This is a genomic window from Calothrix sp. FACHB-168 (genome assembly GCF_963889195.1).
In the GTDB taxonomy this organism is placed as follows: Bacteria; Cyanobacteriota; Cyanobacteriia; order Cyanobacteriales; family Nostocaceae; genus Aulosira; species Aulosira anomala_A.
The window spans coordinates 115,344-346,029 of the sequence record NZ_CAWPNJ010000001.1; the positions used below are offsets into that span (position 1 = coordinate 115,344).

At 39.3% G+C, this 230,686-nt stretch carries 180 protein-coding genes and 1 pseudogene (2 of these 181 only partly in view); 71 read left to right on the forward strand and 110 right to left on the reverse strand.

The window, feature by feature from the left end; all coding sequences use genetic code 11:
- Window positions 1–254: the 5' portion of a hypothetical protein gene (locus AACW45_RS00500; RefSeq protein WP_242045424.1), read on the reverse strand. It extends 49 nt beyond the left edge of the window; only the first 254 of its 303 coding nucleotides appear in the window; the start codon lies at window positions 252–254; its stop codon lies beyond the left edge, outside the window.
- Window positions 255–420: 166 nt separating this feature from the next.
- Window positions 421–1,464 (reverse strand): M28 family peptidase, encoded by a 1,044-nt coding sequence (locus AACW45_RS00505; protein ID WP_190627455.1) that lies wholly within the window; start codon window positions 1,462–1,464, stop codon window positions 421–423.
- A 166-nt stretch (window positions 1,465–1,630) separates the two neighbouring features.
- Between AACW45_RS00505 and AACW45_RS00510 the strand changes: the two genes are divergently transcribed.
- Window positions 1,631–2,857: an urease accessory protein UreH domain-containing protein gene (locus AACW45_RS00510; RefSeq protein ID WP_190626598.1), complete on the forward strand. Its 1,227-nt coding sequence runs from the start codon at window positions 1,631–1,633 to the stop codon at window positions 2,855–2,857.
- Complete coding sequence (locus AACW45_RS00515; RefSeq protein ID WP_190626601.1) at window positions 2,832–3,452, forward strand: hypothetical protein; 621 nt, start codon at window positions 2,832–2,834, stop codon at window positions 3,450–3,452. Before AACW45_RS00510 ends, AACW45_RS00515 begins: the two co-directional genes overlap by 26 nt.
- Before the next feature lie 138 nt (window positions 3,453–3,590).
- On the opposite strand, the gene galE is transcribed toward AACW45_RS00515, so the two are convergent.
- The gene (gene galE / locus AACW45_RS00520; RefSeq protein WP_190626603.1) at window positions 3,591–4,589 is read right to left on the reverse strand and encodes a UDP-glucose 4-epimerase GalE; all 999 of its coding nucleotides are present in this window, start codon (window positions 4,587–4,589) and stop codon (window positions 3,591–3,593) included.
- A gap of 310 nt (window positions 4,590–4,899) precedes the next feature.
- Between galE and AACW45_RS00525 the strand changes: the two genes are divergently transcribed.
- The 4 genes from AACW45_RS00525 to AACW45_RS00540 all read left to right on the forward strand — a co-directional run bounded on the left by AACW45_RS00525 (window position 4,900) and on the right by AACW45_RS00540 (window position 9,660).
- Window positions 4,900–5,568, forward strand: coding sequence for a hypothetical protein (locus AACW45_RS00525; protein ID WP_190626606.1), 669 nt, complete (start codon window positions 4,900–4,902; stop codon window positions 5,566–5,568).
- Between the two features lie 204 nt (window positions 5,569–5,772).
- Window positions 5,773–7,524 (forward strand): ABC transporter ATP-binding protein, encoded by a 1,752-nt coding sequence (locus AACW45_RS00530; protein ID WP_190626609.1) that lies wholly within the window; start codon window positions 5,773–5,775, stop codon window positions 7,522–7,524.
- Window positions 7,525–7,609: 85 nt separating this feature from the next.
- Complete coding sequence (locus AACW45_RS00535; RefSeq protein ID WP_190626611.1) at window positions 7,610–8,908, forward strand: sensor histidine kinase; 1,299 nt, start codon at window positions 7,610–7,612, stop codon at window positions 8,906–8,908.
- 119 nt (window positions 8,909–9,027) lie between these two features.
- Entirely contained in the window at window positions 9,028–9,660 is a 633-nt protein-coding gene (locus tag AACW45_RS00540) for a HupE/UreJ family protein (RefSeq protein WP_190626613.1), read from the forward strand.
- A 443-nt stretch (window positions 9,661–10,103) separates the two neighbouring features.
- Here the strand turns inward: AACW45_RS00540 and AACW45_RS00545 are convergent, their stop codons facing one another.
- Entirely contained in the window at window positions 10,104–10,898 is a 795-nt protein-coding gene (locus AACW45_RS00545; protein WP_190627457.1) for a TIGR01548 family HAD-type hydrolase, read from the reverse strand.
- A gap of 235 nt (window positions 10,899–11,133) precedes the next feature.
- Here AACW45_RS00545 and AACW45_RS00550 point away from each other — a divergent pair, with 235 nt between their 5' ends.
- Both AACW45_RS00550 and AACW45_RS00555 read left to right on the forward strand, forming a co-directional pair.
- Window positions 11,134–11,274 carry a hypothetical protein gene (locus tag AACW45_RS00550; RefSeq protein ID WP_190626615.1) on the forward strand — a complete coding sequence of 47 codons (141 nt, stop codon included), beginning with the start codon at window positions 11,134–11,136 and terminating at the stop codon, window positions 11,272–11,274.
- The gene (locus AACW45_RS00555; RefSeq protein WP_045870192.1) at window positions 11,237–11,536 is read left to right on the forward strand and encodes a 30S ribosomal protein PSRP-3; all 300 of its coding nucleotides are present in this window, start codon (window positions 11,237–11,239) and stop codon (window positions 11,534–11,536) included. Before AACW45_RS00550 ends, AACW45_RS00555 begins: the two co-directional genes overlap by 38 nt.
- A 10-nt stretch (window positions 11,537–11,546) precedes the next feature.
- On the opposite strand, the gene AACW45_RS00560 is transcribed toward AACW45_RS00555, so the two are convergent.
- Window positions 11,547–13,322 carry a serine/threonine-protein kinase gene (locus tag AACW45_RS00560; RefSeq protein WP_190626617.1) on the reverse strand — a complete coding sequence of 592 codons (1,776 nt, stop codon included), beginning with the start codon at window positions 13,320–13,322 and terminating at the stop codon, window positions 11,547–11,549.
- Window positions 13,323–13,466: 144 nt separating this feature from the next.
- Here AACW45_RS00560 and AACW45_RS00565 point away from each other — a divergent pair, with 144 nt between their 5' ends.
- Window positions 13,467–14,108 (forward strand): Uma2 family endonuclease, encoded by a 642-nt coding sequence (locus AACW45_RS00565; RefSeq protein ID WP_190626620.1) that lies wholly within the window; start codon window positions 13,467–13,469, stop codon window positions 14,106–14,108.
- Between the two features lie 208 nt (window positions 14,109–14,316).
- Here the strand turns inward: AACW45_RS00565 and AACW45_RS00570 are convergent, their stop codons facing one another.
- From AACW45_RS00570 to AACW45_RS00580, 3 genes are all read right to left on the reverse strand, one after another.
- Window positions 14,317–14,664, reverse strand: coding sequence for a KGG domain-containing protein (locus AACW45_RS00570; protein WP_190626622.1), 348 nt, complete (start codon window positions 14,662–14,664; stop codon window positions 14,317–14,319).
- Between the two features lie 648 nt (window positions 14,665–15,312).
- Window positions 15,313–15,909 carry a hypothetical protein gene (locus tag AACW45_RS00575; RefSeq protein ID WP_190626624.1) on the reverse strand — a complete coding sequence of 199 codons (597 nt, stop codon included), beginning with the start codon at window positions 15,907–15,909 and terminating at the stop codon, window positions 15,313–15,315.
- Window positions 15,910–16,224: 315 nt separating this feature from the next.
- Window positions 16,225–17,361 carry a cob(I)yrinic acid a,c-diamide adenosyltransferase gene (locus AACW45_RS00580; protein ID WP_190626626.1) on the reverse strand — a complete coding sequence of 379 codons (1,137 nt, stop codon included), beginning with the start codon at window positions 17,359–17,361 and terminating at the stop codon, window positions 16,225–16,227.
- Between the two features lie 313 nt (window positions 17,362–17,674).
- Between AACW45_RS00580 and fraC the strand changes: the two genes are divergently transcribed.
- On the forward strand, window positions 17,675–18,220 hold the full coding sequence (gene fraC / locus AACW45_RS00585; protein WP_190627458.1) for a filament integrity protein FraC: 546 nt from the start codon (window positions 17,675–17,677) through the stop codon (window positions 18,218–18,220).
- 70 nt (window positions 18,221–18,290) lie between these two features.
- A complete protein-coding gene (gene fraD, locus AACW45_RS00590) occupies window positions 18,291–19,334 on the forward strand; it encodes a septal junction protein FraD (protein WP_190626629.1) in 1,044 nt (347 codons plus the stop codon).
- A gap of 179 nt (window positions 19,335–19,513) precedes the next feature.
- Here fraD and AACW45_RS00595 read toward each other — a convergent pair whose 3' ends face one another.
- The gene (locus AACW45_RS00595; protein WP_277880173.1) at window positions 19,514–19,645 is read right to left on the reverse strand and encodes a hypothetical protein; all 132 of its coding nucleotides are present in this window, start codon (window positions 19,643–19,645) and stop codon (window positions 19,514–19,516) included.
- 152 nt (window positions 19,646–19,797) lie between these two features.
- Here AACW45_RS00595 and AACW45_RS00600 point away from each other — a divergent pair, with 152 nt between their 5' ends.
- Complete coding sequence (locus AACW45_RS00600; RefSeq protein WP_190627460.1) at window positions 19,798–20,577, forward strand: ABC transporter permease; 780 nt, start codon at window positions 19,798–19,800, stop codon at window positions 20,575–20,577.
- Between the two features lie 70 nt (window positions 20,578–20,647).
- Here AACW45_RS00600 and AACW45_RS00605 read toward each other — a convergent pair whose 3' ends face one another.
- Window positions 20,648–21,298, reverse strand: coding sequence for a pentapeptide repeat-containing protein (locus AACW45_RS00605; RefSeq protein WP_190626631.1), 651 nt, complete (start codon window positions 21,296–21,298; stop codon window positions 20,648–20,650).
- A gap of 490 nt (window positions 21,299–21,788) precedes the next feature.
- Here AACW45_RS00605 and rpsB point away from each other — a divergent pair, with 490 nt between their 5' ends.
- The 4 genes from rpsB (at window position 21,789) to AACW45_RS00625 (ending at window position 29,719) form a co-directional block, all read left to right on the forward strand.
- On the forward strand, window positions 21,789–22,583 hold the full coding sequence (gene rpsB, locus AACW45_RS00610; protein ID WP_190538372.1) for a 30S ribosomal protein S2: 795 nt from the start codon (window positions 21,789–21,791) through the stop codon (window positions 22,581–22,583).
- Window positions 22,584–22,738: 155 nt separating this feature from the next.
- A complete protein-coding gene (tsf, locus tag AACW45_RS00615) occupies window positions 22,739–23,683 on the forward strand; it encodes a translation elongation factor Ts (protein ID WP_190626633.1) in 945 nt (314 codons plus the stop codon).
- Between the two features lie 421 nt (window positions 23,684–24,104).
- Window positions 24,105–27,101: a two-partner secretion domain-containing protein gene (locus tag AACW45_RS00620; RefSeq protein WP_190626635.1), complete on the forward strand. Its 2,997-nt coding sequence runs from the start codon at window positions 24,105–24,107 to the stop codon at window positions 27,099–27,101.
- Window positions 27,098–29,719 (forward strand): CHAT domain-containing protein, encoded by a 2,622-nt coding sequence (locus AACW45_RS00625; RefSeq protein ID WP_190626638.1) that lies wholly within the window; start codon window positions 27,098–27,100, stop codon window positions 29,717–29,719. Before AACW45_RS00620 ends, AACW45_RS00625 begins: the two co-directional genes overlap by 4 nt.
- A 182-nt stretch (window positions 29,720–29,901) precedes the next feature.
- Here the strand turns inward: AACW45_RS00625 and AACW45_RS00630 are convergent, their stop codons facing one another.
- The 3 genes from AACW45_RS00630 to AACW45_RS00640 form a co-directional block, all read right to left on the reverse strand.
- On the reverse strand, window positions 29,902–32,649 hold the full coding sequence (locus tag AACW45_RS00630) for a CHAT domain-containing protein (protein WP_190627462.1): 2,748 nt from the start codon (window positions 32,647–32,649) through the stop codon (window positions 29,902–29,904).
- A 74-nt stretch (window positions 32,650–32,723) separates the two neighbouring features.
- Window positions 32,724–34,493, reverse strand: a complete 1,770-nt coding sequence (locus AACW45_RS00635; protein ID WP_190626640.1) for a ShlB/FhaC/HecB family hemolysin secretion/activation protein — start codon at window positions 34,491–34,493, stop codon at window positions 32,724–32,726.
- Between the two features lie 297 nt (window positions 34,494–34,790).
- Window positions 34,791–38,453, reverse strand: coding sequence for a two-partner secretion domain-containing protein (locus tag AACW45_RS00640; protein WP_190626642.1), 3,663 nt, complete (start codon window positions 38,451–38,453; stop codon window positions 34,791–34,793).
- A 178-nt stretch (window positions 38,454–38,631) separates the two neighbouring features.
- Here AACW45_RS00640 and AACW45_RS00645 point away from each other — a divergent pair, with 178 nt between their 5' ends.
- The gene (locus AACW45_RS00645) at window positions 38,632–39,117 is read left to right on the forward strand and encodes a COP23 domain-containing protein (protein ID WP_242045426.1); all 486 of its coding nucleotides are present in this window, start codon (window positions 38,632–38,634) and stop codon (window positions 39,115–39,117) included.
- Window positions 39,118–39,354: 237 nt separating this feature from the next.
- Here AACW45_RS00645 and AACW45_RS00650 read toward each other — a convergent pair whose 3' ends face one another.
- Together AACW45_RS00650 and AACW45_RS00655 are read right to left on the reverse strand one after the other, a co-directional pair.
- Window positions 39,355–42,333 carry a tetratricopeptide repeat protein gene (locus AACW45_RS00650; RefSeq protein WP_242045427.1) on the reverse strand — a complete coding sequence of 993 codons (2,979 nt, stop codon included), beginning with the start codon at window positions 42,331–42,333 and terminating at the stop codon, window positions 39,355–39,357.
- Between the two features lie 667 nt (window positions 42,334–43,000).
- Window positions 43,001–45,970 carry a methyl-accepting chemotaxis protein gene (locus AACW45_RS00655; protein WP_190626649.1) on the reverse strand — a complete coding sequence of 990 codons (2,970 nt, stop codon included), beginning with the start codon at window positions 45,968–45,970 and terminating at the stop codon, window positions 43,001–43,003.
- Between the two features lie 1,039 nt (window positions 45,971–47,009).
- On the opposite strand from AACW45_RS00655, the gene AACW45_RS00660 reads away from it, so the two are divergent.
- The 3 genes from AACW45_RS00660 to AACW45_RS00670 all read left to right on the forward strand — a co-directional run bounded on the left by AACW45_RS00660 (window position 47,010) and on the right by AACW45_RS00670 (window position 49,563).
- Window positions 47,010–47,999: a S1C family serine protease gene (locus AACW45_RS00660; protein ID WP_190626652.1), complete on the forward strand. Its 990-nt coding sequence runs from the start codon at window positions 47,010–47,012 to the stop codon at window positions 47,997–47,999.
- Between the two features lie 89 nt (window positions 48,000–48,088).
- Window positions 48,089–48,931 (forward strand): S1C family serine protease, encoded by an 843-nt coding sequence (locus AACW45_RS00665; protein ID WP_190627466.1) that lies wholly within the window; start codon window positions 48,089–48,091, stop codon window positions 48,929–48,931.
- Entirely contained in the window at window positions 48,928–49,563 is a 636-nt protein-coding gene (locus tag AACW45_RS00670) for a response regulator transcription factor (protein WP_190626654.1), read from the forward strand. The genes AACW45_RS00665 and AACW45_RS00670 overlap by 4 nt, the downstream gene beginning before the upstream one ends.
- A 168-nt stretch (window positions 49,564–49,731) precedes the next feature.
- Here the strand turns inward: AACW45_RS00670 and AACW45_RS00675 are convergent, their stop codons facing one another.
- Window positions 49,732–50,799 (reverse strand): DMT family transporter, encoded by a 1,068-nt coding sequence (locus AACW45_RS00675; RefSeq protein ID WP_190626656.1) that lies wholly within the window; start codon window positions 50,797–50,799, stop codon window positions 49,732–49,734.
- 165 nt (window positions 50,800–50,964) lie between these two features.
- On the reverse strand, window positions 50,965–51,678 hold the full coding sequence (locus AACW45_RS00680) for a response regulator transcription factor (RefSeq protein ID WP_190626658.1): 714 nt from the start codon (window positions 51,676–51,678) through the stop codon (window positions 50,965–50,967).
- Window positions 51,679–52,822: 1,144 nt separating this feature from the next.
- Here AACW45_RS00680 and AACW45_RS00685 point away from each other — a divergent pair.
- Window positions 52,823–53,275: a rhodanese-like domain-containing protein gene (locus tag AACW45_RS00685; protein ID WP_242045428.1), complete on the forward strand. Its 453-nt coding sequence runs from the start codon at window positions 52,823–52,825 to the stop codon at window positions 53,273–53,275.
- A gap of 204 nt (window positions 53,276–53,479) precedes the next feature.
- Here AACW45_RS00685 and AACW45_RS00690 read toward each other — a convergent pair whose 3' ends face one another.
- The 3 genes from AACW45_RS00690 to trpB form a co-directional block, all read right to left on the reverse strand.
- Complete coding sequence (locus AACW45_RS00690) at window positions 53,480–54,109, reverse strand: ribonuclease H-like domain-containing protein (RefSeq protein WP_190626663.1); 630 nt, start codon at window positions 54,107–54,109, stop codon at window positions 53,480–53,482.
- A 311-nt stretch (window positions 54,110–54,420) separates the two neighbouring features.
- Window positions 54,421–54,969, reverse strand: a complete 549-nt coding sequence (locus tag AACW45_RS00695; protein ID WP_190626665.1) for a CAP domain-containing protein — start codon at window positions 54,967–54,969, stop codon at window positions 54,421–54,423.
- Window positions 54,970–55,557: 588 nt separating this feature from the next.
- Complete coding sequence (gene trpB / locus AACW45_RS00700; RefSeq protein ID WP_190626667.1) at window positions 55,558–56,799, reverse strand: tryptophan synthase subunit beta; 1,242 nt, start codon at window positions 56,797–56,799, stop codon at window positions 55,558–55,560.
- A 302-nt stretch (window positions 56,800–57,101) separates the two neighbouring features.
- On the opposite strand from trpB, the gene AACW45_RS00705 reads away from it, so the two are divergent.
- Window positions 57,102–57,443 (forward strand): translation initiation factor, encoded by a 342-nt coding sequence (locus AACW45_RS00705; protein WP_190538356.1) that lies wholly within the window; start codon window positions 57,102–57,104, stop codon window positions 57,441–57,443.
- 221 nt (window positions 57,444–57,664) lie between these two features.
- Window positions 57,665–57,823 (forward strand): YqaE/Pmp3 family membrane protein, encoded by a 159-nt coding sequence (locus AACW45_RS00710; RefSeq protein WP_190626670.1) that lies wholly within the window; start codon window positions 57,665–57,667, stop codon window positions 57,821–57,823.
- A 368-nt stretch (window positions 57,824–58,191) separates the two neighbouring features.
- On the opposite strand, the gene AACW45_RS00715 is transcribed toward AACW45_RS00710, so the two are convergent.
- Entirely contained in the window at window positions 58,192–58,683 is a 492-nt protein-coding gene (locus AACW45_RS00715; protein WP_190626673.1) for a hypothetical protein, read from the reverse strand.
- Window positions 58,684–59,094: 411 nt separating this feature from the next.
- Here AACW45_RS00715 and AACW45_RS00720 point away from each other — a divergent pair, with 411 nt between their 5' ends.
- On the forward strand, window positions 59,095–60,750 hold the full coding sequence (locus AACW45_RS00720; protein ID WP_190626675.1) for a mechanosensitive ion channel: 1,656 nt from the start codon (window positions 59,095–59,097) through the stop codon (window positions 60,748–60,750).
- Between the two features lie 137 nt (window positions 60,751–60,887).
- Here AACW45_RS00720 and AACW45_RS00725 read toward each other — a convergent pair whose 3' ends face one another.
- Complete coding sequence (locus tag AACW45_RS00725) at window positions 60,888–62,036, reverse strand: AI-2E family transporter (RefSeq protein ID WP_190626677.1); 1,149 nt, start codon at window positions 62,034–62,036, stop codon at window positions 60,888–60,890.
- Window positions 62,037–62,128: 92 nt separating this feature from the next.
- A complete protein-coding gene (locus AACW45_RS00730; RefSeq protein WP_190626679.1) occupies window positions 62,129–62,320 on the reverse strand; it encodes a hypothetical protein in 192 nt (63 codons plus the stop codon).
- Window positions 62,321–62,554: 234 nt separating this feature from the next.
- On the opposite strand from AACW45_RS00730, the gene ftsH reads away from it, so the two are divergent.
- On the forward strand, window positions 62,555–64,492 hold the full coding sequence (gene ftsH / locus AACW45_RS00735; protein WP_190626682.1) for an ATP-dependent zinc metalloprotease FtsH: 1,938 nt from the start codon (window positions 62,555–62,557) through the stop codon (window positions 64,490–64,492).
- A 347-nt stretch (window positions 64,493–64,839) separates the two neighbouring features.
- On the opposite strand, the gene AACW45_RS00740 is transcribed toward ftsH, so the two are convergent.
- The 4 genes and pseudogenes from AACW45_RS00740 to AACW45_RS38365 all read right to left on the reverse strand — a co-directional run bounded on the left by AACW45_RS00740 (window position 64,840) and on the right by AACW45_RS38365 (window position 68,005).
- A complete protein-coding gene (locus tag AACW45_RS00740; protein WP_242045445.1) occupies window positions 64,840–65,043 on the reverse strand; it encodes a type II toxin-antitoxin system RelE family toxin in 204 nt (67 codons plus the stop codon).
- Between the two features lie 61 nt (window positions 65,044–65,104).
- On the reverse strand, window positions 65,105–65,311 hold the full coding sequence (locus tag AACW45_RS00745; RefSeq protein ID WP_190626684.1) for a hypothetical protein: 207 nt from the start codon (window positions 65,309–65,311) through the stop codon (window positions 65,105–65,107).
- A 366-nt stretch (window positions 65,312–65,677) separates the two neighbouring features.
- Window positions 65,678–65,878, reverse strand: a pseudogene (locus AACW45_RS00750) (SWIM zinc finger family protein); the annotation flags it as partial.
- Between the two features lie 420 nt (window positions 65,879–66,298).
- Complete coding sequence (locus AACW45_RS38365) at window positions 66,299–68,005, reverse strand: GUN4 domain-containing protein (protein WP_190626687.1); 1,707 nt, start codon at window positions 68,003–68,005, stop codon at window positions 66,299–66,301.
- Window positions 68,006–68,413: 408 nt separating this feature from the next.
- Here AACW45_RS38365 and AACW45_RS00765 point away from each other — a divergent pair, with 408 nt between their 5' ends.
- On the forward strand, window positions 68,414–68,539 hold the full coding sequence (locus tag AACW45_RS00765; RefSeq protein ID WP_339385070.1) for a hypothetical protein: 126 nt from the start codon (window positions 68,414–68,416) through the stop codon (window positions 68,537–68,539).
- A gap of 18 nt (window positions 68,540–68,557) precedes the next feature.
- Here the strand turns inward: AACW45_RS00765 and AACW45_RS00770 are convergent, their stop codons facing one another.
- Together AACW45_RS00770 and AACW45_RS00775 are read right to left on the reverse strand one after the other, a co-directional pair.
- Entirely contained in the window at window positions 68,558–68,803 is a 246-nt protein-coding gene (locus AACW45_RS00770) for a hypothetical protein (protein WP_190626689.1), read from the reverse strand.
- Between the two features lie 17 nt (window positions 68,804–68,820).
- The gene (locus AACW45_RS00775; RefSeq protein WP_190626697.1) at window positions 68,821–69,720 is read right to left on the reverse strand and encodes a hypothetical protein; all 900 of its coding nucleotides are present in this window, start codon (window positions 69,718–69,720) and stop codon (window positions 68,821–68,823) included.
- A 219-nt stretch (window positions 69,721–69,939) separates the two neighbouring features.
- On the opposite strand from AACW45_RS00775, the gene AACW45_RS00780 reads away from it, so the two are divergent.
- Both AACW45_RS00780 and AACW45_RS00785 read left to right on the forward strand, forming a co-directional pair.
- Window positions 69,940–70,065: a hypothetical protein gene (locus tag AACW45_RS00780; protein ID WP_277880174.1), complete on the forward strand. Its 126-nt coding sequence runs from the start codon at window positions 69,940–69,942 to the stop codon at window positions 70,063–70,065.
- Window positions 70,066–70,310: 245 nt separating this feature from the next.
- Window positions 70,311–72,059, forward strand: a complete 1,749-nt coding sequence (locus tag AACW45_RS00785) for a peroxidase family protein (protein ID WP_190626699.1) — start codon at window positions 70,311–70,313, stop codon at window positions 72,057–72,059.
- Window positions 72,060–72,156: 97 nt separating this feature from the next.
- Here the strand turns inward: AACW45_RS00785 and AACW45_RS00790 are convergent, their stop codons facing one another.
- Both AACW45_RS00790 and AACW45_RS00795 read right to left on the reverse strand, forming a co-directional pair.
- Window positions 72,157–73,080, reverse strand: coding sequence for a DUF928 domain-containing protein (locus tag AACW45_RS00790; RefSeq protein ID WP_190626701.1), 924 nt, complete (start codon window positions 73,078–73,080; stop codon window positions 72,157–72,159).
- A 383-nt stretch (window positions 73,081–73,463) separates the two neighbouring features.
- Window positions 73,464–74,471, reverse strand: coding sequence for a DMT family transporter (locus tag AACW45_RS00795; protein WP_242046818.1), 1,008 nt, complete (start codon window positions 74,469–74,471; stop codon window positions 73,464–73,466).
- Between the two features lie 267 nt (window positions 74,472–74,738).
- On the opposite strand from AACW45_RS00795, the gene AACW45_RS00800 reads away from it, so the two are divergent.
- Window positions 74,739–75,116 carry a hypothetical protein gene (locus AACW45_RS00800; RefSeq protein WP_190626706.1) on the forward strand — a complete coding sequence of 126 codons (378 nt, stop codon included), beginning with the start codon at window positions 74,739–74,741 and terminating at the stop codon, window positions 75,114–75,116.
- 324 nt (window positions 75,117–75,440) lie between these two features.
- On the forward strand, window positions 75,441–75,611 hold the full coding sequence (psb34, locus tag AACW45_RS00805) for a photosystem II assembly protein Psb34 (protein ID WP_190538343.1): 171 nt from the start codon (window positions 75,441–75,443) through the stop codon (window positions 75,609–75,611).
- 120 nt (window positions 75,612–75,731) lie between these two features.
- Here the strand turns inward: psb34 and AACW45_RS00810 are convergent, their stop codons facing one another.
- The 6 genes from AACW45_RS00810 to gloB all read right to left on the reverse strand — a co-directional run bounded on the left by AACW45_RS00810 (window position 75,732) and on the right by gloB (window position 86,380).
- Window positions 75,732–79,811, reverse strand: coding sequence for an amino acid adenylation domain-containing protein (locus tag AACW45_RS00810; protein WP_190626708.1), 4,080 nt, complete (start codon window positions 79,809–79,811; stop codon window positions 75,732–75,734).
- Between the two features lie 560 nt (window positions 79,812–80,371).
- Window positions 80,372–81,850, reverse strand: a complete 1,479-nt coding sequence (glgA, locus tag AACW45_RS00815; protein WP_190626711.1) for a glycogen synthase GlgA — start codon at window positions 81,848–81,850, stop codon at window positions 80,372–80,374.
- A gap of 237 nt (window positions 81,851–82,087) precedes the next feature.
- Window positions 82,088–83,479 carry a replicative DNA helicase gene (gene dnaB / locus AACW45_RS00820; protein WP_096642806.1) on the reverse strand — a complete coding sequence of 464 codons (1,392 nt, stop codon included), beginning with the start codon at window positions 83,477–83,479 and terminating at the stop codon, window positions 82,088–82,090.
- A 347-nt stretch (window positions 83,480–83,826) separates the two neighbouring features.
- Entirely contained in the window at window positions 83,827–84,285 is a 459-nt protein-coding gene (rplI, locus tag AACW45_RS00825) for a 50S ribosomal protein L9 (RefSeq protein ID WP_190626713.1), read from the reverse strand.
- A gap of 167 nt (window positions 84,286–84,452) precedes the next feature.
- Window positions 84,453–85,553 carry a DUF2817 domain-containing protein gene (locus AACW45_RS00830; protein WP_339385071.1) on the reverse strand — a complete coding sequence of 367 codons (1,101 nt, stop codon included), beginning with the start codon at window positions 85,551–85,553 and terminating at the stop codon, window positions 84,453–84,455.
- Between the two features lie 53 nt (window positions 85,554–85,606).
- Window positions 85,607–86,380, reverse strand: coding sequence for a hydroxyacylglutathione hydrolase (gene gloB, locus AACW45_RS00835; protein WP_190626716.1), 774 nt, complete (start codon window positions 86,378–86,380; stop codon window positions 85,607–85,609).
- A 405-nt stretch (window positions 86,381–86,785) separates the two neighbouring features.
- Between gloB and AACW45_RS00840 the strand changes: the two genes are divergently transcribed.
- From AACW45_RS00840 to AACW45_RS00890, 11 genes are all read left to right on the forward strand, one after another.
- Window positions 86,786–87,013 carry a hypothetical protein gene (locus AACW45_RS00840; RefSeq protein ID WP_190626719.1) on the forward strand — a complete coding sequence of 76 codons (228 nt, stop codon included), beginning with the start codon at window positions 86,786–86,788 and terminating at the stop codon, window positions 87,011–87,013.
- 189 nt (window positions 87,014–87,202) lie between these two features.
- On the forward strand, window positions 87,203–88,219 hold the full coding sequence (locus AACW45_RS00845; protein ID WP_190626721.1) for a hypothetical protein: 1,017 nt from the start codon (window positions 87,203–87,205) through the stop codon (window positions 88,217–88,219).
- A gap of 101 nt (window positions 88,220–88,320) precedes the next feature.
- Window positions 88,321–89,364, forward strand: coding sequence for a glycosyltransferase family 2 protein (locus tag AACW45_RS00850; protein ID WP_190626723.1), 1,044 nt, complete (start codon window positions 88,321–88,323; stop codon window positions 89,362–89,364).
- A 13-nt stretch (window positions 89,365–89,377) separates the two neighbouring features.
- The gene (locus tag AACW45_RS00855; RefSeq protein WP_190626725.1) at window positions 89,378–90,538 is read left to right on the forward strand and encodes a glycosyltransferase family 4 protein; all 1,161 of its coding nucleotides are present in this window, start codon (window positions 89,378–89,380) and stop codon (window positions 90,536–90,538) included.
- 33 nt (window positions 90,539–90,571) lie between these two features.
- Window positions 90,572–92,899, forward strand: coding sequence for an ABC transporter ATP-binding protein/permease (locus tag AACW45_RS00860; protein WP_190626727.1), 2,328 nt, complete (start codon window positions 90,572–90,574; stop codon window positions 92,897–92,899).
- 26 nt (window positions 92,900–92,925) lie between these two features.
- Window positions 92,926–94,143, forward strand: a complete 1,218-nt coding sequence (locus AACW45_RS00865) for a glycosyltransferase family 4 protein (RefSeq protein ID WP_190626730.1) — start codon at window positions 92,926–92,928, stop codon at window positions 94,141–94,143.
- A gap of 40 nt (window positions 94,144–94,183) precedes the next feature.
- Window positions 94,184–95,143: a glycosyltransferase family 10 domain-containing protein gene (locus AACW45_RS00870; protein ID WP_190626733.1), complete on the forward strand. Its 960-nt coding sequence runs from the start codon at window positions 94,184–94,186 to the stop codon at window positions 95,141–95,143.
- Window positions 95,144–95,146: 3 nt separating this feature from the next.
- Window positions 95,147–96,124: an Npun_R2821/Npun_R2822 family protein gene (locus AACW45_RS00875; protein WP_190626735.1), complete on the forward strand. Its 978-nt coding sequence runs from the start codon at window positions 95,147–95,149 to the stop codon at window positions 96,122–96,124.
- A 3-nt stretch (window positions 96,125–96,127) separates the two neighbouring features.
- Window positions 96,128–97,018, forward strand: coding sequence for an Npun_R2821/Npun_R2822 family protein (locus tag AACW45_RS00880; protein WP_190626738.1), 891 nt, complete (start codon window positions 96,128–96,130; stop codon window positions 97,016–97,018).
- A gap of 7 nt (window positions 97,019–97,025) precedes the next feature.
- On the forward strand, window positions 97,026–98,063 hold the full coding sequence (locus AACW45_RS00885) for an Npun_R2821/Npun_R2822 family protein (protein WP_242045429.1): 1,038 nt from the start codon (window positions 97,026–97,028) through the stop codon (window positions 98,061–98,063).
- A gap of 36 nt (window positions 98,064–98,099) precedes the next feature.
- Window positions 98,100–98,990: a hypothetical protein gene (locus AACW45_RS00890; RefSeq protein ID WP_190626740.1), complete on the forward strand. Its 891-nt coding sequence runs from the start codon at window positions 98,100–98,102 to the stop codon at window positions 98,988–98,990.
- A 466-nt stretch (window positions 98,991–99,456) separates the two neighbouring features.
- Here the strand turns inward: AACW45_RS00890 and AACW45_RS00895 are convergent, their stop codons facing one another.
- The 22 genes from AACW45_RS00895 to AACW45_RS01000 form a co-directional block, all read right to left on the reverse strand.
- The gene (locus AACW45_RS00895) at window positions 99,457–99,831 is read right to left on the reverse strand and encodes a hypothetical protein (protein ID WP_096642794.1); all 375 of its coding nucleotides are present in this window, start codon (window positions 99,829–99,831) and stop codon (window positions 99,457–99,459) included.
- Between the two features lie 65 nt (window positions 99,832–99,896).
- Window positions 99,897–101,621, reverse strand: a complete 1,725-nt coding sequence (locus AACW45_RS00900) for an ABC1 kinase family protein (RefSeq protein WP_190626743.1) — start codon at window positions 101,619–101,621, stop codon at window positions 99,897–99,899.
- Between the two features lie 366 nt (window positions 101,622–101,987).
- Window positions 101,988–102,422 (reverse strand): hypothetical protein, encoded by a 435-nt coding sequence (locus AACW45_RS00905; RefSeq protein WP_190626746.1) that lies wholly within the window; start codon window positions 102,420–102,422, stop codon window positions 101,988–101,990.
- Between the two features lie 95 nt (window positions 102,423–102,517).
- Complete coding sequence (locus AACW45_RS00910) at window positions 102,518–103,228, reverse strand: GDSL-type esterase/lipase family protein (protein WP_373461981.1); 711 nt, start codon at window positions 103,226–103,228, stop codon at window positions 102,518–102,520.
- Window positions 103,229–103,296: 68 nt separating this feature from the next.
- A complete protein-coding gene (locus AACW45_RS00915) occupies window positions 103,297–104,187 on the reverse strand; it encodes a CPBP family intramembrane glutamic endopeptidase (protein WP_190626751.1) in 891 nt (296 codons plus the stop codon).
- Between the two features lie 130 nt (window positions 104,188–104,317).
- Window positions 104,318–106,276: an FHA domain-containing protein gene (locus tag AACW45_RS00920; protein WP_190626753.1), complete on the reverse strand. Its 1,959-nt coding sequence runs from the start codon at window positions 106,274–106,276 to the stop codon at window positions 104,318–104,320.
- Window positions 106,277–106,506: 230 nt separating this feature from the next.
- Window positions 106,507–107,172, reverse strand: a complete 666-nt coding sequence (locus AACW45_RS00925) for an FHA domain-containing protein (protein ID WP_190626755.1) — start codon at window positions 107,170–107,172, stop codon at window positions 106,507–106,509.
- Window positions 107,173–107,302: 130 nt separating this feature from the next.
- Complete coding sequence (nfi, locus tag AACW45_RS00930) at window positions 107,303–107,968, reverse strand: deoxyribonuclease V (RefSeq protein WP_190626757.1); 666 nt, start codon at window positions 107,966–107,968, stop codon at window positions 107,303–107,305.
- A 345-nt stretch (window positions 107,969–108,313) separates the two neighbouring features.
- The gene (gene mnmH / locus AACW45_RS00935; protein WP_190626759.1) at window positions 108,314–109,399 is read right to left on the reverse strand and encodes a tRNA 2-selenouridine(34) synthase MnmH; all 1,086 of its coding nucleotides are present in this window, start codon (window positions 109,397–109,399) and stop codon (window positions 108,314–108,316) included.
- Window positions 109,400–109,912: 513 nt separating this feature from the next.
- A complete protein-coding gene (locus AACW45_RS00940; RefSeq protein ID WP_190626762.1) occupies window positions 109,913–110,812 on the reverse strand; it encodes a glycine betaine ABC transporter substrate-binding protein in 900 nt (299 codons plus the stop codon).
- A gap of 31 nt (window positions 110,813–110,843) precedes the next feature.
- On the reverse strand, window positions 110,844–111,473 hold the full coding sequence (locus AACW45_RS00945) for an ABC transporter permease (RefSeq protein ID WP_190626764.1): 630 nt from the start codon (window positions 111,471–111,473) through the stop codon (window positions 110,844–110,846).
- Window positions 111,470–112,228 carry an ATP-binding cassette domain-containing protein gene (locus tag AACW45_RS00950; RefSeq protein WP_190626766.1) on the reverse strand — a complete coding sequence of 253 codons (759 nt, stop codon included), beginning with the start codon at window positions 112,226–112,228 and terminating at the stop codon, window positions 111,470–111,472. Before AACW45_RS00950 ends, AACW45_RS00945 begins: the two co-directional genes overlap by 4 nt.
- A 315-nt stretch (window positions 112,229–112,543) precedes the next feature.
- Window positions 112,544–114,250 carry a hypothetical protein gene (locus tag AACW45_RS00955; RefSeq protein ID WP_190626768.1) on the reverse strand — a complete coding sequence of 569 codons (1,707 nt, stop codon included), beginning with the start codon at window positions 114,248–114,250 and terminating at the stop codon, window positions 112,544–112,546.
- 99 nt (window positions 114,251–114,349) lie between these two features.
- Window positions 114,350–116,242 carry an ABC transporter permease gene (locus AACW45_RS00960; protein ID WP_190626771.1) on the reverse strand — a complete coding sequence of 631 codons (1,893 nt, stop codon included), beginning with the start codon at window positions 116,240–116,242 and terminating at the stop codon, window positions 114,350–114,352.
- A 133-nt stretch (window positions 116,243–116,375) separates the two neighbouring features.
- Window positions 116,376–117,326 (reverse strand): ABC transporter ATP-binding protein, encoded by a 951-nt coding sequence (locus AACW45_RS00965; RefSeq protein WP_096642780.1) that lies wholly within the window; start codon window positions 117,324–117,326, stop codon window positions 116,376–116,378.
- Between the two features lie 371 nt (window positions 117,327–117,697).
- Complete coding sequence (locus AACW45_RS00970; RefSeq protein WP_190626773.1) at window positions 117,698–118,549, reverse strand: mechanosensitive ion channel family protein; 852 nt, start codon at window positions 118,547–118,549, stop codon at window positions 117,698–117,700.
- A 516-nt stretch (window positions 118,550–119,065) separates the two neighbouring features.
- Window positions 119,066–119,824, reverse strand: coding sequence for a DUF5995 family protein (locus AACW45_RS00975; protein ID WP_190626775.1), 759 nt, complete (start codon window positions 119,822–119,824; stop codon window positions 119,066–119,068).
- Between the two features lie 474 nt (window positions 119,825–120,298).
- Entirely contained in the window at window positions 120,299–120,502 is a 204-nt protein-coding gene (locus AACW45_RS00980; protein WP_190626777.1) for a hypothetical protein, read from the reverse strand.
- Window positions 120,503–121,287: 785 nt separating this feature from the next.
- Complete coding sequence (locus AACW45_RS00985; RefSeq protein WP_096642777.1) at window positions 121,288–122,064, reverse strand: ABC transporter ATP-binding protein; 777 nt, start codon at window positions 122,062–122,064, stop codon at window positions 121,288–121,290.
- A gap of 57 nt (window positions 122,065–122,121) precedes the next feature.
- On the reverse strand, window positions 122,122–123,135 hold the full coding sequence (locus tag AACW45_RS00990) for a FecCD family ABC transporter permease (RefSeq protein WP_190626779.1): 1,014 nt from the start codon (window positions 123,133–123,135) through the stop codon (window positions 122,122–122,124).
- A gap of 143 nt (window positions 123,136–123,278) precedes the next feature.
- On the reverse strand, window positions 123,279–123,977 hold the full coding sequence (locus AACW45_RS00995; RefSeq protein ID WP_190626781.1) for a pentapeptide repeat-containing protein: 699 nt from the start codon (window positions 123,975–123,977) through the stop codon (window positions 123,279–123,281).
- 491 nt (window positions 123,978–124,468) lie between these two features.
- Complete coding sequence (locus AACW45_RS01000; RefSeq protein WP_096642774.1) at window positions 124,469–124,957, reverse strand: hypothetical protein; 489 nt, start codon at window positions 124,955–124,957, stop codon at window positions 124,469–124,471.
- A gap of 714 nt (window positions 124,958–125,671) precedes the next feature.
- Here AACW45_RS01000 and aroF point away from each other — a divergent pair.
- From aroF to AACW45_RS01015, 3 genes are all read left to right on the forward strand, one after another.
- A complete protein-coding gene (gene aroF, locus AACW45_RS01005; protein WP_190626783.1) occupies window positions 125,672–126,544 on the forward strand; it encodes a 3-deoxy-7-phosphoheptulonate synthase in 873 nt (290 codons plus the stop codon).
- Window positions 126,545–127,298: 754 nt separating this feature from the next.
- Window positions 127,299–127,949, forward strand: a complete 651-nt coding sequence (locus tag AACW45_RS01010) for a PEP-CTERM sorting domain-containing protein (protein WP_190626786.1) — start codon at window positions 127,299–127,301, stop codon at window positions 127,947–127,949.
- 920 nt (window positions 127,950–128,869) lie between these two features.
- The gene (locus AACW45_RS01015) at window positions 128,870–129,202 is read left to right on the forward strand and encodes a hypothetical protein (protein ID WP_190626788.1); all 333 of its coding nucleotides are present in this window, start codon (window positions 128,870–128,872) and stop codon (window positions 129,200–129,202) included.
- Between the two features lie 134 nt (window positions 129,203–129,336).
- Here the strand turns inward: AACW45_RS01015 and AACW45_RS01020 are convergent, their stop codons facing one another.
- Window positions 129,337–130,557: a glycosyltransferase family 4 protein gene (locus AACW45_RS01020; RefSeq protein ID WP_190626791.1), complete on the reverse strand. Its 1,221-nt coding sequence runs from the start codon at window positions 130,555–130,557 to the stop codon at window positions 129,337–129,339.
- 298 nt (window positions 130,558–130,855) lie between these two features.
- On the opposite strand from AACW45_RS01020, the gene AACW45_RS01025 reads away from it, so the two are divergent.
- The 6 genes from AACW45_RS01025 (at window position 130,856) to AACW45_RS01050 (ending at window position 139,425) form a co-directional block, all read left to right on the forward strand.
- Entirely contained in the window at window positions 130,856–131,803 is a 948-nt protein-coding gene (locus AACW45_RS01025; RefSeq protein ID WP_190626793.1) for a glycosyltransferase, read from the forward strand.
- A gap of 167 nt (window positions 131,804–131,970) precedes the next feature.
- Window positions 131,971–132,822: a transcription factor RcaD gene (locus tag AACW45_RS01030; RefSeq protein WP_190626796.1), complete on the forward strand. Its 852-nt coding sequence runs from the start codon at window positions 131,971–131,973 to the stop codon at window positions 132,820–132,822.
- Between the two features lie 55 nt (window positions 132,823–132,877).
- Window positions 132,878–134,956, forward strand: a complete 2,079-nt coding sequence (locus AACW45_RS01035; RefSeq protein WP_190627472.1) for an AAA family ATPase — start codon at window positions 132,878–132,880, stop codon at window positions 134,954–134,956.
- A 24-nt stretch (window positions 134,957–134,980) separates the two neighbouring features.
- Window positions 134,981–137,539, forward strand: coding sequence for a DNA translocase FtsK (locus AACW45_RS01040; protein WP_190626798.1), 2,559 nt, complete (start codon window positions 134,981–134,983; stop codon window positions 137,537–137,539).
- A gap of 205 nt (window positions 137,540–137,744) precedes the next feature.
- Window positions 137,745–138,629 carry a ParA family protein gene (locus AACW45_RS01045; protein WP_190626801.1) on the forward strand — a complete coding sequence of 295 codons (885 nt, stop codon included), beginning with the start codon at window positions 137,745–137,747 and terminating at the stop codon, window positions 138,627–138,629.
- A gap of 412 nt (window positions 138,630–139,041) precedes the next feature.
- Window positions 139,042–139,425 (forward strand): cyclic nucleotide-binding domain-containing protein, encoded by a 384-nt coding sequence (locus AACW45_RS01050; RefSeq protein ID WP_190626803.1) that lies wholly within the window; start codon window positions 139,042–139,044, stop codon window positions 139,423–139,425.
- 118 nt (window positions 139,426–139,543) lie between these two features.
- Here the strand turns inward: AACW45_RS01050 and AACW45_RS01055 are convergent, their stop codons facing one another.
- Window positions 139,544–140,446: a class I SAM-dependent methyltransferase gene (locus AACW45_RS01055; RefSeq protein ID WP_190626805.1), complete on the reverse strand. Its 903-nt coding sequence runs from the start codon at window positions 140,444–140,446 to the stop codon at window positions 139,544–139,546.
- Window positions 140,447–140,684: 238 nt separating this feature from the next.
- On the opposite strand from AACW45_RS01055, the gene AACW45_RS01060 reads away from it, so the two are divergent.
- Window positions 140,685–142,214 carry a hydroxysqualene dehydroxylase gene (locus AACW45_RS01060; protein WP_339381926.1) on the forward strand — a complete coding sequence of 510 codons (1,530 nt, stop codon included), beginning with the start codon at window positions 140,685–140,687 and terminating at the stop codon, window positions 142,212–142,214.
- A 72-nt stretch (window positions 142,215–142,286) separates the two neighbouring features.
- On the opposite strand, the gene AACW45_RS01065 is transcribed toward AACW45_RS01060, so the two are convergent.
- The 4 genes from AACW45_RS01065 to AACW45_RS01080 all read right to left on the reverse strand — a co-directional run bounded on the left by AACW45_RS01065 (window position 142,287) and on the right by AACW45_RS01080 (window position 147,351).
- On the reverse strand, window positions 142,287–143,963 hold the full coding sequence (locus AACW45_RS01065; RefSeq protein ID WP_190626810.1) for a hybrid sensor histidine kinase/response regulator: 1,677 nt from the start codon (window positions 143,961–143,963) through the stop codon (window positions 142,287–142,289).
- A gap of 394 nt (window positions 143,964–144,357) precedes the next feature.
- Window positions 144,358–144,807, reverse strand: coding sequence for a response regulator (locus AACW45_RS01070; protein ID WP_190626812.1), 450 nt, complete (start codon window positions 144,805–144,807; stop codon window positions 144,358–144,360).
- Window positions 144,808–144,860: 53 nt separating this feature from the next.
- The gene (locus AACW45_RS01075) at window positions 144,861–147,134 is read right to left on the reverse strand and encodes an ATP-binding protein (RefSeq protein ID WP_190626816.1); all 2,274 of its coding nucleotides are present in this window, start codon (window positions 147,132–147,134) and stop codon (window positions 144,861–144,863) included.
- Between the two features lie 94 nt (window positions 147,135–147,228).
- On the reverse strand, window positions 147,229–147,351 hold the full coding sequence (locus AACW45_RS01080) for a hypothetical protein (RefSeq protein WP_277880175.1): 123 nt from the start codon (window positions 147,349–147,351) through the stop codon (window positions 147,229–147,231).
- A gap of 15 nt (window positions 147,352–147,366) precedes the next feature.
- Between AACW45_RS01080 and AACW45_RS01085 the strand changes: the two genes are divergently transcribed.
- Entirely contained in the window at window positions 147,367–148,065 is a 699-nt protein-coding gene (locus tag AACW45_RS01085; RefSeq protein WP_190627475.1) for a rhomboid family intramembrane serine protease, read from the forward strand.
- A 311-nt stretch (window positions 148,066–148,376) separates the two neighbouring features.
- Here the strand turns inward: AACW45_RS01085 and AACW45_RS01090 are convergent, their stop codons facing one another.
- Window positions 148,377–149,711 carry a glutamate-cysteine ligase family protein gene (locus AACW45_RS01090; protein WP_190626819.1) on the reverse strand — a complete coding sequence of 445 codons (1,335 nt, stop codon included), beginning with the start codon at window positions 149,709–149,711 and terminating at the stop codon, window positions 148,377–148,379.
- Window positions 149,712–150,628: 917 nt separating this feature from the next.
- Between AACW45_RS01090 and AACW45_RS01095 the strand changes: the two genes are divergently transcribed.
- Window positions 150,629–150,874, forward strand: coding sequence for a hypothetical protein (locus AACW45_RS01095; protein ID WP_242045430.1), 246 nt, complete (start codon window positions 150,629–150,631; stop codon window positions 150,872–150,874).
- Between the two features lie 10 nt (window positions 150,875–150,884).
- Window positions 150,885–151,955 carry a hypothetical protein gene (locus AACW45_RS01100; RefSeq protein WP_190626822.1) on the forward strand — a complete coding sequence of 357 codons (1,071 nt, stop codon included), beginning with the start codon at window positions 150,885–150,887 and terminating at the stop codon, window positions 151,953–151,955.
- Window positions 151,956–152,348: 393 nt separating this feature from the next.
- Here AACW45_RS01100 and AACW45_RS01105 read toward each other — a convergent pair whose 3' ends face one another.
- Entirely contained in the window at window positions 152,349–153,656 is a 1,308-nt protein-coding gene (locus tag AACW45_RS01105; RefSeq protein WP_190627477.1) for a glycoside hydrolase family 10 protein, read from the reverse strand.
- 746 nt (window positions 153,657–154,402) lie between these two features.
- Here AACW45_RS01105 and AACW45_RS01110 point away from each other — a divergent pair.
- Complete coding sequence (locus tag AACW45_RS01110) at window positions 154,403–157,168, forward strand: calcium-binding protein (protein ID WP_190626824.1); 2,766 nt, start codon at window positions 154,403–154,405, stop codon at window positions 157,166–157,168.
- A gap of 204 nt (window positions 157,169–157,372) precedes the next feature.
- Here the strand turns inward: AACW45_RS01110 and AACW45_RS01115 are convergent, their stop codons facing one another.
- The 5 genes from AACW45_RS01115 to AACW45_RS01135 form a co-directional block, all read right to left on the reverse strand.
- Window positions 157,373–158,344 (reverse strand): MvdD family ATP-grasp ribosomal peptide maturase, encoded by a 972-nt coding sequence (locus AACW45_RS01115; protein WP_190626826.1) that lies wholly within the window; start codon window positions 158,342–158,344, stop codon window positions 157,373–157,375.
- Between the two features lie 136 nt (window positions 158,345–158,480).
- Entirely contained in the window at window positions 158,481–159,464 is a 984-nt protein-coding gene (locus AACW45_RS01120; RefSeq protein WP_190626828.1) for an MvdC family ATP-grasp ribosomal peptide maturase, read from the reverse strand.
- A gap of 147 nt (window positions 159,465–159,611) precedes the next feature.
- The gene (locus AACW45_RS01125) at window positions 159,612–159,962 is read right to left on the reverse strand and encodes a microviridin/marinostatin family tricyclic proteinase inhibitor (RefSeq protein WP_190626831.1); all 351 of its coding nucleotides are present in this window, start codon (window positions 159,960–159,962) and stop codon (window positions 159,612–159,614) included.
- Window positions 159,963–161,027: 1,065 nt separating this feature from the next.
- Complete coding sequence (locus AACW45_RS01130) at window positions 161,028–161,450, reverse strand: BON domain-containing protein (protein WP_190626833.1); 423 nt, start codon at window positions 161,448–161,450, stop codon at window positions 161,028–161,030.
- A gap of 416 nt (window positions 161,451–161,866) precedes the next feature.
- The gene (locus AACW45_RS01135; RefSeq protein WP_277880176.1) at window positions 161,867–161,998 is read right to left on the reverse strand and encodes a hypothetical protein; all 132 of its coding nucleotides are present in this window, start codon (window positions 161,996–161,998) and stop codon (window positions 161,867–161,869) included.
- A gap of 81 nt (window positions 161,999–162,079) precedes the next feature.
- On the opposite strand from AACW45_RS01135, the gene AACW45_RS01140 reads away from it, so the two are divergent.
- Complete coding sequence (locus AACW45_RS01140) at window positions 162,080–163,486, forward strand: sensor histidine kinase (protein ID WP_190626835.1); 1,407 nt, start codon at window positions 162,080–162,082, stop codon at window positions 163,484–163,486.
- Between the two features lie 128 nt (window positions 163,487–163,614).
- On the opposite strand, the gene AACW45_RS01145 is transcribed toward AACW45_RS01140, so the two are convergent.
- The 3 genes from AACW45_RS01145 to AACW45_RS01155 all read right to left on the reverse strand — a co-directional run bounded on the left by AACW45_RS01145 (window position 163,615) and on the right by AACW45_RS01155 (window position 167,158).
- A complete protein-coding gene (locus tag AACW45_RS01145; protein ID WP_190626837.1) occupies window positions 163,615–165,027 on the reverse strand; it encodes a DICT sensory domain-containing protein in 1,413 nt (470 codons plus the stop codon).
- A 314-nt stretch (window positions 165,028–165,341) separates the two neighbouring features.
- Entirely contained in the window at window positions 165,342–166,835 is a 1,494-nt protein-coding gene (locus AACW45_RS01150) for a UDP-N-acetylmuramoyl-L-alanyl-D-glutamate--2,6-diaminopimelate ligase (RefSeq protein WP_190626839.1), read from the reverse strand.
- A gap of 47 nt (window positions 166,836–166,882) precedes the next feature.
- The gene (locus AACW45_RS01155; RefSeq protein ID WP_190538284.1) at window positions 166,883–167,158 is read right to left on the reverse strand and encodes a glutaredoxin family protein; all 276 of its coding nucleotides are present in this window, start codon (window positions 167,156–167,158) and stop codon (window positions 166,883–166,885) included.
- 416 nt (window positions 167,159–167,574) lie between these two features.
- On the opposite strand from AACW45_RS01155, the gene AACW45_RS01160 reads away from it, so the two are divergent.
- The 4 genes from AACW45_RS01160 to sbcD all read left to right on the forward strand — a co-directional run bounded on the left by AACW45_RS01160 (window position 167,575) and on the right by sbcD (window position 173,473).
- Window positions 167,575–169,890 carry a GAF domain-containing protein gene (locus tag AACW45_RS01160; RefSeq protein ID WP_190626842.1) on the forward strand — a complete coding sequence of 772 codons (2,316 nt, stop codon included), beginning with the start codon at window positions 167,575–167,577 and terminating at the stop codon, window positions 169,888–169,890.
- 982 nt (window positions 169,891–170,872) lie between these two features.
- Entirely contained in the window at window positions 170,873–171,598 is a 726-nt protein-coding gene (cysH, locus tag AACW45_RS01165; RefSeq protein WP_190626843.1) for a phosphoadenosine phosphosulfate reductase, read from the forward strand.
- 199 nt (window positions 171,599–171,797) lie between these two features.
- Entirely contained in the window at window positions 171,798–172,178 is a 381-nt protein-coding gene (locus tag AACW45_RS01170) for a four helix bundle protein (RefSeq protein ID WP_190626846.1), read from the forward strand.
- A gap of 41 nt (window positions 172,179–172,219) precedes the next feature.
- The gene (sbcD, locus tag AACW45_RS01175; protein WP_190626849.1) at window positions 172,220–173,473 is read left to right on the forward strand and encodes an exonuclease subunit SbcD; all 1,254 of its coding nucleotides are present in this window, start codon (window positions 172,220–172,222) and stop codon (window positions 173,471–173,473) included.
- 60 nt (window positions 173,474–173,533) lie between these two features.
- On the opposite strand, the gene AACW45_RS01180 is transcribed toward sbcD, so the two are convergent.
- Entirely contained in the window at window positions 173,534–177,046 is a 3,513-nt protein-coding gene (locus AACW45_RS01180; RefSeq protein ID WP_242045431.1) for a GAF domain-containing sensor histidine kinase, read from the reverse strand.
- 425 nt (window positions 177,047–177,471) lie between these two features.
- On the opposite strand from AACW45_RS01180, the gene AACW45_RS01185 reads away from it, so the two are divergent.
- Window positions 177,472–177,897, forward strand: a complete 426-nt coding sequence (locus AACW45_RS01185; protein WP_190538279.1) for a hypothetical protein — start codon at window positions 177,472–177,474, stop codon at window positions 177,895–177,897.
- A gap of 7 nt (window positions 177,898–177,904) precedes the next feature.
- Here the strand turns inward: AACW45_RS01185 and AACW45_RS01190 are convergent, their stop codons facing one another.
- Window positions 177,905–183,880 (reverse strand): trifunctional serine/threonine-protein kinase/ATP-binding protein/sensor histidine kinase, encoded by a 5,976-nt coding sequence (locus tag AACW45_RS01190; protein WP_190626851.1) that lies wholly within the window; start codon window positions 183,878–183,880, stop codon window positions 177,905–177,907.
- 256 nt (window positions 183,881–184,136) lie between these two features.
- Window positions 184,137–190,337, reverse strand: a complete 6,201-nt coding sequence (locus AACW45_RS01195; RefSeq protein ID WP_190626854.1) for an ATP-binding sensor histidine kinase — start codon at window positions 190,335–190,337, stop codon at window positions 184,137–184,139.
- Window positions 190,338–190,576: 239 nt separating this feature from the next.
- Between AACW45_RS01195 and AACW45_RS01200 the strand changes: the two genes are divergently transcribed.
- A complete protein-coding gene (locus tag AACW45_RS01200) occupies window positions 190,577–192,724 on the forward strand; it encodes a single-stranded-DNA-specific exonuclease RecJ (RefSeq protein ID WP_190626856.1) in 2,148 nt (715 codons plus the stop codon).
- Window positions 192,725–192,789: 65 nt separating this feature from the next.
- Here AACW45_RS01200 and psb30 read toward each other — a convergent pair whose 3' ends face one another.
- The gene (gene psb30, locus AACW45_RS01205; RefSeq protein ID WP_096642123.1) at window positions 192,790–192,912 is read right to left on the reverse strand and encodes a photosystem II reaction center protein Ycf12/Psb30; all 123 of its coding nucleotides are present in this window, start codon (window positions 192,910–192,912) and stop codon (window positions 192,790–192,792) included.
- A gap of 276 nt (window positions 192,913–193,188) precedes the next feature.
- On the opposite strand from psb30, the gene AACW45_RS01210 reads away from it, so the two are divergent.
- The 3 genes from AACW45_RS01210 to AACW45_RS01220 all read left to right on the forward strand — a co-directional run bounded on the left by AACW45_RS01210 (window position 193,189) and on the right by AACW45_RS01220 (window position 194,529).
- Window positions 193,189–193,539, forward strand: a complete 351-nt coding sequence (locus tag AACW45_RS01210) for a YkgJ family cysteine cluster protein (RefSeq protein ID WP_096642124.1) — start codon at window positions 193,189–193,191, stop codon at window positions 193,537–193,539.
- A gap of 188 nt (window positions 193,540–193,727) precedes the next feature.
- A complete protein-coding gene (locus AACW45_RS01215; RefSeq protein ID WP_190626858.1) occupies window positions 193,728–194,156 on the forward strand; it encodes a TMEM165/GDT1 family protein in 429 nt (142 codons plus the stop codon).
- An 85-nt stretch (window positions 194,157–194,241) separates the two neighbouring features.
- Complete coding sequence (locus AACW45_RS01220) at window positions 194,242–194,529, forward strand: TMEM165/GDT1 family protein (RefSeq protein ID WP_190626861.1); 288 nt, start codon at window positions 194,242–194,244, stop codon at window positions 194,527–194,529.
- Window positions 194,530–194,640: 111 nt separating this feature from the next.
- Here AACW45_RS01220 and AACW45_RS01225 read toward each other — a convergent pair whose 3' ends face one another.
- The 4 genes from AACW45_RS01225 to AACW45_RS01240 form a co-directional block, all read right to left on the reverse strand.
- Complete coding sequence (locus AACW45_RS01225; RefSeq protein WP_190626863.1) at window positions 194,641–195,132, reverse strand: DUF4149 domain-containing protein; 492 nt, start codon at window positions 195,130–195,132, stop codon at window positions 194,641–194,643.
- A gap of 370 nt (window positions 195,133–195,502) precedes the next feature.
- Window positions 195,503–196,123 carry a WcaF family extracellular polysaccharide biosynthesis acetyltransferase gene (locus AACW45_RS01230; protein WP_190626866.1) on the reverse strand — a complete coding sequence of 207 codons (621 nt, stop codon included), beginning with the start codon at window positions 196,121–196,123 and terminating at the stop codon, window positions 195,503–195,505.
- An 8-nt stretch (window positions 196,124–196,131) separates the two neighbouring features.
- Complete coding sequence (locus AACW45_RS01235) at window positions 196,132–196,653, reverse strand: YdcF family protein (RefSeq protein ID WP_190627481.1); 522 nt, start codon at window positions 196,651–196,653, stop codon at window positions 196,132–196,134.
- 67 nt (window positions 196,654–196,720) lie between these two features.
- The gene (locus AACW45_RS01240; protein ID WP_190626869.1) at window positions 196,721–197,509 is read right to left on the reverse strand and encodes a Uma2 family endonuclease; all 789 of its coding nucleotides are present in this window, start codon (window positions 197,507–197,509) and stop codon (window positions 196,721–196,723) included.
- Window positions 197,510–197,756: 247 nt separating this feature from the next.
- Between AACW45_RS01240 and AACW45_RS01245 the strand changes: the two genes are divergently transcribed.
- Both AACW45_RS01245 and AACW45_RS01250 read left to right on the forward strand, forming a co-directional pair.
- Window positions 197,757–197,978 (forward strand): 2-oxoisovalerate dehydrogenase E1 subunit beta, encoded by a 222-nt coding sequence (locus AACW45_RS01245; protein ID WP_190626871.1) that lies wholly within the window; start codon window positions 197,757–197,759, stop codon window positions 197,976–197,978.
- Window positions 197,975–198,220 carry a type II toxin-antitoxin system HicA family toxin gene (locus tag AACW45_RS01250; RefSeq protein WP_190626873.1) on the forward strand — a complete coding sequence of 82 codons (246 nt, stop codon included), beginning with the start codon at window positions 197,975–197,977 and terminating at the stop codon, window positions 198,218–198,220. The genes AACW45_RS01245 and AACW45_RS01250 overlap by 4 nt, the downstream gene beginning before the upstream one ends.
- A gap of 101 nt (window positions 198,221–198,321) precedes the next feature.
- Here the strand turns inward: AACW45_RS01250 and AACW45_RS01255 are convergent, their stop codons facing one another.
- Complete coding sequence (locus tag AACW45_RS01255) at window positions 198,322–199,128, reverse strand: glycosyltransferase family 2 protein (protein WP_190626876.1); 807 nt, start codon at window positions 199,126–199,128, stop codon at window positions 198,322–198,324.
- 310 nt (window positions 199,129–199,438) lie between these two features.
- Here AACW45_RS01255 and AACW45_RS01260 point away from each other — a divergent pair, with 310 nt between their 5' ends.
- Together AACW45_RS01260 and AACW45_RS01265 are read left to right on the forward strand one after the other, a co-directional pair.
- Window positions 199,439–199,984, forward strand: coding sequence for a helix-turn-helix domain-containing protein (locus AACW45_RS01260; protein ID WP_242045432.1), 546 nt, complete (start codon window positions 199,439–199,441; stop codon window positions 199,982–199,984).
- Window positions 199,914–200,336 carry a transposase family protein gene (locus AACW45_RS01265; protein ID WP_313933719.1) on the forward strand — a complete coding sequence of 141 codons (423 nt, stop codon included), beginning with the start codon at window positions 199,914–199,916 and terminating at the stop codon, window positions 200,334–200,336. Before AACW45_RS01260 ends, AACW45_RS01265 begins: the two co-directional genes overlap by 71 nt.
- A 75-nt stretch (window positions 200,337–200,411) precedes the next feature.
- On the opposite strand, the gene AACW45_RS01270 is transcribed toward AACW45_RS01265, so the two are convergent.
- Together AACW45_RS01270 and AACW45_RS01275 are read right to left on the reverse strand one after the other, a co-directional pair.
- Window positions 200,412–200,717, reverse strand: a complete 306-nt coding sequence (locus tag AACW45_RS01270; protein WP_190626878.1) for a class I SAM-dependent methyltransferase — start codon at window positions 200,715–200,717, stop codon at window positions 200,412–200,414.
- On the reverse strand, window positions 200,714–201,931 hold the full coding sequence (locus AACW45_RS01275; RefSeq protein WP_190626880.1) for a glycosyltransferase: 1,218 nt from the start codon (window positions 201,929–201,931) through the stop codon (window positions 200,714–200,716). Before AACW45_RS01275 ends, AACW45_RS01270 begins: the two co-directional genes overlap by 4 nt.
- Before the next feature lie 40 nt (window positions 201,932–201,971).
- On the opposite strand from AACW45_RS01275, the gene AACW45_RS01280 reads away from it, so the two are divergent.
- Complete coding sequence (locus AACW45_RS01280; protein WP_313933698.1) at window positions 201,972–202,754, forward strand: class I SAM-dependent methyltransferase; 783 nt, start codon at window positions 201,972–201,974, stop codon at window positions 202,752–202,754.
- A gap of 19 nt (window positions 202,755–202,773) precedes the next feature.
- Here AACW45_RS01280 and AACW45_RS01285 read toward each other — a convergent pair whose 3' ends face one another.
- From AACW45_RS01285 to AACW45_RS01400, 24 genes are all read right to left on the reverse strand, one after another.
- The gene (locus tag AACW45_RS01285; RefSeq protein WP_242045433.1) at window positions 202,774–203,925 is read right to left on the reverse strand and encodes a glycosyltransferase family 4 protein; all 1,152 of its coding nucleotides are present in this window, start codon (window positions 203,923–203,925) and stop codon (window positions 202,774–202,776) included.
- A complete protein-coding gene (locus tag AACW45_RS01290) occupies window positions 203,906–205,252 on the reverse strand; it encodes a hypothetical protein (RefSeq protein WP_190626882.1) in 1,347 nt (448 codons plus the stop codon). Before AACW45_RS01290 ends, AACW45_RS01285 begins: the two co-directional genes overlap by 20 nt.
- A 20-nt stretch (window positions 205,253–205,272) precedes the next feature.
- Window positions 205,273–205,446 (reverse strand): hypothetical protein, encoded by a 174-nt coding sequence (locus AACW45_RS01295; protein ID WP_190626885.1) that lies wholly within the window; start codon window positions 205,444–205,446, stop codon window positions 205,273–205,275.
- Window positions 205,447–205,462: 16 nt separating this feature from the next.
- Window positions 205,463–206,689 (reverse strand): glycosyltransferase family 4 protein, encoded by a 1,227-nt coding sequence (locus tag AACW45_RS01300; protein WP_190626886.1) that lies wholly within the window; start codon window positions 206,687–206,689, stop codon window positions 205,463–205,465.
- A gap of 148 nt (window positions 206,690–206,837) precedes the next feature.
- Window positions 206,838–207,377: an acyltransferase gene (locus AACW45_RS01305; RefSeq protein ID WP_190626888.1), complete on the reverse strand. Its 540-nt coding sequence runs from the start codon at window positions 207,375–207,377 to the stop codon at window positions 206,838–206,840.
- 68 nt (window positions 207,378–207,445) lie between these two features.
- The gene (locus AACW45_RS01310) at window positions 207,446–208,591 is read right to left on the reverse strand and encodes a glycosyltransferase family 4 protein (RefSeq protein ID WP_190626891.1); all 1,146 of its coding nucleotides are present in this window, start codon (window positions 208,589–208,591) and stop codon (window positions 207,446–207,448) included.
- A gap of 40 nt (window positions 208,592–208,631) precedes the next feature.
- Window positions 208,632–209,342 carry an FkbM family methyltransferase gene (locus AACW45_RS01315; protein ID WP_190626893.1) on the reverse strand — a complete coding sequence of 237 codons (711 nt, stop codon included), beginning with the start codon at window positions 209,340–209,342 and terminating at the stop codon, window positions 208,632–208,634.
- Between the two features lie 34 nt (window positions 209,343–209,376).
- Complete coding sequence (locus AACW45_RS01320) at window positions 209,377–210,159, reverse strand: hypothetical protein (RefSeq protein WP_190626895.1); 783 nt, start codon at window positions 210,157–210,159, stop codon at window positions 209,377–209,379.
- A gap of 21 nt (window positions 210,160–210,180) precedes the next feature.
- Window positions 210,181–211,413 (reverse strand): glycosyltransferase, encoded by a 1,233-nt coding sequence (locus tag AACW45_RS01325; RefSeq protein ID WP_190626897.1) that lies wholly within the window; start codon window positions 211,411–211,413, stop codon window positions 210,181–210,183.
- A 19-nt stretch (window positions 211,414–211,432) separates the two neighbouring features.
- Window positions 211,433–212,383: a glycosyltransferase family 2 protein gene (locus AACW45_RS01330; RefSeq protein WP_190626898.1), complete on the reverse strand. Its 951-nt coding sequence runs from the start codon at window positions 212,381–212,383 to the stop codon at window positions 211,433–211,435.
- Window positions 212,380–213,573: a glycosyltransferase gene (locus AACW45_RS01335; protein WP_190626900.1), complete on the reverse strand. Its 1,194-nt coding sequence runs from the start codon at window positions 213,571–213,573 to the stop codon at window positions 212,380–212,382. Before AACW45_RS01335 ends, AACW45_RS01330 begins: the two co-directional genes overlap by 4 nt.
- An 18-nt stretch (window positions 213,574–213,591) precedes the next feature.
- Window positions 213,592–214,797, reverse strand: a complete 1,206-nt coding sequence (locus tag AACW45_RS01340; protein WP_190626902.1) for a glycosyltransferase — start codon at window positions 214,795–214,797, stop codon at window positions 213,592–213,594.
- Window positions 214,794–215,864, reverse strand: coding sequence for an NAD-dependent epimerase/dehydratase family protein (locus tag AACW45_RS01345; protein WP_190626905.1), 1,071 nt, complete (start codon window positions 215,862–215,864; stop codon window positions 214,794–214,796). Before AACW45_RS01345 ends, AACW45_RS01340 begins: the two co-directional genes overlap by 4 nt.
- Before the next feature lie 20 nt (window positions 215,865–215,884).
- The gene (locus AACW45_RS01350; protein WP_190626907.1) at window positions 215,885–216,691 is read right to left on the reverse strand and encodes an FkbM family methyltransferase; all 807 of its coding nucleotides are present in this window, start codon (window positions 216,689–216,691) and stop codon (window positions 215,885–215,887) included.
- A 74-nt stretch (window positions 216,692–216,765) separates the two neighbouring features.
- Window positions 216,766–217,710, reverse strand: a complete 945-nt coding sequence (locus tag AACW45_RS01355) for a hypothetical protein (RefSeq protein WP_190626910.1) — start codon at window positions 217,708–217,710, stop codon at window positions 216,766–216,768.
- 244 nt (window positions 217,711–217,954) lie between these two features.
- Entirely contained in the window at window positions 217,955–219,238 is a 1,284-nt protein-coding gene (locus tag AACW45_RS01360) for an ABC transporter ATP-binding protein (RefSeq protein WP_190626912.1), read from the reverse strand.
- 158 nt (window positions 219,239–219,396) lie between these two features.
- Window positions 219,397–220,473, reverse strand: a complete 1,077-nt coding sequence (locus AACW45_RS01365) for an NAD-dependent epimerase/dehydratase family protein (RefSeq protein ID WP_190626914.1) — start codon at window positions 220,471–220,473, stop codon at window positions 219,397–219,399.
- Window positions 220,474–220,590: 117 nt separating this feature from the next.
- Window positions 220,591–221,427 carry an ABC transporter permease gene (locus tag AACW45_RS01370; protein ID WP_190626917.1) on the reverse strand — a complete coding sequence of 279 codons (837 nt, stop codon included), beginning with the start codon at window positions 221,425–221,427 and terminating at the stop codon, window positions 220,591–220,593.
- Complete coding sequence (locus tag AACW45_RS01375; protein ID WP_199330854.1) at window positions 221,424–222,389, reverse strand: GDP-mannose 4,6-dehydratase; 966 nt, start codon at window positions 222,387–222,389, stop codon at window positions 221,424–221,426. Before AACW45_RS01375 ends, AACW45_RS01370 begins: the two co-directional genes overlap by 4 nt.
- Window positions 222,390–222,565: 176 nt before the next feature.
- Entirely contained in the window at window positions 222,566–222,952 is a 387-nt protein-coding gene (locus AACW45_RS01380) for a type II toxin-antitoxin system VapC family toxin (RefSeq protein ID WP_190626920.1), read from the reverse strand.
- Complete coding sequence (gene vapB, locus AACW45_RS01385) at window positions 222,952–223,188, reverse strand: type II toxin-antitoxin system VapB family antitoxin (protein ID WP_190626921.1); 237 nt, start codon at window positions 223,186–223,188, stop codon at window positions 222,952–222,954. Before vapB ends, AACW45_RS01380 begins: the two co-directional genes overlap by 1 nt.
- 369 nt (window positions 223,189–223,557) lie before the next feature.
- On the reverse strand, window positions 223,558–223,938 hold the full coding sequence (locus tag AACW45_RS01390; protein ID WP_190626922.1) for a hypothetical protein: 381 nt from the start codon (window positions 223,936–223,938) through the stop codon (window positions 223,558–223,560).
- Window positions 223,939–224,711: 773 nt separating this feature from the next.
- Window positions 224,712–225,137, reverse strand: coding sequence for a hypothetical protein (locus AACW45_RS01395; protein WP_190627487.1), 426 nt, complete (start codon window positions 225,135–225,137; stop codon window positions 224,712–224,714).
- A gap of 358 nt (window positions 225,138–225,495) precedes the next feature.
- The gene (locus tag AACW45_RS01400) at window positions 225,496–226,950 is read right to left on the reverse strand and encodes a glycosyltransferase family 4 protein (RefSeq protein WP_190626923.1); all 1,455 of its coding nucleotides are present in this window, start codon (window positions 226,948–226,950) and stop codon (window positions 225,496–225,498) included.
- Window positions 226,951–228,777: 1,827 nt separating this feature from the next.
- On the opposite strand from AACW45_RS01400, the gene AACW45_RS01405 reads away from it, so the two are divergent.
- Window positions 228,778–230,686 carry the 5' portion of a GumC family protein gene (locus AACW45_RS01405; protein WP_190626925.1) on the forward strand. 287 nt of this gene lie beyond the right edge of the window, so the window shows 1,909 of its 2,196 coding nt (coding positions 1–1,909); its start codon is at window positions 228,778–228,780; its stop codon lies off the right edge, out of view.

Sequence of the window (230,686 nt, forward strand, 5' to 3'; positions counted from 1 at the left end):
AACTCAATAGTGGCTTTCCTTAACTCAATAGTGGCTTTCCTTAACTCAATAGTGGCTTTCCTCAACTCAATAGCGGCTTTCCTCAACTCAATAGCGGCTTTCCTCAACTCAATAGTGGCTTTCCTTAACTCAATAGCGGCTATTCTCAACTCAGTAGCGGCTATTCTTAACTCAATAGCGGCTATTCTCAACTCAGTAGCGGCTATTCTTAACTCAATAGTGGCTTTCCTAAGTTTCCTAAACGCAAAACTCATAGCCCGCCTTGCAATCAAGGGTGGGGCTAACCGAAACAAGCCTGCAAAGGCAGGCTTTGTAGCGTGAGCCAGTGGCTTATAGCCTGCGGGCGATCTGTCGGGCAAGCGAGAAAAGTTTGAATATATGAATAAATAACACTCGTGATATGGGGTGGCAGAAAAATCCCTACCCATCCGTTGCATTTTCTAACAATTTATGCGTAGTGTTGAGAACAATTTGGGCTGAACCTATAAAAAAATTACGATCAATTGTGTTTGGTAAATCGCTAGGTTGATGATAGTTAGCATTACGTAAATTAGCCGTATCTGTGACTAATACAGCACCTATATCTTGATACCAAAATGGTGCATGATCGCTGCGTAGGGTGTCTGGTGCTAATAACCCTTTTAAAGGTATAGGTAATGTTAAAACTGCTGGGAAATTGGCATCATTTTTATTTAAGGCTGTCGCTGGATGAGACTGAGAATTTTGAAAAGCATTCAGCAAAGGTAAATGTTCTGTATCGCCAACTACTACTAAAAAGTCACCTTGATCGCTGGGTGGTTTAACTGGTAATCCTGTAGGGTACTGCTGACAACCGACTGTGTAACAGGCATAACCTACCATATCCATGACGATCGCACCCTGCAAATTTTTTAACCTAGCTTTTTGGCTGACAAAAGCTTTACTACCCAAAAGTCCGGCTTCTTCTAAATCAAAAAACGCTAGCTGTAATGTTCTCGGAGTAGCAGTAGCACCAAGAACTCTAGCAACTTCCAGCATCACAGCTAATCCACTGGCGTTATCATCAGCCCCAGGAGAACCAGCAACGGTATCATAATGGGCACCTACTAAAATTGCACCAGCTTGTTTATTAGTTCCCTGGCGTTCAGCAAAGATATTTACACCGTTAGGAAACTTTTGTAATTGGGGTTTCCAGCCAAATTTTTGCAGTTCAGTTGTAATATAAGTACGAGTACGCGATCGCTCATCGTTGGTATAACGCTGAAAATTAAGCTTTTGAATATGGTTAAATAACTTTTGTGCCGACACCTGCAAATCTTTAGCTATTGGTACAGGTAACGCCGATGGGGTATTTTGATTAGGGCTACTCTGTGCAATTATCGGTGAAGAAGGCTGTTTTAATAACTGATTATTGGCAGTACCTGTAATACCAACAACCACAACTACCACTAGGAGTAACAGCGCTAGCCATATCCATTTTTTCATGCGATCGCTCTTATGCATCTTAGACTTAAAAATAGCGCAAACAGTAAGTTTGACATTTAGTCTTTTGACAGAGCGATTAATTTATCGTAAAGTTCCGCATTATAAAATAAACTATTTTTACCTTTTTTAATCCAAAACTCAGCACCAAGGACTCAGGAATTTACTTATGATTGATTTATTACTCATGACAATCCTGGGGTTTTTGGGTAGTTTTGGGCATTGTTTTGGCATGTGCGGCCCTTTAACAATGGCGTTTTCGTTACCGCATCAAGAAAAAACCCGTGATTGGCGACAGCAATTAAAATTTCACATCTTACTGAACTTAGGGCGGATGTTGAGCTATACCCTAGTTGGTGCGGGGATTGGCGCATTAGGTTCAGTCTTGATCGAAGGGGGACAGTTAGCAGGTATTGGTAGCGATTTACGGCGTTGGATTGCCATTTTTACAGGTTTACTGTTGATTTGGTTTGGTTTAGGACATATTAATCCCAATTTACTCCCAAAAATTCCCGTTTTACACCCATTATTACAAGGAAAATTACACAATCTTCTCAGTAAAGAAATGGTCAATATTTCCTTACAAAGTAAATGGTGGACACCTGCATTATTAGGGATGACTTGGGGTTTAATGCCTTGTGGGTTCTTATATGCTGCCCAAATAAAAGCTGCGGAAACTGGTAATGTATGGATAGGTGCGGTAACTATGCTCGCTTTTGGATTGGGAACCCTACCAACCATGTTAGGTGTGGGTGTTTCTGCTTCCCTAGTCAGTCAAGATAAGCGCAGTCAATTATTCCGCTTGGGTGGTTGGGTAACTCTCGCCATTGGAGCCATTACTGTGTTGCGAACTGGCGATACAATGGTCGATTACACCGGACACGCTGCCTTATTCTGCTTAATTTTAGCCCTAATCGCTCGCCCGATTAGTGGAATTTGGGCTTCACCTTTGCGTTATCGTCGAGCTTTGGGTGTGGGAGCTTTTGTGTTATCTGTAGCGCACAGTCTCCACATGATAGAACATTCATTAAAATGGAATTTTGCTGCCTTTTGGTTTCTGCGTCCAGAGTTTCAATGGAGTATGGGCGCAGGTGCGGTAGCATTAATCTTGATGACTCCTGCTGCTTTGACTAGCTTTGATTTCTGGCAAAAATCTTTAGGTAAGCGTTGGCGACAGATTCATCTATTGAGCGTACCTGCTTTACTCTTGGTTGTAATTCATGCGATCGTTATGGGTTCACATTACCTAGGTTCTGCACAATTAAATGAGGGGAATAAACTAGCAACCGCACTCTTGGGTTTTTTCACCCTCTGTGTGTTAATGCTGAGATCGCGCTATGTTTGGTCAAGGTTTTCCATAGCTAAATTTTATGTTCCGCCCAGTAAGTCGCGCTAAATTTGGTATACCTGTAGTTTTTTTATTACTCCTAGCAGTAAATAGTCCTAGCTCTACCTCTGCCCATACAATTAAAATTGCCGCAGATGTTGGTGCTACCCTCCATATTGAACCGAATGATAATCCCCAAGCTGGTAAACCTACACAAGCTTGGTTTGCACTAACTCGTAAAGGTGGAAAAGCGATCGCTCTCAAAGATTGTAATTGTCAGTTAGCGATTTATGCCCAACCCCACACAGCCGGAGAACCGCCACTATTAGAACCCCCCTTGCAAGCCATCACCGCCGAAAAGTATCAAGGGACACCAGGCGCAGATATTACATTTCCCAAACCCGGAGCCTATCAGCTAGTACTGAAAGGTAAACCCATAGCTGGCGGGAATTTCCAACCCTTTGAGTTAAAGTTTGATGTTACCGTTGCTGCAAGTGCGGCTAATTTATCACGAAGCTCGCCAGAAGTCAACAAGGAAAATGATAAAGATGTAGCCCAGGTAGCCCAGCCTCAATCTTCATCATTTTCATTGTGGGCGATCGCCGCCGGCATTTTTGCCAGCGTAGGGATAGTGTTAGCTGTAATGCAACGGCGGAAGGGGTAGGGAGGAGGCAGGAGGACAAAGAGGACAATTGTAGAGACGCGATTCATCGCGTCTGCCCAATGCCCAATACTTCGACTTCGCTCAGTACAAGTGCCCCATGCCCCATGCCCCATGCCCAATGCCCAATGCCCCATACCCCTATTTATGCCTCTTCTGATGCCAATCCCAGGCGTGTTGGACAATCTCTTTGATACCGGGGTATTGAGGTTGCCAACCCAGGATTTCTCTGGCTTTCTCGGCGCTACCAATCAAAGAAGGTGGATCTCCGGCACGGCGATCGCATTCGGTGATGGGTATATTTAATCCTGTTACTGCCTCAGCCGCCGCAATGACTTCTCTGACGGAGAAACCTAAAGCATTACCAAGGTTGAAAACTTCGCTATTACCGCCTTGTAATAAGTACTCTAATCCAGAAATATGGGCATCGGCTAAGTCGCTCACGTGAATATAATCTCGAATACAAGTACCATCGGGTGTCGCATAATCAGTACCGAAAATCGAAATCGATTCCCGCTTACCTAAAGCTGTTAGCAAAATTAACGGGATTAAATGGGTTTCTGGGTTGTGATCTTCACCGAGTAAACCAGTGGGATCGGCTCCGGCGGCGTTGAAGTAGCGGAACCGCACTGATTTTAAACCATAGGCAACATCGAAATCTGAGAGAATCCGCTCGACCATTAACTTACTAGCACCGTAAGGGTTAATGGGATTTTGGGGATGATTTTCGGGAATGGGTACAACATCCGGTACACCGTAAGTTGCACAAGTTGAGGAAAATACAAATTTCTTAATGGAAGCTGCCTCCATAGCTTCTAACAGCACCAGAGTACCCACAACATTGTTGCGGTAGTATTTTGCCGGATCTGTCACTGATTCGCCTACGTAGGCATAAGCAGAGAAGTGCATGACAGCATCAAACTGGTGAGTTTGAAATAATTTATCCAGCATTGGGCGATCGGCAGTGTCACCAACTACCAGTTCCACTTGCAGAGCTTGCTCTACTAAGTCACGATGTCCGTACACCAAATTATCGAGGATGACAACCTCATAACCCGCTCGCTTCAAGGCTAGGACTGTATGAGAGCCGATATAACCAGCTCCTCCGGTTACCAAAATTTTCGGTTTTGCAGACGACATATTTGTACCTGTTGAGTTATAACTACTCAATTAATTTAATTTACTGGTGCTACATTACTCATCTATAAAATTTTAAATAATAGTCCCAGTGTCAGGAAATTGCACTAAAATCACTACGACGGTAGTCTTTGGGTGTGAGGTATGAGGTATTTTAAGTCAGGTAACAGTACGATTACAATTTGACGAGAAAATAAATCCGCTGCCCGAAACCTCAAGGCTAACCCTTCAGGATTCGCATTTTGCTTGATACCGGGAAACCGAATCTCAAGCAATAGTTCACCGCATCGGAAAATTTGAGAGTTAATTTACTATGTTTCTACTCCTAAGCCGGGTATTACTGTGGCTGTTAATTGGCACTGTTGTATACTCTTTTTTCCAAAGATTTTATCCAACAGGGAGTTTTGTCGGACGATTAGTCATAGTTATTATGTTGATCGTCTTAGCGCTGGCCTTCATTAATCCTAACGAACCAGCAGTAGCTTCTTTGTGGAGGTTGATATCATTTCCACTTAAACCACTGGGAGCATCGGTGTTGATGTTAATTTTTGCTGCCCAAAGAATCAAGGGGGGTGGGATAGATAAACCAGGAGGATACTTACTAGGTTGGGCACTGACAATTTTATTGTTAGCTAGTACACCTGCGATCGCTTATTTTCTGGTGCGATCGCCAATAGCAACAACAGCAAATTACCCTGTTGAGAATGTCAGATTGGCTGCTGGTTATCAACTGGCTCCCACATCCGAGACTTTAGTGGCTTCGCTTCCCCAAGCAAACGCTAATGTCTCCGATGTCATCGCGATGAATCCACTGGGTATCAACGTTCCGCCTTACTTATTGCAAAATCCTCAAGAAATTAGAACCAGAGGATTGCGACTGGAAGATTTTGTCCCCAGTGCGGAAACTTTGCAAGTGACAACGAACGCTTGGGAAAGTTATCTCAACCAAATTTACTTCTTCTTGCGCGGTCGTCAATCATAAAGTCTAAAAATTAAAAATTATAAGGCCAAGCACTATGTCTTGGTGGCTGGCCTTTTTCCCCAATCATTTCTGCCAGAATAAAAGGAGGGTAAATTTACTTGCAAGGAAAGGATCATTTGTCAGAGACGCGATGAATCGCGTCTGTACAATTGTCATTGGTTGATTCCTTGCGTCCTCATTTCTCTGCGTCCCCGCTTTTTCTGAATGGTACAATCTCGAAGACTAGCTAAACTCGGTGCTTACCTGCGTCCCCATTGGCGGGAAGCGGTGTTGGGTATTTTGGCTTTGTTAACTGTCAATGGATTAGGCGTTTATATTCCTTTGCTAATTCGCGCTTGCGTTGACAAACTCTCCTCAACTTTTAGCTGGAATGAAGTTTTACATTACGTAGTCATTATCGTCTTGCTCAGTTCAGCCATGTTGCTCATCCGTATGGCTTCGCGGATTTGGCTATTTGGAGTGGGGCGAGAGGTAGAATTTGATTTAAAACAAAGGATTTTTACACATTTACTCAAGTTAGAACCTGCTTACTTTGCTACTAATACCATTGGCGATTTAATTAGTAGGGCGACTAGCGATGTAGACAATATCAAACGGTTATTAGGTTTTGCGGTTCTGAGTTTAGCTAATACATTATTTGCTTATGTGTTAACGCTGCCAGTAATGTTGTCAATTAGTGTAGATTTGACCTTAGCTTCCCTGGCAGTATATCCTTTAATGTTTCTGTTGGTACATTTATTTAGCGATCGCCTCCGTACCCAACAAAAACTAGTCCAAGAGCAACTTTCGGATATTAGCGAACTCATTCAAGAAGATATTAGCGGTATTGCTTTAATTAAAATTTACGCCCAAGAAGAAAACGAGCGTCGCGCCTTTGCTCAGAAAAATGAAAATTTATTAACAGCTAATTTGGAATTAGCAAAAAGCCGTAACACATTATTTCCTTTAATTGGTGGTTTAGCCAATATCAGTTCCCTGATAATTATCTGGCTAGGCGCTACCAGAATTTCTACGGGAACTCTAGCGGTTGGCGATTTCTTAGCACTACTGATTTATGTAGAACGGTTAGTTTTTCCCACAGCTTTATTAGGCTTTACTATCAGCGCTTATCAACGCGGTGAAGTAAGTATCGATCGCTTAGAGTCGATTCTCTCAGTTGAACCAAAAATTCAAGACGCTAGCGATGTCATTCATTTAGCTAACAGTGAAGTTAAAGGTAAGCTAACAGCTAAAAATTTTAGTTACACTTATCCTGGTGCTGCAAACCCCGCTTTAGATGGCATCAACTTTACAATTAATCCTGGGGAAACTGTCGCCATTGTCGGCGCTATTGGTTCGGGAAAATCGACTTTAGCGAATGCACTACCGCGTTTATTAGAAATTGCATCGGGACAGCTATTTTTAGATGATTTAGATATTACTAAAATAGCTTTAGCAGATTTACGCGGTGCGATCGCTTATGTCCCCCAAGATAGCTTTCTCTTTAGTACCACCATTAAAAATAATATCCGCTATGCTGACCCCATTAGAGAACAGCAAGATATTGAAATGGTAGCCCAGCAAGCTCAAATTCACGCAGAAATCAGCAATTTTCCCCAACAGTACGAAACTATAGTAGGCGAACGAGGCATTACTCTTTCTGGCGGACAGCGTCAGCGCACAGCTTTGGCTAGAGGAATGTTGGTAGATGCTCCCGTCTTAATTTTGGATGATGCTCTCTCTAGTGTAGATAATCAAACAGCTACACAAATTCTCAAGAATTTATCCACTGGTACTGATAAAAAAACAGTGGTTTTTATCACCCACCAACTCTCTGCTGCAGCTGCTGCTGACCGTATTTTTGTCATGGACAAAGGTAAAATTGTGCAGACTGGAAATCATTTAGAACTCGTACAGCAACGCGGTTTGTACAGAGATTTATGGAGTCAACATCAAATAGAAGAGTTACTTCGTTAGGGTTTACTTAGTAGAGACAATTTTTTGTCCTGCGAGTATAATTTGTCAAGCAAGTAAGCAGACAAATTATACTCAAGAAATGCTTATGTGGGAATTTTTACACAATTTCTTTGTTGATAACGCATTTATTCCGCATGGACACTGCTACCTCTGGAAACCAGAGTTAGTATCGCTACATATCCTCTCAGATTCTTTGATTGCTTTAGCTTATTTTTCTATTCCCCTAGCGCTAATTTATTTTGTCCGCAAGCGAGAGGATTTGCCTTTTAAATCGATTATGTTGTTGTTTGGCGCTTTTATTATTTCCTGCGGTACAACACACTTAATGGAAATATGGACGCTTTGGCATCCTGTTTACTGGTTATCTGGTTTAATTAAAGCGATTACAGCTTTTATTTCCGTTTATACTGCCATTGTACTATTACCAATAATACCGCAAGCTCTAGCTTTACCTAGTCCAGCACAACTAGAACAAGCCAACAATCAACTAAAACTTGCATTACAAGAACTAGCAAATACCCAAGCACAACTAATTCATACAGAAAAAATGTCTACTTTAGGACAATTAGTTGGGGGTATTGTCTATGAAATGAATAATCCAATGAATTTTATTTATGGCAATACTAAACTAGCTCAAGAATATGCCGGAAATTTATTAGAGTTAGTTTCACTTTATGAGAATAATTATGTCAATCCAGTAGCAGAAATTCAGAATTTTAGTGAAGAAATTGACCTGAATTTTATTAAAGAAGACTTACCAAAAATTTTATCTTCCATGCAAATCGGAGCCGATCGCATTCAGAAACTTATTTTAGGGTTACGAAATTTCTCTCGCCTCGATGAAGCTAATCTTAAAGAAGTTGATATTCATGAAGGTATTGATAGTTCGCTCCTAATTTTGCAAAATCGTTTAAAGGGTAAAGCCGATAATGCTGACATTGAAACGATTAAAGATTATGGTAAATTACCGAAAGTCGAATGTTATCCTGGGCAACTCAACCAAGTATTTATATATATACTAAATAATGCCATTTCTCGGTTGAAAGCGTCAGCAATTAAGCCGCAAATTCGTATTCATACATCAGTTTTAGCAGAGAGTCATCAAGTAATAATTAAGATTACTGATAATGGTTTTATAGTCAAGGAAGATACAAAAGAAAAAATACTTGATTCTTTATTTAGCAATAAATCTTTGGGTGAAAATGTAGGTATGTCTATTAGCAGACAGATTATTGCTCAACATAATGGTCAGTTAGAAGTTATGCCTATATTACCTGAAGGCTTAGAAATTAAAATTTTAATTCCTATCAAAATGAAATCTGCTGACTTAGCGAATAATAGACCATTGGATAAAATATTTAGTGATAGATTAACTATTATTTAGGGTTTAAACAACTCCAGTAATTTCACGTATTTTTAAATATCGAGAATAAAGATTGTGTTAGTTTTTTGAGACAGTTGGGTAGCATAAGTTATCAAAAAAAACTTATTTGCGATAAATCGATGCTAACAATTGACTTACCAACATCTGGAAATGAGATAAAACATCGTCATGCTGTGGCGATCGCATCTTTGGCTACAATTAGCTTATTGGCTTCCTTAAGCGGATTTCACGGACATCCGGCTATTTCTAATTCTTGGGAAGGCTTACTTTGGGGAATAGCCGATCCCGCAATCGACTTAAATCGTCTCGCTAGCCTTGTCGCCATTGGCTTACTCTCTGCGGCGATATTGCGTGGCGCTTTCATGGCTGCATCTTTTGGCGCAGCAGCAGCCTTTGGGATGGTGATAAATTTATTTCATCTAAATTTACCAGGTGCAGAAATCGGCTTGGCGATTTCCACAATTATCTTTAGTGCCATACTGCTGATAGAAAACAAACCGAACTGGATTGTCATCTCCGTATTAGGCGCGATCGCAGGTTTATTACATGGTTATGTTGGGGTAGAATCTGTTGTCAACACGGGAATCCTACCCTTAGTCATTTATGTGATGGGTTTTGCCTTAACTCAATGTGCCGTGCTAATGAGTGTCAGAGAAATTTACTCAATATTGCCCAACAAAATCACCTTTGCTGGTTTAGCCTTTTTTGCGATCGGTATAGTATTTTTCGGCAATGCAATTCACCTAATTTAAATTTTTCCCGTGTATTTAACGCTCCTCACACTAATTTTCTGGATTGAAATCCTCACGATAAATTTAATATCAATTCAAATCATTCTTGAGGGCACAACATTGTTGTGCCCCTAATTTTGTTGCATAATTCTTTACAATTTCTGCCATCAATCACCAGAAATTTCTTCCCTAACTATAGTGGTCTATCGCATTAGGGACTTCCAAATAAAAAAATATTCCAATCATTAACTTACCAAACCCGCAACTCGTAGGGGCGGGGTAACCCCGCCCCTACAATTTGGCATAATTTATTTTTTGGAGTTCCCTTAAATATGATTGGTAAAAAACGAACCGCAAAGACGCGAAGTCCGCGTTCGACGAAGTCGTTCCCGAAGGGTAGGAAGAGAAAAGAAGAAGAAACTTACCCCTCGAAATTTTTGCGATGAACCACTAGCCCCTAGCCCCTAACTTAACAATTCCGCAATCTTCCCTGGAGTCAATTCCTGTACATTACTGAAAACTACCGCCGCACCAGCTTGACGTAATGTTTCAGCATAAGCATCGCGACGCGCTGCTGTTTCTTGTACGTGAGGTGGTAAAACGCCAACACCAACCCAAAGACGCTGTGGCTGTAAATCCCGTGCTTTGGTGACTGTATACATATCAGCTACCGTATCCCCAACATAAAATACAGGGGATAAATTTTCTGAGCCATTTTCTAATATTTCCACAGTCGCAAAAAGTCCTGTAGGATCGGGTTTACCTGGTGCATCTTCCATCGCAATTAATACTGGAGCCTTTAAGCCAAGACGCTTTTCTAAAATATAGTTAGCAGAACCACGAGTAGCACCGCTAAAAAATCCCCAAGCAATATTAGCTTGTGTAAGTGCTTCTAAGTAGCTAGATTGTAATAATAAAGGTTCGTCGCAAATATAACCAGTAAAATTATTAGGATCAGTACCTCGATAACGAGATTGAAAGAAAGCCACAATAGAATTGTAGTCAAGTTGTATTTGAGCGCGAGACTGTCCTTGAGATTCAAAATAACGATAAGTTAATTCTTGAGATGCTTCCCAATCGTTATTCCAAACCCCTTCAGATTTTAACTGGTCAATATCAATTGGTGTCGGACGATAGGCTTGATTGGTAAAATATTCAACAGTATCTGCGATCGCGCGCCGATAAGAACCGCTAACATCTCGAATCACACCATCAATATCAAAAACTGCGATCGCTTTGAGTGAATTTGAGTTTGTCATAATTTGGGCATGGGGCATTGGGCATTGGGCATTGGAAATACAGCGAATTGCAAGTTGGTGAGGTACAGATAATCATTGATTGTAGGGGCATTGGCACTGCCATGCCCCTAAGCGCGTACCTCATTTACCTAAAATATGCTGTAAATTGCTTGCCCATTCTATATTTAGAGAAATGATTTTTCAAAATTTAGATACTCTAACACAACAGCTTGTACTCCAATAATTCTCATACCCCATGCCCTATGCCCAAGAACTATTTACCCATCTTGCATGGTATTGGGTTAAAATAAGCGATCGCGAAGTTAGTAAGTACTGCTTGGATATTTCCGGAGGTTTGATTGACCAAGTTTATTTTGAAAATTCTTTGGCTAGATGAGAACGTTGCTCTTGCAGTCGATCAAGTTGTTGGTAAAGGTACAAGTCCCTTAACCAAATATTTCTTCTGGCCCAGAAATGATGCTTGGGAAGAGTTAAAGAAGGAATTAGAGTCTAAACACTGGATTAGCGATTTAGATCGGGTTGAGTTACTCAACAAAGCCACAGAAGTAATTAACTACTGGCAAGAAGAAGGCAGAAACCGCCCAATGGCAGAAGCACAGTTGAAATTTCCCGAAGTTGCCTTCACAGGTAGCGCCTGATATTTCTCCTTTAGCTTTCCTGTTGTGCAAGTTGCCACAATTTGATGGTTTTATCCTTGCTAGCACTAGCAATTAATTGTGCAACTTGACTGACAGCAACGGTAGATACAGAATCTGCATGGCCTGAGAGAGTAGCGATTTCTTTTGCTGTGCTAACTTGCCAAAGTTTAACAGTGCGATCGCGACTGGCACTAATCAACATTGTGCCATCAATCGTAAAAGCCACTGCTACAACAGACCAAGAATGGCCTAACAGTGTGGTAATTACCTGACCAGTGTTTACCTGCCATAATTTAATTGTGTTATCGTCGCTACCCGTCGCTAAAATTTTTCCATCGGGACTAAACGCGACTGTTAAAACCGCCCATGCATGACCTGAAAGGGTTCCTAACAAGGTGCAATTTGGGCGGTTTTTAAATTCTTTAGTTATGTTATTAGATGCTAAAATTACATCATTATTAAGTAATTCCCACAAGCGAACAGTGCGATCTAAACTAGCACTAGCTAAAATTTGTCCTTGGGGACTAAATGCGACTGAATTCACCTGTAATTGATGTCCGGTAAGAGTAGAAATCTCTTCCCTAGTATTGACATCCCAGAGTTTGATAGTTTTATCCCAGCTACCACTGGCGAGAATCTTCCCATCAGGACTAAAAGCCACGGATTTTACAGCGTGTGTGTGTCCTAATAAAGTGCAAATTTCCTCAGATGTACTAATATCCCACAATTTAATACTGCGATCGTCGCTAGCAGATGCCAATATTTTGCCATCAGGACTGAAATTAAGTGATTTAACAGCGTGTGTATGTCCTGATAGGGTAGTTAATACCTTTTGGCTGTTTAAATCCCATAATTTGATGATTTTTTCATCACCACTGGCTAAAATTTTGCCATCAGGACTGAAAGCTAGGGAATGAATCTCCGTATTTACGTTACCAATTCCCTGTAGGGTGTGTATGCACTCCCATAAAGGTTGAGAAGGTTGGGAAGCGCTGAGAGATGGAAATGAACGCGAATCGATTCCCATTGCTAGCATAACTTCATCAGCCGATTGAAAGCGATCGCGAATAGACTTATGCAGCAGTTTAGTAAGGATGTTGCTGAGGCGGTTGCTTACCGTAGTGCTAAGATACTCTTGCCAAACCCAGCAATCATTAGCGACATTGTATAAATCAAATGGTGAAATCTGGGTCATCAGGTGAATACAAGTGACACCTAAGCTGTAAAAATCGCTAGCAAAAACAGCCTTTCCCCTTGTTTGTTCTGGTGCAATATATTCAGGACTACCAATACAATCTTGACTAATAAATTGGTTAATTTCGCTAAAAATTTGAGTTGCAGCCAAATTAACTAAAACAAATTTTTTTGATTCCGTAAAAATTATATTTTCTGGTTTAATATTGCAGTGAATAATTTGGCAATAGTGAATCAATTTAATAACTGGTAATATATCCGCTAAAAGTTGCCAAATTTGATTTTCATTCAAAGCACCTTCTGATTCTAAAAGACTTGATAAATTACTCCCTGCAATAAACTCTTGTACTAAATAGCAATATTGCTCATCTTGAAAATATGCAATTAAAGACGGAATTTGTGGATGCTGACCTAGTATTTTTAACTGTTGTGCTTTGTATATAAAGCTTTTTGGTGTTTGACTGCGCTGTGAGAATTGTTGCACCACACAAGGAACTGGGGGAAATTCATTCTCATCTACAGCCAGGTAGGTTTTGCAGAATCCCCCTTTACCAATTAACCGAATTAAACGATAACGGTCTTGTATTAGCAAACTTTTAATACCAAAATAATCCGTTAGATTAGATCTAACATAAATATATAGTTCAATATATAGTTGTATATATCCTTAACTTTGATGATTTTGTAGTCAGCACTTTACCGCTTTATAACCCAGCCAACACAAGAAAACCGAATTATGGTTACCACAACCAGCACAGCCGCAGAAACCAGAGTCTTACTTGAGAACATCAGTTGGCAGACATTTAAAATTATGCTATCTGAAATGGGTACAGACCGAAAAAATAAACTTGCCTATGATAATGGAATAATAGAAATTATGACTCCATTAATGCCGCACGAGAATTCAAATCGGCTGATTGAAGTTTTTGTTGGTGTGTTGTGTGAAGAATTTGGATTAGAAATTAAAAGGTGTGGATCTCTCACATTAATCAGAGATGATTTAGAGCGTGGCGGAGAACCAGATAGTAGCTACTATATCCAAAATGAATTTTTAGTCAGAAATAAAGAAAATATAGATTTAGCCTCCGATCCACCCCCAGACCTTGTATTAGAAGTAGAATATTCAAAACCTAAAATAGACAAGTTACAGCTTTATGCTGCAATGGGAATTCCTGAATTTTGGCGTTACAACGGCACTGTATTGAGGATTTATCAGCTAGAAGCAGAAAAGTATTTAGAAGTAGAATTTAGTCATACTTTTACATATATAGCGATACAGGAAATACCTCGTTTTATACAAGCAAGTAAACAAAATGGAGAGATTGCTACAACCCGTTCTTTCCGTACTTGGGTTCAGGAACAAATTTCTAATTACTAACGCCGTAATTATTCAATATTTTTTATCTAAAAAGTTGATTCATCCCACGCTTTACTTTAGGTAAAACCTGGAATGAATCAAAGAATAAGTTCAGAAAACTTATTTATTGGCGATGATGTACCCTGCTGAAGTTATTAGGCTATTTTGCCTAAAATTAACTCAAATTTTGGGTTAGAGGTAGCTTATTAACAGAAATTAAGCAATCGGCTTATTTATTCTTGTGGCTTTGTTTACCTGCTTTAGAATGTTGCTCTGGTGTACCACCACGAGTACTTGTTTCTTCACTATCATCATTCTCTTCATCGCCGCTCTCATTATTTTGCTTGCTCTTGCTGCCTTTATGAGAACTCTTACCACCTTTGCTACCAATTTCAGCCATGTGTTCTCTATCTTGGCTTACAGCTTCTCCGCCTTTGCGGCCAGCTTCGCGAGCTTCTTCAGATGTAAACTCGTGAGCAGTACCTTTTTCATGAGCCGCATGTCCGCCTTTACTGGCGATTTCACGCTGCTTATCTTCGTCCATAGAAGCAAAGCCACGTTTACTTGTGTCTGCCATTTTAGAACTCCTTGTAGCTAACTAAAGCTGTAAAAATTTTTAACAAGTTGAAACCTAATTGGTTTCTCGTGTCAAATAATCTTGTTTTAAGTTAGCTACTTAACTCAGTTAGATTCATGTCTCCTTAGGGTGAATAATTGAAGACTGAACATAACTACAGATATATGCTCATAAGTAGAAGCACTGAGATGATATTTTGTCTAGGTCTTTATGGAGGTTTAAAATTAAAATTTATAGCTGCTTATTTAGTTATTTTATGTTAGTCAGCAATGATAATTTTGCAGAGCTTGCTTACTCTTGCTTACTAAATATTTTGGACGAAAAATTTTGATAATTGCATTTTCCAGCGAGATGAGATAGATTGCACAGTGCGATCGCTCTACTAACACAGCGAAAATTGACTTAACAGTGCAGCTGCGCAATCTTAGACTCTTCAGCGCTTATTGGGAAAAAAACCCAGCTACTAGCAATGGTAACAGTATGAGAACAGAGATAATGAGAACTAGCGTGCCTGGATCGATGTTTAAAATTTTCTTATCGGGTTCTGGCATATCGCACCTTTGTATACATTAGGTGAATACACTCAGCCTAAACTATTTTTACCCCTCGATTCCAGCAATATTTAAATCTACTTAACTGTACTTAACTCTACTTAACCAAGGAGAATACAGAATTTGGTCTTTTAACTTTGGCTACATTGCGCCGAATTGCTGGCTGATTCGCCATTGAATAACCCATGAAGAGAATATTTTGTCGCTCTTTAGCGGGAAACGAAACAGTATGAATTATGCCATCTTGCTTCCACATCAAGGAAGAAAAAGGTAGTTTAGGATTTTGCTCATTTCCATCTAAAAAGTAGCCTTGAATATTCTTAGCGAGTGAAATTTCATCACCTTTAGCTTTATGTTTAGCGAACTCGTACAGCGCACTCACAGAATTAGGATTATCCGTGCTAAAAGTTCCGACTAAACAAGATGTAGTCGCAGCTTCACAATTAAACAAACCGACAATCAAACCGCGAGGACTAGGAAAAACGCGCACAGTTAGTTTACTCAGCAAATCGCGCTCGCTTCCATCACCTAAGCGGATGTGTTCTGGTAAGCGCATTCCATAGCCAGCAGGAATATTTTCCTGAATTTCTGGTAATTGAGCCGTAAAAACTTCTGAGGGAAGAGCAGTAGCGGGAAATGTACTGCCCAAAACAGCTAGAACAACTGGTAAAGTAACAAAATTACGACGCAGCATGTTTTAACCATTTTTCTAAGTGAATGAATTCAACATAAATGAAAAAATGGTTAAAAGGCTTTAGAAAAATTACCGATTAATTTCTATCAAAAGAACACAATCAATATTTACCCATAGACTAGTTGAAAATAGGGAGATTGTTGACGGTTGACGGTTGACGGTTGACGGTTGACGGTTGACTGTTGACTGTTGACTGTTGACTGTTGACTGTTGACTGTTGACTGTTGACTGTTGACTGTTGACTGTTGACTGTTGACTGTGCTTACTTAGTTACATCCTGAACAACTGACAACTGACAACTGACAAATGACAAATTTAAAAATCTACCCCTCGCTTGAGTTCTACACCATGATTTGCATAGTGTTTATGACAATAAACTTCGGAGTGAATGCTAGCTAAATCAAAGTATGAAGGTTGATTTTGACAGCGCCCGGTGATAATGACTTCTGTATCGCGGGGTTTACGGAGTAAGGCTTGAACGATAGGTTCTACAGGAAGCAATTCTAAGTCAACTGTCGGATTGAGTTCATCTAAAATGATAGTTTTATACAATCCAGAAGCGATCGCAGTTTTGGCAATTTCCCAACCTCTCTCTGCTTCTACGTAATCTAATTCTTGCCGAGAATTACGCCAAACGATCGCATCTCGTCCACAACGTTGATGATCGACTACTTCAGGATATGATTGCTGCAAGGCCGCGATCGCTGCATCTTCTGTGTAACCGCTACCGCCTTTAAGCCATTGCATAATCATCACTCTAGTAGAACCAGGATGATTTATACCTCTACCAATTGCTTGTAAAGCTTTACCTAATGCACTTGTAGATTTACCCTTACCCGCACCAGTGTAAATTTCAATACCATCAATTAACAGTGCTTTTGCTGTTGGGTGATCTTGCGGTTTCATTTCTGAGTGTAAATCAGCAATATCTAGTAGCTTTTGCGGAGCAGCTCTTCCAGTGGCGATAATTTCTAAATCTTGGGGTTTAGATTTAAGTGTTGCTACCACATCATCCACTGGGAGCAAACCTAAATCTAGAACTGGGTTAATTTCGTCTAAAACCACTACTGAATACAACCCAGAGGCGATCGCACCTTTGGCTACATCCCACCCTCTAGCAGCTTCCACACAGTCAAAAGCGGTGATTTCATCCGGGCCAAAAAATTCCGCTCTCCCAGTGCGAACTTGGTCGATTAAATGGGGGAAACCTCGCTGTAAAGCTGCAATTGCGCCATCTTCATCGTAATCTCGCTCAGGCCCTTTCAAAAATCTTAATAATAAGACACGGTTTGCATTACTAGGTGTATTAATTCCTAAACCAATCGAGCGCAAAACCACCCCTAAAGCTGCTTGGGATTTTCCTTTACCAGCACCATCGTAAACGTGAATTTGACCAGTAAGCCTTTCAGGACGCACTTGCGCCGTGCGAATACCGATACCGTTCCTTGTCATCTCTCAAAAAGCTGTATTGTAACAGTTTTTAATCTTAACGAAAGTCTTGTATTCTCAGGTCAAGCAGTTATCATAGCACTTGCGTAAGTAGAGCGGTGCAATTTAAAGATAGCTGGAGAAAGCTGTCATTGGTCATTGGTCATTGGTATGGATTTCCAGCTATTTACGTTTCGTAACATAGTTTAGTGCAATTACCGACTTACGTACATGATTCTGGAACATGTATGAGATAATTTCCCCCATCACTGTGGTTGTGCCAGTTATACTCTCTAAAGTTAACCGTTACAGTTAAACCTTTATGTTTGATTTGAATTTGTTTGAAAATTGGGACTTTCCTCGAGTTTTGCCAGTAGGCGCAGTTTTATTTGATTTATTATTTATCCTGATGGCTATCTCGATTGAGGCATATTGTTTCAATAGTAGATTAAATTTTGACAAGAAAACTAGCATTTTTTATGCTATTTCTATCAATCTTTTTTCCAGTGTTGTTGGTTGGGTAGTCTTTTTCATTCTTCAGCCGATATTGCCATTGCAAATCAAATCAGAATTAATTAACTTTGTATTTTTTAATGGTCTGAAGTCTAGCAATACCCAATCATTAGTAATTTTGACTGCGTTTATTATTTTCTTCGGTACTTTTATAGTGAAATTATTTCTCTTAAGAGTATTTACATTGCTCCTTAGTGAAGACTTAGGTAAAAAGAAATCACCAGAAACAACACCAAACCAAGAGCGCCAAAGATGGCGTCATCTCAATAGAAATAAATTCATTAGTAATCGCTTAGTTTCTACTATGTTAATTGCTAATTCTTTAAGCTATAGTGCGATAACTCTGGTTTTATTGTTCCGGATGAAATAGCAAGAATTTTAGTGAATTGGGATAGATAACGAAATAGCGATCGCTTAATAATCTAGAGGTGCTGTAAACTATGAACACATTATTTAAAGACTTATTGGGTTTAACCAATTTTATTTCTGATGTTTATGCAGGAATTAAGAAATTCTTTGTTCCTGAAAGAGCTTATTCTTGGCAAACATTACTCTATTTAAGTATCTTCTCTTGGGCAATATCATCCTTTGCTACTGGCGCTATCCGAGATACTATTGCATTTTTTGGTTGGTTATTTCTCATCGCAGGTACAGCTTGGTATACTACCGATGACCCAGCCAGAATCCCTGGGACTTATATGCCTGTAGGTGCAGTCATCACAGGATTTTTAGTCAGTGTTTTTGCCTTTGGTCACAGCGAGAAGAATGTACTCACAACGAATACAATTGTTTATTGGCCGACAATCTCCGCATTAATTACTGCTATACCAGAGTTTTTTGAAGGTAGCGGTACTGATGCGAAAACTCAACTTCCTAAACCAGAAGATAGACAAAAAATTGTGGTTTTAGTTGCTAGCTCAATGTTGCTCAGTTGCTGGATTCAATTTTATTTTGTTGTGAATAACTGGGTAGCAGAATATCCTAGTTTATTATCAGATAATTTTCAACGCAGTACCTTTGTAATTAGAACTGAGCCACCACTAAAGATTTCACCCAATGGTGCAGCAATTTTGAAAGAAATGCAACCCAGAATTGAAAGATCCATAGAAAAACAATCTTGGTCACAAGTAGAAAGATGGTTGCAAAATGCTAATGCGAATATCGCCAACCTGGGACAGAAAGTTCTGGAAAATAAGCGCTTAAAAGACAAAGAAGAGAAGAATTTATGGCGAATTGAACCCAGAATTACAAATCCCAATCCGCGTAAAAAAGACGAATATAATCTAGATATACTCAGCATTTGGACTGGGCCTAGTTCCGACCCAAGAGGCTATTATTTAAAACAGTCTTGTCAAATTCGCCCAATTGCAGAATCTAAGAATAGATCAACTACTCAAAAGTCAGAGCAAACTTCCCTAATTGCGGAAATTGAGTGCGGCCCTGTTAGTAAACCCATTATTGGGTTACCTCCTGCTCAACGCTAAACTATAGTTTGTCAAAAGTTAACAGTCAATAGTCAACAGTCAATAGTCAACAGTCAATAGTCAACAGTCAACAGTCAATAGTCAACAGTCAATAGTCAATAGTCAACAGTCAACAGTCAATAGTCAACAGTCAATAGTCAACAGTCAATAGTCAACAGTCAATAGTCAACAGTCAATAGTCAACAGTCAACAGTCAACAGTCTGATATTCTCGATTGTTTCTTTATCGGGAAGAGTACGTTTATTTCTAATTTGCTGTAATAGTTTGCTGATTGTCTCTAACCGAGAATTCCGGTAGAGACAATTTTTCATTCTTTATTTAAAATTTTGGCGTAGATGTGTTTTGGGTACCAATTGTCATTTGTCATTGGTCATTGGTCAGAGACGCGATGAATCGCGTCTGTACAATTGTCTTCCTTGTCCCCCTTGTCCTCCTTCCCTAGCCTCTAGCCCCTAATAATATGATGAATTTCAGTAGAATCTTTGTAATGGCGAGTAATGTGTTTCAGGAAGTGATACGCGATCGCATTTTATATATTATCGGTTTTTATACGCTCATTCTCGCCGCCGCAATGCGCATACTTCCAGAAATTGCAGCTAGTACTGAAGGCAAAATCTTCTTAGATTTTGGCATAGCTTTAATGGGCGTTATCGGTTTAATCGTTTCTGTGTTTGTCGGTACAGGACTCATCAACAAAGAAATCGAGAAACGCACCGTTTTAGTATTGATTGCTAAACCCATCAGTCGCAGTGAGTTTATTACTGGTAAATATTTCGGTTTATCAGCTGTGCTAGCTGTACTCGTCACGACTATGACGGTGATTTACTTAGGATTTCTCCAAATAGCATATATTCCCTATGGGATAGCTAGTATTTTAATAGCTGTCCTGTTTTTATTTCTGCAAATATCTTTAATTAATGCTGTCGCTATCAGCTTCGGTTCATTTACCAGTTCTTTGTTAGCGGTAATTTTAACCTTTGCTGTTTATTTAATGGGCAATATCTCCCAAGATTTATTAAAATTTGGTCGTCTCAGCCAGAATCCTGGGATTGAACATTTAACTCAAGCTTTGTATTTAATCTTGCCCGATTTATCAAGATTAGATTTAAAAAATCAAGCGGTTTATGGTTTGCAAGCATTACCTAGCGCACCTACATTAATTGCTAATGCTGGTTATGGTTTACTTTACAGTTCCATGCTGTTAGCGATCGCTATTTTGATATTCTCACGCCGCGAATTTTAATTATAGGCTAAGTAGCCAGGACTTTAGCCCTGGCTACAAACTGTGATGCACCCATAATTTAGATAATTCCTTAAATAAATGCTATTTGTGGTTCCTGAATTGTACCATCAGGCATAATTGCGTCCCGCAGTTTGGTATAAATTATTTTGCTTCCCCAAAGCCTAGCTTCAGTTAAATTAGCCGATGTTAAATTTGCCCATGTCAGGTCTGCACCAATTAAATTAGCATCAGTTAAATCTGCTTCTAATAAAATTGCACCACATAGCTTTGCCCCTGCTAGATTAGCGCGGATTAATTTCGCTTCAATTAAAGATGCTTCAATTAAACAGGCTTCACTGAGGTCAGCTTCGCTTAAATCAACGCCACACAAAGAAGCTCTAGAAAAATTAGTACCACAAAATTGCGATCGCCATAAAACTGCTCCACATAAATTCGCTTGTGTTAAATCAGCATCAATTAAATTCGCTTCTGATACCACAGCTTGCATTAAATTAGCCTCGCGCAGGTTAGCACCGATTAAAATAGAACCAGACAGATTAGCCTCGCGCAGGTTAGCACCCGTGAGCATAGAACCAGACAGATTAGCACCACGCAAATCTGCTCCTAAAAAGTTAACACCACTCAAATCAACTGCTCTCAGGTCAATTCCGCTTAAGTCGCATCCGCTAAAATCCCTACTGTGACTAAATATTAAGTCCTGTTTGTCAGCATAATTTCTCATGGTAGTACCTCAAGGTGTAAATTATGGCAACAGTCTATTGTGTAAGTTACTGTATATCGAGATTACACCCGAAAACCAGATATTTAGCAGATTAAATCGATAATAATTTCTGCAAAGATTCACCAAAAGCCCAAAAACAGGCTTTCAAGCCGTTTTTTAAACAAAAATTGCTGACATAAGTCAGGGAAATTTGATATATAAAAAATTGTTATTTAAATTACAGGGTATTGGGCAATTCAATTTTGGATTTTGGATTTGCAATTTTGGATTGGGTTTGAATTTAAAATCTAAAATCTAAAATCTAAAATTCCTTGTCCCCCTTCCCTCACCACTCCCAGTCTTACTCCCTAAATTCTCCACGAGCGTCCACAACGACCCAAATGTGTTACCCTAGTATGGCTCATTAATCTCGCACATCCAGGAGTTCGGGTGTTTCCCAATTGAGAAATACGCCTGGATGGAGGTTTAACCCGAATCGGAGTAAGAATATATGCCAGTCGTTTCATTGGCTCAGATGATGGAGTCAGGGGTTCACTTTGGGCATCAGACCCGCCGTTGGAACCCAAAAATGTCCCCGTACATTTATACTTCCCGCAATGGTGTACATATTATCGACTTGGTGCAAACTGCCCAGTTGATGGAAGATGCATATGCTTATATGCGTACACAGGCGGAACAAGGTAAAAAGTTCCTATTTGTTGGTACTAAGCGACAAGCAGCAGGAATCATTGCCCAAGAAGCTAGTCGTTGTGGTTCCCACTACATCAACCAACGTTGGTTGGGTGGAATGCTCACCAACTGGGCAACTATTAAAACCCGTGTAGACCGTCTCAAAGATTTGGAACGCCGCGAAGAAAGCGGAGCATTGGACTTGTTGCCGAAAAAAGAAGCTTCAATGTTACGCCGGGAAATGGCGAAGCTACAAAAATATTTGGGCGGGATTAAAACCATGCGGAAAGTTCCCGATGTGGTGGTAATTGTAGACCAACGCCGGGAGTATAACGCAGTTCAAGAATGTCAAAAATTGGGAATTCCCATTGTATCGATGTTAGATACAAACTGTGACCCCGATGTCGTAGATATTCCCATCCCAGCAAATGACGACGCTATCAGATCTATTAAGCTGATCGTCGGTAAATTGGCGGATGCGATTTATGAAGGTCGTCATGGTCAGTTGGATGCTGAAGAGGATTATGACGATTACGAAGGCGCTGAAGAAGACTATGACTATGACGACACTGAGTTGTCTGGTACATACGCAAGCGATGACGAAGACGAAGAATAATTAGTTAAACAATGAAGTATGAAAGGTTAAAAATAAAATTTCATACTTCATTACTTGACAATTGATCGTTTTTTGATCCCCAGCCCTGAGTAAGATAGAAATACTCAACACCCATGAGCGATTACAACTCGAGGTCAACTAGGAATTGAGGCAACATGGCGGCAATATCTGCAAAACTAGTCCAAGAGCTACGCCAAAAAACCAATGCTGGCATGATGGACTGCAAAAAAGCACTAACAGAAACTGATGGCGATATCGAAAAAGCCATAGATTGGTTGCGGCAAAAGGGCATCGCTAAAGGTGGTACAAAAGGCGATCGCGTTGCAGCTGAAGGTCTAGTAGACACTTACATAGAATCAGGTTCTCAAGTAGGTGTACTGATAGAAGTCAACTGCCAAACCGATTTTGTTGCCCGTAACGATGCTTTTAAGGCTTTAGTGAAAAATCTGGCAAAACAAGCGATCGCAGCTGATAGCGTTGAAGCTTTATTAGCTCAACCCTACACTGAAGATGCGAGTGTAACTGTCGATGAATTCATTAAGCAAACTATTACCCAGCTTGGTGAAAATATCCAAGTGCGCCGCTTTGTCAATTTTTCCATCGCCGAAGGCAAATCCGGTATAGTAGACAGCTATATTCACACTGGTGGTCGAGTTGGTGTATTAGTTGAAGTAGAATCTGAAACTAATGCAGTAGTTGGCGATGAAGAGTTCCAAACTTTAGCGCGGAACACTGCCATGCAAATAGCTGCTTGCCCCAACGTGGAATTTGTCAGTGTCAGCGAAATCCCGGCTGAAGTTGCTGAAAAAGAAAAAGAAGTAGAATTGGGGCGGGACGATTTAGCTAACAAGCCACAGAACGTCAGAGAAAAGATTGTTCAAGGACGGATTGAAAAACGTCTTAAAGAGTTGGCTTTGCTAGATCAGCCTTTCATTCGCGATCAAAGCATTTCTGTGGAAGACTTGGTGAAGCAAGTTAAGTCTAAACTAGGTCAAGACATCACAATTAAACGCTTTGTGCGCTATGTACTAGGTGAAGGCATTGAAAAGAAAGAAAGCAACTTTGCTGACGAAGTCGCTGCTCAAATAGGTGCTAAATAATTTAGTCATTCTTACAAAGTTCTGATCGCCGGAAGCCGGCGCTCAGACTTTGCGCTTTGTCATTTGTCATTTGTTCTTAGTATTAACAACAAATGACTAAAGATAAATAGCTTGTTAAAATACAGGTCAAGCAGACTCTGCTGACCTGTATTTTTTTTGAGAACTTTTATTTTGATACAGCATATTTCAAGTAAATGAGGTACGCGCTTCGGGGCATGGCAGTGCCAGTGCCCCTACAATAAACGATCATCTGTACCTCACCAACTGGCAATCTGCTGTAAATTCCGAGTTAATACTATAGTCCTAAACTATTTAGGGCTAAATTTTCGACTGCAATTAACAATTCAAAATTCAAAATTTAACAATAACAAATGACCAATGAAAATTGTACAGACGCGATTCATCGCGTCTCTCATGACCAATGATAAACCACTCACTATATCTACTGATGGGATTTTTGGCGATCGCCTTCTTCAACTATCCCGCAGTAGCCCAAATTACCAAAGATGATACTCTAGGTACAGAAAGTTCAGTAATTACACCCAATGTTACTATTAAAGGAGCGGCTGGCGATCGCATAGATGGCGGCGCAATTCGCGACACAAATTTATTTCACAGTTTTCAAGAATTTAATATTGAAGAGGGAAAAAAGGTTTATTTTGCCAATCCTACGGGAATTACTCAGATTTTTAGCCGGATAACGGGCAGTAATTCCTCAAATATTCTCGGCACTTTAGGCGTAGATGGCAATGCAAATTTATTTTTAATCAATCCTAATGGTATAGTTTTTGGGCGCAATGCCAAATTAGATATTAACGGTTCATTTATAGCAAGTACAGCTAGTAATCTTAAATTTGCTGATGGTTATCAATTCAGCACTGCTGTATCTTCCACAAAACCACTGTTAACTGTCAGCGCTCCCATTGGTTTACAATTTGGGGCGAATCCTGGAAGTATTGTTAATCGTGCAATTAATGGTTTGGAAGTTCAGCCAGAAAAAACTTTAGCTTTGGTGGGTGGTGATGTCATTCTCGAAGCGGGAATTGTCCGCGCAATTGATGGACGAATTGAGTTAGGGAGTGTTGCGGGTAATAGTTTAGTAAATCTCACACCCATAGTTACTGGCTATAGTCTTGGCTATCAAGGCGTGCAAGAATTCCAAAATATTTCTCTCTCACAACAAGCTAATGTTGTCACCAGTGGTAACACTGGCGACAACATTCAAGTACAAAGCCGTCGTTTGCAGATGAGCGATGGTTCTAAAATTCAAGTCAATACCTTAGGAACAGGAACAGATAGCAGTTTGACTGTGAATGCTGCTGATTCTATAGAAGTAATAGGAGCTGCAATTAATGGTCAGAATCTTAGCAGTATCGCCACTACGACTAATAGCACTGGGGATGGAGCTTCTTTAATTATTAATACTCCTGTGTTAAAAATTCGCGATGGGGCACAAGTTTATACTTTCACTAATAGGCAAGGAAAAGGCGGAAATTTGACCGTTAATGCGCCTAATTCCGTAGAATTAAGCGGCACAGGTCTATATCCTAGCGTGTTGATAGCTGTGACTCAAGGGCCAGGAAATGCCGGGACATTGACGATTAATACTCCTGTGTTGTTGATTCGTGATGGTGCAGAAGCTTCATCTAGCACCATATCAGATGGTCGAGGAGGAAATGTCATTGTCAATGCTTCGGAATTAATTCAAGTAATTGGTGTTTCTGCCAATAATAAGCCTAGTGCATTAATCGCTGTGACTCAAGGTCAAGGCGATGCAGGTTCCTTAACCATTAATACTCCTGTGTTACAAGTCTTGGATGGGGCGCAGGTTTCATCTTCAACTCGTTACTTCGGTAAGGGGGGAAATTTAACTGTAAATGCGACAAAATTAGTCCAAGTCAGAGGAATCGCAGCTAATGGTCAATCTGCTCTCTTAGTTTCGCAAACTGAAGGTAAAGGTGATGCAGGTTCTTTAACAATTAATACGCCTGTCTTTCAAATCTTAGATGGGGCGCAGGTGGGATCTGGTACTTTTGGCGCGGGTAAGGGAGGAAGCTCGACTATCAATGCTACTGAATTAGTCCAAATTCGCGGGACTACACCTAACAATCAGCGTTCCAGTGGCTTATTCGCTTCCACCAGACAAACAGGTGATGCGGGTTCTTTAACAATTAACACTCCTATATTGCAAATTTTAGATGGGGCGCTGATTTCCGCTAGCACTTTTGGTTCTGGGAGGGGAGGAACTGTAGCGGTTAATGCTTCTAAATCTGTAGAAGTAATTGGTACTTCCGCTAATGGTCTAAATCCTAGCAAAATAGACGTACAAGCTAACCGTAGAGCTACGGGAGACGCTGGCGCTTTAACTATCACCGCCCCTGTGTTACTGGTTCGGGATGGCGGACAAATTTCTACTAACACCTTTGGTTTGGGAAAAGCGGGAACTTTAACGATTAATGCTTCCCAATTAGTGCAACTTACAGGAACCTCAGCTAATCAGCAAATTTCTAGCGGTTTGTTTGCACAAACTGAAAATCAAGGCGATGGAGGTTCTTTGACGATGCAAACTCCTGAGTTACTAATATCTCAGGGAGCGCAGGCTACAGTTGGTAGTAAAGGGGAAGGAATTGCAGGTAATTTGAGCATTACCGCCGATAAAATCAGGCTGGATAATAGCAAGATTACAGCCCAAACTCGCTCGACAAATGGCGGTAATATCACTCTAGATATCAAAGACTTTCTATTACTGCGCCACAATAGCCAAATCTCGACAACTGCGGGAACTGCAAATGCTGGCGGGGATGGTGGAAATATTACGATTCAGGCTCCATTTATTGTCAGCGTTGCGCAAGAAAATAGCGATATCACCGCCGATGCTTTTCAAGGTCGAGGGGGAAAGATTAATATTTCTACTCAAGGCGTTTTTGGGTTGCAATTTCGCGAACGACAAACTGATTTAAGTGATATCACTGCGAGTTCACAATTTGGGGTTGCGGGTGTTGTAGAAATCAGCAATGCGGATGTCGATCCTTCTCAAGGCTTGACAGAATTACCCAAAGATGTTGTGAATGTGGCGGGATTAATTAATCAAAATCTTTGTGTAGCTGCGAGTCAGGGTAGCGAATTTATTGTTACAGGTCGTGGTGGTTTACCTGCTTCACCGCGCGAAGTCTTAAACCCAGACACAGCTTGGGAAGATTGGCGAATAGTACAACCAGAGGGTTTATCAACAACAGCAGCTATTACTAACCATCAGCAACAGCATCAACCAGATAATGCAGGGAAAATTGTGGAAGCGCAAGGTTGGGTGAAAGGGGGGGATGGTGCGGTGAGGTTAATTACTGAACCGGTGGTAGTTACGCCTAAAGGTGTTTGGTTAAATATTCCCAATTGTCAAGGGTTAAGGGAAAAAGCATGAAGTTTTGGCGGTTGATAATAATTGCTAGTTTGAGTTTGCTACTTAGCTTAGGTACCTCAACTTTATTTTCGCTGAAGGCTGAAGATTCTGCGATCGCACTTTTGCAACAGGGTAAAAAATATTATGATGCTCAACAGTTTGCCCAAGCTGCGCAAACACTGCAACAGGCGTTAAAGATTTCCCAAAATACCAAAGATATCCTTCAGCAAGCGCAAGCTTTAACTTTTACATCTTTAGCCCAGCAAAAACTCGGACAATGGCAACCAGCACAAGCAGCAATTAATCAAAGCTTGGCGTTATTAAAAGATTTACCACCCAGCCCCCAGGTTAATCAAGCCCGCGCCCAAGCCGAGAATGCGCAAGCACACTTACAACTAGCCACAGGTAATGGAGAAGCAGCTTTAGCAGCTTGGGAGAATGCAGAATTATTATATAGCCAAGCAGGCGATCGCACTGGCGTCATGGGTAGCCAGATGAATCAAGCTTTAGCGATGCAATCTTTAGGGCTGTATCGTCGTGCTAGCAAGATTTTAACGCAGCTAGAACAACAAATTAACCAACAACCAGATTCTGAGTTTAAGGTAACTGGTTTGCTCAATTTGGGTAATATTTACCGCCAAGTTAGGGATTTAGAACAATCTCAGAAGATTTTACAGACTAGTTTAGCGATCGCGCAACGAGTCGGCTTACCCCAAGCTGAAAGTCAAGTCTTACTCGCTTTAGGTAATACTGAGGTAGCTTTAGCTAGAAGCGCAAAAGCAGTTCAAGATACAGAAATTATTCAGCAATATATCAAACAAGCTTTAAATCACTATCAAAAAGCAAACCAAATTACTACTTCACAATTAATCAAAGTTCAAGCCAAGCTAAATCAAGTCGCTGTCTTAATTGAAAGCGAACAATTTTCATCTATTACTAATTTAATCCCAGAAATTACTACTGCTCTCCAGGAATTACCTCCTAGTCGCTCTGCTATTTATGCTCGTGTAAACTTTGCCCAAAACCTGATTAAATTAGATCCCAAATTCACCGAAATTCCGCATATATTAAATACGGCAATTTCTCAATCAAAAAATTTAGCAGATCAACGAGCAGAATCATACGCTCTTGGTATTTTGGGTGAATTCTATGAAAAGACATTTGTATGGGAAAAAGCACGAAAATTTACCCAATCTGCCTTAATAATTGCCCAAGCAAGTAATGCATCAGATATTGCTTATCAATGGCAATGGCAAATGGGCAGAATTCTCCAAAATCAGGCAGAAAAAACCAAAAATAACCGCGAAGCCAACCCCGAAGCGATTAAATATTACACTCAAGCTTTTAATACTCTCAAGGATTTACGCAGCGATTTAGTTGCTCTCAATCCAGAAATTCAATTTTCTTTTCGCGAAACTGTAGAACCTGTATATAGACAATTAGTTGATTTATTTTTGCGTTCTTCTGAACCCAGCCGAGAAGATTTGAAACAAGCTCGCAATATTATGGAATCTCTACAATTAGCTGAATTAGATAATTTCTTTGGCGATGCTTGCGCTAAACCAGTAGCAGTAAATATTGATGATTTAGACCCTAACGCCGCAGTTATTTATCCAATTATTTTACCAGATAGATTAGAGGTGATTATTAAATTACCTGGTGTTGATAATTTACGTCACTATGCCAATCAAAATGTTTCGCAAACTCAAGTAGATGCAGCAGTTCAACAAATGCGACAATCTGCTGAAAAAATAACTAGTAGCCTTTTTCGCTTTAAAAAACAATCTCAACAATTATATGACTGGTTAATTAAACCCTTTGAAACCGAATTAGAAATCACCAGCAATCGCGAACAAAGCCAAATTAAAAACTTAGTATTTATTTTAGATGGTTCGCTGCGAAATTTACCAATGTCTATGCTTTATGGCGGAAAAAAATACTTAATAGAAAGATATGCAGTCAGCGTCACCTCTGGATTACAATTACTAGAACCAAAACCTTTAAAAAGAGAAAATTTAAATGTTTTAATTGCTGGTGCTACTGATGCTCCTAGTTTCCAAAAAGCAGGTTTAGGAACTATAGAAAGTGTCGCTTTAGAATTAACAGGAATAAAACAAAGAGTTCCTAATAGCCAAATTCTAGAAAATAAAAAATTTATTCAAGAGAATATCCGGCAAGAAATTAATTCCCACCCTTTTAATGTTGTTCACTTAGCAACTCACGGTAAATTTAGTTCTAATCCAGAGGAAACCTATATTTTAGATTGGCAAGCCCAAATTCGCGTTAAAGATTTAAATGAATTACTACGTTTAGATTATTCCAGAATGCACAAGCCAATTGAATTACTAATTCTCAGTGCTTGTGAAACAGCTAAAGGTGATAATCGCGCTGCTTTGGGATTAGCAGGAATAGCAATTAGCGCTGGGGCACGTAGTACTCTCGCAGCAGTTTGGCAAGTTAACGATGCTTCCACGGCTGAATTTATGATTAGGTTTTACCAGGAACTTAGTAAACCTCAAATTACTAAAGCAGAAGCATTGCGTAATGTGCAATTAGCTTTTCTCCATCAATCTCCTAACACAGATTTTCATCGTCCCTATCATTGGGCATCTTTTATTTTGGTAGGGAATTGGTTGTAATAAGTAAAAGCGATGTAAATCTAAATAGCTGATGAAGGCTGTCAATAGTCAATAGTCAATAGTCAAAGATATAGACTTAAAAAACTCAGCGTACCTTTGCGTTAACCTTGGCGTACCTTTGCGTTTAAAAAAGATACCTTTGTACAAATGAATTTAATCACATTACTCTACCTCCAAAACAGTTATTGCCAATTACCTACTAATACATAAGGTGCCCAATAATATGGATGGGGAGGAAGATTTTTTAACTCAGGGAAAGTTGGATTCGATTTTAAAGACTCTAAAAGCGATAATTGAGCCTTTCTTAGCGCTTGTATTTGTTTAGTTCCTGGCTGCTTTAAGTGTTGGTAAAACTCACCCATAAATACTGCTGTAGAAGTATCGCCTACAGGCCAAAGACTTGCAAGTGTACTACGCGCGCCTGAACGCACAGCCATACCAGCTAAACCTAAAACAGCGCGTTCGTCACCAGTAGCGGTTTCGCAAGCACTCAGCACTAATAGTTCTACTGTTGTACCTGTTTCTTTCAACAAATTACTCAATTCATCAATACTAATACTTTGACCATCGCCGGTAATAATAAAATTACGCAGGGGATTTGAACTAAATAATCCATGTGTTGCTAAGTGAACTACAGGGTAATTCTGTTGTAAATTTTTCTGGATTGTTTTAGCAGTAAACTCTTGATTGAGTAACTTCTGGGAACCAGGAAAGGTTTGTTTAATTTGCTCTAATTCCTTGGGTACATTAACTAGTGCGGCAAAAAATTCGCCTTGAACTTTAATTTGTTCGCTGACTCCAGCCGCTAATACTTTCAAATTTTGTCTTTGCAGTTTTTGTGGTGAAATTAATTGCAAACTAGGAACCAGAGCAACGCTATATTTTTCAATGAGATATTTTTGTCCATCGTACAGGGCTGCTATGGGTACTCGCTGCAATCTGCCATTTAAGACGAAGACTAAATTTTGAATTTGGTTGCTGTTGAACTGATTCTCGAAAGGTTTAATTAACCAGTTATAAACTTCTGCAAAAATTGGTAACAGTGTCTCAATATTTTCTTTTAATTCTCTGGGGTTCGGGTTAGATGTGGAGAAAATATTCCGAGCAGAGTTATTAATACTGCTGTTATCTAAATAATCATAAAGTCGGTCTAAAGTTTCATTAACTGCTGATTCTTGAATGGGAATTTTGACTTCTTGTAAGGGTTTTCCAGCTAAAGAAAGAATGACTTCTATCCTATCTGGTAAAACAATGGGATAAATAACGGCGGCGGAGGGGTCAATATTATCAATTTGTACTGCTACATTTGTAGTTTCAGAACAGGGATCTTGAAAGAAGTTATCTAATTCAGCTAATTGTAGAGATTCGATAACTCTCCGCGCTAATTCTAAACGATCTTGAGCTTTTTTCGTCTCAGCTTTTTGCCGATTAAGGTTAGGATTGGGAACGATGAGGTAGTTTAATTCCTCATTGCTCAAATTTGATTTTAAGAGCAAATCAACTAATTCTAGATAGACAGGTTTAACTTCTTGGATAAAGTCAAATTGAACGTCCTGGTTATTAGCATTTAAATCACTACGTAGAGATTGCAGTGTATTAAATGCGGCGGTGTAGGCTGCGATCGCGCCTTTGGAATTGCCCTGCTTTCTAAGTAAACCGCCTAATTGCGATTGCCATAAATAAGTAATTTCCCTAGCATCACCAGTAATATTTTGCTCTTGGGATAACAGCAGTGCTTGCTGCGTCAGCTGAGTTGCTTGAGTTAATTCACCTTGTTGGCGGTAAAATTTCCCTAAATAACCAAGGGCGTAGGTTTCGGCTCGTTTATCTTGTAAAGTCCGCGCCTGTTGTAGTGCATTCTTGAGTAAAGATTCTACCTCTGATGTTTGGGTGCTTTGCAGCAGAGATTCAGCATAGTTAATCTGAGCATAAATTCCTGCACGATTGGGTGTCAAAGTCGCCAACTGAGAAGGAATTTGATTTTGCAATGTTTGCGTATCTTGGCTCAACTGCGATTGTAACTGCGAGTTAAAATCTTGAGCGCGTTGAATTAATTTCGCTTCCGAAAATCTCGTCCAAGAAGCAATACGGCGGTTGGTTTGTTCGTTCCACCATTTTTGCGTTTCTAGTAATAGCTGAAAATGATTGAGTTGGGCTTGAACTTTAGCAATTGCTGGTACTGAAGCTATATTTGCTGCTTGCTGATAGTAATTAACAGCTTTTTGGTAAGGTGCTAGTGCATCAACAACAGATTTGCGATCAATAATTTCTGTAACTACATCATAATCCCAGCGATCGCGGATTTGGTTACCTAATGCCCGTTCGGTATTACCTAAACTCAATAGCACAGCGCTTTTTGCTGGCGATTCAGGAAGCGACGATAAACTTAACTGCAAAATTTCCTGGGACTTTTGCAATAAACCTTGTCTGCGCAGTACATCACCCAAACTCTGTAAACCAATGGCTTGAGTACGAGTTAAGGAATCAGGTTTTTGAGTCAGATTTTTTTGCAGTTGCTCGATTTGGCTTGCGCTACAGTTAGGGTTAGGAATCGCAAAAACCTGAAGTAAAGTCTTGCAGGCTTTGGGATACAGCCCTAAATCTTGTAAAGCTTGAGATTTATTAATCAGGCTTTTCGTCATCCCCTCGCGATCGCCTATTTTCTCATAAGACTCAGCCGCTTGTTGCCATAACTGCGCTGCTGCTTCCAAATCTCCAGCATTGTAGCGGCGTTCCCCATCCCGCGCTAAGTCTAAAGCGCCACCATCAGCATTCTGCTGGGGACAAGGAGACGCTGAAGAACAGCTTTGATTAGATACAGCTTGTAAATTAAGAGAATGCGACCAAGCGGGGATAGTAATAGTCGATAACAGCCCCAATAAGCCGGAAAAAATCAATATTAATAAACGACGGTATTTTTTATAAATCATTTTAGTCAATAGTCAGTGGTCAGTTGTCAGTTGTCAGTTGTTCCCCTTGTCCTCCTTCCCTAGCCCCTAGCTCCTCAAAACGCTTTATACTCCAACTGAAAATACAAACCGTTATCTTGCCATGTCCGCTTGTCGGTATCAAGATTTATCAGTGGTATACCCCAGTCAAAGCGGGCGGTGAATTGATCGCCCATTTGCCAAAGTAGTCCTAATCCTGTACCTGCTAGGGTATTAGTGTTGGGATTGTCTCTGCCTGTATTCCAAACAGTACCAAAATCAATAAATGGAGCGACTTGCAAAGTTCCTTTAACTTCCGGGAAGTTGGCGATGGGTAATCGCAGTTCCGCAGAAGCAAAAAAGCCATTATCGCTAAGTAACGCATCTTGGCGATAACCTCTTACTGTTCCTTGACCGCCTAGACTAAACTGTTCGAGGGAAAGTAGAGAAGTAGTGGCTAATTGCAGGTTAGAACGCAATAACAAAGTCGGTGCTATGGCATTTTGGCTATTTGGTTGATCGAGAAGGCGCAAATAAATCATTTGTCCCCGCCAGAGAAAATAACGGCTGTCTGGTTCGCTGTTATTAACTGTGGCGTTAAAGGCTCCAATTCCTAAGTTAAATTCCGAACGAGCGGCGAAAACTTCTTGGCGACTCCGTTGTAGCCATTCCTGAGCAAAACTTAATTCTGTTAACCTGGTTTCTCCTTGGTTGTCAGCCCCAGGAAATAGGGGAAATTCTACGCCTTGAATGGAAGAATTACTTTCTCTTCTGGCGGCGCTGAAACTTAATGTTAGTTCTTGGCTAATATCTGGGGTAGCTCTTTGCAGGATAGGTTGACGAAAAGATAGCTCAAACTCACGAGAATCTACCTCAATATCTAAATCATTAAATGGTGGTTCAATAATGCGGTTATCGCTAATGCGATAGTTAAAACCTATACTGCCGTTGCGGGCATTTATCGGTAAAGTATAACCACCTTCATAGCTATTGCTGCCATCGGTATTTTTATAAGTAAAATTAAAGCGATCGCCTAATCCTAAAAGGCTATTTTCCGATAAAGCGATACTCCGCTCTAAACTACCAACGCTAGGGTTACGGTTGTTATTTAAATTCAGTTGAGCGCTAAAGGTTTTCGCCGCCTTGACTGTAACTGTGAGCGAATTTACACCCGGACGAGTACCCGCAGTAAGTTCTGCATCTAAGCTTTCTATTAGGGGATTGAGTTGCAAAAGTTGCAACGCTTCCTGGAGACTGTTAATATTAAGTGGTGTATGAGTAGCGATCGCAATGCGACTGCGGACATAATCAGGGTTCAACCGTCCTTTTGTGACGTTAACCTGAATATCAGATAAACTGCCTTCTACTACCTGAACTTTAACAGCCCCACCGCGAAATTCTTGGGCGGGGATGTAAGCACCAGAGGTAATATAGCCCTTTTGCACATAGAATTCGGTGATTTGATTAGCCGCTCTTAGCAGTTGTGCAAAAGTAATTGGTTTGCCAGTAAAATTAGCGATCGCTGAATTTAACTGTTCTTGACTAAATGCTGTATTCCCCACAAACTCAAACCTCTGCACCGTAATAGTTCCGGGAATATCCAAAACTTCATCCGGGGTTGGTGGTGGCGTCGGTTGTACTTGAATCGGTGGATTTGTTGGTGGTAGGGGATTAGGTGGAGTTTGTTCCGGTGGCTTAGGGGTAACCGGATTAATCGACTGGGCGGAAGCAGAGTTTATCTGATACAGCAGATGCAACAATAGCATCACACTCACACAAGGAGATAAATAACTTCTCTGTCGCCAAACATGAGTTCTCAAAATACTTTTTAGACTATGGTCTTGCATTCTCCTCTGCAACTCTGCGAATCTGCTTAATATAAAAAATTTACTTTATTTCTGAGAAAATACACCTAAAATCCTCACATCTAAATACACAATGTCATTAATTCCTAGCGACTTGGCTGGTAAAACACTCTGCGAAACTTCGCGCTAACCTCCGCGTGCCTTTGCGTTTAAAAAGTTATTAACTTCTACAAAGCGATACTAACTAAGCCGATAATTGCACAGAACTATGTTAAGAAAGCTAAATGAGCGTGAAACCCTTACCAATCACAAATGACAAATGACAAATGACGATTGCCCTTACTGACAATCAGGTGAACCTAGCCCAGAATTATAAGGACTCGAATTAGGCGATTGACTAGCGAGAACCACCACACCTTGTTTATTCACATACCAACCTCTAGCCGGTAATGGTAATTGGGAAGTAGACTGCACCTCTGTAGCCGCCCTAGCAGCTGGCTCAAAACTAAATAAAGCACCACTACTTAGCTGTTCGCTAGGACGAGGTGGTAAACCTCCCCGCCCAGTAATAGTAAATTCGCTGCGATTTTGACTAGTAGTCGCCCGACAAGCTTGTGCTACCACTTGTTCCGGTTTTGCTACTTCTTGGGGTATTTCCACAACTTCAAAATTACTTTCCGCCTCTGGAGTTGTGACACTGATTTGTCCAGCAATACCTAATTGGGAACTAGCACTAATTTGACAAGTCGGACAGGTAAATAATCCTCTGGTGTTGATGCTAATATTACCACCTCTACCCGCAACAGCATCAGCCGTAATCTTACTTCCTTCCAGCAACGCCACAAAGTTAGCAGGGCTAAAGCCTGTAATCGTAATGTTACCCCCGTTACCAGTACCGCCAGCCGTGGCAGATATTTGGCTGTTATGGCGCATGAGTAAAGAACGTGTTTGCAGGGAGATGTTACCACCTTCACCAGAGGTAGTAGCAGCAGAGATAGTACCTTGATTATCTAAGAAGATGGAGTTAGCCACCACTTGCATATTCCCAGCATTACCGCTACCTAAACTTTGTACGTCAATTTTTGCCCCATCCCGCACAATTAGCCTATCAGTAGAAATCTTGATATCTCCCGAAGCACCTGTAGCTATTAGTTCTGGTAATGTAGCTCGACCCGCCGCCGCCGATATCCCACCTAATGTTAAATCCCCCACAGTAGTACCGCTCAGTTCAATAGATTCAGCAGCATTAACAGTTAAGGTTCCCCCAATCCCCGCGCCTAAAGTCGCAGTTGATACATCTGCTCCTTCGCTGAGAATCAATTTTTTAGTATTAATCGTCACATCTCCTGAGCGGGCAGCGCTAAAACCTGTGGTTCCCAAACCACTAGGAAATCTTGGATCGGGTAAGACTCCAGCAATTTCTACAGACTCGCTAGCATTAACAATGACATTGCCTCCAGGCCCCCCAAAGGGAATGACGCCAGCCGGGGTAGAAGTTCCTGTATTACTGCCAATTACCCCTGTTTCTACAAATAGTTTGCCAGTGTCAATCCGCAAATCGCCGCCCCTTCCCGTACCAAAGGTACTATTGGTGTAGATTCCAGTTAACAACGCTGCCCCTATTGGTGTTCTTTGGATCTGAACGCTATCAGTAGCTGTAATATCAATATTTCCACCTAAACCATTACCGAAGGTAGCACTGACGAAGGTAGCGCCATCCTGTAATAATAATTGTTTGGTATCAATTTTGATATCACCTGCCGTACCTGTACTACCAATGACATTTCCTGTTTGAATGGCAGAACCATTTAAGTCAATTAGATCGGAGGCAAAAATGTTCAGGTTTCCCCCCACACCCTGAGAAAAGGTGAGATCGGCTATGATACCTCCATTACGCATAATTAAGGAGGGAGTCTGAAGATTGAGGTTACCGGAACTACCTGCACCAGAATTGCTCATAAAAATGCCAGTTCCGCGATCGCTCGGCTTCAGTAAACCTAACAAGGCTCCAACTTGAAAAGTTCCTTGCATTTCGGCAAATCCAGTACCAACTATTTCTACTGAGTCGGTAGCGCGGATATTAATATCTCCGCCGGTTCCATCACCAAATGTTGACGCCGATAAAAAAGCGCGATCGCTAATTGTCAATTTACCCGTATCAATTATTAAATTTCCACCAGATCCGGCACCTTTATTGTCTGCCGCGATCGTACCTCCACTACTCAGCAAAATCGAGCCAGCATTAATTCGTAAGGTGCCAGCATCCCCGTTACCATCATTTCTGACAGTCAATTGCGCCCCATCTGTAACCATCAATTTCCCAGTGTTAATTGTTATATCTCCAGAATCGCCACTGGGTACAGCAGGTACTCGCAATAACTGTTGTAAAGTTTCATCAACAATGTTAGCGGAGGAGATTATCAAACTGGGATTCACTGAGCCAGAAACTTTACCACTCACCTCTACAGCATCCGTAGCGTTAATTGTCACGCTACCAGCCATCCCGCTAGCTAAGGTAGAAGCATCCACTCTGCCCCCATCTTTCACCACCAAACGCTGAGTATTAATGGTGACGCTGCCAGCCTTGCCAGGGCCGCCAGTTCCTGCTGATACAGCACTGGGGGTAAAAACACCAGGTGTCACGCCGATTAATTCTACCAACTTGGCAGCATTGATCGTCACATTTCCACCAGAGCCTGTTCCCGCAGTAACCGAGGCAATACTCCCACCAGACATTGCCGTTAACTGTTGTGTTGATATAGTCAGCCTACCCGCATCACCAGCCCCAAAAGTTGCTGCTGTAATATTAGTGAAGCGGCTGGGGTTAACTGGTGAAAATCCCAATACTTTCACAGAATCAGCGGCGTTAATCTCCACATTCCCAGCAGCCGCACTAGTGTAAGTCACCGCAGATATCGCTGCTCCATCTTGCAGCAGTAAGCTGGGGGTAGAAACCCTAATATCGCCGCTTTTGCCACCGCCAAGAGTTTCTGTAAATAAATTGCTAGAAATTTGTCCATTGGCTGTAGTACCAATCAAAGACAAGGAATCAGAAGCATGAACATTAATCCCCCCTGCGGCATCATTACCCAAGGTTTGAATTAACACAACCGAGCCATCTCTAATGGCAATATTTCTTCCTTGCAACTGAATTGAGCCACTACCTAAACCGCTAGCGTCTGCGAAGGCTTTTTGAGATAAAGATATATCCTGAAAATTGCTGACTCCTTCATAGCCTAAATTCCAGCCTTGAGCAGTCGTATCCAGGCTGACTAAGCCCCCAGCCACGCTACCTAATTCAATACGTCCGCCTTTAGCTGTAACCGTTCCGCCCTCAAAGTTAATGTTACCACCCACCAAGGCTAAAGTTTTCCCTGGTGCTACCTTGAGTCCAGTGTTATCGCCGATGGTAAAAGGCGAGAAAATCGGACTTTGCAAAGTAATGTTATGCCCATCACCTTGAACGTTGATTGCTTGGGGATTTTGCCCAAATTGCAAGCCAATGGGCACGCTAATAGTGAGTTGCGGGGTAGCTGGATTAGTAGCGCTAAATTCTGCACCATCGGCAAATTTGACTTTTTCCGCCGTACTTGCTAAAAAAGAGCCACCTATATTGAGTTGGGCTTTGGGGCCAAAGTTAATCCCACTGGGATTGATCAGGATAAAATTAGCACCATAATTTTCCCGGATCAGTCCATTAATGTTGGAAATCGAGCCACCTGTGACTCGGCTGATGATATTGGTAACATTAGTTACATTATTTGCGTTTTTAAAAAAAGCCTCGCTACCCTCAAGTACAGAGAAGTCGCGAAAGCTGTGAAACAGGTTACTCCCGGATTGTGTACCGCCTGTAATTTCCAAGAGGTTACCGGATTGTAAAACCTGACTATTGCTAGGAAGTGTGTTATCAGCAGATATTTGTGCGAAGGAAGGAAAACTAGCTATTAGACAGCAAATATAAATACTACCAGTAGCAACAATTTGGCGAGATATTTGTTTCATTATGTGTCGGGAAAAATCAATCCCAGGCAAAAATTACTTAAATGTTTTTTTAGTGTAAATTCAGTAAATTTAACTAAAAATAATCATAATATTATGAGTGTATATTCAAGCCTAAATTTTGGTCAATAAAGGGAGTGAGGCAAGTATGAATAAATGGCTATCATGGATAACTATTGGAATGACTCCAATCTTAGCTTTGGGTGCGGTTACAGGAATCTCTGCACCCAGCAAAGCTAGCAACGTCCAAGTCACCTGTAAGGCTAACACCAATACACCAACGGTTACTTTAACTTTGGTTCATGGTGGAACCGCTAAAGATTACACTATTTTGAATTTTCTTCCCCAATACTTCTCAGCTAGCGATGCTTTGCAACAGTGTCAGAATGCAGCTGAAACTTTACAGAATATTTATAATACGGGTAGCTCTAAATATTTAACAACTGATAAGCTAAACAACCAACCTGTTGTTTGTGCAGTAGAACGTCGAGGCGTCGGTTGCGATCATTATAGTGCGCAAACTTTATTCAGTTTGAAACCATCTGAAAACCCCTCTCAAGCCTTATATGAAATGTTAGGTAAGGATTTTAAACAAGCACAACGTCCCGATTCCCGGACTATTAGCCGTACTTATACGGAGACAAAACCTTTTTGGTGGCCATTTTAACTAAATAGGCAAGAGAGCGCAGAAGCAGTGGTTAAGCTGTTATACATTTAAATTGTCTATTTTGCGCTGAGTTTGTCAAAAGTCCATAGTCCATAGTCAAAGGCTAACTTGGCCTTTTGACTACACCCGACAGCCTTAACGCGAATATATAGCAGATTGCAGGTTGGTGAGCTAAAGATTATCGTTGATTGCAGGGGCATGGCACTACCATGCCCTATCTACTTGAGACAGTTTTGATTAATTAGGGCAAGCTTTTTTACCTTGCTCTGCGGCTGGGTAATCGGGTTTGAGTTTGAGGGCTTCATCAAAAGCCGCGATCGCTCTTGGCGATTGTCCGAATTTACACAAACTTAATCCCAAATAATACCAAGCTTCGGCTTTTTCGTTTTTAGTTAATTGCGGACGTTCTAACAGCGAATAAAATTGAGCGATCGCTTGATCGTCTCGCTTTAGGTTCTGTAAAGCAATGCCTTTACCGCGCAAAGCAATAAAGTAGTTGGGATTGTATTTTAAGGCTTGCTCGTAAGCTTGGAGAGCGTTTTCATATTCCTGCTTCTGCAATAAAACCCTAGCTTGATAGGTAAACCCGATCGCTAATTCTTTGGCATTGGCATCTTTACGTTCTGTTTGCCAAACCTGTTTTAATAAATCTATGGCTTGGTTAATCGTGGTTAGGGCTGTATCTGGTTGTTTAATTGCCAGTAATGCTTCAGTTTTATTGATCCAAAATACGGGATCTTTGGGGTTATAGGTAATCGCTTTATCAAAAGCCGCGATCGCTTCATTGGCCTGTTTTAAATTATACAGCGCTTCTCCTCGGCAATTCCAGGCATAAACCGCTTCTGGATTAATGATAGTTGCCGTAGTGCAGGATTCTAGCATCTGGTTGTAGTCTTTCAGTCCAGCTAGAGCATAGCCGCGATTAGTCCAAGATTGGTAGTAGTTACTATCAAGTTTTAACAGCTTGTTATACTTATCAATTGCTTCTTGATGCTTTCCTTGCTGCAATAAAGCATTACCTTGCTTAAAAATAGTTTCTACTTGTAACCATCTAAAGACACTGAAACCTAAAACCATGACGCTAGAACCACAAACCATTAAAGCAGCTATGGCTAGCAACACCAAAAACCGTTTAGTACCTTTGGTTTCCGGTGCAGTCACCGTATTGTTTACAGTCCAAGTATAAGTAGGGGGAACAGAATTATATATAGTTGTTTGTGCCAAAGAAGCACGAATAATTTTCTCTAATTCTACCCTTACCCAATTACGGCTAAAAACTGCTTGGTAAATGCGGTTCCCCAATTTCAACTTGTCTTTTTCTAAAATTACCAATCCGATTCTTAACAGTTCTGTTTGTTCCCTACTGCGATCGTCATTTGCTACTTCGCCTTGTTGCCAAATTTGCTGATACAGTTCCAACAGCAATAATGAGTCACAATTGGGATTGCGGATCAAAATTTCATGTATACCTTGCAAATGTTCAGATGCAATTTGTGTTTCCCAGTTATGAATCAATTTATTTTCTACTAACTGTTGCACTGTGACAGCTTCTGCACCAGCAGGAATCAAAATTTCTGATTCTGCTAACAACTGACACAGCTTTTGAGTGAGAATCGGTTGTCCATCTGTCCAGGACAATATTTCCGAAATCACATTTTCTGGACAAGCCGCTTTTACGTCTAATTTATATAATTTAATATTGTTGGGATTAAATAATCTTAACCTAATTGATTCTTGCTCGATCCAATGGCGATTAAAAACTGCTTGGTAAATCCGATTAGCAACTTTTAGTTCGTCTTGTTGTTGCACTATTAATCCTAAATGCAACAGTTGTGCTTGTTCGCAACTACCATTAGTTGGGACTGCACCTTCTTGCCAAATTCGCTGGTACAATTCCAACATTAACAAGGGATCGCATTGCTGATTCTGAATTATACTGTCGCGTATCCCCTGTAAATGCTCGGCTGCGACTTGAGTTTCCCAATTATGAATTAAGCGAGTTTCTACTAGTTCTTTTACTGTTTTAGCTACTTCATTAGCCGATATTTTTGATCTTAAATCTGCTAATATTTGATAAATTTTTTGGGTGAGAATTGGTTGTTCATTTGTCCAAGCCAGAACTTCTGCCCGCAAAACTTCTGCATTGCTAGGTTGTTCATTTGACTCATTATTTTTTGGTCTAAATAATTTTAACTTTACTGATTCTTGTTCAATCCAATGGTTATTAAAAACTGCTTGATAAATGCGGTTAGCAACTGTTAATTTGTCTGTTTTTGGCACTACTAATTTTAACCGCAACAGTTCTGCTTGTTCTGCACTGCTATTAATTGAAACTTCGTTTTCTTGCCAAATCTGTTGATAGACTTGTAACAGTAATAAGGGATGGCATTGTTGATTGTGAATGATGCTATTGGCTATCCCTTGTAAATGATCGGCTGCAACTTGAGTTTCCCAATTATTAATCAGATTATTTTGTACCAAGTCTTGCACTATTGCCGCTTCTGTACCCGTGGAAATCTCTAATTCTGATTCTGCCAGTAACCGACACAACTTTTGGGTAAGAATCGGTTGTCCATCTGTCCAAGCTAAAACTTCTGCTAGTAAAACTTCAGGATTACTAGATTTTTCATCTAACTTAAATAACTTTATAGTACTACGGCTAAACAGTCTTACCCTTGCTGATTCTTGCTCTTCTGAATTAGCAGCAAAAGCGGAATGCTCAACCTGGTTCGAGACTTTTAAATTGTTCTGCTGTGGTAGTACCATTTCTAAATTTAATTGTTTAATCTGTGCTGGAATTTCTGATTTTGGAGATGCTCCCTGCTGAGTGAAATTTTGCGGCAATTTGGATTCTAAAGCAAGATGATCCAAAAAAAATTTAATTGTAGTTGGTTTTAACCAACCTTTAAGTACTGCTAATTCGCCAAATCGGAGTTTTTTATGAGTTTGTTCAGCAAGTATACTGCTTATTTGCTGTTCATTTAATAGACCAGCTGCTTTTAAATATTTACCCAAGGGCTGTTTTGCTCTCTGCTCCAGTAAAGTCGGCCACTGCTGCGAGAAAAAATCAGCAGTTTCCTGTTTCAGCCATCCATGTAAGGCGAGAATTTCACCAAGCCGCAATCCAGTAATTTGGGATTGCTCTTGTAAAGCCATCTCTACCTGTTCAGATGAAATGAGGTCAGCCTGTTGTAAAACTTTACCAAGCGGCTTCATAATCCCCAGGAATATTAAGTTATGAAAATCGGAAAATAGAATTATCTTTTATTTTGATATCAAAAGCATATATTACCATTAATAGCGATTTTTGGCTATTATTATGGCATAGTTTCGCCTAATTCTTCATATAATTATCTTTGGCTAAACCATAAGCTTGACGGCTATGTCTTGTCTTGTTCTGCATCCCTAGCTTTAGCCTGTGCTTATACTGCTATCTGCTGGCTCACCATATAGCAATCCTCAATAATTTGTGAAATTTACCAACTCTCAATTTTTTTCTCTTACAAGAAAGAAAGAAAGAGTAACGTAAATTAGTATCAGTAGTTGAATATTTTAACTGTTGTGTAAGTCCTGTAATTATAATTTTGGGCCGATCTGAATTGAAAATCCGGGTTTTACTTATGAGTAATAGACCTCTTGCAAAAGTCCTAATTTTCTCATTCTTCTCTGCGTCTCTGTCTTGAAAAGTTATGATCGGAGGTTTCCTCCGCTCAGACTTTTCGCTGCGGCTCTGCGTGAGCTTTTCAAGCTCCTAATCAACACAGCGACAATATTTATGCAAGAAGTCTAATCTTTTCTTTACAGATCGGCCGACTATACATAGCATTTGCTCAACTAATCTCCCTGGGTATTTTCTTTTATAGAAATTACCTGTATCAGAGAATTAATTAACTTTGAAAGTCTCCACAGTAGCTTGTAATTCTTGAGAAATTTCTACAGTTTGTTTGAGAGACTGAGAAGCTTGATGGGAGTAAGTACTCGTGAGATTAGAGACTTGATAAATATCTTGCATGAGTTTGCTGACTGATTGCGATGTCTTCACTTGAGATTCTGTAGCTAAAGAAATCGACTGCACCAAATCATCAATTTGTTGGGATACATAGATAATCTGATTCAGGGAATTTTTGGCATTTTCGACAATGCTAGTTCCTTCTACTACCTGATTCGTTCCTAGTTCCATCGCTGTTACTACTTCATTGGTTTCCCGTTGAATCTTATCGACAACTTGGGTAATTTCTTGAGTTGCTTCAGAACATCTAGCCGCTAGTGCTGCTACTTCTTCGGCAATCATGGCAAAACCTTCGCCTTCAACACCAGATCTTGTAGCTTCTAACCCAGCATTAATTGCTAAAAAGTTAGTTTGCATAGCTATTTGATTAATCAGAGCAACTACTTGGGAAATTTGTTGTGAGGATTCACCCAAACGCTTCACTTTTTTAGCTGTATCGCCAATTGTGGTACGCAGTTTGAAAATATTTTGTACCGCCTGATCTATGGCTTGACCATTTTCTTGCGCCGCGCCAGATGCGGTATGAGCAAATACAGCAGCCTGTTTAGCGTTATCTGCTACAGTGGCGATAGAATCTCTCATTTGGTCTATACTCACCAAACTGAGGCTGATATCGTCTGCTTGTTTGATGACGGTATCGGCGAGTTGGTGAATGGCGGCTTCATTTTCGCCAATAGCGGTATTTACCTCAATTGCTGATGTTTTGACTTTGGTAACAATGGCTCTGAGACTTTCCACAATGGAGTTGAAAAAGTCAGCAACAGTACCCAGTTCTCCCATTGTGACTTCGGAACGTACTGTGAGATCGCCTTGGGATGCACCTTCAATATCTTTGAGGAGAGTGAGTATTTGCTGTTGTACTGCTTCGTTGTATTGACGTTGCTCAATTGCTGCTGTTTCAGCATGATAACGGGCGGTGTCTATTTGCTCTAGGAGGTAAGATTGCTCTAGCGCATAACCTACGGGAATTGCTACCTGTTTCAATAATTCAATTTCTAATTCTTGCCATTTACGGGAAGCAGAACATTGATGGGCAATGAGCAAGCCATATAATTTGTTATCGAGCAAGATTGGGGCGACTAAATTGGCTTTGACACCAAATTCTTCTAGTTGAGTGATATGACAATCTGTTAACCCAGCAGCGTAGATGTTTTCTGTGACTTGCACCCGACCATTTTGGTATTTCTCTACATAATTATTAATGAAACAAGGATCGATGATTTCTTGCCCTAATGTACTTGGCCAATCACTATCAACTGATTCAGCAATGATTTTACCTGCCCAATTTTCGTCAAAAGAGTAGACAATAACCCGATCTGCTTGGATTGCTTCTCTGGTACTGGTAACTGCTATCTCTAAGATGTGTGCTGTGTTTAGCGAACCACGAAAACGCGCTGTAATTTCATTAACTAGCTGGGATAATTGGGCTTGATTTTCCAGGCGGATAGCTTGTGCTGTCATGGCGTCTGCCATGCGATTAAAAGTATTAGCTAATTGTCCCACTTCATCGTTGCTAGAAATCTCACTGCGAGCATAGCGATCGCCACGAGCAAATTTGTGGGCTGTTTGCTCTAGTTGCTGAATCGGTTTAACTACTCCCCGCTTTAAAATTAATGTCCAGAAGATTACGAGTACTAATGCTAAATTAACGGCAATTACTTCTACCCAAAAGCTATTTGCTAGTAATTGATTGATTGCTGTTTCTGGAGTTCCTCGCACTAAAATAGCAGCAGGTTTTTCATCAAAAACATTGGTAGCTTGCTCATCTGTTTCCATGATTTTATTGGGTACAGCTTGAGCAGCCATTGCATAGGTTTGATTACCTAATTTTATCTTGGCTGTCACGGGGCTACCTTTGGCATTGGCTGCGGCTGCTAATAAAGCTAAATCTTTTTGGGGTAATTTAACGTTACTTTGGGCTTGATTAATATTGGGCAGTTCGCCTTGATCTAAAGATGTCGCTAGGGAAAATTCACCGTTTGGCTGGCGTAAATACACCGCACTATAACCACCAGATGTGGCTTTTAAGGTGTCTTTGACAATTTGGTCTTTACCATTGACAATTTCACCCGCAATTAAGGCTCCGACAACAGCATTTGTTTCGGGATTTTTCACAGGTGTGACTGTATAGCGAATCAAAGCATTTTGATTGTTCAATCCAGCAGGTAATACTGGTAATTCTTTACTTAGCTCCGCTACATTGATGATTCGGCTGGCTTTAATTGTTTGCGGATTCGCTAAGACATCACTAACTAAATTATCAGGATTAAATATTTCTCCATTGCGGTTGGTGTTGGCGTTGGCAATAATCTGAAAATTTTCGCCTACTAAGGTGACATATTCGATTTTATTAACTTTACTGGTGCTTTCCAGAATTTGCTTAACTTCGGCTTGTAAATCTTGACTTAAAGTTTGTCCTGATGAATACAAACTTGCGGCTTTTACTAAGGTGGGATTTTCAGATTGACTAAGCAATCCCAAAGCCATTTGATTGATTTTAGTATTGTAATTAATATCTGCGATCGCTAGTTCTGATTTGGCGCGGTCAAAGGAGATATTTTGTAACCCACTAGATATTAAACTTCTGCCTACTACACTAATACCAACAATCCCAATTAATTGCGATGCTGTTAATGCAATCAGTTGCTTGTGATTAATGGAAAGATTAGCAAATCGCTGAGATAAAGATTGAATTAATGCTTGATAATTAGCCTTTTTGGGTTTAATTGGCGCGAATAAGCCAGAATTAGAATTGTTCTTAAATTCAACAAGTTGTGGTTTAAAGGAAGATAGTTGAGATTGCGCTACCAATCCAGTTTTCGCGGGATGTAATCCGTTGTTCATAAATCAATTTTTACCTGTCGGTCAGTTAGTCTACCCCAATAAATAAAGTCAAATTACTCAACTATTTGCTTGGGAAAATAGAAGAGTTAACTGCCAGCCTGTTTGTCAAAAAGGAACTTTAACTTAAAAATAGCAAATTATTTATGACTGAAACCTTGTACAAACTAAACATGCAATGCTGTATTTGCCACGGTTTTGCATTCATTTAATGTATAAATAGCCACAATAGATAGTTGTGCTATTTAGCTCTTATTAATATGATAATACTACTATGGGTAAATGTACATAAATTAATAGCGAAATTGCGCTTCTTTAAGTAAGTTTTGCTCACGGAAAATTTATAAAACTTACTTATAAAATGCTTTATAATATTAGATTTACTAGATTTAAAATAACTCTACAAAATTTGCCTGGGATTTCTCTATAGCAGGAGCAACAAAATAAAAAGTCTAGGTGCTGTAGTTAGTATTCATCCTGACTTTTTAATTCACAACATTTGCCGCAGAAGCTACACCTGAAATATCACGGTGAGAATATGATGAAAAATTACCACTGATATGATGTTTATGTCAAGCTATTAGCTGTTTGATTAAGGGATATATCAGACTACTTGTAAAGGAAGTGTGTGATATGGCTATTTTATTTACAAGTAAACTATCAGTGATATTTTGTTAACATCTTGAATTTAGTTAGAGATTTCAAAAGATATTTGTCACAAAATTAAAATTTACAGTTTCATAACTATTGTTGTCAAGTCAAGCAAATTAAATATCACACTTAGCGATCGCTGGTTGCAAACTACTCAAACTACTAAATATGCTTGATATTTTGATGATTAAACTTAAGTAAATGTTGTAAACTTTAGCGGATTTATCTCTCAAATCTCCGAGAAAATACATACTTTTGACTTTTGACTTTTGACTTTTAAAATAGCGGTACTAGCCATTTTTCCAGGGTCAATTCTCCCCATTTTTCCGATGTCAGCGATCGCGAAAACAGGTGAGGATATGAACATCGAAAAAATGGATGGTAAAAATACATGTCTTCATTACAAGAATTGTCCCAAAGTATAGCTGATACCGTAGAACAAGCGGGAACTGCTGTAGTTGCAGTCAATGCGGGTACAAGAATGTCACCTAGCGGTATTCACTGGCGTCCAGGTATTATTGTTACCTCCGATGAGTCACTGCCACGTTATGATGAAATCACCGTAATCCTAGCCGATGGACGCTCTGTAGCCGCTACACACCTGGGTCATGACTCTAGTACTGATGTGGCTGTATTTCAGATGGAAACTGTAGAAACACCTGTAGCCAAAATTGGTGATGCTACTAACTTGAAAGTAGGTCATTTGGTATTAGGAATAGCGAGAAGTTATGAAGGTGATTTGCGGGCGGCTTTAGGTACTGTGAGTGTAGTTAGCGGTGCTTGGCAGAGTATAGCTGGTGGTAATATCGACCAATTTATCCGCCCAGATATGAATCTTTACCCTGGTTTTGCTGGCGGGCCATTGGTAGATGCAGCAGGTTATGTAGTAGGCATGAATACATCAGGCAAGCGGGGTACAGCTTTAACTATACCTGCGGCTACAGTGAATCGTGTAGTTGAGCAATTGCTGGCTAGAGGGCATATTGCTAGGGGCTATTTGGGTTTGGGAATGCAACCTGTACGCTTACCAAATAATCTGATCGCCGCTTTAAATTTAACTGTACCTACTGGTGTAATTGTTGTCAATGTGGAATCTGGGGGCCCAGCTGACAATGCAGGTGTACTGTTAGGTGATGTGTTAGTGAAATTCGATGGTATGACTGTCAGTGATACCGGTGATGTGATGGCGTTGCTGAATAGTAGCGATCGCGTCGGTAAAACTGTCCCAGTGCAATTAGTCCGGGGTGGGGTTTTGGTAGAAATAGCGATCGCTATTGGCGAACGACCATTTGAGCAATCTGCACGTTCCGAAGACAGGGAAAAGGCTGATAGCGATCGCCATCACAGACATGGGAGACATGGTAGGAGAGGTAGGCGGTAGTTGATGGTCATTTATTAGAGACGCGATTAATCGCGTCTGTACAAGTGTCATTTGTCTGTGCGATAGCTTGAGGTGTTTTTTAGGTGAATATGAATAGCGCGATCGTTACCCAGTTTAGTGATGAGTTAGCAAGTCTCGCTGCTAAGTTACGCCATAGTACGGTGAAGGTTTACAGCAATTCTTCAGGAGTGGGTTCTGGTGTAATTTGGCAAAGTGATGGCTTAATAGTTACTAACGCCCATGTGGCAATTACTAATAAAGCAAAAGTAGAATTGGCGGATGGACGAGTATTTGAGGCTGTACGCACCCATTTCGATCCGCAACAAGATTTAGCCGCCTTGAAAATTTCTACCTCTGATTTACAGGTTGCAACTATTGGTGATTCGGATGCATTGAGAGTGGGTGAGTTAGTTGTGGCGGTGGGTAATCCTTTTGCGGATAGTGGTGCAGTTACCGCAGGAATAATTCAGGCGCGTCATCAACAAGCGGTGATGGCTGATATTCGGCTGTATCCTGGTAATTCTGGAGGGCCGCTAGCTGACTGTCTCGGTCGAGTTGTGGGAATTAATACAATGGTTGTGAACGGTTTAGCTGTGGCAATTCCCAGTTTAGCTGTTAACCGCTTTTTACTGGCTGGAAGTCGTCCTAAGTTGGGGGTGACGCTGCAACCTGTGCTGATAGGACAACGCCAGTTTGGTTTATTGGTTTTGTCTGTATTGCAGGAAAGCATCGCCGCGATCGCTGGGGTGCAAGTTGGTGATGTGTTAATTGGAGTTGGCGGAAATTTATTGACTCAAACCAGCGACTTAGCCCACTATCTACAACAAAGCCAAAATCAAACATCATTACCTTTACAACTTTGGCGTAACGGTCAGCAATATCTAGTTTATGTTGACTTACAAGCCGGGAAAACTGCTGTGGAGGTCACATGATCCGGGTGGTAGTGGTTGCTACTTCTCCTGTAGTGCGGGCGGGTTTAGCAGCTGTGGTTGGGAGTGCAAATTCTCAGCTGATGGTGGTGGGGAGTGCAGCTGACTTGGATAGTTTAACCAGGGAAATTGGCGAATTACAGCCTGATGTCGTTTTGCTGGATTTAGGTAGCAATCCCCAACCATCTATCTGGGAAAAATTGCTGCTAATTCAAGAAGAGCAAGATTCTCTAGAATTCTTGATAATTGTCGAAGAACCAGAAACTATTGACTTAGAAGCTGCAATTAGTTCTGGAATTCGGGGAATATTGCCCGGTGAGAGTACAGAATTAGAAATTATTGCTGGGTTGATCGCGATCGCGCAAGGGCTAATAGTGCTACATCCAGATTTTTTGGATTTACTCTCCTTCCGGGAAAAAGTGGCAACTACCCCCGTAATTACTCTGACACCCAGAGAAATTGAAGTATTAGAAATGCTGGGTTCTGGCTTAGGTAATAAAGCGATCGCTAAACAGTTACAAATATCTGAACATACGGTGAAGTTTCATATCTCATCTATTTTTCAAAAGCTGGCTGTCTCTAGCCGGACTGAAGCTGTAACTGTTGGTGTCAGGCTGGGTTTGATTATGCTTTAAGATTTTCACATCTAGCTAAGGAGCCGTGTAAAAATAAGTTGAACAATTTAATATTTGTAGTGCGGGCAGCGTTCGACTGAGCGCTCACGCCGAAGTCTTGCCCGCGCGAGCAAGATGTTTGTCCTACGGACACGCTACGCGAACGCACTACTTATTTTTACTTGATGCCTAAGGTTGAATTTCTGGTTCTGTTTCTCTGATAGCTACAGTGATGGGATTCGCCTTCTTGACTGTAGCTGCTTCTAAAATCGGTTGCTGCTGTGTAGTTGTGTCGCTGACTGTCACAGTTTTGTTGGCTGCTAGGTTATCGCGCTGATTGATCAGATAGATACTAATTAAGGTAAGACAGACTCCCATCCATTGTAAGGGACTGAGGACTTCAGAAAGGAAGAGATTACCAAATAGCAGGGCAAAAACTGGTGTAAGAAAGGTAAGAGAACTCAAACTAGTGAGATTACCGCTAGAAGCAAAGTAGAAAAATAAACCGTAAGCGATCGCACTACCAAAAATTGTCGCATAACCCAACGCTGCCCAATCAGATGGGACAAGATTCTGCCATTGCTGGGATTCTACAACTGATGACATCCCCCATAATGGCAAGCCACCGATAATCATGTGCCATCCCGTAGCGACTACCGGATCGGCGTAGCGACAAACAAATCTAATTAATACTGTTCCCACAGCCATTGATAAAGCTGCTAACAGCATTAACCATTCACCACTAGCAAATAACTCTTGCCAATTACCAATGCTAATCTCTACACCAGAACCGAAAAGATGAAAAATCCACTCATCGGGTAATCCAATTAAACTAATGCCAGAAACTCCTAATCCTAGTCCTAGCCATCCCCAAAAACCAATTGTTTCTTGAAATAGCCACAAGGACATCAAAGCTACAGCCAAGGGTTGAGAATCAATCATTACAGATCCTAACCCGGCGCTAGTTCTGACTAATCCTTCTGCTAAAAAGCCTTGAAACAGAGTTCCATCCACTAAAGCAAATAAAGCAATCCACAGCCATGCATCCCATCCTTTTGGTTGGGGTCTACCCATGAGTGCGGCGGCGATTAAAATTAAAACCCCAGCTGGTAACAAACGCACTCCGGCCATAAATAGTGGCGTCGTGTGGGGTATCACTCCTTTCATGGCTACCATTGATGTACCCCACAAGAAAAACGGGGCGATGAGTAGTAGAGACGCGATGGGGAGACGGGATGCACTGATTTTCAGCTGCATGGGTTTGCTGATACCTTAGGTGATTAGGTGCAAAAATTGCTTTACCTAATTTTACCTAAATATGTCTTTTTGTGAAGGAAATAATACTTAAGGTGATTAAATATACGATTATTTGAGTAGTCAGTTGTTAGTTGTTAGTTGTCAGTTGTCAGTTGTTAGTTTTCCCTATTCCGCAGTCTCCGGTGGCTCAAATTTGTAACCGAAGCCGCGAACGGTTTTAATGTATTCTGGCACAGTGGTATCTGCTTCCAACTTTTTGCGTAGCTGACCGATATGCACATCCACAACTCGTCCATCTCCTACATAATCACAACCCCAAATTTTTTGAATTAACTGGGTACGACTCCAAGCTTGACCGGGATGGCTGGCTAAAAAATGGAGAATATTAAATTCTAAAGCAGTTAATGGTAAGGGTTTATCGTTGAGGGTAACTTCTCTTCCTTCAGGATTAATTGCTAGGTTGTGGAAGACGAGGCGCTGTGCTGGTGAGGGGTTGACTGTGCGGACGCGGCGTAACAAGGCTTGGACGCGAACTTCTACTTCCGCTAGGCTAAAGGGTTTACTCATAAAGTCATCTGCACCTGCGGACATGATCTTGATTTTGTCGGCTTCGTCAGTTCGGCTAGTGAGGATGAGAACTAATACATTAGTGCGTCGTTGCATTTCTTGGCAGAGATTATAGCCTGTAGTATCGGGCAAATTCCAATCTAAAATGACTAAATCTGGGTTCATTTGCTCAAATACAGTCAGCGCTGTCTTGCCATCTGCGGCAGACTCTATGTGATACTTGCGGCTTAAAAAGCGATATATCAAATTACGGACGCCGTAGTCGTCATCTACAATCAGAATTTTGGCATTAGTAGCAGGAACCATCACCATAAGTTTCTAGCCCATTGTTTATCTGTCGATTCGCTATGCGATCGCTACTTGACAAGAAGCTACATTGACAGCTTCCATATATGCTTGCAGAATTTTTATTTCTAAATAATATTTTCCAATATGCTTCCATACCTCGACTGCTGATATGTCAAAACCAAATGATTAATCCCAATTTACTGCTGCTTGCCAGAAATAGCCACTATCATAACTTGGCTGTCTTTTCTTGCTGCGGAAGTTTCTCTGAACTTTAGCTTTTATACTTCTTGACAACCGATGATTTTTTTGACAATTTAGCACTTTTATAGTTTTGACATGATTATATCAGGAAACACATTTTATGCTGCATAATTCTATATAATCTGTTGCGGAGATGATTTGGTTATTTAGGACTAGCTATCAAGGGAAATTTTTGTAAAGAACAAGTATTAGTTTTATTACAAATTTTTATTTAGATAAATTCATATTTTTATTTTTCGCTTCAGTCTAGGTATGAAAAATGCTGATATCTAGTTATTATCTGTTATTTTAAATCTGATTTTGCCATAAATAATCTCTAATTCAGCTATTTTTACCTAAATAACCCTGAATATAAATGTTTGAAGAATTGTGTAAAAATATGAGAATAGTCCGATCGCATCAGCTAACAACGCCTGCATTACTGGAAGCGATAGATAGCTGAACCTAAATTATTAAGAGCTTGATGCGCGCTTATCAACTAGTATTTTTTTAGACTCGCTTATCTAAAAATTATCTGTAAAAAATCAATCTCAGAAAACTTATCAGCGAAAGCCTTGAAATTTAATCAATATAAGAAATTTTAGCAATATGTAATATGGGAATATTCTCAAGCAAGGATTTTAAATTGCCTGTAAATAATACTTTGATAATTTCACTTAAATATATATTGATGCAATCCAGAATCAGAAAAAATTATGATTATGTATTTACTCAGTCCTTAAGTTTTAGGGATAGAGTGAAAATATTTTTATAATTTTAACTGATTAATATTTTGGTATTTCCTGAAAAAAATTAACCGTAATCAGTCTATCTAAAGAGATAATTTGCTGATATTCATCCCAAAGAAAGAGCAAATAAAACTCTGTGATTCGATACATTGCTGATAATGTCATCAGCAAGAGAAATTATGTCTAATCTGGTAGATAATATCATTCCCCAACAGCCACCCATCGAGCCACAATCTGATGTTCATGTACTCAAGGCTCGTTTAGAATGGGGTGAACCAGCCTTTACAATCCTGGATGTGCGCGATCGCCAAACCTTTAATGAAGGTCACATTCTAGGCGCAATGCCAATGGCTAGTGATGAATTGGTAAGCCGTGCAACATCATCTATAGATAAAAGCCGGGATATCTATATTTACGGTGCTAGCGATGAAGAAAGCGCTCAATCTGTAGAATCTCTTCGCGCTGCTGGATTTAAGCATGTATCTTTACTCAAAGGTGGTCTGGCGGCTTGGAAAGCTATTGGCGGACCAACAGAAGGTTCAATTGAAGCTTTAACTCCTCCTGGCGCTGGAGACTATAATGTTGTATCTCGGATGCAAGAACACGCAGAAACGCAGAAAAAAGATGTCTAGTATTAGTCATTAGTCATTAGTCATTAGTCATTGGTCATTAGTCATTGGTCATTGGTGGGACAAATGACTAATGACTGATTTTAGTGGTAATTAACAAACTTAGGCGGGTTTAAATTACCGGCTACTAACAAGCCGCAAGTATGTTATGCGGTGTCTAAATCCCCATTACAAAACTGTACTGGCGACTTGCGACTTGCGACTTTTTTAATGTTCAAATATATCCTTAAACTGCATCAAGTCTAAGGATACGATTGTTGGCAGAGCTTGAAAACATTCTTGCGCAATCTGCCAACGCTCTTCTCTCTTGAGCATGGCAATCAGTTTTTGCTGTACGCTGAGTAAATAACGAACATCATTAGCGGCATAACTGAGTTGTTCTGTGGATAAATGATCGGCATTACCCCAATCAGAACTTTGAGCGCTTTTATCTAGCTCGACTTTTTCTAATTCTTGCACAACATCCTTCAATCCGTGACGATTAGTGTAAGTGCGAGCTAATTTACTAGCTATTTTGGTACAAAAAATCGGCTTGACACTAATTTCTAGGTTGTGTTGCAAGGTAGCAACGTCAAAACGTGCAAAGTGAAATACTTTCAGGACATGAGCTGCTTCCAACAGTTTTTTTAAGTTTGGTGCTGTAGTTTGTCCTTTAGCAATCCGAATCGCAGTTACTTGACCTTCTGGGTTGCACAGTTGGACAAGACAAAGGCGATCGCGCTGTGGTAACAACCCCATTGTTTCCGTATCAACTGCGATCGCCTCTGATTTTAAATATTGGGTCAGTGCAGCGTCACTAAGGTCGCGATCGCTTACCTGAAAATCTTGTAATGTCATGAATCACTCAAGAATAAATGCAGTGTCCAATAGAAGCATCCTACTTTTGACGCAATACCCTAGAAGGGTATTGCTATACCAACAAAGCCTGCCAAGGCAGGCTATCAAACTTTTAGCCTGCCTTGGCAGGCTTCGTATTTCTAGCCCCACCCTTATAGGGTGAGGGCGTTTTTGCACATTTGGGATGCTCCCGTGTCCAATAGAAGCAGGTTTCATTAGACACTACATTATTATTGTGCAAAAAAATCAGAAATTCTAGTACTTTGTCTCATTCGTTGTCAGAGGTTGCTGGTAGTCATTAAGGCAAACTACTAGTTTGTGCGTAAGAAAATTTGTGTGAGATAGACTTCACCTTTTTGATTAGTAGCTACACCTATGCCTGTGAGATTATACTTACCCTGGATGTTTTTGAGATGACCAGGACTATTTAACCAACCAACAATAGCTTGTGATGCGGGGTCGCTATATCCTTGGTTAAAAGCCAGATTTTCTCCAGCACTACTATAAATAATAGGGAGAACTGTAACTCGTTGTTTAAATCCTTGATGGCTAAAGGGAACTTTCCCACTAGCCATATTTTGACTATGAATTCTTGCTTGCCGAGTGATACTTGCATTGAGGCTCAATTTTGGCAAACCAACCGAAACACGATATCGATTAACTTTATCAAATACTGATTTTTCTAAAGCAGTTGTGTTAAAAGCTGTAGTGGATGCAGCTGTTTGATTTGCAGCAATCGATACAGATTGATTATGAGTAGGTTTGTTTGTGGAACTGTGACCTGAAATAGGAGAAGTTGTTAATCCACTAGCAAGGACAAGCGTACTTAAAGCTATGCCAAAAGCAGTTTGTCGAAACATGGAAATTATTGAATGCCTAGAGTTGTAAGACCTCTACTCTAACTTATTATTCCTAGCATAAATACTAGGACAATATGAAGGATTGATGAACTTTAAAAAGTTTGCCATTACTTTACCTTAACTATAAAAAAACACCTCCGAAATTACACAATTAAAGATTACTAATTATGCTGAATCTGTTTAGCTTTAGTGCTATATGAAAATGATGTGAATCTTTAAAAAAGATAATGTAGTATCGTTTAGACAAATGTCACGGTAACTACATTTTGCATTAATTAATTCAATGTATATCTTCGCGAATTTATACGGATTTATGGTGTATTAGATTATTTGCTTGACAGAAATTGCTGTAATAAATTTGAAGAGAAATGTTCTTTTTATATTATTTTAATAATTTAAAATTCAGTATTTATTGGTAGTTAATTAACAGTAAAAAAGACAACACGGATATTTTTGGCAATTTATAAAGTGAAATTATATGAGCGATCGCGTCCCCAATAGCTAAAAATAGTCAGCAAGAGGGCACGGGAACCTTTTGCCCCATGCCCAATACTTCGACTTCGCTCAGTACAAGTGCCCAATGCCCAACTATGCAGGATTTAAGAACTTGGCGACAGTTTGCACATCTTTATCACCGCGTCCGGAGCAGTTAATGATAATTCGCGGGCTACCAGTGAGTTGCGGACAGAGAGTTTCCAGGTAGGCGATCGCGTGGGATGTTTCCAAAGCTGGGATAATGCCTTCTAGACGCGATAATTTTTGGAAGGCGGCTAAAGCTTCGGCATCTGTCACACTGTAATATTCAGCGCGTTGTGTATCTTTCAAATAGCTGTGTTCTGGCCCCACACCGGGATAATCTAACCCCGCACTAATTGAGTGAGCTTCAATTACTTGTCCATCCCCATCTTGCAGCAAATAGCTCATAGCTCCGTGCAATACACCAACTTGTCCTTTTGTCAAGGTAGCGGCATGTTTATTAGTGTCTACACCTTCTCCGGCTGCTTCAATGCCAATTAAGCGCACCGAAGACTCATTGATAAACTCATAAAATAATCCCATTGCATTGGAACCGCCACCAACACAAGCCATGAGAATATCTGGCAACCCGCCCCATTTTTCTTGAGCTTGAGCGCGAGTTTCTTGACCAATTACAGCATGGAAATCACGTACCATCATGGGGTAGGGATGGGGGCCTGCAACTGAACCGAGAATATAGTGAGTGGTTTCTACATTTGTCACCCAATCGCGAATCGCCTCAGAAGTGGCATCTTTGAGGGTTCCGGTTCCTGCCGATACCGGACGCACTTCTGCGCCCATTAATTTCATGCGGAATACATTTAAAGATTGACGTTCCATATCGTGAACGCCCATATAAATAATGCATTCCAAGCCAAAACGAGCGCAAACTGTGGCTGTAGCTACACCATGTTGTCCAGCACCAGTTTCGGCAATAATTCTTTTTTTGCCCATGCGCTTTGCTAGCAGCACTTGACCTAAGGCATTATTAATTTTATGTGCGCCAGTGTGGTTTAAGTCTTCCCGCTTTAAATAAATTTGCGGCCCCGTACCATCTGGACGCGCATAATGAGCAGTTAGGCGTTCTGCAAAATACAACGGTGTAGCACGCCCTACATAGTCTCGCAGCAGTTGTTGTAGTTCGTTAAGAAACTCCGGATCGTGGCGATATTGCTGATAAGCTGCTTCTAATTCAGCCAGCGCAGGCATCAGTGTTTCCGGGACGTACTTACCGCCAAAGCGTCCAAAGCGTCCTTGTGTATCGGGAACAGAAGCAGTAGATGGGGTACTTGGAGAAATGGGAGTGGTAGTCACGGACTGATCTCTACGATGGGACGAACTTTATTATAGAAAAGTCTGGGCTGTATAGGATAAGAAAGAAGTGCGATCGCTCGTGGCTAATCTGACTACTCCCCAGTGTATTTTGAATTTACTAGGACTTACGCAGTGTCAGATATTTTTCATGCTTTTTGTCAATGGTCAATAGTCAATAGTCCAAAAACATGAATTTTGACCATTGACTTTTGACTTTTGACCACCCTTGTGAGGGTTTTTGTGTTTGGTGCGTAAGTCCTATTTACTTGATTCTTAACTTTTGATTAAAATTTCTAACTTCTATGTCTTCTGGCAACTCTTCTGATAAACATTTCGTCTATCGCGAATTTGGGGGTGATAACTCACCTGCTGTAGAAAGACCGATTGCGGAATTACCACCGCAACAGCAAAATCTAAAAGTGCAAGCAACCCGCAAGGGACGTAAAGGTAAAACTGTCACGGTAATTAGTGGTTTTCAGTCCAAACCCGAAACCTTGAATGATTTGGTCAAACAATTAAAAACTCAGTGCGGTACAGGCGGTACTGTTAAGGACAATGAAATTGAAATTCAAGGCGATCATAAACAGAAAATTGTGGAGATTTTAACCAAGCTAGGTTATAAAGCAAAAATCAGTGGTGGCTAGTCAGGAAATTTTCTGGAAATCAGTAGTTAGGGCTTGAAGATGACTATAAATGCAGCAGAAAGGAAATGAGAAAAAAATTTACCATCTCCTTCTCGAAAACATTATATAGTTCGCTTAAATCAAGCTTAATTACTTGAGAGTAAGACTGAGCCAAACATCTGATTTTATCTTCAAGAGGTTCAATGTAAATCGGTTCGCTATTAAAATTACAGGAGGTTTATATGGATTTAGTGCGGATTCTAGCAGCAATTTTTCTTCCACCTTTAGGGGTATTCTTGCAAGTAGGGATTGGCAAAGATTTTTGGATAAATATTATCTTGACATTTTTTGGCTATCTGCCGGGAATTATTCACGCTGTATGGGTAATTGCTAAGAAATAATTCTGCACATAGTCAGGTGTCAGTGCGATCGCTAATTTCAGAGTTAAGAGCGATCGCACTTTAACTTAAGTTATACCAATTAGAAAAAAGAATGCGACAGATTGTAGGGGCACTGGCACTGCCATGCCCTCTAGAATATTTTGATGTGTCGCAAAGATTATTTGAATTGGTATTAAACTATCATCTCTAAAAATAAGAATATTGACAAAATAATGGCGTTGCTGTTGAACCATCAATTAGCAACGCCAAAATAATTGAATTTTTGCTAAATTCTGCCAAATACCATTTCAAATGGCGTAAAAGTCCAGAATACAATTCTGTTGACTGTTGACTGTTGACTGTTGACTGTTGACTTCTGCTTTGCAGTACTAACGGGATGTTTGATTTGTGGCTGGTTTCGCACGTTCCTGCTGGTACAATTTAACAACTTTCTGTACATAGGTAGCAGTGAAGCCACTATTACAGCCTGTGTATTGACCAGTCATCCACCAACAAGCTACGCCATTTACCGCCCCTATTTCATTATTGTTACGGGCGCGCAATTGCTGGTTTAACTCGCGGCGCGCGATACAGGAAACAATTTGGCGGGCTATTTCTGGGCTATTTTCAAACTGTGTTGGTGTAATCTCTTTTTTCAAACAAGTTCTAGCCCAACCTTTGAGGGTTTCTGGTTTAACTTGCCATTGACTATAAAGTCCATCGTTTTGGGAGCCAGTTTGGGGTGCGGCTTGTCGCAACGCTTCTACCATTGCTGCAACTTGCTCGTTAGCAGCCTGCTGTTGTGCTTGCACTAACATTGGCGACAGTCCTACGCTGACAACCACTCCGCTAAGTATGAATCTTATGAAGTTATTTTTCATGACTTTGGACTTGATTTTTAAAGGCCAAGCACCAGCATACTACGTATTTATACTTCTTAATAATTGCTTAATTAGCAGTAAATCTCAGCTTTCAGCAGAAATAAAGCAGTAGATGACAATTTTTGACTATTTAGTTATTTGTATTAATTTTGGCTATCAGTACTTATATAAGTCTTTGTTTTCTCTTATTTGTCGAAAAGTCGAAAAACCCAGCATTGCTATGTCTTTAGGGTTAACTCATCTTGAATGTTAAAAATTAGTCTGGATAAAAGTAGTAAATATATTTTTACTGGTAAATTGTTAGGCAAAATGCCCGTAAACTTACGGGAATGCCGGATTGTGCCGCACAATCCACGCCAGAAGTAGTTTAAATACTCTGGCTTAACAATTAACTTTTAATTGCGAAAAACGATGAACGCAAATTGGCTGGAAATAACCCAGGTAATAGAAAGTGGTTTGTCGATGAGGGTGCAGCAATTTTTAGCACAATCACCAACTCTACCACCAACGGAACAACCAGCTGTTAGCCAGGGAATTACTGATTTACAAGGTCTGGTCAACCCGATAATTCAGTTTATGCCCAAAGTGCTGGCGGCTGTATTAATTTTGTTAATTGGTTGGTTGCTGGCGGCGATAGTAGCGACAGCAACGCGAAAAGTTTTGAATCGCACGAACATCGATAACCGCATCGCCTCTGGTGTAACAGGTCGAGAAGATGTTCCCCAAGTGGAACAATTAATCTCTGGCTTAGTTTTTTGGAGTATTATTCTGTTGACGGTGGTAGCTGTCTTACAAGTTCTCGGACTGGAAGTAGCTTCACGACCGTTGAATAATTCCCTCGATCAACTGGTAGGCTATTTACCTAAGTTAGTGGGTACAGCGATTCTTTTGGGTATCGCTTGGGTAGTGGCTACGCTGGTTAAGGTGTTGACATTGCGCGGACTTCAAGTACTCAGGTTAGATGAACGCTTGAATGAGGAAGCAGAAGATAGCACATCTGGCTTTGCGCAGTTGTCAGCTAGTGAAACCATTGCTAATGCGCTGTACTGGTTCATCTTTTTATTATTTCTCGTTCCCGTTCTCGATACTTTAGGGCTAAGGGAAGCGTTACAACCAGTAAAAGCGCTGATTACCGAAATTCTGTCAATTCTGCCGAATATTTTAGCAGCCACCTTAATTGCGGCTGTGGGCTGGTTTTTGGCGAATATCGTGCGGCGCGTCATTAGCAATTTGTTAAGCGCCACAGGAATTGACCATTTAGGTAGTCGATTTGGGATCTCGCCAACAGTAGGAGTTCAACCCCTATCGAATATTGTTGGCACAATTGTCTACATTTTAATTTTGATTCCCGTCGCGATCGCAGCTCTCAATGCTTTGAAAATTGAGGCGATATCTGTGCCCGCGATCGCTATGTTACAGCAGATCCTCAATGCTTTACCTGCGATATTTTCTGCGATCGCACTTCTGATTCTCGGTTATTTCTTAGGGCGGTTTGTTGGCGATTTAGTCACGAGTATCCTGACTAGCTTTGGTTTTAACAACATATTTGCCGTACTGGGTTTACCATCGCCAAGACCAACAGCAGTTTACACTGAAACTGGCGCACCCGTATCTACACCAAGCCGTACCCCATCAGAAATTGTGGGGATTGTGGTTTTAGTCGGGATTATGCTGTTTGCCACAGTTGCAGCAGTAAATATTTTAAATATTGCTGCCCTAACAGCGTTAGTATCGGGAATTCTGATTATATTTGGGCGGATTCTCTCAGGATTAGTAGTATTTGGCATTGGTTTATTTTTAGCCAACCTAGCATTTAGCATTATTGCTAGTTCCGAGAGTTCCCAAGCCAGGATTTTAGGTCAAGTAGCGCGGATTTCTATTATTACCTTAGTATCCGCAATGGCACTGCGACAAATTGGGATAGCGAGCGATATTGTGAATTTAGCATTTGGCTTGTTGCTAGGTGCGATCGCTGTAGCTATTGCCCTAGCTTTTGGACTTGGTGGACGGGATGTTGCCCGCGAACAAGTTAGAGAATGGTTAGATTCTTTTAAAAGCAAAAGCTAGGTAAATCGGCATGGGGCATTGGGCATGGGGCATTGGGCATTGGGCATTGGGCAAAGACGCGATGAATCGCGTCTCTACAATATTCATTTGTCCCTGCACACTGAGCGAAGTCGAAGTGTGCTCCCTGCCCCTCTGCCTTATTCGTCGCGCTGAACTGCATCATCAACTGGCTGTTCGCGATCGCTCTGGGAATTCTCTCCATTCCAAGGATCGTCTGATTTGCCAGAACTAGAGACTATGACTAATTCCGCTTCTTGTTGATGACTCGGCCCCCATTCATCTAAAACATCTTTAACTAAAACTTCTTGTAACCAAATTTTGGCAACGACTGTTAAAGGTAGAGCTAGAAATAATCCTAAAAACCCAAAGAACGTCACAAAAAATAATTGCGAAATTAATGTCACGGCTGGCAATAATGAAACTTGATGCGCCATGACAACTGGTGTAATAAAATTACTTTCCGCCTGTTGAATCACAAAGTAGAGAATCAAGACAGCAACGGCTTTCCAAGGTGCGTCTAAAAGCGCGATCGCCATTGCGGGAACTATACTCAATGTCGGGCCTAGGTTGGGTATTAAGTTTAAAAATCCGGCTAATACACCCAAAGCTAATGCAGCCTTAACGCCTAAAGCTGATAAACCAATGAAACTCATCAGCCCAACTACAGCCATCGCAATCAAAGCGCCGACTACCCATCCTTCCAAGGAAGTTTCACACTGATCCAAAATCCCGTCTACTCGCCGCCGATAAAATGAAGGGAAAAGGCGGACAAATAAGCGGCGATAAGCACCAGGATTGGCTAATAACATCCCTGTTAAAACCAGCACCAACAGAATTTTCAGGATAGCTTCTAAGGAACCAGAGACAAAGGCAAAAGAATTTCCGACTAGCTTATTAATGAATGGCTGTGCCTGTTGAATTAAACTATCTAAATCGGGAATATAAGGTATGAGCTGATCGGGAACTTGGGTTTTGAGTTCGTTAAACCAACCATTAAAACGTTCTAAACCTTGGGGAACTCGGTATGTGAGTTCGTGAAACTGAGTCACAAACGGCGGGACAATTACCCGGAAAAAGCCCACAATCAAGGCAAAGAATATTATCACCGAGAGTATAACGGCGAAGCCTCGCTTCATTCCCCAGCTTTGGAAGCATCGCGCTAGGCGATTTAAACTAGTAGCTAATACAACTGCGGCAAACATCAGTAATAAAACTTCTTTGATTTGCCACAATATGTATAAGGAAAGAACTATGGCGATTAAGCCAATCCATTGACCTAAGTTCACAGGCTGACTCCCGACAGTTGGCTAGCTACATTATTCCTGACAATGCAGCTAGGTTAGCCGATTTTAGCAACTGCGGTCTATAGGACGAAGGTTTAATTTTGTTTTTGTGTCTGAAATCGCCAGAATAATGCGATCGCCATAATCACAGGCGGGGACAAAACCATCAATAAAGCTACCGCATCTGTCCCCGGAACCCGCAAACTCGGTGCTGCATATTTAATCAAAAACGACAGCACAGTCGAGAGTACAAATACTTTTAGCAACAATCCCAGCTTATTTTCCATATAAGTTCGGCAATACGCATTTTTCTGTCGGGTATACCCCAATTGGGTTTACGCCATCTAGTTTCTAGAATAGTCCTAACTGCAACAAAACTTTGCAATTAAGGTTACGTTGTTGGGCATTGGGCACAGACGCGATGAATCTTGAGCAGAGACGCGATGAATCGCGTCTCTACAATTGTCCTCCTTCCCTAGCCCCGCCGCTTTACAAAAAAATTTATTTGAGGGTACATCAAAATGCCTGTAGAAACTAATAATAAAAATCAAATGAAGCCTTCGAGATGGCGGCAGTTTGGTGGCAGCTTCTTGATATTAGTAACTTTCTTATTGCTGCTTAACTTAATTGTGCCCAGTTTCTTTGGGCCGAAATTGCCCCAGGTTCCTTATAGTGACTTTATTAGCCAAGTGCAAGCTGGTAAAGTTGAACGGGCGGTAATTGGTGGCGATCGCATTCAATATATGATCAAAACCCAAACCCCCGATGGTAAACCAGCAGAACAGGTATTAAGTACTACACCAGTAGCTATCGACTTGGATTTACCAAAGATTCTCCGGGAGAATAACGTTGAGTTTGCTGCACCACCGCCAGATCAAAATGGTTGGCTGGGAACTTTAATTAGCTGGGTAGCGCCACCTTTAATTTTCTTTGGTATTTGGGCGTTTTTGATGAATCGTCAAGGAGGCGGCCCCGCAGCGTTAACGGTAGGCAAGAGCAAGGCGCGGATTTCATCTGATGGCAGCACAGGTGTGAAATTTACGGATGTGGCTGGTGTCGATGAAGCCAAGGTGGAATTAGAAGAAATTGTTGATTTCTTGAAAAATGCCGACAAATACACCCGCTTAGGGGCGAAAATTCCTAAAGGTGCATTGTTGGTAGGGCCTCCAGGAACAGGTAAGACATTATTAGCCAAAGCGATCGCAGGTGAAGCTGGTGTTCCTTTCTTCAGTATCTCTGGTTCGGAATTCATCGAATTATTCGTTGGTGTCGGTGCGGCGCGGGTTCGTGATTTATTTGAGCAAGCGAAAAAACAAGCACCCTGTATCGTCTTTATTGATGAATTAGACGCCTTGGGTAAATCTCGTGCTGGTGCTGGCGGTTTTGTGGGCGGTAACGATGAACGCGAGCAAACCCTCAACCAGTTACTCACGGAAATGGATGGTTTTGATGCCAATACAGGTGTGATTATTATCGCCGCTACTAACCGTCCCGAAGTCCTCGACCCTGCATTACGTCGTCCTGGACGCTTTGACCGTCAAATTGTCGTGGATCGCCCTGATAAAATCGGTCGAGAAGCGATTCTCAAGGTTCATGCGCGTAACGTTAAATTAGCTGATGATGTTGATTTAGCTACTATCGCTATCCGTACACCAGGGTTTGCCGGGGCAGATTTAGCTAACCTAGTCAACGAAGCCGCACTGCTAGCAGCCCGTCAAAATCGCCAAGCCGTAGTGATGGCAGATTTTAACGAAGCGATTGAGCGCTTAGTGGCTGGTTTAGAGAAACGCTCTCGCGTGTTAAATGAAACTGAGAAAAAGACCGTAGCTTATCATGAAGTTGGTCACGCGATCGTCGGTGCATTAATGCCTGGGGCTGGTAAAGTAGAAAAAATCTCTGTTGTGCCTCGTGGTGTTGGTGCTTTGGGTTATACAATCCAAATGCCAGAAGAAGACCGCTTTTTGATGGTAGAAGACGAAATTCGCGGTAGAATTGCCACTTTATTAGGCGGACGTTCGGCTGAGGAAGTTGTGTTTGGTAAAGTGTCTACTGGTGCGTCTGACGATATCCAAAAAGCGACAGATTTAGCAGAACGAGCAATTACCATTTATGGTATGAGCGATAAACTAGGGCCAGTAGCATTTGAGAAAATTCAACAGCAATTTATCGAAGGCTATGGAAATCCTCGCCGTTCGATTAGTCCCCAAGTTGCAGAGGAAATTGATAGAGAAGTGAAGCAAAGTGTAGATAATGCTCACCACATCGCTTTAAGTATTCTGCAACATAACCGGACATTGCTAGAAGATACTGCACAAGAACTGTTGCAACAAGAGATTTTAGAAGGTGCATCTTTGCGGGAACGTCTCAAGCAAGCTGTCGCACCAGAAGAATTAAATGAATGGTTGCGGACAGGTAAAATCTCAGAAGATAAGCCTTTGTTGCAGACGCTTTTAGTGTAAAGATTTGAGATTGAATTGAAAAAGCGATCGCTGCTTGAGAAGGCGATCGCTTTTTTGTAGGTGAAAAAAAGAGTAAGCGATCGCAACTCGATTTAGATCAGACAAATCAATTGAAATTTAAATCTTGTAGAGACGCGATTTATCGCGTCTGAATCTGAATCAATTAGACAAGAATTGTCCTTGAGTCAGAAGTAAAGTTATCGCAATACTTATTTAGCTTGAGGGTTTTTATTTGATAGAACCATCCAAAAATACTGTAAAAAGCGATCGCTCTTTGAAAAGGCGATCGCTTTTTTGTTTTTACTAAAATTAAAAGATTGAGCAATTTACATAAAAGCTGCTCATAATTAAGGAAAATACCTATAAATATCTTTTCTTTGTAAGACTCGCACAAACACAACTAGATTATCAGAAATTTTTAACCCTATTCTGTAATCTCCCACTCGAATCCGATAATAATCACCATCAGTTTTCAGTTTTTTAATATTACTTACTTCTCCTAGATGTACTGCATTTTCAACTTCTTCAATTATTGTTTGTATTCTTTGCAGTAAAGTTTTATTTTAATTTTGCTCAAATCTTTGGCAAAGCTTTTGCGGAACTCAACAATCATCATTTATTTCCCAAAAGCTTAAAAATTTCCTCTCTGCTAACTAATTCTGTATCTTCACCTTCTTTAATGGCTTTTTCTAGAGCGATATCTTCGATAATTTCTGCTAACAAATCCGAAAATACTTCTTTCTGTTCTTGAATTACTTCGATCAGTGCGCTTTTAAATAATTGCTTAATTTTCTCTTCGTCAAGGTTAAGTTCTGTCATATTATTCCTTTAATCAGGTTTGCAATGATATTAACATGCCTATAGGGCATAGGTTGAAGATATAGATTTGATTGCATTCTCCCACCCATTGTCTATTGCAATACAAAAGCGATCGCAATTCGATAAAATAACAGTAATTCAAAATGGTAGGGGCACTGGCACTGCCATGCCCTCTAGAATATATTGATGTGCCACAAACACTATTTAAATTCGTCTTATCTTGCATACCCAAATATCGCCCGCAGGCTGTAAGCCTGGGGCTAAAGCTACGAAGCCTGCCTTCGCAGGCTTTGTTATATTAGCCGCACCCTTATAGGGTGACGGCGGTATTGTGGAATAAGTGTGAATCGTGAATTCTTCCTGAACTCACATAATATTCTGATTTTTCGTCTTCACTCTCTGATATAACTCTTCCATCGTTTCAATAAACGAATTATCCTTGCGCCAAAAAGCCGGAAAATCTCCCTGCTTCTTCACTAAAATTGCCGATACCCCGCTTTGACTACCTACTTCAATTGTTTGGGGTAATCGCTTCGTTCCTAACCAAAATTCCCTGACGCTTGGCTGTTGTGCAATAGCGACAGATGCGTAGGTTGGGTAGAAGGTCGTGAAACCCAACATATACAAGGCGTTGGGGTGTTGGGTTTCGTTCCTCAACCCAACCTACATTTGTAGCGATCATTCTTCAAATTGGTATAAGAAATATTGACTGCAGGCCAAGCCAGAGAAACGAAATCACTGGGGTAGTCGCTTTTTGCCATCAATGAAGAAGGATGGTAAGTCGAAAAAGTCACCGGGACAGATGAGTTTACCTTGGGATAAGCAAAAAGTAACTGAGAGTACGGAGGTGCTTGAAGTAGCAGAAAAATTTATTCAGGCGAACTGCTATCAGCCCCCAGTGCCAGGTATCGGAAATCTGAAATGTTGATTATACCGTGAATGAGGGGCTTGTAAAAAATCTTTATAAATATCTGAAAGCTTTAAATGTTACACTTTACAAGTCTCGATCCGAGAGAAGACTTGGTGCAATAGTCGACAGTTGTCAAAGTCCAAGTGCGGGTCTTGGTCGATTACTCTCCTCGAAGTGGTCGGGAGGTGTCCCCAAGGGGCAGAGGTATCATAAGTGACTCTTATGTAACTTATCCAGTTGCCATTCACTCTCCATCCTACGCAAGCGCCAAATTTATTCCAGGCTTCTTTGTTATACTCGCCGTCTGGCTTACCGCCAACCCTCAAGTAAATTTCCTTTTGAACGCTGAAGCCAAAGCGCCCATTGCTATATTTTACCCATAAGCTGTCAATCGTGCGGAGGTCGGTACAAGGGAAGTTTAATAATTCTTCAGACTTCAAGTAATCACCTTCTTCCTTATCTAAAGCCTGAATCATCACTCGATATGTTTCCATATCAGCATCTTTCCAGTTCCCTGCTGCTAGCAAGTCGCGCAGTTTGGTATAGTCTACGCCTGTCTCTGAACTGATAAGAATCAAGCAATTATGTATGGCTGCAATATCCTCATCCCGAAGTTTGAGAATTTGCTGTAATCCCTTTAATAACTTACGATTAGTGTCACTTAAATTTGGCTGCTTTTGTAATACCGCAGTCAGTGCTTTTTCATATTTCTGTAAGCTTTCCTGAAACTCACGGAATGGTTTGAGAACTTCATTTTCTATCTTTTTTGCTTCTTCTGAAGTTAACCTTAGTTGTGACTGTCTAATATCTAGAAGAATGCGTGCCAGTTCCGATATTTCACCATCTGTTACACCACCATCTTTTACATATTTCTCAACTTCTTTGCGATACTCTAATTGTGGATCGTCCAATGGTGCTTTAGCTAGACGAATTGTATAACCTTCTTTCACTGGAAAGATTTCTGGCGTCATCGCTGGTTTTTCTTCCTGCACCTTGCGCTTGGCATATTCATGCAGTTCAGCTACGGTAATAAAACCATCGTTGTCACTATCAGCAGATCCTTTTTCAATTCCCTCAACCAAATAGCGGGTGTAAACTCCGCCTAAAGATTGATCTTCAAAGGATTGTTGTGTAGCTGTTGATGAAGTTAGCACGGCTCTACCTTCACCACCTAATTGCTCACGAATTTCATTTTCACCTAATTGCTCACGAATTGATGAAGTTAGCACAGCTCTACCTTCACCACCTAATTGCTCACGAATTTCATTTTCAATTTCACTACCTTCACCACCTAATTGCTCACGAATTTCATTTTTAATACTAAGATTAGCAATATTTTTGGCACTCATCCCCTCAGCAAAAGCACCGCTAAAGCAGCAGTCAAGAATTAACACTTGTCGCTTAGATTTGCTGCGACTCATGTAATTTTTATGGATCAATCTGGCCTCTACGGCTGTAGCAAGTCTAGGTTTACCTTCGGAATTGACTTCAGTATTGCGACTGAGAAAATATAGATTTCCGTCTTCATCTGTATAACCATGTCCAGAAAAATAAAGCAGCACTACGTCATCTTCCTGGCATTTTTCCATAAATAGCTGCTCAATTTCTGAAAGCATAACTTGGGAATCAGGATGAGACAAAAATTTGACCTCATCAAATCCGCCTATCTCTGAATTCTGCAAAACACGTTGCATTGCTGCGATATCTTTGACTACACCAGGTAAGTTATTGATTTTTCGAGACTCATACTCACTCATCCCAATGAGCAATGCATATTTCGCCATTTTGCTTGCTTAGTTCCCTTAAAATACGCAAATTTTCTATGATTTTATATTTTATACCGTATATCTCTAAAAAATTCCATAAAATTGGGATGTTGCAGGTAATATAGCGGTTCTTGTGTGGATGCAATATAGCATAATGCTTATTGGTGTCAAATTAAGTTCAAACGCTTACTCCACAAGCATTTTACCCCACCACTCAATCCACTTTACGGTGTACACAAACCCTATTAATGGCAGGAATATTTCAAATGCTCCTGCTTCGTTCCCATCTCGCCTTGGAATGAATTCCAAGGCTAATAGCTCAAGTCTACTGAAGTAGACTAAACTGTATATTTCAGTCCACTTGAGTGGACTTTGACTATTAGCCTGGAACTTCATGCGAGTATCAAAACGGTAGTAGGGTGGGCAATGCCCACCTTACGAATTCATGTTGGGTTTCGCAAAGCCTCAACCCAACCTACATCTGTAAATGTAGGGTGTGTTGTCGCGCAGCGCAACGCACCGACGCACCATCAAAAATTTAAGGTGCGTTAGCCTACGGCATAACACACCCTACGGACTTTCAATACAAGTTTGAGGTTGTTCAATACAAGTTTGAGGTTGTTCAATACAAGTTTGAGGTTGTTCAATACAAGTTTGAGGTTGTTCAACACAAGTTTGAGGTTGTTCAACACAAGTTTGAGGTTGTTCAACACAAGTTTGAGGTTGTTCAATACAAGTTTGAGGTTGTTCAACACAAGTTTGAGGTTGTTCAATACAAGTTTGACGCCTTTCAATATGAACTTTAACGTAACGCAAAAGTCCCCACCCGATAGCTATAATGCGCCTTGCTTCAATTCCTGCTGTAAATCAGCCATAAATTTCAGGAAAAAATCTTTAAACACGCACTCTCTTTCAGAACTCCCAGTACTAAAAGTAAAAGATAAATCCTGAATTTCCGCCGCAGCTTTAGCAATCATCAATAATAGTACGGTTTTTCCGGGAGTAGTAGGCGATCGCAACATCCCGTCAAAAGTTGATGCTTTAATGGCTATTCTGGGTACTTGTGGCGTAGGCGCATGATCGGTAAATGTGCGTTCAATTGGCTGATTGAGGTTTTCTTTTAATTTTTTTAAAGATAAAGCTGAAGCTTGAACTACTTCCCCAATATTATGCCCCACATCAAGAATATGCACGCCTTGGGGTAAATTACCTTGACAGTAATTCATAATTTTTGCTTGTGCTTTTTTCCCGCGAATATACTTCCAAGGCAATATGGCTTCCGGTAAGCTTTGAACTGTATCTTTTGCCTCACGAGTAATTTCTAAAGGTACATCTTGATCAAAAAATCGGCGATTAACTATTTGCACCATTGCATGTGCTAAAACTTCATCATCAGCATCTGTTCTTAATAGTTCAGCAATTTTTTGCACATCTTCTTGGCTATAACTTAAGGCTACTTTCTCTTCTAAATACGCTCGTCTAGGATAATAAGTGGAATTATCTTTTGATTCAAAAGGACAAAACCACAAGTCACGCTGTTGATCGTGAAACTTGGTTGAGGAGAAATACAACTTTACCCACCAAGGTAAAGATTTTGTCGGGTAGCTATGTAACCTATCGACAGTCCCAGATTTCTCAATTAGTCTGATTTGTACAGGATCGGAAACAAAGATTACGTCTATTAAAAAGGGAATTCTGATCCGCAATGGTTTGAGCTTCAATTGATTAAACATCTTTATAGCTCCATGAGTTTGGGTAAAGAGACGCGATGAATTTGGGTAAAGAGACGCGATGAATCGCGTCTGTACAAGAGGCATGGTTTTGAGGGTATTTGCGTTTATTTCCAGCGATTTACTTAAGGCTACAAAATTTCTCTATTCTCTATTCTCAATAATTCTGCCTCATTGCATATTACCCTTTGGGGTACTATTCATTTTGGGCAAAAGTTAGTAATGTTGCGTTGGCAGTCAATGGTCAACGGTCAACGGTCAACAGTCAACGGTCAACAGTCAACAGTCAACAGTCAACAACCAAACTATGTTGCACAATCGCCAGTTGTCTTTAATTATGCCGACTAACTTAAATGAATATAACTATATTGGCAAATATGAATTGAGCTAAAACACTTTTCCCTTATGAATCTGTTCAGTGCATGAGGAAAGCAGAATTATTGTTATTTACCTTATTTTCTTAATAAATATTAACGCTAAGTAGATTGCTAAAAAATAGTTATGTCTTCAGGAATTGAGAAAATTTGATTGTAAGTAATAATAACGAAAACACCAGAATTATAGTCTAAAAATAAACTCAAGGAATTTGTCAAATGTTTGGAATTCCCTGGCATCGTCTACCAACACTATTAGCATTGTTAAAATTATCTGGGTTTCGCAAAGAACTGAGACAGAAAAATCTCCACGATACTTCTCAATTACCAGACACAGATAAGCTTCCCGAACCCCAGCCTAGTCCTGATGGTCGTCATTTGCTAGCGCGGACTGCTGACGGTAGTTTTAACGACCTCAAGCAGCCACAAATGGGGATGGTTAATACTCGCTTAGGGCGGAATGTGCCCTTGACAGAGGTGAAAGTAGATCGGCAAAATCTCCTTAACCCCAATCCGCGCGAGATTAGTCAACGGTTGTTGGGGCGAGATGAATTTATTCCCGCCGAATCTTTAAATATTTTGGCTGCTGCTTGGATTCAATTTCAAAACCATGACTGGTTTTCTCATGGTGATAACCAACCAGATAAAAAAATTGTCATACCCTTAGCAGAAAACGATCCCTGGCCGCAAGAACATCGACCGATGGCTATTAAGGAAACTTTAGTCGATGAAACTCGCCCACAAACAGAAACATCAGCACCGCCGACATTTATTAATAAAGTCACCCATTGGTGGGATGGTTCGCAAATTTATGGTAGTCATCCAGAGCAGGTCGATCAATTGCGATCGCATATTGATGGCAAATTGATTATAGGTGATGATGGTCTATTACCAGTTGATGCCAATGGTATCGATCGCACAGGTTTTAATGACAACTGGTGGATTGGCTTAAGTTTGCTGCATACTCTGTTTGTCAGAGAACATAACACAATTTGCGATCGCCTCAAACAACAATACCCAGATTGGAAAGATGACGACCTTTTTGACCATGCGCGATTAATTAACGCTGCATTAATGGCGAAAATCCATACCGTTGAATGGACTCCTGGTATTCTCGCCCATCCCGCGTTGCAAATCGCTATGAATGCTAACTGGTGGGGGTTACTCGGTCAAAATATCAAACGGATTTTCGGGCGGATTGGTGACGGTGAGACAATTAGCGGCATTATTGGTTCACCTACCGATCACCACACAGCACCTTACTACATTACAGAAGAATTCGTCAGCGTATATCGCTTACATCCCCTAATTCCTGATGAATTTGAGTTTTATTCCCACGGAAACGGTAAATTACTGCGCAAAGGTGACTTTTTTGAAGTCGCAGGTAAAAGGGCTAGGGGGGTAGTAGAAGAAATTGGTTTGGCAGATTTATTTTATTCTTTAGGTATCGCTCATCCAGGGGCGATTACCTTGCACAATTATCCCAAAGCTTTACAAAAACTAATTCGCGACAACGGCGAAGTTTTAGATTTAGCGGCTATTGATATCCTCCGCGATCGCGAACGTGGAGTACCCCGCTATAATGATTTTCGCGAAATAATTGGTCGCGGGCGGATAAAATCCTTTGAAGAGATTACCAGCAATCAAACCTGGGTAAAAGAACTGCGGGAAGTTTACAACAACGATATCAACAGCGTTGATTTAATGGTGGGGATGTTTGCCGAAGATTTACCCAAAGGCTTTGGTTTTAGCGATACAGCCTTTCGTGTATTTATCTTAATGGCTTCTCGACGCTTAAAGAGCGATCGCTTTTTCACCAAAGACTATCGCGCCGAAGTTTATACCCAGTTTGGTCTAGACTGGATTGACAACAACGGCATGTTAACTGTTCTACAACGTCACCTACCTAGCTTGGATCGTTCTCTATCTGGAGTCAAGAACGCTTTTGCACCTTGGAACCCTGTTTAGTCATTTGTCATTTGTCATTTGTCATTGGTCATTTGTTAGAGACGCGATTAATCGCGTCTCTACAATGGTCAATAGTCATTTGTTCCCCTTGTCCCCCTCAACTTTGGGGAGTACAACAGGGTAATAAAGGCTTATCTGTCACCTGATCTAAATTCACGGATTTTAATAAATCTGCCCAATATTGTTGAATTTCTGGATTATTGGGATTTTGACGGCGTAAATCAGCTAAAATGCTAATGGCGTCTTCCCAAAAGCCAGCAGTTGCATAGAGAACTGCACGATCTAAAGGTTTGGGTGTTTCCTGTATCTGAGCAGCAATGTTTTCGTCTTGCATGAGTTCAATTGTGCCTTCTAGGAATATATCTAAATCGCGACTGTTAGGATCGCAAATCATCGAAAAATTCCAATGATATTCTTTATCTGCTTGTAACGCTGGTTGATTAGCAGGTAAAGTAATACTGACAATTCCCGCTTCTCCAACTGGCGGGAAAGTTTCTTTATATATAGGATCGCTATCGGGAGTTTCCCGTAAAGAAAATTCGAGTCCTGCTACTGTTTTAGAAGTTTTTGGAATGTAGAAAAAGAATGTAGGATGATCTTTTGTAGTGTGTTGAGCTTCCTTACTACTAGGAATTAAAGGAATCGCCACATCTGCATTTTGAAAGCAAGTTCCCCTCGATGCGGCAGATCTAACTCTACCAGGTTTACCCGGTACAAAGCCGATTAAAGTTCTCCGACCTCGCATATAACCTTGAACATTTCTAATAGCTGCACTAGCATAGCTATCTCCAGGTCTTGCTTGTAATGCTTGCTGAAAAAGTCCTAAAGCTCTGCGATAATTTCTCTGTCTAGTTGCAGTGTAGCCTTGACGCATATATTGGTCATAAGCAGACCTTGCTTGTGCCACTTGCACAATTGGATTTGCTGCTAATATTTTGCTGGTAGTTGCAACACCAAAAGGTACACATACTAATACAGAAAACAGAGAACCAATCAACAATTTACGCTTCATAATATTCATATCTGCTCATACAACTGTAATCAGTTTCTAATAGAGTTAAAGCTTTTTTCTATAACAATTTGTAGAAAGGCAATCTTAATAATCTTAAACAATTCATCTTCAAAGCCTTTAACTTATGTATCATGCCAATAGATATACATAGATACACATACTTAAATATGAGACTGGGGATGGTAATTACTAGTTCCCATACTTACAGCATATTTCAGGTAAATGAGGTACGCGCTTCGGGGCATGGCAGTGCCAATGCCCCTACAACCAACGATTATCTGTACCTCACCAACTTGCAATTCGCTGTGTTTAAAATCCCGGAGCAAAGGAGTAGCTTGTTCCGGGTTAATCCCAAATCTAAAATCTAAAATCTAAAATCTAAAATCGATTTACTATAGTCCTTTAAATCCCATACTCATGTCTATTTTCTGTTCTATCTGGGTGGAACTCAACTGAGGTGATGCAATTACACGAGAAGTTTGACGTTTCATACCAAGCTGGCTGATAAATATGCCTGCTAAAATCAAGCTACCACCAATATATTGAGCCATATTAGGCGCTTCATTTAATACTAAAAATGCAGCAATGATACCTACTATCGGTGTAAATGAACCGATTAAAGAAGCTGTGGATACTGTAGAATTTCTTAAACCTTGCAGCCAAAAAAACTGTCCGAGAACTACAATCACCGCCGCATAAACTAACATCCATTGCCACAGAAAAGGCGAGAATACATCCATAAAATGCTCTCTACCATATAGCCCTAAAGCAATGCAGAAAAAAATTATAGTTCCTAAGGCATTGCGAAATATACTGTAAATGCCTAAAGGCACGTGAGATAAATATTTTTTACCAATAATTGTCGAAATAGCAGCAGCTAAAGCAGCGATCGCTGTTAAAATTTCCCCTAAACCTAAGTGCAAGCTGCCCATGCTCATCATTGTTTGGCTAGGAGGCTGAAGGATAATGGTGAGACTTACACCAATAAATGCCGCGATCGCACCACTAGTTTCCCATTTAGTTACCCGTTCTCGCAATAACCAAAAAGAAAAAGCCAAAGTTAACGGTGGTTCCAAGCGTCCGATGAGAACTATATTATTCACAGGTGCGATCGCTAAAGCTTGAAAAATTAACCCCGGAACCAACGCCCCCGATAAAATAGCCACAACAGTAAGGCTGTTCCAGTCTTGTCTAGATAGCTGGCGTAACTTTGCTGGCTTCCACTGTCGCCAGTAAATTGGGATAGTTATCAGCAAAGCGCAAAGATTCCCAACAAATAAAACATTACATAAAGAAATGGGATTGCGATCGCCTATTAAATTCTGAGCGCCAATTTCTGTTAACTTACGGGTGATAGCACTAGAGAAGCCAAAAATTAGAATTGCTAGCCAGAGATACATTGTCCCTGGAATTTTATGGGTAAGCCTGTACAGTTTCTTTACTCTAGTCAAAATACTACCACTGCCTACTAAGTTGCTTTTGGCTCACATCATACTGAAAATACCTTGTTAATTTAAGCTACCATTCCTGTATGAGCAAACGCTGAGAACTAAATTAAATTTCTCAACGCATAAATTCATCAAAATAATAGTTGAGTTTCACACAGGCTTCAGCCTCAACAACGATATTGAGGTTGTTCGCCAGATGTACCAGATTAGGAGTCACAAATGAAACTCGCCCCCATACTCACAACAGTTGCTTTAGTTGGTTGTTTTACAATTTGGGATGCTCCCATCAAAGCCATCAATCCCTTACTAGCTCAAGCCTCAGCCGCAGAAGCCAAAGATGCAACAGGCTTAACTCCTCAACAAAAAATTGAATTTCTCTCCAAGCATAAAGGTGAATTTGGTAGCGGTGACGCTTTACGCCGTTACTTTTTTGGCGATTTAGAGCCAATTTCTGTACAACCTGGCGGTGCAGGTATGGTAGTTAATCTTTACAACAAAGCCAACGATGTGACCATCGCTTACTGTACTACCTACGATGTAGTTGTCGCCATCAAGAAAGGTAAAGTAACTAAGTTTGAACCCAGTGAAGTTAAGTAAATAGAGGTTAGAGGCTAGGGTGTGTTTTCACAGTCGCCATTACCTCCGGCTACGGCTACTATACCAAGTTTGTCTACACAAACTATAAAAATAAAGCATTTTAGCCCACGCAGGTGGGCTTTGTTCGTATAGCCTCAGGCTTGAGCCTGAAGGCTTTTTCGGAGCGAGAGATTTTTGCCGAAAGTCTTCCAAGTCTCCTCATCCCCATCATTGATAAGTCTCATTTATGGATAGTATCCATAATTATTTGTCAAGCCGTGTTGACTATTTGTAACAAACTTGTTAAATTTATTTACATAAGTTAACAAGGCGAGAGAAAAAACTATGTATACAACAATTAATGAAGACGGCGTTCTCAACAACTACGCAACCGAACCCCAAATCTACTACGCTGAATACCCAACAATTTGGGAACAACGCCAATACCTCTTACAAGCTGGATTCGCTACATTACTTGTCACCACTCTTGTTTTAGTAGGTTTAAGCGTTAGCTAAAATTTTTAATTAAATTTTCTGATTTCGGTATCAGGATATCTCATAGTCAATAAACCTCTTCCTCATCACCCCGGTAACTAACCGGGGTTTTTTGTTGCTGTGGTAATGAGTTTTCAGGCGTCAATTAAAAGTGAAACTGCTTACTACCTGATTATCTGCTTGTGCCTGTTCTAAGCAAACAATTAATTTTTCGGCTAAAATCTGCACCGTTGGTTCTCCCAGCATACCGAGATGTGTCCCAGGAACCTCGTGAATCTCCACTCCTTGTTTAGCCATTCCCTTCCAGCCTCTACAGGGTTTGAACTGACACCATCTCAACACTTCATTAGTGGTAAATAAAGTTACCTTACCAGCATAGGGTTGTGGTATATAATCCGCCATTGTGGCTTGCTTGAGAGCTTCTATTAATGCCATGTTGTAAGGGTTGGCATCTTCAGTAAAAGAGTGTTCATTCCACAAGTCAAACTTGCTGCTTGGTTTCCCAGTTAACATAGATCTCAACCAATCTAGTTTGGCGAGAAAATAGTTCCATCTATCTGTTGATCTCAGTCGCCAGAAAGTCAGAAAGTAGACATAAAGGGTACGCAATAGGGAAGGATTATTGATATACAAACTAGGGCTATATGTATCAAACATAGCTAGTAAAGCCACGCGATCGCCTTGAGCAACTAACTGACGCGCCATTTCAAAAGCAATTGTCCCACCACTAGAGAAACCACCCAACAGATAGGGGCCATGCGGTTGAACAGTGCGCATTTCTTTGATGTAGTGAGATGCCATATCCTCAACTCTCGTGTGGGGAGTTTGTTTACCATCAAGTCCTTGTGCTTGTAACCCATACACAGGTTGTTCTTTACCCAAGTAACGCACTAGAGTTTGGTAGCCAATTACATTACCTCCCAGAGCATGGATTAAAAATAAAGGGCGTTTCTCACTGCTACCAGGCTGAATAGTTACCAGAGAAGACCAAGAAGCTGGTGTATTTGATTGACGGAGAATGCTAGCTAATTGTTCTATGGTTGGTGATTGTAACAAAGTAGCTAGGGGCAGTTTTTGACCAAATTTCTTTTCGATTTGTGTAAATAATTTTACTGCTAATAGGGAATCTCCGCCCAAATCAAAGAAATTATCGCTGATGCCAATTGACTTAATACCTAAAATAGCTGACCAAATTTGCGTTAACTCGATTTCTACGGTGTTTTTTGGCGAAACAAAGGCTTTTTCTAATTCTGGTCTGTTTTGGTCAGGGATGGGCAAAGCGCGGCGGTCTACTTTACCATTAGGAGTCAGTGGAATTTTGGCGATCGCAACAAAGGCAGATGGAATCATATAATCTGGCAATTTCTCTCGCAGAAAACGCCGCAATTCATTCATCGTCGGTGTAGACTCACCATTAAGCACAACATAAGCTACCAATCGCTTATTTCCTGGCTCATCTTCCCGCGCTATAACTACAGTTTCCTGTACACAGTCGTGTTGTGATAATACACTCTCAATTTCTCCCAACTCGATGCGGAAACCGCGAATCTTTACCTGATGGTCAATCCGACCGAGAAATTCAATGTTACCATCAGCCAGATAGCGAGCTAAGTCTCCTGTTTTATAGAGTCGTGCTGATTTCTTGTCGCTAAAGGGATCGGGAATGAATTTTTGGGCTGTAAGTTCGGGTTGATTTAAATAGCCAGAGGCTAAACATTCTCCACCAATATGCAATTCTCCAGAAACACCAATCGGACAGGGATTGAGGTAATCATCAAGAATGTAATATTTAGCGTTTTGGATGGGTTTACCATAGGGAATACTCTTCCAATATGGCTCGACTTTGCCAATGGGATAATAATTAGACCAAACTGTTGCTTCGGTTGCGCCACCCAAACTAATCACTTCTACCCCTGGGAAGGTAGCTTTAAGTAAATCTGGCAGTGTGACTGGTATCCAATCACCGCTCATAAATACTAACCGCAATTGGGGATGACAATTACTTTCTTGAACCTGGGAGAAAAAGCCAGCAAGTTGTTGCAGTGCAGGCGGTGCAGAGTCCCAGAATGTGATTGGCTCATGGCAAAGAATGTGCAACAAAGCTTCTGGATCTCGCACATCATCGCTAGGGACAACCCGAATTGAACCACCTGCGGCTAATAATCCGAAAATGTCATAAACTGACAGGTCAAAACACAAGGATGTGATAAATAAAACTCTGTCAGCAGAATTAATATTAAATGTTTTGTTAACCCACTCAATCAGGTTGATAACAGGTCGATGACGAACCACAACCCCTTTTGGTGTGCCTGTAGAGCCAGAGGTAAAAATCACATAAGCAATATCATTTGAATTGGCAGATGTCGGTAAATTTTCTGTAGGCAGTAAATCTAGATAAGAACGATTCCATACCTGCTGATGTCCAACTTGCCATCCAGATTGAGTATGTGCAGATTTATCCAAACAGATTAAGTGTTGCAGTGCTACCAGTTCTAGCTCATGAATATTAGGTAACAACCAACTTTGGGTGACTAAAGAGTTAATTTCTAGAGAAGACAGCAGTAATTGAATGCGTGCTTTGGGGAAACTGGGTTCTAGTGGTACATAAGCACCTCCAGCTTTTAAAATCCCTAGCACCGTCGGAATCATTTCTAGCGATCGCTCTAGATATACAGCAACTAACACCCCAGGCTTGACACCCAGTTGCTTCAAGTGATGGGCTAACTGATTAGCTCTACAGTTCAACTGTTGGTAAGTTAGTTGTTCCTCTCCACAGACGACAGCTACAGCATCGGGTGTCTGCTCTACCTGCGCCTCAAATAGTTGATGAATACAAAGTTGCTCTGCAAAATCTGCTTGTGTATGATTCCACTCAATCAACATTTGATGTTTTTCATCGCTTGTCAATAGTGGTAGTTCTCCTAAACACTGCCAGGGATTATTTGCCATGCTGGACAATAAAGTCTCAAGATGTCCCAGCATCCGAGCGATTTTGGCATTGTCGAAGAGATTTTGGTCGTATTTGAGTTTCAATAACAGTTCTGAATCTGCATAACCAACCAATGTCAGAGGAAAGTTAGTTTGTTCTTCTAGCCGGAATTCCAGGTTTTGCCATCTACCACCCTGAGAACGTAAAGCCGAATTTAATTCATAGTTTTCAAATACCAAAATACTATCGAACAAGGGCTTTCCTGGTGGCACATCGCTCCATCTTTGCACGTTGACTAGAGGGGTATGTTCATAGTTTCGCAAAGCTACCCACTGCGATCGCAATTCTTTGAGCCAACTCAGAAGAGATTTTTCCCCAGAAACACTGACTCGAACTGGTAAGGTATTGATCAAAAGTCCTACGATTGATTCAGCTCCAGCTACAGAGGAATGACGACAGGCTCTTGTCGCACCAAATACAATATCGCTTTCACCACTGTAACGACTCAAAAGTATCGCCCAAGCACCCTGTACTAAAGTATTGATTGTGAGTTGATGTTGTTGTGCTAAAGACTGCAACATCGCTGTAGTTTTTTCTGAGAGCCGGATTGCTTGCTCGCCAAAACCGCTTTGATCGCGGGGATTTGAGTCTAATAATAAAGGTGTGGGTGCGGTAAAGCCTTTGAGCAAGTTCCGCCAAAAACTTTCGGACTTACACCAATCCTGTTGCTGTAGCCATGTAATATGATCTTGATAAGGACGGGGTTGGGGAAGTTGTAAGTCTTTGCCTTCACAGAAAGCGTCATAAAAAGCGAACACTTCCTTAATAAGGATTGACAAGGAACGACCATCTAACAAAGCATGGTGAAAAGTCCAAATAAATTGGTAGACAGATTCTCTCAACCGAAATAATGCAAGGCGCATCAATGGCGCGACATTTAACTCAAAGCCAAGAGTGCGATCGCTTTGCAGATAGGCTTGTAATTTAGTTGATTGTTCTGTGTCAGACAAGTCACACCAATCTTGCTGTTCCAGAGGAATGATTACTTTTTGATGCACATATTGCTGAGGTTCCCGTTGACTTTGCCAATCAAAGCTAGTTCGCAAAACTGCGTGTCTTTCTACAACTTTCTGCCATGCTTTTTGAAATGCCAAAACATCAATTTTTTCATGTACTAAACAGATCATCTGCTCAATATCTACTCCCGATTTTTGAGCAACTAAATTGTTAAACAGCATTCCTTGCTGTAGAGATGAAAGTTGGTATGAATATTCTCTGGTTACTACTTTCATTTTGTTTCGATAAAAATTATGAATGATTTGATAGTTACTAAAAATGTCACTATCCGCCAAAAGATTAGATAATTACGAAATCAAATCAAATAAATTCTCTACAATATTCAGTAATTAATAGATTGATTACAATGCATTCCATATATGCACCAATTACCAAATATTTTTTTTATAACAGGCAGAGAACTTATAAAAATTATGGTAGTGCAGCTTTATCAATAAGTATCAATAGAATTTAACAGCTAATATTTCAAATTCTATATAAAAATAATAAAGAATTATCTAGTTTTTATAAAGAAGATATAAAGTTATAATAGCTACTACGTGATTTTAACTAACAAATTCTATATTTTTAACCAGTTAAATTTAGCCAAAATATATTAAAAAAATACCAGTGGTAACGAGCGCTACATAAAATTTAAGCCAAGAAAAAAGGCGGCAAAGCCACCTTCTTATTGATCTAATTTTTAGATAAAGGTACAGTATCAACTACAAGGCTGGCTACAAATTATTCTCCGCATACCCATATCATCATGTAGCCAATTTCAAGGCAATTAAAATTACCACTTGTGTCTAATCCAATCGTAAATTTCTACATATTCCCCGCCAGGAATATTCCAGGAGTAGTCATACTCCATACCTTGAATTGCTAATTCGCGGAATTCTTCGGGAGAATAATTCCACAAATCAATTGCTCGTCCCATTGCAGACTCAAGGGCAGAATTATCACTTTGGTAGAATACAAAACCATTGCGTTTTTCTGGTGGTACATTCTCATCGTAATTGCGGTCAAATACTGTATTTACCAAACCGCCGACACCGCGCACAATGGGAACAGTGCCGTATTTTAACCCAATCATTTGCGTTAACCCGCAAGGTTCAAAATTACTAGGCACAACAATCATATCTGCACCTGCATAAATTAGGTGAGATAATTCTTCATTAAAGCCTAGTTCTAAATGAACATCAGGGTTGTTATTTAAAAATTGTTTTTCATGTTGGAATTGGGCATTAATTCCCGGTTCTGTTGCCGAACCTAGTAATACGAATTGTGCCCCTTTATTGAGAGCGTAATAAATAGCGTGATGTACAAGATGCACGCCTTTTTGATTATCTAAACGCCCAATATAAGCAACGATCGGTTTATCTTCTTGGCGGAGCAAAAGCCGCTCTTGCAAAGCTTTTTTGTTATCAAATTTCTTGTCAAAAGTGTCTTTGTTGTAATGAGAGGGGATGTAACGGTCAACTTCTGGATTCCAAAAATCGTAATCAATACCGTTAAGTATTCCCTGGAATTTATCTTGATGCAAATGTAAAGTATGACCTAAACCACAACCTATTTCGCTAGTACGCGCTTCCCAAGCGTGGTTTGGTGAAACTGTGGTGACAGCATTGGAGTAAACTATACCCGCCTTCATAAAGTTCAAGGCGAAGGGGTTGAAGTTGTCACGCAGTTTATCGTATTGGAAGTAATATTCTGGTCGGTTTAAACCTGTGGCTTGGAGTGTTTCTACACCACCCATTCCTTGATGCTTAAAGTTATGGATAGTGTAGCAAGCTCGCTGATACTCCATGCCATAATACTTGTACATTTCATGGAGCATGACTGGAATTAAGCCTGTTTGCCAGTCATGACAATGGATAACATCAGGGCGCTTGTTACTTTGCAGTAAAAATTCTAAAGCAGCTTTGCTAAAGAAAGCAAAACGCATATTGTCGTCGTCACAGCCGTAATAGCAACCGCGATTAAAGAAATTATCTTGAGAGTGGGGTTGAATAAAGAAACATACTCGTCCATGTACCCAACCGCACTCAACAGTACAAGTAATGGCTCCACCGTACCAGGGTACAGATAGATTGCGATAGGCTTCGTGTAATCCCCAAATATGGTCGTAGCGCATACAATCATATTTGGGCAGAATTAGTTCGACACAATGCCCACGAATCTCTAATTCCCTACTCAATCCGTAGACAACATCCCCTAAACCGCCTGCTTTAATTACAGGAGCGCACTCCGAGGCAATCTGTACAATGTACATTCGTAGTCCTCGCTTCACAAAACTTTATTTTAACTATATTATTATCAGTACATGAAAAATGTACTCATTGACACCGGAGAGTATGAATGATAAGTAAAATAAGTTAAACTGGTGTCAAGTGATAATCAAATCTGTATTGGTCAGTTGTCAGAGACGCGATTAATCGCGTCTGTACAAGGGTAAGTTGTTATAGTGCGATCGCATACCCTTGCGTTCCATCCCACTCAAGAATGAATTTTAATAATTATTGGGTCGAGCTAAGTTTTTAAACTTGGTAAACTGCGGATCGAATAAGAGTTTTACTGTACCTGTAGGGCCGTTACGGTGTTTAGCTACTATGACTTCAGCAATACCGCGATCGGGAGTGTCATTATTGTAATAATCATCGCGGTACAACATAATTACTAAATCCGCGTCTTGTTCAATCGATCCCGATTCTCTTAAATCTGACAACATTGGACGCTTATTAGTACGTGCTTCTACTCCGCGACTTAACTGCGATAAAGCAATTACTGGAACCGATAATTCCCGCGCTAAACCTTTTAAAGAACGTGTAATTTTTGATAATTCTTGTACTCGGTTATCACCTGCACCTTCCATTAATTGCAGGTAATCTATGACAATTAAACCCAAATTTATCCCTTGTTCTGCTTGCAATCTTCGCGCCTGACTTCGCATTTGGGTGACAGTGATATTTGGCGTATCATCAATAAAAATTGGAATATCAGAAAGCTTACTAATAGCCAAGCTTAAAGGTTCCCACTGTGCTTGACTTAGCCTTCCACTACGTAAATAACCGCTTTCAATTCCCGCTTCACTAGCTAATAAACGTTGTACCAGTTGTTCTTTAGACATTTCTAAACTAAAAACAGCAACTGGTAATTTTTTCATCTCGACAACATCGCTACCCTTAACAGGAACTTCCGAATGAGCAATATATTGTGCGAGATTCATTGCAAAGCTAGTCTTTCCCATTGCCGGTCTAGCAGCGACAATAATTAAATCAGAACGCTGAAAACCGCTAGTCATTGCATCTAAATCATAGAAACCACAGGGGATTCCCGGTAAAGAAATACCTTGATTTCGTTCTTCAATATCCTGAAAATTATTAATTAAAACATCAGAAATGTGAATTAGTCCTGACTGTACCTTTTCTTGAGTAACACCAAAAACTTTTTGTTCTGCTTGATCTAAAACTATTGGTAAATCTTTATCAGTTTCATAACCTAGATGGACAATTTCATTACCAGCTTTAATTAATTGTCGCCGCATGTATTTATCCATGACTAATACTGCTAAGGCGTCAATATTAACGGCTGAAACTGTGCGATCTACAAGGGTGGCTAATTTATTTCTCCCGCCAATACGGTTAAGCATATCGTTATCAGCTAGCCAACTGGTAACTGAGAGTAAATCTGTAGGTTTACCTTGCGCATGGAGTCGTAAGGCGGCTTGATAAATTTCTTTATGGGCGCTAATGTAAAAAGCTTCAGCAATTAAGCGATCGCTAACTCGACCAATCGCTTCTGGATCTAGCAAAATTCCCCCCAAAATCGCCTCTTCTGCTTCAATATTTTGGGGTGGAAGGCGATCGCTACCATCGCCTTGAAAACTTAGTCCTTCAGCCATAAGCGCTTTAAAATTGCGATCGGGGTTTAGCTATTAATCTTATATAGCAATCCTATTTGATATGTAAACAAAAAGGACAAGGAGGACAAGGAAGACAAGGAGGACAAGGAAGATGGGTATTTGTGACTCTTTGTGGATTGCTATAGTCTAAAATTTGCGGTTTTACAACAAAGATATAATTCGTAATTATTAATTCGTAATTCGTAATAATTTTTAGCAGATGAATGTGGTAAATGGAATCAAGGAAAACGATTTATTTATCTTGAATCCATGCATCAATTAAATTACCGACATCCTCAATTAATTAGCAATTACGAACTACGAATTACGAATTACAAATTATTTCCTTAGCTAGCCACAACTTGAATATCGAGTTGCGCGGTTACGTCGGAATGCAGCTTAATTTCAGCTTTGTAAGTACCAAGGTGGTTGATATCGGGTATTGTAATACCGCGACGATCCACTTCTTGATTTGTCGCTGCTTTAATTGCATCTGCAACATCTTGAGCGGTAACAGTACCGAAGATAGCTTCGTTTTCACCAACTTGCTTGGCAATTTGCAAGGTGGTAACTTTTTCGAGAGCTGCTTTTTGTTCTAAAGCTTGTTGTTTTAATTCTAATTGCCGTTGAATTTCTTGTTCGCGACGGCGTTCTACTTGCTTGAGAATCCCAGGAGTAGCATGAGTTGCTAACTTTTGAGGAATCAAATAATTACGAGCATAGCCTGGTGCTACATCCACTAAATCGCCTAATTTACCCAGTTTATAAACATCCTGAGTTAAAACTAACTGTACGCGCTTCGCCATTGTTTTTTCGTTTTCCTGTAGAATCTCATTAACTTGGGTTGCAGCCGGATAGCTAACAGATGTGTAGCTGTATCCCAAGTGGCTTGGCTAATATCCCAAAGCTTAAAGATCCTAGCGAATGGTAGGGTGCGATCGCAACTCCTATGCGCCAAAAAATTTGTCTTGGTTTATAATGAGGCGATCGCGCGTTCGACCAAATCAAGTCCTTGAGCGACTACTGTATCGCGCCAAACCTTATCCCCAGGGACAAAAACTTCTTTTAATCGCTGGCTTGTCCATTCTCTACATGGGTGATTAGCTGGCGCAAAAAAATGCGCGCGATTTTCTGCGCGTAATGCTTCCACTACCTGAATAACTGAATAGGTGCCAAATTCTGCTGTCAGATATTTATAGTTAGATTGGGGTAATTTTGCTTGACACCAATTCCCCAAACCGCCACGAAATTTATAAGCTACCTTTCTAGTTTGATAAGGTTCGATATAATTTGCGCCAAATTTCTCTGTTAACCACTGGGTAGACTTGGATTCTGGCGGATCTTCAATAAACAGTTTATAGGTTGCTTTCTGACCCAATCCTGTATGTAAGTCAATATGAATTACATCCTTTGCTTCTCCCATCCAGCGAGATAGATTTGCATCGAGAATGCGGTAAGTTTTTGCGGGAGCATGTCCGCCGAAAAATAAACCTTGGGGAAAATCGTATTGACCGACTGGTAAGGTTTTTGTTAAAGAATTAATACCATAACGGAAAATAAGAGCGATCGCTTTCAGCAAAAAAGGCTCAAACCGAGATGGCGGTGAAGTGGGGTTAAAAAAGGCATTTAAATCGCCATACATTTGCGGACTACCCCGATATTCTTCACCGGGTAGCAGAAAATTACGATTTAAATCGACATTATCTTCATTCCAACGTCTCAACCAAGCAAAGCCGTAGGGATTCAAAGCATGTAATAGCAATAACGCCAAATCACCAGGTGGTTTCCAATTTTTCAGGCGTTCCTCCATCAAAGCACATTGCACCGCCGAACCAAAAAACCCTTCCACCCCATGTAACCCACTCGATACCACCACAACCTTTTGCGCCTTAGGGTTTCCTAAGATCGCCACATCAATAGTCAACTCTTCCCCATCCGGCCCAGTTTCCTCAATAGAGTAGGCTTCTAAACCACACCCCAAAGCCAACGCCGCAGCGCGGAAGCGATTCCTTGCTGTTTTATAGTCAGGAGAAAAGGCGTTGCTATAGGACATATCTAGGGAAAAGGGAGACAAGGAAGACAATTGTACAGACGCGATGAATCGCGTCTCTGAGCAATGGCTAATGACTAAAACTTATCCTTCATTCCCCTAATTCTGGCAAAAGTTTGCACCGGCTCATGACTTTTCGTCGCTAATTGTAGTGAAGGCTCCTCCCAGCGTAAAAAAGGATTGGTGCGTTTCTCCACTCCTAGTAGTGAAGGAACAGTCGCTTCCCCTCGACTACGGTAAGCTGTCACTTCTGCAAACCTCTGCTGTAAATCGCTGTTTTCCCCATCTACAGTCAGAGCAAATTTTAAATTATTCAATGTATATTCATGGGCACACCATACACGAGTATTATCCGGTAGAGAGCGGAGCTTGCTCAAAGAGTTAACCATTTGTGTTGGTGTCCCTTCAAATAAACGACCGCAACCCCCAGCAAATAAGGTATCGCCGCAGAATAATTCCCCTGTTTCTCCAGCGATCGCTGGCGGAAAATAATAAGCGATGTGAGCGCGGGTATGTCCGGGAACGAAAATGACTTCAGCGATGCGATCGCCCAATTGAACACGAGAGCCATCTTCTAAAAATACCTGCTGTCCGGGAATTCTCCCCCGATCCTCAACTCCACCATATACCGTCAATTTTGGGAATTTTTGCATTAGCTGCTGATTACCACCCACATGATCGTGATGGTGGTGGGTGTTAAAAATTGCTACCAAATCAGCTTTTAGTTCATCCAGCTTTTTGAATACAGGTTCAGCTTCTGCTGGATCGACAACTGCGGCGATATTTTGGGTGCGATCGTACAACAAGAATATGTAGTTATCGGAAAGTGCTTCCAGACGAAATACCTGCATAACTTCAAATTCCTTAGATTAATGACTCATAACTAATGACAGCTTTAACCAATTGAGCCGCGCATTAGCTTCGCTATAACGGAGTTTGGTATCTTGTACATTCTACCTGTAAAACCTCTTAACTATCTCCACACACAACCGTATTTACCCTGAATCGATAATCTAACAGTCTTAATAAATGTTGTGATTAATCAGTACAATTTCTCTGGAAGTAGCTAAAATGCGAAGTTAGAGTGAACTTATTCTCTTTGTGATTAATACAAAAAGAATGTCGATCATCAGGAATCTGCAATATTTGCTTTTTTTAGTAAAAATTTAATATTTCTTAAATTTTTAGCTATCTCCTTTTTAGATATTTAAAGGTGAGCAAGTATTGTCATGTTTTATTGCATCTGTAGGAGATTTATGACTTATCAGACATTGATGTACAAAACTGTCACTAGTCAATCAGAAAAAGGAGTGCAGCAAATTGTAGATCGGATTCTTTCATCAGGGAGAATGAGCCGACAGGATCATAATTTACTTACTTCTACTGTTTTGGCTAATGGCAATATTAATGATGGCGATCGCCGCCAAATTAACCGCATATTCGATCATCTACAAACAGGGAGGCTAAAATTACTTGATTGGTAAGATGATTAGTTAATTTTGGCTATATGTCCTCATAGTTAAAAACTAGTGCGTATACTCTAGCACAATGAAACGCACTAGTTATAGCAATCATAAATACACAAAATTGCATCAGATAAAATTTTCTGAATAATGGCTAGTCCTAATATTTTAGGAATCAACGAGACCACATAATATTAAGCATAAATATTCATGAGCAATCAATTAGGTAAACAGCTAATTTATGCAATTCGGGATGCTATAAATAACATCCGTTATTCCAAACGTATCCTCGTAGTTAGACAGCGCGATCACCAGTCTACATATAATGATTACTTTCTTTATTGGGTCAGCCAAAACGTCCCTGAAGCTGCACATTTATTTGAAGTTCATTATCTACCGTGTGAAATAAATAATTGGGAAAGATACGCTCTATTTTTACCTTGGTTACAAGACCCGCTTAAAGAAAGGTTTCCTCATATTTATAAATATGCCAAAGAATTAGAGGCACAGTGTCACTTACACAACATTCCTATTGTTAATCCTGTAGATAATCTCTCAAATTCCATCAAATCAATTGCATCAAAGCTAATTGGTGATGTAGGGATTCGTACTGCTAAAACAATACCCATCACTGACATAGAAGATTTTAAAAAGACAAAAGGAGGATTATCAACTCCTTTTTTTATCAGAGAAGACTGGATACATGGTAGTCAAATCTTTTTCATACAACATCCTGAAGAAATAGAAAACGTATCTTTTGAAAAATTCATTGCTCCCATAGCAGTAGAATTTTTAGATGTTAAAGGAGAGGATGGTTTGTATCGTAAATATCGCTACTTTGCTATGGGAGATGAAGGTATTCCCGGCCCTTTAATGGTTTCAAAATCTTGGGAAGTGCGAGATAACGATGACCGCGTCATCAATGAAGCAATCATAGCTGAAGAGATTGCTTATTTTAGTGGAGAAGATCCTAATCACTATATATTGCAAAAGGCAAGAAAAGCATTAGGTTTTGATTTCATGGCCTTTGATTACAGCTATGATAACCAGGGAAATTTAATGGTGTGGGAACCGAATCCTTTTCCAGTAATTTGGGGTTCACATGATAGTGAACCTAATAAAAAGTATCAACTACCTTCAATGGATCGCATCTATACAGCACTTCTCAAGTATTATTTACAGCGTGCTAATATATCAATCAAAATTCCAGCTATTCCATGGTTGTAAATCCTAAGTTTTCTATCTTAGGATTTGAGAAACTAAGTTTTGTTACCACAACAATAGCAAAATATTATCTGCAACTTTTTCATCACAGGAGTGTTTAATAAATGGCTCCGATTGTTTCCATAATTGTTACTTGTTTTAATCAATCTAGCTACCTAGAATGCTCAGTGCGAAGTGTGCTAGCACAAACATTTACAGACCTTGAATGTATTATTGTCGATGATGGCTCTACTGATAATACTCAAGCAATTGTTGAGCAATTGATGAGTCTTGATTCCCGAATAAGTTACTTCTACAAAGAAAATGGCGGAGTATCTTCTACTCGAAATTTTGGCTTTACAAAAGCCAAAGGTAAGTGGATTCAATTTTTAGATGGAGATGATTGGATTCACGAAGATAAAATTAGATTGCAGTTAACTCATTTATCTCCAGAGGTAAATGAGAATAATACTGTTTTTTATACAGATTATGAACGAGTCTTCATCAACCAAGAGCAAGAAATTATTAACAGACAAGAAAATATCATTGGTGCTTTGACAAGAGAGCAACTAATTGAGCGATTGTTAATTCCTGATTTTCTAGCTGATTCTCCATTCCCCTTGCTGCAACAATGTCTACTTATGAATAGACATGTGCTAGAGAAAAAAATTTTTGATGAGCGCCTTAAGGCTTTGCAAGATAGAGACTTTCCACTAGACCTTTTACTTTTAGGTGTTGATTTTGTGTACACACCTATGATTGGAGCATATTACACCAAACATCAGTTTAATAGAACTAATAATTGGTCTTATATGAAAAATTATTACATTATGTTCTATGAGACAGCATACAGTAAGCACAAAGATTTACTGCCTTTTTGTCAAACAGGTATACATTTTTTAATTAAAGAAGCAATTAGAGAAAAGGAAGAGATTAATTTTACTAAATTGATGCCGATGTTTTACCCGCCTTTTTACTTAGTGAATAATAAAATTCAGATTAATTCTAGCTATTGGCTTAAGCTAATTTACCGAATCCGGTTAATGATTCCCAGCTTTTTATTATATGAAAAATATCGAGGGCCACGCTCCCAGAAAATTATAAGTATTTGGCAGAAAATAATTAGCATTTTCAAAACTTATAAACCCACTTTGATTGGTAGTGAATAAAATATGTTTCAATATGAGCAAAGCTAAAGTTTCCTTAGTAGTTAGCGATTTTGCTGGTGGAGGCACAGTCCGAGCCTTTTTACTAGCTCAAATTCTTAAAAAAATCAATTATGAAGTAGAAGTAGTAGGATTTTTATTTGGTAAAGAAATCTACGCTACACCTCCTTCAGGAATACCTATTAATTATGTGATTGGTAAAAACTATCCTAAGTTTCTGCTATCAGCTAAAACACTGTTACAAAAACTGGATGGCGATATTATTTATGCAGTTAAACCTAAACCTACAAGTTTTGGTGTGTCTTTAATTCATCAACTCAGCCGACATCGTCCTTTATTTTTAGATATGGATGATTGGGAACTGAGTTGGCATGGAGGATTGGAATGGAAATATAATCCTAGTCTTAAGCAATTATATAGAGATATTTTCAAGTTAAATGGAGCATTAAAATTTCCCGATCATCCACTTTATTTACAGTGGATAGAACGCTTAGTGCCAAAAGCAGATGTAGTTACTATAGATACTAATTTTCTCCAAAAACGCTTTGGTGGTGTTTATATACCTAATGGCAAAGATACAGCAATGTTTGACCCCCAGAAGTATAACCCTGAAGCAAGTAGAGAGCGTTATGGTCTTTCTAAATATAGAATTTTAATGTTTCCTGGAGCGCCAAGACCTCACAAAGGTGTTGAAGATGTTTTACTAGCTTTAGATCTGTTAAATGAAGCAGATTTAAGATTAGTGATCGTCGGTGGTAGTCCTTACGATGATTATGACGATCAACTAATTCAAAAATGGGGTCGTTGGATTATTAAGTTACCAAAATGTCCTGTAGAGGTAATGCCTGAGGTAGTAGCTGCGGCTCATATTATAGTTGTTCCCCAACGAGATACTATAACTGCTCAATCCCAATTTCCCCTCAAGTTGACAGATGGAATGGCAATGGCTAAACCTGTGTTATCAACACGGGTAGGAGATATTCCCGAAATTTTAGATGACACTGGTTATTTAGTTGATCCTGGTTGTCCCGAACAAATTGCTGAACAAATTCAATTAATATTTAAAAATTTAGCCGCAGCAAATGAAAAAGGACTAAAAGCCAGAGCGAGATGTGTACAAAAATATAGTTTAGAAACTATGTCATCTACCTTAGCAGAAGTAATTAATCGGTTCTGATTAGTGATATGTAAATTTATACTTCAATCTTCAATGTCTAATCTTAAACTACTAAGTAAATTCGTAAAACCTTATCCATTACGGATATTAGCAACAATTCTTTTGGGATTTTCTGGAGCTTTATTTAATGGTGTCGGTACAACATTGATTGTACCAATAATCCTCAAAATTGTTGGACAAACAGTTGATTTAACTGGTGCCCCACCTATTTTAAAAGTAATAATATCTCCTTTTGACCAGGTGCCAGAAAATTACAGCCTAGCAGTGATGTCTGGCTCTATTATATTTATCATCTTCTTAAAAAATCTCTCTAGTTATGTCAGTACTTTAGTTTCAAATTCTTTAACGCGAACACTCACCTCAGATATGAGAGAGGCTGGAGTGGAATTATTATTAAAAGTAGATTTACATTATTACACCAAGATGCGGGTTGGGGACTTAATTAACAGTCTTGGTGGAGAAATAAGCAGAGCGGCAAGTGCTATAGGTGGCGCAATTAGATTAGTAATTTTATTAATTACTATATTAGTTTTTATAATATTATTATTATCAATTTCTTGGGAATTGACTATAGCTACTACGCTGTTATTGACCTTTATTACATTAATCAATCAGTACGCTATTCAACGTTCAAAATATTTTGGTACAGAGCTTTCGGAGATGTCTAAAGCTTATTCTATTACTGTAATAGAAGTACTAAATGGGATTCGCTTAGTTAAGGCAACTGGAAATGAAGACAGAGAATATCAAAAGATTAAGCAACTAATTCGCGATCGCGAAAAAGCAGATTTTCTATCTCAGGTTAATTCTGAAGCTATTGCGCCAGTCAGCGAGGTCACCGGCATTATAGCTTTAATCGTGATTGTGTTAATAGGTCGCGCCTTATTTGCATCTCAAATTACTACAGTTTCAGCCGTTTTGCTGACATATTTATTAGTGCTATTGCGGCTGCTGCCATTAATTTCTCAATTAAATGTCCTTCGTAGTAGCTTTGCTAACAGTTCTACGAGTGTAGATGTTGTAGCTGACTTTTTACGAAAAGATAATAAACCATTGATGAATCTGGGCCAAGTTCCCTATCAAAGTTTACAGCAAGGAATACATTTTGATCGTGTTTGTTTTGCCTATCCTAATCATGAAAATTTGGTACTTGATAACGTAGATTTATATTTGCCAAAAGGAACAACTCTAGCTTTGGTTGGTGGTTCTGGTGCAGGTAAATCAACAATGGCTGACTTGTTAAGCAGATTTTACGATCCCACATCTGGCTGTATCACTATAGATGGCACAGATTTGCGTGAATTTGAGATGAAATCACTACGTCAGTCTATGGGAATTGTCAGTCAAGATACTTTTTTGTTTAATGACTCAGTACGGAATAACATTGCCTATGGACGCGGTGAGGTTAATGATGATGAAATGATCGCAGCAGCAAAGCGGGCTAATGCTTATGAGTTTATTAGTAAATTACCTCAAGGATTTGATACCTTAATTGGCGATCGCGGTGTGATGTTATCGGGTGGACAAAGACAAAGATTAGCGATCGCCCGCGCATTACTACAAAATCCCGAAATACTGATTTTGGATGAAGCCACTAGCGCTTTAGATACGGTTTCTGAACGTTTAGTACAAGCTGCACTTGATGATCTTAGCCGCGATCGCACAACACTAGTTATTGCTCACCGCCTTTCCACAGTCCAAAAAGCCGATCAAATTGCTGTATTAGATTATGGGCGTGTAGTAGAACTAGGAACCCATCAAGAACTTTTAGACAAAAGTGGTTATTATTCACGCCTCTACTCAATGCAATTTGCTGAACCTCCTCACAAGAACTCGGCTCGTGTCAAAATCCTGAATGCAATGCGTAAGTATTCAGCGCAGATGAGCTATCCCCTTGAGGTTGCTGCTCCACAGAATCAAAGCTTGATCCGCATTTCTCACGAAATTCGGACGCAGCTTAACTCGATAATTGGCATTCTCAATCTATTACTTGATGGCATTGTAGAAAATTCCCAAGAACAGCAGGAATTAATTGAAGAATCCTACAAATCGGCTTTAGAAACTCTAAACATGATTGATATCTTAGATGATATCGATCGTCACAATATTAATTGTCAATTGTCTTTAGATACTGATAAGAGTATCAAATTTAATAACTACGCCCAAAAATTTAGTGAATCTTCTCAACAGCTACGAACTGGTATAAAATCCTTGCTTAGTTCCTTGAAGTTGTTATCAGAAAAAGTAGACTATAATCCTCAGCAAGAAAATCAATTAGTTGGAGAAATTTATGCGACTGCTGTTTCTCTTATCGATACATTACAAATAATTGAGCAAAAAATTAATATTAAACATCAATAAAAAATCTCACTATATATTTCAAAATAATGAGCAACTCATTAAGAAAAAATCAATATATTTTTTATACAGCAGAACTCTCACTCAAACCTGATACTGCTCATGAAATTCATGATGTTCTTTGTGCTAATGCAGCAGCTAACTTGGGGTATTCCTCAGTTTTAGTTTATCCAGATAGAGGCAATCGGTTTGTTAATCCACTTTCGTTAATTTATCCTTATCAACCCAGACGACCAAATGCAGAATTTATCGAGTTTTATGATGTTGAGGAAAAGCTCAAAATTGCTGCCTTACCAATGCATTGGCCGATTGATCGAGTAGGTGGTAAGTTTACTAACTCCAGCACAGTAGTGACTAAATATTACTTACCTGTTCATCTATTACCTCATACAAAGACTGTCCACACTAGAGATTGGAATTTTGCCAAAGCCGCCGTCAAAAATAAAATTTTTACTATTTATGAACGGCACTATTATCAAGATAAAAAATTTGAACCAGAAATTGTTCACAGCCCATATTTTAAAATTGCTATAACTCAGTCTGAACCAATCAGAGAAAGCTTAATAGAATATGGTATGCCAGCAGAAAAGGTTGTTTGGCTACATAACGGATTCAATCAATCATTTTTAGTTAGACAACCTCAAGAAGCTCAAGCATGGCGGCAAGAACTACTTACAGATGAATGTAAGTCTTTGGTTGTCTATTCCGGCGCTTTGTATCCTTTCAAAGGAATTGATGTTTTAATTGACACAGCAAAGGAACTACCAGAAGTACAGTTTGTAATTACGGGAGGTACAGAAGCACAAGTACAAGCTTATGAGCAAATAGCTAAAAATAAACATATAGAAAACGTTAAATTTTTAGGCTGGATACTTCCACGGGAACGATTAGTTAGCTTGTTTCAAGCAGCTGACATTTTAGCTCATCCTCACTGCTCTGGAAAATCAGCCAATTTCACAAATCCAGTCAAATTTTTTCAATATATGGCTTCGGGAACCCCAATAGTTGCAACTGAAATTCCACCTTTAATGGAGTTTAAAAACTCGCCTTTAATAGCTACTTGGAGTGAACCTGATAATTCACATAAATTTGCTCAAGCTATTCAATATGCCTTAGAGGCATATCCTAGAAAAATAGAAGGTTATGCTACTAGTATGAATTTTGCACATCAATTTTCTTGGGAGAATAGAATTACGAAAATATTAAGTTACCTTGAAGATTATATGCTTCCAAAAATTATAGGTTGAGGGTGAAATATTAAGCTAAAAACAATCAATTTTTAATAAAATGACTAGAAAAACTATTGGCATGATTAGTAGCTATTCATCACTTAATACAAGTGGTGATTGGATGTGGCAACAAACTCCTGAACACTTTGGTTTATGGCAAAATATTCAAGTATTAACAACAGCACCAAAGCCAGATTTTCTGCTGCTTTATCAATTTGATTTTCCCCAGCCAGCGCCACAGCTATCTTGGTTAGATCGTTTGCGTAAACGGCAACAAAAACCAAAAGTGAATATCGATTCTTTATTGCGTGGTGTACCGAAAGAGCGAATTATTTATTTTCTCCGGGAACCACCTTTAAATGAAATTGTCGAAATAAATAAAAGGAATTATCAGTCAGCACAGCAGTATTGCGGTTACGTTACAGGCCCAGATGACTTTGCGCCTGTTCCTGACTATATGCCAGCTATTTGGTATCACGCCAAATCATTTAAAGATTTAAATGAAATGCCATTACCAGAAAAAGTTGCGCCATGTAGTTGGATTACTTCGGGTATTAATCGTACAGCTAACCATCGCCAGAGGTTAGATTTTTTGCAGTCTCTACAAGAGAGTGGAATTCAATTTGATTTGTATGGTCGTAATTTACCTGAATGGTCGCATACAAAGGGGGAACTTGGTCACAAGTGGCATGGCATGGCACCATACTACTATAATCTGGCAATTGAAAATTATGCAGATAACAGTTGGTATGTGAGTGAAAAAATGTGGGATTCTTTATTGGCATGGTGTTTACCAATTTATTATGGCGGTTCTGCTGCGGATAAATTATTACCACCAGGTAGTTTTTTAAGATTACCTAGTTTAGATGAAAAAGGTATTGCTTACATTAAAGAAGTGACTGCTACACCAGATGCTTGGTATGCAGCGAAAGATGCGATCGCAGAAGCACGTCAAATCATTTTACACAAATTAAATTTACTAAATTGGCTGTCAAATTTTGTTATGCAACAATCATAAACTATGAATGGTATTTGCACCCTTGCTAATGATTATGTTTTCGATCAATTAGTAGCTTTACTTAACAGTATTGATGCCATTTTAGGTAAAGATATTCCTGTCTGTATCTATCCTTTTGATGACAAAACACAACGGATTGCTGATGAAATAGCTAAACGTCCGAATGTATTTATTTACGACGATCAAGAATCTATCAATTCTTGGGATCAATTTATGCTGTCAGCTGCACCAGAACGGCTGAATCGGAGCAAATTTCGTCTCTATGGTGCGCATCGTCGTTTTTGCGCCTTTGATGGGCCTTTTGATAAATTTATTTACTTAGATGCTGATACTTTAGTGATGAACTCACTAGCTACTGTATTTGAAAAGCTAGATAGTTATGACTTTGTTGTTTATGATTTCCAATTTAAAGATGTCAGTAAAGTATATAAGGTTAATTCTCCCAAATTGCGCGAAGTTTTTCCCCAATTTCGCATAGATTCAGAAATATTTTGTTCTGGTTTTTATGGGTCTAAGCACGGCATTTTTAATTCTGAGCAAAGAGAATCACTGTTATTGTATCTGCAAAATGGTGATAGGGAAATTTTGTATGAGGGTGCGGGAGAACAACCTTTACTTAACTATATGGTCATGCGAGCTAATCTGGCTACATATAATTTTGCTCAACAATTACCATCGGATGAAGCCACAGGATGTTCTATCAGCTCAAAGCACTTTGAAGAAAGAGAGCATATTCTGTATGACAGGGGAAATCGCTTAACCTATTTACACTATATCGGCATTCCTCCTAACATTCACCAAGCAGTATGTGCAGGAGAAAATATTGAGTTTCCCTATAGAGAATTATTTCTGTATTATCGCTACTTACACGAACCCGAAAAGCGTCCAGTATTTGCTCATCCTCCTAAACCGTGTAATGCTCCACCACCTAATTTATTAACCAGAGCATTAAGAAAATTCAAGCTAATTCCCCAAGGATAATTTATGCATCGAGGTATTTATATCGTCGCTAACGACAAGGTAATAGATAATGCGATCGCTTTACTTAATAGTATTCGCCTATTTGACCCAGAGGTGCTAGTTTATCTCATACCTTTTAATGAAAATTATCACAATATTTTCGATAAACTCAGTACTTTACATAATGTCAAACTTTTCCCCAACCTAGAACTAATTGAGCAGTTTACCAAGCGCATCAGCGAAATTTTCGATGGAGATTTTCTCGCCTTACCTAACAAAATGCGCAAGCTAGTCACTTGGTTTGGCCCTTTAGACGAGTTTATTTATATTGATACTGATATTGTTGTTTTTGAAAAAATTGCTGACAATTTAGATAAACTATCTGAAGTTGATTTCTTCTGCTGCGATTATCATCATGCAAATGATAAATTACGCAATATCTTTTCTCCTCTAGTTCAAGAACAACAAATTTTTGCCGAGACTCAACTAGAAGATGTTTTTAATAGTGGTTTTTGGGCTTCAAAAAAAGGTGCGATTACCGAGGAACAGATGGATGCAACTTTGCGGGAATGTGCAGCCCATCGCGAATATTTTGATTTTTCCGAAGGCGTTACCGACCAACCAATTTTAAATTATCTAGTTCTCAAACTAATTCCTAAACGCGGTAATCTTGTGAAAATTCCTGGCGGCGGGGCTGGGAGTTGGGCTGGTTCGCGAAATTTTCAACAGCAAGGATATGCGCTTTATGACAGAGGACAACCACTGAAATATATTCATTGGGCGGGAATTAAAATAAAAGCCAATAGCCCTTATTGGGAATTATGGGAATACTATCGTTATCTGCATGAAGGGAAATTTGCATTTATTCCTAAACTAACTCGGCGTTTATTTCCCTTTGTCACTGCCCATACTTAATAACTGGATGATTGCCATGATTGATGGTATTTACACTTTAGCCAATGATGTAGTTTATGACCAATTAGTAGCTTTACTCAATAGTATAGAAGCTAATGCTGGTAAAAATATTCCTGTTTGTGTCATTCCTTATAATGAGCAATTAGATAAAGTAAAAGCAGAAATTGCCACTCGAGTAAATGTTACTTTATTTACAGATTATGATTCCATTGCACGTTGGGAAAACTTTGGGTCTCGCATTTGGAAAGCTCACCCAAGAGCATTAAAACTATGGCAAGAATATGGTTTACCAGATAATTTCCGTATAGAAAGACATCGTAAACTTTGTTGTCTAGATGGCCCATTTGAAAAGTTTATTTTCTTTGATGGCGACACATTGTTGATGAGACCATTAGATGATGTATATCAGAAGTTAGATGAGTATGATTGGCTCACTAATGACTATCAATATAAATCGGATTTGAATTACATTTTTAACTGGTCTGAAGAGAAAATAGAAAATATGTTGCAGTTAAAAAACGTCAGCAGCCATATTTTTTGTTCTGGTTGGTTTGCTGCTAAAAAGGGTGTATTTACTGATGCTACTTTAGCAAAGCTGCTAGAAAATTTAGAAGCTGGTGAAGCTGATGTATTAGCCTGGGCTGACTCGGATCAAACAGTGCTTAACTATTTAGTTTTACGCAGTGGAATTTCTTATTACAACTACGCCTATCATGGTCAAGGAACTGGTTGTCATTGGAGTTCTAAATTTGACGTTGTTGATAATATACTTTACGATCGAGGGGAACCAATTACATATCTTCACTATATGAGTGTAGCTTCTTCAGATTTTACGCGGCTTTGTAGCGGTGAAGATGTTGATATTCCTTATCGAGATGTGTTTTTGTATTATCGTTATTTAAAATCTTCTCAGCAGCGTCCTGAAAGATTTATTCACCCAAACTTACTAATTAAACTGCAAAAGTTTACTAGCAGTTTTATTCAGCAAAAAGTTAATAATATTAAGCTTCGCTATCACCATTTTAGAAATAAATTGAGTCAATAATATTTAGGCAAAAGTTTTATATTTACACAGTAAAATATGGCTACATCAAAACTAGAATTTTGTTTTTGCACTTTAGCATTTGGTAATAGATATATCTCTTTAGCATTACTATTAGCAAAAGATTTAGAAAAATATTCTCCTAATACTTGTTTAGTAGTTTTAACAGATAATACTGATAATTTTAATAAACAAACCAATGTTTTGGCTTATAAACATAAGCAACAGAGTGTTAAGCTGTACCATGATAAAAGATTTGTATTAGAGAAAGCTTTATTACTTTTTGATTCATGCATATTTATAGATGCAGATATGCGAATATTAAAGCCTGTACCACAAGATATGACATGGTTGAAAGTACCAGGAATTTCCGCCAGAGCTTGTGAAGCTATGTGTAAGCGATATGGCCCATTTATGCAAGGAAATATAGATGCTAAAGATAGTAAAGAGTTTAAAGAATTTATAGTTACTCAGAAAGCTGCTAAAAAATTAGATATAGAATTAAAAAATGAAACCGTAAAACATCTCCAAGAGTATTTATTTACAATTACAAAAGACTCAGGAAAAGAGACTGAATTTCTTAAACAATGGGAAATTCTGGCACCTTTTTATGAAATAAATGGTGTGTATGCTGGTGAAGGTAATGCAATCGGTTTAGCTGCTGCTAAAGCAGGTTTGCAAGTGAGATGGACAGAAATGCCAGGAATTTCTTTTTTTAAAGATAGAACTGAATTAATTAGAATTGAAAATGGTCAATCCAAGATGGAGGAAATGTCGATATATTTTGAGCAGCAGATAATGCTGGAACATCCACAGTATTCTTTGTTACAAAAAATCGGTATTAAAGTTAGTAGATTCCTGAAATTTTTATATAATTTACTGCTTGTAAGAGTTGTAACTTTAAAAGATTTTAATTTTTATTATCGATAATTCTCTTTTAAAAAAGAGTTCGATAGATTGATTAAGAAGATTTTATTAAACTGAGCTTTCCCTATACAGATGTACTAATAAATACATTTAAAATGCTTTTATCCAAAGCAATACAGACTTTTTTCTTAAGTCTTTACCCTGCATTGCATACGACTTTTGTCAATTGAAGAAGTTCAGATTATTATTATAGATTAGCGATAATAATAATTAAAATCCTGCAAAGTTATACCAATTTGAAGAATGATCGCTACAAATGTAGGTTGGGTTGAGGAACGAAACCCAACATCCCAAAGCCTTGTATATGTTGGGTTTCACTTCGTTCAACCCAACCTACACATCTGTCGCATTCTTTTTTTAAATTGGTATTACTAGTATTAAAAAGAAATAAAGTCATAAAAAAATAGCCACTAAATATCACTATCTAGCAGCTATTTTTTATTGAGAATGGAAGTAAATTTTACTGTTTCTAAGACAAAGAATCTAAATCTAGAGATTGCATTCCTCGACTTTCGACAAACTCCAACATACTACCCAATTGCAACCACACTAGTAAACAAGTTAGTAAACTAATTGGTAAGCCAATTCCTAAAGCCAAAAAGACAGGAAAACCAAATATCTGTAACCCGGAAGTGAGAAATAAAGAAATACCGCCGGTGATACCAAGAAAGGGGACGAAGAGTTCTTTTAATTGAGATTTTGGTTTCACAGTTTTTGCTCGCTTGCTTGCCCATTTCTGCGCAATTACTTTTAATGTACCAGACAGAGCAATGCCAGAAGTTACGGCGATCAATAAACCAACAAGTAGTAAGAAATAAGGCGGATGCAGAGGGTAATAGTACATGAAAACTCCTAATTGCAGAGAATTGTCAAACTAATTGGGCGTTTTTACTTGTTAGTTTCGATGTGTTAGTTTTGGCTTTGTGCAGAATTGCTACCAAAAGTCATAAAGGATGTGGCTGTTGGTAGAATCGCGGCTGCGCCTTCTCTTGATAACTCTGTTAAAAAGCCGATCGCTACATTGAATAGACGATTTGGCTGTAAGTCATCTTTGACTAGGTTCCACAGGCGTTGAACTTCTTCTGTATGCAGACGATCGTCTTCTGTCAGGGCTAGTACTAGTTGCTGACGCAGGAACTTACCTTCTTCAGACAGCAGAAATTGTAAACCCATCTGAGCTGTAGGTAAGACATCAAAGCTGTCATCGGTACGGGCGATCGCAATTAAGTTTTCTAACCTTTGCCACTGGAATCTACCATCTTTAAACAGCACGTTTAATAACCGTCGCCGTAATTCGGGAGATTCACCAGTCAGCAAGCGTCTGGCTATATAGGGATAACCCACCTCAACAATTTTAAAATTGGGGTTGAGGCTTAAAGCAATCCCTTCTTGGGTAACTAGGGAGCGAATAATTAAAGCAAACTTCGCCGGTACTCGGAAAGGATATTCATACATCAATTCCGAGAATTCATCGGTAATGGTTTTGAAGTTAAAATCGCTAACATTTTTACCGATCGCATTCCCTAACACTGATTCTAATGCTGGTACAATCGGGCAAATATTTGTCTCTGGCGCGAGAAAACCCAACTTGACAAAGTCTGCTGCTAGGTCATTGTAGTCTTTATTGACCAGATGCACTAAAGCATCTACCAGCGTTTCTTTGGTAGTTTCCTCTAGCTGATCCATCATCCCAAAGTCAATGTAAGCCATCCTACCATCGGGCATGGCAAACAAGTTACCTGGGTGAGGATCTGCATGGAAGAAACCATATTCTAATAGCTGTTGTAAACCGGAGGTAACCCCAATTTTGATGATGTCCTCTGGATCTAAACCGACAGCACGGATACTTTTGGTATCTGTCAATTTAAAGCCGTTAATCCATTCCAGAGTTAACACGCGGCTATTAGTATACCGCCAATAAATACTAGGAACTTTGACTGTAGGATCGTCACGGAAGTTATGAGCGAATTTTTCCGCGTTACGCCCTTCGTTAATGTAATCGATTTCCTCAAATAACTTGGTACCAAACTCATCCACAATTAAGGAGAGATCGTGACCGAGATTTAATGGTAACCAAGGTGCTAGCCAAGTTGCACCCCAACGCATGAGGTATAAGTCTTTGGTCAAAGTTGGTCGTAAATTAGGGCGCTGGACTTTGACGGCGACTTCTTCACCGCTCATTAAGCGACCGCGATAAACTTGACCTAAGCTAGCTGCGGCTATGGGTTTGGGTGATAGTTCGCTAAAGACTTCCGTAATTGGGCGATCGATTTCAGCTTCGATAATTCGATAAGCCAATCCATTATCGAAAGCTGGTAATTGGTCTTGTAGCTTGACCAATTCTTCTAAGAAGTCTTTACGTATCAAGTCAGGTCTAGTGGATAGGGCTTGACCTACTTTAATGAAGGTGGGGCCTAGACGAGTAAGCAGTTCACGTAATTGAGTGGCGCGTTTCCTCTTGTTCTGCTCTACTTGATTTTGCCATTCATCCCACTTCAAACTAATAATAAATCCAGAGAAAGACCAGATAATTCTCAGTAAACGCCCCCAAACAAGCCAGGGACGGTAACGATAATAACGGGCGATCGCTTCTGGATCGTAGCGCCTTAGTTGAGCAGATTGATACTCACCCACGCTGTTATTTGCCTCTTCAACTGGGAAATTTACACTTTTTTTTGGTTTCTAAAAATACTTGCTAGTTGCAAGTCAAAGATACCGATTAGTTGTTATAAAACACAATAAAGCTTTACCCATTTCTGGGAAGTATTTATGGCAATATTTAGCCTACTTTACTGCTGATTTTTTGTTATCTTTTTCTTAATTATACTTTATAAAAGTACAAATATTCCTGCTCTGTAAGGATTTTGGGTAGTTGTGTGATTTAGGATACATTTGGGCATTGGGCATTGGGCATCGGGCATGGAGCATTGCTTAGAGACGCGATTAATCGCGTCTGTACAATCGTCCTCCTTGTCTTCCTTGTCCCTTTCATCCCCCTACCTATAGCCATTCGCCGCCTCGGAAACGCCAACGGGGGAAGATGATGCGCATGAGGCTTTGGGAGGAGATGAAAATTGCTAGCCAAACAATGCTGTAATGGATGAAAAAGACTGTTGGTGGTAATTCTTCTTTGGGGATGGGGATGGGTAGAAAGCCAAATATTTTGACGCCACAGAAGACAAAGATAAATTCCCAAATTCCGGCAAAGAGTTGGTAAGCTGCAGGCCAGTCTCGATCCCAACGGAATTTTTGCAGATAGTTATAAAGTACGTCCCAACCTAAGCCAAAGATGGCGACGTAAGCCAGTATCCAGAAATAAATTATGCCAGGTGCATTACCAATTACACCAATTGCAAAGGGTAAGGAGACGAATACGCCTACAGTTGCTAGTAGTAATAATCGAGTTTGCCAACGACCGAATAAGGTAGGTGTCATAAAAGTACTGAGTAGTGAGTTTAATTAAGCTTAATCATACTTATATTAAAAAACTCCACAATCTTGTGGAGCTTTTCTGAAAAATGGCAGTTTTCTTAAATCGCTACGGGAGATTGATACTTAGTTAATGCTGGCCAATTAACTACATCTTCTAACAAAGCTTGATAACCTAAGGTGTTGGGATGAAGTCCATCATCGCTGATGCGTTTGCGTCGCCAAAGTTCGCCGCGTTCCATCCATTGGTCGAAAATATCAAGATAGGGAATACGGCGATGATTGCAAGCAATTTTCGTGGCTTCTTTGTAGCGATATTGATCGGTGTGATTATAGTAGAAGCAATTGAGGAATGGCATTTTGGCTTCATCAACGGGAACCATACCTACAAATACCACAGGACAAAGTTGTTGTGCTTGTTCTAGTAATTCGGTAATTTGTGATTCAAATAAGGCAAAATCTGTATAATTGCGGCCATCGGGACGAGATAACCGCGCTGAATCATTTACACCTACAGACAAAATGATTAAGTCGGGGACGCGATTGCGCAGTTCACCTCGGTGGCGAAATTCTACTTCTAGCCTTTGGGCGACTTGTTGAGTGCGATCGCCTCTGACTCCCAGATTATAAAGTATATGACCGCTACTATCCGGTAACATCCACTGTCGCCGTAGTTGTTCTACCCAGCCCCCTTTATCTGGATCGCCGAATCCATATACTAAGCTATCTCCCAGTGCGATAATCTTCAAAGGCTGGCATTGATTTGGTGCTATGGACAGCTGCATTGAGGAAGGTCGCGCGAATGTTTGCATTTTAAAAAGAGTTTATTTTATATCTCTACAAAATTCTATACATTTGTACACCATTACGGTGTATCTTCCTACTCTATATCTTGAGAAGAGTTAAGCAAGTAGGGAATTAATGTACCTTGGCGCGGCCAATTGCGATAGAGAAAGCGGGCTAGCAAAGGTAGGGAAATCAGCATCAAGACAACTCCAATCCACCAAAGAGAACGTAATTGTTCGATTTGGTTCGTGACTGAAGTGGTAGTTTTAGAACCACTAGATAATAATCCCATACCTACGGCGAGAGAATTGTTAAATGCATGACAGGCAATGGGTACAATCAGCGTGCGGGTTTTGATATATAAAACCCCCATGATGATGCCAAATAAAGATAATCCCAGCACATTGGCATGTAACATCCCAAACATTACACCAGAGACTACCAAAGCAGTAGGAATACCCCATTTGCTTGCCCATCGCTGCAAAATAATACCGCGAAAGAGAAATTCTTCAGTAATTGGCGCAATGACTATGTATACTATAGCTGAAAATAAATTATAAAAAGGTGGTGCAGTATTGCGTGGTGATGGACTACTAGCCAGCTGACGCATAACATTTTCGACAAAGGAAGGCGCTGCTAGTGAAAGCAAATAAAATGATACCAAATAGGCGCTAAGGGAAAACAGAATTATTAAGAAGACCAACCCAACCATTGGTAGCCATTTATGCTTTTTGGGTACTCGCCCGACTATATATGGCAGCCGAATACTAAAGCGCTGGAAGTCTGATAATTCCCAAAGACAAAGGCAGCCAAAAATTAATATGTAGAGAAAGAGAGTAGTAAATTGATTGTTAAATTTTACTCTCAAAAAGCCTTCCACCAGACCGAGGACAATACCAAAACCAATAGTTAATAATATAGCCCGCAAACATAAGTAGCGAACCTTCAGATGGAGAAATGGATTAGGGGAATTTTCGGCTGTCATAGATTAATTTTGGGCATGGGGCATGGGGCATTGGGCATTTGTTAGAGACGCGATAACCCTTGTCTGTACAATTGTCTTTCTTTTCCTCCTTGTCTTCCTTGTCTCCCTTGTCTCCCTTGCCTTTCTGCGATTACTTGGGAGACTGATTAAACACCCACTTCAGCCACTGATTAAAAGAACTTATGAAATTTAACTTTTTAACTCCTGGGGCGCGGGCGGCGGCGAGTCCGTCAACGGCGACGACTGCGGAGTACTGCAAGCCTAAGAAGCTATCAACGGCGGCGTAGGGGCCGCCAAGGGTAATTGCTCCGGCGGCATACATTTGACCTTTATTGTTACGCATTTCTACTAGCTCAAAGTTGTTGGCAACAACTAAGCGCCCCAGGTGATTGAGGGGCAAATTGTAATGTTTGACGAAGTCATCTAATAAAGGATTAGTCTGGACTTTGGCATCTAAGCCAGTGGCGTCAACAATAAAGTCAGCTTCTAACTTCATTTCTCCCAAACCCTTTTCGCGGATATGGGTAATAGTGCGATTTTTGCTACCTTGTTCTACACCGAGTACATCACCAAAGGTAATTTGATACCAGCCTTCACTTAAGCCTATATCTGTGATTTGTTGCCAATCATAGCGGTCGGCGGTGGTGGTACCACCCCAATCTGCGAGTAGGCTTTTGCGTTGGTCGGGAGTGGCTTTTTCTAGCATGACCCGCAATTCCCCGCTCCAACAGGCTTTCGGCCAGTTAAACGGTTGAAATTCGTAATGATTTTTGACTAGGCGGGTGGCTTTTTGGAATGTGTTGCCTTTGGGTTTAGGCGATCGCATTAAATGCAAAACTGTAATATTGCGATTTTTCTTGCGGGCTTCATAAATTCGCTGCACAATCCGCGAAGCCACAATTCCCCGCCCACGTAGTAAGACAATTCCACCCTGTTGTTCTAGCTGCTGATATACATGATTGTGTTCTTCATAGGCATTTACAACAGCCTTAAAATCTTGATATTTTTCTCTATAAGCTTGTAAATCTGGTAAAAACTGAATTGCTGGATAGCCTGTTGCTAGATGCAAATAACGTGTAATCAAAAAAGCATAATTTCCCGGGCCGCGAGAATAAGCTACGCAATATCTACCATCTTCAGTTTTGCGAATTGCTCTGACACGCCCATAACGATAAATTTGTTGCCAACCAATACGTCTGGCTTCTCTGTCTATAGAATCAAAGACATTACCGGCACGGGGAGTATAAGTTTCCACAAATGTCGGTTCGCCAAATACCTGCCATAAATATCTAAAAGCTGTTTCTAGCTGACCTTGCCGAAAATCATGCCAAGCTTCTCTTAAAGCATAGCTAGGCCAGCCCCAAATATTATCAGGGCAGGAATCGGAATTAGAGCGTAATCTTTCATGTAAAGGAATTTGCGAATTTAAACACAAACGCTTGTAACGGGCGTAAGGTTCAGCTTCTAAGCCCAAGGCGATAATTTTGTCAGCCCGAACACCGCTAAGACGCAGTAAATCTGTCCAGATAAAGCTACCCAATCCCGCCCCAACTGCTAGATAATCGCATTCATCTACAGGTAAGCCTGTTGCATGTAGTGCTTGGACAACGACATGTTGAGCTTGAAATGCTGGTGGTGGAAAATTGCTACCTAAAGGTGTGATAACGGGAGCAGGTGGTAAACTCGGATCTGGAATATTGGTTGTGGGATTAAATTGAATAGTTGAAGGGGGACTAGTAACCGGAGGCGGAGCGTTAACACTGAAGGTTACTGTAATTTGGTATGGGCCTATTTGTACTGTATCACCGTTAGCTATAACGCTGCGTGTTTGGCGTTGACCGTTGACAAATACACCATTAACACTACCTTGATCGGTAATAACCAGTTGATTTTGTTCCCAATCTATGAGTGCATGATAGCGAGAAACTTGCTCGCTATTTAGCAGCATCCGCGAGACACGTACCCCTCTGAGTTCATGAGGTAAACGAGCAAATTCTCGTCCAAAAGCAATAGGTACAGCTAATCTCGGTTCTCGTCGTTCCCCTGTAGCTGGATCGTCCCAACTTAATAGAATTTCTACGTTAGTCATTGGTCAATGGTCAATAGTCAGTTGTTAGAGACGCTATTAATCGCGTCTGTACAATGGTCAATGGTCAACAGTCAACGGTCAACAGTCAACGGTTAATACTGTACTTTAGGGATATCCAATTTTTTAAATACCCCATCAATTTGTAATGCGAGCATCTTGCTCGCTGGTGTTCAAAAGCGAGCAAGATGCTCGCACTACAGAATTTGGGTAATTTATTTTTTGTAAGTCCCTTAATGATTGGGTGAGACTAAGACGCTGACGGCTGCTGCTAAAGATGTACCACACCAAGGACAGCCAACTTGCAGATTTTCTGGGGGTGATACTTTGTGACATTTAGGACATTCTAAGCCATACACTCCTTGTGGTGCAGGAGTTACATGTTGGTGCTGGTGATGCTGGTGATGTTGGTGATGTTGGTGATACTGGGGATATTTAGGTTGTACTGGTGGCTGTGGGTTGATTGGCTGTTGATAGCTGAGGTTTTTGGTAGGCTGGGTAGTACCGATGGGTGGGGTGAGTGGGGTTGGTGGGGTTGGTGGGGACAAAATTGTTGCGGGAATACTGTTGATAGCAACAGCAATTACTTTGACTAACATTTGTCCCAATTGAATTGTGCTACCTTCCTGTAAAGGTAGTTCACCTTGGACTAGTTGTTGTCTATCGATTAAAGGCGGATTTTGCGATCGCAAGTTGCGGATATAAAATCTTTGTTGCTGTGAGTTAAAAAATATTTCTACATGCAAACCTGATACAGTAGGATTACTAACAACAATGTCGCATCGGAGTGGATCTCTACCGATGCGGACAGTTCCGGGATTTTTGCTAGGTTGTTGTTCGTAAATATTCTGCGTTATATCATGACCTGCATCGTGCCACTGTAAAGTGAGTGCGTTCATTTGCTTCTAACTTAGTAACTTTTATTGAGTTACTTCAACTCCTCCCTGTGCGATTCCTAACACGTTTAGCCTTGAGCAAGCAAGTATTTGGGAAAAACTTCAAACAACAGGTATTATCTCTGTTTTCGGTTTAGCGATCTGAGGCTAATTTATCAGCAATGCGAGTAGTTTCTGGCAGTCTATATTTTGTGGTGCAACGTAATACGTAGTCAATTGCTGTTGCTAAACTCACTCGATGACCGCTAGAAATATATAAAGGTTTAACTCCTGTGCGGGTGCGTAAAACTGCGCCGATGGTTTCACCTTTATAGATGAGGGGTTGCCAGCTTCCTTTTGTTTCTGGAACTTCTTCATATTTGCCAATGAGCAAGGATTTAGCAGCACCGATTGTAGGTATATCTATCAGCAATCCTAAATGGCTGGCTATTCCCAGTCTGCGAGGATGGGCAATACCTTGACCATCGCACAAAATTAGATCTGGGATGATTTTAACTTTTTCTAGGGCATCAAGTACAGCTGGAATTTCGCGAAATGACAAAAATCCGGGAATATAAGGAAAGGATGTGGGACGATAAGCGATCGCAGTTTCCACTACTTGCAAGCCAGGAAAACTCAAGACAGCGACTGCTGCACGGCTAATTGTACCATCGGCTTCAAAGCCCATATCTACACCGGCAACATATTGCACAGTTTCCGGGAGTTTATCTTCTGTAATTATTTGATCGCGTAATTTCTCCTGAATTGCGATCGCTTCTTCTACCGTTTGCGGCCAAGCATGTTCTTGATAAATCTTCATATTTAAGCTGGAATTTTCTTCAAACAGGCATAAATTTAGATTTTGAGAATCATTTATTACGTAAAAATATAAATTTATTCACTAATAAATTACATAATAGCCCAAAAAACTTTATTTTGTGGGCATTTATACCCTAATTATATTTATTATTTAATGGAAAAATAATATTAATAGGTTCTTATTGTAACAAATATTTTTCAGATTTTTTTAAAGACTACGGTGGATAATTGTTAATGCTAAAATCCATAGTTACTTGTCCAGTCATGATTATTTCACTCACAAATGACTAATGACCAATGACCAATGACCAATGACTAACAACAACTATCCACCACAGCCCTGACATTATCTGTTAACATGCTGCCATGTTACAGATGCATAATTCGGTATTAAAGAATCTAACAGATTAGCGATACTTCTATCAGACAAATCGGGAATATTTAAAACTCTGTCAGCTTTATGGAAATAGCTCCCAATTGAGTGATTATAGATAGGGTCGTAATAGGATGTTAATAAATCTTGTACTAATACTTCCCAAGCACCCACATCAATTAACTGATACCATTGAATTAATTTTTCCCAACCACAGCGATATTTTAGTTTCTCCAGTTTGCGTTTTAAGATTTCTGGACTAGATATCAAGTGACTATATTCCTGTAAGAGAAAATCTACTCTAGCAGCTAGCGGTAGTTGAATTTCTACACAACTAGATTCTCTCATTTTCTGCCATAAAGCATGAGGTAAATAAAGTTGCCCAATTTTGTTGCTTTCTGATTCTATCCACACTGGTTGATGGGGATCGAATTTTTGCAAAACTTCTAATAGCTGAGTCTCAAAATACTTTTGTGAAGGCTGGAAGGCGCGCTGAGTTTGCAATTCTCCCCCTAACAGAGAACCGCGATGTTTAGCTAAACTTTCTAAGTCTAAAACTTGAGCGCCAAGTTGTTCTAGCTTGCTTAAAATGTAGGTTTTACCGCTACCAGTTAAACCGCACAATATCCGATAATTAAATTTCTCTGGGAGATGCTCTAGTTGTTGGCGGACATAATTACGATAATTCTTATATCCACCTTCCAAAACAGTGACTTCCCAGCCAATTTGTGTCAGCACAGTAGCCATGCTGTTAGAACGCTGTCCGCCCCGTCCGCAGTAAATTAAAGGATGGTATTCTGGGTCTTTAGCTGCAAAGTGTTGACTGAGATGTTGATAAATATTTCGCGTGACTAAAGCAGCACCAATTTTGCGTGCGGTGAAAGAGCAAACTTGTTGATAAATTGTCCCTACTTCCCCACGTTCAGCATCATTCAAAACGGGTAGATTAATTGCGCCGGGGATGTGGTCTTCTAGATATTCACTAGGCGATCGCACATCAATGATTTCACTGTAACTTTCAGCCCAAGGACGCTGAGTATATGTAACTGAAGGTAACATAAAATTTAATTTCTCACTTTCTTAATTTTGGCACTCGGATAAGTTTAATGGGGGATTTTTATACTTTGATTAATTTAAATAAATCTATGTAAATATTACAATATATAAACAGGACTTACGCAAAGACAACGGAAAAATAAACCGCACAGTCCACAGAAGAATAAGAGTTTGAGAGTTTGTGTGCGTCATCCCAATTTAATCTGAAAATGCACATAATCACTTTCCACGATATTTAACAGAAAAAAACTCTGCGTACCTTAGCGTTAACCTTAGCGTACCTTTGCGTTCAAGAAAGATATAGTTATTTGCAGCTTCACAAATTTACTTGGATGGGAGAAAAACCTCCTCTTAAAGTTTTAATGTAACGTGGGTCATGGTCAAACTACACAATATTTCCATAATCAAATAAGCATCCTATATTAAATAGAGCTTAATACAGCATTAAGTTTAATATAGCAAGTTTAAATCATGGGTAAAAATTGATAAAAAACTTAAATCACCAACTGCTTCCAGTTATAAGCCCTTTGTTTTACGGAACTCTCGGACAACTTCTTTAATATCCTGTAATTCACCTTCAACTAAATAATTTAATCGGCGCATTTCATCCGCAGTCATTAGTTCTGCTAATGGCGCGATCGCCTTTTTTAATTGCGGGTATTTTGCTAAAATTGCTTGTCGGACAATCGGCGTCGGGTCATAAGGTGGAAAATATTGCTTATCATCCTCAAGAACTACTAAACCCAAACGCGCAATCTGTCCATCGGTAGAGTTACCCGCTACCAAGTCTACTTGTTTTTGAATTAACGCCCGATAAATTAAGCCTAAATCCATGATTTGTGGTGGTTTAGCAAAGCGTAGGTTGTAAGTTTTGGCTAATCCCGCATAACCATCTTCCCGTTCTAAAAATTCATAGCCAAAGCCACCACGCCATTGGGGTGTATACTTACTTGCTTCCGAGAGAGTTCGCAGATTGTAGCGTCTAGCATCTTCGCCTCTAATAGTAATTGCAAAAGTGCTGTTAAATCCCAAACTGGGCATAACTTCTAAGTTAAATTGTTGAGCATAGGCTTGTTTTAATTTTTCGTAAAGGATTTTTGGATCGTTAATTACTTTTTGTTTTAATATGGCTGTAAACGCTGTACCAGTATATTCAATATAAGCGTCAATTTTGCCAGAAGTAATAGCATTATGACAGATAAAGGAACCGCCTAAGCGAGGGCGACGGACTACTTTTAAATTAGTTGTAGCTTCAATTTGCTGGGCTAAAAGTTCGCCTAAAATATCTTGTTCGGTAAAATCTTTAGAAGCGACAATAATATCACCACTGCTACTATTATTAGGGCTAGAGTTACAACTAGCGATCGCAATTATTAAAGCAAAGGCTAATAAGCAATAAACCACGAATTTCTTCATATTAATTTTCGGGTATTTTCAGCATATTCAATTAATTTTTCTTTAATTTTCCTTCAAGCCAGCCTATTGCTAAATCAGCAATTAATGCAATCGCTGCTGACGGTACTGCTCCTGCTAAAATTAACTGATTATTAACTACAGCAATTCCCCGAAAAATAAATACACCTAAACCACCAGCGCCAATTGCAGCCGCAATAGTTGCAATCCCAATACCAATAACAGTTGCTACTCTTACCCCAGCTAAAATTACACTCATTGCTAGGGGAATTTCGACTTGAAATAATAATTGTTTATCTGTCATTCCCATACCACGCCCAGCTTCACGAATTGCTGGATCGACGCTAGTAATGCCAGTATAAGTATTACGAATTATCGGCAATAAAGAATATAAAGTTAATGCTACAATTGCCGGGACAATACCAATACCGCCAATAATGGGGACAGGAATTAATAAGCCAAATAATGCTAAACTAGGAATAGTTTGCAAGATATTAGCAATACCTAAAATTGGTTGGCGTAGTTGAGTTTTGCGGGTAATTAAAATCCCTAAAGGAATGCCAATTAACACAGCAATACCAATAGCAATACCCACCATCAATAAATGTTCTAGGGTATGCTGTAAAATTTCCGGCGCATACTTAATTAGAAAAAAGTCTTTCATAAGTTGTCTTGCAAAGAACGCAGACATTGAAGAAAAGCTAGGCTTTCGGGATGGTGCGATCGCATAAATTCATCCTTGGTTCCTAATACTACCAATTCCCCCCCATACATTAAACCAATTCTCGATGCCAAAACAAAGGCTTCTTGAATATCATGGGTGACAAATACCACAGTTTTACCTAATTCCTGTTGTAATCGATGAAACTCCTGCTGAATTTCTAAGCGAGTAATCGGATCGAGTGCGCCGAAGGGTTCATCCATCAATAATACTGGCGGATCGGCTGCTAAAGCCCTCGCGACGCCTACCCGTTGTCTTTGTCCTCCCGAAAGTTCGTGAGGATAACGCCCAGCAAATTTTTCTGGTTCTAAACCGATTAATTGTAATAATTCGTACACTCTGGTTTTAATTTGTTTTGGTTTCCAACCTTCCAAAGCGGGAACTAAGCCAACATTGCGTTCCACTGTAAAATGCGGAAATAAGCCAGTTTCTTGAATTACATAGCCAATTTTTCGCCGCAGCTTAATTTCATCCCATTCAGTAGTCGGTACGCCATCAAATAATACTTCTCCTTGAGTTGGTGTCAAGAGGCGATTAATTAACTTCATGGTCGTAGTTTTACCGCTACCACTGCGTCCTAATAATACCAGTGCTTCTCCTTGGGGAATGGAGCAATTGAGATGAGATACCAAAGGACGGCGATCGCGGCTAAAGGTGACATCGCGGAATTCTATAGCGATTTTCTGGTTTTGTGACATAGTTAATTTTGGTGTCAGAGAATAAACTGCGATCGCCCCTGTAGCTGATGATTGCGGTCATCATAAAATTAGTTGCAGAAATTTGTGGAATTTTCCGAAATCACCCAGCCTCCCATTGTAATCATTACTAGACAAGCAAATTATAAGTAACTATATACCTAAAGGTAAGGGGACATACCCCAACTCAAACCCAGCAATTATCGCTGGGTTTTTGAGTTTGTCTGTACAAAGTAGATTATAAAAATGCTGATAAAAAAGTCTGGTTTAATTAACCAGACTTAATAAAACGTTATAAGAAAATTGTGCAAAATTGAATTATTTACCTGCAAGCATGGCTTTTGTTGCAGATTCCCCAGCTTTAACTAAGTTGCGCCGCAATTGAAATACTAACAAGCTCATCATAGTCAAGTAACTAAAAATTGGTAAGAAGGCTGTGATGAATGATAGGTATTTAGCATCAGGAGAGATTGCAAAAATTGGCCCCACAATTGAATATAACCAGAGAAAATTGTTGTCTCTATAAGTCGAGGTAAATACACCGATAATAATCGCTGGTAATACCATTGCTGCGCCCACAGTACCGACAGACCAAAAGACTCGATTGTGATTTTTGCTAAATAAAAGTAGTTGGGCTAAGGCTGCATAAACCATAGCTAAACTCACAGATAATACAAGTGCAAACAGCGCATTGAGTTTTTCACTCACTGAATATTGACAGAGGAATATAAAGGCACTAATAGCAATGCTGGCAATGATGACATTGATAGCGATCGCTAACAAGCCAGGACTTTTTTCGCCCCAAATTAAATCTTGCACTAATCGGCTATCTACTAATCCTTTCACCCGCGCAGTACGGCGATAACGCGCCCAATCTTGTAGGGCTTGACGGTGAGGATTTAATGCGGCAATTAAATAGAGAAATAGCCAAAAATCTAGGAACAATAAGCAAATCAAATTTTCAGCAAGCTTGTAATGACCGGGATCTGAGTCTAAAACTAATCTTGACCAATTCGCAAATCCTAAAGTAACCAAGGCATAGCAAGCTGTTAATAGATAACTTTGACGCTTGCTCAACATAGTAGTATTTGGATCGCGAAAACAACGGTTTAAAGATTGCCAGATAAAATATGTTCCTAAACCGTAAATTACGAGAGTAGTTCCTAATGTTGTTAATAAATTACTACCGAGAGGGAATGTAAACCATTCAAAAGGAATCAGTCGCGAATAAGCAGATGAAAATACAGCAGTAATAGCCGTATCTGGAATTAAGTATGTAGGATTAAACAACCTAGCAAAAATTAAGGGATAATCATCTGATAGTTCTACTAATGCTAATCGCATAGTCACTAGGAGAAAACAGAAAACTACGCCAGCACCTAACCAAGATTGAAACCCGCCTAGCCAAGAACCAACTAAGCCAAATAACAGTGCAGCACTATAATATAAAATGCAGGCAGCAACTACGGCTAAATAAAAGCTGAAAATTTCAACAATCGGAATTTGCCCAGCTAAAGCTGACGATAAATGCAAAGGCATTGTTAACAGAATGCCAATAAATAATAAAATTGGCACGCCCAATAATTTACCCGATAAAATACTTTGGGGCGATTGGGGACTGAGGCGAATAAAATTGAGTGTTTCTCGCTTTTCTTCAGAGGCTAAATCATTAATTATCAGGTAAGTTCCGGCTGTTAAAAGAGTAAAACAACCAATAATACTCAGCCAGGTAAATACATCTAAATGCCACAATTGCCAGTTAATAATCACCTCGCCAAATGCATCAACAAGGCATTTATGTTGATCGCCATAATCTGTAACGCCTGTGCAATATTTGTGGGAAGGATAGTATGTCAACTCTAGCTTATTTGGTAGCTGAGTACGGAAATACATAAAGAGAATAAATTGACCCAGCAAAGAAACAGCCGCAGATAGTAATAAATTGCGCGACTTTAATCTTCCTTTGAGTTCGCGCAACAGTTGCGGGTTCCAGTCTCCTATTTGATTAATCCAGTTGAGATTCATATTATAAAGTCTCGTTAGTCATTGGTTGGAGACGCGATTAATCGCGTCTGTACAATTGTCATTGGTGATTGGTGATTGGCTAACAGTTAATAATTCCTCTTACTTGCGTCCAGCTAACAATGCTTTAGTTGCTGATTCTCCGGCTAAATTAATTTGCTTGTTTAACTGGATATTTAACAACAGGATAACGCCTAAGTTAGTGATGAAGGATGTAAAAACACCCATCATTGCTGAATTTTCTAAAGACCAAGGAAAGTTAAAAAATAGCCAAGCTTCAGGATTATTGCTGACTGTAATACCGGAAATTCCTAAAAATACGGGTGGTAATATAGTCGCTGCAACTACAGCACCAGTCGCCCATAAACCACGTCTGGGAGATTTCATTAGTAGTAGCAGTTGAGCTAATGTGGTGTAAATCATCATTAAGCTAATACATAAAAATACACCAGATATAGACTTGAATCTACCCAGAGAATTAACCCAATTGATAGCGGTATTATGGTGAATATTCAAAACGGGTGCAATTACTATCCAAACTATGATTGGTGTGGTGGCGATCGCTAAATTAATTAACATCGCTAATAAAGACGGACTTTTTTCGTCTACAACCCAATCTTTTAACCAAAATTCACCGCGAATATCACGATAATTAGTTGAATTTTGATGTCTATATCTTGCCCAATCTTGAATAGTTTGGCGATGAGGCGAAAGAATAGCCAGCAATCCAAATAATAGGACTATGTTAAAGAATACTATGAAGAATATATTTTGTCCTATTTGATAATTCACATCATAATAGCGGGTATATTCTTTGTAATTAGGGACATAATTTTTGTGGTATTGTAAAGTAAAGCCCCAAAAAATCACTTGATAGCTGGCTACTAACAAATAACTTTGAAATTTGTTAATTGCTGCGCCTTCAGGATTACGAAATCTGCGTTTTATAGCTTGCCATGCCCAATAGATACCAACACCATAATTTAATATATGGATACCAACCAAACCAACAATGCTTTTACCTACTGGGATATAGAAAAATTGCAATTCTTGTAAAGATAATTCATTTTTTCTCGGCCAGGTATAGCCCAGCATTTCAAAAGGACTTAAAAGCCTTAACCAAGTAGCTGTATGATGTAGTTCTCCATTACTATAACTCATAGTATTGAAAGTGATAAATAGGAATAGCAGAACTAACCCACTACCTAACCAAGGTTGAAAGCCACTAAAAAAGCGACTAATTAAACCGAATAATAATGCATTACTGTAGAAGAAAATACAGCTAGCAATTAGGACTACATAGAAACCAAAAATTGCGCCGATAGGGATATTTGCAGAAATTCCAGACCATAAATTTAAAGGTACAGCAGCTAAAACCATGAGGTAGATAATAACTGGTACTCCTAACATTTTTCCGGTCAAAATACTGTGTTCTGACTGGGGACTGAGGCGGATAAAGTTCAATGTTCCACGACGGTCTTCTTGGGCTAAATTGGCAATTAATAAATAAGTACCAGTAACTAAAAGCGTGAAGACAAACATCACACTTAAAGTTATATATATATATTGCCAATGGTCTTGCCACCAAAGTTGCATATTAATTTGCTCTGGCGGACAGTAGCTTTGATATAAGATTTTTTCAAGCTCAGAATGTTGCGCTTTCAGAGGTTTTAATTTGTCCTTGAATTCCTGAACTTTTACCAAATCATAGTTTTTAATACTGGTATAGGCATTGATTTTTTGTTCAATTTGGTAAATAGCTTGATTGACAGAATTATACTTTAATTCATAACCTTGCTTGAGATTGCAGTATGCTCCTGACATGGAATAGAATTTAGTTGGAAAATCGCTGAATTGATATATAAAAACTCCTAGTTGAGTCAGCAGCGATATTACCAAAGCAATTAAGATGTTGAAAACTTTTAGGCGACCTTTCAGTTCTCTAAATAGTTGCGGATTCCAGTCACCAATTTTGGCTATTAAATTAAATGTCATAGGAAAATTCTCCAAAGCAGGAAGCTGAATAATTCGTAATTTCTAAGACAGCTAATCGCGATAAAATATCTCTTTCCAGTCAAAAGTCAACAGTCAACGCTATTTTCCAGCTAGGTAAAAGACTGTACCCAGCCTAAGAAGCTTGTTTATGTCCCAATTTGAGGAAGATAGTTTCTAAATCTTCTTGAGTGCAGTGAAAATTGCTAATGGGAATTCCCGCTTGAATTAGCGATCGCAATAAATCAGCACAGTCTTCCTGTTTACCGGAAAAGTTAACTCTGGCGCTATTCCTTCCGGGTAATACTTCCCAAGCTTCCACTAAAGGATTATTTTTCAATTCGCTCAAAAGTGGTTCGATTGTCCCCAAAGTAGATAAAACTATTTGTTGTCGGGATAATCGCTGGTAAAGTTGCTGCAATGAAGCACTTTCTACTAAAAACCCCAACTCCATAATCCCCACAGAAGTACAAAGTTCCGCTAAGTCACTTAGTACGTGGGAAGAAATCAAAATTGTCATCCCCGCTTCTTGCAAAGCTTTGATGATTTCCCGGAACTGCATTCTCGCTATGGGGTCAAGACCGGAAACCGGTTCATCTAACAGTAGTAAAATCGGTTCGTGAATAATGGTGCGCGCTAAACTTAAACGCTGCTTCATCCCCCGCGACAATGTAGAAATTAAGCTATTGCGCTTATTACCCAGTTGGATCAGTTCTAATACTTCATGGAGACGTTGAGTGCGTCGAGGTTCCCGTAAGCGATATAGCCGCGCAAAGTAATCTAAATAATCCCAGACTGTCAAATCCTCATACAGTGGATAGTCATCAGGTAAGTAACCCAGACGACGCTTGAGAGTAGGGTTGCTTTTATCACGCAACAAGCGATCGCCATTAATATAAATCTCACCCGTAGTCGGCTCCTCTGCGGCTGCTAACATGCGGATGAGAGTGGTTTTACCTGCGCCATTCGGGCCGATCAGTCCGTATACTTCACCTGCTTGGATCTCTAAATGCACATCGTTGACCGCTATATGTCGATCGAATTGCTTAGTCAGTCCAGAGGTACGAATTGCTAATTCTTTTACCATAGCTGCTTGGGTGCGGCTTGTGATTTACAGTTAACCTAACCTGTCTCTACAGTCTTTATCAGGTTCGTTTCAGAAATGGTAACGAGGTTTATACAAACTTCATTAAATTACGTATTCATAACTTTAGGGACTTCCAAATAAAAAATATACAACTATTTATTGTGGGGTGGGCGTCTCGCCCGCCCATAGTCAAAGGCGGGCAAGACTTCGGCGTGAGCGCTCAGTCGAACGCTGCCCACCCTACAAGATTGGATAATTTATTTCTTGGAAGTCCCTTAGTACGCAGCGTGTTTTTAGATAAAAAAATAGGTAAAGTCTAGACCTTACCTATTTTTTGATTGGTATTATTTCAACTATGTAAATTTATCGTCTTAACCGATATTTGATGCGGGAATTATCGGCTCAATTCCATTAGACGATAAACTACTAACTGAATAGCGTTGTTCGGGAACTGGATAACCTGCTTCACCAAAGCTTTCTCTAATAGCTTTATTGGTGTCAAAGTACACTTGCCAGTAATGATCGTTATTGCAATAAGGACGTACTGCTAATACCGGGCCTGCCAAATTGAAGGTAATAATTTCTACATCTGGTGCAGGGTCTCTGAGAACGTTGGGAATAGTGCTAATTTTAGCTTTCAAACGCGCGATCGCATCGTTATGATTTACATCGTGATGCAGTTGCGCTACTAGGTCAACCCGACGGTAAGGATTGGCGGAAAAGTTCTGAATATTGTCAGAAAAGATTTTGTTATTGGCAACAATCGTTAAGATGTTATCTAGTGTATTGATGCTACTTGTAAATAGTCCAATTTCTGTGACAGTTCCCGTAACACCTGCGGCGCTGATAAAGTCACCAACTTTAAATGGACGAAAAACAATTAAAAATGCACCTGCGGCAAAGTTTGCTAACAATCCACCCCAAGCTGCACCAATCGCTACACCAGCAGCTGCTAATAAAGCTGCAAATGAGGTAGTTTCAACTCCAAAGAAACCAAGAATTGCGACAATGAGAACAATTCTCAATGTCACAGAAATAATATTCAGAAGGTAGTTAATGAGTGTTGGATCGACGTTTTGGCTGCGGAAAGCGCGTTTTATTAACTTTATGGCAAAGTCAATCAATCGTTGGGCAATAATCCACAACAGGATAGCGCCTACCAGCTTCAGCCCAAACTCTGTTAAGAGTTGAAGGGCAACTTGTCCAATTTCATTAAGCTTCATAAATTTTTTTGTTTGTTCATTGTTAAACACAACAAACATACAATTAATTGACACAAAAATGTCTAGAAATACTTTTTTTTTAACTTTTTAGTCTCCTATGTAATGAAACCGTAAATTATTTTCCGCAAATGTTTGTCAAGCGATCGCTCTGATTATTACCCTCATAAGATATTAGCTACTCATATCGCAAATCCTTCACTATACTATGGTTTCACTAATAAAAGCTATTTATTAACCAGCTAGTGTGTTGATATTTAGCTAGATAGTAATCAAAAAATTTTTGAGCAAGATTTGTATTGTTTTAATATCTTTTTATACACGCAGACATCTTGTGTGTTAAGAGCGATCGCAATTTTATGACTGCGAACAATCAAGTTATGGATTTTGCGTAGTATTCAGTTGAAAAGAAGTAATTAATGTCTATCATTAACCGACTCAAGCCAATCCAAGATAAATGATAACTGACAGGTTCAATGCCATAAAATGCACCCTATAAACAATTAAAAAGCCATATTTTCATTTAACAATATTATTGAGAGCCTTAATAATAGCAACAGTATCATCAATCTCTGATTTTTTGATTAGTTCGACAACCCGATCAAAGGTACGATTCGGATTAGCGATCGCTCGACCGAGAAATGATACCTTACTATCAATTACTGTGATAATATCCTGTTGAATCTCAGGAGTTTGATAAGCTAAAATTTTGGCATGATTCCAAGCTGCTTGTCTGGCTTTACGAATACTGAAATTAAAGATAATTTCATCTTTTCTGCCACCAAATCTATCCAGAATCTCAATTAGCGGTGACATTTGCCCTAAAACCATCTCTGTAGGTTCGAGCAAATCATTCAGAATAGCATTAATCTTAATAAAATCATCTCGTAGCGTATGTATTTTTTCACCAGGACAAAGTTTAGCAGCTACAATACCCAAATCTAAATTAATGTGAGAGTTAATTGCTAGCAGTAAATGTTGTAAAATTAGCAGGTCTGGTTTTTGTACTGCATCGAATGTTAGCTGCCAGCTATGAGTTGATTTGATATTTTTTTGGTAATCATCCAAAGCACGAAAATAACGATTAGCAAATTGTGTAGTGAATTCTTCCATTCTGGCAGCATCGTCAAAAAAGCCATGTGTGATACCTATCTTGACTTTCAAAGTTACTTGACGATATAGTGCAGCAAAAAATCCTCTCCGACTACGTTCTGCGATCGCTTCGGCAATAATGTTATCTAAGTATTGGATTACCTCATCAGTATTTTTAGCTAACATAATATTCTCTGGTGATAGGGATAAACTTGATTGAGTCTGGAATGCATTCAATACTAGAAAGCATTGTGTTCCATATAATTGCAATCAATCCCAAGCGATCCCTATTCGGATTTTCTCATTTTTACTTTACAATTCTTAATTAATTACATATAAAATCATCCCCAAATACTAGTATCCATTACATCAAATAATATACGAACTACTGAAGCCAATATTGAGTAACAAAACATACGTTATTGGCAACTATACTTATCAGTAGTAAATTGAGATTTAAAAAAACTTGAAATTAGTGCAAAAACACTTAATATTGCTATGAAAATGGGTACAACATTGTTGTACCCAGCAATCTATCGTTTTCTCTTAGTAAATTTCTCTAATCTGTAATACCTGTTAAGTACAGGAATCTGCTGTATATTTCCAAATAGCGATGTCTAGCGACAAGCTGCTACGCATCTACGCAATAATGACCAAAATCTATCCTTCGCGATCGACAATTAAGTTATAAGGCCAAAACAAAGCCTTGAGCAAACAAGTAGATTTTGAAATTAAATCTGCTACCCAAACAAAAGGAAAGTGACTGTATTCTTCAAATTCACGACATTTATTGCTAAGTTGTAACCATTGAATAATGGCTCCTAAAAGATAAGATAAAAGAGCAACCCATAACCAAATTGACATATAAATATTTGTTCCTCATTTACAATAGGTATGACAAAATAAGTACTTTCATCTAACAAGTTAAACGGTTTAACTTTTGGCTGTTGTCTGATAAAACTTTTCACCCCAGCGATTAAGCACCAGGGATAGATAGCTGTCATCAGACTTGCTATTACCAGAGATAGCACGCAGAACCTACCAAGCATCACCTCCTAGAGAATTATCCAGTTGGGTGAATTCATATTTCGTCAGATAGTACTTGATTTGAAAAGGATATACAACATCTTGTGAGATTCTTGTGAAGAGGTGAATCAGCAAAAGTTATGAGATTTTGATAAAAATGTTTATATTATTATGTTCTTATTTTGAGTAATTTAAATTTATTTAAACTGGGGTATAAGTTGAGCTAATTTACCTTTTTGTTGCTGCCGCATTGTGAAAACAAGATAAATTCTGCACTTAAACCCAGCTACCGCAAGTGCCATGCCCATACCTATCAATTTAAAGCGAAACCCTTCTACCGCAAGGAACTGAAGTTCCTTGCTAATAGCCAAAGTCATCTAAAGATGACTAAATATCCTCAAAATCTTGAGTCTACTTCAGTAGGGGCGGGTTCACAGATATGCTCCAATAATTCACGACTATCTCGCTTAACCCGCCCCTACTTTGGTTATTAGCCTGAGAATGAATTCTCAGGCGGGTGACAAAGCTAAGAAAGAGGCTATTTTTAACTTACATTAACAGGTATGGGCAGTACCATGCACCTACAATCAACGATAAGCTGCTGTATTTGTGGATGCAGATATTTAGACAGCAGCGATCGCACAAACTTGTAACCCCACAGGTGTCTGAATAATTACCGATTCCACCCCAAAAACTTGAGCGATCGCGTCGGGGGTAAGCACTGCTTCCGGCGTTCCTACATCCCAAAGATAACCTTGTTTTAATAAAGCAATGCGAGAACTATAACGAGCAGCTAAATTTAATTCATGTAAAACTGTGACAATAGTTAAATTCTGTTGCTGGTTTAAAGTTTTAAGTAATTCTAATAATTGTAATTGATAGTTAATATCTAAATAAGTTGTTGGCTCATCTAACAATAAAACTTGCGGTTCCTGCGCCAAGGCTAAAGCTAAAAAAGCCCGTTGTCTCTCACCACCAGAGAGTTGTTCTACTAAGCGATCGCTTAATTTTTCTAGTTGTGTTTTGACAATTGCCGCTTCTATTTGTTGCCTATCTTTAGCAGTTAATTCCCATTGCCACCAAGGTTGATGCGGTGTACGTCCTAAACTGACTAACTGTCGCACTGTTAAACCCACAGGAACCGTTTGTTGTTGAGGTAACAAAGCTAATTTTTGGGCAACTACATTCGGTGGTTGAGAATGAATTGCTTTGCCATCAAGTAGTACTGTTCCCTGTTGTGGTGAGAGAATTCGACTGAGTAATTTGAGTAATGTAGATTTACCAGAACCATTAGCACCGACTAAACTTAACCATTCTCCCGTTTGCAACGAGAGGTTAATGTTTTGAATAATTGGCGTACTACTGTAACCGCCTGTGAGATTTTGTAATTCTATTGGCATGGGGCATGGGGCATGGGGCATGGGGCATGGGGCATGGGATGATTTTGAATGATTTATTTATCTTTCCATCCCAGAAGAACGGCGATAAAGTAACCAGATAAATAAAGGTGAACCTAGCAAAGCGGTGACGGAACCTACAGGTAATTCTATGGCTCCCAGTCTTGAGAGTAAATCGGCAAAAATGAGTAACCATGCACCAGCTAAGGCGGAAAGCGGTAAGACGAAGCGATGATCTGTGCCGATAATTAGGCGTACACCGTGGGGAACAACAAGGCCGACAAAGCCAATTAACCCGCTAATGCTAACTGCACCGGCGGCGAGTAAAGTAGCGACACCACCAATTAATAAACGCGATCGCGTTAATGATACTCCCAAACCTAAAGCTAAATCATCACCCAAAGCTAACACGTTAAGCGATCGCGCCAGCAAACATCCCCCCAGCAAAGCCAAAATAATATAGGGGCCAGCCGTAGTAATTTCTTTCCAACCCCGGCCATTTAAACTACCCACTAGCCAATTCAGGGCTATTTGAATTTGACCATCTTCAGCTAATAACAGTAATGTACTTTGCACCGCACCAAACAAAGAACTAACAGCAACTCCGCCTAAAATTAACCTCTCCACCGCAATTCCCGAACCTGCACGACCGAGAAAAATCACGATCGCTGAAGTTAAAATTGCTCCTAGCCACGCCGCCAAGGGAATCGCCGCCGGAAAGATTTGCAGCACCACCATAACTATGACAATTAGCCCTGCACCTGCGGAAATACCTAATATAAAAGGATCGGCCAGACTATTACGTAACATTCCTTGGAGCAACGCACCAGACATTCCCAACGCCGCACCGACAATTAAAGCGGCGACAATGCGCGGTAGCCGCAAATCCCAGAGAATTGTCTGCTTAATCGGATCGCCTTGATGAAGAATTGCTTGCCATAATTCTCGCCCACTCAAAGGTACTGCACCTTGAGACAGAGAAAGGGCTAAAGTTACTACCAGTGCTGTCATTAATAGTAAAACAGCCCAAAGTAAACGGTATTTAGTAAAAATTAACTGTATCGATTTATTCATCTTAACGATTAAGGATAAGTCTAGCGCCTATTCCTCTCAACTGAAGTTTAAACGCCTATCCCAGGTTAGGAATGCAGACATCACCTTAATTTTAGTTAATCCGGAGTCAGGAATTAAATGCTGATTGTGAACTTGACTTGAGGTTAACTGTGAATTGCACCATCTGGCATAATCGCGCCAGCTAAGTTAGCACCAATCAATTTTACCAATAGGCGATCGCCAGAACGAATCCGCGCCCCCGTTAAATCAGCCCCGCGCAAGTCAGCGCCACTGAGATCTGCGCCGATTAAATTGGCAGAGCGTAAATTTGCTTCCCGCATATCCGCTAAAAGTAGATTAGCTCTAAATAAATTTGCTTCCGATAAATTGGCTCCTCGCAAATTCACCTTGTGCATAAAAGTATCGCTGAGATTTGCCCCACTCAGATTAGCAAAACTCAGATTTCTCCCCGATAAATCTTTGTTACTCAAATTTGCCCGACTAAAATCTTGTCCACTCAAATCGGGATTTTTCTGTGCTGTTTGATAGTTAGTTTGTGCTGGCTGTTTCGGTTGCGGAGGTGGTGGTGAATATGGTGATGAATAAGACTGTGCGTAAGGTGGTGAATAAGGCTGTGAATAAGTTGGCGATTGATGCTTAACTTTTAGCGAACGCAATTTATCTCGCGCTTCATTGATTGCTTTAATTTTTTCCTGCGCCTTTTGTTGTAAACGGACATTATCTTGGGGAATGCGATCGGGATGCCAAACAAAAACCAAATCTTTATAAGCCTGGTTCACTTCCTCAATTGTGGCCCCAGGCTCTAATTCCAAGATTCTATAATACCGTTCCAACTCGCTCATAAGATGTTTTAGTTGACAATCAAGTTAAGTATGAGTAATGCATCCCTCTATCGGCTTAATTCATGATTAAATATCTATTTAAATAGAATATTTACGATCGTATGTAAGTTGAGATTTTTACTATCAGGGAAAATAGTTTTAGCTCCTGGAGTTGCTCAACATCATATTTGAGCAGCAGCAGGTTTCAGCTAAAAAAAAGCTATATTAACATGCTAACTGATGCAGTACGGCAATTTTATCAGGAGTGCCTGCCGACAGCAAAAAACTTTTACATAGTTATTATACAAGCCAGTAGCGACTAACTCAGTCCATCAATAACCTTTTACGGGCGCACCACCATTAGCATCAAGAATAATTCTGCGGCTGCGTAAACTCAGGACTGACGCAGAAATTAGCAAAAACCTTAATTTATTTTCCACCCTCAATCAGCCACGATTTTATGCCAGGCTTTACTTAATAGTTAATATTCATAGTTCTACCTCTACCTATATCTACATTTGTCTACTTCTCCAGCGATTTATCGCTCTTAAATATGCTGTGACGGGAATTTGATAAACCTCAATCACAATCCAAAGAATAATTGCTAAATGTAACAAAAAAGTCAATATAGTCCAGATATATGGAACCCAAGTAATAAATTGATGGGGAGTTGGCGGAAAATTGTAAGCTATAATGCCAATCAAAGTTGTGGGTAATAGTATGAAAGCAATAGCTGCTAAACCATAGCCCCAGCCAAGTTCCACCCCTTCTAACTGGGCTTCTGTCCAACTAAAACCATTCCAACGCCAAATCAAAGGAGGTTGACGAGAAGCCATTTTGATTTGCTGTTGTTCGAGGTTGACAGTAAAAATTTCTTGACAGAAATCACAAGCAACTGCTTCCATCAAGGGCATGTGAGTAATCTTACCAACACGACAAACCGGGCAAGGGTAAACTCCTTGATAGTCGAAAGATGTGGCTAAAAGTTTGGAGCGAGGCATCATATATACTTAAGTGTCACTAGTGAGGTAATAGGGTCTGTGCGGTATTTGACAAAAACGCTGAATTTTTAGATATTTGAGAGTTAATCGCTTCCCATAACCCATGACCCAAAAATACTGGTAAGTTAATATAAATCCTACGGTTTACAAGGCAGTCAATCACGGGAAAATCCCACAACCCAGCATGAAAATTTCTCTTAAGAGTCAATAGTCAACAGTCAACAGTCAACAGTCAACGCTATTTTCAAGCTAGGAAACTGTCTTGGTTGGCGCAATAGTACTGAGTTTAACCCTTTTTTGAGAGTTGTGGAGGTATTGACGCCGCCAACTGTGTCTGTTATGGTGGACTCTATATAAGGTTTACATTGATTTACATCAAATATTATCTAGTTGCGTACCCTAAAAATGTTCAACAGCAAATCTTACTTTTATTTTTGGCAAAAGGCGGTTCACCGGCGGTGAATAAAGTTTCCTAATGGAAACCGCCCGGTGAACCGCAGAGCAAACTCTGCGGTTTTTGTTTTTTAGGAGCTTTTTATGATCGCGATCTATTTCGGTAGCTGGTTTTATGGTTTTTACTTTTGGCCTAGAGCAAGTTCCGGGTAGATAGCGTCATGTCGATGATTCAGAACGCGCCCGGAACTCTCAAAACGAGATTCCGGGCTTTTTTATTAACCAATTCACACTGATAACTAATTACAAGGAGAATTTCCCATGATTCATGCTCAACTCGCTGCACAATGCCACACCAGCCACAAAACAATTGTTAAACTTTCCGAAACAGTCAGCTTTGGCGGTGAAGAAATTGTTATTATTGGTGGCCCTTGTACGGTAGAAAGTTTAGAGCAAATGGAAACTGTAGCCCAAAAGTTAGCAGCTGCACCTGTACAAGCCTTGCGTGGCGGTGTTTACAAACCGCGCACATCTCCCTACGCTTTTCAAGGCATGGGAGAAGACGGGCTAGAAATTTTGGCAGCTGTGCGATCGCGCTACAATGTACCAGTAGTTACTGAAGTTATGTCAATTGCCCAAATAGATATAGTGGCTGCCCATGCTGATATGTTGCAAGTTGGTAGCCGAAATATGCAAAACTTCGATTTACTCAAAGCTTTAGGACAAGTTAATAAACCAATATTACTCAAGCGCGGGCTAGCAGCGACGATTGAAGAATTCGTCATGGCAGCAGAATATATTTTAAGTCACGGCAATCCCCATGTAGTACTCTGCGAAAGAGGTATTCGCAGCTTTGATAATTACACTCGCAATGTTTTAGATTTAGGAGCAGTAGCAGCTCTCAAGCAAATTACTCATCTACCTGTAATTGTAGATCCATCCCATGCCGTTGGTAAGCGTGAATTAGTCGCACCTATGGCTAAAGCAGCTGTTGCTTGTGGTGCAGATGGATTAATTATTGAATGTCATCCAGAACCAGAACAATCTGTTTCCGATGCGCGTCAAGCTCTATCTTTAGAAGATATGGTGAATTTGGTTGCTAGTTTAAAACCTCTAGCTACAGCTGTTGGGCGAAATATTTCGGAATCAATCGGGGAAAATTTAAAATCCGCCCCGATTTTTTGTGCTGCTTAAATTATCCTTCAGGGCGATATTTCACCTGAGAAATTTAGAGACAGGCTACCTAAATATAGGGTGACGCAAATTTGGCGATCGCCTGTTTAAAATATCCAACCAACAGTTGGCAAACAAGCCCTGATTGGTTGGATATTTTATTTATAGCTGTAGCCAGATAGATTAGGACATCAATCTAAGATAAAACCCTGACAATAAAAGTCTTTTAAGTCTGTCAACTGTCAACAGTCAACAGCTATATCATTCAAGACACAAACATGGCTATGTGTTGACTGCGGAGTACCGTCCAGCAATAATGCAGTTAGTAAGCCAACAACTCAATTTATTACAGTATTTAGGTTATTTTTAGCGTTCTATTCTTTGTCAGTCGTTCATTTAATACTACTGTCAAAGTATTGCCATCTATCTGTTAGCTGATTTTTCTAATTTTTTTAGATTAACTATACATTTCAAAGTTTCTTAATAAAGTAAGTAGTCTAAAGTAATTATCCGTTATATAGGGATAATTACTACTTTAAATAAAGTTAATAATTAAACGTGTTACTTTCATCAAAACTTTACGTTTTTTCCGGATTAATACTGAATAATAGAGATATATCTGCAACAGTCAGGTTAGTTCATGCCTGTAACTGCTAGTCAAAGCTTATACAATTCAGGCAATGAATGCTTGCCAAATACAATACCAACTTAATGTTCTTGTGTTGAAAATGTTTGCAGATTCGACTAAACAAATTATTGTTCAAAGGAGAAAATAATGAATTTCAAAACAATAGGTGTTGGAATTGCCTTAACTTGTGGCACGTTGGCTGTAGGTAGCACACTAGCACCAGCTCAAGCAGCTTCAATAAATGGAATCCTCAATATTTCAGGCTCAGGACTATTTGTTAACGGGCCTCAAGCAACACCGTCAGCTACTGACACCATCAAATTTGATCCTACCGATTCCAGAGTTACAAATTCATCAACAGGGACTTTCGCCGGTTACAAAGGGCAAAATGTTCTGATATCTGATATTGCTCTAGCTTTAAACAGCTTTAATCCAACCGCAACAGGATCAAATGCCAAATATTCAGGGACTGCAAGCAACGCATTCATTAAATTTAGTGATGGGCTGAAATTTAACATAAAAAACCCATTTGAGGTGGATAAATTTTCCATTAATGATACTGCCATAGGTGTCATTAAAGACTTCACGGGAACTTTTGTTAAAAATGGCTCGGCTCTAGGGAAGGGAGTTTTTACTGTCAACCAATTTGAGCAAGACGGATCTTTCTCAATGACTATTAAAGCCACAAATGTACCAGAACCTTTAACCATTCTAGGATCTGTAACAGCTTTAGGAATGGGAGTTGCTTTGAAGAAAAAACAAGTCCAAAACCTAGCTAAAAAGAAGGTTACAGCCTAGTTAGCTCTTTCAATAACTCTCATGTGGAGTAATTGAAGTTGGTAAAGCACGGAACGAAAACGTTATTGTTTATAGTGGATTGTCCTTGTTGCATCTAACCATTTATCTACCTCAACAGAGAAACCTATTTCTCCAGATTTCGCAAGTTTGTAGCTCGATAGCATTTTTTCAGAGTTGTCAAAAATTGATACCTACCATTAATCAGCAGTTGATTGAACTTTTTATATAGTTACAGGGTGCTTTTCTCATAGCTTTTCTACCTTAATTCAAGCTAGATTTAGCCTCTCTCACTTGCAAAATCTCTTTAATATTCATTGTGCTAGTAATAAAAAAAGATAATTTTTTAATTAATCAAAGTTAAAATTTTATGTTTTTGTAATTAAACCTTAACAATAAGACTGTACTAGGGTGCGTTAGCTCAGGGTAACGCACCCTAAATTTTAGCCTACATAATAAATTCAATTTTAGCTCTGGTGCAGAGATTCCTCTTAATTCAAATTTTGTAAAGATATAACCAAAATTAATAAAATATTATCCACTGTAAAGTTGTTAAGATTGCCTAGACAAGCAACTTTAAAGTTAATTTTAGCTAACCGCTTATTAGCATGACCTTTGCAGCGTAGAGATTTAAACAGCATTCAGAAATCTTACTGTAGTTATTCAAAACCTCATATTTTATTTTGATTTATGTTCAAAAGATAAATTAGTATTTAACAATAACAAAATAATTGCCTATCAAAAAATCCGTAGAATTCCTCTTATATGGGAAATGTTACTCAGCTTATATTTTTATTAGTTACACCAGAGAACTGCAAAAAATAATATATCTGGTCAAAGAGTATATTTATGCAAATTTCCTCTTTGTTGATAACTAAAACTTGATTTTTCATTAGTAACATTTTCCCAAAAAATTCAGAAATATGTCCCAATTTTTTAATAAGCTGACACCCCTAATTTTTACAACATTTTCTGCTTTTGTTGTTATCCCTGCTCAAGCGCAAGTCTTGGCAGAAGTGCATAACAGCAATGTTAATCACACTAGTCCCATCTCTTCCGAGTTATCTACTAATTCAGAAAAAGCTGTATCTAATAACTCTGACTCTAGCAGTTCAACAAATAAGAAACCAGATATTTTATCTGAAAATTCTGATAATACCACTCCAAATGCTGCTGCAACTACAACAGCTACACCATCCAATCCACGTATTCCCATATCGAGTAGGATTTTTCCTGTACCGACAATGGAACAGTAATTAAATATCGCAATTTTATTTGATATGTGAACAAAAGAGACAAGGAAGACAAGGAGGACAAGGAGGACAAAAAAGATAGATATTTGTGACTCCTACCCATTGGTTGTTTATACTCGATCGCGATTGTTCCCTAATCATTGCTGAGGAGAACATACTTGTTCGTAGTGTTTACCAGCAATCTCCCAAGTGAATTCTGTTTCTATAAGTTCTCTACTACGAACAGACAATTCATGTCGTAGTTGTGGAACATCGAATAGTTGACTAATCGCAGTCACATAATCTGCTGGTGTATTTGCTCTGAGCGCTTTTAGTGGTGTATCTTTACCATCTACAGCTAACCCTTCTAAACCGCGATCGCTTCCTACTATCGGTACACCAGCAGCCATTGCTTCTAAAGTTTTATTTTTAATCCCAAAACCCGTCCGCATTGGTACAATGCAGACGGTTGATTTGTGTAAATACTCTACCATTGAAAGTACGCGCCCAGTCACAGTAATTCCTGGTTGTTTTTTCAATGCTAAAACCTCTGGTGCTGGATGACTACCGACAATATCTAAAGTGGTATCGGGGTAAATTTTCTGGATTTCTGGTAGTACTTCTTGACTAAAGAAGCACACTGCATCAATATTGGCTAAATTATCCATTGCACCGATAAATATTAAGCGATGTCCTCCCGGATCGCTTTTTCTATAAGGAAAAGATACTAAATCTACACCATTGGGAATTACCGTAATTTCACTATTAGGGTTAAATTCTTGTAATTGGATTTTGTCTTCTGCGGTTGTGACGACAATTGCAGAGAACTTAGAGCAGTAGTTTTGCTCATAACGCCGTAAAAGTGGCAGATTAATTTGATCTCTCAATTTATTTTCGGAAATACCAGTGGCGAGTTGGTTATAGCAGCTACCGTAGACTGAACTGTGGATATTAACTACAGTTCTTAGCTGTTTTTGGAAATGAGGACGAATATAAATTTCATTCACGCTATGTTCGCAAGCGATCGCATCATATTTTTCTGCTTCAACAGCACGATCAATCCATTCTTGCATTTCAATAGAATAGCGGCTAAGTACACTCGGCGGTGTACCCTGTTGCAAAAATGAACTGAAGCGTTGGAGTTTCTTGAATATTCCGTCAGTTGTGTCGAGTTCTGAGGGACGTTCAAAAATCACCGCCATATCTACGCAATCCTTTAATCCTGCTATTTCCGCTTCTGTAACAGTGCGATCGCGCTGAGTTAGCAAAGTAATATGGTGACGTTGGCTCAAATATTTGAGTAAATTAAAAGTTCTCACCTGGGTTCCCCCCCGCGTGGGTGGATAGGGAAAAGTAGAAGATAGCATGAGTATATTCATATAAAATGATGTCTGTAATAACACCAATAAAAGCAATCATATATATACAATGACTTCAGTTAACCTTGATTGTCATCACGAATAACCCTTATATATTTTTGCTAGAAATTCAGTCAATCAAAACTGAGCAAGAGTTAGTACATCACGGTTGACAACCCTAACTATAATTTATGGTTTTAGGTAAAACTTAACTAAGTATTTTCGCGGTTAATATTTTTAATATTAGTGTTAAGATAAACGTAGTATTGGGAATACTAGTATGTAGGCTAATTTTTATCTATTAAAGCTTTTACTTATTGTGAGCAAAATTAGTATTTGTATTCCTACTTTTAATAGAGTAAATTTATTGCCTTACGCTATTGAAAGTGTAATGCAGCAGAGTTATCAGGACTTTGAATTAATTATCTGTGATGATGGCTCTAGTGATGGTACACCCAATCTGATGTCAAAGTATACAGATAAGCGCATTAAATATCTTCGTCATCAGCAAAATGTTGGTAAAAGTAATAATATGCGCTCTGGCTTTAATGCAGCTATGGGCGAATATTTTATTAAATTTGATGATGATGATAGACTTACACCAGATTTTCTAGCGCGTACTGTTGTTATTCTTGAGCAAGATTCGAGCCTTGATTTTGTTGGTACCGATCACTGGATTATCGATATTCACAACACCAGAAATGATGAATTGACTAAGGAAAATTCTCGTCGCTGGGGGAGAAGCAAATTATCGGCTGGTATTGTTGATAATTTATTAGAGGTTGTTTTTATTCATCAAAGCTTTCAAGTTGGTGCAACATTATTTCGGCGTCAAACTTTGCAAGAATTGGGGTTTATGCTTCCCAATATGCAAAATTGTGAAGATAATGATTTATTTGTGCGGTTAGCTTTGGCGGGGAAAAAAGGCTATTATTTACCAGAATTATTGATGGAATATCGCTACCATGCAGAACAGCAAGGTATTAATCGCGCGATTCCTTATTTATTTGATAAGATTTGCTATTTAGAAAGTTATAAGTTTGAGTCAGAGAAATTAGAGATTACGAGAAAGACTCGGCTAGCAGAAGCTAAGTTATTATTAGGTTTGCGTTTGATAGAAAAAGGTGAAATCCAAGTCGGTAGGGAGTTGGTGTTAGCTGGTAAGTCTTTTTCTAAAACTAAAGCTTGGACTGGGTTAGGTTTATCGTTGTTACCTGATGGGTTGCGTTATCAGATGTTTAATGTGTTGCGAAAGGTACAGGGTTAGAGTGTTTCCTGCCAAGATATCAAGATAAGCAAATTATGCAATAGTGCGATCGCACACTTTTCCGTAATTATGTAATCTAGTGCTAGGATGGGAAAAGTGTGTAAATTTTTGCCATTCGAGATAGAGTAGTGCTTAATGCTTAATTAGATACAGGCAAGATTACCAGTATGGAAACAAATGAGTTAAAATTCCTACTCAAGTTGTTGGGATGTACCAATTATCGCTCTAGTCTTAGCGCCAGCACCTTTAATGTTTTTAAAGGTGAGAAAAACAAAATTTGTAAAAGTTTAGGCGATCGCGAATTGGTAGACTATACCCGTGAGATTGCCACAGTTAAAATTTCAGGTTCCGGTCAAACTGTACTGAAAGATCCCAGTCAAGTACCAATTACAGACAAAGAACTTAAAGTACTGGAAAATATCAGTAAAGCTTCTGGACGAATACCTCCCAGTAAAATTACCTCGCTAAAAGCTGCGGAACGAGATGCAATATTAAACACTCTGAGCGAACGAGGGTTGATTGAGGCTGAATGGGGAATTAAAAAAACTAAAGCTGAGGTTTGGTTAACTGAAAGAGGAATTGCAGAATTGCGGGATGATTTCATTCCCAAAAAAGGCTCTAACCCTGTTATCAGTTTGGATTTGCTGAATAATTACCTACGGTTTTTACGGAAAAATCTGCGGGTGAAGCCAGAAGCGATTTCTACTCCACTACCCATTGCTACAGAATCAGCTTTGGAAACAATTAGTAATCTCAGTGATGAAGAAATTTTACAAATTATTGAGAAATTAGATAAAGATTTGGGTACAGATAATTATTTACCTATTTTCCATCTACGGCAGAAGTTACAACCACCGCTTTCAAGGGATGAATTAGATCAAGTACTGTATCGCCTAGAAGAAGCTAACAAAATTGAATTAAGTACTTTAGCAGAACCACGCGACTATACAGATGAACAAATTGAAGCTGGAATTTCTCAAATAAGCGGAGGTTCCTTATTTTTTATCACAGTCAATTAGCCGTCAAAATCTAAATTAAAAACAGGTGAACTTTCAAGAAAGCAGAGATACCAGTATGGCAACTATTGATGAAGTTATTAAAAAATCATTTAATCCTTTTAATAACAACGCAGCACGTAACTTTTGGGAAGACCAAGAGCCAGTCCCTACTGTTGACTCTATTCATCAAGAAGCACTAACTGAAATCAAAAGTGTTTTGGATCAGATTGCTAAAGATCATCAAACCCGTACCCTGATTCTCTATGGTGACCCAGGATCGGGCAAAACTCATTTTATGGGTCGGCTCAAACAAAAGTTAAACGATCAAGCCTTTTTTGTCTATATTGAGCCATTTCCTCAGAGCGATCATATTTGGCGGCATATCTTACGTCACACTGTTGATAGCTTGGTAAATGCTCCAGAAGGACAAACAGAGTCCCAATTAATCCTTTGGCTCAAAAGCTGCTTGACTAATATTCGTCAAGACTTACAAATTGAACAACAAGGCTTTATTGACAAAATAAAAGGCTTTTTTGGAAAAACGAAAACAGATGCTAATGTTGATCGTAAATTATTTATTGACATTCTTAAAAAAACCATAGGGACTAAAGGAATTTACAATGCTAACGAGTTTTTTGGTGTCCTTTATGACCTAACTAATCCCGAATTGAACTCTCTAGCATGTGAATGGTTGAAAGGGGATAATTTAGATGACGAAAGTCTGAAAAAGTTACAAGTTAAGCAATCGATTGATGGCGAAGATACTGCCAGAGGTATTTTAGGTAATTTCAGTAAAATCTCTAGTAAAACTCAGCCTATAGTTTTGTGTTTCGATCAACTAGATAACATAGCTCGTTTACCAGATGGTTCTATTGATATACAAGCTTTGTTTAATATTAACTCTACAATTTATAACGGCAGGTGGCAAGGTTTTTTGATTCTAATCAGCATTAGAACAAATAGCTGGAATGAAAATTACAAGCGAATTCAACCTGCTGATTTAGATAGAGCTAGACTAAAAATACCTCTGAAGCGCATCACGCTTGATGAAGCCGAAGCTTTGTTAGCTTCTCGACTTTATAATTTGCACCATCAGGCTTACTCTCTACCAGATTCTCCAATCTACCCTCTAACTACTGAGGTGCTAGTAAAAGCATTTCCTAGCCGTAAAGCCTCACCCCGTCAGGTATTAATCCTTGGAGAACATCTATTTCAAGAATATAAAGAATGGCTATTCCGCGATAAACAAGCTCCGAGGCCAAAATGGTTAGATGGTGAAACTCCGCTACCACCACCTCCACCACCAGATAAAATTAAAGCAGAATTCCAGTTACTCTGGCAAAAAGAATATAAAAAAGTTCAGGATAAAATTACGAAAATTTCTTTGTTATCAACACCTGAACTTATACGAATGTTGGATGAATCGCTAGCGGCTTTACAAGTGCAGGATGTTAAACTTCATCTTTTAAATGGGGCACATGCTAGTTGTTCTTTGACTTATAAAAAATCTGGTAGAAGAGATAGGGTAGGCATAGTTTGGACAGAAGATGGCAATATGAATACATTTTTTAATGTTATGAATGCTTGCCAAAAAGCTATTCAAGAAAATCTATGCAGTCCTTTATATTTAATTCGTTTGAGTAGTGTAGGTAAACCTAACCTTAGAGGAAATCAAATATATAGACAAATTTTTACATATACTCATCATCTTCATATCAAGCCAAGTCTGGCTTCTGTTTATTACTTAGCTACATACCATAGCTTGGTGAATTCGGCGCTGGCTCATGAGTTAGTGCTAGTAGGTAAAACCATTAATTTACAGGAACTACAATCTCTAATTCGTGAATTACAAATTTTGCATAAATGTACTTTATTGCAAGATTTAGGTATAGTTCCGAAACAAAATCCTGTCAGAGATCCTGATAATGCAAAACCAGATTTAAGACCAGTCAAAGATTTCATGTTAAATCAAATCAAAATTCAAGCTTTTATGGGAATTCCAGCTTTAATTAGGGAAGTACTCCGGCAATTTCCTACTGTGGAAGAGAGTGACATTTATCACATAATTGACTTATTATGTCAAGAAAAGAAAGTGAAAATTATTAATCCCAAAGCCAAGTTACAAGACCAATTGATTTGTTTAATTGCTTTATAGATTTATTGGAAAATATTTTAGTCAATGCAATACCTGAAAGAAGCAACAGAGATTCGAGAATTGATATCTAAGTTAGCAGCAGCCAATATTATGTGGTTGGATACAGAAACTGCTGATTGGAATACATACTACCCAAAATTATCTCTGATTCAGGTATTGCTCGATCCGCAAGATTTAACAGGTGTATCTGCTTATATTATTGATGTCTTAAATAAACGTGATTTGGCTGCATACTTTATCAACCAAATCATGATTAATCCCAATATCGAAAAGATTTTTCATAATGCTAGCTTTGATTTAAAGTATTTAGGCGGTAAGCTAGCTAAAAATGTTACTTGTACTTTACAATTAGCTAGAAAAATTACTTCTCAGCGTCTGCAAGTTTCTAATTTAAAACTGAAGACTTTAGCAGTAGAACTCTGCAATTTCTCTAATGTAGATATAGAAGAACAAGGAAGTGATTGGGGGAAGCGTCCTCTCAGTGAGAAGCAGCTAAAATATGCAGCGATGGATACGGTTTATTTAGCTGCTGTGCATCGTCGCTTACTAGAAATATCTAATTCTATTGCTGTAAATCATATTTTTGATATGGCACACCATACCTCAGAGTCGTCAAGCAAACAATCTGAGAATTCATCTTTGACGGTGACTAAAGTCCGTCTGGCTTTTGAGTGTCCGCGCTTATTTTATTTAAATCATACATTTGGCGATAAGGCAATCTTTTTACCACCAGATACGGCTATTGGAATTGGTAACACTTTTCATAAATTAGCAGATAAATTTGTAAAATTAGCTGTGATTGAACCGCAATTTAGAGATTTGTTTAAATCAGAAGCAGCACAGCTAAATGTTGAGGAAGTTACCTCACAAATGCGACAGATATTTTATCAGCTAGAATTTTTTCCCTATTTGGAGAAAGCTTTAGAGAAAGATCCAAATCAAGCCCAAGCACTATATAAAGTATGGGAGGGATTGCAAGGATTAATTAAACGCTTTGCAGAGTTATTAGTAATAAATCGTCAGCATTGTAATGCAGAAACAGTTATTAGTAATACATTTATAGCTGGAGAACGCAGTGTTGAACATAATTTTAATCTTCCTAATAGAACACAGCAAAAAATCAGGGGTGAATTTGATTGTTTGGTTTTTAATTTTCAACTAAATCGCCTTTGTGTGATTGAGTTTAAAACCTATCAACCTGTAGATCCATCAGCGCAGTTAGCACAGGTTTCACTTTATAGTTATTTGTTATGGCAGAAGAAGAAAGTAGCAGTTGATTCAGCAGTTTACTGTGTTTTACCAGAATTTAAAGAATATCAATATTCTTGGGAACAGTTAGAGAGTACTGTGCATCAGTTGATTCCCTATAAGTTGCAACAGATGCAAAAATGGTTAAGTTGGGAACAACCTCATGCTAATTCGCCACCACGAACAACTCAGGCTTATTTATGTGAAATTTGTCCCCAGCAACAAAAGTGTCAAACTTTTTTTGTGGATGCAGAAGTTGAAACTCCGCGACCATCAATTCCTAAGAAGGAGACATCAACTTCAGGCGATGTTATGGGCGAAAAATTAGTTGCTACTTTGCAATCTTTTAAAATTAAGGTTGATTATCAAGGTGCTGCTGTGGGGCCTGCTTTTATTCGGGTGAAGTTGAAACCCCATTTAGGCGTGAGTGTGAATTCAATTTTGCGATTATCTAATGATTTACAAGTGCAGTTAGGGTTAGCAAATCCACCTTTAATTGCGCCGCAAGCGGGATATGTAAGCATTGATTTACCGCGTTTAGATAGAGAAATTGCTAACTTTGAAGAGTATATTCAGCCAGAAACTTTACCCGCAAATGCACCTGTAAAAATTGCGATTGGGGTGAATTTAGAAGGAGAACTGATAGAAGCTGATTTATCCGATCCGAATACTTGTCACTTTTTGGTTGGGGGTACAACTGGAAGTGGAAAAAGTGAATTTTTGCGATCGCTCCTCCTCAGCTTACTATATCGTCATTCCCCCCAACACCTAAAAATCGCCCTGGTAGATCCGAAACGGGTGACGTTTCCAGAGTTTGAGCGCATGTCTTGGGCTTATTCATCTATTGTTAAGGATAGCGATCGCGCTATTGAACTCATGGATGAATTAGTTGCAGAAATGGAGTCTCGTTACCAAAGGTTGGAAAAAGCTGGCTGTGGTGATTTGACTAGCTATAATCATCGTTCCTCCCAACCTATAGCGCGGATTGTCTGTATTTTTGATGAATATGCAGACTTTATGGCAGAAAAGGAAATTCGTACTGCATTAGAACAAAGTATTAAAAGATTGGGTGCAAAAGCAAGAGCGGCGGGAATTCATCTGATTATTGCAACTCAACGTCCCGAAGCCGGAATTGTTACCCCCCTGATCCGCTCTAATTTACCAGGTAGAATAGCCCTCAGTACCAGAAGCGAAGCAGATTCTAAAATTATTTTAGGCGGTACATCAACAGCAGCCGCTTACTTATTAGGCAAAGGTGATTTACTTTACCAAGTCGGGCCGCAGTTACAACGGTTACAAAGTTTATTAGCTACTAAAATTCAGCTACCAAAATAATTAAAAGAAAAAATTTTAATTTTTTGTGACAAGCCGCTTTAGTCCTAAATGTGTTACTCACTGCTATAATTCTGACTGCCTCAATTGTGGCATGTCACTGGAATTACTTTGTGTATTCCAGAAAGATTAAATTAAACGTAAATTTTCATATATCAGGAGAGGTGTACGCTACCCGGATGGGAATGCGTCATCAAAGGACTTACCAATGGGATATGTAATTGCAACTGCAAATATGAAAGGTGGTGTCGGCAAAACCACCATTACAGTAAATTTAGCTACCTGCTTGGCGAAAAATCACGGAAAGCGGGTGTTGGTTCTCGATTTAGATAGTCAAATTAGTGCGACACTCAGCTTAATGTCGCCTTTAGAATTTGCCAAGCGACGGAAGACGAGAAAGACTTTTAGATATCTAATAGATCAAGTTATTACACCTGAACCAAACGCTAAATTTGCGATTCATGATATCGTTCAGAGCAAGGTTTGTAATTTGCCTGGGTTGGATTTGTTGCCGGGAGATATCGATTTATATGATGAATTTGTTGTTTCAGAAATGCTGCATCAACAATCGGTAGCTTTAGGCGAGCAAGATTTTGAAACTGTTTGGAATCGCTTTGAACGGGTGTTAATTAATAACATCTTAAAGCCAGTACGGGACGAATATGATTTTATTCTTTTAGACTGTGCCCCTGGCTATAATCTTTTAACTCGTAGTGCTTTAGCTTGCAGCGATTTTTATATTTTACCTGCTAAACCAGAACCTTTATCGGTGGTGGGTATTCAATTGTTAGAAAGACGCATTGGACAATTAAAAGATAGTCACGAGCATGAGGCAAAAATTAATATCAAAATGCTGGGGATTGTATTTAGTATGTCGAGTGCAAATCTGCTGACTGGTAGATATTATAAACAAGTTATGCATCGCGTTGTGGAAGATTTTGGTGTTGACAAAATTTGTAAGAACCAAATTCCTGTTGATGTGAATGTGGCTAAGGCTGTTGATAGTTTTATGCCGGCTGTGTTAATGAATCCGCAATCTCCTGGTTCTAAAGCGTTTCTTCAATTAGCCCAGGAGTTGTTGGAGAAATTGTAAAAATTGGGCATGGGGTATGGGGGATGGGATAGAACAGACGCGATTAATCGCGTCTCTAGCTTAAATATTGATGCTTTGAGGAATTTTGGCAGGGAGGAGATTAAGGGAATACTTTGTCTTCTCGAAAATTTTGGCAACAAATATAAAATTACGTTTCACCAAAGCTTAATCTTTCTTTAACCTTGCCTGTTGTACCCTAGCATGTAATTTAGTAGTTGAAATTTGTTTTGTTCGTAGTCAGGAATAAATACCTGACTACGAATTTACCCCTAAAAATGGCGTTGTTATGTTGAACTACTAAATATCTCTTTGCAAAATTCCCCATCAAGTCTTACCAATGGTTTTTGACCTTGCTCATTGGCTGTAACAGAGCAAACATAGGTAAAAAATACACAATTTCAGGGCAGTTTAAATGTTAAATGCTGTACAGACTATCAGTATCTTTCAAAAACAACCAAATCCGAAAGTGTTTTCAGCAGGGCAGGTAATATTTGAGGTAGGAGAGCCTGGTGATTGTATGTATGGTATTATCCAAGGCTCGGTTGATATATTAGTTGATGGCAAGGTTGTAGAAACAATTTCCGCCGGAGAAGTTTTTGCGATCGGCGCACTTGTAGGGGTAAAAAATAGAACTTATACCGCTATTGCCAAAACCGATTGTCAGCTTGCTTTCCTTGATGAGCAAAGGTTTTTGTTTGTAGTGCAAGAAACTCCTTTGTTTGCCCTACAAGTTATGAAAAACTACTCAGAACGTTTGACTCGTTTGGAGTATTCCCTTTCTAGTCTGAGAAAATAAGATACTGTTTTAGTGAGGACTAAAGTCCTCACTACGAAATCAATCTTAATATTTTTTTATTGTTGAGCGATCGCACAATTTAACATCTAAGACAATCGCTACAAGTCTTTTTCCCTAATTACTCTAAAGGAATACTATAAGCACTAAAGCCATAAGCTAAAGTTTCTTTCCAAGCATCTGATGGCTTGAGACTTCTATTAATTGCTTTAGCAAAAGGTAAGGGAATACCTTTGATAGTTTCCGGTAAAATTGCATATTCTGTTGTGGGTTCAACTATATATTGAGGACATTTAGCTTGAATCCCTGCATTATTCAACATCTCCTGAATTTCTATTGCTGAATATTGCTTGAGGTAAATGGGATTTTTGCTAAATATATTCAGGTTCCTAATAGAATTGTGGATGATATGGGAAGGACAAGCTTTGTTATGAAAGGAATGATTAAATACAAACATTCCTCCAGGCTTGAGAACCCGGAATATCTCGCTTAATAAGTTTCTTAACTGTGCATCTGGTATATGCATAAATACACAGTTAGAAATTACTAAATCTATGGAGTTGCCTGCTAAAGGTAATTTTTCTGCCGAATTACAAATTATATTAAATTCGGCATTGGGGAAAAAGTTATACTCTGCTTTAACCTTAATTAATCGCCTTAATAAAGATTCAGAAATATCAATAGCATAGTATTTTTGGCATTGGAGATTTTTTTCCTTAGAAAGATGTAAGGGAGCGCGACCATAACCACAACCAATTTCGAGAATAGAATCTACAGATTTATCTATAGGAAACTTATTCCAAGTTCCCCCAGGTCTCCCACCTAATAAGGTGTAATCTTGTTTAATGGCAGATGTTTCTGTTACTTGCTCAATTTTTTGGGAACCATAGTAGGTTTTGCCGATTGCATCCCATTTTTGTTTATGTTTAGTACTATTTAACTGTTCATAATTTTTAGGAAAATATATACCATCAATCAATTGAAAGTCATTTAAACTAGGTTGAGAATCGGCTAATTGAGTCATTTGACTATTTGGGAAATATAACTAGATTTTTTCTTGTTATACTCCTAAATAATAATTATCAGCAAGTGTGATTATATCTATAGTAATTAAAGTCTATTGAGGTAAATTATTACGTATATATTCTGAACAATATTTGCTCAAGCTTCGCAAATAAAAATATTGCCAGTTTTCCGTAATTTTACTATCAATCAGTTAAATCAGTTTACAAATCCTTTACATTTAATTATAGAGTGCAATTATCGGAGACTGTGCGGCAATGAATGAAGAGTCACAACAAAAACGGGTAGTAGTTGTGGGTGCAGGTTGGGCTGGTTTAGGCGCAACCTATCACTTAGCCAAACAAGGATATGATGTGACGCTTCTAGAAGCCGGGGCTTATCCGGGGGGACTAGTTGCGGGTTGGAAAACCGCCGCAGGACGTTCTGTAGAAGCAGGTATACATGGTTTTTGGTATCCTTACAGAAATATTTTTGCCCTGATTAATGAATTAGATATTAATCCTTTTACTTCTTGGACTCGTTCGGCGCAATATTCCCCGGCGGGTTTGGAAGTGGAATCACCAATTTTTCAAGAGTTACCCCGGCTTCCTTCACCATTGGGAACTTTTGTTTATACTCACTTTCAGCGTCTACCATTAATTGACCGTTTGAGTGCTTTACCTTTACTATATGCTGTGGTTGATTTCGATAATTCTCCTGATGCATGGCGGCGTTATGATTCTGTCACAGCGCGAGAATTATTTAAGGATTTTGGCGTGTCAGCAAGGCTATATAAAGATGCATTTGAACCAATGTTATTAGTAGGTTTATTTGCACCTGGTGAACAATGTTCTGCTGCTGCAACTTTAGGAATGTTGTACTTTTTTATTTTGGCTCATCAAAGCGATTTTGATGTTGTTTGGTGTCGGGGAACTGTAGGCGAGAAAATATTCCGTCCTTGGGTAGATAAAATTGAGAAAGCTGGAGCTAAGGTATTATCAAAACGGCGGGTAACTGATGTAATTATTGATGATAAAAATTGCGCTAAGGGTGTAGTTTGTGGTGATGAAGTATTTGAGGCTGACGCTGTAGTTTTTGCTGTGGGGGTGACGGGAATGAAGAAAATTGTTGCCAATAGCCCCAGTTTACAAAGTCGGCAAGAATTTCGCGATTTAAATAATTTGGGTGCAATTGATGTTTTAGCAACTCGCTTATGGTTTGATAGAAAAGTTAATATTCCTCGTCCTTCTAATGCTTGTTTTGGATTTGATGATACTACAGGCTGGACATTTTTTGATTTAAATGCGTTGCATGATGAATATAAAAATGAATCAGGAACAGTTATTGAAGCTGATTTTTATCATGCCAATCAGTTTTTGAATTTAGCTGATGAAGAAATTATTCCTATAGTGCAGCGTTATTTAACAACTTGCGTTCCTGATTTTCGTGAAGCTAAGGTGATTGATAGTAGTGTGATTAGATTACCGAATGCGGTGACTCATTTTGCACCGGGAAGTTATCGTCATATGTTACCAGCCCAGACGAGTTTAGCAAATGTGTTTATGAGTGGGGATTGGATTGTTAACCGTCACGGTTCTTGGTCGCAAGAGAAAGCTTATGTTACAGGTTTAGAAGCGGCAAATTTGGTAATTTCTTATTTAGGACAAGGACAGCCATCTGAGATTTTACCAGTAGAAGCAGATGAAGCCCATATCCAAGTAGCGCGATCGCTCAATCAAACAGTACGCAATCTCAGCAAATCTATTCTGCCTGATTTCTGGTTGCCTTAAGACTGCACACTGAGCGAAGTCGAAGTGTGCGAACTTCAAGCGGTAGTTTCGGCTTCGCTCAACTACCGCCTTTCAATGCCCCATGCCCAATGCCCCATGCCCTATACTTTGTTTGGGTAAGCTGACTGTAACTTTGGTTCCTTGCCCAATTTGGCTAAATAACTTAATATTACCCCCATGTAACTCTACGCAAGATTTAGCGATCGCTAATCCTAAACCTGTACCGGGAATTGTACCGACGTTACTACCCCGACTAAAGGATTGAAATAGCTTTTGTTGATCGTCTATGGGGATACCAATACCTTCATCTTTGATGTAAACCGTTACATCTGATTCCGCACCAATTAAATCAAATTCAATGCTCCCTCCATTGGGAGAATATTTAATGGCATTAGAAATTAAATTCATAAAGATTTGTTGCAACAATCCGCGATCGCCCCAGAAGCCTTGATAATTTCCCCTAGTGTTGAAAATTAATTCATGTTCCTGGGTTAAGGTTTCTCTTGCCTGTTGGAGAATATCGGCGAAAAATGGTAGTAAATCCAGGGGAATAGGCTTAAACCGGGTTTTATCCAATTCGATTTGGTTAACCATCAGCATGTTATCTACCAATTTGGACATTGACCGAGCTTTTTGCTCGATAATGCCTAAAAATCGCTGCTGTTTCGCTGCATCTAATTGTTGACCATATTTGATTAAAGTTGATGCAGCCGCCAAAATAGAGGTCAAAGGCGTGCGATACTCGTGAGAAACTGTGGCGACGATTTGCGATTTAAAGGTATTGAGTTGCTGTTCTTTGCGTAAGGCTGCTTGGGTTTGGGCGAGAAATTCTGCTTGTTGAATTGCGATCGCTAATTGTACCGATAATTCGTTAAGCATTTCTACTTCATCGGCTTGCCATTTGCGTTCTTGGGAACTGTGATGCGCTATCAACAATCCCCAAAGCGGATTTTCGCGATCGCAATTATTACTCAACTGAATCGGAACTACTAAATTATCCTTTGTTTTAAATTGTTCTAATAAATGTAAATAATTATTACTTAAACTAGCTATACATACTTGAGTAATTGCTAATTTACATCCCCATACATGGTTTTCACCCCCTACCTCATGACAAATATCTTGGATATTATGAAGTGGTGCTATAGATTCCCCAGAGTCAACTGAGCAAGCTACAGTTTTACCGCCATTATCTGGGGTAAATTGATACACTAAAACGCGATCGCATTTGAGAAGTTGCTGTACTTCTACTACTGCTGTATTTAAGATTTGCTCTAAATCTAAAGACTGGCGAATACGTAACGCTGTGGTTGCAATTAAGCGCTGTCGTTCGCGAGTTTTATATAGTTGGGCTTGCAAATACGATTGTTTAATGGCATTACGAACAGCTATTTGCAGCACATCAGGTTTGAGATATTGCTTGACTAAATAATCTTGCGCACCCCGTTTCATTGCTTGTACAGCAACTTCTTCATCGCCTCTCCCCGTCAGCATAATTACTGTTTTTGGAGTATCGAATATTTCTTTATTTAAGCGATCGAATAGTTCCAGCCCACTCATATCTGGTAGGCAAAAATCTAGCAGAATGACATCAAAATGCAATTTTTGGCACAAAGCTAGCCCGCTTTCTGCACAATCTGCCTCGAAAATTTGATAAGAATTGTACGGATCTTGTAAAAGATATCGACGATAAATTTTTCGATCCGCCGCACAATCATCTACGATCAGTAGCGTCCATGTATCCACCATATAAGTATGAGGATCGGGAAATAATAGTGTTTTTTAACTTATGTAGCTATTGCATAATTCTAAAAATAATCTAAAATAAATATAAATAAAATCTAAAATTTTTTGAAATAACTTTAAGTACTCGGCTAACTTATCTGTTTGGATAAGTAAGTATGCATGAATTTGCGAGTCAGTAGTTACACAGTAAATCCCAAGAATTGCTAGTTAAGAGGGGGAGACAGCGTGACGCGGAGAAATAAGAGATCGAGAAGATACAGAGACACAGACTTACTCAGAACTTATATGCAGTATGAGTACGAAACATCAGCATCAATAGACGAACAAAGTCTAATGCTGTATCACGCTCCGCGTACTTTTCTGCTCCCGACTATCCCATCAACTAGAAACATGCAAACTACGTTGAGACAGGCGGAGTATTAGTTGCTAACCAATAGTCTACAAATGCTTGAATTGTCTTTTGCAGTTCTTGTGCATCCATTGGCTTAACTAAATAGCCATTCGCGCCTTTTTGGTAACAAAACTCAATATCCCTGGGATTAGAGGATGTGGTGAAAACAACTATCGGGATTTCTCGGAGGCTGATATCTTGTTTAAGCCGCTCCAAAATATCCCGACCGTCAATCCCTGGTAAATTCAAATCTAGCAGGATTACAGAAGGTCTAAGTTTTGTCTGCGGATTTTCGTTACCACTGTCTTGATAAAGCAAATCTAAAACCTCATCTCCATTAGTACAGCGATATATAGGATTCTGCACGCACATGCGACGCATGAGCCGTTGTAGCATCCTAAAATCTTCATTGCTGTCCTCAACCACAAGTAGAGGTTCATGAAGTTTTGTTGTCATTAGTTGTCTTTACAAAATGTAATAATTAAAAGATTTTTGTTACTAATCTTAAACTATTCCAGGGTCAAATAGAAAGTTGAACCCATACCTGGGGATGATTCAACCCAGATGCGCCCGTTATGCAGCTCAACAATTTTCTTAACAATGGCTAATCCTGCGCCTACACCTCCACCATACTTTTCTTGAGAGTGGAGACGTTTGAATAGTCGGAAGATGGTTTCTCGATGGTGTTGGGGAATACCAATGCCATTATCGCGGACATAAAATACAGGATTTACAAAACTTTGCGCTTGCGTTTGTTGCGGATGGGAATCTAAGTAGCCAATTTCCACCCATTGGTCAGTTTTATCATTGTATTTAAAGGCATTCGTAATCAGGTTACTAAATATTTCGTTGACGAGAACCGCATCACAATCAATTGTGGGCAAAGGTCGAGGGATGCGAATATCAAACAGGTGAGAATCGGGACGACTAGCACGGAGAATATCAATTAATTCGGTGAGTAATTCGTTCAAATTGGTAGCTTGCTTGCGTAATTGTGCTTGTCCTAATTGCGCCAGTCGCAGTAGTGCATTAATCAGAGTTTCCATGCGCACTGATAAATTAACTACTGTCTGTAGACATTCAATTCCCTCATCATCTAAAACTTGGGCGTAATCTTCTAGGAGAATTGTTGAGTAATTATAGATACCACGCAGAGGTTCCTTGAGATCGTGAGAAGCAGCATAAGCAAAAGAGGCTAACTGACGGTTACTGCGTTCTAAATCGCGGTTAATTTTGGCTAATTCATCGGCTTTAGAAAGTACAATACCAACGATCGCATTTCTGAGTGCGATCGCACTATCAAGTTCACATTCTTTCCAAGGTAGAGAAGTTAACCTGACTGTTTCTTGCCATTTTGCAAAAGATTTACGCGGACTCAGGGTAACTGTACCATCTACCTCTGTGACTTGAAAAGCTTGATGAGGGTTACCTGCCCAGTTTACCGTTTGAATCACTTCAGGACGAAACCAGAGAATATAATAACGCCGGACTTGGGAAATTCGCAGTAGTAACAATCCACTAGCTGTATCTTTAAACGCAACGCTTTCTGGATAAATCTGGGGTAGAGAATTGGTAGAAAACAGATTGTCTTTAATTTGAGTATCTGCCCATTCAATTACAGCACGAACTTGCTCAATCTCTGGTGTTGTCCCCACCAGGGTAATTTCATTATCTAAACAAACTGCTGCACCAGAAGCACTGACAACATCTAGTAACCGGAGTTCTGGTTTAATTAGCGCATCGATAAAATTATCAGCTTGGGAAATCGATTCAATAAACTCAGATTGAAGAGATTTGAGTTTGACTTGATAATCTAATTCCAGTTCATTAACTTTATGGGTTAACTCCGATGAGACAATTCGCCCCAAAAAAGCGCAAATTTGCCGCATTTCATAGGAAAGAGGCTTAGGAGTTTGGTGATGACAGGAAATTAAACCCCAAAGCTGCTGATCTTGAATCAGCGCTATCACTAAAATTCCCGACACACCCATATTTTGATAATATTCCATACAGCAAGTATCAACACTCCGGAGGATAGATAAGCTTAAATCCAGAGGTTGATGGGTGATGGGGTTGTCGAGGGGAACTAACTTCACAGCCGGTGCAGTTAAGTTAGGGACAAATCGCAACATACCCCGCTTGTATAAATTTCTCGCTTGTAGAGGAATATCTGTAGCCGGATAATGTAACCCTAAGTATGGCGGTAAATCCTCCCGTTTCGCTTCCGCAACTACAGAACCCGCTCCTGTATGGTCAAATTGATAGATAATTACCCTGTCAAAAGCTGTGATTTCTCTAACTTGGCTAGCGACAAGATGCAAAAAGTCACTCAAATTGGATGTTTTTTGAATATCCGCGATCGCTTCACTGACTAAAGCATGGAAACTTAAAAAACTCAACTCTGAACTAGATTGAGTCGGTTCTAGTTCTAAAATTAAAGTCTCTTCTGTACGATGGGCAATACAATCAAAATATTGTTCGGAATTTTTAGTATTTATAAATACTTTGTAACTAGTGTAAACACTAGGCTTTTTTGTCCAGCATTGCCTAATAGCTGCAACTTGTTGATTATCCAGTAAGCTAGTTAGGGGTTTATCCAACAAGTCAGAAATAGATTTACCCAAAATTTCTTGGGTATTGTTACTAACTTGTACTATATGTAATTGAGAATTGAGAGTTAAGAGTACACCATGAGGTTGGATAGAGCCAGGTAGGTGAATTAATTTGCGATCGTGGTTCGTCAAAGAAGCCGTTGAGGCAAGATTGTCTTCTGACTGGCTCATAGCTTAAATTTAATAGCAAGCTTCTTTTTACAATACCGCAATTAAATTTTACATTTATTTATGATTTCATAATCATTTTTCATGATCGTTTATCCTAACATCTGCTGAGTACTATTCTGAAAGCTTGACCGTTGACCGTTGACTGTTGACCGTTGACTGTTGACCGTTGACCGTTGACTGTTGACCGTTGACTGTTGATCAATGCCCAATGCCCCATGCCCCATGCCCCTTAATGATTCCTATTAGTGATAATGTGCGCACTCGCCATCGCCCAATTATGAATTACTGGCTGATTGGCATCAATATTGCCGTGTTTTTCTGGGAAATCCAGCTAGAACTCGGTAATAAGTTAGGTGAAGTGATTTATAGTTGGGGTGTAATACCCGCACAAATTACTGGCGCGATCGCAAATGCGATGGCTAATCCCGCAGCATGGGTAGTTGTCTGCTTGCGGTTGATGGCTTTACCTGTGGGAATGTTTCTACATGGTAGTTTTAGCCAAATTTTAGGAAATCTCTTATTCTTGTGGGTTTTTGGCAAGACTTTAGAAAACATTCTCGGACATGGAAAGTATTTAGGATTTTATTTATTAAGTGGTATTTGGACAGCATTAGTCCAAATTGTTGCGGAACCAAGTTTATCAGTTCCCTTGATTGGTGCGAATGGGGCGATCGCTTCTGTTTTAGGGGCATATATGATGAGGTTCCCCAAAGCCAAAATAGATAGTGTGATTCCCTTGATAATTATATATATTCCGGCAAAATTACCGGCTTTTGTCTATTTATTTTGGTGGTTTATCCAACAGCTTTTTTATAGTATTGGTAGTTTAAATATTCCTCCTGGGGGTGTGAATCAATTTAGCATTGGTTACTGGGCACAAGCAGCAGGATTAATTATTGGTGCGGTTGTGATGAAATTGCAAAGGAGGTAATGGGTAGGTTTTGGGCATTGGGCATTGGGCATCCCTTCGACTTCGCTCAGGGCGAGTGGGCATGGGGCATGGGGCATCCCTTCGACTTCGCTCAGGGCGAGTGGGCATGGGGCATTGGGTATAAGAAAGAATACTCTGTATTCCTACAAACTCAAGTGGCCTGAGTTTATGTAAGATTTGCTAAGGTGGCGATCGCATCTGGACGGTAATGAAGATGCGATCGCTTTCTTACAGCATATTTCAGGTAAGTGAGGTATGTGCTTCGGGGCATGGCAGTGCCAGTGCCCCTACAATCAACGCTCATCTGTACCTCACAAACTGACTGGTTCCTCATCTAAAGCCGCTAGGGGATGGTTAGTATCCAGCCATGCAACTTGAGCTTCTAATTTGTCACAACACTCTCTTACCAAACGCAAACCCTCATCTCGCGTTAGATGAGCAGTAGCTGGGGTAAATTCTTGGAGAATATCGCCTTCGATAGTGTGATATTTATCTAGCTGATTGCGCAATTTTGTTAAATACTTTGCGCCTTCACCACCATCTGTAATTGCAAATTGCAAAATAGAATCGACGTAAGCCTTAACTTGGGGATGTTTAACTCCCTCTGTTGCAGCAGCATACAGCAATTCACCATTTAAATAATCAAAATCAGGTACCCAAAGGTAATTTCCCTCCAATTCAAAGGTATATACATCTTTACCTGGTTTGACTTTTAATTGCTCGCTGCGTACTCGATGGGCAGCTTTTTCTACCAATGCAACGATTGCTAGAGTTACCGATGGATAATTGCTGTCAATACATCTAATTTCTACAGTCCCCAACTTGTTGAGTCGGATGGGATTCCAAGCAGATTTGAGTAAACTTCCCCCAGCTTCTAAGAACCGATGGCGCTCAATGCCGGCTTTATCTAGGGCTTCTAGCCAAGCATAATAACGGGAAAATTGCTGTTCTACTAAACTTTCTACAGTCTCGGCGTATGGCATCAATCCGCCGACAGGCTGTAAACCAGTATACACTCCTTCCCAACCGAAAATATCGCTACCTCGATAACGAATTGTATGTGCAGCTAACCCAATCGCCTCACCTTCATAAAAAGGACAAGCCCGCCCCAAGGAAATCAGCGCAGAGTCAAAAGCTGTAGCCAAATTGTAAATATTGAGTAATTCCTCGCGCTCTTGTGCTGTCGAGTTGTAAGATACTGTCACATGAGGATCTATGACTCCTGGCGGTACTTCTAAATGCAAGTGCGTACCCGTACATTTGCCGGCGTGCAGAAAGCGATCGTAACCGACGGTGCGGGCTTGAATATGATAATTGGAGCGATCGCGCATTACGGGCATAATATGCAAAGGATAGCTCGAAAGCGGATATAGCCGTAAATCCATCTGTCGGGCTACAGCTAGTGCTAATTTCAGATTTTTTAAATACTCTATAGCCAATTCTGTCCCGGAGTAGGCTGGTGGAGTATTGATTTCAATCATACTTTTGACAAATTCTGGCACAAAGTATTGTGGGTTTAAACCTTGTGCTTGAGCCATTAAATGACAACCTTGCAAAAATTCATCACCACGATGACTGAGATCGCCAGATTCATCTACTAAAAAAAACTCTTGTTCCAGACCAATGCGACGCTTTAGTACATCCATATCCCAAGTATTGACTTAGTTGAAGTTACTGAGCAATAACCAGGTAAGAGGTTTTGTTGGAAATTTAGTTTTCAGTTTTCAGTTATGCAGTGGAAATTTCTGGAGAAAAATCAACTTAAATCTTGTTGATTCAATCCCCCTACATTAATTTGTGGGAATTTTCTTCTGTCCTCTATATTTATCTCGCTAGCGATCGCTACCTCATCCTAGATATGCTTAAGGATGGGTACTACCACTTGTGGATAAGGATAATTGCTCAAATTCTGAACAAACTCTATTTTCCTATATCAGCTTCAGCTACTTGAATATTTGCAACACAGCTTTAAAATTAATAGTCAATGGTCATTGGTCAGAGACGCGATGAATCGCGTCTGTACAATAGTCATTGCTCATTTGTCAGTTGCTTCCTTGTCTTCCTTGTCTTCCTTGTCCCTCTTTCATCCATAGCGATGACAATTTTTTTAACCAGACTGCTTCCTCACCTACCCTCTAGTTCTGGTTCACATATCGCAATGCAAAAATTGCATTCACCCTACATAACTGTTATCTCGTTTTCTTGATAAAGTATGACTTAATTTAGAAGCAAAATTCTGCGAATAAGATGTATCTTGAAATATTAGATATTTTCTTCTTACTCCCTAGCCAACCGCAAACTGGGAGAAGTGCAGCTTTAAGTCTCCCTTTTTCGGGGCGATTTAGAGGAATGTTAAGTTGCTTGTGTATCGGTAATGACTTTTAGGACAGTCTCTAACGCTTGTGGATAATATTTATTTCCCACTTAATTAAGATTCTTGTCATGACAAAGTCTCTAGCTTAGGCAAAAAAATTGCCGAAAATCGGCAACTAGATACACACTGATGCTATTTCATTTGCTTGAATAGCTATATTGATAGGACAGAAATTCACCACTTGTTATTATGCCTAGTAAGTTAATAAATGTTAGAGAGTACACAGTTCGCGCACATCAAAGAGAAATCCACACTCGTGTGTTTCACTTTATCTGCAAGGAGTGTAATGAGAGTACGCAAAGGGAGACTTATGGGACTCGACCGTTATATTGCGAACGTTGTCGCCCTCCCCAAGCGCCGAAAAAACCGCAGAAGCCAGCAGCTAAAGCCAAGCCCAGGCCGATGACTTACAAAAGTAAATCTGATTTGGATTGATTAATGTCTTATGACTGTTAAGGGAAAATTAGAACCTCCACCGGATACTTACCTCTCTCCACTATTGGAATTAAGAGACTACTATGCACGCATTGTAGAAGAGTACGAACGCTTATATACACAAGCGCGATCGCATCTCAATCATGTAGAAGCTTTGTTATCTAACTGGTCAAATTTAGATAACAGCAACAAAATTGTTAAGTCTGATGTGACTGATGAGACATTAGCTCGTCAAGCAGAAGAGATATTATCGCTAAATGGTATTGCTGATGCTAATACTGATCTTTTAGAGTCCAATCAATCTGCACCTTTAGACTTAGAACTTTCAGATTCGCCAACACTTGAGTCACCGCAATTATCATCTGCGATCGCCAACGATCAAGAATTGGAATCTGCACAGTCTGAATCTGCACAGTCTGAATCTGCAACTACAGATTCTAGCGAGTCCTCTGTAGAAGCCAAAGAGCAATCAATCAAAGGACAGGACTTTCCGATGCTACCGGAGTATCGAGACTGTATCAATCGGATTGAAGCGATTAAAAGGGTGTTGCAGGCATATAGCGGTACAGTATGTCATATCGATTTCATTGTGCGATCGCTCTATGGAGATTTAGACCCCAGTATCTTCAAGGTAGTTAAAGGTAGAGTCCAATCTTCACTCACTCAAGGTAAAGGTAGTAGTTGGTCAGCCATACCCGATGAACCTGGTTGTTACACCTTGGATCTGAAGTTGCTCAATGCAAATCACAGTCACGCATCTACCAAAACTCTCTCCCAGAAAAAGAAGAAACCTATAATTCTTCCCAAGACAAAAATAGTACCAATGCTCAGAGCTTATGAGGGTCAATTTTTAATTGATGCTATCACCTCTCTGTTAAGGCAAAATTCCGGCAAAGTTTTTACCGTAGCGGAAGTGATCGCTGGGCTGTATGGCGAACTAGATGCGGATGAACTGCGAGAGGTTAAAAGTAAGGTGCTAAATGAGCTATCGCGAGGTTATCGTACAGGGCGATTCTCCAGAGTTCCCGAAAAGGTTGGCTTGTACACTTGGAATACAAATGTAATGCGAGAAAGAAGTTAAACGATTAACCATCGATATAGCAAAGAGTCCAAAGTCAAAATAACTCTGGACTCTTTACATGCTTACCCCACAAGCCTTTTACCCCTCCCCTTTTTCCCCTCCCCGTTTACGGGGAACTCGGGGCCCCCTCTGGGGATTAGGGGCAGGGAAGTTTTGGCTTTAGACAAAACTGGGGTGGGGTAACGCGGATCTTGATGGTAGACGATGTGAGGCAAAATCAATTCCCGATCGGGCTTTCGCGTTACAGCAGTTTTCACCTATTTGAACTACATCTGTCGTAGGGGCACGGCACCAGTAAAATTATTGTATGTACCAAAAGATTGTCGATGCCGTGCCCCTACAGTGTGGTCTATTTACCTGAAAATAGCTGTAAGTTGACACGTATGATTGCTACTACTCCACTCTAGCCCGCAGTGCAGGAGAGCGAAACAGGGTTTGGAATGCTTCTTGTCTTTGTGCAGATGTTTCTTTTGGGTAATCCCAAAGACTTTCATAATAGAAGAAAGACACCCCTAAACCTCGTTCTTGAGCAGCGCGCACCTGAGATTTAATTTGCTGTATGGGTACGGGATTATTACGCAATCCTGCCATAATCCCCACACCGGTGGGAATTGATTTTTGTGCTTCTTGAATTTCTTGACGAGAAATATTCGCCACAAAACTTTGGAGATTGGGGCGATAAATTTGCACAATTAGCTCATCGACAATATTCAGCTTGATCCAGTTGAGCCAGTCTTGGAGTTGAAACTTGTAAGCAAAATCGTAGTAGTTAGGCGCAACGGAAAAAATCAACCGAGGTTTTTGCGCTTTAACAGCTTGGTTGAGTTTTACCATGAATGCTGTAATTTTATCGGCTCGCCAGCGCACCCAATCCGGATCTTCTGGATTCTTCGGTGGGTTTTTCTTGGTTTCTTGATTGTACAAAGCAACTGTGTATTTATCGTAGCCAAATTGAACTGGCAAACTAGTATGATCGTCAAACTGAATCCCATCAACGTCATATTGGCTGATGTTTTCTAGTACCAGACTAGTAATAAACTGCTGCACTTCCGGATGGAAGGGATTCAGCCACATCACTTCCCCAGCCGCACTAATGGAAGTTTGAGCGCCATTTTGCTTTTGGGTAAACCAGTTAGGATGCTCCATCACTAATTCTGATGTTGGTGGAGCCATAAAGCCAAACTCAAACCAAGGAATCACGAGTAATCCTTGGCGATGGGCTTGGTTAATTAAGTCTGCTAGAATATCATGCCCGTCTTTACCTCGCAACACAAAGGGTTGAATCCCTGTACGCTTGGCTACAGCACTAGGATACATCACATAGCCGGAATTCCAGACTACAGGATAGATAGTATTGAAATTCAGTCTTCGCAGTTTGGTGACAGACTCGGTAACTTTGGCGCGTTCCTTGAGAACGTCAATATCATTGTTAGTCATCCACACACCGCGAATTTCTTCGCGGGGTAATGGGGGAACTTGAGCGATCGCAGCAGTGAAGTTATCTACCAGTAATATCGTTATACAAGATATCAAGACTAGGATTGGGAAAAGACGCTTGCGCAATGTCTGACTAAAAGTGGACGCCTGTCTACGTCGCCAACCTTGAAAAACAGAAATTACTTTCAAAATTAGTTTCATAGGTCTAAAAAATGCGTTAGCTACCCACAGGCGCAGGCTTTGATCGTTAAATCTACTAGTCATATAGTCTACAAGCATTTATGCCTATTAGAGAATTGATTAACTGGTAGTTATGCATTCCCTGTGCATTCAACTCTTTAGGGGCTAGGGGTTAGGGGTTAGGGGCTAGGAGAGGGAGATTTTCATGTTTGGTTGTAAAATATTTTCGCGATCGCCTGAGTTGTGCAAGCAAACTCAGCAACTTAAAATGTGTGACGTATTCAGTAGCAATTAGGTGCCCAATATATCTATTTTATTGGTGTCCGTTGTCAGTAGTATCAAGGTCATTGAGATTGCGGTTCATCATATACAGGCGATCACGCTTTGCATTTTTTGTTTGCGATCGCTTGACTTTTAAGACAGTCGCCACTGTCAGTACAAGTATTAAAAATATTGAAATAACTGGTATATTTACGCATGATTACTGAGATACAGGAAAAAGCAGCCGAAATAAGCGATAATTTGTGATATGAGCTACATTTTACCAGTAAGTTTACACAATCTTTATACATCTGCTTCGGAAATCTCGTTAGACTCCTGTGTAGTACCTCATTGAATATTTAAAGGTTGCATCTAGGCTTAAGTTAAATTACTGATTTGCCGAATATCAGGTATTTGTCATGCGATCGCGCGATCGCATGAATAATTTTGTGTCACCACTTACCTTTGTTTTCGCAAAGGTATGGAGGGGATTTTGATGAAATTTACAGGTCATTCCATCATCGATTGATAGCTGAAAAATCTTCAAACCCAACAAGGATATTGCAATTATGGCGATTATTTCAGGAACCAACAGTAACGATACTTTAAACGGGACTGCGGGAGATGATACGATTCAAGGCTCCGGAGGTAATGATTCCCTTTCTGGAGGAGGTGGAAGTGACCTTTTAGAGGGAGGGATAGGCAATGATACCCTCATTGGTGGTACAGGTAACGACCAATTTGTCTTAGAGTATTTCAATGGTTCGACTTTGACACAAAACCAAGATTTAGTCGTTGATTTTACTCAGGGACAAGACAAAATTGATGTCAAAAAAATTGGCATTAGTGATTACCAAACTATCCTGACTCTCGCCAGTAATGATGCCACAGATAATGCAATTATTAGCACCCGCTATAACCTGGCTAATAGCAATTACTATTACCGCCTGAAAATTGATGGCTTGAATAAAAGTCAACTACAGGCTAGCGATTTCATCTTCAATACAAATAGTGCCAATGACACGATATCAGGTAGTAATAATGATGATGATTTATTTGGTGGTTTAGGTAATGATAGCCTTGTCGGTAATAATGGTAATGACCGTTTGTTTGGTGAACAGGGTAACGATAGATTATTAGGCGGATTAGGCAATGATACCCTCTATGGTGGTGCAGGTAACGACCAATTTGTCTTAGAATATTTCAATAGTTCGACTTTGAAGCAAGACCAAGATTTAGTCGTTGATTTTGTCCAGGGACAAGACAAAATTGACTTGAGAAGTGTGGGGATTGGGACTTACGAAACTCTGCTGACTCTCATCAGTAATGATGCCACAGATAATGCAATTATTAGCACCCGTTATAACCTGGCTAATAGCAATTATTATTACCGCATGAAAATTGATGGCTTGAATAAAAGCCAACTACAGGCTAGCGATTTCATCTTCAATACAAATACTGCCAATGACACGATATCAGGTAGTAATAATGATGATGATTTATTCGGTGGTTTAGGTAATGATAGCCTTGTCGGTAATAATGGTAATGACCGTTTGTTTGGCGAACAAGGTAACGATAGGTTATTAGGTGGATTAGGTAATGACACCCTCTATGGTGGTGCAGGTAACGACCAATTTGTCTTAGAATATTTCAATAGTTCGACTTTGAAGCAAGACCAAGACTTAGTACTTGGTTTTGTCAAAGGACAAGACAAAATTGACTTGAGAAGTGTCGGGATTGGGACTTATGAAACTCTGCTGACTCTCACCAGTAATGATGCCACAGGTAATGCAATTATTAGCACCCGCTATAACCTGGCTAATAGCAATTACTATTACCGCATGAAAATCGATGGCTTGAATAAAAGTCAACTCCAATCTAGCGATTTCATCTTCAATACAAATACTGCCAATGATACGATATCAGGTAGTAATAATGATGATGATTTATTCGGTGGTTTAGGTAATGATAGCCTTGTTGGTAATAATGGTAATGACCGTTTGTTTGGCGAACAAGGTAACGATAGATTATTAGGTGGATTAGGTAATGACACCCTCTATGGTGGTACAGGTAACGACCAATTTGTCTTAGAATATTTCAATAGTTCGACTTTGAAGCAAGACCAAGACTTAGTACTTGGTTTTGTCAAAGGACAAGACAAAATTGACTTGAGAAGTGTCGGGATTGGGACTTATGAAACTCTGCTGACTCTCACCAGTAATGATGCCACAGGTAATGCAATTATTAGCACCCGCTATAACCTGGCTAATAGCAATTATTATTACCGCATGAAAATTGATGGCTTGAATAAAAATAATCTTCAAGCTAGCGATTTTATCTTCAATACAAATACTGCCAATGACACGATATCAGGTAGTAATAATGATGATGATTTATTCGGTGGTTTAGGTAATGATAGCCTTGTCGGTAATGGTGGTAATGACCGTTTGTTTGGCGAACAAGGTAACGATAGATTATTAGGTGGATTAGGTAATGATACCCTCTATGGTGGTGCAGGTAACGACCAATTTGTCTTAGAATATTTCAATAGTTCAACTTTGACACAAAACCAAGATTTGGTAGTTGATTTTGTCAAAGGACAAGACAAAATTGACCTAAGAAATGTCGGGATTGGGACTTACGAAACTCTTCTAACTCTCACCAATAATGATGCCACAGGTAATGCAATTATTAGCACCCGCTATAACCTGGCTAGTAGCAATTATTATTACCGCCTGAAAATTGATGGCTTGAATAAAAATAACCTCCAAGCTAGCGATTTTATCTTCAATACAAATACTGCCAATGACACCATATCAGGTAGTAATAACGAAGATGATTTATTCGGTGGTTTAGGTAATGATAGCCTTGTTGGTAATAATGGTAATGACCGTTTGTTTGGTGAACAAGGTGATGACTATTTACAAGGTGGTTTAGGTAACGATACTCTCTACGGTGGTGCAGGGAATGATACTCTGACTGGCGATGCAGGTCAAGATAGATATTTATTCCAGGGTAGTGGAGCCTTTACTAGTGCTTTAGGTGTCGATTACATTAGCAACTTTGAAGCGGGACAAGACCTAATTGTTCTCAGTAAATCTACTTTTACTGCTGTGATTAATAGTGCGGGACAAGCTTTAAGCGACTTTGCGGTTGTGGCTAACGATCAGTCTGTTAACGCTAGTAATGCCCGAATTGTCTATAGTCAAGGTAGTGGTAGTCTATTCTACAACCAAGATGGTAATCTTTTGGGTACAGGTCAAGTATTTGAATTTGCTCGTTTAGGCAATTCTAATATTACTTTGGCTAGTAGCAATTTTAGTTTGGTTGCTTAGTACTTTGGGACATCCAATTTTTTAAATACCCAATCAATTTGTAGTGCGAGCGTCTCGCTCGCTGGTGTTCAAAAGTGAGTAAGATGCTCGCACTACGGAATTTGGGTAATTTATTTTTTGTAAGTCCCTTTACTCTACTTAGTTGTCATAAATTAGTGATTATATCCCCGACTTCTTCAAGAAGTCGGGGATATGAATTAGATGTTATTTTTTATTTAGTAAAACATCTGCGATCGCCTGAGAAATTGGTAAGCCAGGACAGCGTTCTAGCCAGAAGAACTCACCAACAGGATTGACTTCTAAAAATACATGACGATTATCTGGCGTTAACAAAATATCAATTGCACCGTAATTTAAACCCAATTCCGCCATCAGTTTCAGCAGTTTTGATTCTACATCCTCTGGTAATTGATATGGTTGCCAAGCATCAAGTAAGGCGATTCCTTCTTTTCTCCAATCATATTGTGCTGTTTTCAAGGCTTGGGAATCAACGGCGGCGGTAAATATCTGTTTACCGACAATTGTTGTGCGTAATTCTAGCGCTTTAGGAATTTTCTCCTGAAAGGTCATCGGACAGAAGCGTAACCCGTCTAAATGTTGTAAATCTTCAGCCGTAACCGGATTAGTAAATACTACTTTCTCCTGTCCTTGTTCATCATAAATCGCAAAAGAAGAAAGCATTTTGGTAATGATACCCTGCTCGCATTCCTCAGCAAATTGCTTGACAGCTATGGGGTTATTTGTGGTTAAAGTACGCGGTGTATCTAAACCGATTTCTCTAGCTATTTGTATTTGTAATTGCTTATTTTCAGCGCGACGGATATGAGGTAGCGAATCGAGGTGAAATCCTCGGATACTAGCAATCATTCCGAGAACAGTCACGCGAGATTCTTGCATAGAAGCTTGTCGCAGTTGTGTATCCATTGTTGGCGGAATTTGCGCCGCGATCGCAATTCTGCGATACCAAACCGCAGATACTTTATTTAAATCTAGCTGTTGGTCTGCATCGGTGAGTATCAAGCGTTCATTTTTGCCATAATACACATCTAGCTGTATCTCTGTGGGAAATCTATCTGTATCAAACCGAAATGCTTTACCTCCCCGATTTGCGATCGCTTCCATCACCATCGGGATACTTTCGTTATCTTGACTATAGGTAATAATTAAAACATTCATCTGAATTAAAAAATCTAAAAAAATATCTAAATTAATTACTGTTGACTGTTGACTGTTGACTGTTGACTGTTGACTGTTGACTGTTGACTGTTGACTATTGACTATTGACTATTGACTATTGACTATTGACTATTGACTATGGACTCTTGACTAACGCATCAGCGATCGCTTCTGATATGGGAAGTTGCAAATCTCGTTCCAGCATTCCCCATTCACCTGTAGGGTTCACCTCCAGAAAGACATATTCTCCAGATGGAGTTTGAATTAAGTCAAAAGCGCCGAATGTTAAGCCAAATTTTCCCATAAAAGCCTGAAGACGCTGAATAATTTCCTCAGGAAGTTGATGATTGAGCCAAACGCAAGTCTCTGCTGTTCCTTTGCGCCAATCTACTGTGGTTGCATTATATTTGGATGCGTCTAATGCGCCAACAAAAACTTGACCATTTACATACACTACTCGCAGTTCTTGCTGTTTAGGAATTTGTTCTTGAAAAACCATTGGACAATAACGCAGAGTTTCCAAATCTGCTAAATCTTCCTCTTTCACTACACTGGTATAAAGAAAGAAAGAAGAACCTTCCATACTATAGGAAAGAGGTGTTAATAGTTTAGTCACCATCTTTCCCCCTACATGAGCAAAAAATTCTTTTACTTGTTGAGGGTTATTAGTCACCAGGGTTTGCGGAATTACCAAACCTACCTCAGAAGCTACTCGCAATTGACGTAGCTTGTTTTCAGCAGCATTGATTCGTTGTAAATTATCTACCCAACGCGCATGTTTTAGGCTATCCCAGAAACCATCCAAAGCCGCTAGAGATTCGCGAATACAAGCTTGTTGATATTGGGGAGCTAATTCTTGGTTCAATTGAGCAGGCCAAATTCGCCGCATCCACACAGCTTGCACCTGTTCTGTGCTGATGGACACATCGCCGTATTCTAGCCTGTGACTAGCTTGAGAATTTCTGATATCAGCTTGAAGTTGAACTGCGATCGGAAATTGATCCGTATTCAGGCGAAACGGTTTGACACCACGTTTAGATAGAGCATCCACAACTCTATCAATAGTGAAATAGTCCCCACTGTGGGTAAGTAATAAAACAATATCACGGGACGGTTGCATAAAACATCTAATTAAACTGTATTTTTTAATTACGAATTACGTAGACGCGGAGCGGCTTCCCGTAGGGTATTACGAATTAGTAATTATATTAAATTATTAATGGTGCGTTGTCCTGCAACGCACCATAGTAAAATCTTCAGTTGAGTCTTAACTAATTTTGTCTATAGTTACAATATTATCGTCACCATCTGATGGATATTTTAGAGTGGTAACAAGTTCATCAGTATCAGAAGGAGCCTTTTTCGTAACTATACCGCCACCACCTTCTTCGTTATCAGAAGGATACTTAAGAGTTACGGCTATGTCGTCTTTTCTAGGTTTAGTAATACCACCACCATTTTCATGATCGGAGGGATACTTCTTGGTAGCAAATCTAATACCGCCTCCGACTCCTGACAATTCTTCTTCAGATAACTCTTCGCTATATTGGCCTTCGAGATAGCGAGCAAAGAATGGTACAGCAGGAGAATCTAAATCGTGTAATTTAATGTCAGACATAAACTTCCTTGTTTGGTTAGTTAAGAATGTAATTCCGCAAACTTCTTGTAAATTTGCAAAAATAAATAATTAGTTAACTGCTACTGTGCAATACATCAACATATAAAATAAGATTATATAAATGTATTTTTTGGTAATATTGAGCGCAACAAATAGTTAAGTAAACTGTATTTGTTTGCTATATGATGTGGATGTATTTACAGCGAATTGCAAGTTGGTGACGTACAGATAATCGTTGATCGTAGGGGCATTGGCACTGCCATGCCCCGAAGCGATTACCTAATTTACCCGATTTATGCTGTGCAATTAGAACATTAAATCGGGTAAAATCATATCCATAAACGCATCTAATTAAAAATTAATCGGCTAATAAATAACTTTTTGCCGATTTTTTCAGTCAATTAGAGATGAATAAATTTATATTTTGTGAGTTATTTCATCAGACTAATTAAATTAAACACATATCTAGCCAATTTGTCTGGCCATTTTGGCTAGTATTTATTTTTTTTATTGTTTTGATACCTATCATTCTGAAAAATGATAGTGACAGCTAAATTCACACAGTTTATGCATGGCATTGCATTCTGCGGACGAAACCCAAAAAACCCCTGGAAATGTTGGGTTACCCTTCTCCTGCGGAGACGCTACGCGAAAGGGAAGCCGCTACTCTACCCTTCGGGAACCCTCTTCGAGGGAACTAGAACGCTCCGCGAACGCGTCTACGTTCCTCAACGCAACCTACGCAGCTAAATATCCTCAAAATCTTGAGTCTACTTCAGTAGGGGCGGGTTAAGCTAGATAGTCGTGAATTATTGGAGTATATCTGTGAACCCGCCCCTACTTGGGCTATGAGCCTTGGAATTTATTCCAAGGCGGGCGACAATGACCAATGACTAATGACTAATGACCAATGACTAATGACTAATGACCAATGACTAATGACTAATGACTAATGACTAACTATTTAGCAATTTTAATTAATAGAAAATAAAAAAACAGGACTAACACAAAGGTAAGTCCTGTTGATAGTTATCAAACTTTTAATCTCAGATTTTCTGCGTGCTACTATTGAGCTTTTTTAGCAGCAACTTGGGCTTCTACTTTAACAGTCTTAACACCTTTTTGTTCTTTAACTAAAGGTTCAATTTTCTTGATGTCAGCTTCAGTGGGAACTGTGCCTTTAACTGTGACTACACCATCTTTTTCTTCAACTACTAACTTGCTACCAGGAATCTTTTCTTCTAATTTGGTGAGAATGGGACTTTTAGCAGTAGTTTTGGTATTAGCAGCAGCTTCTTTTACTGGAGTTTTACCAGTTTCTGTAGTAGTTTTCTCATTAGTTTTGGTCTTTGCAGAAGCCTCTTTTGCTGGTTGAGTGGCTTCATTGGTGTTGCTGGGAGTTTCCGAAGCATTTTTGCTGGCATCTTGACAACCAACAGCACCAACTACAAGAATACTGCTAACTAAAAATGGGATGAGCTTTTTCATATCAATCTCCAAATTGATTACTTGAAGCGAGTCATTAATGTGTGTGTCATGTTGAGGAGCAAATGTTAAAAGAAAATTAAAATTACACAAGTGCCAAAAGCAGCATACAGGTGATGAAAACCTGAAATGTGTGTAACTTCTGAAGGCGAGAATATTGTAGCCAATTCAAGAAGTACTGATTGATTTCAGTTAAGTGTACTGATGAGTCAGACTGTGCCAAAACTTGATGATTTACTATCAGCTAAAAGCAGCCGCTAAGTAGTTTTTTCAAGGTAGGCTATCTGAGTTTTCTCAACAGAAAATAGATTCTAACAGGTTTACATCAAACTTGCACATCATCGTGCAAAAATTAATAATTGGGCATGGGGCATTGGGCATTGGGCATTGGTAATTAATGGAAAATAAGCAATAGTAATTTATTGAGCGATCGCTTTGTGTCTCGCAGAAAAGCCAAAGTTGCGTACTCTCATATCTTCAGTTGCTATTTTCGCGATCGCGGGGGAATTGCGGCTATATTGTTCGGTTATACCACTGTCGCCAGGGCGCAAATGACTATAACCTCGTAAGTAGGTAGTGAAATGCCTTACTTAAGTCGTTGTCAGTTGCTTTCAATCTAGGGGTGAGAACTTGTGTACGAATGGATATTGCCAAGTCTGAGAGAGATTTTAGCTGAAAATCAGTCAAGCGTGGCTGTATGTTCGCCCGCAAAAGCAGAATGGCAGTGGCGTATTAGCCTAGCAGCAACTGAACAATTGCTCATCAATACTTTAGCAACGGCTACAGCTGATGCTAACCAAGGATTAGTTTTGGCTGCACCAGCACCTTTGTTTAGCCCAACAACATTAACTCAAAGCTTACAGACGGTAACCTTCACCGCTAAACCATTCAATCCTTTGGCGCTGATGCCCTTTGAAATGCCTACAGCGTCGGAAATGGCTGATGAAGTTGCGCCCCATGAATCAGTGCTGCCTTTATTGCCTGCCGATCCTTTGGGTAAAGAGAAATTTTGCTTAGTTTTTACAGATAAATTTAAATTAGTATTAGTTTTAGCAGAACACAACAGCCAAACATCATTTTTATTTTCCTTTGAACCAGAGGTAGTAGAACAGGCTTGGCGGGCTTTAGGTGCTAGGGTAATGCTCACTAATCCCGATTATTTTGCTGATTTGGATGCATTAGTAAAAAAATATGCCCCAGTCGCCCCAGATTATCGCACTGTGATGCAGTTTAGCCAGTTGTTGCTGCAAGTAACGCCAGAACCAGATAAGGAAAGTATGCCGGCGGCTGCACCAGTTTCTGCGCCTGTAAATCCTCCTTCTCGCCCAGATGTGGAATTACTGCAAGCTTTTGCCCATGAAGTGCGAACTCCTTTGACTACTATTCGCACGATGACACGGTTACTGCTGAAGCGCAAAGATTTACCAGCTAATGTCATCAGTCGTTTAGAAACAATCGATCGTGAATGTACCGAACAAATCGATCGCATGGAGTTGCTATTTAAAGCGGCAGAATTAGAAACTTCTAATACGGCGAAATCTGCACAGACGCAATTGACAGCGATGTCTCTCGATCAAGTCTTGCAACAGAGTATTCCCCGTTGGCAACAAGCTGCGGATCGTCGCCATTTAACATTGGATGTGGTTTTACCCCAACAATTACCAACGGTTGTTAGTAATCCGACAATGTTAGATAGAGTTCTGACTAATTTAATTGACAATTTTACTCGTAGTTTACCTGCTGGTAGTCATATTCAAGTACATGTAATACCTGCTGGGGATCAATTAAAATTACAACTCTCACCGCAGCCACAGTGTAAGGATCAAAGTAAACCAACTACACCCACACCACCAATTCGTAAAGCTTTGGGTCAATTGCTGATGTTTCAACCAGAAACCGGGACAATTAGTCTCAACATTGCGGCGACTAAGCATTTATTTCAAGCAATTGGCGGTAAGTTGATTGTGCGTCAACGTCCGCAATATGGGGAAGTTTTGACGATTTTCTTACCTTTGGAAGTTAATGCTAAAGATTGGTAAAGTTTAGCGACTTCCAGAAAATAAATTATCCAATTTCCTAGAGAAGATATTCTTATTTTTCCCCCTGCTCCCTGCCCCCTGCCCCTCTGCCTACACAGTGATAGTATATTTTTTTAGTGGGAAGTCCCTTAGCGATCGCGCACGCGGGGTAAATTGACAATAAAAGTTGTACCTTCATTGGGTTTACTTCTGACAGTGATAAAACCACCGCAACGCAAAATTAACTGTTGTGTTACCGTTAACCCCAAACCAGGGCCGCTCGATTCATCTGTTGTGCCAGAACGCACGCGGTAAAAGCTGTCAAAGATTTTGGGAATCTCTGCTTCTGCAATTCCAATCCCCGTATCGCGAACTTCTAGCTGTACATAATCGCCATTGACACGCGATCGCACCCACACTTGTCCGCCATTGGGTGTAAATTTGATACTGTTATGTAATAAATTAATCGCAATCAGCTTTAACCCGCCATTGATGCACCATACAGATGGTAAGTTAGTGGGTATGGTGTAGGCGAGCATAATTCCTTTTTCTTGGGCTACTGGCTGATAAGTACTCACTATCCCAGGAACCAAATCGCCTAAAGATACAGCTTCTAAAGGTGACTCTTGTAAATTGCGATCTAAATGGATTAAATCTAACAACCCACTAATTAAAGAATTTTGGCGATCGCACTGGTTATTTAACATTTGTAAATAACGTTGCCGTTGCGGTGGTTTCAACGTGGGAGAATTTAATAACGACAGTGCGGTTTTCATGTGTGTTAGTGGTGTCCGCAACTCCTGACAAGCATTGCTTAAATATTCATCTTTGGTTTTTGCTTTATTTGTCAGGTTTTGATTTTGCTGCTGTAATTTAGCAATTCGCTTTGTCATTAATTGTCGATCAATTTCATTTTGCCGTTGCACTTGTTTAATTAACAGCTGATTCACCAGTATAGCTTCAGGTATATCAGGACAAATCACATCAGATGCAACGATCGTAGATGCGGATTCGGGAGTTACTACTTGTTTAATCCCATCTAGCACCCTTTGAATGATTCTACCTTCAACAGTTGTCATCACTACTAAAGGCGGAGTTTTTCTATTTCCCCGCCTTAAGGTTTGAGTTTTCCGCCTTTTCAGGGGTCGATGAGCCAAAATTAAACTGCTAAACTCTGGCGATAAGGCGATGAAGAAATATTCTCTTTGTAAATATCTAGTTGGGAATAATTTAATTACCGATTTATCTGGTGATGACTGAAAATTAGTTCCTCTGGGTTCATGTTTGCGCCGTTCATTTAATTGACAATCATAAATTGTCACCGATTTATTGACAGATTTCTCAATAGCAGACTGATAACGCCATAATTCTGCTTGCCAAATTTTTCCTGGCGGTAGTTTCACCCATAAATTCGCGACAATTTGACGCTCAATTAACAGGTCAATTTGTGACCTTAGTATTGATAGCACAGTAGCAGGACTAAGGGGTAATGGTGAGGGAGGCGCTTGCATTGACAAAGCCAACTGATAAATCGACAGATCCTGAGCTAAAGAATCATTCATGAGCCAAGCACAACCAGGAAGGGTATAGAAGGAGAGAGGAAAAGACCATTGTGTCTTTGCTTTTCACCCTAATGTTTACTTTTTTTGCCAGAAAGCTAAGAAAATTAATATTAATTATGAATTCTGGAATATGAAATATAAAACTAATGGAGTGTATCATTTACGTTATGATGTCGCAAGCATCAAGCAGTTGAAATAAATTCAGAATTAACAATTAACGATTAAAGTTTGTTGATATCTTCAAACTCTGCTTTAATTATTTTTTATAGTTATCATTCTTTACACCTGATGGTGGGCATTGCCCACCATCAATTTTAGATTTTTAATCTGGTTTGTAAAGCAGCTCTTGCTTGTTCTCTGTCATCAAAGTGAATTTTTTCTGTACCGAGAATTTGGTAATCTTCGTGACCTTTGCCAGCAAGTAACACCCCATCTCCCGGTTGAGCTTGTAAAATTGCTGTCTCAATAGCAGTAGCGCGATCGCTAATAACTGTGGGATTTATCGTTTCGGGAATACCTGCCAAAATATCTTGAATAATCCTGTCTGGGTCTTCAGTGCGGGGATTATCGGAAGTTACCACCGCTACATCAGCTAATTCGGCGGCGATTTTTCCCATTTTCGGGCGCTTAGTGCGATCGCGATCGCCACCACAACCAAATACGCAAATCATTTTACCGGGAATAAACGGACGAGCAGCTTTGAGCAAGTTCTCTAAGCTATCTGGTGTATGGGCGTAATCCACAATCACGCTAATATCTTGGTTGTCAGCAATCTGCACTCGTTCCATTCTTCCCGGTACGCCAGGAAACTCAGGTATACTAGCTGCCACTAGCTGCAAATCTAGACCTAAGTGTAAAACTGCGGCGACGGCTGCTAAGAGATTTTCTAAATTATATTGACCAACCAAAGGCGAACGAAAAGCTACGTCTCCTTTTGGTGTATGTAAAGTGCCACTGACCCCATTTGGTTCATAATTGAGATCGCTCATGTAAAAATCAGCGCGATCGTTAACGCTGTAACTCCAAACCTTATCTGGACTTAACGATGCAATTAATCTTTTGCCATAAGCATCGTCAGCATTAATTATCGCTCTCCCTTTGAGATAATTGGGACTAAATAACAAAGCTTTCGCCCCAAAATAATCTTCCATATCCCGGTGATAATCAAGGTGATCTTGGGTGAGATTGCTAAATACTCCCACCTCAAACTCACAACCCAATACTCTACCTTGGGCTAAAGCGTGAGAACTCACTTCCATCACGCCATACTCACACCCAGCATCAACAGCTTGGGCTAGCTGTTGTTGTAGTTCCACCGCAAAGGGTGTGGTATGTACCGCAGTTTCGCTAAAACCAGGCCAGCGCGTGTAGAGAGTCCCCATCAAAGCTGTGGGTAATTTGGCTTGACTTAAAAGATATTCAATCAGGTGAGTAGTTGTGGTTTTACCATTAGTACCAGTGACACCAACTAATTTCAGCTTTTTTCCTGGATAATCGTAAAAAGCACCGGCTAATTGGGCACAGGCTTGAGTCATATCACTAGCACTAATGACAACAGCCTGATTGTTAGGCGGATTTTTCTCGGCAGCTTGGGGAGAGACAATCGCCGCTACTGCACCGGAAGCGATCGCACTTGGCCAAAATTCTCCACCATCTACCCTAGTTCCTGGCATACCAATAAACAAATCACCCGCACCACAAGCATGGGAATTTGTTTTCAATCCCTGTACTTCTACATCCGCCACAGCTTGATGATTAGGTAATTGCTCTACAGAATCTATCGCTGCTAGTAATTCCCGCAGTTTCATGTTGTGAACCTCGCCGCACGCTTCTCTTGGGCTTATTCTGCATTATTTTAATCATTAGGGAAATACTTACGCAGCATTTGCTCCAACTGTTGCACGCTAGCACGAGGCGAAGGACGGGGTAAAGGTTGCTCGCTCACGCCTTCCTGTTGGGGGTTGACGAGATATAAAACGGGTATTTCATACTGATAAGCTAAAAACCAATCCTCACTTGTAGTAATATCACGGATTTCTAACTCAAAAGTCAGATTTTGGATTTTTTCCAGCTTTTCCTGCAAACCCTCACATAAATGACATCCCGGTTTGCTATATAAAATCAATCGCATTTGCTGCCATCCTTGCTTGCACTCCCATTTCTACCAGCCATCATAGGGTTAAACAGGATGGAGTTGAATCGTATTACATAAGGATGCGATCGCATTGCATCCCCACACAACCTTACCAATGACCAATGACAAATTTTCTATCCCAATCATTGATAAAATTCATGTACGCGCCACATGACGATTGCTGCTCAAATCCATTTACAACACTTGCTGCATGAGCATATTCAACAATTAGATTGACATATATTTTACTTGCTAACTTAGCGTCAGATGCCTATAAAATTTTATAATGTGTGCAAATACAGTGCAAATACGTAAGTATCTAATTCAATTTAGATAGATTACAAAGCTTGACTGGTTATACAGGGTTCGGTGCATCTACCTTTTAATACTGTACATCAAGGTATAAATACCGAATGAATCATCCTGACTACTCACAAAATTTAGACAGAATAATTGCCGAAGATAGTTTGCTAAATCGCATAACATCTCGAATTAGACAGTCTTTGGAACTAAAAGAGATATTAAGCACCAGTGTTACAGAAATCAGGGCATTTTTGCAGACAGATCGGGTGATGGTATATCGCTTTGATCGTGATGGTAGTGGGGAAGTAGTTGCCGAATCTATACATCAACAGCGTCTACCATCTCTGTTAGGGTTACACTTTCCGGCTACTGACATTCCCCAAGAAGCGCGAGATATGTTTCTGCGAGCGCGACAGCGTTCAATTGTGAATGTAGCCAATGGGCGGATTGGGCTGTCACCATTAGATAGTCCAGATACTGGTAAATCTCTCAGTAGTGAAAATCTCTACTATCGCACGGTAGACCAATGCCATATTGATTATCTAACGGCAATGGGCGTGCAGTCTTCGCTAGTTGTGCCTATTGTCCATCACGATCCCAAAGACCAATTAGCTAAACCTAGATTATGGGGCTTGTTGGTATCACACCACAGTACGCCCAAAAATGTTGAGAAACGGGAACTGCAATTAGTCCAGCAAGCAGCAGATCACATAGCAGTAGCGATCGCCCAAAGTCACCTACTCAACCAAGTACGTGCAGAAAAGCAGCAAGAAGCGATCGTCAATCAAATCACCACTCTCTTACATTCCTTACCAACAATTCAATGTCAAACTGCACTAGAAGCTACTGTTGCTGCTTTTGGTGGTAGTGGCGGCAGAGTTTATGTAGAACAAGGTGCCGAGTTATACACCTGCGGCGAACAGCCAACATTACCCCAAGGACAAGCAAGTAATGTTATAGAGCAGCATCCTCTTTGGCAAGACTGGCTAGGGGAATGTAAAATAGGTAACATTTGGGCAATCAACGATCTGCATAAAGAACGCCATTGGCAAGATTTAGCGCCCCTATTCTCACAAACTAAAATCCGGGGGATGTTAATTATTCCTCTCAGCTACCGTCAAAGTTTTATCGGGATTTTAACTATTTTTCGTCCTGAATTGAATCAAGAAATTTTGTGGGCGGGAGAACGAGATACCAGCGAGCGACAAAGACTACCCCGACTTTCCTTTGCAGCTTGGCTAGAAGAGAGAAAAGGACAAGCCCCTGAATGGAAACCAGAAGAAATATCCTTAGGACGCGCCATAGCCGATCAATTTGCGATCGCTATTCAACAACAGCAAATGTACCAACAAGTACAAACCCTGAACTCTAATTTAGAAAAATTAGTCACAGAGCGCACAGCCCAATTACAAAAATCTCTAGATCTCACCAGAGTCATTAAGCAAGTTTCCGATCAAATACGTCGCAATCTCGACTATAAAATCACCTTGCAAACCCTCGTTCAAGAAGTGCGCAAACTTCTGAAAACAGACAGGGTATTGATTTATCAACTTTTTGGTGACGCTGAAGGAGAAGTCATTGTTGAAGATGCAGACAGTAACTTGCGTCCAATTTTAGGGCTGAAAACACCATTAGAATGTTTTCCCGAAGAATCTGCCCGTCTTTACTTACGTGGTAGAGTCAGAGCCATAAATAATACAGCCTCAGAAGATATTACACCTTGTCATCGAGAATTTTTACTCAGTCTCCAGGTAAAAGCAAATTTAATCGTCCCCATTTCAATGGGTAACCAATTATGGGGATTAATTATTGCTCATGAGTGTTTTACACCAAGAAATTGGCAAGACGAAGAAATTGATTTGTTGCAGAATGTTGCTGATGAAGCGGTGCTAACTATTCAGCACGCACAACTATATGAAAATAGTCGTGCAGCAGAATCAGCTGCTACAGAACAAGCCAAACAACTAGTACAAGCCCTAGAGCAAATCCAAAAAACCCAAGCACAACTAATTAAAAGTGAAAAAATGTCCAGCGTTGGGATCTGGGCTTTGGGTGTCGCCCATCAAATTCAAAACCCTGTTAACTTTATCTCTTCTCATCTTTCCGATATCGGCGACAGCATCCAAAAATTGCTGGAACTTTTACGCCTATATCAATTGAACTATCCTCACCCCAACGGAGAAATTAGCTACCACACCCAAGCCGTCAATTTAGAGTTTCTGATTCAGAAATTACCGAAAATTCTCTTAACCATGAAACTACATGCCGATCGCATCAATTCTATGATGTCATCTTTACGCAGTTTTTCTTACCAAGATGTAGTCGCCATGAAAGTTACCAGCCAGTCAGACAACTCAGAAATCAGAAATGTATTCTCTGAGCAATCAGAAATCCGCTCCTCTGAATTCACCAAGGAAACCTCTTAATTAATTCTAAGCGTTTTTAAATCCCAGGTATGATTTTGGCTGACGCAGAGACGGGAAGGCTCGGTAAAGCATTAAGGTAGTCTTTCCCGTTATTTTAAAATTCAAAATTCAAAATTTAAAATTCAAAATTTAAGAGGATGTTTTAAAAGTCCTGTCGTTGGTAGCACGTAGATTGGGGAGCCACTACGTTGGACGGGTTTCCCGGCTTAAAGCATGTGGCGTTTGAGGAACGTAGACGCAAAACGGCTTCCTGTAGGGTAACCCAACAATCCAAAGTCCTGTAATTGTTGAGTTTACACAAGGTAAGCCCAACCTTTTATCTTAGAAATAGTAGTAGACCGTCCCATTGTCTTTTTAGTATGACAAATGACAATTGTAGAGACGCGATTAATCGCGTCTCTACTGCCAAATGACAAATGACAAATGACCAATGACAAATGACCAATGACAAAACGTTAAAGCCTCTCTGCAGCATCACAGAAAGGCTTGTAAAGTTTATTTGCTAAAAATTTGCTGGCTTTTTTTAAAATGCATTCATGATGGTAATAATGCTAGCGCTTGTCAAAGCAATTAAAGCGCCCATAACTATAGATACACCCAAAGAACCTGGAGTTTTTGAACTGTTCATTTTTTTGATCCCTGCAAGTTAAGGATTCTTTAAGAATATCAGGATGGTATTTTATATCCATATAAATACGGTAAAAGTTAAGATTCCGTAAAGTTTCTTAGTAAAGCCTGTAGCGATTACTTACAGAAGAGGCTGCTGAATTGCTGAAATTGATACAGATGCAAGGATTGGCAGGGCTTTCTCTATATAGATTTGCTGATGTCAAGTATATTTCTACTGATTTAGTATCAATTACTACTAAACAATAGCTTTAAAATTACCTCATTCCCTAGCGGTTTATGTGCCTTTTTGTGTACCTTTTTGGGATAAAATAAATTTTGTTGAAGTTCAAGAACCATTTAGCTAAAAATTATCATGACAGCTTCCACGATCTCTAAAACCCAAACAAGCGAATTTGATCTAGAGCAGTTAAATCAACAATTTGAAACTGCCACTCCTAAAGAGATACTGGCCTGGTCTATAGAAAATATCCCCACAGGACTGGTACAAACCAGCGCCTTTAACGTGGATGACATGATAATTACCCATATTCTTTACTCTGAACTGAAACATCCAGTCCCAGTTATTTTTCTCGATACCCTATTCCACTTCCCCCAAACCTTAGAATTAGTTGCAAAAAGCAAAGAAATCTATAACCTGGATTTGCAAACCTACAAAACTCCAGATGTAGATAGCCGCGAAGCCTTTATTGCGAAATATGGCGAAGCACTTTGGGATAAAGATATTACCCAATTCCACCAAGTAACCAAAATTGAACCTCTGATGAGAGGTTTAGACGAACTCAACACCGTAGCTTGGATTACTGGTCGTCGTCGCGACCAAGCCGTTACCCGTGCTAACATGCCCTTTGTCGAATTAGATAGCCAAGGACGCTTAAAAATTAATCCTTTAGCTAACTGGACACGCAAAGATAGCTGGCCTTACGTAGCTGAACATGGAGTAATTTACAACCCATTACACGACCAAGGTTATCCCAGCATTGGCGATGAACCCATCACCACCAAAGTTGGTGAAGGTGAAGACGAACGCGCTGGACGTTGGCGGGGAACTGGTAAAACTGAATGTGGAATTCATATTTAGTCATTAGTCAGTGGTCAGTAGTCAGTGGTCAGTTGTTAGTGGTATGCGATCAAAGTATAAGTACATCACATACACAACAACTGGCCATTGTCCGTAGTAAATAGTCAGTTGTTGGTGGTATGTGGTCAAAGTATAAATGCATCACATACACTATGGAAAAGTTTTAAAGCTAATTCCATAGCAACTGACTATATAATGAATGGCAAAATCGAATTTTGAGAACTTACAAGTTTACCAATTAGCAGAAAAACTAGCTGACGAAATTTGGAATATTGTTGGCAGATGGGATGCATTTGCTAAAGATACCGTTGGTAAACAAATTGTTCGTTCAGTAGATAGTATCGGTGCCAATATTGCAGAAGGTACTGGTCGGTACAACTTTCAGGAAAATCGCCGTTTTGTCAGAATAGCAAGAGGCTCTTTAAACGAAACTAGGTACTGGTTGCGACGAGCTTATACTAGAAATCTTTTGACAAGTGAACAAGTTGATAAGCTTAAACCAATGGTTGATCAGCTATCACCTATGTTAAACGCTTATCTCAACTCCATAGGCGATTCCGGAAAAAATCATAACCACTGACAACTGACAACTGACAACTGACAACTGACAACTAACTAATTATGATAAAAATCCTCCATCTTTCAGATATCCATATGGGGAGTAGCTTCTCCCACGGACGTATTAATCCCACAACAGGGTTGAATACACGATTGGAGGATTTTGTCAATACTTTGTCTTTATGTATTGACCGCGCGATCGCATATCCTGTAGATTTAGTCATATTTGGTGGTGATGCTTTTCCCGATGCGACTCCACCGCCTTATGTACAAGAAGCTTTTGCTAGTCAATTTCGCCGTCTGGTGGATGCAGAGATTCCGACGGTGCTGTTGGTGGGAAACCACGATCAACATTCTCAAGGGTTGGGAGGCGCGAGTTTAAATATTTACCGCACCTTGGGAGTGCGGGGTTTTGTGGTAGGCGATACTTTAACTACCCACAACATTCAAACCCGCAATGGTAAAGTGCAAGTTATTACTCTACCTTGGCTGACACGTTCCACCTTAATGACGCGCCAAGAAACTGAAGGTTTATCAATTGCAGAAGTCAATCAACTGTTAACTGACCGATTACAAGTTGTTTTAGAAGCAGAAATTCGCCGTCTCGATCCGGATGTACCTACTGTACTGTTAGCACATTTGATGGCTGACAATGCAACTTTGGGAGCCGAACGTTTATTAGCTGTGGGGAAAGGTTTTACTCTCCCCTTATCTTTATTAACCAGGCCTTGTTTTGATTATGTCGCCCTGGGACATGTGCATAAACATCAAAACCTGAATAAATCTAATAATCCCCCGGTGATATATCCCGGAAGTATTGAGCGGGTGGATTTTAGCGAAGAAAAAGAAGCTAAGGGTTATGTAATTGTAGAATTAGCACCGGGTAAAGCAGATTGGGAGTTTTGTCCTTTACCCGTGCGGACTTTTCGGACAATTGAGGTAGATTTGTCTAAGGCAGAAGATCCGCAAGCAGCATTAATTAAAGCGATCGCAAAATATGATATTCAAGATGCGGTAGTCCGGTTAATTTATAAACTTCGTTCCGAACAATTAGATGCAATTGATAACTCTTCCCTGCATGATGCTTTAAGTTCTGCTCATACCTATACTATTCAACCAGAATTAGTCAGTCAGTTGGCTAGACCCCGCATTCCCGAACTGAGTGCAAGTAGTAGCATTGATCCATTTGAAGCATTGAAAACTTACTTAAGTAATCGCGAAGATCTCAAAGATATCGCCGGCTCAATGCTAGAAGCTGCACAGAAGCTACTTGCTGATGATGTGGAAGTCTGGCTAGAAGGCGCAACTCAGGAGTAGGATGGGTAAATTTTGAACAATTGTACAGACGCGATTAATCGCGTCTCTAACAACTGACAATTAAACTTTTGGTAAGGGTTTGATGGGGATTTCAATGAAAAACTCTGTTCCCTCACCTGGTTTAGAGACACAGCGAATTTGACCTTGATGTTTTTCTACTATGATTTGATGACTAATAGATAAGCCTAGTCCCGTACCTTTCCCAACTTCCTTGGTGGTATAGAAGGGTTCAAAAATGTGCGATCGCACTTCTTCAGGAATTCCTAAACCATCATCAGCTATTTTAATTAAAATTTGTTGATTCACTATCTGGGTACTAATCCAAATAGTTAAAGGAATTTCTGGACAAGGTTTTGATAAGTCTAAATACTTTTGTTTGATAGCATGATACTTATCATCTAAGGCATCAATGCTGTTACTTAAAATATTCATTAGCACCTGATTGAATTGTGCTGGATAGCATTCTACTAAAGGTAAATCGCCATATTCTTGGATAAGTTTAATAGCTGGTCGATCGGCGTTATTTTTAAATCTATGAGCTAAAATTAGTAAAGTACTATTTAAGCCTTCATGAATATCCACTGATTTTAATCCAGCCTCATCTGTACGAGAAAAATTGCGCAGTGACAAGACAATTTGATGAATTCTTTCTGTACCGATATTCATCGACTCTATAGTTTTTGGCAAATCTTGGAGAATAAAATCTAATTCTTTCTGCTCAATTTTATTGTGAATATCTGGCAGTAAAAAATCATGCTCTCGATAAATATTAATAACCTTAATCAATTCTTGTATATATTCATTTAAATAAGTCAGATTCCCAAAAATAAAAGTAACAGGATTATTAATTTCATGGGCAACTCCCGCAATGAGTTGTCCTAAGCCAGCCATTTTTTCACCCTGAATCAATCGCGATTGCGTTTGTTTTAATTCTTGTAAAGCTTGAGTCAATTCTAGAGTTTGACGTTTAGTTTGTTCGAGTAATTCCCCTTGCTGAATGGCAATTCCTAATTGCACGCCTACTTGAGCTAGTAAATTAATTTCTTCATCTTTCCAATAGCGGGGGTGAGAATTTTGATAGGCTACTAACAATCCCCATAATTGCTCGCCTTGGCGAATGGGTACAAAAGTTTCGTTGCGTGGAAGTTCGTTATCATCATCTGTATTCACAAAACTTTCTAGTGGTATTGTTGGCGCTTGAATCAAAGGTTTCCAACCATCTTTAAAGGAATCTGCGACAAATTTACCACTCCAATCAGAATTAAACCGATAGATAGCAACTCGCTCAACTTCCAGTAATTCTAGTACAGCTTGAGTTGTGGTTTTAAAAATAGTTTGAATATCGAGGGATTGGCGGATTTTATCAATAGTTGCAGCTAGCAGCTTTTGCCGTTCCATTGCTTTATCACGCTCTGTTGCTTCTGCTAGCTGAACAGCTTGATTTTGAAATTTCTTTAAATAAGAATCTTGTTTTAAAGCTACTCCTAATTGCTCGGATATTTGATTGGCGAACTCAATTTCTGAAGGTTGCCAATAACGAGGTGCATCGCATTGATGAATACAAAGTAATCCCCAAAGTTCGCCTTGCTTTAATAAAGGAGCGACCATATTAGCGCGGACTTGAAATCTTTCCAAAATTTGGATATAGCAGTTCTTCAATTCTCCTTCATAAATATCAGCAATTGTATGCACTCTACCTTGGAGATATAGATGTGCAAATTTGTTACTAAAACAGCGATCGTAAACTTTTTCTTTAATTGCTGAACTCAAATCGGGAGCGATATCTTCATAGATCACTTCTCCTTCCCAGTCTTGTTGAGGGTCAAATCTAAATATTGCCACTCGGCTGGCTTTGAGTAATTGTCGTACTTCTTTAACAGAAGTTTGAAAAATTTTATCTAAATCTAAAGACTCGCGGATTTTGGCAATCACGCTAGTTAATGTTTTTTGTTGTTCGGCTTGGTATCTTGCATCAACTAAAAGTTCGTTATGTTGTAAAGCCACGCCTAAATTCTCGGCAACTTGGCTGACAAATTCAATTTCAGTAGTTTGCCAGTTCCGAGGATAACTGCATTGATGGACGCATAAAAACCCCCATAAAATACCTCGTTTTTGCAACGGTACTATTAAATTAGCGCGGACTTGAAATTGTGCTAAAATATCTATATGACATTGACTCATTCCCCCATCATAAATATCTGCAACAGCTTGAATTTTACCTTGTTGATAGCGCTCTACAAACTGTTTACTAAAACAGTGGTCGTAAACTTTAATGGTGATAATTGGCAGCCAATTAGGTGCAACATCTTCAGAAATAAATTCTCCTTCCCAACCTTTTTGTGGCTCGAAACAAAAAATTGCTACTCGGTCGGCTTGCAACATTTGTCGGACTTCTTTAACTGTAGTTTGGAAGATAGTATCTAAATCTAGAGATTCGCGAATGCGAGTAATAACGCTGGTTAAAGTTTGTTGTTGCTCTGTTTGAGATTTAGCTTGCAGTAGTAACTGATGGTGGCGCAAGGCTACGCCAATTTGTGTGCCAATTTTTATCAGTGATTCGACTTCATAAGCTTGCCATTCTCTAGTTGTAGAATTTTGATAAGCAGCAAGAACACCCCATAATTGATCGCCCTGAAGAATGGGAACAGTAGCGAAAGATTTAGCTTGAAATTGCTCTAATAAAATAACGTGACAATCTGATAATCCTGCTTGATAAATATCATTGACGGTAAATGTATGATTATGAGCGTAGCGTCCCCCTTGATTTTGCTGTAAATAAGTATCGCTAATCACAGCATCTACACCAACCAAAGGCGTCCAACCTTCTGTAAATGATTCAGCAACAAAGTTACCCGTCCAATCTTCATTAAAGCGAAAAATGGCAACCCGGTCAGCTTGGAGAAGTTCCCGGATCGCTTGGGTTGTCATGGTAAAAATACTTTCGATATCCAAGGGGGAACGAATTTGATCGACAATCTGAGCAATAACGCGATCGCGCTGGGCTGCTTGTGCTAATTTTGTCGCTTGGAGTTGTACTTCCTGTAGATGCTGGGCTTGTTGAATCGCAACAGTTAAATGATTAGCAATTTGGCGAATAAATTCAATTTCTGATTCTTTCCATTGACGGGGTTCGCTACACTGATGAATACACAGCAAACCCCATACTTGTTTATCTTTTAACAGGGGAACAACTAAGTTGGCACGGACTTGAAATTTACTTAAAATCTCTACATGACAGTTACTCAGTTCAGCTGCATAAATATCAGCAACCGCTTGTACTCGCCCTTGTTGATATTGATCTGCAAATTTTTCGCCAAAACAGTGGTCGTAAACTTTGGTTGCGATCACCGATTCCCAGCCAGAAGCAACTTCTTCGCAAACAAATTCACCTTCCCAATCTCTTTGACTATCGAAGCGAAAAACTGCTACCCGGTCAGCATTGAGCAATTGGAGTACAGCTGTCACCGTAGTTTGAAAAATCGTTTCTAAGTCTAAAGATTCGCGAATGCGCACAATCACACTAGCCAAAGCTTTTTGTTGCTCTAGTTGTTCTTGTAGGTCAGTATTTGACATAACATGTTGATTTTTTGCAGAAGTTGAATTGAGTTCCATTGCTCGAAAAAGTGGGAATAGCTGATAAATATATTGGTTACCAAAATTCGCTAATTTCACATCTTTAATCGCTAAAAAATGCCAAATATAGCAATTTTTTTGATTGCAAAAGCAGATGCTGATACCAATCCTCCAAAATTCAGCAACGCATCTAAACTCAGAAAACCCTTCCAGATATGGCTTTTTGAATTTTGAATTTTGAATTTTGAATTGGTATTACTTGTATATTTCCCATTTATTCAGTAGGAAATTTAAATAGCCAACGAAAATATGCAAAAGCGGATTCAAGCTAGGTAAGGATTTTTTTGTGAATTGGGGAAAATCTGCTGAGGCTTGAAAGCAGTTGACTGGATTATGATTTTAGTCACGTAATTATACTATGTGTTATGTCTAAACTACTGCCAGTTGCTTTAGCTGCCGTGACTGTTCTCGTTACCTCAACTAATCACCCTAGTTCCACTTTAGCGGGAACCTGTGCTTCTAAATGCGGCCCGAAACCAATCCAATTTACCCCTGGTCAATCTATCCGCTTAGAGGTAGTAAATAGAACATTGGGGATAGTAAAATTAGAAAAGCTCCAAGGAACCGATCCGATTCCCTTACGTCCGGGACAGGAATTGCAATTTTTTCAAGGTGATGAGATTCAGCCAAAACTTTCTCTAGCCTTCTGGGATGATATGGGATTACCACTACAAGCGACGATTTCTAAACCTGACTTTGCTACCTTACGAGTAGAATTGCGGCCAGGGAAACGCAACCCAGGCGATCGCGCTTTGAATATGCTCAGTGATGGGCGAATTAATGTGTATTAATTAGCATTTAAGCTTTAATGGGAATAGCGATCGCAAATTCTGTTCCCTCTCCCAAAACAGAATTAACTTCAATGCTACCGCCGTGTTTTTCACCGATCAGTTGTCGGGCGATCGCTAATCCTAACCCCGTACCTTTACCGACTCCCTTAGTCGTAAATAAATGGTCAAAGATTTTGGCTTGGACTTCTGCACTCATCCCTTTACCGTTATCGCGGATTTTAATGTAAACTTGGTTGGCGATCGCTTCTGTAGAGATAGTAATTTTTTGGGGATGAGCTTGCAATTGGTTAAAGCTGAGAGTTGCTGCCATTTCATCAAACATATCAATGGCGTTGGCTAAAATATTCATAAATACTTGATTTAATTGACCGGGGAAGCATTCAATTAGTGGTATATCCCCATATTCTTGCTCAATAGCGATCGCCGGACGGTGTTCGTTACCTTTGAGGCGATATTTTAAAATTAGTAGGGTACTATCAATTCCTTCATGGAGATTAGCCATGATTTTGCGATCGGTATCAGCACGGGAGAAGGTACGCAGACTATGACTAATCAATTTAATGCGGTTAGTTGCTCCCTTCATCGCGTCTAGAAGTTTTGGTAAATCTGCAATCAAAAATTCCAAATCAATATTTTCGGCGTTGTCTTGAATGGGTGTATTTGGTTGGGGATATTGTTGTTGATATAGTTCTAGATGTCCTAGTAAGTCTTTGACATAATCTTGGGCGTTATTAATACTACCATTTAAAAAACCAATCGGATTATTGACCTCATGGGCAACACCTGCAACTAAATTACCTAAAGATGCCATTTTTTCATTTTGAACTATTTGTAATTGCGATTTATTTAAATCTAAAAGTGCTTGTTTGAGTTGTTGCGTTTTTTGTTGTCGGTGATGAGATTCCAAGGTGAGGGCGATTAAATTAGCAATTGAACTGATAAAATTTTGTTCGGCTGAAGTCCAATTACGTTTTTCACCCACTTGTTCGCAACAAATAACACCACCAATGCTACCATCTACTTGAAAACTAGCATCTAGCATAGATGAAATATTGAACATATCTAGATAACCATGCCTAAATTCACAGGTGCGGGGGTCGGTTAAAGCATCATCTACGGCGATAATTGGTTGAGATTTAATTGCTAAGAAATAGGTGGGATAATCTGCTATTTTTAGTTGCGTACCTTGTGAATGTTCTTGACAAGAAAGTTGGCATAAATCTACACAATTAATTTTCGTATGCTGTTCATCAAATAGCCAAACACTTACCCGTTCTATTTGTAAAGTTTGGGCGGTGACTGCTGTTAATTCTCGGAAAGCCTCACTCAAATTTCCTTGACTAATAGCTTGACTTTGCGACAGTTGCAGCAAGGCTAAAGCTTGTTTTTGTAATGCTTGTTCATCTTGCATTAGCTGCTTTTGAGTGGTTTCTAATATTTGCAGCGATTGTTCTAACTGTTGGGCATAACTTTGAGATTTTTCATATAATCGCGCATTTTCCAGAGAAATAGCCGCTTGAATACAGAGGAAATTGAGAATGAGAAGGCGATCGCTAGTAAATACGCCACTGGTGGTAGAATTTTGCAAATACAAAATGCCAATTAAATATCCGTGATTGAGAATTGGTAAGCATAGCAGACTTTTTGGGAGTTGCTGCTGTAAATATTCATCAATTATCGGTAAATCAGTTTTGAGTTCGTCAATCATCACCACTTCTTGGGTATTTTTGACGTACTGAATTAGCTTGACTGGAACCTTGGGATTACCTTCTAGGGTTTGAGAACAAAATTCTGCGGTGTCGGGGGTGACAATAGCTTTCACTTCAAATACAGCATCATTGTTGGATAAAATTAAGGCACAGCGATCGCCCCCAGAATGTTGGAGAATAATCTGTGTGAGTTGCCAAATTAATTCATTCAGTTGAATTTTACTCGCCAGGCTGTGAGAGGCTTTCAGCACAGTAGTCAAATCTAGCCGATGATTGATACTAGAACTAGAATTGCCATTGGCGGCACTAGAAGCATGAATTGACAACTGAGAATTGTGAATTATCCCCAAGGTTTCCAATGGGTTGGGAATGGGCGTTACCTGCTGCAAAATCGGGCGGAGTAAATCAGGATAGCGCTGTTCTAAATCGTCGGTTTTGGCTTTGGCTCCCCACCGGGCGTAGCAGTAGTAAGCTTCTTGCATGTAAGTTGTCGCTATTCTATCTTTACCCCAGTTAAGGTAGAATTTGGCTGCTAATTCATTGGCTAAAGCCTCCGCTTGCAACCATTCATGTGCTTTTGCTTGGGTAATAGCGCGATCGTAATTATCTATTGCTGCTAACAAATCACCAGAAACTCGACAACTTTCTGCTGTGACTAAACAGCACAGATGCAGAAAATTTCCCGGATTATTTTCTGCCCAAATTGTTAATTGTTGTTGATATTGGCAAATTTTCTGCCAACAATTAGGCTTTTCGGCTTCTGTAAGTTGGGGATAACGAGCTAGCAGTAAAAGTGCATGAATAAAACAATGATGTACGTATGGTAATAATCCCTGGGGTGCAACATTGATAATTTCAGCTTCGGCTTGTTCGCTATAATTAAATGCAGCCTCTAGCTGTTCGCAAATTAAAAGTAGTTGGCTTTTGAGGATGTTATAAATACAAATTACTTGCCAGTTTTTATGTGTCCGACAATCTTCTAAATAATTAGCTTCGTCAATTGCAAATTTTCTGCCCAGAAATTCAGACAGAATAATTTGCCCACCAATAAATAAATCAATTGCCCACTGATTTTTATATTTTTGACTAAACGCCAAAGGTTCAGCAATTTCCGTCAATAGTTGTTCGAGATGAATACTTTGATAAAAGCGACAATACATATTATGCCCAAAGGCATAGGCAGCATATTGTAAATTACTCGATGCTAAACCGACTTGATAGGATGATAGATAATCTTCGCTAGCTGTATATAATGGATGAGACCAATGTCTTAAGGAACTACCAATCATTAAATAAGCTACACTCTCGGCAGATTTATTATTAAATACCTGCATTAACTTGAGGGTAACATCGAGCAATTCCCCCGTACCTTGATAATTATTCAGTGCATATCCACGCAAACCGCCAAAAGCCGGATAAATATAGCCAATTTCTGGACTATTGCCATATTGTAAACATAAATTTACCGCCTTAGCACAAATCACCGACCAAAGTTTTTGGTGAGAACGATAGGTTGGTGGCCCCATGCTAATTAATAGCTTGATGCCCATTTTTTGCTCTGGTTGGGTGACAATTGGTAAATCTAGCAAAGCTGAAAAAGTGCGATCGCCTAAGTAGGCTTGAATCATCGCTAATTCTCCATCTCTTACCCGCTCAAAATCTGTTTCTGGGAGATGAATATTCACTAAAGCTAATGCTTCTCTCCCGGCTTGAATTGCTTCGGGATACTTAGCTTGCAGAGTATATTGGACAATCGCCAAATTATAAACTTCGGCTTTTTCTAAAGGTGCTTTTGCCCTAGTTAAAGTCTGTTGTAGCCAAGATTCTGCTTGGTCAAAATTGCCGTTTAAATATTCAATTTCGGTACGTTCTTTAAATAAGGAAAGGCTCAAATTATCATAGCGTTCCCAGCAGTTATCCGGCAAAAGTTCTATACCCGCAGTCATATATTTTAAAGCCCCGGAATATGCTGTTGCAGCTTTGGCTTTTGTACCTGCCAATAAATTCAGCTTCGCTAATTCGATTTTTTGCGATATGGTAGTAATTAATGTTTGCCCAAGATTTAAATGATTAACGATTTCAAAAATCCGTTCTTCAATTTCTTTCGGCGATAATTTCTCTAATAACAAAGTACCAATATCAAAATGGGTAGATTGCTTTTGGGCTGGTGCAATTAGAGAATAAGCTGCTTGTTGAATGCGATCGTGTAAAAAACGATAGGCTACATTTTCGATATTAATCTTATTGGTTTCTGGCTGCTGATAATTTACATAAAATTTATATAATTGACTTTGCGGAATAATCAGCCCTTCTTGCAAAGCTGTCCACAAATCTGAAGCCACATCTGCTGCTGAATATTCGCAAACAATCGCTAAAGTATCTAAATCAAAAGAGTTACCAATACAAGCAGCTAACTTGAGGATATTTTGTGTTTCTGAGGGTAGCTTTTGTAACTGTTGAGCAATAAATTCTACTACATCATCAGTTAGAGACAGGGCTTTGATTTGGGCAATATCGCATTCCCAATAGCCTTGATAATGATTAAAGGTAATTTGCCCATCTTCATATAAAGCTTTGAGAAATTGGGTGATAAAAAAAGGATTACCTTGAGTTTTAGCGGTAATTAATTCACTTAAAGGATGCGCTCTCTTTGTTGCACAATGTAAGGTATCAGCTACCAACTGATTTGTATCATTCCAAGTTAAGGGGGCGAGGCTAATAATATTTACAGTCTTACCCGATTTGTGCAATTCCTCTACCGTCAAGCTAAAGGGGTGTGTGGGAGAGACTTCATTATCCCGATAAGCCCCCAATAACAGTAAATATTGGCGATCCTCCATCAGCAGTTTAATTAACTGTAGAGAAGCTAAATCTGCCCACTGTAAGTCATCCAAAAATATGACTAAGGGATGTTGTTTTTTAGTGAAGACAGCAATAAAATTTTGAAACAGCAAATTAAACCGATTCTGGGCGGCATTTCCCGATAATTCGGCTGCGGATGGTTGTTTACCAATAATTTTTTCAAGTTCAGGAATCACCTCGACAATTACTTGGGCATTTTCTCCCAACGCCGCCAAAATTTGCCCGCGCCATTGCTTTAAATTGGCATCTGATTCTGATAATAATTGTCCCATTAAATCACGCAAGGCTTGTACAAAAGCACTCAAGGGAATATTACGATTAAATTGGTCAAATTTACCTTTAATAAAATACCCTTTTTGTCTGGTAATAGGTTTGTGAACTTCGTTAATAATCACCGTTTTGCCAATCCCGGAAAATCCCGCAACTAGCATCATTTCTGATGTGCCATTAACAACCCGTTCAAAGGCTTGGAGTAAGGTATTAACTTCTGATTCGCGCCCATATAATTTTTCGGGGATGAGAAAGCGATCGCATATATCCCGTTGTGCAATTTGAAAGTTGCTAATTTCCCCTGTATCTTTAATTTGGGCTAAACAAGTTTCTAAATCATGCTTTAATCCCAAAGCATTTTGATATCTATCTTCGGCATTTTTCGCCAGCAACTTCATGACAATATTCACCAGTACTGACGGAATTTCTGGATTGATAATTGCATTGGGTTGTTTAGCAAGATGACAATGTATTAATTCCAGGGGATCTTCACAATTAAATGGTAACTCTCCAGTCAATATTTCATAAAATGTCACGCCCAAAGCATAAAAATCGCTACGGTAATCTATACCGCGATTCATTCTTCCGGTTTGTTCGGGAGAAATATAAGCTAATGTCCCTTCTAAAACATTCGGACTTTTAATTTCTGTGGTTTCTTTGGGTAATAGGGAAGCGATACTAAAATCAATTAGTTGTAATTGTTTGGTTTGGGGGTTAATGAGAATATTGGCAGGTTTGATATCTTTATGAATTGCCCGCCTGTGGTGTAAATTATGCAGAATATTGGTTAATTGAATAGCAACACTGAAAAAATCTCTCAAGGATAAATCATGAGTTTTAATATATTCCCGCAGAGAAATTTCTCCTGTATCTGCCATCACCAAAATATAACCATTGTTATATGTTTCTAAGGCTAATGGCTGCAAAATCCCCGGAATTTGCAGAGATTTAGTAATAGTATATTGGTGGCGAAATTGAACTAATTCTTGGAAGTGGGGAAATTCACAAACTAGAAGTTTGATGACTACTGCAACTCGATCTGATTCGCGAATAGCTCGATACACCTTAGTTCTCGCACCAGCATATATTTGCGAGCAAATTTGATATCCGGGAATCGTCGGATTGTAAGTTTCAGTCGTCATATCAACATCCCTTATGATAAAAGCTGGTGTTTGCCGTCTGAAGCTAGTATTCCCAATTTTAGATTTTAGATTTTAAATAAAATCCACGCATTCAAAATTTATTGACGGTTGACGGTTGACGGTTGACTGTTGACTGCGCCGCACTGAGCTTGTCGAAGTGTTGACTGTTAAGAGAGATTTTCATGCTCTCGTTATGCGATCGAGGGCATCTGTCTGACAATGTCTTTAATGGGCGAATTTTGAATTGTTAATGAGATTAATTGTTGATGGGAATAGCAATGATAAATTCTGTGCCTTCTCCTAACACAGAATTTACTTGAATGGTTCCACCATGCTTATCTTCAACAATTTGACGCGCGATCGCTAATCCTAATCCCGTACCTTTACCAACTGATTTGGTAGTAAATAAATGGTCGAAGATATGTGTTTTAACATCTTCACTCATGCCTTTGCCATTATCAGCAATTGATACGTAAAGTGTGTTATTTTCAATTATCGTTTTCACGATAATTTTTTGCGGATTGCACTCCATTTCCGCAAAACTTCGCCCAGCAACAGACTCATCTAAAGCATCAATAGCATTAGCGAGAATATTCATAAATACCTGATTTAGCTGTCCCGGAAAACAAGGAACTGTCGGTAAATTAGCGTATTCTGTGACTACGGTAATTTCTGGACGGTGTTTGTTAGCTTTGAGGCGATGTTTGAGAATTAAAATTGTACTATTAATGCCTTCATTAATATTAAAGGGTACTTTATAATCACGATCGGCACGGGAAAAAGTTCTAAGACTGTTGCTGATATTATTTAATCGCTCACAAGCAATTACCATTGAATCGAGCATTTTTGGTAAGTCTTCTAAGCTATAATCTAAATCAATTTCTGCCGCATGATTGAGAATTTCTGCGTCGGCATTGGGGATAATTTCTTCATATAATTTGATGTGTTCTGTAATATCAGCCACAATAGGTTTTGCTTGTTTGAGACTCGCAGAAATAAATCCTAAGGGATTATTCATTTCATGAGCTACCCCAGCAACTAAGTTACCGAGTGCAGACATTTTTTCATTTTGGATCATTTGCAGTTGAGTTTGTTGCAGTTCTCGCAGAGTGTTTTCTAGTTCTTGTGATTTTTGTCGCAGTGCGGCTTCAGCCTGTTTGCGATCGCTAATATCGCGAATAATGGTTGATAGATATGCCAATTCACCATTGGTATTTTTGTGCGCAATTATCACTTGCGATACCGGAATTTCATTTCTGTGATAATCGAAAATAGCTGACTCACCAATCCAAATTCCTTGGCTGATAGCGGTGGGAATAGCGATATTTTGGATGAAATCCATCGCTGGCGCTGGGGTAATAGCAGAAATGTTAAATCCCGCTTTTATCTGCCAAACGCGCTCTCCGGCTGGGTTTGTGTAAAGAGTATTACCGTTTGCATCAGCAATACCCACAATATCTGGAGTAGCATTCACAATTGTTAGCAGTCGCTGTTGCTCTTGTTCTGCAAGTTTGCGTTCGCTAATATCAATCACAATCCCATCCCATACCATTTCCCCATCTTCACCGCGTTCTGGCTGAGAAACTGCTTCTACCCATTTGATATTGCCATGAGGTGTAATAATCCGCCATTGATGTTGAAATGGGGTGAGATTTGCGGCTGATTGTAGAGTGAGGCGTAGTATTTCGGCTCCATCATCGGGATGTTCAAAATCACGCAAGCTGTATTTCCCTGAGAGCAAATCCTCTGCGGCTACTTCATAAAGAGTTTGACATCCAGAACTGACGTAGGAAATAGAAGATGAACCATCGGCTTGAATGCGAATCTGATAAATCAATCCGGGAATATTATTTGCGAGTTTTTGAAAGCGGTTTTCACTGAGGCGTAATTTTTCTAGAGATTCTTCTAATTTTTGTCCATAAATTCGCGAATCTTGATAAAGACGGGCATTTTCTAGAGAAATGGCAGATTGAGTACAGAGGAAGTTAAGAATTAAAATGCGATCGCTACTAAATACACCTCTAGCGGAGCTATTTTTTAAATATAAAATACCAATTAAATGCCCTTGATTGAGAATTGGCAAGCAAAGCAGGCTTTTTGGCTGTCTTTGAGCTAAATATTCATCAATTACAGGCAAATCGGTTTTTAGTTCGTCAATTACCACAACTTCTTGGGCATTTTTGACGTACTGTATCAACTTTAGCGGTAAGTTGGGATTCCCTTCTAACAGTTCGCTACAAAGTTCTGTGGTTTCAGATGTCGCAATGGCTCTCACCTGCCATTCTCCGTCACTGTTGGGTAAGATTAAAGCACAGCGATCGCCTCCAGAATGTTGGAGAATAATCTGAGTGAGTTGATGTATGAGTTCATCGAGGTGAATTGTACTAGATAGACTTTGGGAAGCTTTGAGAATCGCTGCAAAATCTAAAGCCGTATTCACGCTGGTGCTGGATGAAAGTGTAGTTGTAGTCGCGGTATATTTTGCGAAATTCAGCCCCGTCATCGAAGCTAAAGTTTCCAGAGGATTTAAGCTGGTTGCTGCTTGCTGAAAAATAGGGCGCAGTAAATCGGGATAGCTATTTTCTAAATCGTCAGTTTTGGCTTTTGCACCCCAACGGGCATAACAATAGTAGGCTTCTTGCATATAAACTGCGGCTATCTTCTCTTTACCCCAATTGAGGTAAAATTTCGCCGCTAGTTCATTGCTGATTGCTTCTTCTTGCAGATAACCGTGGGTTTTTGCAGCATTAATCGCTAATTCATAATGCTCAATTGCCGCCGCAAATTGCCCCAAAATGCGATCGCGTTCTGCTGCTACTAGTTCCCAACGATGTTGATGATTGAAGGGGGTACGAGTCGCCCAATTTTGGAGTTGTTCTTGATGGGTATTAACTCGCTCAAGAATCGCTAATTTTTCGTCAGTGTCAGCATCCTCATAAATTGCCAGATGAATTAAAGCATCATAAAATACTTGGATCACAATCATCACATAGCCAATGCTGGCATCGCTGAATTCTTCTGCTATGGCTACTGCTTGCAAGGCTGCTTCGTATTCTCCAAACAGATAATTCAGACTAGCTTGGCATAAAGAAAGGTGAAATAATCCCCCGCGATCGTGGGTAGCTTGAAAATGAGGTAATATTTGGCTGGCATCGAAGACTTTACCTTGTAAACAATAAGGAACTTCATTGTCACCCAATAAGTTAAGAATTGTTTGCTGGTAACACTCATGATATTTTAGTGGCGCTTCTTGCTTGACTTGGCTGATAGCTTGCCGATAAGCCTCCATTTCTTTAGCCAAATCAGTTAATTCTCGACCACTCCAATAACTATACTGTCCGTAGATCATTAAATTCAAGGCTACGCATTCCCAGTCTCCGTTTTCCAGCCCATTTTGATAGCCTTCTAAAACAGAGGGAATCGTGTGATGCAAAGGTTCTTTCCAGTGGCGAATAAAGCTGTTGAAAATAAAGTAAGCCCTGCTTTTAAAGGCATTAATTTGCAATTTCTCTAATAACTTTAATCCCAGTTGTCCAAATTCATACCCAGCATCAATATCGTCCATGAAACTACAGAGCATCAATCCATAGTCTGCATAGGCAAAGATGGAAATCGGCGCATTCCCAAACAGGATAGAAATCTCAACTTCTTTAAACACAAGTAGCGGTAACAGTGTCGGTGCGGCAATGTATGCAGCTGCCATCAATTTTGTCAAAATTTGCATAACTGCAAGTTGCTGCGCATCGCTCATCGCTGGCAAATCTAGCAAACTCATGGGTGTACGCCCTTGCCAAAGTTGCCTTGTTTGCTCGGCAGCTGCGCCAATATCTGCCATAGTTGGCTGTTGAGGAAATTCTACGCCAAGAGATTTCAGCACTTGTAACCCAGTCTCAACTACCTGCAACAATTTACCTTGAGACCGCAATGCCATAATTTGAGTTTCATGGACTTTAATAGTATCCAGTAAAGAAGTTGCAGATTGCAAGACAATCTCACCCCATGCTGCTAGCTTGTCAAAGTCTAAGTTCAGACAAGCAGCTTCTAAGCGCTCGTGATGTAATTTCAGGGTGAATGGGTATTGTGTATTCCAAGTATCAGGGGGTAGTAAATCAATTGCTTGGGTAAAATATTTCACCGCCGCATCATAGGCGATCGCATTTTTGGCTTTACACCCTGCAATTAAATTTAGTCGCGCTATTTCTAGCTTTTTCTCTGGCTGGGTAACTAAATCAATACCTACATTTAAATGGTTGACAATTTCAAATATATATGTATCTAGTTGCTCTGGGGGAGTGTGAGATAGTAATAACTCCCCAATCCTCAAATGGGTGGCTGATTTATCCGCGTCTGCAATGAGTTTGTCAGCAGCTTGTTGAATGCGATCGTGGAGAAAGCGATAAGTTAAATTAACAGACTGCGTTTCTAGAGTTTGTGCGGCGTTTTCTACCTGAAAGAATTTATAAGTCTGACTGGTGGGTAAAATTAACCCCTCTTGCAAAGCTTTCCATAAAGCTGTAGCGGTATAAGTTGACGATTGTTGAGATGCGATCGCTAAGGTAGTTAAATCAAAAGTATTGCCGATACAAGCGGCTAATTTCAGTACATTTTGGGTTTCTGGCGGCAATTTTTGCAATTGCTGCGCCATAAACTCCACTACATCATCGGTAAGAGATAAAGCGTTGATTTGCGCCATATCACATTCCCAATAACCTTGGTTACGATTAAAGGTAATTTGCCCATCTTCAGATAAAGCTTTGAGAAACTGGGTAATAAAAAAGGGGTTACCTTGGGTTTTACGGGCGATTAATTCTGTGAGAGGATGGGTTCGGGCAGTGGAACATTGCAAAGTATCCGCAACTAAGTGATTGATATCGCTTACAGCCAAGGGTTTCAGGGTAATTGTATTAATTGTTGTCCCCGCTTTCAGCAATTCCTCGACTGTCAGCATTAAGGGGTGTGCTGGCGAAACTTCATTATCTCGGTAAGCACCCAACAACAGCAGATGTCCATTATCTGCCATTACCAGCTTAATTAAATGTAAAGATGCTAAATCTGCCCATTGTAAGTCATCGAGAAATATGACTAAGGGATGTTCTTTTGTAGTAAAGACAGAAATAAACTTTTGGAATAATAAATTAAAGCGATTTTGTGCGGCTGTTCCCGATAATTCTGGCGCTGGGGGTTGTTTCCCAATAATAATTTCTAATTCGGGAATTACCTCAATTAAAACTTGCCCATTTTCGCCCAAAACATCCAAAAATTTGCTTTTCCATCCTTGCAGTTGGCTGTCAGACTCACATAACAATTGTCCGATTAAATCCCGCAAGGCTTGCACAAAAGCGGATAGGGGAATATTACGATTAAATTGATCGAATTTACCTTTGATAAAATACCCTTGCTGACGGGTAATGGGTTTGTGAACTTCATTGACTACCGCAGTTTTCCCAATCCCCGAAAATCCCGCTACTAGCATTATTTCTGATGTGCCATTGGCGACACGTTCAAAGGCTTGGAGTAAGGTGGCAACTTCTTCCTCTCGCCCATATAATTTTTCTGGGATTAGGAAGCGATCGCACGCATCCCTCTGCCCAATTGTAAAATATTTAATCTCGCCTGTATCTTGCAGTTGGGCTAAACAAGTTTCTAAATCATGCTTTAATCCCAAAGCACTTTGATATCTATCTTCGGCATTTTTCGCCATTAATTTCATTACAATATCCGCAATTACCTGTGGGATATTTTCTCTACATTCCAAGCCAGTTGGTGTTTTTGCAATATGACAATGCAGCAACTCTAAGGGATCTTCTGAGAGAAATGGCAATTCTCCAGATAATATTTCATATAAGGTAACACCAAGAGAATAAAAATCACTGCGATAATCTATTCCCCGATTCATTCTCCCTGTTTGCTCTGGAGAAATATAAGCTAAAGTTCCTTCTAAAACATGGGGATTGTTAATTTCTTGAGTTTCTTTGCCCAGTAAGGAAGCAATACTAAAATCTATTAATTGAATTTGTTTTGTTTGGCAATTAATCAGTATATTTGCTGGTTTTATATCTTTATGAATTACATTATTTTGGTGCAACCAGTGAAGAATACTAGTTAATTGAATTGCAATTTCCAAGAATTCCCTTAAGGATAGATTTGTAATTTTAATATATTCTCTTAAAGAAATTTCTCCTCCGTCTTTCATGACTAAAATATAACCATTAGCGTAACTTTCTAATCCCAAAGGCTGACTAATACCGGGAATATGCAGATTTTTACTGATGGTATATTGATTACGAAATTGGAGTAATTCAGTAAAGCTAGGAAATTGAGAATTCAGAAGTTTAATGACTACTGGAAGTCCATCCCGCTCGCGGATAGCTCGATATACACTCGTGCAAGAACTTGCATAAAGTTGCGAGCTAATTTGATAACCAGGAATAAGGGGTTTAAGGTTCTCTGTAGTCATTTGTACTGACAAGATAATGTAAATTGATTTTTGGGTTTCTAGCCTTTGATAACGCTGAACTTACAAAAGGTGCTGTAAGCACGTTGAGACAAATTTATTATTCCCATGAATAAGTTGTTGACTAACGGTAAAGGCTGTAAGTCTTTTACATTTGTTAATTTAATGATGCAAATAACTAGCAAAATTGAGCAGTTTGCGCTATGAGTTATGAGGGTTAAGAATAACTGTTATTGTGAATTGTGCTAGACATTGCTCCTTCAGAAACATCAAAACCTCGTAGACGCTTACCAAATCAACGTTGGCAAATTTACCCACAAAAAACGGAATTTGCCCAAAAATTGGCTTTATCCAGTCAAATATCACCTATTATTAGCCAGCTTTTAATTAACCGGGGAATTGAAAGCTTAGAAGCAGCAAAAGCCTTTTTAGAGCCAGAATCTCTAGTTTTACCTGCGCCATTAGAAGAATTTCCCGACTTGGCGCTGAGTGTGGAGTTATTGGAAAATGCGATCGCCTCAGCAGAAAAAATTGCTATTTGCGGTGATTATGACGCGGATGGAATGACTAGCACCGCTTTACTATTGCGCAGTCTCCAGGCTCTAGGTGCTAAAGTTGATTATGCTATCCCTAGCCGAATGCATGATGGTTATGGCATTAATAAACGTATTGTGGAAGAATTCCACAGTGAAGGCGTGGGATTAATTCTCACCGTTGATAACGGGATTTCTGCTTATGAACCCATCGCCAGAGCTAGAGAACTGGGATTAAAGGTAATTGTCACCGATCATCATGACATTCCCCAACAATTACCACCCGCAAATGCTATTCTCAACCCGAAATTAATCGCTGAATCTTCACCCTATCGAGGCGTTGCGGGTGTCGGTGTCGCCTATATTCTGGCGGTATCCCTAGCACAACAGCTAGATGAAACTAGGGGTTTAGTTCAGCCGATGTTAGCATTATTTACCTTGGGCACGATCGCAGATTTGGCTCCCTTAACCGGCGTCAACCGTCGCTGGGTAAAACGCGGTTTACAGCTTTTACCTAAATCCCGGTTACCAGGGATACAGGCGTTGATTCAAATGGCGGGAGTTCAGGGGAGTGAACCAATTCAAAATTCAAAATACCCTGCGGGAAGCGCAGAGCGCTACAAAATTCAAAATTCAGAAGAAGTTGATATCAATCCAAAATCCAAAATCCAAAATCCAAAATCGTTAAAGCCTGAGGATATTGGCTTTCGTTTGGGGCCGAGAATTAATGCGATCGGGAGAATTGGCGATCCGCAGATTGTGATTGATTTATTGACTACAGATGATATGGGAATCGCGCTGGAAAGAGCAATGCAGTGCGAATCGGTGAATCAACAGCGCCAGGAAATGTGCGAGCAAATTGAACAAGAAGCGATCGCTTATGTGGAAACTGAATTTATCGCATCACTCCCAGATGACCGAGTATTATTAGTTGTTCAACCAAAATGGCATCATGGTGTAATCGGAATTGTCGCTTCCCGTTTGGTAGAACGCTACGGTGTGCCTGTATTTATTGCTACTTATGAAGATGATACACACATTCGCGGTTCCGCCAGAGGAATTCCGGAATTTCACGTATTTGAAGCCTTACAAGCTTGTGATGATTTATTAGGTAAATATGGCGGACACAAAGCTGCTGGTGGATTTTCTTTATCTGTAGAAAATTTAGCAAAATTGCGATCGCGTTTGATTGAATTTGCCAATCAATGCTTAGAACCCCAGCACCTCAAGCCATTATTGAAAATTGACACCCAAGTCAATTTTAGTGAAATCAATTACCAGCTTTACCAACAGCTGAATGCTTTGCATCCCTGCGGTATCGATAATCCCGATCCAGTCTTCTGGACACCGAATGTGCAAGTAGTCGAACAGCAAATAGTCGGGAAAGGACATATCAAACTTACACTTGCCCAAACTATCGACGGACAACAGTATAAAATTAAAGCGATCGCTTGGCGGTGGCGCGACTACTACCCCCTACCCTCGCGCGTCGATATTGCTTATAAATTGCGAGAAAATAACTTTAATGGCAATACCAGCATCGAGATGGAACTTATAGGACTGCGACTAACAACCCAGTCTCACCTATTTGGAACTTCCTCACCTCGTCCCTTAAAAACCACCTTTGAGTACAAACAACGTCAGTACAGTTGTGGTATTTTTCACCCAGGTTCCTTACCAGAACTGAGAATTAAAAATCCTGAAGGCAAAGTTTTAGTGATGCAACCAGGACATACAATTGGTTTACTCGGCAATAGCCGTGAAGATGCCCAAGAAATTGATGTCTGTCAACCACAGTATGACAACATCATTCAAGCTGCACTTCAGGCTTTATCTGTACTGCACAATCAATCCTGAATTTTCAGACATCGAAGCTCAGAGCAGCTTAAGTTGCTGCTCTGAGCTTGAGTAACGCAGTACTATTACAGATCGCCGTTACGAAATGCTAGGACAAAGATTACAGCTGGCCCAGCGAGTACAATGAGACCAACAAAAAGTAGTTGAAAAATAACTTCCCAATTGATATTGGCTAAAGCCTCAAACATGCTATCCTCCCGATTGTCTTAAAAAATTCAATAACGTCAAATTGCAAAACCCGCAATCGATCATATCCGGCGAAGGAGCGTCAGATTTAATTTACTTAACAAAATTATAGAAAAAAACACAAAAATGTAAGATGAGGGGCTAGGGAACGAGGGAAGGGGGACAAGGAGGACAAGGGAGACAAGGAAGACAAATGACTATTGTACAGACAAGGGTTCATCGCGTCTCTGACCATTGACCATTGACCATTGACTATTGACCATTGACTATTGACAATTATGACAACTTGGCAATGTATTAAGCAATGTGGAGCCTGCTGTAATCTTGACCCAGCAGATCGTCCAGAGATAGAAGATTATCTGACACCCGCAGAACTCGAACTTTATATGAGCATGGTGGGTGAAGGCGGATGGTGCGTGAATTTTGACCACATAACGCGAGAATGTCGCATATACGCCAATCGTCCCCGTTTTTGCCGCGTTGAAGCGGAAATATTTCAAGATATGTATGGTATTGAGCCGGAAGAGTTAAACGATTTTGCCATTGATTGCTGTCGCCAACAAATAGAAGGGGTATATGGCGATCGCAGTTTGGAACTGATCCGCTTCAACAAAGCCGTCGGTTTTTAACCAACTCAATTGTACAGACGCGATTAATCGCGTCTCTGGCAAATCTACGATTCATCGTGTCTCTTGCAAATATATGATTCATCGCGTCTCTGGCAAATATACGATTCATCGCATCTCTTGCAATTTATTACAACAATCTGAGAAAATGAGAAGAATATGAAAACAATCTAGAAATCAAACTACTGCCCGTGAAACTTGATTCTGCACCACCAAGCCTTTCTAATATCTCTCAGCCTGAAAATCAGCTAGAACTCAAAGACAGTAAAGATATTAACCTCACAACTGCAACCCTTGAGCCGCTTCAGCCTGTAATAGCCGATAGTCCCAAAAAGCCAGAATCAGTAGCGATGATTTTTGGTACTACCTTCATCACCATTTTTCTCGCAGAAATTGGAGATAAAACTCAGTTATCAACCTTATTGATGAGTGCAGAATCTCACGCGCCTTGGGTAGTGTTTATGGGTTCTGCAGCTGCATTAATCACCACCAGCTTATTAGGAGTCCTCTTAGGAGGATGGATCGCCACTAAGCTAAGTCCCAAAACCGTAGAGAAATCAGCAGGTGTAATGTTATTGTTCATTTCCATCATGCTGTTTTGGGATGTATTGATTGGTTAATAGTCATTTGTCAGAGACGCGATGAATCGCGTCTGTACAAGTCATGTGTCTTTCTTGTCCCCCTTCCTTCCTTCCCTGAAATAATATGGATTGGCATCTTTTAGGACTAAGCTTTATTACAGTTTTTTTATCAGAATTAGGCGATAAGAGCCAGCTAGCTGCGATCGCACTTTCTGGACGCAGTCAATCGCGGCGGGCTGTGTTTTTTGCTACTGCTATGGCTCTAATATTAACTAGCTTATTGGGAGCATTAGCTGGGGGAGCCGTTGCAGAGGTTTTACCCACAAAGTTATTAAAAGCGATCGCGGCTGTAGGATTTGCTATACTCGCCGCACGCTTGTTATTTTTTAACGATTCCGAAGAATCAGCATAGTCAATACAAAACTCGCAAAATAATTACCATATATCGATTAGGGGGCACAACAATGTTGTACCCCCTAATTTTGGTTAATTTTATTGAAGATAATCGCTTAAGATTGCAATCTTAAGCTTCCTGTTGCCAGCAACAGTTTAAAAGCAAACCACCAGCTATCAGTTTGATAACTTCCAATAGCCAATAACTACCGTGGAGCAAATTCATCGCTGCAGGAATAGTAGTTTCCGCATCAAATGCATTGAGATGTAAGCCAATCGCACTCATCTGTGGCGTTAAAAAATAAGTATCAAGCAACGCTATAACTAACAGCAGTACAGATAAAATAATACCCTTGTGCCGCCAATTGACATGGGTTTGGCTTAAAGCTAGTACACCAGTTAATACTACAGCAGCCGACAATAATTCCACACGATTAAAATTCCAAAAAAGCACATAGCCAACTGTAGAAAAACTAGCTTGAGTCATCATGCCAGAAATGTAAAGGCTAGGCATAATTACCCAATCTAAAAGTAGGCTAGCACCCAGCCAAAAGCCCAGAGTTAATAGGACAGCAGGTCGCCAAAAAGACTGCTTGAATTGAACGTTAGAAATAGTAAGCATAAGAATAATTGCTGTGTTGTATTTCTAGTGTCGAGCTGTAGGCATGAGTTTGACAACACTTATCAATTATCCTTTACAAACTAATTGCAACCGGGGATAAAAACAGCAAGATTATTGAGTTTTATTACTTAAAGCTTCAATGTAATAATTTTATTTAAAATAGCGTATTAGTCATTGGTCATTTGTCATTTGTCTCCCTTCTCTAGCCCCTAGCCCCTAGGGCGTGTTTTCAAACTCTAAATTAGACTTAATTGTAGGTTGGGTTGAGGAACGAAACCCAACATTTACGTCACTTCGTTGGGTTGCGCTTGGCTTAACCCAACCTACTTTTGGAGTTTGAAAACAGTCCCTAGTCTCCCTTCCCTAGCCCCTAATCCCTAGTCTCTTCAAGAACGTGGCGGGTATGAATGAATTCATCTGCTGGAGATATTTGAAGTACATCTTCTACTTTTTCCCGAACTCTACTCTTGATAGGTTGAGCCGGATTACCTGCATAAACGATCATTGGTTCTAAAGAGCGCCCTGTCACTCCCCCTAAGGCCAGCACTGCGCCTCGTCCAACTGTCACCCCAGGGCCAATTATCGACTTAGCTGCAATCCAACTACTTTCTTGAATGTGAATCGGTGCAGGAATCAGTTTAAAATCTGGATGATACCAGTCATGGTTACCCGTGCAGAGATAGACCCCTTGCGATAGACATACATGGCTTTCAAGAATTACGGGCGCAAGGTTATCAATCCAAGCGTTTTCTCCAATCCAAACAAAATCACCCACAGTCAAACGCCAAGGAAACTTCACTCGCACGCCTGGTTTAATGCGGACTTGTTGACCAATGCTAGCGCCAAAACTGCGAAGTACCCAAACCTTGAGAGTTGAAAAAGGTAGCCAATTACTCTCAACTATAGGTGAACCCAAAAAGTACCACAATAGTTGTTTCCAGTAAGGTGCGCCAGGAGTATAACTGCCAAGAGAATATTGATCTAAATGCATAAAATCAGTTATTTAATATTGGGATTGAGACTAGCTCCAGTACGTCCTGAAACAATCCATAAAAGGGAACGCCCCATATCTCGCAAGATATGAGGGATTGATTCGCTAGGTTGCTTGGAAGGAATAGAAATAGAGGTAAAAGTAATGCCTTGGCTACCTAGAACTAAAATGGCAATTGATGCTGCTCTAGGCATGTGAAAATCGGAGGTAATTAAATATAGATGCTGGATATGACGTTGTTTAAACTCAAAAACCAGAGAAGTAAAGTTAGTAACTGTGTCAACAGCACGATAGTCAAGGTGAAGACGACTGTTAGGTATATCTGCGTTGCGGAAAATTTTTCGCGCTAGCTTTGGGGGTAAACCACTAGAAACCCAGATGTCTAGAGTGGGATGTATTCGGGCAAATTGGGCAGTGAATTTTTCTCTATCTAAACCGCCACCAAGGGTAAGAATAGCTTGAGGGTAGGGGGCTTGGTAGGATGCGATCGCAATTCGCAGAGGAATTACACTCAACAACACCACAATCATAGTGGCTAAGGTTAATAGCCCATATTTTCTGATTTGTCTATACAACTGTTATGTCCTGGGAAAAAAGCTAAATTTCTTCAGGATTAATCCCCATTTCTCGCAGTCTTTGCGCTAATTTACCAGCCTTTTGTTCTGCTTGTTCTGCACGTTGACGTTCTTGTTCTGCACGTTGACGTTCTTGTTCTGCACGTTGACGTTCTTGTTCTACTAACTCACTTCCCCAAGGTAATAAATTACCAGATTGATCCCACCAGCGTAGCCAGTAGCCTTCTAATTCTGCTTTTTTCCCCATCCACACCCCTAAAAATAAACCCAAGGCTTCGATCCAAAAGCGTCCGTTTTCATCTGGGGATTGTTGTTGATACTTACCCTGCTCTAATAAATGAGTTTCTAATACTCCAATTTGCGGATGAAAAATTACATAGACAGGAATTTTTAAAATCTGTTCGTAAAAGTACCACTTACCATAAGGATAGTGGGGATTAATTGAATATTCTCCTCCCTCTGTGGCGGAGATAAATTCCATGACTAAAGCTGGCTTGTCTCCTTCTGTATAGGGAGTATAGCTGCGGCGAATTTCTCCTGAAGGTAGGGGATGAACCGATGGCACATAAACCCAATCCGGTGCTTTAACGATAGTTTTATCACCAACTGTGGCACAAATACCAAAATTAGAAGCAATCAAAATTGATTCGAGAATCAAACCTGCTAATTCAAGGGATTCTCGCAGGGCGGCGGCTAACAGGGGTTGCAGATTACTTTCCACAGGTTCATCGGGCAAAGGAAAATCAGCAGGTAGTTTCTGCCAGGTAATCGGGGGTAAGGCATTTGCCGGGTGACCTTGTAGAACTGTCATGGTCTGATTTAGGCGATCGCTAGCAGGGTCGATTTTTTTATTATACAGACTTGAATTAGGGAACTCCAAAAAATAAATTATCCAACTTGTAGGGGCACGGCATCTACAAACTTTCGGTATTACCGATATTTTATCGGTGCCGTGCCCCTACCCCCGTGGGTATTTTTTTAATTGGAAGTCCCTTAATTAAAGGCGGGATGAGAGCGATCGCTATACTATGTAGCTATGGTTGATTGAGAACTCAAAAGTGGAAAATACAAACATTGAAATTGTATTTCTTGTGGAAGAAGACCCCGAAGGTGGTTATACAGCAATAGCCCAAGGTCAATCAATTTTTACTCAGGCTGACGATTTGGTTATTTTAAAAGAAATGGTGCGGGATGCTGTTCGCTGCCATTTTCCTGACCAACAAAACCGTCCTCAAGCGATTCGGCTACATATTGTCCGTGACGAGGTAATAGCTTCATGAAGCTACCACGAGATTTGTCTGGTGAGGATTTAGTCAAGTTATTAGCTCGTTTTGACTATGCGGTTGACCGTCAAACTGGAAGCCATATTCGCCTGACAACTCAATTAAAAGGTGAACATCACATCACAATTCCCGCTCACGACCCACTGAAGGTAGGTACCCTAAATGCTATTTTACGGGATGTAGCGGAACATCTTGGTTTCAGTCGTGATGAACTACTCTCACAAATCTTTTGCGACTAGTACATGTATGATGTGTTAGCTCAGAGATCGCTTCAACCATTGGTTGAGGACAGAGGCGATCGCTCTTTTTACAGGGATTAATACTGAGTGATGCGAAGATGTCACTGATATTGCACCGATTTCTCAGTTGGTGTAGCAGAATCATGTTTTAACTTTTCCGCCTCAATGAGATGAATTGCCAACAGAACTTCTGCTAATACACGTTGGAATGCATAATAACAACCGCGCCAGCCATCGAGGATTCCGCCCTTAAGGATTAGGCAGTAGAACAAGATAATAATGGGTGCAAGAATTTTTTGTTTACGAATGCGATCGCCTAAACTGAGTTTGCTGTTTGGTGTCTCTAGTAATTTTTTAGCTTCAATTACCATGTAGCGATCCTGTGCCCATAACCAACGACTTAAGGATTTGCGATCGTCATGATAAATGTAACTATATAGTAATTTACAGTTACCCTCTACACTAACACGGTGAGCATGACCATCTTGTTTGTAATGAGCTTTTGTTCTTTTATATAGAACCTTACGGGGCGGGAGTAAAGTCCCATGTAATGGCTTACCAAAAATACAATACCTGAAATTGATATTATAACTGTCTACATTTGTCTCTAATGGTAGTGCTTCAATTTCATCAATTAACTCATCAGTTAAGATATAATCAGCATCTAAAGATAGTACCCATTCAGATGTTATTTTTTCTAATCCATAATTACATTGAGATGCAAAGGAATCAAACTTCCTTTGATAAACTTGTACTTGAGGATAAGACTCTAAAATTTCTAAAGTCTCATCTATACTATAGCTATCAATAACAATAATTTTCTTAGCCCAGGTGAGGTGCTGAAGATTGTTATTAATATTTGCTGCTTCATTATATGTAAGAATCAGAGGAGTAATTTCTTCTAGCATGAGAGATTTATGACAATTGATTATTTAAACTAAATTTTTGTGCTAGAACATAACATTGATTTCCAAAAATAGGGAAATCCACCTGAAAACATAAATTTGATGTTTGTATAGTTCTCTGATGTTAGTAGATGATTCATTGTGGCGACAGAAAAGAACTTTATATGACCACCATCCCAGAGACTAGTGTAGTGTTTATCCATCTTACCTGAAACAGCAAGTCCTAAATTCTTCAATAGACCCGTCCAAAATATAATCCAGGCACAAAAAAGTGATAGAAAGTAAAATTAGCAGTCTACCACTCTGATTTAAAATGTGTATTGTCTTAGATTATATCCAAAAATACCCTGATAGAACAAAGCAGATTTTGGGCATTAGTCACGAACAGTTTCAAGCGCTACTTCAATCAGCTTTAAAAGAACATATAAAAATCCAGAAGGAAAAAGAAAAGCAAAAAGTAAGGATTAATTATCCTGGGGGAGGACGGAAAGAATTATTATCAAATTCCGAGCAAATATGTCTATGTCTATTTTATCTCAGACAAATACCAACCTTTGAAATACTAGGAATGTTGTTTGGTGTATCTAAAAGCGAAGCTCATATGAATTTTCATTATTGGAGGAAAATTATCCGAGTAATTCTCCCATCCAGTTTACTAGAACAACTTGAGGATAAAGAAGGAGATTTAATGATTGTACAAGAAATATTGACGAATTTTCAACTCTTAGTAGATAGCCTAGAACAGCCTATTAATAGACCATCTGACAACGAAAAGCAAAAAAAGTTTTATTCGGGAAAGAAAAAAACAGACTTTAAAAAGTCAATTAGTAGGTTTGCCATCGGGCAAAGATATAATTGATGTAGAAGTAGGATTTTCTGGTCCCACATCAGACATCAATTTATTTAGAGAACAACAGAAAAAATTTAATGCCGAACAAGAATTCGAGGGAGATAAAGGATATCAAGGAGGTAAGAATATTACAACTCCTCATAAGAAAAAAAGAAACCTGCAATTAAACGAACAACAAAAAATAGAAAATAAAATTCTGTCAAGCAAACGTATATTTATAGAACATTTAATCAGACTCACGAGAATTTTTAAAATAACTTCACACAGATTCGGGCTGAACTCAAATATCTATCAAGAAATAATTTTAACAGTTTGTGGTCTGGTTAGGCTACGAATTGGTACTTTAGTTTTAACGAGGTAATTAGGATTAATAAAAATTAGCGATAGCCTTGAATGCATAATTTCATTTTTTGGCTCTAAACTATCAGTAACGATATCAAACCCTAATTGTTACGTTTAAAGAGAATCTGCAAGGATTGGTCTCAAAGCCTTGTAAATATTGGCTTGCAAGTTTTAGGACGGGTCTAATACCAACAACCTCATAACCATGCTGTGCAATAAAATTACTTAAACTGCCATTACCACAGCCAATATCTAAAATCCGAAGCTTTTGTTGATTTGTATATCTTGGTAATATAGTTTCAGATATCATCTTGATTAGGGGTTGCTTTAGATAAGCATGATGATGTCCGGATTGATGAGTTTGATAGTAATACTCGTACTTGGTACTAGTGAAAGTCATATTTTAATAACTCCAGATTCGTGATTAATTTCACCCACAGCATCAATAGGTTTGTTCTCAATAATATTTGTGTAGACTTGTTTCATTTGTGATGCAATATTTTCCCAGGTATACCTTTCAAAAACTAATTTACGAGCGCGATCGCCCATAATTTTTGCTTCTTCTGGATTAGTTAAACAATCAATTAAAGCATTTGCGATCGCATCTGAGTTAATATCGACTACATGAGCAGCTTTAGCAGTTGCTGCTTCGGGAAAATTACATGCAGTGGTAATCACACAAGGTAATCCTGATGCCATTCCTTCTAACACAGACATACTAAAACCTTCAGAATAGGAAGGAGCAACATAGATGCTAGCAGCTGCAAGAGCAGCATATTTCAGAGAATCTGTTAGCATTCCCGTAAAAGTCACAGCATTCCTACATCCAGCCTCGATAAAGTAGTTGTCAGCCGTTGGTAAAAACCCTATATTATCAGGACCAGCAACAATTAAATGAATATCAGGAAATTTTTGATATGCTTGGGCAAAAGCTGTAGCTAATAAATCTAACCCCTTTTTAGGATCGATTCGTCCTAAAAATATAATTAATTTTTTATTACACGTTTGAGGAAACTGTTGATAAAAAATATTAGGGTTAGGTAGTGATTCAAAATCTTGCTTATGAATTCCATTGGGTATAATTACTAATGGTGTTTTCAAATCGAGATGTTTAATACTTTCTGCCTCACTAGAAGCTAACGTTTGAATAGAACTTGCTTTTTGTAAAGCTGGTTTTTCTAAAGCCAGAAAATAAAGATTTTTTTTCCATGACTTATAAGCCAAAGCCCAAGGTTCTAGCATACCTCGTGGAGTAACGACGTAAGGAATTTTATTAATTTGGCATGACCAGTATACAGGTAAAACTGGATAAGAAAAAATAGCATTGGTATGTACTAATTCATAGTTAGTAATATTGTTTAACAACCAAAATGTCAAAGAAAAACTTAGTTTGTAATCTAAAAAATTCCAATAAGTAAAATATTTTATTCGATAATTTTTTTCTTTGATCCAAGTCAATAAAGGTACATCTAAAGATTGAGAACCGTTAGCATTAGTAGTAACAATATCAACGTTAATACCTTGTACCCCAATTGATTCAGCTAGCTCAATAACACTTCTTGATGGACCACCATAAACCTTTCCTAAAGCCGGAACAACTATTAAAATCTTCATACTAATATTCTAAAAAACATTTTTTGTATGTTATCTTTATGTGGAACTTTATCCAGGAAGCGATATGCTAGATAACCAGAAAACTGTCATTCAAAATTTCTTCAATAAAACCTCAGCTATATATTCAAATTATTTCGATATGGAGAAAAAATCGGGGACAATTTTTAATTTTAATAAACGCAGGGAAATTATTACTGAATTATCTTCTCAATTTTCAGGTAGATTATTAGATTGTGCAGTAGGAGATGGTAAAATCACAGCTAATGTTATTCAGTCTGATAATTTTGAGGAAGTAACTTTAGTTGATATATCAGGAAAAATGCTGGAATTAGCTTATAATAACTGCAAAAATAACTTTTCCAACCTGATAAATATAAAATGCTTTAATTTAGACATTTTTGAATTTATAGAGAATACAAGTTCGGCTCAAGAATATGACTTAATTATTTGTTCAGGGTTAATAGCTCATATTCCTAACACACTGGAACTTTTAAAATCTTTAACAAATTTATTATCTAAGGATGGAAGAATAATTTTGCAAACCACATTGTTGGATCACCCAACTACGCAAGCAGTAAAACTATTGACAGAAAAACGGTATTTTCAGAAGAATGGTTACAAAATATTGTATTACAAAACAAAAGATATTGTAAAAATTTGCCAAGAAGCTAATTTAAAAATTGAATCTATGGAAAAATTTTCTATAGGTTGCCAATTTCTAGATAATATACTTCCTCCTCAATGGAACTTTTCAATAGAGGCTAGGTTTGAAAAGCTATCGAAATATATTGGCTCTGAGGCAATTTACTTGTTACGTAAATAGATTTCAGTTTGTTTATAGATCAGACTTTAATAGTCTGATCTATTGCGTTAACAATCCCTGAACCAAATTTGTCAATAGAAAAATTTTGATTTATATGTTTTAAAGCTGCTTGACTGAGTTGATTAAGGTTATATTTTCCTTCAGTGACACTAATCATCAAGTTTATTAACTCAGATGGGCAAATAGGATCAAAACCAAAACCATTAACACCCTCAATGATTAAATCTGCGTAACATCCACAACGATTAGATACTAATACAGGTAAACTAGCTGCCATTGCTTCATTTACTACCAACCCCCATTGTTCTTGAATGCTGGCATGAATAAAGCATTTTGCATGAGCAAAGTAGGGAAGTAATTCATCTTGTTGCAAAAACCCTGGAAGATAAACATGATCATTTAACTGTAATTGATTAATTTGATTTTCGATTTGTGGTCGAAGTTCGCCATCACCACATAATACTAAATCCCAGGCTGAATCACTCAATTCATTACGGTAGCAAGCATAAGCTTCTAAGATAAAAGGAATATTTTTTTTAGCAACAAAACGATTAATAGTTAAAAAATATGGTTTATTTAAAGGGGGTGGTAAAATTTGAATTTGGTTGGCTTGAAAAACTTTATTATCAACAACATCATATCCCCAGGTAATTAATGATGAATTCATACCCAGTTTTTGCAAATATGTTTGATGTGACTTTCCACCCACAAGAGCTGCATCGTAATTATGTATTATTTGTTTTTTAAACAATTCTTTATGCAAAATTCTCGTAACATCATCTTCTTTAGATTCCGAAAGTAGAATTAAAGTTTTTTTATTCAACTTACCCCACAAAAAAGCAGCTATCATTGCTGGTTCACTATAACCTGCTATAGCTAAAACATCAGGTTGAGTTTTTGATAGTGTTTTAAGAATGTTTTGAATTAGAAAAAGTTTTCCAGCTTTCTCATAGGTAGAACTTTGGCAAATAGTAATTAACTCAAAAGCAATATTTTTTAGAGAGGCTTGCCAAGGATATTCTTCTCCTGAACGAGCTAATTCAATCCCAAAAACATTCCATCCTCTAGATTGGCAAGCGTGATAGGCGGATTCTACTCTAGCAATATGATAAGGGCCGTAATTAGCAAACAAAATTGCTATTTGCAGGTTATTAAGAGTGTAATTCATCATTATAGTAGCAATGCTGAGCAGCAATTCTCTGTACTCGGCGACGCTCAAGGCGTTCCAAATAGCGGACAATAATATAACCAAAAATCATAGGCCAAAGGACAAGCAGAGTAATATCTCGTCCCAAGTTAGGTGTAATCCCCAAACCTACTAAGAAAAGTGTCAGTCGTAATATCGATGCTCGCTGGCTCCAGAGGTTTGCTAGAAAAGCAGCCCAAAGTGCCATCAATATAGCGGGTGCAATCGGTCCCAACCAAGAACCAAAATTTATGACACCACGCCCAATTAATCCGGCAGCAATTGTTGCTGTAATACCAGTACTAGGATTTCGTAGAAGATTGTATTCATGTCCTAAAAGAGGTTTATCAGCCCAGAGAAATCGAGGAATGATGTTAAGAGCTTCCGCTACATAATCCATGCCATACATTAAAGTTAACCGCCCTTGTTCGTAAAAGTTATTGATATAAAATAATTCCTCAGCCATATTTAAGCCTAGATGCTTAGTATTGGAATTGAGAGTCACGGTACCCTGAAAATAAGTATCAATTCCCGTATTACGTAAGCTAATGGCGATTAACATCAAATAATTAATAAAAACAAATAGTCCTGCTGAAATTGCTGCTTTTATCCACCATTTTTGACGGGAAGTTAACACGTAAGCCATATATGCTGGCATGGCTACAGCAAGAAACACATTTCTTGCGCCAGAAAGATAGAAAGATGGCCAACTGATAGCAATCACCATCAAATTGATTACCTTTGCTTGAAATTGGCGTTGAAAAAAAAACAGCACGCCAAACATTGCACAGATCAGGGTGTAAATGTATCCAGCCATAGATACTATGAAATCAGTCTCAACTCCTACTGCACCTCGACTCCACATTTTGGGTGCCCAGCGACCGCCTCGGGGAAATAAAGCTTGTAAAAAATCCCAATTTAAGCGACTGAAACCATAAATCAACAAAAGTAGCCAAATAATCAGCAAAATTTGCAGTATCCGATTAGGATTTAGGGTAAACCAGTTGAAGTAAGTTACGTGAGATAGAGATTTTTGTAGCCTGTGGGTAAAGTATGGCAGTAAGCAACGAAAGACAATCAGAAAAAGGCAGATTTGATAGTAGCCTTGCTCTATGATGGAAGTTGGAAAAATGGTTAACCGTTCAGGAGTATAAAAGACTTCAGTGAAGTACCACATGCCAGTGGTTAGATAGGTTACCAGCGCAGGGATAGCCCAACTGTTGTATATTTTGCTGAATGCCTCCACAAACAGCACGAGCAAAAGGATTGCTGCAATATAATAACTAAAAGGAATTTCGAGAGTTGGAGGCATAGTTAGAGTCTTAGCAGGTGTTATGCGAGAGTGTCGAGTGTAAATTCTTGATTAATTTGAGAATTTTGCGCCAAGGGTATCAGCTTTTGTGGAAAATCAAGACAGAATTTTAGGACAGTGGCGATCGCCTGCGGTAAAATAAAAGAGATACAAATAGCTACCGTAAAAAAGAAATACTCGTAAAACGTTTTCAATATTTATTGAATGAAACTACATTTCATTTAAAATTTTTAGCAAGCGTTGTCCATATTTATCTAAGGTATACTCATTTGCTCGTTTTAAAGCATTTTGAGACATTTGCCTACGTAATTCAGGTTGACGTGCTAATAACTCTATCTTCTGGACGATCGCTTCAGGATTGCGAATCGGCACAATAAATCCGTCGATACCATCTCGAACTACACTGCCTGCATTGGGAGTACAAATCACGGGTAGCCCAGCTGCCAGAGCCTCATAAATTACTGTTGCTGAACCTTCACAAATGGAAGGAAGCAAAAAAACATCAGCCCAAGCATAGTGATCGAGAATTTGCGAACGCGGAACAGCACCTATTAATTTGACATGAGTAGTTAGAGCAGATTCAATTTCCGGCTTAGTATTTAAAGGCCCCACCAAACGAAATTTAGCTAATCCTTGTAATTGTTTTGCTACATCTAACACATAGGGCGAACCTTTCCGCAGTCCGACTCCGCCAATAGTTAAGACTCGCAAAGACTCAGCATGAGGTAGGCGTTCTGGAAGCGAGAAACGTAAATCCACTCCATAGGGTAGCACTTGACAGCGTTCTGCTGAACCCCCACAAGCAATAACTCCTTCACGGACAAATTCCGAACCACAGAGGATAATATCTGCTGTCAACCATTCTGCCTGTTCTCTAGCTGAGAATTCAATTAAACTGGAGTTTTCTTTTAAAGGTCGTTCCCAATCTGGAAAATTTTGATATTCCTCTTGCAAGAGTTTATACTCAATTGCTTTGGGAGCAATGGTCTGTTCTGTAATGGTTAGTAGTCCCCGTTGTCGCGCATTTTGTAGCAGTTCTAACCCTGCGGTATTGAAGGTGTAGATGCCAGATGCGTTACCCCATCCTTGCTCTAGGATAAGTTGACAGAAAGTTTTTCCTGCCCAGAGAAAAGTTGCTGTGGTTTCCGCAGGCGATCGCGCTTGTCGGAGTTTTTGAGTATATTCCAAACCAAAGCGGTTAAAAGCGGTGATACGTTCAATGGGTATTTTTTGGGGAACTCGTCCGAGTAGTCGTCTGAGGCTTGGAGGTTGTAAAGACTGAGGAACTAATTGTAAGAGTTGTGGTAAACCTTTGACAGCACAGATATCAGTATATAAATGGTTAAGTAATCCTGCTTGCTGGAGAATACGGGGAATGGCATAGTGCATTCGCGCACCAAGTAAAGCTACTATCCATTGATGAGAAATATCTTTCATTGATTTTTTGGCAACCAAAAACAAGCTTTATCCCCATTTTTTGCTTGATTAAGTTTTGCTGAAGTTGTTCTGATAAACTTCTCGGCGTTGTAACTGAGAATACAAATGCTAATAAATGGTACGGTAGTTGTTCTAGGTTTTTCTCTCATTAAAGTAGCCAAGGGAAATAATTAAGTTCATAAGTAAGATGGCGCGATCTTTCTCCAATTACTCTAGCTGGATTGCCTATAACAATGGAATAAGGCGCTATAGAGCGTGAAATTACTGAACCTGCTCCAATTACAGCACCTTCTCCAATATTGACTCCTGGCAAAATAATTGCGCGATAGGCAATCCAGACTTTATCGCCAATAATGACATCTCCACCCTTGTCTGCAAAGTCTGGGGATTGTGGATTGTGGCCTAATGTGAGAATACTAGCTTCAGGCCCAATAGAAACATCAGAACCAGTTTTAATGGTGTAATGGCGACCGTCTAATAAACATCCAAAGTTAATCACATTGCGATCGCCTAAATATACTTTTCTCCCATTTAAAAATTTACATCCCATCTGTACAGAACTACCATAACCTAGTTGTGCTAAGTAGGCTTTGAGATAAGCTATACGGATCTTACGAGATGGAATATTACTAATAATCTGATTGTAACTATAGTTAAGAATACTCCCCGCAATAATTCTGGGGTTCATAATGTTCCAAAACTTCGGTAGATATTAAGGCTACAAAATGTAAAATTTTGAACTTTAGAAGTTATTAATCACTTTTCCCAAAATCTTTGACAAATAATTTCGGCATTTTTATCCCAAGAATTATCTTGTTCATACTGTTCCCATAGAGGTGGGGCAATCCCATTTAACCATTGCTGTATGCCATCACGAATAGCTTGCCAATCATCTGGTTTAACAAACACCCCCAATTGATATTTTTGAACAACAGTACGCAAGTTTCCATCTCCTGCGGAGGTAATACAAGGTCGTTGATAATTAACTGCTAGATTCAACACACTACTGGCGGAGTGAAAACTAGCACTATAAGTTAATAAAACGGCATCACAAGCATTAAATAGATCGCCCACTTGCGCTTCGGGCAGAAAATCAATTAACCAACGACACCTTTCAGAAATGCCAAGACTCTGGGCTAAATCTTGATAATAAGTGACAGGTTTTTGTGTTGAGGCAGAGACTTTGCCTGCGATCACTAGATAAACGTTGGGAAAATGAGTGATCGCCTTTAATGCCAGATCCAGATTTTTACCATCTCGAATATGACCAAAGGATAGTAGCACCTTTACCTGTTGAGGAATTTTTAATTTTGTCCTAACTTCTTCTATACTGTTTTGATGTTTGGGAAAATGATAGATACCAATCGGAATAACGGTAGTTTGTAGTTGGGGCATAGGTTTTTCTGTATCTAGATTGATGGCTTCATGAACAAAAGCCTCTTTAATGAACGAATACCCACAAGCAATTGACCAACGATGCCACCATAAGGGGCCTACTACATATCCTCTCACTGGGTCATGAATAACAGATGCAAAGGTTACACCCTGTTTTGCTAATTTACACAAGGGAGAAACCCAAAGCGGAGCTAAATACTCTGCATAAGAGCCAAATAAAACATACTGAAAACCTTCGTTTTCAATAGTCTTAGCAAGAATAGCGTAATTTTGCAGAATATTAGCTGCTAAGACTGTTTTTCGCACTAAGGCTAAAGGAAAATCAAATTTACCGATAGAGACTAAAGTTTGTTTGATTGTATAAAGGCTTGTCTTGTCTTTTTTGTAAGCAGGAGAAGTCAGCAAAGTAACCTGAACGCCTCTACGCCCAAGTGCTTGTGCTTGCTCATGTGCATAATCTGCTAGTCCCCCTGACCACGATGGAGAGAAGTAAAGTAAGCGATTCAAGAAGTAAATCCTATAAATATTATTTAATAAGTGAATTTTTCTAGAAAACTAAATGATTTCTTACTGCCAAAGTATCTTTTGATGTTTCAACATATAAATATCCTTTTTCTGACAGCATAGCTCTTGATGCTGAAATTTCACTTTTATCAAGATGAAGACTTTCAAAGTGAATAATACTAGGTAAAAAACCCAAATCTATAACTTTGCGAATTACTTGATAATCATATCCCTCTGCATCTACTTGCAGAATATCAATATCAGTAATTTTATATTTCTCAATAAGAGTTGGCAAAGATATACTTTTAATTTTAATTTTCTTAATTTTAGAAAAGCCATGCTTTGTAACAACTTGTAATTGAAGACTACTTTTTTGAGAGCCATCTTCTATGACAGGGCAATACATAAAAATATCACCATCACAATCTGCTAGAGCAGAATTTTCACATTTAATTTCCGAATAAGAAGAATAGTTAAAGACAAGTTTTTCAAAAACATTAGGTAATGGTTCAAGGCAAATTCCTTTAAGATGAGAACTGTATTTATTAATTATTGGATTGAGAGGATCATTAGTTACACCATCTGATGCTCCTACTTGTAGAAAAAACAGGTTGTTTTTAGTATGAATTAATGATGGTATCGCTATTGATAATAAATTTACGTTAGATTGAGGAATTCTGTAATATCTCATTATATGAAGTCCATAATAATGGAGAACATCAGTCACCATTTTTATCATCATTCTCTTAAACATAGTTAATTATTTCTCCAAAAATAATTAGAATTGTTTACTTTAAAGCAAAATTTAATTTTATTTGATCATTAATATAATGACCATGAATGAAAATTTTTAGTTGCTGTCGAAATTTTGACTTCAATGTTGATACAAACTCATTAGAACAATTTTCATTATGCTGATACACATACATAAGACTTGGAAAATCAACATTTTTCAGAGGTGTACCTTTTGATGAAAAGTAACTTTCCATTTGAGAATGACAAAGAAAACACCAAGGTATTAATTTAAGAGATTGATCGTTTACTATGTCAATTTCTGGTATATGATTGGCATGAATTATGGTAGTAGAACCACATATTTTATCCAAATCTGTCCGATTAACTACTTTTTGATTTTTCCGAAAGTACTGATATCCATTTTTCAGAATAAATCCATTAGAATTATAATTCTCAAAAATATACCTAGTTAAATCTTGGTGGATTAAATCATCTGCATCTAAAACCATAAAATATGTGATATCTCTAGATTTAAGAAATTGATATCCAAGTGCTATTTTTCTATATTTGTCAAGTATCCTATCAAAATCAGAATATCTAGAATAACTACCACCTTTTTTTAAAGGAGGAATTTCAAATTCACTAAATAAAAAATCAATTAAATGATCACCAAAAGCAGATAGATCAGGCCGATCGTGCCCAATAACAACAGCATGGTAATCTTGGTATGATTGATTTTGAATCGACTGAAGAGTGCAAGCTAATAAATTAGATACTGTTTCCCAAGATTTACTTACTTGTTTAGATTTAAGTGGAATAATAATACCTAAAGACATAGTTTTCTGGTAAATTTACTTTTAAAAAGACCGATAGGGTATTGTAATAAAAATCTGTCTAAAATACTCCACTGAAAAATGTGCCTGTGCTCTGGGGACGACATCTCGTGCCTGCGCTTTTAACTCCCTGTCATGCGTAACTGCGTAGTGAATGGCTTGAGCAAGACTAACATAATCTTGATTTTTACATTTGACTAAAGCTCCAAATTCATCTGCTTGATCTGCTAATGTTGTCCCATCAGTTGCAATCACAACAATTCCATTAACCATCGCCTCAATAACAACCCTAGACACGCGCAAGCAATAGGAAAAAAGACGATAAGGTAAAAGCATCACGTCGGTTTCGTGAAGGTAGTTGGGGTACTCACCAGCTTGAAAATAACGATTTAACCAAGTCACATTCGTATGAGTAGACACTAAAGCTTTTTCTGCTTCAAATCCCTCCAAACACTGCAAAATAAATTGGATGTCTGAATCAGGATAAATATTATGAAAATCTGATATCGCCCGATAAAGGATATCACTACCCTTTTCATGCCGTGCAGCACCATAGGAACCCATAACTAATTTTTTTTTAGGTGATGATGACTCAATGGATTCGGTACTCAAAGGTTCAACGGGATGAGGAAAATAGATAAAAGGTACACCACTGAGTGTGGTTAATGCTTTTTGCATAGGGTAAGTTTCAGCCCCTAATATAACCTGTCCACTCTGAACTTCAGGAATTAATACCTTTAATAAAAATCTGAGTAGTCGTGTAGTTAGTGAATCTGTCCACCCATACTTTCCGGTTGCTAAATCAGCATTTACAGGAGCATTAGGAAAAAAAAGAATAACCCGTGTTTGTCTCTTTGGTAGATAATACTTGATTAACCAAGTCCAAGCTAGTAAATGATGAACAAGAATTGTCGGCACGAAGATGACATCATAGTGGTTGTTTTGAGACCAAAATCGTTTAATCGCTCTTACTGTCTCCCAAGCATGAATTGGCAGGCGTAGATAACGAATAAGTGGGTTAGCTCCATCACTCATGCGATGCCAAATCGAAGGAGGAAGCACGGGTAAAGCTTTGAGATATTCTAAAATGAAAGGCTGTGCTTCTCTATCGGCTAAAATAGTTACTTCGTCACCTAATTCCTGCAATCCTCGCCAGAAAGTACTGATATATTCAAACCAGTGACCCTTCTGATCTCGTAGTGCATCTTCAACGATTAGCCAACGAAATGATATATTCTTATTTGTAATCGATTTCATTTGCAATTAATGTTTGGTATTATTTATATGTAATGCCATACCTCAAAAAATTAAACATTCTTAAACCGATAACTTTTCTAGTTATAATTCCTAGATTAGGCGGGGACATATTCATAAACTTATAAACGAGCTTTTGTAATTCCTGGGACTCAGAATATAATTCTGATTTCAGAGCTAACCTATATAGGCTTTCAAAAACACGAAAAATATTCTCACATTGAGTTGGGTTTGGAAACATCTGTTTTTGTTTTAAATAATCTAAATTATGTTCTATTATTTTAGAAACTGATTGAATCCATTTTGCAGGATCACATATCATATTTCTACTATTAAATGTGTGTATTCGATATAAAGCATCAGCATCATCGCACCATACTATATTTGCACCACGCACAGTTGTGAACCAAAATGCAGTATCTTCTGATGATACTTGATCTAATTGTTCAATCCATTTGCGTTCTTGAGTAAGCCAATCGCGACGTACAATTGCCGCATGAAGCGCCCAAGGGGCATAAGCAATCGCAGTCTCTACAATCTTAGAAGTATCACCTTTCCATTGTGTGGGTTGCTTTTCAACTCGTTTTTCTGGCGCTATGTCTTCAAATTCCTGCCACTTACCAACAATAATCTGCACCTTTGTGAGGTTAGCAGCCACTTTGTAGCGATGAGCCAAATAGTCTGGTTCTATGAGATCATCGCTGTCTAAGAAAAGCACCCACTGACCTATAGCAATCTGTAAACCTGCATTACGCGCAGCACCAGGACCTTGCCTATTCGTGAATTCTATGACATGAATTCGGGAATCAAGTTGAGCATACTGATGAGCAATTGAGGGTCCACAATCAGTTGAGCCATTATCTATGATAATCATCTCCCAATCTGGCATTTTCTGACCCCTAACTGAAGAGATCGTTTCGCTTATATAATTACCTTTATTGAACAGTGGTGTGATGATGCTGAAATAAGTCATATCAGAAGTTTTGAAACCGCATCTAAAAAATTTTGCTGTAATTTAACAGGGTTAAACTCTTGCAAAGCTGCTAAACGGGCTTGAGATGCGTAATAATCTTGTTGCTTGCAATTTTGACTGAAATTTTCTAGCGCAGTGATTAAAGTATAGGGAAATTCTTCAGTAATACACAGAGCGCGATCGCCTTTTCGCCCCCACTGTATCGCAGAACAATATTCTGGGCCCCAAATAACTAAAGGCTTACCAAATTGGGCATATTCAGGTAATTTGGAAGGGAAGCTGGTTTCCATACGTCGCCGCAAAGCAGGATCAAAACTCATTACTACTAAAAACGCATCCGCAGAAGCCAACCATTGATTCAACTCATCTCTGGGAGCAAAGTCTAACCATAAACCGCGATCGCGCATTTCAGAGCGAAAATCTGCTGACCAATTGGGGTTAGCTCCTCGAACTTGTACCTGTACCTTAGAATTTTCTTTTGTTATTTGAAGTAACTGGGCCAAAATCAGTCCATATTCTTGCAGATTGCCAAAGTATAAAACCCGTAGCGTAGATGAGAGTTCTTCATCATATTTATTCGGATATTTTGTAGTTAATTCTTCCTTCAGTATCGCAGGGATTGGATAGAGAATCGTACTATTAGGATGTGAACCCAAAGCATTCTTCATACCCTCTGAGACGCACAAAGCTAGGTTAGATTTATGGTAAATTTCCTCAAAACGTTGCTTTATTAATTGACGGCAGGGCGGATGCACATTAGGAATATCAGGCCACCAATCATGAAAAATAGTCACTAATGGTAATTGATTAAGTTGAGCAAATCTTTGTGCTGCCCAACAGCCATCTCCATGAGCAATAGTCAAAACTAATGTTTTACCCTCTTTTGGAGTGCAAAATAGTTTTTGGTGGAAATTGAATAATAGATTATCCCAATAATAACCGTGATTTATAATATTTAAATCATTACTCCAACGATGAAATCGAGTATGTTCAAGTCTTCTAATCAATTTAATATCTAAGCTAGATGCTTTACTTTCTTTCGGATTCGGAACGACTGTAACAGTCCAGCCATCTGTTTGGCTTAAATGACGATATAGCAGTATTTGACCAGCACTAGTAGGTTGAGGAGCGACAGAGGAAATCACAATAATTTCCGGCTGCTTCATATCGTTATGTTGAGTAGAAGTCATGCTCAGTAAATTCTACCTCTAGATATTCCTGCTATCTGATTTTTGGCAAACACTAGTAACACGATCAACAAATAGATGATGTATTTGCTCTGCGTTCAATACAGTCTCAGCTACTCGACGAGATCCTTCACAGGCTGAACGCCAGATCATGAGATTTGATGCTGTTTCACTCATAACTTTGAGCAATATCTCTGGATTATCTTCGATAACTGGAATCCCTGAGTGATACTTTTTGGAAAAATTACAGGCTGTTGAGTATTCTGGAGCCCAAACGAAAACTGGTTTACCATAGGGCACATAATCTAGCCACTTGGTAGTAAAACTCGTCCGCATAAACACTTCTTCTGGCTTTTCAAAACTCATAACGGTTAGAAATGCATCAGCCTGTTTGAGTTCATCTTTTAATTCATCGAAGGGTTTAAAACCTTGATAAATTCCAGCTTCTGTCATCTCCTGTAATTTCTCTGCTGTCCAATCATTTCCTGCAGCAAAAATCTGGAGATGAATATGTTGATGTTTCTTTGCGGATTCTGCTAGAAGCAACAACATGCGCCCATAGGCACCGTAACAATTACCAGCATAAATAATTTTAATTTTATTAACTTTATCTTGAGAATTTTCTCTAGGCTTTATGGATACCTGAACATTAAAATCGCCAACGGGATAAAGAACATCTCCTTGAGCATCAAATCTAAACCATTCTTTCATACCTTCACTGGTATAAAATACCTGATTGGCCAACTGATTAACTTGATGATAACGTTGAATGAGCCAAGAAGTGATCAAAGGATAAGGACGGGTGGACAAAGGAACAAATTGAGATAAACAAAACAAATCTTGGAAATTAACAATCAGTGGAACGTTAAGTTTTTTCGCCAACTGAAATGCTAATCCCAGATGCCAATCATCTACTACAGACAAAATCACATCTGGCTTAAATTCATCAGCAAAGTTTAAAAGTGTATCAGGAACATTAAGCCAGTTAATTACATACTCCAAATTATAAATTAATCGACATAATCTAGTTCGTCTGAGCCTTTCAATTAATCGATTTCGACGAAGAGAAAGTAGCTGCTTGATAGGTAATTTAACGAAGTTTGTACTAGCGACAGCTACCTCAAAATCTTTTTTGACAATGAGGTGACGATACATAGCAAAGCGTCCGCCAGAAGTTGTATCAGGAATCACTGCTGAAATATATAATATTTTAATTTTACAAGTCATGTTGCTGATAGCCTACACCAATTTTCTTGTTCACTGGCAAACATAGCGATTTCTTCTAATACTTTTTCTATACCTATTTGTGGTTTCCAGCCCCAAACCCTCTGAGCTAAACTGGCATCTAACACCATCCAAGGAATATCAAAAGGCCGCTCGATATTAGTTTCTAAAACTTCATTCCTACCAAACTTGTCTGTACACCATTGGGTTAACTGGCGCAAAGACATACTATTGTTGACTCCACTACTAATATTGATCACTCTGGGTTTATCTGTGGCTAATGGTTCAGAAAATTGCTTTTCTAATAAACTAATTAAATCCTGTGGATGTAAACAATCTCGAACTTGATAACCTTTTCCTCCAAAACCGATATATTTTAACGCTTGCTGTTCTCGAAAGCTATGAATCCAAAAAGCAAAAATTCCTTGTCCTGGATGACCAAACTGACCTGCTCCTGCCATCACTCCGCAGCGATTAATCCACACAGGGAACTCAAAGGTTGCACCATACTCTAAAGCTAAATGTTCTGAAGCTACTTTCGTGCTGCCATATAAAGAAACAGGAGGATCAGTAGAGTAGACTTCAATAACTCCAGTGGGTGAAATACCCACCGGAAAAACTTGTTCAGGAACGGGGTAATATGCTCCATTTGCTTCAGCGACTTGCAACTGACTCAATCCTGGGATGGAATAGACTCGACTTGTAGAAAGCAGTGTAAACCCAGCTTGATAACGTTTGCAATATTCTAAGAGATTAATCGTTCCAAGTAGATTATGTTGTACTAACTGCAAACTACTGCTTTTACCATCTATTCCCGCTAAGACACTGGGATTAGCAGCAGCATCAATTACCCAATCCGCAGGAGGTAAAGCATCTACATCACTGCTCTGGCGAATATCCCCACAAATTATCTCAATTCCCCGTTCTTGCAACGGTTTTTTATTAACCCAACTGCCTGAACGCGACAGGTTATCAATACCAAAAATATGATAATTCGGTGAATTGTCTTGCAATGCCTTAGCTAAGGTTGAACCGACAAAGCCGCAAATTCCCGTAATTAAAATTCGCATTATACATCTCAATAGCAAATTCAAATTTCAAAACCACTTGGTACTTGTGATAGCAGAGAAGTTGGTACAAATCTAGATGTTTCCTGAACAAACAAAAGATCTGTTTGCCAAAGCGAACCATCTTGGCATCTAATTTGTGAACAGAAATCCAAGAGAACGAAATTATTTTCATTCATAAATTTCATTACATCAGATATTAACGGACAACCTTTATTTATAGGTATCAAAGATACTTCCATTAGAATAAATTCAGTATTTTTAATTAAATTTTTAGCACCTTTAAGGATTTCTAATTCATATCCTTGCACATCTATTTTTAAAAAATCCACTTTTTGAAAATCTGGGTATTTTTTCAAAAGGGAGTCAATTGTTGATAAATATTTATCACTATATTTTCTTGCAAAAGAACTAGATTCTTCAAAGATTGAACTACCAGTTTCCATTTCGCAGAATCTAACCTTATAGTCATCTAAACTACCTAAAAGAGCTATCTCAACTATTACCTCACCAGAAAATGAATCACATACTTCTTTCAAAAGATTATATTTACTATCTTGTCCCTCAATCATTAAAATTTTACTTTCAGGGAAAATATCTTTAAATAACTTTGTCCATTGACCTTTGTACGCACCAACATCTATTACTAAACTTGGTTGAAAACCCCATTTTTTTAAATATTTCAAAGTTTCATTTACACTAGGAAATAAGGTTAAGTTTAAATCTGAGTAATGCAAGGATTCGCCAAAAAATACACCTATTTTATAAATGATATTCCTGATCTGTATCGGAGTTATTGACCTTACGGAGTTAAGAAGTGTTTTGAGCATCGCAATATTATTTTTTAAAGGAAAGTCTAAATTATAATCAAACTATAAACTCTAAATAGTAGTATATTAAAGTTTCATTTTTTTATTTTAAATAAATAATGACCCCATCCAAGTCTTAATGCTAATGCATCTCGATAAAATAGATGCCGTACAGGTGAAATATAATGTCTTGCAAGCCATTGCTTGCCATGATAATTAGGAACGAAAGATATTGAATCTTCAAGAAAACAAGCAATTTCTTCTCGTGTCCATAAAGAGGCTTTAAGTTGATAAGCTGCTTCGGCAAGAATAGTTTGCTCTGTAAAATGATTAGATTGTTTACTACTTAAATTAAATAAATTTTCCAAGTTTACAGCGTTGAGTATATTCCCATTTATAAAAACTAACCCTGTATTGATAAAAGGTTTATTGTAAAGGTGCTCTAATCCACAAGACAGCAGATTAGCATCATAAGAAGGATGAAAGTCCTCAGATAGTTTTAATAAAGGTAATTCTTGATGGCTTTGGATAGGAATTAAGATATCTAAAGGTTCTGTAAACCATAAAACATCAGCATCGCACCATAAAATTCTTGTTTTTTGTCCAAAATCAAGGATTGCTGCTAATTTTTTTCCAACATTACTTTTACAAGCAAACTCTGCTAGCTTAGGATACCCTTGATTTTCATGAAAAGAAACACTAGCTTCCCAAAGGCTAAATGACTTTTGAGCAGGCCACCAGGCAAATGCTATTTCTAATTCAGATAAATTAAGGCTACCATCAGATACAACTTGTAACTTTGGCAAAACCGACCAGCTGTTATATAAAGATAGCAAAGACTGCTGTAGAAAACCAATGTGTTTTTTACCACACATGGTTAATAAAGTTAGCTCTATTTCTTGCTTTTCTGGAAGATTTTTTACAGGGAATAAACGAATAATAAATTCGTAAATTACATTACATAAATTAGCAATTTCTCTTTTATATTTATGTTTTTTATTTCTAAAATAATTTAGTATTTTATTTAAATGCAAACTCATATTATTCTTAAATTTAAGATGATAGATAATGCAATACAAAAGAATATATAAAAATCTGGGAGAGCGACGAAACCAGATAAAAAATAGACTCTAGAAGGTGACTTGAAAAAACTGGGTGAGCAGGGGTCGCGCTTGAAGCCGAGGAAGAACAATTTTCATCCTTCCTGGTGTACGCAGTTCATGAAGGCTACTTATCATAATAAGTAATGAAGAGCCATATCTTTTATAATATATGATATGGATATTAGTTAATAACAATTAAGTTTTCCTGCGTAATCCAATCATGCTCTACATAAAAAACTCCGTATTTCATATTAAAACCACTCATTTTTGGATCAAATGTTTCTATAGAAAAGGCATAAGCATTATCGATAAAATCTATCCACTCCTGATTCGGGACTGATAAGCCTATGTTCATTTTATAATCACCAATAGCAAGATTTAATTTATGAATTTGACAAGCAATTGTGTTAATTCCTGATTTTAAAATGTATGTTTTTCCGCTAATCGGACCAGAACATAACCAAATGACCTCTTGTTCATCCCGCGTAATGCTAATATAAAAACTACACAAAATAGTTTTTGTACATAAGATTTTTGTTTCTATTAATACGGGCTTTTCACTTTCTAATATGCTCGGGTTAACGTTATTGTTGGAAATTATTTTAATGTTTTCTATTTTAGCATTGAGAGTTAATGGGTAAGGGCTATTATTTCGCTTTTCATGTAAAGATTGAACTTGCTCATTTGAGTTAGATAATTTTAGATATTTCTGAATGCAGTTGAGTGTATCACCTTCGTAAAATAGAGAACCATTTACTAGTAAAATTGCTTTACTACAGAGTTTGTTAATTGTTGCCATATTATGGCTGACAAATAAAACGGTTCTTCCCTCCTTACCTACATCCTCCATCTTTCCTAAACATTTCTTCTGAAACACCGCATCCCCAACTGCCAATACTTCATCCACAATCAAAATCTCTGGTTCTAAATGCGCCGCTACTGCAAATGCCAGCCGCACATACATCCCCGAAGAATATCGCTTCACTGGCGTATCTAAAAACTTCTCAATCTCTGCAAAAGCCACAATCTCATCAAATTTACGTTGAATTTCTAGCTTACCCATACCTAAGATTGCACCATTGAGAAAGATATTTTCTCTCCCAGTAAGTTCTGGATGAAATCCTGTACCCACTTCCAATAAACTAGCAATTCTCCCCTTAATTTTGATGCTTCCTTGCGTTGGTTCAGTAATTCGGCTGAGAATCTTCAACAGTGTTGATTTTCCTGCACCATTGCGCCCAATAATCCCAACTCTGTCACCCTGCTTAATTTCAAAAGAAACATCTTTTAAGGACCAAAACTCTTCCTGTGAATTTTGGTTTTTAAATTTTGGATTAATTACATTAGCAAGAGACTTAACTTTATTAGTTATCACATCTCGCAGAGCAGTGTAGCGTTCCTGCTGCTGATGTCCAATAATATATTTTTTACCCAGGTTTTCAACGCGAATGACTGTATCAGACATTAACTATCCACTCTATGCAACAAGGAACCAGCAAAATCTATCAAGCAGCTAGTAATAGATTCTCTAGTCTGCTGAGGTACACATTTATCTGTGTACCTTATTTCGGGAAGCCACTTCGTTTCTACATCTTTGATTAATTGCTTCTTCTCTTACCTAACTCAAGTGAGAGCTGCATAAATATTTGCATGTAAACGCTGTTTCCAAGATTCAACAATCTGTGCAATTGTCTCTTCTAGCGAAACTGTAATATCCCATTTAGGATAGTGCTCATGCATCTTGTTTAAGTCTGAGTAATAACAAATATGATCGCCAATGCGATTGTCTTGCACATAGGTGTAACGCATGTCTTTACCGCTATACTTTTGAGTCAACTTAAATGCTTCTAGAATCGAGCAACTATTACGCTTACCACCACCAAGGTTATAAACTTCAGCTATTCGGGGAGTTTCAATAAACGCCTCAATAAACCTTGCTACATCTAAAGAATGAATGTTATCTCTAACCTGCTTGCCTTTATAACCAAAAATTTTATATTCTCGACCTTCTAAATTAGATTTAATTAAATAACTTAAAAAACCGTGTAATTCAACTCCTGAATGATTGGGCCCAGTTAAACAACCCCCACGCAAACAGCAAGTCGGCATATTAAAATAACGCCCATACTCTTGTACCATGACATCTGCTGCTACCTTTGAAGCACCAAATAGCGAATGCTTGGATTGATCAATACTAAAGGTTTCTGGAATCCCATTCTCGTAAGCAGAGTCATCATATTCCCAACGAGTTTCTAGTTCTTTTAACTTAATCGTATTCGGGCGATCGCCATATACTTTATTTGTGGACATATGCACAAATGGTGATTCTGGACAAAATTGTCGCGCTGCTTCCAGTAGATTCAGTGTACCAACAGCATTGGTATCAAAATCATCAAAAGGAATAGCAGCAGCGCGGTCGTGACTGGGTTGGGCTGCTGTATGAACGATCGCATCTGGTTGAAGACTCTCGATTAAATTTAATACATATTGCCGATCGCGGATATCTAATTCGTGATGGACAAAGTTTTCAATTGTGGATTGTAGGCGCTTTTGATTCCAGCGTGTATCTCCTTGAGTACCAAAGAAAACTGCTCTTTGATTGTTATCAACTCCGTGAATTAGCCAGCCTTGATTAGCAAAATAAATACAAACTTCAGAACCAATCAAGCCGGAGGAACCAGTTACAAGTAATTTTTTCATAGAAGTAGTTTATAGTTAGTTAAAACCCGACTCAGATTTAATTTAATTTGAAATATTTGTTGCTGAAATGTTTCACTTGAATAACAGCATCATTATTGATTGTTTGATCGATAATTCCTAAATCAAATCCGCAAAAGTCCGTTCCATTTTGCGGAAGTACCAAATTCCAGTCACAAATATTAAAAACACCAGCCCCAAAGACAGAATAAATCCAGGTAGATATAATTTTGACTCACCGCCTAAAATAGCCCAGCGAAAACCATCGATTACTCCTACCATTGGGTTTAATGAATAAAGAAACCGCCACTGTTCGGGCACAATGCTGCTACTAAATCCTACAGGTGAAATATAAAGACCAAATTGGACAATAAACGGCACAATATAACGAAAGTCGCGATACTTGACATTCAACGAAGCCAGCCATAACCCAGCACCCATTGAAGCAGTAAAAGCGATCGCAATAAATAGAGGTAGTGTCAAAATTCGCCAACTAGGGACAAAGTTATACCAAGCCATTAGCCCTAACAAAATCATGCCAGATATCAAAAAGTCTACAAAACTCACTACGACTGCACTTGTTGGCACTACTAAGCGCGGAAAGTAAACTTTAGAAATTAAATTAGCATTACTAATTAAACTATTACTACATTCTGAGAGGGAATTTGAGAAGAACTGCCAAGGCAACATCGCCGAAAAAACTAAAATTGGATAAGGCGCACCTTGGGAAGGTAACTTAGCCAATTGCCCAAATACAACTGTAAATACAACCATTGTGAGAAACGGACGAATTAATGCCCAAGCAATCCCAATTGCTGTTTGCTTGTATCGCACCAAAATGTCTCGCCATGCTAGAAAGTAAAATAGCTCCCGATAGCGCCATAAATCTTTCCAATATTGCTTTTCTGTGCGTCCAGCTTCAATGATTAAATCTGGCTGAGAAATAGAGTCTTTCATTGTAATGACTTAGCTAACCTTGCTTCTACCATCATTTGCACTACATCTTTCATTGTGAATTTTGCTTGCCACCTCAATTGATTCTTCGCCTTAGCTGGATTACCTCTACCTACTTCTAAATCAGTAGGTCGAAGCAAACTATTATCTATCACCAGATGTTCGTGCCAATCTAAATTTACAGATGCAAATGCTGCTGAGACAAAATCTTCTAGGGAAGTGCTTTCTCCTGTGGCAATCACATAATCATCGGGCTGTTGTTGTTGCAACATTAAATGCATCGCTTCTACATATTCCGGTGCCCATCCCCAGTCACGCTGAATCTGCATATTGCCTAAATAAAGTTGTTCCTTACTACCTTGGGCAATTCGACAAGCAGCCGCAACAATTTTTTGCGTCACAAATCTTTCTGGGCGCAGGGGAGATTCATGATTAAACAAGATTCCCGAACAAGCAAATAAACCGTAAGCTTCCCGGTAGTTTGCAACTTCCCAAAATGCCGTGGCTTTGGCGACAGCATAGGGACTGCGGGGACGAAATGGTGTTGTTTCATCGGCGGCTGTGTCGCCAGTGTCGCCAAAACTTTCACTGGAACCTGCATTGTAAAGTTTGATGGGCGCACCTAAAAAGCGAATGGCTTCTAGTAAGTTGAGGGTTCCAGTAGCTATACTTTCTAAAGTTTCCACTGGTTGTCCAAAGGATAAACCTACTGAACTTTGTCCTGCTAAGTTGTAGATTTCATCAGGTTGAATTTTTGTTAGTACCTGCAACACGCTGCGGAAGTCAGTTAAAGCCATTGACTCTAGCTTTACCTGGTCGCGAATTCCTAAGTAAACCAAATTTGAGAATGGGGAAATCTGTGCATCTCGCGAAGTACCGCAGACTGTATAGCCTTGATTGAGCAGTAACTGTGCTAGGTAAGCTCCATCTTGACCTGATATTCCACAAATAAGGGCTTTTTTCATCAATTTGGTTGACGGTTGGTAAATCAGTTGATTTTAGAAATATACGTAGGGTGGGCAAGGGACTTCCAAATAAAAAAACATTCCAATCATTAACTTACCAAGCCCGCAACTCGTAGGGGCGGGGTCACCCCGCCCCTACAATTTGGGATAATTTATTTTTTGGAGTTCCCTTACACTTACCACAACCTCTGAATTGGATAATTATCAAAAACCGAATCAATGCTCACAATAGGAATTTGTTCCACAGTCGCCTGAGCTATTAACAGTCTGTCAAAAGGGTCACGATGATGGTTGGGTAGATTACTTAAAGCGTAAATATGAGTTAGCTCAATAGGTAAAAGTTGCAAGTCGTTTGTTTCCTGTTGGTCTTTGATTAACTCAGAAAGTGGCACCTTAAGAGTCAATTTTCCAATCTGGAGTTTAATTTGTATTTCCCAAACACTAATAATGCTCAAAAATAAATTGTTGTTTTCATCATCTAATAAGTTTTTCGCTTGCTGTGAAAGCTTTATAGGATCTATTGACCACCAAATTAATGTATGGGTGTCTAAAAGGAAATTCATCACTCACCCATCCAAAATTCATCTGGTAAAGGCTCATTAAAATCGTCACTAATCCAACCCATACCTTCATGCAATCCAGCAACGCGCTGCTTTTTTCGGTTCTGATTAGGTTGGGATTGGGCATTTTTTTGGACTAGAAATTCCACAAAATTTACTACCATCTGTTGTTGTTCTGGTGGTAGAGTCTGAAGTTGGGCAATTAATGTCTCAGTTATGTTCAGTGTTTGGGAAGTCATCGCAATTGTCCAGATTAGCTCCTCCTCTATTTTAAGAGTCGTGTAAAAATAAGTTGAACAATTTAATATTTGTAGTGCGGGCATCTTGCCCGCGCGAGCAAGATGCTCGCACTACTTATTTTTACTTCATGCCTTAGGGGAATTCCAAAAAGCCTAAATCCTGATTACACACTCAATAGGGACACAAACAAATTTTTGTGTCCCTATATCCCTGTAGGAGGTTGTTGAATATTAATGATGATTTGTTAGCAAGTCGTTGAGATACAGTATATTTCAGGTAAATGAGGTATGCGCTTTGGGGCATGGCGGTGCCAGTGCCCCTACAATCAACGATAATCTGTACCTCAGCAATTGGCAATCTGCCGTGTATTATGCTGTAGGCAAAGTTTCTGTAGGTGTTGATGTATTTACCTTGCGAGTCTTCCGCTTGCGATCTTGTTTGCGCACACCTCCAGCCATCTCATATTGATCGCTACTTTTACCATATTTAGAAGCTACGCCAGTTAGCATTCGATCTGATAAATCGGCAAGCGATCGCTCTGCTTGTGAAACTAAAGTACCTGTCTGATCGGCCTCTGACACAGCTATATTATGAGCTTCTAATTTTTTGCTTGTATCTTCAATTAATTCGGAAAATAATTGCAGCGTTAGCCCATTTCCTAAATCTAGTGAGCTATCAATTGTCTTTAAACCAGCTATCCGACGCCGGGCTTTGTCTAAAATGTTTGAAGTCCGCTTTGGTCTTGCCATAACACTATACCCATGTTGAAAAGAATACACATAAGTTAACTTATGCTTGACCAATACGGGACTAGTGTTATCTGGGAATCAGAACCGATCAAATTTTCTGGTGAATTGCGTAAATTTCCTAATTTACAGCAGTTTACACCTATTTACAGCACATCTGTCGTAGGGAACACCGACAATCTTTTGGTACATACAATAATTTTACTAGTGCCGTGCCCCTACAGCGTGGTCTATTTACCTGAAAACGGCTGTAATAGTTTTGGGCTTTGTGCTTCGGGGAGCATCCCAATTTTGACGCAATACCCTAGAAGGGTATTGCTATACCAACAAAGCCTGCCTACCCTTATAGGGTGAGGGCGTTTTTGCACATTTGGGATGCTCCCGTGCTTCAACACTTGTGTTGTGAAAAATTCCTCAATTTGAGAAATACATTCATACTCAGTTGCCAAAAATGCGACAAAACTTTGAAAGACAGTAGCATTCATAATAAATGCTGAAAAAAACTTATAAATATTCAAGCAAAACTTATGAATGGGCGATGATTGACAATAAATGCTAATGCAAAGCTGTAAATATTCAACTAAAACTTATGAATAAGCGATTATTTGCAATAAATGCGGAGACAAAGCTGTAAATATTCAATTCAAACTTATGAATACGCCATTATTTACAATAAATGCTTTGTTGATTTTGCATTTACAGGTGTCATTTTGGGCGAAGCGAATTATCTTTAAGCTTTTGCTTCGTTCAGAACGACAGATGTTTTAGTTTTTGCATTAACTGATAAACCGAAAATCAAGAATGCTGCGATGATCCATCATCCGGGACTGTCTAGTTGTAAACTCGCTGACAGAAGGATTTTTGTGGGGATGAATGACGCCGGTTGCTTGTTGCCAAAGTTCTGGTGGTGCGAGAGACAATTCATAAGTCGAGTCACGTTTACAAACGTGATACCACTTGGTTTGTTGGCATTCTTCACACCAAAAGGCTTCTAACCATTCACCTTCTAAAGGAATTGCAGTCTTGGCTGCTACTAACATTAAAGCTTCTCGGCGTTTAACTCCCCTTTGTTGTAATTGTCCGGCGCTTTCAGTAAATAACCCGTATTTTTGACTCACGCTATTGATGTAACAGCCATGTATGGGACAATATATAGCTCGGCGTTTAGAACGCTTGCGATTGCGATCGCATCTTCTCTGCACTTCGGCCCTCCGTATCATTAGACATCTAACAGATCGCAAGAAGGTTGCGTTGAAGGGACTGAGATCTGAAAGACCATCAAAGCCCACTTCTTTATCAACAGTGAGTTATTCAGTTTAAAAAGAAACATTCACTCATTAGTGCAAGTTCTAGGGAACATGCTTGACGAGCGTTTTTGTTGGCAGTCAGTCTTCAGTAATTTTGCTGAGGGATAAATTGCATTTACCTGCTTACACAACATCACTCACAGAGTTAACTTGGTAAAAAGGTAGACGCACTTTGTTTATATAGCCAGCAATTTCAATTGTCAAGCCAACAGTAAAGATAAATTAATCCGGTTTGGTTACTAAGTCAGAGGGATTAAACTGACACACTTGACGATACAGCTTTTTGCAGAACTTTTAAATATTGTTTAGCAATGATTTCTGGCGTAAAATGTGACTGCAAATACTTACGGGAAGCCATACCCATGTTTTCTGCTAGTTTTTGGTCATTACTGAGCAAGCGAATAAATTCTGCTAGTCCATAACTATCACCATTCTCAAAACTATCGCCGCATTTGGCTTCTGTAATTAGTTGTCTTAAGTAAGAAGATTGGGAACAAATTACAGCGACTGGACGCCCTGTAGCCAAAGCTGGGTAAAGCTTACTCGGTGCAACTAAACTTTCCAGACCAGCTTCCACACTGACGAGGGATAAGTCGCAAGCGGTCAAGGAATAGGGCAATATATGTTTTTCTTGATACGGTAAAAAGAGAAAATTACTTAAGCCTAAATGATTGACTTCTTCGATAAAACTGTCATGTTTTGGGCCTCCACCAATACATACAAATTGAATTGGCTCATTTTGCAGTTGTTTAGCTGCTGCCAAAATGGTGTCTAAATCATGACAGCGTCCCATGTTACCGGAATACAGTACAGTAAATTTGTTAACTAAGTTATATTTCTTAGCAAACCAGTTATCTTTTTTTACAATTGGCACAATTAATTCAGGGTCTCCCCAGCTATGAATGACGCTAACTTTATCTGCTATCTCTGGACAAGTGCTGACTAAGCGCTGTTTCATTGCGGGACTGAGGACAATTACGCCTTGGGATTTTTGCCAAATTTTTTGATTAAGTGCTTGCCAGAATTTGCCTAACCAGTGGTTTTTCGGGATTACGCCCAGAGCGATCGCAATATCTGGATAAATATCATAAATTAAGCACACATAGGATAGCCCAAAACACAGGTGGGCAATATATCCCACAATTGGTAAAAATGGTGGAGCGGAAGTTAGTAACAATAAATTCCGGCGACGAACGCATCTAATCAGATGCAATACAGCGCGCAAGGTAAATAAGATACCATTGATCGCTTTACCGCGAACCCGGCGCGACCATAACTGCGCACTGCGCGATCGCTGAATTCTCACTCGACCAACTTGTTCAACTGTAGGTGCGTTAGAAGTACCAAACGCATAACCGGGTTGTCCGGTAAAGACCTCAATATTTACACCCTGTTTGCTTAACTGACTGACTAATTCTTCAATTAATTGTCCTGTAGCAGCATAATCTGGAGGAAAAAACTCAGTGATTACAGATAAATTTAGCGATTGATCGTACCAAGCTTCCTTTACCCCTAAAGACTGATGGGAAATTATGGAAGGATAGACAAAAGTAGAAAATTTTTCACTATTACTTTGTCTTCCATCCTCGAAGTTAACTTCTTCACCTGACAAGAATTCTCTATCAGTTCCCATCAATTCCCGATCGCGATAACCCTTATTTGTGTATTTGGTTAGCAACGATTTTTTCAGCCACTCACTAAATGTCATTGGCTACATCGTCCTTTTAAAACGTTTTTCTTCCTAGAGATACTCTTGGCAGCAATTAAAGCATATATTGCTCTCATCAATAAATGATTGCTGTTAAGTACCTTTATAATCGATGTCTCAGTAAATTAGTGAAAAAGCAATTTTTTCTGAAAATACAATATTAATTTTTGTAAAATTAAATAAATAGTTATACTGTATTTTCCCCAATACTCACGCTAAAAACTTTATTTTTTTAGCTTTTTTGCTGCTAATGTTATTAGTTTAATAAAGAAAAATTTCAGATTTTCATCTGTAAAATATGCATAAATATTCAGAATTTGTATTGACAAAACTCTGAATTCCCAGAATATCAAGGACTTTGCATATTTTATAAATTTTGTTGTAAATGATGCTTCAATTAGGCTGACTTAATTAAGTCATACTCAAGCTGAATAATCTGTATTGCCAGATAACTCCTGTAAATTCAATCTTTTGACTGGATTTGAGTGAATTGGTAAGTGCTTTTGTTACTTAAATATCTAAGCAACATATCATACCACACATATTTGCTGCGTCAATACCTTTGTCAAAGGTCAAGAAATTATTCTGTAGTTTTCCTTGATGGAGTTATGTCATAGCTGTAACCCAAAATATGACAGAAGACAATCTGAATGACAAGTAGCAGGTGTCAGCATTTGAGAGTTTTATCTAATAAATCTTTGGTCATTTGGATTTAAGAGAATTTAGAAGCTATAGGCTCAATACAATGAGAATTTTTGAGGCTAAACCTGATGTTACTTATCTTCATCAAAGCCAAAGCTGAAATTTTGCCAACTTATAAATTAGTTACTTAAGCTCTTGAATAGCTAATTTAAATTTATTCCTGATGAGGCACTTACAATAATGAAGTAGTTAGAGTAAGTTTTTCAGCTTATACAGGACTAAGAAGTTTAGATTCTACATATTTAAGCCAAAATATAGGGTTTCTCTGTAAATTTTGGTTGATTCCCAAATGGGACAATATTGGGCAAAATTCACAGATGCTGAACAAAGTACTATCTAGTACCTGTGCTTTCAAGTTCAGCTTTCTTTACAAATCAAATAACACTGCTATTTTTATATGTAAAACTTAATATTAAAGTAATATCATAATTAGCAAAAATGCAGTAGGCTAGCTAGCAAACCAATAGGAATTGTTTCTTCAACGCCACTCCACTGGCGATGAATAAAACAAACAAGTCAAGTCCTTATACCTACCGCTTTCAGCCTTGTGTTATAACAGACACAAATAAACCCTGTCAATAGTACTAACTTCACCTAGAAGCTAGGACTAGTAGAAGGGTTTGCCAATCAACCAATAAGTGAGTTTAATTTAGTTACCACGTAAATATATTTTATACTCTGTAATATCAAAAATACCCAGGCTTACTGAAGAACAGCCAGAATATACTTGCATAAGTATATTTCTGTTTACATGACTACAGTGTACAGTGTTCAGCTACGTACAATGCCCAATCATTTTTTCAATTTTTCAATCTAATTGATGAGGACAAAGCTTATTTTCAACAACAGCTAATTTAGCTTAGTATCAATCACAGTATAAATACTGCTGATGTTACCCATTCGGCTTAAATATCGCACACAGGTATGTAAAATTTCCATATTGAAGAAAGGTTGTGGAGAAAAGGTATAAATACCTGTCAGAGTCAAAATTTTAATTTTATCTAACTTCCACTATTGACATTTTTAATCGCAACACTTAATTAAAAGAGTGTGCTATTGTAGCTGACTTCGCTGAAAGACATCATAAAAAACCTTACCTACCTAATTAGACAATCCGAATTCATAATGGAGAATAATTTTACGAGAATTTCCAGTTACGAACGCAATGGTAATACCGTACATCCAGTATTTCCAACGCAATTTCCTATAGGGCTTGAAAAGGATATTAATGATTGGGACTTACGACAACTATTAGGACTTTTACAGCGACGATTTTTAATTATTGTGGGAGTAAGCACTGTAGTGATGAGTGCTGTTGCTTACTCAACACTGCAACAAAAACCACTCTATGAAAGCAATTTTCAACTTTTAGTAGAATCTGTCAATGAAGAAAAGTCTTTGGCACAACTGACTTTAGATCCTACCAATTCAGATAAAGCAGGAAACCTAGATTACGAAAGTCAAATTCAAGTTCTCAAAAGTCCAGAGTTAATGGCAGATATCGTCAAACAAATTAACGCTGTTTATCCCGATATTAGCTATGGCGATCTCATCAATAATTTAACTATTCGTCGTTTAGGTACTGCTAAAATTATAGATGTCCGCTACCGCAGTAGTGATAGTAGTCAGATTAAAGTAGTACTAGATATTATTGCTAAAGCTTACTTAAACTATAGTCTAGAAAAACGGCAAACTAAGCTAAGACAAGGGGTAGAGTTTGTTGATAAACAGTTGCCGACTATTAAAAATAGAGTAGATAACCTACAAAAAGAGCTACAACTATTTCGACAAAAATATGAATTTATTAGTCCCGATACCCAAGCTGAACAAGTTGCCACTCGAGTTGGTACATTAAGCGATCAAAGACTAGAGATTGCCCAAAAATTAGCAGAATATCGTGCTGCATTTGCCAGTCTTAAAGGACAAGAAGGAGAACTAGCTGCTCTCAACAATGCACCTTTATATCAAGAAATATATGGGCAGTTAACTCAATTAGAAACACAAATTGCTGGCGAATTAGTGCGTTTTCAAGAAGATAGCCCGCCACTGCAAACTTTGCGCAAAAAGAAAGATAATTTAGTACCTTTACTCAAACAAGAAGCACAACGGATTATTAGTGTCAAATTTGCTGAAATAGCTACGCAAATTCAAATTCTAGAAGCAAAAAGTCAAGAACTTAGTCAAGCAGAAATTACACTAGATAGAGAAGTTAAACTACTACCAGTTTTATCAAGAAGATATACTGAACTGCAACGGGATCTACAAATTGCCACAGAAAGCTTAAATCGGTTCTTAATTACTCGCGAAACCTTGCAAATTCAGGTGGCACAAACAGAACTACCTTGGGAATTAATCCAAGAAGCTTTTGAACCAGAAAAACCGATATCGCCTAATGTACCACGCAGTTTAACTCTAGGATTTGTAGCAAGTTTACTTGTAGGTCTTGGCATCAGCTTACTGATAGAAAAAGTAGATAATACTTTCCATTCAGTGGATAATTTAAAAGAACATCTCAAACTACCTATTTTAGGAGTTTTACCTTTTGAAAAGAAAATTCAAAATAATCTATATCAAAATATAGAACGTAGAGATATTACCGAAAAATCAACATTGAAATTTTGGCAAAAAATTTCCCGCAAGACTAAAAATTTACAACGGGGTTCAGGTAGCGATCGCTATTATGGACAAGGTAGATTTTGGGAATGCATTCAGGTATTGTACTCAAATATACAGTTACTTAGTTCCGATCAAACAATTAAATCCTTAGTTATCAGTTCAGCCTTACCAGGAGATGGTAAATCTACTGTTTCATTTCAATTAGCCCAAATAGCAGCTGCAATGGGCAAACGTGTATTACTTGTAGACGCAGATTTACGACGCCCTCAAGTTCATCGTTTATGCGATCTAAATAATTTATGGGGATTGAGTAGTTTAATTTCTACGAATATACCCGCAGGGCAAGTCATTCGCCAAATGCCCGATATGAATAACTTATCTGTGGTAACTTCAGGGCCAATACCACCAGATCCAGCAA

Excerpts from the sequence above, each read along its gene's own strand:
- AACW45_RS00505 (WP_190627455.1), bottom strand. The coding sequence starts at position 1,464 with ATGAAAAAATGGATATGGCTAGCGCTGTTACTCCTAGTGGTAGTTGTG.
- AACW45_RS00510 (WP_190626598.1), top strand. The coding sequence starts at position 1,631 with ATGATTGATTTATTACTCATGACAATCCTGGGGTTTTTGGGTAGTTTT.
- AACW45_RS00515 (WP_190626601.1), top strand. The coding sequence starts at position 2,832 with ATGTTCCGCCCAGTAAGTCGCGCTAAATTTGGTATACCTGTAGTTTTT.
- galE (WP_190626603.1), bottom strand. The coding sequence starts at position 4,589 with ATGTCGTCTGCAAAACCGAAAATTTTGGTAACCGGAGGAGCTGGTTAT.
- AACW45_RS00525 (WP_190626606.1), top strand. The coding sequence starts at position 4,900 with ATGTTTCTACTCCTAAGCCGGGTATTACTGTGGCTGTTAATTGGCACT.
- AACW45_RS00530 (WP_190626609.1), top strand. The coding sequence starts at position 5,773 with ATGGTACAATCTCGAAGACTAGCTAAACTCGGTGCTTACCTGCGTCCC.
- AACW45_RS00535 (WP_190626611.1), top strand. The coding sequence starts at position 7,610 with ATGTGGGAATTTTTACACAATTTCTTTGTTGATAACGCATTTATTCCG.
- AACW45_RS00540 (WP_190626613.1), top strand. The coding sequence starts at position 9,028 with ATGCTAACAATTGACTTACCAACATCTGGAAATGAGATAAAACATCGT.
- AACW45_RS00545 (WP_190627457.1), bottom strand. The coding sequence starts at position 10,898 with ATGACAAACTCAAATTCACTCAAAGCGATCGCAGTTTTTGATATTGAT.
- AACW45_RS00550 (WP_190626615.1), top strand. The coding sequence starts at position 11,134 with ATGCCCTATGCCCAAGAACTATTTACCCATCTTGCATGGTATTGGGTT.
- AACW45_RS00565 (WP_190626620.1), top strand. The coding sequence starts at position 13,467 with ATGGTTACCACAACCAGCACAGCCGCAGAAACCAGAGTCTTACTTGAG.
- AACW45_RS00570 (WP_190626622.1), bottom strand. The coding sequence starts at position 14,664 with ATGGCAGACACAAGTAAACGTGGCTTTGCTTCTATGGACGAAGATAAG.
- AACW45_RS00575 (WP_190626624.1), bottom strand. The coding sequence starts at position 15,909 with ATGCTGCGTCGTAATTTTGTTACTTTACCAGTTGTTCTAGCTGTTTTG.
- AACW45_RS00580 (WP_190626626.1), bottom strand. The coding sequence starts at position 17,361 with ATGACAAGGAACGGTATCGGTATTCGCACGGCGCAAGTGCGTCCTGAA.
- fraD (WP_190626629.1), top strand. The coding sequence starts at position 18,291 with ATGAACACATTATTTAAAGACTTATTGGGTTTAACCAATTTTATTTCT.
- AACW45_RS00595 (WP_277880173.1), bottom strand. The coding sequence starts at position 19,645 with ATGAAAAATTGTCTCTACCGGAATTCTCGGTTAGAGACAATCAGCAAA.
- AACW45_RS00600 (WP_190627460.1), top strand. The coding sequence starts at position 19,798 with ATGAATTTCAGTAGAATCTTTGTAATGGCGAGTAATGTGTTTCAGGAA.
- AACW45_RS00605 (WP_190626631.1), bottom strand. The coding sequence starts at position 21,298 with ATGAGAAATTATGCTGACAAACAGGACTTAATATTTAGTCACAGTAGG.
- rpsB (WP_190538372.1), top strand. The coding sequence starts at position 21,789 with ATGCCAGTCGTTTCATTGGCTCAGATGATGGAGTCAGGGGTTCACTTT.
- tsf (WP_190626633.1), top strand. The coding sequence starts at position 22,739 with ATGGCGGCAATATCTGCAAAACTAGTCCAAGAGCTACGCCAAAAAACC.
- AACW45_RS00620 (WP_190626635.1), top strand. The coding sequence starts at position 24,105 with ATGATAAACCACTCACTATATCTACTGATGGGATTTTTGGCGATCGCC.
- AACW45_RS00625 (WP_190626638.1), top strand. The coding sequence starts at position 27,098 with ATGAAGTTTTGGCGGTTGATAATAATTGCTAGTTTGAGTTTGCTACTT.
- AACW45_RS00630 (WP_190627462.1), bottom strand. The coding sequence starts at position 32,649 with ATGATTTATAAAAAATACCGTCGTTTATTAATATTGATTTTTTCCGGC.
- AACW45_RS00635 (WP_190626640.1), bottom strand. The coding sequence starts at position 34,493 with ATGCAAGACCATAGTCTAAAAAGTATTTTGAGAACTCATGTTTGGCGA.
- AACW45_RS00640 (WP_190626642.1), bottom strand. The coding sequence starts at position 38,453 with ATGAAACAAATATCTCGCCAAATTGTTGCTACTGGTAGTATTTATATT.
- AACW45_RS00645 (WP_242045426.1), top strand. The coding sequence starts at position 38,632 with ATGACTCCAATCTTAGCTTTGGGTGCGGTTACAGGAATCTCTGCACCC.
- AACW45_RS00650 (WP_242045427.1), bottom strand. The coding sequence starts at position 42,333 with ATGAAGCCGCTTGGTAAAGTTTTACAACAGGCTGACCTCATTTCATCT.
- AACW45_RS00655 (WP_190626649.1), bottom strand. The coding sequence starts at position 45,970 with ATGAACAACGGATTACATCCCGCGAAAACTGGATTGGTAGCGCAATCT.
- AACW45_RS00660 (WP_190626652.1), top strand. The coding sequence starts at position 47,010 with ATGTCTTCATTACAAGAATTGTCCCAAAGTATAGCTGATACCGTAGAA.
- AACW45_RS00665 (WP_190627466.1), top strand. The coding sequence starts at position 48,089 with ATGAATAGCGCGATCGTTACCCAGTTTAGTGATGAGTTAGCAAGTCTC.
- AACW45_RS00670 (WP_190626654.1), top strand. The coding sequence starts at position 48,928 with ATGATCCGGGTGGTAGTGGTTGCTACTTCTCCTGTAGTGCGGGCGGGT.
- AACW45_RS00675 (WP_190626656.1), bottom strand. The coding sequence starts at position 50,799 with ATGCAGCTGAAAATCAGTGCATCCCGTCTCCCCATCGCGTCTCTACTA.
- AACW45_RS00680 (WP_190626658.1), bottom strand. The coding sequence starts at position 51,678 with ATGGTGATGGTTCCTGCTACTAATGCCAAAATTCTGATTGTAGATGAC.
- AACW45_RS00685 (WP_242045428.1), top strand. The coding sequence starts at position 52,823 with ATGTCTAATCTGGTAGATAATATCATTCCCCAACAGCCACCCATCGAG.
- AACW45_RS00690 (WP_190626663.1), bottom strand. The coding sequence starts at position 54,109 with ATGACATTACAAGATTTTCAGGTAAGCGATCGCGACCTTAGTGACGCT.
- AACW45_RS00695 (WP_190626665.1), bottom strand. The coding sequence starts at position 54,969 with ATGTTTCGACAAACTGCTTTTGGCATAGCTTTAAGTACGCTTGTCCTT.
- AACW45_RS00705 (WP_190538356.1), top strand. The coding sequence starts at position 57,102 with ATGTCTTCTGGCAACTCTTCTGATAAACATTTCGTCTATCGCGAATTT.
- AACW45_RS00710 (WP_190626670.1), top strand. The coding sequence starts at position 57,665 with ATGGATTTAGTGCGGATTCTAGCAGCAATTTTTCTTCCACCTTTAGGG.
- AACW45_RS00715 (WP_190626673.1), bottom strand. The coding sequence starts at position 58,683 with ATGAAAAATAACTTCATAAGATTCATACTTAGCGGAGTGGTTGTCAGC.
- AACW45_RS00720 (WP_190626675.1), top strand. The coding sequence starts at position 59,095 with ATGAACGCAAATTGGCTGGAAATAACCCAGGTAATAGAAAGTGGTTTG.
- AACW45_RS00730 (WP_190626679.1), bottom strand. The coding sequence starts at position 62,320 with ATGGAAAATAAGCTGGGATTGTTGCTAAAAGTATTTGTACTCTCGACT.
- ftsH (WP_190626682.1), top strand. The coding sequence starts at position 62,555 with ATGCCTGTAGAAACTAATAATAAAAATCAAATGAAGCCTTCGAGATGG.
- AACW45_RS00745 (WP_190626684.1), bottom strand. The coding sequence starts at position 65,311 with ATGACAGAACTTAACCTTGACGAAGAGAAAATTAAGCAATTATTTAAA.
- AACW45_RS38365 (WP_190626687.1), bottom strand. The coding sequence starts at position 68,005 with ATGGCGAAATATGCATTGCTCATTGGGATGAGTGAGTATGAGTCTCGA.
- AACW45_RS00765 (WP_339385070.1), top strand. The coding sequence starts at position 68,414 with ATGCCCACCTTACGAATTCATGTTGGGTTTCGCAAAGCCTCAACCCAA.
- AACW45_RS00775 (WP_190626697.1), bottom strand. The coding sequence starts at position 69,720 with ATGTTTAATCAATTGAAGCTCAAACCATTGCGGATCAGAATTCCCTTT.
- AACW45_RS00780 (WP_277880174.1), top strand. The coding sequence starts at position 69,940 with ATGTTGCGTTGGCAGTCAATGGTCAACGGTCAACGGTCAACAGTCAAC.
- AACW45_RS00785 (WP_190626699.1), top strand. The coding sequence starts at position 70,311 with ATGTTTGGAATTCCCTGGCATCGTCTACCAACACTATTAGCATTGTTA.
- AACW45_RS00790 (WP_190626701.1), bottom strand. The coding sequence starts at position 73,080 with ATGAATATTATGAAGCGTAAATTGTTGATTGGTTCTCTGTTTTCTGTA.
- AACW45_RS00795 (WP_242046818.1), bottom strand. The coding sequence starts at position 74,471 with ATGTATCTCTGGCTAGCAATTCTAATTTTTGGCTTCTCTAGTGCTATC.
- AACW45_RS00800 (WP_190626706.1), top strand. The coding sequence starts at position 74,739 with ATGAAACTCGCCCCCATACTCACAACAGTTGCTTTAGTTGGTTGTTTT.
- psb34 (WP_190538343.1), top strand. The coding sequence starts at position 75,441 with ATGTATACAACAATTAATGAAGACGGCGTTCTCAACAACTACGCAACC.
- AACW45_RS00810 (WP_190626708.1), bottom strand. The coding sequence starts at position 79,811 with ATGAAAGTAGTAACCAGAGAATATTCATACCAACTTTCATCTCTACAG.
- glgA (WP_190626711.1), bottom strand. The coding sequence starts at position 81,850 with ATGTACATTGTACAGATTGCCTCGGAGTGCGCTCCTGTAATTAAAGCA.
- dnaB (WP_096642806.1), bottom strand. The coding sequence starts at position 83,479 with ATGGCTGAAGGACTAAGTTTTCAAGGCGATGGTAGCGATCGCCTTCCA.
- rplI (WP_190626713.1), bottom strand. The coding sequence starts at position 84,285 with ATGGCGAAGCGCGTACAGTTAGTTTTAACTCAGGATGTTTATAAACTG.
- gloB (WP_190626716.1), bottom strand. The coding sequence starts at position 86,380 with ATGCAGGTATTTCGTCTGGAAGCACTTTCCGATAACTACATATTCTTG.
- AACW45_RS00840 (WP_190626719.1), top strand. The coding sequence starts at position 86,786 with ATGACTTATCAGACATTGATGTACAAAACTGTCACTAGTCAATCAGAA.
- AACW45_RS00845 (WP_190626721.1), top strand. The coding sequence starts at position 87,203 with ATGAGCAATCAATTAGGTAAACAGCTAATTTATGCAATTCGGGATGCT.
- AACW45_RS00850 (WP_190626723.1), top strand. The coding sequence starts at position 88,321 with ATGGCTCCGATTGTTTCCATAATTGTTACTTGTTTTAATCAATCTAGC.
- AACW45_RS00855 (WP_190626725.1), top strand. The coding sequence starts at position 89,378 with ATGAGCAAAGCTAAAGTTTCCTTAGTAGTTAGCGATTTTGCTGGTGGA.
- AACW45_RS00860 (WP_190626727.1), top strand. The coding sequence starts at position 90,572 with ATGTCTAATCTTAAACTACTAAGTAAATTCGTAAAACCTTATCCATTA.
- AACW45_RS00865 (WP_190626730.1), top strand. The coding sequence starts at position 92,926 with ATGAGCAACTCATTAAGAAAAAATCAATATATTTTTTATACAGCAGAA.
- AACW45_RS00870 (WP_190626733.1), top strand. The coding sequence starts at position 94,184 with ATGACTAGAAAAACTATTGGCATGATTAGTAGCTATTCATCACTTAAT.
- AACW45_RS00875 (WP_190626735.1), top strand. The coding sequence starts at position 95,147 with ATGAATGGTATTTGCACCCTTGCTAATGATTATGTTTTCGATCAATTA.
- AACW45_RS00880 (WP_190626738.1), top strand. The coding sequence starts at position 96,128 with ATGCATCGAGGTATTTATATCGTCGCTAACGACAAGGTAATAGATAAT.
- AACW45_RS00885 (WP_242045429.1), top strand. The coding sequence starts at position 97,026 with ATGATTGCCATGATTGATGGTATTTACACTTTAGCCAATGATGTAGTT.
- AACW45_RS00890 (WP_190626740.1), top strand. The coding sequence starts at position 98,100 with ATGGCTACATCAAAACTAGAATTTTGTTTTTGCACTTTAGCATTTGGT.
- AACW45_RS00895 (WP_096642794.1), bottom strand. The coding sequence starts at position 99,831 with ATGTACTATTACCCTCTGCATCCGCCTTATTTCTTACTACTTGTTGGT.
- AACW45_RS00905 (WP_190626746.1), bottom strand. The coding sequence starts at position 102,422 with ATGACACCTACCTTATTCGGTCGTTGGCAAACTCGATTATTACTACTA.
- AACW45_RS00910 (WP_373461981.1), bottom strand. The coding sequence starts at position 103,228 with ATGCAAACATTCGCGCGACCTTCCTCAATGCAGCTGTCCATAGCACCA.
- AACW45_RS00915 (WP_190626751.1), bottom strand. The coding sequence starts at position 104,187 with ATGACAGCCGAAAATTCCCCTAATCCATTTCTCCATCTGAAGGTTCGC.
- AACW45_RS00920 (WP_190626753.1), bottom strand. The coding sequence starts at position 106,276 with ATGACTAACGTAGAAATTCTATTAAGTTGGGACGATCCAGCTACAGGG.
- AACW45_RS00925 (WP_190626755.1), bottom strand. The coding sequence starts at position 107,172 with ATGAACGCACTCACTTTACAGTGGCACGATGCAGGTCATGATATAACG.
- nfi (WP_190626757.1), bottom strand. The coding sequence starts at position 107,968 with ATGAAGATTTATCAAGAACATGCTTGGCCGCAAACGGTAGAAGAAGCG.
- mnmH (WP_190626759.1), bottom strand. The coding sequence starts at position 109,399 with ATGTTACCTTCAGTTACATATACTCAGCGTCCTTGGGCTGAAAGTTAC.
- AACW45_RS00940 (WP_190626762.1), bottom strand. The coding sequence starts at position 110,812 with ATGAAGAAATTCGTGGTTTATTGCTTATTAGCCTTTGCTTTAATAATT.
- AACW45_RS00945 (WP_190626764.1), bottom strand. The coding sequence starts at position 111,473 with ATGAAAGACTTTTTTCTAATTAAGTATGCGCCGGAAATTTTACAGCAT.
- AACW45_RS00950 (WP_190626766.1), bottom strand. The coding sequence starts at position 112,228 with ATGTCACAAAACCAGAAAATCGCTATAGAATTCCGCGATGTCACCTTT.
- AACW45_RS00955 (WP_190626768.1), bottom strand. The coding sequence starts at position 114,250 with ATGAATCTCAACTGGATTAATCAAATAGGAGACTGGAACCCGCAACTG.
- AACW45_RS00960 (WP_190626771.1), bottom strand. The coding sequence starts at position 116,242 with ATGACATTTAATTTAATAGCCAAAATTGGTGACTGGAATCCGCAACTA.
- AACW45_RS00965 (WP_096642780.1), bottom strand. The coding sequence starts at position 117,326 with ATGGTAAAAGAATTAGCAATTCGTACCTCTGGACTGACTAAGCAATTC.
- AACW45_RS00970 (WP_190626773.1), bottom strand. The coding sequence starts at position 118,549 with ATGAAGCTTAATGAAATTGGACAAGTTGCCCTTCAACTCTTAACAGAG.
- AACW45_RS00975 (WP_190626775.1), bottom strand. The coding sequence starts at position 119,824 with ATGTTAGCTAAAAATACTGATGAGGTAATCCAATACTTAGATAACATT.
- AACW45_RS00980 (WP_190626777.1), bottom strand. The coding sequence starts at position 120,502 with ATGTCAATTTGGTTATGGGTTGCTCTTTTATCTTATCTTTTAGGAGCC.
- AACW45_RS00985 (WP_096642777.1), bottom strand. The coding sequence starts at position 122,064 with ATGCCAATAGAATTACAAAATCTCACAGGCGGTTACAGTAGTACGCCA.
- AACW45_RS00990 (WP_190626779.1), bottom strand. The coding sequence starts at position 123,135 with ATGAATAAATCGATACAGTTAATTTTTACTAAATACCGTTTACTTTGG.
- AACW45_RS00995 (WP_190626781.1), bottom strand. The coding sequence starts at position 123,977 with ATGAGCGAGTTGGAACGGTATTATAGAATCTTGGAATTAGAGCCTGGG.
- AACW45_RS01000 (WP_096642774.1), bottom strand. The coding sequence starts at position 124,957 with ATGCCTCGCTCCAAACTTTTAGCCACATCTTTCGACTATCAAGGAGTT.
- aroF (WP_190626783.1), top strand. The coding sequence starts at position 125,672 with ATGATTCATGCTCAACTCGCTGCACAATGCCACACCAGCCACAAAACA.
- AACW45_RS01010 (WP_190626786.1), top strand. The coding sequence starts at position 127,299 with ATGAATTTCAAAACAATAGGTGTTGGAATTGCCTTAACTTGTGGCACG.
- AACW45_RS01015 (WP_190626788.1), top strand. The coding sequence starts at position 128,870 with ATGTCCCAATTTTTTAATAAGCTGACACCCCTAATTTTTACAACATTT.
- AACW45_RS01020 (WP_190626791.1), bottom strand. The coding sequence starts at position 130,557 with ATGAATATACTCATGCTATCTTCTACTTTTCCCTATCCACCCACGCGG.
- AACW45_RS01030 (WP_190626796.1), top strand. The coding sequence starts at position 131,971 with ATGGAAACAAATGAGTTAAAATTCCTACTCAAGTTGTTGGGATGTACC.
- AACW45_RS01035 (WP_190627472.1), top strand. The coding sequence starts at position 132,878 with ATGGCAACTATTGATGAAGTTATTAAAAAATCATTTAATCCTTTTAAT.
- AACW45_RS01040 (WP_190626798.1), top strand. The coding sequence starts at position 134,981 with ATGCAATACCTGAAAGAAGCAACAGAGATTCGAGAATTGATATCTAAG.
- AACW45_RS01045 (WP_190626801.1), top strand. The coding sequence starts at position 137,745 with ATGGGATATGTAATTGCAACTGCAAATATGAAAGGTGGTGTCGGCAAA.
- AACW45_RS01050 (WP_190626803.1), top strand. The coding sequence starts at position 139,042 with ATGTTAAATGCTGTACAGACTATCAGTATCTTTCAAAAACAACCAAAT.
- AACW45_RS01055 (WP_190626805.1), bottom strand. The coding sequence starts at position 140,446 with ATGACTCAATTAGCCGATTCTCAACCTAGTTTAAATGACTTTCAATTG.
- AACW45_RS01065 (WP_190626810.1), bottom strand. The coding sequence starts at position 143,963 with ATGGTGGATACATGGACGCTACTGATCGTAGATGATTGTGCGGCGGAT.
- AACW45_RS01070 (WP_190626812.1), bottom strand. The coding sequence starts at position 144,807 with ATGACAACAAAACTTCATGAACCTCTACTTGTGGTTGAGGACAGCAAT.
- AACW45_RS01075 (WP_190626816.1), bottom strand. The coding sequence starts at position 147,134 with ATGAGCCAGTCAGAAGACAATCTTGCCTCAACGGCTTCTTTGACGAAC.
- AACW45_RS01080 (WP_277880175.1), bottom strand. The coding sequence starts at position 147,351 with ATGGGGCATTGGGCATTGATCAACAGTCAACGGTCAACAGTCAACGGT.
- AACW45_RS01085 (WP_190627475.1), top strand. The coding sequence starts at position 147,367 with ATGATTCCTATTAGTGATAATGTGCGCACTCGCCATCGCCCAATTATG.
- AACW45_RS01090 (WP_190626819.1), bottom strand. The coding sequence starts at position 149,711 with ATGGATGTACTAAAGCGTCGCATTGGTCTGGAACAAGAGTTTTTTTTA.
- AACW45_RS01095 (WP_242045430.1), top strand. The coding sequence starts at position 150,629 with ATGCCTAGTAAGTTAATAAATGTTAGAGAGTACACAGTTCGCGCACAT.
- AACW45_RS01100 (WP_190626822.1), top strand. The coding sequence starts at position 150,885 with ATGACTGTTAAGGGAAAATTAGAACCTCCACCGGATACTTACCTCTCT.
- AACW45_RS01105 (WP_190627477.1), bottom strand. The coding sequence starts at position 153,656 with ATGACTAGTAGATTTAACGATCAAAGCCTGCGCCTGTGGGTAGCTAAC.
- AACW45_RS01110 (WP_190626824.1), top strand. The coding sequence starts at position 154,403 with ATGGCGATTATTTCAGGAACCAACAGTAACGATACTTTAAACGGGACT.
- AACW45_RS01115 (WP_190626826.1), bottom strand. The coding sequence starts at position 158,344 with ATGAATGTTTTAATTATTACCTATAGTCAAGATAACGAAAGTATCCCG.
- AACW45_RS01120 (WP_190626828.1), bottom strand. The coding sequence starts at position 159,464 with ATGCAACCGTCCCGTGATATTGTTTTATTACTTACCCACAGTGGGGAC.
- AACW45_RS01125 (WP_190626831.1), bottom strand. The coding sequence starts at position 159,962 with ATGTCTGACATTAAATTACACGATTTAGATTCTCCTGCTGTACCATTC.
- AACW45_RS01130 (WP_190626833.1), bottom strand. The coding sequence starts at position 161,450 with ATGAAAAAGCTCATCCCATTTTTAGTTAGCAGTATTCTTGTAGTTGGT.
- AACW45_RS01145 (WP_190626837.1), bottom strand. The coding sequence starts at position 165,027 with ATGAATGATTCTTTAGCTCAGGATCTGTCGATTTATCAGTTGGCTTTG.
- AACW45_RS01150 (WP_190626839.1), bottom strand. The coding sequence starts at position 166,835 with ATGAAACTGCGGGAATTACTAGCAGCGATAGATTCTGTAGAGCAATTA.
- AACW45_RS01155 (WP_190538284.1), bottom strand. The coding sequence starts at position 167,158 with ATGCGATTGATTTTATATAGCAAACCGGGATGTCATTTATGTGAGGGT.
- AACW45_RS01160 (WP_190626842.1), top strand. The coding sequence starts at position 167,575 with ATGAATCATCCTGACTACTCACAAAATTTAGACAGAATAATTGCCGAA.
- cysH (WP_190626843.1), top strand. The coding sequence starts at position 170,873 with ATGACAGCTTCCACGATCTCTAAAACCCAAACAAGCGAATTTGATCTA.
- AACW45_RS01170 (WP_190626846.1), top strand. The coding sequence starts at position 171,798 with ATGGCAAAATCGAATTTTGAGAACTTACAAGTTTACCAATTAGCAGAA.
- sbcD (WP_190626849.1), top strand. The coding sequence starts at position 172,220 with ATGATAAAAATCCTCCATCTTTCAGATATCCATATGGGGAGTAGCTTC.
- AACW45_RS01180 (WP_242045431.1), bottom strand. The coding sequence starts at position 177,046 with ATGTCAAATACTGACCTACAAGAACAACTAGAGCAACAAAAAGCTTTG.
- AACW45_RS01185 (WP_190538279.1), top strand. The coding sequence starts at position 177,472 with ATGTCTAAACTACTGCCAGTTGCTTTAGCTGCCGTGACTGTTCTCGTT.
- AACW45_RS01190 (WP_190626851.1), bottom strand. The coding sequence starts at position 183,880 with ATGACGACTGAAACTTACAATCCGACGATTCCCGGATATCAAATTTGC.
- AACW45_RS01195 (WP_190626854.1), bottom strand. The coding sequence starts at position 190,337 with ATGACTACAGAGAACCTTAAACCCCTTATTCCTGGTTATCAAATTAGC.
- psb30 (WP_096642123.1), bottom strand. The coding sequence starts at position 192,912 with ATGTTTGAGGCTTTAGCCAATATCAATTGGGAAGTTATTTTTCAACTA.
- AACW45_RS01210 (WP_096642124.1), top strand. The coding sequence starts at position 193,189 with ATGACAACTTGGCAATGTATTAAGCAATGTGGAGCCTGCTGTAATCTT.
- AACW45_RS01220 (WP_190626861.1), top strand. The coding sequence starts at position 194,242 with ATGGATTGGCATCTTTTAGGACTAAGCTTTATTACAGTTTTTTTATCA.
- AACW45_RS01225 (WP_190626863.1), bottom strand. The coding sequence starts at position 195,132 with ATGCTTACTATTTCTAACGTTCAATTCAAGCAGTCTTTTTGGCGACCT.
- AACW45_RS01230 (WP_190626866.1), bottom strand. The coding sequence starts at position 196,123 with ATGCATTTAGATCAATATTCTCTTGGCAGTTATACTCCTGGCGCACCT.
- AACW45_RS01235 (WP_190627481.1), bottom strand. The coding sequence starts at position 196,653 with ATGATTGTGGTGTTGTTGAGTGTAATTCCTCTGCGAATTGCGATCGCA.
- AACW45_RS01240 (WP_190626869.1), bottom strand. The coding sequence starts at position 197,509 with ATGACAGTTCTACAAGGTCACCCGGCAAATGCCTTACCCCCGATTACC.
- AACW45_RS01250 (WP_190626873.1), top strand. The coding sequence starts at position 197,975 with ATGAAGCTACCACGAGATTTGTCTGGTGAGGATTTAGTCAAGTTATTA.
- AACW45_RS01255 (WP_190626876.1), bottom strand. The coding sequence starts at position 199,128 with ATGCTAGAAGAAATTACTCCTCTGATTCTTACATATAATGAAGCAGCA.
- AACW45_RS01260 (WP_242045432.1), top strand. The coding sequence starts at position 199,439 with ATGTGTATTGTCTTAGATTATATCCAAAAATACCCTGATAGAACAAAG.
- AACW45_RS01270 (WP_190626878.1), bottom strand. The coding sequence starts at position 200,717 with ATGACTTTCACTAGTACCAAGTACGAGTATTACTATCAAACTCATCAA.
- AACW45_RS01275 (WP_190626880.1), bottom strand. The coding sequence starts at position 201,931 with ATGAAGATTTTAATAGTTGTTCCGGCTTTAGGAAAGGTTTATGGTGGT.
- AACW45_RS01285 (WP_242045433.1), bottom strand. The coding sequence starts at position 203,925 with ATGATGAATTACACTCTTAATAACCTGCAAATAGCAATTTTGTTTGCT.
- AACW45_RS01290 (WP_190626882.1), bottom strand. The coding sequence starts at position 205,252 with ATGCCTCCAACTCTCGAAATTCCTTTTAGTTATTATATTGCAGCAATC.
- AACW45_RS01300 (WP_190626886.1), bottom strand. The coding sequence starts at position 206,689 with ATGAAAGATATTTCTCATCAATGGATAGTAGCTTTACTTGGTGCGCGA.
- AACW45_RS01305 (WP_190626888.1), bottom strand. The coding sequence starts at position 207,377 with ATGAACCCCAGAATTATTGCGGGGAGTATTCTTAACTATAGTTACAAT.
- AACW45_RS01315 (WP_190626893.1), bottom strand. The coding sequence starts at position 209,342 with ATGTTTAAGAGAATGATGATAAAAATGGTGACTGATGTTCTCCATTAT.
- AACW45_RS01320 (WP_190626895.1), bottom strand. The coding sequence starts at position 210,159 with ATGTCTTTAGGTATTATTATTCCACTTAAATCTAAACAAGTAAGTAAA.
- AACW45_RS01325 (WP_190626897.1), bottom strand. The coding sequence starts at position 211,413 with ATGAAATCGATTACAAATAAGAATATATCATTTCGTTGGCTAATCGTT.
- AACW45_RS01330 (WP_190626898.1), bottom strand. The coding sequence starts at position 212,383 with ATGACTTATTTCAGCATCATCACACCACTGTTCAATAAAGGTAATTAT.
- AACW45_RS01335 (WP_190626900.1), bottom strand. The coding sequence starts at position 213,573 with ATGACTTCTACTCAACATAACGATATGAAGCAGCCGGAAATTATTGTG.
- AACW45_RS01340 (WP_190626902.1), bottom strand. The coding sequence starts at position 214,797 with ATGACTTGTAAAATTAAAATATTATATATTTCAGCAGTGATTCCTGAT.
- AACW45_RS01345 (WP_190626905.1), bottom strand. The coding sequence starts at position 215,864 with ATGCGAATTTTAATTACGGGAATTTGCGGCTTTGTCGGTTCAACCTTA.
- AACW45_RS01350 (WP_190626907.1), bottom strand. The coding sequence starts at position 216,691 with ATGCTCAAAACACTTCTTAACTCCGTAAGGTCAATAACTCCGATACAG.
- AACW45_RS01355 (WP_190626910.1), bottom strand. The coding sequence starts at position 217,710 with ATGAGTTTGCATTTAAATAAAATACTAAATTATTTTAGAAATAAAAAA.
- AACW45_RS01360 (WP_190626912.1), bottom strand. The coding sequence starts at position 219,238 with ATGTCTGATACAGTCATTCGCGTTGAAAACCTGGGTAAAAAATATATT.
- AACW45_RS01365 (WP_190626914.1), bottom strand. The coding sequence starts at position 220,473 with ATGAAAAAATTACTTGTAACTGGTTCCTCCGGCTTGATTGGTTCTGAA.
- AACW45_RS01370 (WP_190626917.1), bottom strand. The coding sequence starts at position 221,427 with ATGAAAGACTCTATTTCTCAGCCAGATTTAATCATTGAAGCTGGACGC.
- AACW45_RS01375 (WP_199330854.1), bottom strand. The coding sequence starts at position 222,389 with ATGAAAAAAGCCCTTATTTGTGGAATATCAGGTCAAGATGGAGCTTAC.
- AACW45_RS01380 (WP_190626920.1), bottom strand. The coding sequence starts at position 222,952 with ATGAATTTCCTTTTAGACACCCATACATTAATTTGGTGGTCAATAGAT.
- vapB (WP_190626921.1), bottom strand. The coding sequence starts at position 223,188 with ATGACTTCCCAAACACTGAACATAACTGAGACATTAATTGCCCAACTT.
- AACW45_RS01390 (WP_190626922.1), bottom strand. The coding sequence starts at position 223,938 with ATGGCAAGACCAAAGCGGACTTCAAACATTTTAGACAAAGCCCGGCGT.
- AACW45_RS01400 (WP_190626923.1), bottom strand. The coding sequence starts at position 226,950 with ATGACATTTAGTGAGTGGCTGAAAAAATCGTTGCTAACCAAATACACA.